This window comes from Fibrivirga algicola (assembly GCF_011742925.1).
Taxonomy (GTDB): domain Bacteria; phylum Bacteroidota; class Bacteroidia; order Cytophagales; family Spirosomataceae; genus Fibrella; species Fibrella algicola.
The window spans coordinates 1-230686 of record NZ_WAEL01000007.1 but is presented as its reverse complement, the minus strand read 5'-3'; the positions used below and the strand labels follow the sequence as shown (position 1 = coordinate 230686).

The window sequence follows — 230686 nt, the reverse complement described above, 5'->3', positions numbered from 1 at the left end:
AGAGCTTAAAGGCATCGGTCGACTGACGTGGGTCAAACTTGTAAAAGACGGAATAGGCGTTTTTGTGCGCGTACACATTGTAGACCGAGAAATTCCAGCTCTGTTGCACCCTCCTTTTTTTGGCAGGGTCCTGCTCGAACAGCATCGAGAAATCGAGACGGTGGTAATCGGGAATACGCTCCTGATTGCGGTTTATGTAGATCGGTACGACCACGTTGTTCAGCTTAGCGCGGCCATAGGGCTGCGTAATGGGTCGGCCGGTGCTATAGGTAAAGTTAAGCGATACGCTAAACCGCAGACTGGGCCGGTAGGTGGCTGTGGCATTCAGCGTGTGGGGCTTGTCGAAATTGGCGGGATACGCCTGTCCGCTGTTTACCTGCTCATCAATAAACGGGCTGTTGATCGTGAGCAGTGTGCGCGCATAGGTATAGCTCACCCAGCCGGTCCAGGCGCCTTTGTTTTTGCGCACCAGCATCTCCAGCCCGTACGCCTGCCCTTTCCCCTGCAACACATCGGTTTCGGGAGCCGGATTTCGTTGCAGGTTCGCTCCGTCGCGGTAGTCGATGGCGTTGGTCAGCGTTTTGTAATATACCTCGGCCGACGCTTCGTATTCGTTCTGTTTTCCGTTGGCAAAATACCCCGCCGACAGCTGATCAGCGATCTGAGGCTTTATGTTGGCGTCGCTCAGCACCCAGCGCGAGGTGGGCAGGGCAGCCGTGGTGTTTGATACCAGCTGGATATACTGCCGAATGCGGTTGTAGCCAAATTTCAGCGAGCGTCCTTCGCCCACATTTATCCGCAACGCCAGGCGCGGCTCAATACCGCCCGACGAGTGGTAGATCGTACCGGCCGCATAGGGGGTTGTAGTCATGGCCGTACCTGGCAGGCGTGGCAGATCAGACCCGTAGGTACGTGTCAACGCTGGTCCCTCATTCAACAGGGCCGAATAGCGAAGGCCAGCCAGCAGGGCAGTACTCTCCGATACGTTCCATTCGTCCTGAGCGTAGACGGCCAGTTCGTAGGCCCGTTCGGTGGGCAGGGCAAACGGCAGGGCGTTGGAGAATGGACCGGGCGTGAGTTTGTTGGGTTGAATGGTGTAATTGATGGCGCTCAGCCCCACCTGTATGGCGTGTTCTTCGTTGAGGGCAATGGTTAGGTCACTCTTGATCTGCTTATGCAGCACTTCGGCCACCAGACTGAATTTATTGGCCGAGTCGGGCGCCGATGTTTCGGTAGTATACTGGCTCCAGACCGCCGTTGTATTCAGGTTCAGCTGGCTATTGATCAGGTAGTTCCAGCGTACCGTACCGGCCATCGTGCGATAATCGAACTGTGTGGACGAGGCATTGATCTCGACACCCGACAGCGAATCGGACGGTAGCTTGAAAATGTCGCGTCCGTAGTAGCCAGTACTGGTTATGGTGTGCTTCTCCGACGGCTGCCACTTCACTTTCGTGGTCAGGTCGTAGAAGTTGGCCCGTGTGCCGCTCAGACTGGCAGGCCCGAGGGTGAACAGGAAATCGTTGAACGACAAGCGGGTAGCGGCCAGCATCGTCAGCTTTTTCTTGATAATAGGCCCCTCTACGCCCGCCCGGCTCGACACAATACCGATGCCCCCGTAAGCCGACCAGCGTTCGGTTTCAGGCTCCTTTATCTTAATGTCAAGCACCGACGACGCCCGGCCGCCGTAGCTCGGAGCAGTGCCGCCCCGGTGCAGCGTCAGATCACGCACGATATCGGGATTGAACACCGAGAAAAAGCCCAGCAGGTGGCTGGTGTTGAACAGGGGCGCATCATCCATCAGCACCAGGTTCTGGTCGATGCTGCCGCCCCGCACGTTCACGCCGGTTGCACCTTCACCAACTGAGGTTACTCCCGGCAGCAGAAGCAGGCTCCGCACTACGTCGACCTCACCCATGAAGGCTGGAATTCGACGAATGTTTTTGATGCTCAACTGCGTCACACCCAGCTCTACTTTGCGCACGTTTTTGTCGGGTGCTTCGGTCTGCACAACTACCTCTTCCAGGTATTGCGTATCACTGGACAGGTCAACATTGATCAGCGTTTGCTTACTGACGACCACGTTAAGTACTTGTGCTACGAAACCAACATGCGAAACCCGAACGGGGTACGTACCTGGCTTTACAGATAGCACAAAGAAGCCGTCTTTTCCGGTCACCGTTCCGGCCCGGGTACTTTGCAGGAAAACCGTAGCCCCTGAAACAGGTGTATCTGTACCTGCCTGCCGAACGTACCCAGACAGGCTGTACGTAGACTGGGCTTGACTAAATCCGGACAGGGCGCCCGCGAGTAACGTGAGTAGAAGTAGCGTAGCGTGGCGCAGCATGCGGGGCAGTTAAAATATCCTGCCCCGAAAAGCAATCGATGACCGCATTTTTACTATGCCGCTATCGAATTATACTTAATTGCCACCCAGATATCTAATTAGTAATCCTACTGATGACTCTACGCACTACCCAGACGTTTCAGTTATTCCTATTTACTTCAGTATTAGACATGGTTTTGCGGATGAACCAACCGGCTACCCAGTAAACCAGGTAGGTAAACAGCGGGGCTGCTATCACGTCGGCGGTGTAGTGAACGCGCTGAATCAGTACGCCTACACCCACGACAAACGCACCGATAAAAACCAGCCATCGGTCGAGCGGTTTTACCAGACAGAAGGCCATGAGGCAGATACTGGCGGTATGCCCCGAGAAAAAAAGATCTTTCGTGATGAATTTAGCCCCGTAAAAATAATTGCTCAGCGGGTCGCGCAGTTCGATAAGGCCGGGGGGCGGGTCGAGCGGGGTCAGGCCGATGCTGATAATCCGGGCAATAAACAGGAATGCGTAGGCCCAGATAAACTGCAGATAAATTCCCGGCGCTTTCTGTACCCGGTAGATCAGCAACAGAGCCGCGCCCCACAGGCTGATAAACACGGGTAGCGACACATCGCGACGCGGCAATGCATTGAGCACGAAGTCGTTCAGCACCAGACCGTCCCGCGCTTCGATCTTCGCCAGGTACGTCGGCCACACGGCCAGCAATGCACAAACAAGCAGTAAACCACCAATGGCCATCCGGCGGAATAGTGGCTGTTTCCAGGCCTCTTTCCAGCGCAGCGAGTGTGCGTCGCTGACCAGCGTATCTTTCAGGGATTCATTCATAAGGGGCTGCAAAGATACGTCAACAATAAAAAGCCCGGCAATCAGCGATACACACTGATTGCCGGGCTTTTTATTGTTGACGCGACCAGTCGGTTTACCGTTTCCGGGCCTTCATGGTTGCTTTGAGTGCCTTGATCTCTTTCTCCTGCCGGATCAGGTGCAGGGTCAGCTCTTCATTTTGCCGCACCAGGGTCGTCAGCAGTTTGGTAAGGTCAACACCGGTCTCCGTCATCTCTGTGGCAGAAGGCACTCCCGGCAAATGGCCATGCTGCTGAATGTAGGTCTCTACCGCGCGTAGTGATTGAATCCGGTAATTTGTGCTAAACACATAGTCGGCCCAGTCGCTGGCCCGGTGAGTACGAACCACCAGCTGACTGGTACTGAGCTGGCTGGCCAGCATCACATCACCTTTGTCAGATACCGTCAGGAATTTGTCGACAAGCTGCTGCTGGACGGGCGACTGCGCCGTCAGGTTTGTAAACCGCAGGCCACTCTGATGCTCAGTGCGGGCGGTTAGTTCGAGCAAACTTTGCGGCGACGAATTGCCGATCCCTACGTTGGCGCCGTTGCCCAGAATGAGCGCGTTGCTGCTTAGCACCCGGGCGTTGGCCCCAATCGCCGTTGCATTCGACAATCCCTTGCTGCTGCTGGCGTTGATGCCCAGGTACGTGTTGTTGGTACCATCACCGTCGAGCGGACCGGCCCCTACACCAATACCACTGTTGCCACGCCCACCGCGCAGACTCTGACCGGCATTGAAGCCCATAAATACATTATCGCTGCCGTCGGTATTGTTCTTGCCCGCTTCAAATCCAACAAACGTGTTGTTAGAGCCGATTGTGTTGGGAAAGCCTGCTTTCAGGCCCATAAACGTGTTACGCGCACCCGAGGTATTGCTCTGCCCGGCCTGACTACCAAGAAACGTGTTGGCCGAGGCTCCGCTAACCAGCGACGTGCTTTGCCCTACGTACAGATTCGACGTGCCATTGTCGGAACTGATGGCAACCGGTGTGTTATCGGGAACAACAATCTGACTCTGTCCTAGCAGCTTGGTAGACGACAGTACACTGATGACGAGTAGTGTATATGGTAGTTTCATAGATAAATTAAGTACGGGACCCGTCTCGCATTATGCAATAATTCTGCCAAACAAGGTATAGCAGAACACACAAATAGTGACTCACCCAAAACTCATGATTCGGCCAGCCGATCTATTTTCCTAAACATTAATAGATGTACCTACATTTAAGTAATGGAGTACCAAAACCTCAACGTACGAAAAACCAACATGGCAAAGGTTGCAATCATCTATTACAGTGCTACCGGCACGACCTACAAACTGGCAAAAGCAATTGAAGAAGGCGCGACAGCGGCGGGCGCCGAAGTTCGCCTTTTGAAAGTAAAGGAGTTGGCCCCCGACGAAGCCATTGCCTCTAACGAAGGCTGGAGCAAACACCGCCTGGAGACGCAGGATTTACCCGAAGCTACGCTGGACGACCTGGAATGGGCCGATGCCATCATTCTGGGTACTCCTACGCGCTATGGGCTGCCTTCCTCACAGCTCAAGCAGTTCCTCGATTCAACGGGGCCGCTTTGGGGCGCGGGTAAACTGATCAACAAAGTTGGCTCATCGTTTTGTACCGTTGCCACCCTGCATGGCGGGCACGAATCAACGATTTTGGCCATCAACAATACGTTCTACAGCTGGGGCGCACTAATTGTGGCCCCTAGCTACGCCGATCCGATTCAGTTTCAGTCGGGTAACCCGTATGGTGCATCGTTTACCAGCCAGAACGGCACGCTTTCTCCCGACGAAACAGCGCTTGCGTCTGCTCGTTTTCAGGGGAAACGCGTGACTGAGGTCACCGCCAAGTTTATTGGCCAGTAGCAGGCGGCAGGTACGTTCGTCATGAATGCGGCGAACGTACCTGCTACGCGCAACCAGGCCGTTCTATTTTGGGTTTAACTGACAGTGACTTTTTCACCACCAGATCAATCAGTTAACGCCCCCATGACAACGCCCGAGCAGGCCGTATCGGCCATTCAAAGCGGTAATCGCGTCTTTATCCATAGCGTTGCCCAAACACCCCATGTGCTCATCAAAGCCATGGTTGAGCAGGCCGACCGGCTTCGCGATATCGAAATCTGCCATATTCATACCGAAGGGCATCTGCCTTACCTGGAACCGCAGTACGAAGGCGTATTCAAGCCAAATTCGTTTTTCATCGGGGCCAACATGCGCAAGCAACTAGCGCAGGGCATTGGCGACTACGTCCCTGTTTTCCTCAGTGAGATTCCGCTGCTGTTCAGTCGCAACATCCTGCCCATCGACGTGGCCCTGATTCAGGTATCGCCACCCGATGCCCACGGTTATTGCTCGCTTGGCCCCTCAGTCGACGTGTCGCTGGCGGCTATTCGCGCGGCTAAATACGTGATCGCCCAGGTAAATCCCCGCGTGCCCCGCACCCACGGCGATGGGCTGATCCCCTTTTCGATGCTCCACGCCGCTATTGAGGTCGATGAGCCGATTTACGAGGTACGTCCCAGCGAGATTGATGCAACTGACCGTAAAATCGGGCAATACGTGGCTAGTCTGGTTGAGGATGGAGCCACACTTCAACTGGGTATCGGCGGCATTCCCAATGCTACACTAGCCGAACTGATTCACCATAAGGGGCTGGGCATCCATACCGAGATGTTCACTGATGGCATCATCGACCTGGTGGAGCGCGGCGTCATTACGGGCGAACACAAGACGGTTCTTCCCTACCGCATTGTATCGAGCTTTGTGATGGGCAGTCAGCGCGTCTACGACTTCATTAACGACAACCCGGCAGTGGCCATGAAGCAGGCCAGCTACACCAACGATACATCGATTATCCGGCGGAACCCGAAAGTGACAGCCATTAATTCCGCCATTGAGATTGACCTGACCGGGCAAATCTGCGCCGACACCATCGGCACCCTGCAATATTCGGGGGTAGGCGGTCAGATGGATTTTGTGCGGGGCGCTTCGCTGTCGGAAGGCGGCAAGCCGATTATTGCCCTCCCCTCGGTCACGAGCAAAGGGTTCAGTAAACTTGTTCCGTTCCTGAAAGAAGGGGCCGGCGTAACTACCACCCGGGCCCACGTTCACTACGTGGTGACCGAATGGGGAATCGCCGATCTGTTCGGGCAAAACTTGCGGCAGCGAGCCCAGTTACTCATCAACATTGCCCACCCGGACCACCGCGAAACGCTGTCCCGGCAGGCCCACGAACGCTTTGGCCGGTTGGGATGATTTCGGCGTTGGCTGACAGCAACGCCCCGGAGACCGGCTGGCCGCCGCTCTGTAGCTGGCCAGCGAGTAGCGTATCACTACCACTGGCCGCGATTTTTATACGAGAACGAATTACATTCAGGTGAACGATGTTTTCCTGATACACCTCAGCTGCTCGTTCCGTCAGGTCAGCCAATGGGCGAAGTTACCGGGGATTGAATTGGGCGACAAAGCGTTCTAACCCCGCTGAAATCCCCTATACACATCATTAAATAAACATATAATATGAAATTCATTCATTCACTATTTTTCAGTTTACTACTGACAGCCAGCGCAGTACAGGCTCAGCGTGATGAAACGGCCCCAGCCACGCTGCCCAAGCTGAAAGCCGGTGAAGCGGTAGCTACCTTTGCGGGCGGCTGCTTCTGGGCTCAGGAAGAAGGCTTCGATCAACTTCGGGGCGTGCGGGACGTTATTTCTGGTTACTCGGGCGGCAACGTACCCAATCCAACTTATCAGCAGGTGGGTACCGACCAGACGGGCCATGCCGAATCGGTGCAGGTGTATTATGATCCCAAGGTGATTAGCTACGCGGAATTGCTGACGGCCTTTTTTGCTGGTCACGACCCCACCACGCTCAATCGGCAGGGCCCAGATCGAGGACGTGACTACCGGTCGGTAGCATTTTACCGGACAGCTGCCGAGAAACAGGCGATCCTGGCGGCCATTCAGCGGGTCAACGCGTCGAAGCAGTACCCTAATCCGGTGGTTACAGAGGTCGTGCCGTTCAGCGTGTTTTACCCGGCCGAAATGTACCACCAGAATTACTGCAAGCTTCATCCCGACCAATCGTACATCCAGAGTGTGTCGCTCCCCAAAGTAGAGAAACTCCGTCATGCGATGCAGGGAAAACTAAAGAAAGAAGGGATGTAGACCTGACGCCCTTCCTAAACATAAAAAATCCCGCTCCTAAGCTACTTAAGAGCGGGATTTTTTATGTTTAGGAAGGTTAACGAGTGATTTATGGTTACTTGTCTCTTCCCAACTGGCTCTACGCAGGCCTGTGTTTTCTTGCGGTTACCGGCCTGATATACTTGTCTGTTTCAGTGAGCCGACGGGAATCCTTTCCGGAACGCACGTACCTGGCTCAGTACATCACTCACCTCTTTGAACTGACTGGCACTAATGCATTTCGATGCGTTTGCTTTTACCAGATAGGGATAAAACCGGCTCATTCCTTCGTACGAACCTCTGTCGTGCCAAACAATGAACCACGCTTTGTATGACAGCGATTCAGCCCCTCGCTTCAGGTCGCAGGGCCAGCCATCTACGTTGAGAATTTTCAGCAGTAACGTCTGATTAACAGGGTCATTAATCATAATCAAATTAATGTACTTCTTTTCTTCGGCGCTACCTTGTACCAGACCCGAGCGATGAAGGGATACCCGGTACAACTGATCAACCTCATAAAGTTTCTCAATCAGCTGATTTCGTACTGCCAACGATAACGCTGCGACGTTGATCGACGAGTCCAGCACAGGCGCATACCGGCGGTTGGCAGGCAGTATGTTGTTGAAACTACCGGTGCTCGCTTTCTGCGCGCTGGCCAGGTTGACCATGGCAAAAAAGAGCAGGCTGAGGACAAAGCCGTTAAGCCTGTTCTGCCGCTTCATTCGGCTCCCAAAGCTCAATGATGTTGCCTTCCGGATCGAGGATATGTACGAACTTACCATAGTCAGACTCAGCGATTTCGTCCACAATAACCACGTTTTCTGTGCGTAACTCAGTCACCAAGGCAACTAGGTTGGCTACCCGATAATTGATCATGAATGGCTTCGTCGACGGGTTAAAATAACCGGTATCCGCAGGAAACGCACACCAGGCTGTCGCGCCTTTTTTCGACGGGTCATCAGCCTCTCGCCAGTCAAATGATGCGCCGTGTTCGCTGGTGTCCAGACCCAGGTTTTTAGCGTACCACTCGTTCATGGCTGTGGGGTTATCCGATTTGAAAAATACGCCGCCAATGCCTGTTACTTTTTTCATACTGGTCAGTTGCTAATCCGTTCTGTTTGTGCTAGGTAGGCCTACCCTACTGAAACCCGTGGTACGCTACCTGGCTACTTCAATTTTGTATTTCTTGCCTTTCATTTTCTCGTTTTGAATCCGCTTGAGCAGATCGGCCACTTTGTCGCGGCGAACGGAAGCAAACGAGATAAAGTCACCGACTTCAATCCGGCCCAGATCATCTTTGGCAAGTTGGCCTTTCTGACCAAAAAAGCCAACAATATCTATTTTATTGATTTTATTCTTTTTACCTCCGCTGATGTAAACTGTCGTGTAGGCAGGCGGGGCGGGCAACGGCGGAGCCTGGGCGGGCAATGTAAACGTCTCAAGCTGCTCGGGCATATAAAACGGACCAGTTTCACCCTTGGGCAGCAACACGTAGGCAGTACCCGACGCGTGCATCCGGGCGGTGCGTCCGTTGCGGTGGGTAAACTCGGTGGCGTGCGTCGGCAATTCGTAGTGAATTACGTGCTTCATGTCCGGAATATCGAGGCCACGCGCCGCCAGGTCGGTCGTGATCAGGTACGTTACACTGCCTCCCCGGAACCGGATCAGCGCACGTTCGCGATCAGCCTGCTCCAATGCTCCATGGTAGGCCGTGCTGTATAACCCCTTGCTATTGAGCCACTCACTTAACTGCTCCACGGTGTCGCGAAGGTTGCAGAAAATCAGGGCCGATTCTGAACCGAGCGTACATAAGAGCCGAAACAGCGTCGCCCGATCATCGGGGCCATCAGTAGCCACAACCTGCAGGGAGAAGGATTCAGACCGGTCTTCGTCGGCCTCAAACGTCAGTTGGGTCGGGTTGTGCAGGTCGATAAAATCCGGAATGGCAATACCCGATGTGGCCGACACCAGCACCCGTGTCTCGAGATTGGAGAGTTTCTCGACGATGTACGCCATTTCGTCGTGGAAGCCCAGCGTCAGTGATTTATCGAACTCATCGAGCACCAGCGTATGAATCCCGTCGGTGGCGAAGTTGCGGCGCGTCAGGTGGTCGGCAATACGGCCGGGAGTGCCAATCAGCAGGGCGGGCGGATTGCTCAGGTTCTTCACTTCGGTATCCACCGAGTGGCCGCCGTAACACACATTCACCTTGAACCCCGTCGCCATCTTACGCCACACCTGCTCGATCTGCATCGCCAACTCACGCGAGGGCACCAGCACCAGGCACTGTACCTTTTCCTGGTTGGCCTGGAGCAGTTTCAACACCGGCAGCAGAAAACCGAGGGTTTTCCCCGAGCCGGTTGGAGCCCTCAGAAAAGTGTCGGTGCCAGGCTGGATTGCCGCTTCGGCTGCTAGTTGCATGGGGTTCAACGACTCGATGCCCAGGGCGGCAAGTACGTGATCGAATCCACGGGGGGTACGTAAATCATTCATACCGCAAAAGTACAGCTTATCGAGGCGATCCGGGCCGAGTTACGCCGATTTGAAACCTTATAGGGTGCGTTTGGGCTTCTATCTACCTATACGGGTCGCGCAGCCCTTGGCGCTTTACCGTACCTTTGCAGTTTATTAGCCGGCAATACCATGACTTTCGCAGATTTCAATCTCAACAAACCCCTGCTCAATGCCCTTAGCGACCTGGGCCTAACGACACCTACGCCCATTCAGGAACGGGTTTATTCAGTGGTGATGTCGGGGCGCGATGTCTGCGGAATTGCCCAGACGGGTACTGGTAAAACCATTGCTTACCTCCTGCCCTGCCTGCGGCAGTACCAGTTTTCGAAGGAACGTACCCCCCAACTGATCGTGCTGGTGCCCACACGTGAGCTGGTGGTGCAGGTGGTCGAAACGGTGCAGCAGCTTACTACCTACATGAACCTGACCGTGGTGGGCGTATATGGCGGGGTGAACCTGAAACCACAAACGGCCGCCGTGCAGCAGGGTGCCGACGTACTTATTGCCACGCCCGGCCGACTGGTTGACCTACTGGCGTCGGGGGCCGTGAAGATGAAGCTGGTCAAGAAGCTGGTCATCGATGAGGTCGACGAAATGCTGAACCTGGGCTTCCGGGCTCAGCTTAAAATCATCCTGGATCTACTGCCGCCCAAACGGCAAAACCTGCTCTTCTCGGCCACCATCACGCCCGATGTGGAGTTGCTGATCGAGACGTTTTTCAATAGTCCGGTACGCGTTGAGGCCGCTCCGGTAGGTACGCCCCTGGCCGGCATTTCGCAGATGGCCTATCCGGTGCCCAACTTCAATACCAAAACGAACCTGCTGCAACTGTTGCTCGAACGCGACGAGTCAATGAACCGGGTGCTGGTCTTTGTATCGACCAAGGCGCTGGCCGATCTGCTCCATGACGAGATGGTCGACCGGTTTCCAGACGGCATTGGTGTCATTCACTCCAACAAAGCGCAGGTGAAGCGATTCGAGGCGGTGAACCAGTTTCAGGACGGCACCATCCGCGTGCTGATCGCGACCGATATTGTGGCGCGGGGTATCGACGTGGCCAACGTGTCGCACGTGATTAACTTCGATTTACCCGAGGAGCCCGAAAGCTACATTCACCGCATTGGTCGTACGGGCCGGGCCGACAAGAAAGGGATCGCTATTGCCTTCATCACAGATGCCGAGCAGGACCGCCAAACGGCCATCGAAACGCTGATGAATTACCCAATTCCAATGGTGCCCGTACCCGCCGACCTGCTGATTTCGCCCGTACTGATCGATGAGGAAAAGCCGAAGGTGAACATGAAAACCATTACCGTGAAAGCGCCTAAACGCGACGAGGTTGGCCCCGCTTTTCACGAGAAACTGGCCAAAAATCAGAAAGTCAACGTGCGCCGCGATTATGCCGCCGAGAAGATGCTGAAATACGGTCGGCCCATTAAACGAAGCGGCAAAAAATAGCGCCTCGTATTCTCCCATACCATGAGTTTCTCTTCCCTCGGCCTATCGAAGTCGCTGCTGCGCGCGATCAACAAACAGGGCTACGGCAGACCCTACCCCATTCAGGATGCCGCTATTCCGCCCATTCTGGCGGGTAGTGATGTGCTGGGCATTGCCCGTACCGGATCGGGCAAAACGGCTGGGTACGTCCTTCCGATTCTCGAACGGATGCTGCGCCAGCGTAGCGTAGCGCATGTACAGGTACTGGTTCTTGTGCCCACGCGTGAACTGGCCGCCCAGGTAGCCGAGGTGTTCCAAACCTTCAGCACGTCGCTGCCCCGACCGCTTAAAACGGTGGCGGTATTTGGCGGGGTGTCGGTTACGCCGCAGGTAAAAGACAGCCGCGACGCCGATATTCTGGTAGCCACGCCCGGTCGCCTGCTCGATTTACTGGCTCAGCGCGTCGTTAGCCTCGCGCATATCGATACGCTGGTGCTCGACGAAGCCGACAAAATGCTTGAGTTGGGTTTTGCCGACGAACTCAGGCAGGTGCTTGATCAGCTACCCGCCAACCGCCAGACCCTGTTGTTTTCGGCCACCCTGGGCGACGCCATTCAGGACATGAACAGCAGCTTGCTGCATGAACCCGTTCATATTGACATTGCCGAAGAAGAAGCGTCGATCGACCTGATAAAACAGCGCGCCTACCGGGTAACGCCGGAGCGAAAAAGTGCGCTGTTGCGCTACCTGATCAACTCGGGAAAATTGAATCAGGTACTGGTGTTTGTGTCGACAACCCGAACGGCCGACAACCTGGTGGCAAAACTGGGCAAGTATGGCATTCGGGCGGTGGCTATGCATGGTCACAAGACACAGGCCGCCCGCACCGAGTCACTGGCGGCATTTAAAGCGGGTGAATTCCCGGTTCTGGTAGCCACCGACCTGCTGGCAAGGGGAATCGATATTCAGTTTCTGCCCCACGTCATCAACTACGAATTGCCCCGGTCTCCCAAAGATTACATCCACCGCATTGGCCGCACGGGACGCGCCGAGGCATCGGGCGAGGCCATTACGCTCATTACCCCCGACGACGAGCACCACTTCGGCGTAATTCAGAAAAAGATGGGAAAACGGGTCGAGATGATCGCGACCACCGACCTGAAGCTGTAACGCCTGCCCCACGGACTTCAGTCGGTTCTGGTTCCTGCAAAAATGGACTGAAATTCATGGTATATGGGTACGGTACGCAAGCTCAGGAAATGGGTCAATCCTGAACAAACAGGCATGTACGGGGCTTTTTATTGGACTGGCAAAGGGGTTGTTACCTATTGCTGACGATAAAAAACGGTAGGTATAGCCTGCCCATATGCTCATGAAAAGATTCCTCAGCCTCGGTTTCCTGTTGTTGCTCAGTTGGTGCTCGATGGCCCAAACCAAACCAGCCCCAACCCCGCCAGCCGTCGTATCGGTCATTGAAGGCGTGAGTGGAAAACAGTTCGTGGCCGATACGAGCTACAAGGCCCTATCCGACGAAGATATTGCCGTGTTATCGAAAGCACCGCTTGCCAACTGGGACCTCCCCCGCGAAAACGGCAAATTCGTGATGTACTCAAATCTGGTGGTGGGTACCCGGTCGTACCAACTGCTGATGGTGAAGCAGCCGAAAGACGAATTTGCGTCAGCCCAGCTACTCCGGTACGAAACCCCAACCGCTAAACCAGAACCGATTGCCCGCGGCGTCTTGAAACCGAAAGTTGCCGAAAAGGCGAAGTAATAATTGGGGGCGGTGGGGTGCTGTCACCCTGCGCCTGTCGGGGATCACGGCGGCGAACCGGCCCGGTCGAAGGGTGCTGAGCAAACGGGCATAAAGCGCAACACAGCTACTCCTCTACGCATCAACAGCCTGTTCGCCAAACAATGTACCCAGCATTCGGGTGAACTCGTCCTGAAACGGGGCTTCGATAGTGATAGATTCGTTTGTGTCGGGGCGGTTGAATTGCAGGCGGCAGGCGTGTAGCAGCATGGTATTCATACCAAATTGGTCCAGAAACAACTTGTTCTGTTTGTTGCACCCATGCGGCCGATCACCGATAATCGGGTGGAAAATATGCGCCATGTGTTTCCGGAGCTGGTGCATGCGGCCGGTCGTTGGCGTGAGTTCAACCAGGGAATAACGCGAGGTGGCGTGCTTACCAAAGGGGATCGGCACTTCAGTTCGTTGTAGCGTTTTTAAGGCCGTAAACGCTTCCTGCAACGTACCCAGCTTACCATCACCGTCGTCGCGCCGGAGGGGGTAATCGATGTCCAGTTCGTCGGGCGTATAACCGCGCACAATGGCCAGGTACGTCTTGTGCACCTGCCCGTCGGCAAACTGCTGCTGCATGGCTGAGTTCAGCATGTCGGACAGGGCGAACAGCAGCACGCCCCCGGTCTTCCGGTCGAGGCGATGCACAGGATACACCCGCCGACCCAGTTGATCGCGAAGTAGCTGCACGGCAAACTCACTGGCATCGGCGGCAATGAACGACCGATGTACCAGTAGCCCGTGGGGTTTGTTGATCGCCACCAGCCCACCGGCCTGATACAGAATAGGTAGCTCGGCCATTTACGCAGGAAAACCGGGATCAGCCTTTAGTTCTTCAATCTGTTTCCGATGCCGTTCGCCATGTGAAGCCAGCAACAGCACCGCCTGGTAGCCATCTAACGTACCCAGAAACGGATGCTCGAAGTAGTGCGTCCGAAAATCGGCGGTAGCGTCTTGTACATACTCGATGGCGGCGGCGCGCTGCTGCTCAAAAACAGCCAGCGCCTCGTCCGCAGTGGCGTAGCGGCCTGTCGGCACAAACGGAAGCGGCGCTTGTGTGAGCGTACCCCGGCTACGCACGGCTTTGATCACGAAGACATCCGATACGTGTATGCTGGCTCGTTTGGCGGGATCGGCCGGGGCGCTCATGCCCTGTTGCAGGCTCTTGAAAATACCCCGGTCGACGAGCACGATATGTTCGGCACATTCGGCAATCGACCACCGGTTGGGGTTTGGTTTGTACTGCTGCTGGGTCATCGACAGACCCGCCAGCGACTGCCGTAGGCTATCGCGGGTGGCTAGCAGCATCTCAACTGCGTACGTACGTTCTGCATCGGTAACGGGGCCTGTGATTGTTGACGGGTGGCGATCTTCCATAGAAACGAAAGTACGGGAATGGGCTGCCACCTCAAAATGAAAACTACCAGTGCAGAATGTACGTTAGTGTAAGCAGTACGTTCTCCTGTTTCTCATCAACTGCATGTTTATCCCCACCATTCGGGTCGCGCTCACCAGCTTTATCCTCCTGTTCACGTTGCTTTCATTAGACGCCTTCAGCCTTTCGTTTACCAGCAAGCGCGTCAAGAACATTCCTTACAAGGCAACGACGGCCCCTGATTTCAACGCGGAGAAGCACCTCCTCGACGTATATCGGCCCAACAAAAAGACAGACAAGCCCTACCCGGTTGTCGTGTTCATTCACGGCGGCAACTGGAACAGCGGCAGTAAGAACATTTACTGGTTCATCGGTCGCCGACTGGCAAGTCAGGGCGTAGTGGCCGTTGTGATCAGCTATCGGCTCGCGCCCGTTGTACAGGTTCCCGCCATGGCCGACGACTGTGCCCAGGCCGTTACCTGGACGAGTCAGCACATTGCCGAGTATGGCGGCGACCCGAATCGCATCTACGTGATGGGCCATTCGGCCGGCGGCGGACTAGCTGCGTTACTAGCTACCGACAATGCCTTGTTCACAAAACTGGGGTTAGCCACTAATCCCGTGAAAGGGGCCATTCTGGACGATCCGGCGGGAATAAACATGTACGACTACCTGAAAAAGATGGAATTCCCCAGCGACAAGCAGTACCTGACCTCGTTTGGCACTGATCCGGCAGGCTGGCGGTCCATGTCGCCGCTGTATAACGTACAGGCTGGCGCGCCGCCCATGTTATTATACACCGGCGGGAAGACGTACCCAAGTATCACGCTGGGCACTGAAGCATTTCACAAAAAATTGCGTGCCTTGGGGATCAATAGCCAGTACACCGTTATTCCGGGCAAAGAGCACGTACCCATGGTGAAGCAGCTATTCTGGAAGCGCAATATCATCTACCGGGAAACACTGGCTCTGGTAAACAGCCAGCGTTAACACCGCCCGATTACCCCCGCCGTTTGCCGAATTGCACGGTATAGCCAACGTACGGATAGGCCTTAAAGCGGGCGTAGTTGTAGTTATAAATTCCGCCATAGGTGTACATCTGGTCGAGTGCGGTGAGCAACCCCAGATCAAATGCGTGGTACCGGCGGTGGATGCGCAGGGCAGCACTCATCCGCGCCAGTGTGCCACCATAGATCGATGACCGAACCCGGACACTGTTGTCGCTGATGAACGTCAGCGACGGACTAAGCGATTGCATGGCCCCGATTGCCAGCCAGCCTTCATCCTGCTGATACGATAGATCGCTATCGATTCCGAATGTGTAGCCCAGCGTAATGTTGTTACGCTGGTCGCCGAATGTCGTGGTTACCCGACCCAGAAAAGCACTCGTGAGCTGATCGGCAAAGGACGGGGATTGAAGCTGCGCGATCAGCCCGGCACCCAGGTGCACCTTTCGTCCAAGCGGTATAGCGACGCGGCTATATAGCTGAGTACCGAAGTTGGTATTGGTGTATATGGCCTCACTAAACAGCCTGGACGTCTGGTATAGGTTGTTAAACAAAGGATTAACGATGACACCAACGCTCCAGCCATTGGTAATACCCGCCTCCAATTCGTTTCTGATCAGGTACGTATTTCGATAATATACGGTTCCGGCACCGGGAGTAAAGGTCGTCTGATTGCCCATCAGGTAAGGCATCGCACCGGGGTCGTCGGCTACGGGTACGTACTGTTTCGTAAGGGGCAGTGACGGCAAATCCGTTGACGCAGCCACCGTTCCCGTGCTTAGAATATCCGTCGGGTCAATGTACGTCTGAGTGCCGTTGGCCTGCCGAACCACCACTGCTACGGGTGTCTGCCGCACCACCCGACCATAGACCGTCGATCCGTCTTTCAGGCTAAACGAGGTTACTGCACTGCCCGACTGACTGGCCTGACCAGGCCTGGTGGCCGTTTGCCGAACGATCTGATAGGGTTCCAGGTAGGTCAGGTTACCGTCGCGTTTACGAACTACCACTACGTTGCTGTCCTGACGAACCAGGCGGCCGGACACAATGGTGCTATCAGTCAACACGAAATACAGAGTGGGTGATTGTTTCCCCTGCTGCACCGGCTGGGCGACAAGGTGTTGGAGGCAATTCAGGGCCAGGGCAATCGCCAGGGTACATGCTATTTTCACAACGGTCGTAGTTTAGGAATACAGGGGGCAATTTGGTAACTGACTGCGACAGTTACGTACACATCCAGTTCTTTTTTCTTCCCCCATGCAGTGACCCGAACCAGCGCTTTTCCGTTGGAAATCTACGCGCTCCCTTTTTGGCTAATATGCCCCGGCGAACGGCTAGTCAGCCGACAATCGGATAATTCGCCCCGGCCCCTCCACCGATACGTAGATGCTGCCGTCCGGTGCTTGCTTCACGTTCCGTACGCGGTTGCCTTCCAGCAGCTTTGATTCTCTGACCACCTGGTTTCCGTTCAGTTCCAGACGGCTCAGGTACGTCAGTGCCAGCCCACCAACCAGCAGGTTGCCCTTCCAACTTTTAAACGAGTCGCTGGTGATGAACGCCAGGCCACAGGGACCAATAGAGGGCGTCCAGGTGAACAGGGGGCTTTCTACGCCTGCCATGGTTGGGCTCGCCGAAATGGTTGTACCGTCATAGTTCACGCCGGAGGAGACCAGCGGCCAGCCGTAATTTTTTCCTTTTTGCACAATATTGAGTTCGTCGCCCCCCTTGGCACTATGTTCACTTTCCCACAGGTCGCCAGTGGTTGGGTTCAGAATCAGACCCTGAGGATTTCGGTGTCCGTACGAATAGACTGTCGTAGCGGCTGTGTTTCCGGGCAGAACCGGGTTGTCAGCGGGCACGGCACCAGTGTCGGTCATGCGGTGCACTTTCCCCCACTCGGTCTGCACATTCTGGGCATTCTTATTTGGCGACGAGGCCCCACCATAGGTCGATGGACCGCCTTCGCCAATACTCAGGTAAAGCAGGCCATTTCTGTCAAACTCGATCCGGCTTCCATAATGACCTTTCCATTGGTTAGTGGGCGCGGCCTGAAAGATGGATTGCACATCGGTCAGTGCGGTGCCGTTGATCTTGAAGCGAATCAGTTTAAGGCTGGTGTTGGTAGTTCCGGAGACCGTGGCAGCATAGGAAGCGTAGACCCAGCCGTTGGCGGCATAGTTCGGGTGAACACGAATATCCAGCAAACCACCCTGACTCGTGGTATTTATGTCGGTTGGCAGGCCGGTTAGCTGCGTTACGGTCTCCCCGGTACGCTGGTATATCCGGCCGCGTTTTTCCCCGAAGATCAGGTTTCCGTTCGGCAGGAAGTCCATGCCCCAGATAATTTCATAGCCTGTCAGCAAGGTCTGGGTACGTATGGTTGGGGTTCCGGTCGGGTTTGTCGTGAGTGTATCACCAATCGCTACCGTATCGGTTTGTTTGCAGGAAGTGGTTGACAGGCTGGCGGCTATGCCTACCAGTGCTACTACAGAAAGGCCGTTTTTCATCTCGTTGTCGTTGCGCGTTCCCTTTCTTAACGCCAATTTAATGTTCATTGTTATCCCCTGGCTGCACTGACTGACAGCGCCACGCACCGGGCAGTTAACTAAAATCAAGGCTTTTTCGAAACCTATAGAGCCGTTGTTGTCTTATGTAGACTATGGCAGATCATATCAGAACAGCGCTCGTAACGGGGGGCTCAAAAGGCATTGGCTACGGTGTGGCCGAAGCACTCATCAAGGCGGGCGTGAAAGTGGCCGTTACCAGCCGCTCGCAGGAAGCCGCCGATAAGGCCGCTCAGCAATTGAATTCGATCAAAGACGGATATGCGATAGGCATGGCCGCCGATGTGCGCAATCTGGCCTCGCAACAGGCGGTAGTCGATGCCGTCGTGCAACAGTGGGGCCGGCTCGATTACGTCATCGCCAATGCAGGCGTGGGCCACTTCGCCCCTATCCAGGAACTAACGCCCGAGCAGTGGCAGGAAACCATTGACATTAACCTGACGGGTGTGTTCAACTCGGCTAAGGCCAGCATCGACGAACTGAAGAAAACCGAAGGCTACTTCATTAGCATTGCCAGCCTGGCCGGTACCAACTTCTTCGAGAAAGGATCGGCCTACAACGCCAGTAAGTTTGGTCTGGTAGGCTTTTCGCAGGCCATTATGCTCGATCTGCGTAGCGAAGGCATCAAAGTGAGCACCATCATGCCTGGCTCCGTGGCTACCGAATTTGCGGACCACACGCCATCCGATGCAGATGCGTGGAAAATTCAGCCGGAAGACATTGGCAAACTGGTGATCGATCTGCTCAGCATGCACCCGCGCACGCTCCCCAGCAAGATCGAGGTACGTCCGACTATTCCGGGCGGCAAGAAGAAGTAGAGCAGCCGATAGACCAGCAAGTACCTAATTACTAATTAATTAAAAAACAGCCCCTGAGGATTCTCTTTCCTCAGGGGCTGTTTTTGCCTTACCACACGCTAGTCGGTCGGTTAACGCGCTGCATCATACCTGATCGCCATGATCTGAGCGGCCTCTTCTCCGCTCATCGTTCGTACCTGCACCGTGTCACCAACGCGCTTCCCCTGTAAGGCGCGGGCAATGGGGGCGGTGAAGGCGATCAGCCCCTGGGTAACATCCGCTTCGTCGACGCCAACGAGGGTCAGGTGACGGACGGTACCTGATTTAGGTTGCAACGTTACAGTGGCCCCGAACCGAATTTCATGGGGTGGTTGGCTAGCCGGGTCGATCACATGGGCGCTGCTGATGCGCTGGTTCAGGGCGCCAACTTTTCCGTTGATCAAGGCCAACTGCCGGGTACGTTCCGTTTCGTCGGTTTCGTTAAGCTGAACACGCGCATGGTCTGCTTCCAGTTCGGCTAGCTCGGCGCGCAACAGCACAAGTCCACGCGGCGTGACGTAATTACTCAGGCCCGGTGGCAGTGGAGCCCTGGCCGGAATCATGACCGGATCATCGGCCGATTCGTTTTTTAGAAAGGCGCGGCTCATGGGAATAAAAAAAAGGGTGTCAAGTCTCAGATTTCACATTTTATGAGCTTCGCTTGACACCACATGGGTAGTTTAGCAAAGCCTATAAAACGTAAAACCCGGGACTTGACACCCCTTCTTTTTATTCTATCGTACGCCCCTTACTTCCTGTTGCCGAAGAAACGGAGGAGGTACAGGAACAGGTTGACGAAATCGAGGTAGAGACGCAGGGCACCCATGATGGCCCCCTTCCGGTCCGACTCGGCATCGGTATTCCCGACGGCGTTCATTTCCTTAATCTTCTGGGTATCGTAGGCCGTTAGACCGGTAAAAATCAATACACCCAGAAAGCTGGTGATCCAGCTAACGACATCGTTATGCAGGAACAGATTCACCACCGAGGCGATGATCAAGCCAATCAGCCCCATCATCAACAGACTCCCCATTCGGGTCAGGTCAGTTTTGGTGAAGTAGCCGTAAACGCTCATGGCGCCAAACGTCAGGGCTGTGATGAAGAACGTGGAGGCAATGGACGTACCTGTATAGATCAGGAAAATACACGCCATCGTCAGGCCATTCAAGGCCGAATACGCAATGAACAGGGTGGTGGCCGTGGTAGCCGTCATGCGATTGATCATCGCAGAGAGGCCCATGACCATCAGAATTTCACCGATCAGGAGGCCGTAAAAAACAAGGCGATTACCGAAGATCAGCGACAGCATTGTTTCTGACGAGGCCGTGTAGATCGACACGACCGCCGTGATTAACAGGGCTACGCTCATCCAACCGTATACCTGCGCCATAAAAGCGGCCTGCTCCCGTTCAACGTCTTCGGGCGTAATATATCTGGATTGTACTCTGGGCTGATTTTGGCTACTCATATGGCAGTTGTTTAACGTTACCTATACAACAGTTTTTTGGCTGGTAAGCGCTTAAAATTTCCCTAATTTCTGTTAAAAATGGGGTTCTTCTGCCTGCAGACCGGTCGCGAAGCTACTGATTTTGTTCGGGTTTACCGCACCACCAGCATCCGTACCGATACGCGTTGCTCGCCCGCCTGTGCCGAAACAACATACGTACCAGCGGCCAGCGCCAATACGCTTAATCTGAAAGCCCGGTCAGACAATCGACTAATGGGCACAGCCATGACTTTTCCCGCTGCGTCGTGTATCGCCACATTGCTTACGCCCGCCCCTAGCGCCTCGCCTTCCAAGGTAACCGTATCAGACGCCGGATTAGGAAAGAGACGGAACGGAGCGGCCAGTGGTTCTGTGGCTGTGATGAGCGTGCGGAAGACAGGCACCACATCGAAGTTCTTCTGTAAAATCGACGTCACTCCGGTAGTGCTCGCGCCAAGCCAGTCGGTCAGCAGGGCCGCGTATACCTGACGGAAATCCGTTTGCATCTTGATGTTGTTGGCATCCAGATCCGACAAATTCGGGTTCTTGCCGATCACGGTAGTTTTCACCCCTTTTCCAAACACGAACAAGGGAGCGGCCACGCCATGATCGGTACCCAGGCTGGCATTGGACACTGCCCGGCGACCAAACTCCGAAAAAGTCATGCCGGCCACGCGGTCTTCGGTGCCCTGCACCCGAAGGTCGTCCTGAAACGACTTCACGGCGTCGGACAGTTGTTTCATCAGGTTGGCGTGCGTGCCGGTGGTGGTGTCGGTGGCGCTGGTTTGGTTCGCGTGGGTATCGAACCCGCCGATGGTGACGTAATACACCCGCGTTTGCAGCCCACCGTGAATCAGCCGGGACACGATCTTGAGTTGGTCGGCCAGGCTGCTGCTTGGGTACGTAACCAGGTTCTTGCCCTTGGCAGCGGCCGTTTTAATCTGTGCTGCGTACTGAACAGACGATAATTGCTGCTGCCGAATATGGGTGATATGCTTGCCTGCGGGTGTATTGGGCGGCGGTGCCAGATCAATCGTTTGCTTATCCCCCACGAGTTGGGCAAACGTATCGGGGTTAGGAATAGCCACGGCCATTGGCCCGCCCGGACCGGCAAACGCCGTCGACGAGATGTAGCCTATCTGAATCGCCAGCGGGTCTGGTACGTCTTTGGTCGGGTAGCCCGTTGGGTAACCCGGCCACTCCGAGTCGAGGTATCGGCCTGCCCAGCCGGTAGTCAGCAGTTGCCCGTTATCGGCACCCGTAAACCAGATATCACTGGCCCGGAAATGCGAGAAACTCGGCGACGGATACGCCACGCTGTGGACAATTGAGAGTTTACCGTCGTTATAGAGACTTTGCAGGCCCGTCATCGACGGGTGCAACCCTGTAGCCGGGTTGTTGGTCAGCTTCAGCACCTTGGCCTCAGGCAGGGCGATGTTGGTTCGCAGGGACGTGTATTTGCTCATCTGATCGAGCGGCACCACCATGTTTAACCCGTCGTTTCCACCATTCAGCTGAATCATCACCAGCACCCGGTCGGTGGTCGTGGCCAGTTGCACCAGCGTTTGCATGAACGCCGAATTGGGCGCACCAAAGGCTTTTGCCCCGAATCCGTCAATAAAAACGGGCAGCAACATCGAGGCCGAAGCCTGTTGAAGAAAATGTCGACGATTCATGGGTACGTGGGTTATTGGGTAACTGGGGATTACCCCTCAACACAGTTGATACTCGGCCAGACGGAACATATACTGAAGCGTCGCGTTCAGCTTCGCGCTCACTGCCATTTGCTTGCTCTTATTAGTGGCATCGGTGGTGTAGGTCAGCCATTCATCGGTCCACTCGTAACGCGGCAGGCCAGCCACCAGCACGTTATCGATCAGGAAATCGCGTTGCGTGGCAGTTAGATCAACCGCGTAGAGCAGCGCCGCCCATTCATCGATCAGCTTCACCGGATCAGACGGATCAGAGGTTAATTTGGCCAGGGCAATCGTATCGAGCGTCAGTTTATCCGTGCCGTATTTGACGGTACCGCCTGTCAGCAAATCGGTGTAATACCCGCGCAGGGCCAGCGTGGTGCTGTTGATCCAGAGGTCGTAGAAGCCCGTATCGTAGTAGGGTCGCCAGCCAAACACCGTAGGCTGATCGAGCATGTCGAGTTGCTGCTCTTTATTTCGGGTGTGAATAAAGCTCATCAACTGCGTAAACCCGGTCGGGTTTGCCACGGCATCGGGGGCTGTAATGCCAAAGAAGCGCAACGTACCCACGTTCAGTTCGAGCGGTGATTTAACAATGGCGCCGCGCAGGGCCTCATCGTAGAAATGCTGACTGGTCAGCAACGCCACCACCACGGGTCTGATCTCGTAGCCGCCCTGCCTGAAAACCTTGGCCAGTGGCTCAATGAAGTTCTGCTCAATGTCGGGTGTAATGTCGGCATTGACGAACCAGCGGTATAGTTTTCGTACAATGAAGCGGGCGGCTTCGGCCTGCGCCAGAATCATGTCGATCAGCTCATTCAGTTCGTCATCACCAGCCGTAGTACCGGTTCGCCCTTTGATGACCTTGTTCTGGTACGAAGCCGAAAAAACTTTATCAGTAGTGTCGTGCTGGGCAGTGCGGAACGTAGCGGTAATAGCTGGCGTAGTGGTAGTGCGGTACCCGGTATCGGCCCAGCCCGTCAGCACGCGGGCGGCGGCTTTCACGTCGTCTTCCGTGTAGTTACCAACGCCAATCGTAAACAGCTCCTGTAACTCACGCCCGTAATTCTCGTTCGGTTTGCCCACCACGTTCTGATTTCCATTGAGGTAGCGCAGCATAGCCGGATCTTTGGTCATGTCGATCACAAAAGCCCGAAAATTGCCCAGCGCGTGCCGCCGCAATACGGTATTCTGCCGGTACATGAAGCGTGCATCAGCTACTTCAGCGGCCGTCGACACGAAATGATTCTGCCAGAACAGTGTCATCTTCTCCCGAATCGAGGGGCCTTCGTTCAGCATTAGCCCCAGCCACCAGTACTTTAGTGCGCTTTGCCAGGTCGATTGCTGAACGCTGTTGAATGCCAGCGTTTGAAAGGGTAGCCCCGTAGTTGGATCAACCGGGGGGTTGGGCGTGGCAGGGGTGCCTAGCAGGGCCTGGACCGCCGCCTGCGGCGTTTGGCCCGTAAACTGCTTTATCTGCGCTGGCGAAGGGCCAAACGTACCACGCCGCAGCAAATGGGCAGCCTGTTTAGCCGTTAGCGGTTTAGTAAATGGGTCAATCAGGGCCATACAGAAATAGGTGGTATGGAGTACCACGCCACCAATTTCCGTAATTATCCGCAAAAGTACTTATTAATCTTTTTTAACTGGAAAAGCCTGATAGGGTCAACCGCGTGGTCAGTTGACCCCAGACAACTTCAATGCTGTTTAGAATAGATCACTGTTAGCTCGTCCACAGTTGGCAGTGGCTACCGAACGGTCACATTGTCAAGACCGGCCCGGTCTGGACCAGACCTAAATTCCCCTCTGATTTTCATACCATTCAAATTGAAGAGTACTTGTTGAAGCTCCACTTTTGTGGCCGCTTTTCCTCCCTTCTTCCACCCACTCTGCTCATCTAACTTAATCGAGTAGGATGTCCAGGTCGTTGCCGGATTGCAGGACGTGTTGTAAGTCAAAGTAATCTTACCATCAGTAAGGACCACATCTTCGGTCGTTGCTCCCTGTCCATCTGCATCCGCCTGTATCAAATCAAAGCTCAGCGTTTTTCCGTACCCTCTGCGCGACTCATGCACTAAACTATCCGAGGCAAGGAAAAACCAGACGTCGGCAGAATTATCGATACCGTATACGTACCCACCCGGGTTTCCTCCGGTAGCACTATAACCTCCTTTGGCCGCCGAATTGACGGACCAACCCTGACTATCCTGATCAAATCCATTCATCAGCGGCAATGGACGGATAAAGGTGGAAAAGTCCTGACAGCTCACGTGGAGCAGGGGCAACAAACTGGAAACAAGTGCAACTCTGAATCTTGCTTTTTTAGGTAAATGCTTAAACATACAGGGTGTCTATTAGTACGGTGAATACGACAAATAAATCATATGACTATTAGACATATGATTTGATACTTAGTCACATAAGTCGATTCACTACCCGTACACAAGCAAGCCTCACTACCAAGATCAGCAATGCCCCTGTTTATTATTTTTCAGTTGGTGCTACGTCACGATATGTTGCCCGTTCATTACCAATACGTATCTCATCAAAATACACCACCCGCTTAGTTGTGGTTGAGCCCCCCCGGTCATTTTTTGGCATCCAGCCCCACTTGTACAAGCCAGCCTTGAAGTAGGTACCCGATTTGTCATTATATGCATTCGGTCCCGGAAAGCTTGCCAACAACCTTCCCTGTTGATAAACCTCGATCAGGCCGTCGTCCAGCCAGGAAAAGCGAATGTGAAAGACCCAGTCGGTCCAGACACCCGGCTCTACAGCCCCCAGTTCAATAAACTTGTCGCCCGAACGGGTTTGATTCGTATTCACGGGTTCTTTGGCCCAGATCACGTGCAACCGCCACAAGCCGTTTTCAGAAAACAAAGCAATGGGGGGACTTCGCCAGGTCTCTCCTAATTGAACATCCGGCACTTCGTGCCACTGCGCAATAATCTCCGGGTCAGGGTCTGGTTTATAATCAGTGGGCAAGAATACACTGAAGCCATACCAGCGCTCTACACGCAAAGACGAATCCGGTTTATAACGTACTTCAGACCGACTACCATTTGCGATAATCGGGTCTGTTTTTTGCAATTCGAAGCGGCCCGAATAGGTACCCGCTCGCCGAATGGAGTCTGAACGCTGTACTGAATGCGCACAGCAGGTCTCAGCCCCCCACCCTGCTGACAGTAGGGTGGTTTCGAAATCGAGTTTCGTCATGATAGGCAGCCGTTGCTGCCCGGCTGCCAGCGTAGCCAGCAGCACAAAGGGGGCGATTACAGGCAATACTCGAGTAGTTGATCGCATCGTTTACCTCGTTTTGCCTATAATCGCCCCGGAATGTTTACTTATCCGATTGTCTTACTTATCGTCTGTTATTGCTGCCTTAAGCCGGTTGGTTCAAATGAGTGTTCAGACTGCTGTTGGTGAGCCTCTTTGGGCATCAATACTTTATTATACAGTGCCAATAACTTAACCCGCTCGTAGTTCCACGACAGCTTACTGATTACACGGTCGTACCCGTACTCGCCCATGTAGGTGCGTACCTCCGGGTTATCGAGCAAGTAGTTTATCTTGTCAGCGAACTCCTGTACATCGGAGCCACTCACGTAGAGCGAGGCCTCTTCTGCTGAGAAACGTCCTTCTTTAAGATCGAATTGAACGATTGGTTTTTTAAGGGCCATATACTCCATGATTTTATTCATGGTCGACAGGTTGTTCATCTCGGTTGGCTTGTCGGGATTAACACAAACGTCGGCTGCATTCAGCACGTCGAGCATCACGCTGTCGCTAACCCGTCCGTAAAAGTCGACGTAGTCAGACAACCCCATACTCTTTGCCAAGTCAACCATTTCTTGAAGCCCCGTACCGCCACCAACAATGGCAAACTGTACATCCTGCCGTTTTGCGACTACCTTCTCTATGGTCATCAGCAACAGATCAATACCTTCCTGATCACTGATCACACCCAGGTAGCCCACCAGGTGGGTACGTCCTTTTTTCGCATTCTGATCACCGGGCCCCAGCTTTAGCCGTTCCAGTTTTGGGCCACTGCGGACAACAGTTACCCGGTCTGGAGCCATTTTGCCCCGTCGGATTGCAATTTCTTTATACGACTCGTTAGTGGCTATGCTGTAATCGGCGGTTTTAAACGTAAGCCGTTCAAACCAGATCATCAGGTGGTAGAAGAAGTCTTTTCGGCCATATTTAGCGATATATAATTCGGGGTTTATATCGTGATGGTCAAATACGTACTTCACGCCAAAGAGCTTAAAAAAGACGGCAACCGTGAAAATCAGATCGGGAGGATTACAGCCATGAATGACATGAAAGCGCTTCTTCGCAAAAATTTTCAGGCAGTACCAATACCACCAGAAGATCGACGTAGAATACTCAACCAAATACCCGAGTGCTCCTGATGCCTCGACAGGTAACGGATGCCGGTAAATATCGATGCCCTCCAGTTGTTCAAAAGGCTTTGTGTACCCCTTCATTTGCGGACAAATGATACTGACTTCAGCACCGGCCTCGCGCAGGGTGGTTGCCTCCTGCCATACCCGCCGATCAAACGGCACTGGTAAATTTTCAACGATGATTAAGATATGTTTTCCGGCAACGTTCGAGTCTACTTGTCCCATAACTATACGGCTAAAAAATAGGTGGAGAGGTTAAGCATACGTACCTACGGCATCATACGACCAGTTGATGCCGATGTAGTTGTTCGACGCGTTAAGATCGGCCTGAATCCGAACCAGATCCACCACGGTTTTTCCCGATACGTTCTCCAGCAACGTAACAAACCCTGTTTCTTTGGTTGCTACCACCAGTACATCGCTCCACTCGGCCAATTCAATATCGTCGGCTACCATCAGGCAGGACAGGTGAGGAATATGCCGATCGATGTATTCCTTGTTTGTACCGGTCAGCTTTGAGTGATGCACGTTTTTATCGTAGATCTTCAGGTTACATCCCTTCCCAAGCAGTGCCTCGGCCAGTTCAACCGCCGGGCTGTTGCGCAGGTCATCGGTGCCCGCCTTAAACCCAATGCCCAGGAAGCCGATATTACGGTGAGCATGTTGCATCAGCACCGCCAGTGCCCGCTGCATCTGAATCTCGTTGGTGCGGTGGATGTTATTGATAACAGGCACCTGCACATACAGATCATGGGCCAGAGTTTGCAGCCCTTTCAGGTCTTTCGGTAAGCAGGAGCCGCCGTAGGCAAATCCGGGTTTGAAGTAGTACTTCGAGATATTCAACTGGGTATCCTGGCAGAAGATATCCATTACCTCGTGTGAGTCGATATTCAGTGCCGAGCAGATATTGCCGACCTCATTGGCAAAGGAAATTTTAAGGGCGTGAAACGTATTGTTCACGTACTTCATAATCTCTGCTGTTTTGGTATCAGCCACAATTATTTTGGCGGGTAACTTTTCGTACAGGCTCCGTGCTACTGCCGCCGCGCGCTCCGACTCGGTGCCGATGAGGGTGAGTGGTGGGTTGAAGTAATCACTTACGGCTGTTCCCTCCCGAAGGAATTCTGGATTGCTGATCACGGCAAAGTCAACGTTACGTACTTTACCGGTTATAGTTTCTATACGTGTAGCAATCTGATCGCAGGTGCCAGGCATAACCGTCGAACGAATGGCGATAACATGGAAGCCCTCTTTCTCGGCCAGCACTTCACCAAAATGATCAGCTACTTTAAAAATATAGGATAGGTTCAGGTGGCCCTGTGGGGTAGACGGCGTACCAACAGCTATAATGGATAAATCTGTAGACAGAATGGCCGATCGGTAGTCGGTTGTTGCTTTAATGCGGCCCGCTGCAAACTGTTCAGCAATAATCTGATCAATATCTTTCTCTACAATGGTGGCGCGACCTGAATTGATTTGACCCACTTTTATTGGGCTTACGTCTACACCTGTTACATGATGCCCATTCTGAGCTAAACATCCAAGGCTAACACAGCCTACATAGCCTAAACCGAAAATACTAATGTTCATATCTAGTTAGTTTAAAGAGTGTACAGAAATTTGATGGATTAATTCAGTGGTACCTTTTTCGTTTATTGGCCGTGATGCCCGTATGGTCGTCGTTTCCTGTTTGCGGTAGAATCGTTCAGAATACCATCCGAGAATGGCCGGTTCGGTTTGACCGCGACAGATGTCGACAGTAAGGGATAAATCGATTTGCAAGACAACCTGTCGGTTTCCATCCGGATGCCTGATAAGTAATTTTCCTGGCGTCAGTGCGGTCACTATTGCCTGGGGATGCAGGTGAAAAAACACCTCCAGCGTATGTGGATCAGCATTTTCTGACCGCACAAAATCTCGAATCGTAAACTGGTCGTGGGCCCGATCGAACTCAATAGCACGACGATGATGACAACCGATGCTGGCGTAGCCATTATGGGAAGCCGATACCATCTCCAGCGACTCCTGCTGGTCAGTCATGTGCACAGTGCTGGTATAATGATTGAGCCAGAGTAACCCTCCTGCCTGATAGGCCTGGTTCAACCCGTCTATACACACAGTGTTGTGCGCCCTGGTGCTGACAAAATAATTCCGCCAGTCAGGTTCGGTATGATAGGTATAGGTTCCAGAGTCGACAAAAAGTGGTTTGCCATCTACGTGCAATAAAAATGATAAGGCGTCGGCGTGACCATGAGCGGCAATGGATAAGAAACCAAGCGGAGCAGCGTCGAAATGCAGATAAATTTCCGACTCATCAGCTCCTTGTTTTCGAAAAATAAAATGACCTTCATTTGCATAATGTGCACTGCTCAACCTGGTAGCGGAGTCAGGTACTTTATCAAAATCAATGCGCCCCTGTTCACCAAATAGAATGTAATTCTTCAGGTCAAAACCGTGCGAATATTGTTTAAATATTGGGTTGCCATACAAAAGAGCTCCTGATGCTAAAATTGAGCGGAAATTATTGTAGGGCGTTTTATCATACAAGCAAACAATCCGCCCATCGTCTTCATCTCCATACTGCGGAAAATTACCCTGTACATCTAGAAAATTAGCAATGTACGTTACTATTAATTCTAAAGCAGCAGCGAAAGAAGTGGTAAACGGACGACCAATCTTTCGTGCAACGGCAAATGGAATAAGAAAAAGATCAGTGATGAATTGAATGTATTCTGCGGCTTCTTCTTTGTTGATCCCGTTTGCGCTATGCTGCTTCTTTATTTCAGTCTCCAGACCTCTACGCGAGTAGCTTTCCCATTCGGCTGATTCCGGAAAATCCCAAAATACGCTGGCTACAAAAAGGCCAGCATATTCCGATACCAGGTGGTTATTGGCCGACGAGTAATGAGACGGATTACGCCGACTATACACACAGTGCTGATAAATAGACGGCAGCCAGGACTTCTTGACAAATTGCCCGAAAGTGGCGTCTGTTTTCATCAACTCAGAAGCGTCCAATATATTCCAGCAAATAAACCAATTGATCAAGCGAATATTTATCTCAATATTACTGTACCAGTTTACGCCAATTAAGTAAGGATTAGCCTGTACCCACGACTCAGTTATGGACACAAATTGTGCCAAAAAGTGTATGTCACCAGTGCGTTTATACTGAATTGCCAACGAAGGCAGAAATTGGAGTCGATTTATTTCCCAAACGTATTTAGCACTACCAAACCGGTCTGTTCGCGTATTTATTTCTTTCGCATAGGTAAGTGGGAATCGATTTCCAGTGCTAATATCTAAGTGCCAATCAATTGGAGCCGAAAAATCAATTTCATGATTAAATATCTCCCAATGTGTAGTGTACTCGCTCGCTGGAGCATGAGCCGGATCATAGGGAAATAAAGTTTCGGGCATTGTATCAATAGCCAGCGTAGGCTTCCAACCCGCCTGCCGCTTATCTGTCTTCTTCTGGATAAATTGACCGGTGCGATAACCAATCTCCGGAATTGACATCGATTGCAGCCGATGGTAAAACCATTGGTAGTTATTGATTTTCATACGAATATTTTCTTAAAATTTAGCACCAGATTTACACTAGTATTGTGCTAACCAGGTGATGGATCTATAAACTTTATTACAACAAAGACTTATAAAGAGCACTCAATTCTGGAATGATTGTATTGGGCAGATGGCGCTGCACGATTCGGTTAGAAGCCAGCCCCATTGTATTGAGTAGTTCGGGACACTCAACAAACCGCAGTAATGTATCTGCCATGGCCGTCTTGTCTCCTGGCTGAACCAGGAAGCCATTTACACCCTCTTTCACTACTTCGGCGGTTCCACCCACCGGAGTAGAAATAATGGGCAGTTCGTAGTTCATGGCTTCAAGAATTGAGATCGGCAATCCTTCATGGTATGAGGGAAGTATGTATACATCGGCAACCGACAGCAACTCGTGCTTTTTCTCGCCCGATACCCAGCCTTCAAACTGAACCAGCGAGTGTAGGCCATGCTCAGCGATATACGCCTGCAATCGGTCGGTTTCCCCGTTTCCGCCAACCCGCAACAGCAAACGCCCTTCAAACGCATCGCGATGCTGACGGATGGCGTCGAGCAGATCAAAAATGCCCTTACGCTCTCCGATTGCACCAAGGAAAAGAACCTGAAGCCGACTGTCCGTTTTAATGACCTGCTTAGCTTCGCTGTCAGGCTGGCGGTCATGAATGACGTTACCCAAAATGGTAAGCTGACGTACCTGAAAGTTTTCAGAGAAAAAGCGGTACCAATAGTCAGACAGGCAGATGACCAGATCGACCCGCTCTACCAGGAAGCGAATGAGGCGTTTACTGACCGGATCGCTGTTCTTGTAAAAAACATCGAATTTCGAGCCGTGCATGTGGTAGACTACCTGCTTGCCAAAACCGTATTTTGCAGTTAGGAAAAAGATAAATTTCCGGTAGAAACTCCCTTTGAATGAGCCTTGCAGGTGAACAATCTGAATACGTTTGTCGGCGGTCAGGGTTTGAACGAACCGGATATACTGCTTTAGGAAAAACGTGATCAGCCCCCACTTACCCGATACGGGCTTGTGACTGGTAATGTGTTTGAATACCGTGAAATGCCGGGCGTACACGTTCATGACGCTCCCCACTCCGCCTCGGTAGTTGACATGGTCGGGACCAACGGTTAACACTGTTTCGGCGATAGACAAGGGGAGCAGAGCTACGTTATGCTGCGTGGGTACGTCTGCAATCATAAATTCGTTTTGCATTAGAGGTAATTAGCGAGGTATTGTCCGGCCGTTTGGCGGATATCGAATTGCCCACGTACGTACTGCTGTGCGGCTAATGCCTTCTTGCGTACAGTCGTTGATTCATAAGAGTCAACTAATTCGCTGATTTGTCCGGCAAGCCGCCCGGTATCTCCCGAAGGGAATGAATACCCGAACTCATTGTGCCGGATCAATTCCATCGGACCATCGATTGCCGAAACCAACACTGGAACCCCTGCCGCCATCGCCTCAGCGATGGTTAAGCCAAAGCCTTCGTACAAAGATGGTTGCACGAGAAGATGGTAGTTTTTCAATTCCCGGTACAGCTCCGGACGAGATTTTAAACCGGCAAATGTCACGTATGCCTCCAGACCGTAGGTACGTGTCAGTTCTTCCAGAAATGGCCGCGAAGTACCTTCACCTACAAAATCGACCCGTAATTGAGTCATACCCTGCTCATATACCAATTGCCGTACGGCTTCCAGTAACAAGTGCTGCCCTTTTTTCTCGTGCATCAGCCGGCTCACTTGCAACACCTTGAAATGCCCCTTGCCGGAATAAGTTGTTTTCTGCTCAATCTGACGAGTTTGCACGCCGTTGTAGATTGACTGAGCCATGAAACCCGAACGCTCCTGGATATCCTGACTGACGCTCTCCGAGATGGCAAACAACTTGTTATAGAGTCCGAAATGCTGGGTTGGAATCTGCATGTCATGAACCGTGAGGCAACGCTGACCGCGATTTCCCCAAATCCACTGTGCAACCTGATGATTATGGCAGTGAATCACGTCTGGCTGTATACGTAATAAGAGAGCATTGAGCTTAGCCAGGTAGAAGGGATTACGACTGCCCTTTGGCCGACCAATCCGATGTACTGCTACGCGGCTATCGACCCGGCTCAACAGGTCAGCATCGAAATGATCGTTGATTAAAATCAGGGACGTGTCGGCCTGGGCGCACTGCTCATTGAGAATATCAACCAGCATCGTTTCGATCCCACCAACGTCTAGGCTAAAATTGATATGGGCAATTTTCATGACGCTTTGAGGGTTGCCTTCACGCGCTGTTTTAAACCGTAGTAGCGTGTTTTCAGGACTGCTCGCGAATACGGATTCGCGCCATACTTGAGCAACGTAGTTCGAATGTCATGCATAAACTTATGCCCCCCTGTACTAGTCTTTGTTTCCTCCCATTTTCTAAAACCAGCCAGCGCATAATCAGAGAAAGCATAGATTGGGCCATGCTCCAGCAACCGTAACCAGAGGTCTAAGTCCATACAGTAGTGAATGGCTTCATTTAAAAAGCCAATTTCACGAACCAGGCGGGTAGGATAGAAAGACCCTTGCTGAATTAAGTCGTAGTTGTTGTTCAACAAATAATTACGGCTCTTTATTGGTAACCGGCGTGTGCCGATTATATGCCCATCCGCATCAATCCAGTCATTAACAGAGCCATAGTACACAGACCCGTCGCCGAATGCAGAATAGAGTTTTACAATCTGTTGCACACAGTCAGTGTATAAAATATCGTCTGAGTTAATCCATCCGACCAATTCTCCTGTGGCGGCCTTAAAGCCTTTATTAATTGCATCTGACTGTCCATTATCCTTTTCATGAATCACCAGTGATAATCTGTCACGATATCGATCAACGACTTCCATTGTCGAGTCGGTTGATCCTCCATCGACTATGATGTACTCAATATTTGAATACGACTGGGCAAGTACAGATTGGATCGTGGCTTCAATAAACTGCCCCTGATTATAGGAGGGGGTAATTATTGATATTTTGGGGAGTTCACTTGACATAGACGTTGTTATTTATGAGTCGCTGTTCAGTTTCAACTAAAGATCAAGCATTCACAACAGTATAACATTCAATAATCGTAGCACTTCTACACTAATAAGCTTTCTTTTTTTTGAGACATCTCAATTGAATAAAGATATAAAATTTTATTCTTTTGCTTTAAAACTATCACAATAAAAAATATTAAGATAACCCTAAACGCAATACTCAATAATTCTATACCAGCGAAAGAAGTAAATAAAGCTGACACAAGCACAAGTATCCCAATTTCACTGTAAGGTATTTTATGATATCTATAGAAATACTTTATCATTTTTATATTAAGTATTATAAAAAGAAATGTCCCTACAAAGCCTAAATGCATTAGAAGTACAGACCATGAGATATCACTGGTATCAACCTGAGTTTTAGACTCCATTTTTTTATTGTACGTACCAATATCGAAGTTCATTCTACTAATTTGCTTTGCACTTTCAGATAAAAGTCCTATACCAAAAAAATAACGAGACGGCTCTTTATAAATATAATCAAATCTTTCTGTCAAATGTAGCAGACGGAAAGCAAAAGAATTGGCATCTGTATCATCAGAAAAATGAGATGCACCTTTAGAAAAAACACTTGTCATATCATCAGCTCCCTTCATGAGTCTATTTCCAACGATACTACTGGTTGAAATAGCTAGTAAAACTATTGAAGTTAGCACAACATATATTATCTTCTTTTGAAAAGACTGCTTGGTCATTATATAAACACTTATGACCAGAAGAGTTGTAAATATATAACTCCTATGAAGTGGAGCTACTACAGCTAATAATAATATGCCAAGTGTAAAAATCTGATAAAAACGAGTTTTGAATTTATAGTTAAATAAATAATTAAGTAAAACTGGAAGCAAAAATAAGGGTAGATTGTAAAACCTTATCAAACCTGTCTCGGATGCATCGTGAACAGAGACGTCTCCACCAGAAACTCCTGTTTGTAACAGTGTTAAGCCAGTTACTATTTGTAATAAGTATAACACACTTTGTCCAATTGTTATGACAGACAAGATGTTGAAAACTCGGTTTAAGATTTTTACGGGTACCAATATCAGCACACCAAAACTTAATATAAATAAGTAATTTCTGAACACTTTAACTACTCCACTGATATCATAACTTAAAACAAAAATACTGTATATAGCATCAGCAGTCACAAATAGAAGAAAAAATAGCATCCATTTAAAAATATGCTCACTTTTGACTGCCTTTAATATTGTACTTATATAACACACAAATATTGCTATTACGTAAAAAATCAATACATCAGTAGATTTTTCTAATGGGGACCCTAACATTAATATAGATGAAGGAATTAACTGATAACCATTTGTTAATAGGCAAAAAAATATCAACAACGACCATAGATAACGTTTGGCTATAAATAGCACAAATCCAATTACGGTAAGTATAATACAGATCATAATTAAGTAGGTTGTATAGGTCAAAAAATAAACTCAAATTATCACTAAAATTAATCAACTACCTATTTCTGATATTCATAGATTAAATACTTTAGACCTCTTTTCAATATTACTTAAGAAGCTAGGCACGTCGTAAAAACAATCAACAATATCTTTATAATCAGCTTCTCCTTTATCCCACCAGCGTGACATTAGCAATTCATCTATAATATCTTTTGAGAATCTATATTTGATTATTTTTACTGGACAACCAACTGCAACTGCATAAGCAGGAATATCTTTTGATACTACCGCGCCAGCACCTATTACAGCTCCATCTCCGATGCTGACTCCATCAAGTATTGTTACATTAGCACCAATAAAAACATCATTTCCAATGACAATCGCCTTCTGTTCAGCAACTTGATCTACTTTGCTATAAGTAATTTTACTCTTTTTTGTAGTAGAATAAAAGGCTGGATGAGTTGATATTCCATCTATAGGGTGAATACCCCAACCACATACTAAGTTCGGCCCTATTGAACAAAACTTTCCTACAGAAGTGTTTGACATATTTGCGTTCTGACTTACATAAGATGCAAAATCAATTTTTACGTTTGTTAATGAATAGTTACCATACACAACTACCGATTTATCTATATGACAGTTGATAGCTTTGCAACTTGAAGACCTCCAATAAAATCGATCGTATCTAGATAATTCTGCTAGAAACTTAATGATATTGTTGAATAAATTTCGAAAACGCTTAAATGTATTCATTTGCCCCAAACTTTATTTGCTTTACTGGTACATATCTTTTGGCATTGTATAGAAAATATTATTCCCATAACTGTAAATAATATTGTGCTCGTTGCTACAATTCCAACTAAACCAAATGATTTTCCTAACAGAATACAGACTGGGATATTTAAAATAGCACTTACTGTAACCAGAATAAGCTGCAGCTGAATTTTTCCGATACCGTTCAGGAAATATACGTGCATCATTTGCCAGATGTAGGCAATCACGTAAACCGTCATGCAGATAGACAACGTCCAGGGTACGGATACACTTTTGCCAATCCATTCAGTAAATAACATCGGTGAGGCACTGAGAATGGCCAGCGTGGCAAGTGAAAAAAGCAGCCATACTTTTCGCATCTTTTGTAAGCTGCCTGTCAGCCATTCAAAGTCGCCTTTTGCGTAAGCATCCGCGAATGAACTCCACATGGGAGTAACAATGATGGTGAAAATCATAATGACCACCGAGAATAACTTGTAGCAAACGCTATACACAGTAACTTGCTCTGGCCCGAGCAGCTGACTTATGAGAATGTAGTTAGTTTGAAATAATACGAGTGCCCCAATCTGAATCAGAAAGAACTTTCCGCCTGCATTGAGTAGTCCGCGGGCATAGGTCATGTTAACTAATTTCCAGCTTGGCGCGAGGTGTTGAAGCTTATGCCGGAAGAAAAGGAATGACCCTACTGCCAGAGCGATTACCGGCGTGCTGGCTATTATGCAAACCAGCGTAAACAGGCTACCCGGTAGGTACTGCTTACAAACGTAGATGGCAATGACAGAGCAAAGCTGACCAAAAAAAGTGATGTACGAGGCGCTCGCCGACTGATGGGTGGCGGTCAGAATTGTATTGATTAATTGAGCCACAAACTGAACGCAGAAACAGCCAAGTGCCATTAGCATGACAGATTCCAATCCTTCAGCATTTGCTCCTGACACGTTCAACAATTTTCCCCAATTCACGTACCTGTTGGCGGCCATGAACAGAAAAAACGTAAGAGCGGCAATGCCGATCAGGGCTGCATACGTGGTGCTTATATACATCCGCGCCTGCTCTGTTTCGCCCAGTGCAGTCGACTGAGTAAGCTTATTTTTCAACCCATTGCCCAAACCCACATCGAAGAAGTTCAGCCATCCAATGATTGAGCTAATAGTTAACCACACACCATACTGAGCGGGCGAGACGTAATCGATTGTCATTGGCACAAGTACCAGACTAATCAATATCCCTCCCGCCTTTGTCAGGAAGGTCAATGCAATATTCTTTTTAACTAGTAGCGTGCGTTCATGGCCATTAACGAAGAACCCCGTAACTCTACTCCGTAGGTTGGCTACCATACCATCAACTGATTAATAACGAACAATAACTATGCAGGCATTAGGCGTTTGCATCAATGCGCTTTTTCGTCGCCGACAATCATTTTTTCAATAGTCCACCAGCAGATTTTAAGGTCCAGCAGCGGCGATTTTTTCCGGTTGTAGAACCGGTCATAACGTACCCGGTGGTGCATGTGCAACATGTGGTCAATCTCGCCCCGGCAACCACGAACCTGAGCAAGGCCAGTAATGCCTGGTTTCACCCGGTACCGCTTCCGGTATTCTGGCATTGTGTTCCAGTACTGGGCACTATGCTGCAACGCGTGCGGGCGGGGCCCTACTACACTCATATCTCCCAGCAATACGTTGAGAAATTGGGGCATCTCGTCCAGGTTCGTCTTGCGCAGGAAACGCCCAATAAATGTAATGCGGGTGTCGTTCTTGGTGGCTTGCTTAAAGGTATCGGCTGGGTTGTACGTCATCGTTCTGAACTTGAAGCAGTTGAACGGAACACCCCGGTACCCAGTGCGTTTCTGTACAAAGAAGATAGGGCCCGGCGAGAGTATCTTAATAAATAACCCGACTACCGGAATCAACCAGGATAAAACAAATACGGTGATCAAGACGGAAAAACAGATGTCGAACACTCGTTTTCCCTGAACCTTAATTGCGGCATTTCTAGTATGTGTCTGTGGCTCAGCGTACACATATAGCGCTTTGTAGGTAGAGTCTAGACTAAGCATGGTGGTAGAATTTTACACTGAATGGTGGTTCTGTTTTTTCAACTTTATTGTTTTACTCTCCTTTCGCTAAATGAGCTTTTGTGGCCGAACCGCCACTTTTTCCGTAATAGTCTCCGTAGCCGTAGCTGTAGTAATACGACTCGCCTTCGCCCACACCATTCAGGATGATGCTCAGCTTCTGGAACCGCTGCTCTTTATACAGCGTGTCGACCATTTTAATGTAATTTTTGGGCGTGTGGTCGTGCCGTACAAGGAACATCGTCGCGTCAGCGAAAGGCGCAATCAGTTGGGAGTCAGTCACCAATCCAATTGGTGGCGAATCGACTAATACGTAATCAAAGCGTTCTTTCAATTCCTCAAACAGTTTAGCCAACCGGGGCGAACTCAGCAGCTCTGACGGGTTAGGCGGCAACGGACCAGCGGTAATAATGTTGTAGTTGTCGTACCCCAAGATCGGACGAAGCAGCTCATCTACACTGGCATCACCAATGAGGTAGTTGCTCAGACCTTCCCGGTTTTCCATATGCAGACTCTTGTGGAGCTTGGGTTTACGCATATCCATTTCCAGAATGACCGTTTTACGACCTACCAGGGCCAAACTGGCACCCAGATTCAGCGAGATGAATGATTTACCTTCACCGCTGATGCTGGAGGTAAAGAGCAACACCTGGCTTTTCTGCGAATCGCTGCGCATAAACTGCAGGTTAGTCCGCAGTGCCCGTATCTGCTCACCAATAACTGACTGCATGCGTGGCTTGAACACCAGGTTATCCGTTGTGGCCTGCTTGCTTTTTACTACTTCGCCAAGAATAGGGATTTGAGTAGCATCTTCTACGTCCGAGCGACGCAGAACCCGGTTGTTCATCGCATCTTTAGCGGTAATGAACCCAGCCGGCACAAGCAGACCCAGTACGGCGAATAAGCCAAAAATGGTCATTTTCACTGGTTTGATGGGCCTGCTGCCAGTCCGGGCCGCATCGACAGTCCGGCTATCTGATACCGTCGAGGCTGCCGACAGAGCTGTTTCCTCCCGCTTCTGCAACAGGTACGTATACAGCCCGTTTTTGATGGCCTGCTGGCGGGTGATGTTCAACAGTGCCCGTTCTTTACCCGGTACCGTACGGATCATACCTTCCATCCGCTTGTTATTCGACATCAACTGGTTGCGATTGCTGGTCAGTTGCTGCCGCATTGTCTGGATGTTCTCATTGATGCTCGCCTTCATCGTTTTCAACTGGCTATCGAGCGAGAGCAGCAACGGGTTGTTCGATGACATGGTCCGCGATACTTCTTCGCGCTTCAATTCCAGTTCAGATGCTTTTGTTAGCAAACCGGTCAGAATCGGATCGCTGAAACCCAGTGTGGCGGGGGCAACCCCTTTCTCACCCGTCTGGTTTTGTACGTACCGTTCCACATCTTCCAGTGCCCCAAGCCGAACGTTTACTTCGTTGAGTTGCGTATCATTCTCTTTCACAGTGAGCAGAAACGTCTGTGCCTGAGTGCTCAGATCGGTGATGCCCTGCGTCGATTTATACAACTCTACTTCTTTTTCAACTGTCGACAATTCACCAGATATCAGGGCCAAACGGTCTTCAATGAAATTGAGCGTGTTGTTGGCTTCCTTATTCTTGTCAACGATAGCCTCCTTATTATACTCCTGAATAAGCTGGTTTAAAATGGCTTCCCCCTTGTCGGGTACACCTTCTTCCAGACTCATGGCCAAAACAGTCGACTGCTTTGCGGTTGGCTCAACGGTGAGTTTTGTCAGATAACCTTCTACTGCTTCTGCGTGGCCCGACACAGTGGCGATAACAGGTGCCAGCGAGCTGGTCAGGGGCAAGCGGGTAAATATCCGTAGTTGTCCGTATGGTGTCTTAATGCTTTGGTTGACCGGGTAGGCATGTCCGTTGATTCGTACCGTTCCAGCGTCCAGAAATTGAATGTCAAGTTCTTCCTTATAGAGTAGTGGAGAGGCGTTCTCCACCAGCAGGCGAATTGGAGATTCGGCGTAAATTTCCTTCTTGAACGTGCTTGTAGGCTGGTAATAATGAACGTCCAGTCCAAGTTTGGTAACCACGCGGTCCATCAGGGTGAACGATTTAAGAATCTCGACCTCGTTTTCAACCACTTTACTGGTTGTAAAAATGTCGAGCTCTTTCATCAGGCTCTCTCCCGAAATTCCTTTTTTCTCATCTTTCACCAGCACACTTGCCGTCACTTTGTATACAGGTGGTTGGTAAAGCAGGTATACGTAAGCAGCTGATATGGCCAGGAGTAAAGACCCAATAAACCAGGGCCAATTTCGCACATATCGCATCAGCAGCGCACGCAGGTTAGGCTGAGTTTCTATTTCGTAGGCCTGATAGGGAGTGTATGTATTTGTGTTCATGCTTGCAGAGATAGATTAAAAACGACTAACGACAATAGCTATAAACGATAGAGCACTTATGATAATAGGCATCAATTGGTAGGTACGATCAGCGTTTGTTATCCGCGCCTGGCCGGGTTCAACGTATACAACATCATTGGGCCGCAGGTAATAATACGGCGATTGAAAGACGTCACGACTGGTTAAGTCAACCCGGTTGAATGTACGTTTTCCGTTTTCTTCCCTTATAATCAGTACGTTATCGCGACGACCATAAATCGTAATATCACCAGCTAAACCCAGAGCCGCTGGTAACGAAATCTGTTCATTCGGAATTGAGAAAAGAGAAGGGCGGGCTACTTCACCCGATATAGCGATCTGAAAATTCAGGTTGCGTACGTTTACGGTAGGCTCTTTCAGGTAATCCAGCAGTTTGGTCCGGATCTGTGCCGCTGCCTGCGTATTGGTTAATCCCTGTACGAGTTGTGACCCTATCAGTGGCAAGGCAATCTGTCCTTCCTCGTTTACCAGGTAGCCAGGGGTATAGGGGATGGGGGTTGTTGGTGTAGCAACTTGCGGCGTTCCAGCCCGATCAGCCATGCTGATGGCAGCGTATGGGTTGAAGAAAGCCGTTGCTTCGGGGCTCAGGCTGCCCACCTGTACGGATAAAACATCACCAGCCTTAATAGTTGGTATGTACCTCGGTGCAATAGCGAGTGTATCTGAATGCGGGCCTTTAGCCTGGTATAGCACCAACTCTTTACTTGAAATACATCCTGATAAACAAGCAGATAAGTAGAGTAACCCTATACCCATCTGGACACGCATTTTGGGAAAATTCATAACAGTTACGTTAGGGAGATGCTGCTAATGTTGATTCTGTAAATAACTACTGTGGTACTGTCGCAATAGCGCATCAAGTTGATAGCCAAGCCGATATCTGGTGCCGATGTTATAGCCACGACTATAGGCGTATTCCCATCGAAACTCGTCAGTACTTCGAAGACGTACCCGCCGACTCTGTGCAATCTGACCGGGTGGTAACGGGATGGCGAAGCTGAAACCACCGGTACCGCCTTGCCGTGTCTTCATCGCATAGAAGCCCACTTCTACGTCGCCTAGTTGACGGATCAGATCAACCCGTGCGCCCCGATCGGCGTATAAATACTGCCCACCCGATAGCTTTATGGTCAGGTCTCGGTTGGGGATGCGGTACGCCACGTCGGCCAAAAACATAAAATGCTTCAGCGATTCGTAGTAAAACCCGTTTTCGGGGAAATAATAGAACCCGGTTAACCCCGACTCCAGGCCGAAAGACCACCGTTTGGTAATATCGGCATCCCGGAACTGGACGTTCACCCCGTATTGATCAGTATAAAACAGCCCAGCCGACAGGCTCATGAACTGATGACCGTTAAGTGCCAGAAACTGATTGATAAACGTTGGGGCGGGTCGCACATTCAGTGCCTGATTATCCAGCGTATTGGCAATAGGAAGCGTTACCCCCCAATTGAGCACCAATCCTTTATGCAGATACAACTGACTCTGCAGAAGCAGATTAGTTTTAGCCTCCACTAACTGATCGCGGAAACCAAACTGCCCGATAAACTCTGGCTGCAACCGGAAATCCAGTTTGTATCCACGGCTATCGAAAGGGTGAATGGCTGCGAGATCAGCCCGGTCCTGCTGCGATAAGGTAGCGGCTGCCGGCGTTTTTCCGAGGTGGTACCGGGCAATTGGTACGCCCTGAAATAATGGAATGTACGCTGCCCCACCCTCGGTTCCCAAAGCAGTAGCCAGCTTCTTCATCCCCTTAAATGGATTCCGGTACAATCGCTGCTCATACAGAACCAGATGCCGGGCAGTATCGACCTTACGATTTTCAAAGTCAGTCAGTTCGCGCTGCTGCTCAGCAGGTGATAGTGTATGATCGATCGTTGAGGGTGCCAGATCTGCCTGCCGGGGTTGCCCCTGGGGCCTGCGATCGCTCCGGTCCGGATGGAGCAGATTGGTAGTATAAGACGTACCCAGCGTTAGTTGCTGCCCGTTGAGCAGCCCGGCCTGGAGCGTCAGATGCCTGAATAGCGTAGTGTAGGCACCTATATTCAAGTGCTGTGAATCCCATTCAACCATTAGCCCGCCTTTTCTGGCCAGGTTAAGGTTTACACCGCCAAACGGTCCTGATAAGTAGTGGTATGGAAGTGTGCGTTTATCTTTCCAGGTATAGCCCGAAAAAATATCTGAATTCTGATCATTACGCACCTCAGCCCTGTAAATAGAGTAAGGGCTACCCATGCCCACGGTCACACCTGCAGTTACCGACCTGCTGATTGGCAAGTGCTTAGTGGCGACCAACGCATACGTTATGAGCGAGTTATCGATACCAAACGGTGCAGACATAATGGCGGCAATGGATGGTCGCTTCTCGTTTTCGCTGATCAGACCATACTTCAAATCAACCTGCCGATCACCAATTCCCCTTGCTCCATAGTTGATCGGCCCATTTGGGTTAAGCAGATTGATGGTTACTTCCAGACGCGGCAACAGCGTCAGGTTTACATAAGCAATGCTCTCTGAATTCTTTCTATTGAACCGAAATGCGTAATTGGCCGGATTGAAATTATACCCAATCGAGAATGTACCGTCCTGTGTCAGTTCAGCCGATGGAATGTAAATAAGACCTGGCTTCCCGGAGATATTCATCTGCGCCTGTAGCCGTACCGGAATTCCGGCAGTGGCCACAGCCAACAGAGCAATAAATATCTTTTGAGCAAAATTCATAGCCTTACTTTCTTCTAACGGTAATCCCTATACGTAACTGGTCAATAGATGAAAAACTAGGGAGAGTTGGGTTAATTGGGTCCTTATCCGATCAATCAGACAAAGGGGTGCCAGCAGTAGCAAAAAGCTACCGTATCAGCATAAAATTGACTTGATTAGTCTGGTTGATTAATCGAACTTCAACCGGAGTGAGAGGCCAGCTTCAACGCCGTTCAGGCTTACTTTCTCGCTGGTACTGGTTGTCTCGGTTCTCACCAACTGGTTGTAGTTGCCCAGATGGTAGCGGACATCTAACCCTGCATACAGCATCTTCACCAGTTTTTTCTCTGCCCCGGCAAATACCTGTAGTCCGTACGAATTGCCCGTCTGCGTTTCGTTTACTGATCCGGTGTTGCCAGCAACGACCCGATTAAATTTATTGCTGATAAAATAACGGGCTACGCTTACCCCTACATAAGGAGTGAGAAATGGGGATTTAGCGCCTTCGCCAGAATTGGCAAAGGTGTACTTCAAATCCAGTGCCACAGGTATGATCGCGAGCTTGAAATCTTCTGAACGGTTCGTGCCTCCAACGCTTACTGCACCAGATGCCGAGTTTGTCCAGTACCCGACGTGTGCACCCAGTGACAGGTTTTTGATCAAACCAACTTCGATGGCGGCAGTTGGCATCACCTTGCCAGCCAGTTTCGCGCCAGCACCGGCATTGTAATCATTCAGAAACGACCGGTTGTTCCAATAATCAAGCGACGGTTGCCAGTAGCTGGCGCCAACGCTGATACTTTTTAAGTTGACTTGCGCCTGGGCCGACTGAACAGATAAGAAGACGGTGAGCGCAGTGATGGCGGAAAAAATGTAATGTTTGTTCATATCATTGATTACTAAGAAGTTGAACCAAATTTCATAGTTGGATAAAGCGAAAAATCAACCTCCATTTCCCTGGTTGTGGCAGCTGGCAATTGCCTGATTCAGCGCTTTTGTCAACGCAGCCTCAGCATTGTTAAAACCAGCCGTTACTTTGTTCAGGTCTGTTGTCTTGGCGGTTTCAGCATTCGTTATTTTAGTAGTCGTTACGGCCTCGCAGGCAGTAGCATCGGCCCGCTCCAGTGTGCTGATACCTTCGAGCGTCTGCGCATAGGCTACTGAGTACATCACTTTCAGCAAGTTGTACATCGTTTCCCCTAACACTGTTTTACCTGTCTCCAGACTGGCAACGGTTTGATCGTACTGTTTTCTAGCATCGGTACGCATGGTGGCGTATGAACTAGTCTTGCTTGATTTACAAGTCGCAGTTTCGTTTTGGGCAGCACCTTTGCGTTGGTCAAACGTCTGATTGACAGCCGCAGTCTGCGCATCCCTCGTCTGTTTCAACTTCTCCAGGGCTGTATTAACAGCTGCCGAAGCTGCTGACTTGCAGGCGTCATCGTCGGCGCGGGCAAATGTTATAATAACAGGTTTAAGTAAGGTGGCTGTAGTGCCGACACCAATACGTCCACCCACTGCTTTACCGTTTACAGTTGGCATCGTAAACTTAGGCCAGTAAGCAGCCAGGGCTGGATTGGCCGCAATGGCAGCAATATCAGCCTTCATGCTGGCAGGCACACCCGAGGTTGCTAAGGAGTTGATTACGTCGGGCGTAAAACTGGCCACCAGTTGCGTCGCCTTTTCCGCTGGAACTGCCTGATTAACAGCCGCGGCAGCCTGTTGTACAGCCGCCGGCACCTGCCCCGTCGCCATCATATTGGCCAGGCCACTGCTAACGGCCGCTGTCACGGTTGAGGAGGCCACACTTCCTGCCGTAGCCACAACGGCTGCTGGCTCAGTTGGCACAATGTCTGGTAGCTTCACATCGTCAAACCCTTTGAATGTGTAGGTGAATGGCGTGAGTGACTCCACATCTTTCGGCTTACAGTTGTACAGAGACACCGCGAGACATAACCCGTAACCGAGGTAGCGTAAGTGCTGAGTTGACGTTTTCATGCAATGCTATTTTATAGATGAATAATTGAGTAATTATCTCGATACTGACTGGACACACTGCTCCCTAGCAAGCATTTGCTAATTCGCTGAACTGTCGATCTAGAAATGGCAAAAAGGTCGCAAACTAATTATATTGAAACATTTTCATTATTACATATTCAAGAGCATAAATCGTACCAATTAACCCGCTGAGCCCTGAAAAAAAATTCAAATTCTATATGAGATATAGGTTATACATAGTCTGCCTAAGGCAAGGGCACACACGTGGCAAATCTAAAAACTCACTGGTTAAGCCTACATTAATTTACACTCTAATAGCTTGACAATCAGTTAATATACACAATCGTAACTACTTAATAGCTTAATTGCTGTAACACTAACTTGTAACCCGTCAGCTACAACGAAGCAGAAGCGCGGCACGTAGTACGGGTACAAACTTACCTGTAAGCAATACTAGCGTGCCAAGTTTGCTAATAGATAACAAACGAATCGAAATCCATTGATTTTTTATCGCCAGACAACCAAAAGCATACTTGTCGGCGTAGTAAAGCCTGAGCAAGTATACAATTCATATTATAATATTTTCATTGAGTATTTATCACTATAGTACTTAGCTAAACCGACTTATATTTGATAAACCATACCTTTTATGAGAAAAACACTCATTTATGCGTTTTTTCACTCTATCTGCCTATTTATTAGGTTACCACCAGTTACATAACAACCTAATTTTAATCAAATTTTAATGTTACCTTATACACTAATGCAGGTCAAGCCTGAAAATAAGTGGATCAGCCTGTGCTTAATTAGGCTATAAACGAATACGTGTTGCTACCCATATCGCCTGATTGTAACCAACTAAGCACTTAATTTGGCGAGCCAAACAGCTTAACTGAGCGAAGGCCCGACAACAAATTGCCGGGCCTTCGAAGAAATTGTGTTAACGGTAAATTAATGATGACCACCTGGCCCATGGGCATGTCCATGCGACACTTCATCGTCTGTGGCATTACGTACCTCCACGACTTCGATATCGAAATGCAGGGTTTCGCCCGACAGCTCATGGTTAGCGTCGATGGTGACCGACGTTGGACCCACTTCTTTTACCGTAACTACCATGCCATCGTCAGCCTGGAACTGCATACCCACCTCAACGGGAGCACCACCGAAGGCTGATGCCGGAACCTGGTGAACATTCTTAGGGTCACGCACCCCATATCCCTTCTCGGGCGGAATAACCAGGTTAAGTTTATCGCCCGCCTGACGGCCCTCCAATCCTTCTTCCATACCAGGAATCAGGTTGTTTTCGCCGTGTAAATAATAAAGTGGCTCGCCGCCTTCGCTTGAATCGAGCACCTGCCCGGCATCGTTCCGCAGCGTGTATCGAATGGCCACTACCTTATGTTTTGTAATATGCATACGTCAATCTAAGCGTTTGGTATGGGTACGTAACGGCTACATAGCGCGATTTGGTTCTATTTTTCCAGCCTACGCACGCTTGTTCCCCAGGGTTGAACTGTAGTTTTACGCCACCGCTCGCCTCCTTCTGCTGCTTATTACCGCGTTCACTCGCAATTGGCAGCCAGATGAGCAACCCAATCTTATTGTTGATCCAGTTTAGTGTATGTCATCTCATCATATTGTTCGCGAAAAGCAGGAGCCAGCGCTGCTGATTGCCAATGGCGAATCGTGCCAGCCCGACCTGCTGGGTCAACTGCTCGAATGGTCGCCTTATGTAGTCGTACTCGATCAGGCGATTCACCGGGTCATGGCTATGGGGCTGAAAGCGGACGTTTTGCTGGGTGATTTTGACCGCGACCTGGATATAGAGGCCGTTCGGGCGGCTCAATACCCGATTGAGATCGTTTCGACCCCCGATCAAAACAAGACGGATCTGGAGAAAGGCATTGACTTCCTGATTGAGCGTGGATTTCCGGCCGTCAACATTGTCTGGGCTACCGGTCGGCGTATGGACCACACCATTACCAACCTGACCAACATTGTGCGCTTCAAGTCGAAGATCAAGGTTACGCTGATCGATGATTATTCAGTCATTTACCCGTTGGTGGGTCGGTTCGAGAAATGGTATGCCAAAGGCACACCAATTTCCCTGATTCCGGTTGGTACGGTCACGGGTATTGAAACCGAAGGCCTACTCTATGATTTACACGATGAGTCACTGACTATCGGCTATCGCACCGGAAGCAGCAACGAGGCCGCCGACGATGGGTTCGTACGGATCAGCACCCAAACCGGTGACCTCCTGCTGATGGAATGCCACGACTGATTGACGAGTTTCGTCACGAATTAACGTACCTATGCACCACCTGGCGGAGCAACCGCTAAGAGGGGAACACTTGCCACTACTCGTTCATCGCTAAATAAACACACCGTGCGTCAGGTAGCTATTCTGCTGTTTAATGAAATAGAAGTGCTGGATTTTGCCGGCCCATTTGAAGTTTTCGGTGTGGCGGGTCGCCAATCGGGCCAGACCCGTTTCTCGGAACCACCATTCCAGGTATTTACCGTAGCCGAACGCGGCCCGGTGTACGCCCGAAACGGGCTCAGCATTAATCCCACGTATTTGCTGAACGATCATCCGAAGCCAGATATCCTGCTGGTCCCCGGCGGAGGCAGCTACCTCTCTGACGGTACTCCGGCCGGAGCGCGGCGTGAAATGCATAACCCCGCCGTGCTGAACTGGGTACGTCGCCATGCCGATAAGGCGGAACTGGTGCTTTCGGTCTGTACCGGCTCTATGATTCTGGCGGGCGCCGGCCTCCTCGACGGCTTGTCGGCGACGACCCATAAATCAGCCATCCGATCCATGGCCGATCTGTTTCCAGCGGTTAGCATGCAACCAGAACGACGCTGGGTCGATAACGGCAAAATCATCACCTCGGCGGGCATTTCCGCAGGAATCGATATGTCGCTTTACGTGGTCGGAAAACTATTGGGTGAGGAAGTAGCCCATGAAACAGCCTCGTATATGCAGTACGAAAACTAACAGTGCCCGGCAACGTACCTGTCTCACCGAGCGCTGTTAGATTCTGCGTAGCCTGATTTATTTCAACCGTTCTACTTCATAGCGCAACTCATCGGCCAGTTGGCGGATACGGTCGTAGCTAGGGGCCGGTGGAGGAAGTTGCTGGCTGACAAACGCTTTCACATCCCACACTTCCAGTACGTCTTTCAGGGCCACTTCCCGGTTGGGTACGTTCGGTTTATCGGCGGTGAGCAGCAGCGTGCCTTTGTCTTTTACTTTGCTAAAAACACGGCGAGCCAGAATGCCCTGGTGCTGCACCAGCAGCACGTAGAACTGGCCATCGGTGATCTCGAACCAGTTGCGCACAAACTGCCCGATCAGCCAGGCACCGGGAAACGTAAAGTCGTTGTCGGCCTCGAAGGCGCGGTGCTGCCCCACGGGGAGCATAGGTAGCCGCATCGTTGGCAGCCGGCTCAGGTAATCGGGCTGCTGAAACCGATGCTGGTAATCCCCGAATTGCGCTTGATGCACATAGTGAATCGTTTGGGCCGAATTATCATTGATCTGAATCGGGTCGGGCAGAGGCGCGGCAGGAGATGGGGCTTTCTCGAAATGATTGTTGAACGCAGGCAATGGCTCGGCCCCGCTGCTGAACCCCTCGGCAGCCCGACTGACCGTGAATGGCGGCGTTTGAACAGGCTGCCCCGATCGCGCCCGGATTTCTTCGTACAACTGACCCGACTGCGGCACCGACCGGTCAACCTCGCTCCGTTCTACCGGGTTTGGCCACGGTGCTCCTATTGGCCCCCGGTCAGCGGCGTTACGCTCTGATGTGGCGCGTTCGGACGGGGCTTTGTAATATTTTTCAAGGACATTGACCAGCGGCTGCGGCTCGGCACCAATGAACTCCCGCTCAGGGGGCGGCAACTGCGGATCGTTGATTTTGGGGGGCGACGAGATAAAGTCATCCTCGTCGTCATCAGCCCCGCTGAAAATAGGTGGCGGCGATACCGACCGGCTGGCGTGGCTATGCTGGCCAATGGGCAGGCTCAGGTCCGGTGTTTCGCGGATCTTGCGCAAGTCCTGCTTCAATAGCTGATCGACCGACGTATTGAACAGTTTAGCAATGGTGATGAGCGTGTTCCAATTGGGGTTGGCCCGGGCTTCTTCATACGCTCCCAGCAACGACCGCTTTATGCCGATGCGCTGCGAAAACTGCTCCTGCGTTAAGCCGTTCAACTTTCGTAGGTATTTGATGTTGTTGCTGACGAGCGTCATGGACGGATCGGTTTTGATAAAATTTTTAGTAAAGAACGTTTTTTTTTCATTCTCTCCGTATGCACCGTTGTGATTTGTCACGTGAAAACCGGACTATATTCAATGAATAGTTCAATTATATAGCTTATTTATTATACATGATAGCTACTTGATTCCTTGCCGCCCAACCAGTCTGTAAACAGCTCATCCTTCTGCGCTTTTTTTGTTTGAACAGCGTAGTAGATTGCAGCTTTTCCAGACACATGATACGCCTCGCATTCATTCTTAGTTGGTTGGGCTCCGCAGCACTTACCGCTTCTGGTCAATCGGTTGCCACTGATACAACGCTGAGTAAAGCGGCAGCACGATACGCCATTGCGCGGTATGAAGTACTCAGCAACGATCTCGAACACCTCTATAATGGGCCTGAATACATTGGCTATGACCGACGGATGGAGGGGCACGCCTTTTACCTAGCCGATAGCCTGATGCCGGGGCGGATTGCCTACGAAACCGGCCTGTTCGCTGTACCGCTGCTCTATGATATCGTAAAAGATAAGGTCGTGGTAGTTCACCCAAGTGGGTACCGCATGGCCCTGCACAGCGACCGGATACAGCATTTTTCGGTAAACAACCACACGTTTATCCGGCTCGACAGCACGGGGCAGGGCATTCCGGGCGGCTTCTACGACCTGATCTACGACGGCCCCACCCGATTGCTGGTTCGGCGCACAAAGCAGATCCTGAATACCCAAACGACGGTATCGTCGCTGTCAAGTAGCGGGATGTACGGCCAGTTCGACGCTAAAACCAAGTACTACGTGCGCCGGAACGGAACCTATATCCAGGTCAAAAACAGGCGGGCGCTGCTGTCGGCATTGGCAGATCACCGCAAAGAATTGGCGGCCTTTGCCCGGAAACAGCGCCTTAGTTTCAGGCCTTCGCCGGAAGCCGCTTTCGCCACGCTTGTTCAACAGTATGACGCCCTTACCAACTCGCTATGACGTACCTGTATCGTCTGTTTTTCGCGGTCTTCTGTAGCTGTATCGTTTCCTGCGGTTACAGCCAGACCGTACCTCCAACGCCTATATCAGGTCAGTTCAATAACCTGTCGTTCAAACAATTTGCCGAGGCAATCGAGGCCCGGTCGCCCTACCGGTTTTACTTCCAGGCCCGCGATGTAGATAGCCTGCGTATACAGCTATCAGTTACCGACAAACCGCTGTCCGTTGTGTTGACCCGCGTATTTGAAGGTACGCCGCACCAGTTTGCCATCGACGGGCGGAATCGGGTGTTCATCACCACCAACCAGGCCATTCGCACCAGTCTGCCCATCGGCTTTTTCGACCGGGGACCGGGCGGAGCCTCCGACGATTCGGCCAGTGTCGACTACGGAGCTGCGCGCGAACAGACGCGTCTGTCGCTTGAAACTAAACTGAACGAAATTGGGTCAAGAGGCGGCAGCAGTCGAACGGGCAACGCCACCCTCGCGGGCCGGATTCGGAGCACCACAACGGGTGAGCCCGCCATTGGTGTGTACGTCTTGATCGAAAAACCGCGCATCGGCGTACTCACCGACCAGTACGGTGTTTACTCCATTTCGTTGCCAAAAGGCCGTCATGAATTGCAGATCAGGAGCATCGGCATGAAAGATACCAAGCGGCAGATCATGCTGTACGGCGACGGAAAACTCGACATTGATATGGATGAAGAGGTGGTACCGCTGCGCGAACTGATTGTGGGGGCCAAGAAAGACATCAACGTGGCGGGCCTGCAAATGGGCGCCGAACGGCTCGACATCCGCACGATTAAACAGGTACCTACAGTGCTGGGTGAAGCCGATCTGATCCGCGTGGTACTGACACTCCCCGGCGTAAAATCGGTGGGCGAAGGGACGGTGGGCTTTAACGTACGTGGTGGCTCAGCGGGGCAAAACCTGATCCTGTTCAACGACGCCGTGATCTACAACCCGTCGCATCTGTTCGGTTTTTTCTCCGCCTTCAACCCCGACATCATCAAATCGGTCGACTTATACAAAAGCGCGATCCCGGCCCGGTTCGGGGGGCGGTTGTCATCAGTGTTGGATGTGAGCACCCGTGACGGCAACAAGAAAAAACTCGTCGGTTCAGGCGGCATTGGGCCGCTGACGGGCCGGCTAACACTGGAAGGTCCCCTGTTCTCTGAGAAAACGTCGTTTTTATTCGGGGTCCGTTCCACCTACTCCGACTGGTTGTTGCGGCAACTGACAAGCGCCGCCTATCAGAACAGTAAGGCTTCGTTCTACGATGTAAACCTCCACCTGACGCACGAAGCGAGCGACAAGAATTCATTCTACCTGACAGCCTACACCAGCAGCGACCAGTTCAAACTGAACAGCGACAGCCTATACGCCTATCAGAACCAGGTGGCCGCGTTGAAATGGAAGCACGTCTTCGGTAGCAAGCTGTACAGTGTAGTGACCGGTACGTACAGCGGCTACAAGTACAACGTCTCGAGCGACGACAACCCCACCGAAGCCTTCAAGTTCGGTTTCGGCATTCAGCAGAGCACCGCCAAGATAGATGTCAATTATTACCCCAACGCCCAGCACACCGTCGATTTCGGCGTGAGCACAACGCTGTACTCGCTGCAGCCCGGCAATCTGCAACCCAATGGCGCAGCCTCGCTCGTGGGGGCCGATGTGGTACCAGCCGAGAAGGGACTGGAAACGGCGGTCTACATCGGCGACCGGTTCGATATCAACTCCCGCCTGTCGCTCAACATCGGGCTGCGGTATTCGCATTTCATGAACCTCGGTCCCAGCCAGGTGTATGGTTACGCCCCCGGCTTCTCGCGCACCCTGGCCACCATCCGCGATACGGTGTCGTACGGGGCAGGTAAGGTGGTAAAAACATACCAGGGACCGGAATACCGCATCGGGCTGCGCTACTCGGTGACCGACGATTTCTCGGTAAAAGCGAGCTATAACCGCATGCGGCAGTACCTCAATATGCTTTCGAATACGGTAGCTGTGTCACCACTCGATATCTACAAACTGAGCGATTCATACATTCAGCCGCAGATCGGTGATCAGTATTCGCTGGGGCTTTACAAAAATTTGCGGGCCAACACCATCGAACTTTCGGCAGAGGGCTACTACCGCACCCTGACCAACCAGCTCGATTACAAAAGTGGGGCGTCCCTCCTGCTCAACCACCACCTCGAAACTGACGTTGTGCAGGCGGAAGGTGTGGCCTATGGGGTTGAACTGATGGTAAAGAAACTGACCGGCAAGCTCAATGGCTGGGTGAGCTACACCTACGCCCGCTCGCTTCTGCGCACCACCAGCAGCTTCCCGTCGGAGGTGGTGAATGAAAATAATTACTACCCCAGCAGCTACGACAAACCGCACGACATAACGCTGATTGGCAACTACAAGGTCAATAGACGGTTCAGCATCTCGTTCAACATGACCTACAGCACCGGACGGCCCATCACGCTGCCACTCGCCAAATATGTGCTGGGTGGGGCCGAACGAATCTATTACTCGGAGCGCAATCAGTACCGCATCCCCGATTATTTCCGCACCGACCTCTCCCTGAATATCGAAGGAAATCATAAGATCAGAAAGCTGGCCCATAGCTCCTGGACAGTAGGTCTGTATAACCTGACGGGCCGCCGCAACCCCTATTCTGTTTACTTCAACACGGCCAACAGCGCCATTCGGGGTTACCAGTTATCCATTTTTGGGCAACCCATTCCAACCCTGACCTATAATTTCAGATTCTAACGCTATGGGCACTTTTACACATAAGCAACGACTCTTTTTCGGAGCGATGGCTCTGCTGGCCGGCAGTTGCGTTGATCCATACCGGCCACCCGAGATCGAGGCCCCGAACCGGTACCTGGTTGTCGATGGCTTTTTAAACGGTGGCGCTGCAAGCAGCACCATCAAACTGTCGCGCACCCAAAAGCTGGCTACCACGACGGCCCCACTGGCCGAAACCAAAGCAACCATTCGGGTTGAGGGAAGCACGGGCGAGTCCTATTCGTTTGTTGAAAGCACGGCGGGTACGTATACCCTCTCTTCGGCTACGCTGCCCATCGGTAAGGTCTACCGGGTACGTATAAAAACGGCGGGAGGCAGTGAATACCTGTCTGATCCGATCACGATCAAGCAAACGCCTAGGATCGACAGTATTTCGTCGGCGGTGAAAAACGACGGACTTCAGGTGTACGTAAACACCCACGATGCGACCAACAAAACCCGCTACTACCGCTGGGAATACGAAGACACCTACGAGATCCGAACGCCCTACTCGTCGCCGTTCGATTTCGTAAACGGACGTGTTGTTAACCGCACCAGTCCGCCGGTCAACAACTGCTGGCGCACCCAACAGTCGACGGCTATTTTGCTGGGTACGTCGGCCCGGCTAACGCAGGATGTGCTCAGGCTGGCTCCGCTTTTATTCATTCCCGGCAGTTCGCCCAAACTCTGGATCAAATACAGTTTGCTGGTGAAACAGTACGCCCAATCGCAGGAGGCGTATGCGTATTGGGAGAACCTGCAAAAAATAACCGAGCAGGCAGGCGGGCTGTTCGATCCCTTACCGTCGGAGGTGGGTGGTAACATCCATAGTTTGACCAACCCGGCCGAGCCGGTACTGGGCTTTGTCGATGGCTACACCACCGAGCAGGTCCGCGTGTTTATCGAGCGGCCTCTTCAACTGTCCTTCAGCCTGCTTCGCACCGGTTACGCCGACTGCAAGCTCGATACGCTTCCAACGCCCGGCGCGCCCCCGCAACCACTCAGTGCCTCGCTGGGGCCAGGTGGTGGGTACGTTGCCATTGAACAGATCCCCCAAACGTCTATGTACCTGGCTACCAGCACGCACTGCGCCGATTGCCGGGACGTAGGCACCACCACCAGACCCTCGTTTTGGCCCCGGTAACTATGAAACACGCCATGCGATGGAGTTGGCTACTCCTGCTTACTGCCCAGTGGGCCAGGGCACAACAGCCCGTGCTGGCGCAACTGCAAAAGCGGTTCGATCTGCACCAGACCCGGTCACTCCAGGAAAAATTATTCGTGCACACAGACCGGTCCTTTTATGTGTCGGGTGAGCGGCTGTGGTTTCGACTCTTCTGCGTCGACGGCACCCAGCACCGGCCACTCGATGTGAGCAAGGTGGCGTACCTGGAATTGCTCGACAAAGACCAGAAAGCCGTGGTGCAAACAAAAGTGGCCCTTGATAGTAGCCGGGGCATGGGCTCTATTCTGCTACCAACCAGCCTGCTGTCGGGCAACTACGCTCTGCGGGCTTACACGCAGTGGATGAAAACGACCAGCCCTGATTTCCTGTTCGAGAAGGCGGTTACGATCGTGAATCCGTTTCGGCGGCTTGGCCTGCCCCAGCCCGTCGACTCGCTGACGTACGATGCTCAGTTCTTCCCCGAGGGTGGCCACCTGGTCGATGGATTGCCCGCTAAGGTGGCCTTCAAGGTGGTGGACCGGACAAGTGGCCGGGGCGTCGACTGCCGGGGTGCGTTGCTCGGATCCGCCAACGACACACTCGTCCGGTTCAGATCGCTCAGGTTTGGTATGGGTACGTTCACGTTTACACCCACCCGCAACGCCCGGTACCGCGTGGTGCTGACCGACGCGAAAGGACGGACCAGTTCGCGGCCATTACCAGCCGTTGATGAAGTCGGTTATACCATGCTGACTACTGACGCGGGCGACGGTACCCTGCGCGTCACCGTGCAGACCAACAAGCCCGGCGCCACGACCGTCTACCTGATTGGCCACACCCGGCAGGTTGTAAAAGTGGCTGACGGGCAGCGCCTTGCCGACAACAAGACCCAGTTTATCGTGCCTAAAAGCAGTCTGGGTGACGGTATTTCGCACCTGACCATTTTCGATGCGGCTGGACAAGCCGTTTGCGAACGGCTGTACGGGAAACGCCCGAAGGCTACCCTGTCGCTGCAACTGACTCCCAATAAAACCCAGTACGCCACCCGCGACAGGGTGCAGCTCGATCTGACAGCCAATAGCGTTGAGGGTTCGGCGCTGGTGGCCGACGCTTCGGTGTCGGTGTATAAGATCGATTCCCTCCAGGCTGCTGAAAGCCTGTCGCTGCCCGATTATCTGTGGCTCACCTCCGACCTGCGCGGCACCATCGAGTCGCCGGAATTTTACCTGCGCCAGACCGGGCCCGAAGCCGACGCCGCGCTCGACAATCTGCTGCTGACTCACGGTTGGCGGCGATTCAACTGGGATGATGTGCTGAACCCCAAAGCGCCCAACAAGTATCAGGCACCTGAACACCGTGGTCACGTAGTACTTGGTCGGGTCACTGATGTCAAAACGGGAGCTGTAGCGGGTGGTATACTCACGTACCTGGCCATCCCCGGTAAAGCCATCCGGCTCTATAGTGCCGAAAGCGACGCCAACGGAATGATCCGCTTCGAGTTAGCCAATTATGTGGGTACCAGCGACCTTGTTCTGCAAACCGCCGGCGGTGACAGCCTGCACCGGGTCGAATTCCTGAATCCGTATACAGAAACGGGCGCAGCCATTCAGTTACCGCCGCTGACTCTGGCTACTACCGTGGCCGAATCGGTGCAGGCCCGTAGTCTGGCCATGCAGGTTCAGAACAGTTACTACAATGCCTACCTCAACCCGACCCGCCTAGCCTCCACCGACAGCACGACCTACTATGGCACCCCTGACGAACGGTACCTGCTCGACACGTACACGCGGTTTACGGTGCTGGAAGAGGTCCTGAGCGAATACGTACCCGGCGTGTATGTCCGGCGAAGAAATGGTCATTTTGAGTTACGGGTGAGCAACCTGCCCTACCGGATGATATTCGAGGAAGACCCGTTGATGCTGCTCGATGGAGTTCCCATCTACGATACTGACCGGTTGATGGCCTTCAGCCCACTGAAAATAAAATCGCTCGACGTGGTAACGCGGCGCTACATGCTGGGCAATTCAAAGCAGGAAGGAATCGTCAGCTTCAAGACTTACAAGGGAGATCTGGCCGGCTTCCAGCTCGATCCACGGGCAGTGGTGCTGGAGTACGACGGGCTGCAAAGTCGGCGGGAGTTTTACGCCCCCAGCTACGCTACGCCTGAACAAACTGCCAGACGCCTCCCCGATTTCCGGAACCTGCTGTACTGGAATCCGGCGGTCATGACCAGTGCACAGGGAAAAACCAGCCTCAACTTTTTCACCTCCGATCAGGAAGGGCGCTATCTGATTGTTGTACATGCCCTTACACCCGACGGGCGTTTTAGCACCACGCAGCAAACCATTTCGGTGCTGGGAGCCGTTAAATAAACTGATCTACGTCAATTATATCGTCATGATTCTTGCCCTCTGGTTTTTCTCCCTTCTTGTGGCCCCCACTAGCCAGTCTCCTGTTTCCGGTACAACAACTGGCAACGGCAAGTCTGGTCTGGCAGTGGGCTGGCAGTACGAGCAGTTGGCCGGTGCAACGCACAAGGCCAGTCTGGCGTCTACAAATCAGATTCAGCTCCCGTACCCAGCCAAAGGTGGTTCGACGGTGACACTGACCATTCGCGCCAAAACAGGTAGCCCTTCAACCGCCTATTTCTCGGTAACGAATGGGTTGCTGACCAAAAGCTATCAGGGAGGCGATGCCAAAGTCCGCTTTGGGTCGGGAAGTAACAAGACGTATGTGTTGACGCCCGCCGCCAACGGTACGGGCAACCTGGTGTTTGTCGATAATGCCAGGCAGTTTATCAGTCAACTAAAAGCCGCCAAATCAATGACGGTTCAGTTTACGCTGGCCAACCAACCATTCCCACCGGTTCAGTTCAACATAACCGGCCTTCGCTGGACTCATTGATTGCCTAACTTACCAAGCCGTTGTCCGGTATAGCAAACGAAGCGATACCGTGTGCCTGAAGTGTCACCCAAGGCTATTCTGCCAACGCGAACGAGTATAATCGACCGTTACGGACGTCAGAAAATACGCGAACGGACTTGACGAAGGTAAAGCCTGTTTTGGCGGTTAACGCCAGTAATTCCGGTTCGGTAATCATCTGCTTCTTGCAGTACCGGTGTTTACGACCCGGCCTTTTGGCCATCAGTTCCCAGACAAAGAGTTTCCCGCCGGGCTTCATCGTCTTTCGTATGTCCAGCAGCATTTTTTCCTGTTGAGTAAACTCGTGCAAACTATGCTCCAGCAGAACTTTGTCGAACGTAGACTTGGGGAGGTTTGTTTTTTCTACTGTACCCTTGACTAAATGGAAAGATGCGGTGACCGGAAGTTCGGCTTTTTCATAGACTAGTGCAGCGTATTCAGTGACTAATTCAGGATCGAGGGCCGCTTGGTTAATATCCTGAATGTACAGGGTGAGGCTATCCGCCATCATGGAGTACACGACTTCCCGTAGTCCTCTCCCCGCTCCGACGGAGGCAATCTTCTCCCCTTTCTCAAACCCATAAAGCGACTTATAAAAAGCAATTCCAGCTTCAAAACTCGGTTTTGAGTGTATAACTGCACTCATTCCAAACGTACTCTCTTTCTGGGCTTCCACTGGCGGCGAACCAAGCAAAAGCAACCCCAACACCCAATAAATAGCTCTTGAAGCGGGAATTAGTTTATTCCCCAAAGTAGTCATTATCCATGCGTTTGATTTCATACGTCTGCTGGACAGTAACGCCCAGATTATAGTCGATCATTAACTGAGCCAACTGCTCACCATCGATCAATACAATTTTCGTCTCATTTCTGGGTACGTACTCCGACGCTTCCCGAGTGAAGCTCGACGTGGTGATAAACACGCCTTTTTTTGCTCCCTGACCAGCCAGCGCTCCCACAAATTTGTGAAGTTCGGGCCTACCGACAACATTGCCGGGTGCCCACTTCTTGGCCTGAATATAAATGATATCAAGACCTAGCTTATCTTCCTTAATTGTCCCGTCTATTCCCTCATCGCCACTTTTACCAATCGCTTTTCCCGCGTCTTTGATCGACCCTCCATAACCCATTTTCACCAGCAGTTCTACAACCAACCGTTCAAAGAAAGCAGGGGTAAGAGAAACGACTTTATTCAACAAGTCCTGAGCTAGGGTCTTACGAATACTTTGATATGAATTTTCAAGAGTTTCTTCAGGCGTTTGTGCCGCAGTTTCGTCACCAGCAATTAAAACATCGTTTCCGCTATCTGATCTTTTTGGCGTTTGGAACTCCACAAACTCGGGAAACTGTCGCAAAAGTCTATTATCAATTTTAGGCGGCTGCTGATTTAAAACTGAAAGCCCCCTATCGGTAATCACGATAGTTGCCCGTTTTGGCGAATCAAGTAGTCCGGCTTTTTTTAAATATGTCCTTGCCCAACCTACCCTACTTCCAAATACAAACGTTTGTCCACTTGGCAGTAACTCGCTTTTCTCCTCTTCCGTTAGCCTAAACTGGCCCCCTAGAGCCTCAACCGTATCATTAAGTTTACACTCTCTCCCATCAGAAACGTGTTTTAGGAGAGGTAGCATGAGTGTTTGATAATCAGGTATTGGCATCTTCGGTTGACATATATAATGTGGGCAACAAAAAATCGGATGACGTTGACGCCATCCGATTTCCATGCAAAATAGCAATAAAAGGTAACTTACTTCACCTCGCCGACCATATCGCCGGGTACTACCCACTGATCGAATTCGTCCGGGGTCAGGTAGCCGAGCGCTACGGCAGTTTCTTTCAGCGTTGAGCCGTTTTTGTGGGCGGTCTGGGCAATTTCGGCGGCTTTGTAATAGCCGATCTTCGTGTTCAAGGCCGTCACCAGCATCAGCGAATTCTGCACGTGCTTCTCGATGTTCGCTTCAATTGGGCGAATACCTTCAGCGCACTTGTCGTTGAACGACACGCATACGTCGCCGATCAGGCGGGCCGAGTGGAGGAAGTTGTAGATCATTACCGGCTTGAATACGTTCAGCTCGAAATGGCCGTTCATGCCGCCGATATTGATCGCTACGTCGTTGCCCATTACCTGCGCCGCCACCATCGTCATGGCCTCGCACTGCGTTGGGTTCACCTTGCCCGGCATGATGCTGCTGCCCGGCTCATTGTCAGGGATGAACAGTTCGCCAATGCCCGCGCGCGGTCCGCTCGACAGCATACGCACGTCGTTACCGATCTTCATCAGGCTGGCAGCAACGGTCTTCAGTGCGCCATGCGCTTCCACAATAGCATCATGCGCGGCCAGGGCTTCAAACTTGTTTTCGGCCGTCACGAAAGGCAGGCCGGTCAGGCTGGCAATGTGCTTCGCTACGTTCTCTGAATAGTTCGGGGGCGTGTTGATGCCGGTTCCTACGGCCGTTCCGCCGAGGGCCAGTTCGCTCAGGTGCGCCAGCGAATTGTTGATCGCCCGCAGGCCGTGATCGAGTTGCGACACGTACCCAGAGAACTCCTGCCCTACCGTCAGCGGGGTAGCGTCCATGAAGTGGGTACGTCCAATTTTCACCACGTGCATAAACTCCTTTGCTTTGGCGTCGAGCGTATCGCGTAGTTTTTTGATACCCGGAATGGTCACCTCCACCAGTGCCTGATAGGCGGCGATGTGCATGGCCGTGGGGAACGTATCGTTGCTGCTCTGCGACTTGTTGACGTCGTCGTTCGGATGAATCGCCTTCTTCTCGTCTAGCAGCGAGCCGCCATTGAGCACGTGAGCGCGGTAGGCGACAACTTCGTTTACGTTCATGTTGCTCTGCGTGCCTGAACCGGTTTGCCATACCACGAGCGGAAACTGATCGGCCAGTTCACCGGCCAGAATCTCATCGCATACACGGCCAATGAGGTCACTTTTCTCCTGTGGCAGTACACCCGCATCCAGATTGGTCAGGGCGGCGGCTTTTTTCAGCACGGCAAACGCCCGGATAATCTCACGGGGCATACGGTTGATGTCCTGAGCGATTTTAAAGTTTTCGATTGAACGCTGCGTTTGCGCGCCCCAATACACATTGGCGGGTACCTGTACCTGCCCCATTGTGTCTTTTTCTATCCGGAACTCCATTTACTAACGGGTGAAAGAGTGAATGCGTGAAAGAGCGACAGACAACGACTATGTAGAACACTGTCGTTCTTTCACGCTTTATGCGCCGCAAAGGTAGAGCCGGACTCGTATTTCGCCATGTCATTCATCAGCTTTAGAGCGACTTCTGCGTACTTATGTACTTTGGATCAGATGAGGAAACTACGTAACGAATCGCGTAGTAGAAGCGGTATTTCCCCGCTTGTCGGGCCTCAGAGTGGCGAATTAGCTTTGCAATGTCTTCCTAAACCAGACAAAACAATGATCACACACCGCTCTATTTTCCTATCCGCCCTTACTATTTCTATCATCACCGGTATTAGTGCCTGTACCCCACAGGCCGACGTTGGGCCAAACGGAACAACACTTGACGTAGACGATTTAGCAAAGTCAATCGAAGCTAAAATCAAAGACAACGTGAAAGGCTACCAAATTGTCATTTACGCGGATGGCAGTTTAAAAGCATCGCGTGCAGGTGGCTCGGCACGTATGAGTCAAGACGCTCCGGCTCGCACAATGAGCATCGGTGACAAGATCAACGTCGCCAGTGTTAGTAAAACCGTGACGGCCGCAGCGCTCATGAAGCTACTGACAGACAATAAAATTGATGTTGATGATAAATTCTGGAGCTACCTGCCCTCGCACTGGAGCATTCCGGCCTCTGTTAAGGCATTATCTTTCCGTCAATTGTTCACGCACAAAAGCGGTTTCCTAACCCATTACGGCTCTGACTACGCTAACCTCAAAAAGCTTGTTGCGAATGGTGCCAGCGTGAATAAGCCTTATCTGTACAATAATTCGAACTACGCACTGATGCGGTTCCTGATTGCCAAGCTCTCAGGCGCGAGTATCACACCGGTACCTACCAATGCAACAGCGGCTCAACTTAGTTTCACCGAAACCACGCAGGCCGAACAGTACACCTATGCGTATATCGCAAACTGCCAGGAGAGCGTGTTTGATAAAGTAGGTATTGCTCCAAATATGGCCTGCAAACCGACTGATACAAATCCGGCACTTTGTTATAAATGGGCAGCTCCAAACGGCAATGGTACGGCCTGGGGCGATATGACCTTCACAAATGCCGAGCGCGGCTGGAACATGTCGGGCCTGCAAATGGCGGCTCTCCTAAACACACTCAACACAACGAGCAAAATTGTGCCTACAACGGCGGCAAAGGCAATGCGCACGGATTCCTTAGGCTATGACGGTTGTAATATGCAGACTAACAGTGGCGTAAAGTATTATTTTAAAAATGGGGGATATCCAGCCGGTAACAATCCCGGAGAAGTCAGTGCCTGGATATTCGGATTTGAGAATAACGTACACATGGCTGTTCTGGTCAATTCTGATTATAAATCCGGAAACATCTTCTCCGATATAATCAACTCGTTTGACGAGTGGTACAAAAAGAAATAAGTTGAATCAATTGTATTCAGAAAGGCCAGGGTGAATCGCTCTGGCCTTTCTTTGATAACGTATATACCAAAGGAGAAGCTACATGTCCAAGCCTCTCAGATGTGAGAGAATAACCCTTCTACTCAATCCCCCACCGAATTCAATTACTTGCTAAATCCGCTTCATCTTGACCATAAGACGCTGGAATCAGTCAGTATTGAGCCGCACCCATTCGATCCACGCCTGAAGTAACCCCTACCGAACGTACCCAAGTGTGCGGGGGATGGTGTATATCTCGGTCTGGCGGCCGTCGATGTAGCGGAATTTGGTACCGTCGAAAAAGCCATCTTCTTCGAGCATGATGCGCACCATCTTCTTCCACTCGGGAATGTCAACGGCGGCGTTTAGCTCAATGGAGTAGGCGGTGTTGGCCTGCAACGGGTAGTCGCCCGAGCCGGGTACACCCTTCTGCTGATCCCACAGGCCAATGGTTGGCCCGGCGGCGTGGCCATGCACACCAATCGGGTGCGAGTAAATGGTGCCTTTAATGCCTTCCTTCGCCGCCTGATCCAGCGCGGCCAGCAACAGCTGATTGCCCGATTTACCCGCCACAAACTGCTCCGTCAGAATATCCTGCAGCCGATTGCCCTGCATAAACGCTTTCCGAATGCTCTCGGGAACACTGGTTTCGCCGGGGCGCAACACATAGGCGTGTTGCTGCTGATCGGTGTTGAGCCGCAGGTACGTGATGCCAAAATCGACGTGGAGCAGATCGCCCGCCTGAATCACTTCTTTGTCGGGCCGTTTCGAGAACGTGCGCAGGTGGTTGAAGTCGTTGCTGTCGGCCCGCTGCACATCGACGGTCGGGTGAAACCAGGTATCCAGACCCAGGTTGGTTATCCGCTGCCGGAACCACCAGACCACATCATCGGTCGTGGTTACGCCCGGCTGAATCACCTGCTCTGAGAGCCCTTCCTGGATAATCTGGTGCGATAGCCGGCAGATCATTGGGTACAGGGCCATTTCTTTCTGGGTACGTGTTTCCAGCCAGCCTACGGCCAGTTTCTCGGCCGATACAATGCGTTTCTGGTACTCGGCAGGTAGTTTTTCCAGGAATTCGCCCTGCTCGGTAGCCGTCAGGCCGTCGGCGTGGGCGTAGTTGGCCGACCGGTTCAGGCCAATTTTCTTTGGTTTCCGCTCGGCAATTATAGCCGCAAGCGCCTCCCACTGATTGGGGCGCACGTCGATGTCCCACGCGCCTTTGAGCAACGTACCTACATCGTAACGGGCGATAGCCAGTTTCTCAACCCCACCATCGGACTGGCCTTCCTTTTCGCCTTTGTCGAAGAAGACCATGATCGTGCGCCGACGGGCCGAGAGCCAGGTCGAGGGCAGCATCGTTTTCAGAACGGGGTCTTCGTTGTATTCGCGCGAAATGATCACCCACATGTCGATGCCCTCACGGCGCATTAGTTTCGGCAGCAGGTTCGTAAACCGGTCTTCCAGTACGTCGTCGACAATGCGGGCCCGCTCCCGCTCTGAAAGAATCAGCGAGGCAGCAGGTGAGCCAACCGACTGGGCATGTAGCGATTGAAGTGTAAAAAAACAGATAAGGAACAGTACAGCTGAGCGCATACAAATTGAGGGAAGTACGTGCAGGCAATATAGTAACCGTGAGTTGCTCCACCATACGCTGCGCCTAATCCAACGCGGTTATTAACTAATCACCTACTTAGAAGTAACCTGAAAATTTCTGCATAAAATTTAATACGCATGTAGGCAACTCGTTCTCAATATTATACAGATCTACTTAAGTCGATTACTAACGAGTACGAGCAAACGGCCGGATACCAGGCATCATTGTTGAGCGTTTTACGATCGAACACATAAACATTTATACATGAAAAAGTCGTATGGTTTGGGGTTGCTGATCGCCCTGTTTGGTTTGGCCGCCTGCCAGTCGGATAACGTGTTGAATCCTGCCCAGGAGCAAACGCCTGTAGCTACGTCGTCTACAAGTATCACCAGCGAAAAAGCAACGGCTACTTCGTCTGGCGTTGTAACGGGGTTGATCGAGGTGAAGCCATCTGGTGCCCGTGCCGCATCGGAAGCTCTGCAACAGGAAATTTTGACCTACCTAAACGCCGCCCGGTCAAAGTCATGCCTGTGTGGTAGCACCACCTACGCCCCAGCCCCTGCGCTGGCCCTCAACACGAAGCTGAACGCGGCGTCTGACAAGTTCGCGCTCGATATGGCCACCTATAACTACTTCAGCCATACCGGCCGCGACGGTTCGCAACCCTGGGATCGGATGACGCGTGAAGGATATATCTGGCGTACGGCAGGCGAGAACATTGCTGCCGGTTATACAACCGCCCGGGCCGTCGTAGATGGCTGGCTGAAATCGCCTGGTCACTGTGCTAATATCATGAATCCATCTTTTAAAGAGGTAGGCGTTGGCTACGCCTATAGCGCCACCAGTACGTACAAGTACTACTGGGTCACTGATTTCGGCACCCAACGGTAAACAGGATTTCAACGCAGCGCCGCAGAAAACACAGCGTTTCGACTCCACTGGTTGACACTCATGTCTCTCCCCGTCGGAGGCAGCCTGTTAATAGCGTGCTTAGCATGACCATTACAAATCAAGCCCCGTCAGGGACGACATAGGATTATGAAGCCTTAATCCTATGTCGTCCCTAACGGGGGCTTGGTCTATGACGAGGTAACAACTCTTCGATTGATGGTCCCTAGATAGAATTGCAGGAGAGGGCACTACACGTTGAGCGGCAATGTATCACGGGCTAACGTCTGTAACTTCAATGGTCAGACACCTGTTTGTACGACGTTGTTGCCTCTACCGAAACGTTGGACCGTTCTGTGTTGAATCGCTCACAGTTTGGCCGCTGCGGCTTTATCGACAAACCAGATCAGGTCGCCGTTTTCGGGCTTGATGCGCTGCGACGGGTATTTGTCGGGCTGATAGGGGCCGTGCAGTACCTCATAGAGCGCGTCTGCCTTGTTGGCGCCCGCCACCAGAAATACCACCGCCGCTGCCTTGTTCACGACCGGAGCCGTTAACGTTAGCCGGAACATATCCTGCTGTGTCAGAAAGAAAGCGCTGGTCCATTTCTTATCTTCATTTACAACGTCGGTTCCGGGAAACAGTGAGAGCGTATGTCCATCGTCGCCCATACCCAGCAGTACGAGATCGAAGGTATGATCATGGCCGTCGAAGTACTGGTGCAGCACCTGGTCATAGGCCGCCATTGATGCGTCGGGGTCTATGTCGGTCTGCATGATGTGAATCTGGGCGGCAGGCACCGGTACGTGGTCAAGCAACGTATCGTAGGCCATTCGGGCGTTGTTTTTCTCGTCGGTCAACGGCACAAACCGCTCGTCGCCCCAGAAGATGTGCACCCGGCTCCAGTCGATCCGTTCCCGGAGCGGCGATTGAGCCAGTAATTCGTGGAGGGCTTTCGGCGTACTTCCACCCGACAGGGCAATGGTAAACCGGTCGCGTTGCTGCAATACCGATTCGGCGTAGGTGGCAATCCAGTCGGCGGCCTGCCGGGCCAGCTCGGCGGGGGTATCTGTGATGGTCATACCAGTTTGATAGTTGTGGGTTACTGTTTGACGTTGCGCTGCTGACGACAACTACGCCCCATAAGCGGAGCAACGTCAAACACTAACACACAAACGTCAAACTAACTGTTACTCATTTAACCAGCTAAAACCTGCTTTTTCGATCATGGCCGTTGCTTCGTCCGGGCCCCACGAGCCAGGTACGTAGGTCGGCATCGACGCCGGGTTTGAATCGGCAGCCCATTTGTCGAGAATAGGCATCACGATCTGCCACGCCTCATCGACCTGATCGGCCCGCATAAACAGGGTTGGATCACCCGCCATCACGTCGAGCAGCAATGTTTCGTACGCTTCGGGCTGCTGTTCGGCAAACGAGGTGTTGTAATTAAACTCCATCTCGACCGGATCGATCGCGAGCGTCTGGCCGGGGCGTTTTGCCTGGAAGCGCAGTCGAATGTTCATATCCGGCTGAATGCTGATGATGAGACAGTTGTGCTGCCACGATTCGGTAGCTCCCTTCGGAAAGGCATAGTGCGGCGCGGGCCGGAACTGCACCGTAATCACCGATGATTTCTCGGCCAGGTGTTTACCGGTACGAACGTAGAAAGGCGTTCCCTCCCAGCGCCAGTTGTCACAGAAGAAGGTGACTGCCGCGTAGGTTTCGGTCATCGACTCCGGGTTTACCCCCTCTTCCTGACGGTAAGCCGGCGTGGCTTTCCCGTCTTTTTCCCCGGCTCCGTACTGCCCCCGAACCGCTACCTGATCGACCTGGTCGGGTGCAATCCGGCGCATAGCCAGTAACACATCCACTTTCTTGTTCCGAATCTCGTCGGCTTCAAACGAAGTAGGTGGTTCCATCGCCACCATACACAGCAGTTGTAGCAGGTGGTTCTGAATCATGTCGCGTAGGGCTCCCGACTGCTCATAGTAGCCGCCCCGACCTTCCAGCCCCACCGTTTCGGCAGCTGTAAGCTGGATGGACTCGACGTAATTATGATTCCAGATTGGCTCAAATAGGGTATTGGCAAACCGAAGGGCCAGCAGGTTCTGCACCGTTTCTTTGCCCAGGTAGTGATCGATCCGGTAGATCTGCTCTTCAGCAAAACGGCTCAGCAGCAGCGCGTTCAATTCACGGGCGCTGTTCAGGTCATGCCCAAACGGCTTCTCAACAACGATACGTACCCGGTTCTTGTCGCCGCAGAAATCAAGCTGACTGAGGTTGGTAGCAATGCCCGGCACCAGTTGCGGAGCCACCGACATGTAAAAGATGATGTTGGCCGGACCACCCCATTCGGCTTCCCGCTCGCGTACCCGGTCGCCAATCAGGTGATAAGACGCAGCATCACCGCCATCCATCTGTAGGTAACTAATGTTGGGCGAGAAGGTGGCCCAGAGATTATCAGGTCCGTTTTTCCGTCTCGAGAAAGACTCTATCCCTTCGAGCAGGCGCTCCCGAAAACTATCGTCTGTATACGTACTCCGTCCGATACCAACAACCTCGAATTTTTCGGGCAGATACCCATCAAGAAACAGGTTGTAAAGAGCAGGCGTGAGTTTGCGAAAATTTAGATCGCCGCTGCCGCCAAAAATAAAAAGTAACGTTGCCGGTGGCCGCGTAGGGGTTACAGTAGATGTCATGGTTGTATAGTAAAGCGGCGTTTCAGGCCAAATACATAGTCCTTAAACGCTAACCGGGGGGCAATTTGTTAGATTTGGGCCGGAAACACAACCCGGTGCCCTAATGCTCTCCCTCCAAACCCTCCGCGACGCTCACGATCGCATCCGTCCATATATCCACCGTACGCCCTGCCTCACCAACCAGACTATCGACGGTATGGCTGGAGCAACGCTGGTTTTCAAGTGCGAAAACTTTCAGAAAATTGGCGCTTTTAAAGCACGTGGTGGCATGAATGCGGCCCTGCAACTGACAGAGGCTGAGCGCCAGTATGGGGTCACTACCCACTCGTCGGGCAACCACGCTCAGGCCCTGGCCTATGCCGCCCGGCAGCTCCGGATTCCGGCCTATATTGTCATGCCCCGTACCGCACCCCAGGTGAAGAAAGAGGCCGTTCGAGGCTATGGCGCGGAGGTGATTGACTGTGAACCAAATTTAGCGGCGCGCGAAGCCGGGGTGATCGAGGTCATGCAACGTACCCAGGCCACGCTCATTCATCCGTTCGACGATGACCGGGTCATTGCCGGCCAGAGTACCGCCGCTATTGAGTTGATGGAAGACAACCCGACAGGTCGCCCGTTCGACGTTATCATGGCTCCGGTTGGGGGAGGCGGGCTGCTCAGCGGTACCGCGCTGGCCGTGCATTACCTGTCGTCGCAGACCCGGGTCATCGCCGGTGAACCCGAGGGCGCCGCCGACGCCGTGCTGTCGTTCAAAAGTGGCCGGGTCGAGCAGGCACCGTACATCAACACCATTGCCGACGGGCTGATGACCAGTCTAAGCGAGCGTACCCTGGCGATCATCCGGCAGCATGTGAGCGATATCCGACTGGTAAACGACACCGAAATCCGCGCAGCGCAACGACTAGTCTGGGAACGCATGAAGATTCTGATCGAGCCGTCCTGCGCCGTGCCGCTGGCTGTTGTACTTAAGTATAAAGCTGATTTTTCCGGACAAACAATCGGTATTATTCTAACGGGCGGCAACGTAGATTTGGGGAAGTATTTCGCTGACTAACCCCCTCAATGCCCGACCTACCGGATTTACTACTGCTGCTCAGCGCCATTGGTCAGGGAGACGAGAACGCGTTCAGGCAATTCTACGAACGCACCAAGGGGCGGGTGTATAATACGGCCCTCGGTTATGTGCGCAACCGGGAAGACGCCGAAGAGATCACGCAGGACGTTTACGTAGAGCTGTATCGTTCGCTGGGTACGTTTAACCGGGAAGCCACTGTCACGACCTGGCTCTACCGCATTACCGTCAATAAATCGCTCGACTTCCTGAGGCATACGCAGCGGCAGAAACGATTCGCCTTTCTGACCAGCCTGTTCAATCTGCAAACGGGTGCCATTGAGCACGACCCCACCGACCCGGTGCATCCCGGCCTGCTACTCGAAAACCAGGAGAACGCCTCGATCCTCTCCCGAGCCATCGACAAGCTTGCCGAGAAGCAAAAAACCGCCTACATTCTTACCCGTGTTGAGGGGCTAAGCAATGTGGAGACGGCAGCCATTATGGCCATCAGCGTGGGGGCGGTAGAGTCGCTCCTTCAACGGGCTACCGATAACCTGAAAAAACAACTGGGCAGCTGGTATAAATCAGCCAGGCCGTAGGAATCAAAACTGACTAGCGTCTAACTGCATATGGAACCCGGAAAAGATACATGGATCAACGACGTATTGGGCAGCCTCGATGGGCTGAGCCGGGCTGAGCCCAGCCCCTTCCTGTTCGCCAAAATTCGCAACAAGCTGACCGATGCCCCTTCGTCGGGGTACGTTCCCACGCGGTTGGTTTGGCTGGCTACTGCGTCGTTTGCCTTATTGGCGGTGCTCAACTGGCAGCTCCTTCAGCGCGTGTCAGGTACTACCAGTCCAACCAGTGCAGACTTACATACCGTTGTAACCGACATGCACCTGTACCCATCTACCCACCAATTGTATGCTGTATGGAGCGGACAAAACTATTAACCATCGCGGTGATTGGCCTCCTGCTGCTCAACTTCCTGACAATTGGTTTTCTGCTTATCAGACCTGACAGACCCAACCGACCAATGCAGTCCGGGCCGCCGCGTGGCGAAGGGCCCGCCCAGGTAATTATCGAGCGGCTGGCCTTCGATTCATTGCAGAAACAACAGTACCTGCAACTCGTTGCTACGCACCAGCAGCAGACCAGGCGGCTCAATGAGCAATCGATAACGTTGTTTCAGGACTACTACAAATTAGTGGAAGCTGACGAACCCGACTCAGCCCGGGCCAGCGAGCTCAGCGATCAGATCGGTCAGAATCAGGTTGGGCAGGCGCGGCTCAACTTCACCCATTTTCAGAAGATAAAAGCCCTGTGCCGTCCCGACCAGCAAGCTAGTTTTAAGCGGTTAGTGAGTGAATTAAGCCAGCTCTTTGGTCGGCAACAACGTCCCGGACAAGGGCGCCATACTGGCCCGCCGGGTGAAGGGCCGCCACCTCCCCCAAGTGGTATGGACGGCCCACCAGAAGGACGCCCCGAAGGGCCACCTCCTCAGGGCGCTCCACAACGCCCATAAGTAATTGCAGTATCGACCTCAACCATAAACCACACCCTTACTAATGAACCGAATCCAATTCATTACTGCCTTTGGTGGCCTCGCCCTTACGGCAGGTTTGCTCACAGTTGCTGCCTGTAAGCAAACTAGTGTCACAGGCGCTGTTACGCCCACGACAACCGGTACAACGAGCACAACGACAACCGTGGGAACGGGGGTGCCGGATGTCTATAAAAAGTTATACGGAGCCACCGAAATCTACATGGAGGGCACCAATGTGGTGATCAAAACCAAGGGTCGGCCAGATCACAAGAGCCCCTATTACCAGGGCACACAATGGGAGAGCAGCCTGTACGAAGCCTATAACGGAACCAATACGAAATACGCCATCAACCCGAACCGGATCAGTGAGTTCAACCTGACGTTCAAACTGCCCGCTACTCCCACCGTTGATGCAGCCCATGCTGAAACGCCCCTTGGCCCCATCGGGGTATCGCTCAATGGCGTGCCGTTTTTCAACCAGTATGCCGCACAGCGTGCTCCGCTGACCAACGAAGTAAACGGGTTCGATCAGTATGCAGGCCACCCCCAGCAGCAGGGACAGTACCACTATCATGTAGAGCCAACGTACCTAACCAAAACCAAGGGGAAAGAAGCATTGCTGGGCTTTCTGCTCGATGGCTTCCCGGTGTATGGCCCAACCGAGAACGGAAAAGCCATCACCAACACCGATCTGGATAAATACCACGGCCACGTTGGCACTACCGCCGACTACCCAAACGGCATTTATCACTACCACATCACCGCCGAAGACCCTTATCTGAATGGCAGTGGCTACTATGGCAAAGCGGGCACCATTACGCAGTAGGTTCAGCATGCTGGCAATCGTCGTTGCGTTAGGCGGCTGTCAGGCCAGCGAACGGGGCACAACGGTCATTCCAAATGTCACGGTCTCGGCAGATGCACCGGGCTGGCAACGGCACGACGGGCAATTATGGTTTGCCAAGCATCCCTTTAGCGGCCGGGTGTATGAGTGTACCGCCGGGGGCGATACCCTTTTTTCAGGTACGTACCTGGAAGGCAAAGCGGAGGGCCTCCACCGGCACTGGTACACGAGTGGCCAATTGAAAGAAGAACGGCAGTACCACAACGGCTGGCAGGAAGGCGAGCAGCGGGGCTGGCACGAGTCGGGAAAACGGGCCTTCGTGTATCAGTTTGTGCAGGATGTGTATGAAGGCCGCCGGAACGAATGGTTTGCAAACGGCCAGCCTGCCCTGGCGGGCACCTACCACAACGGGCAAGAGAACGGCCCGCAACGCCAGTGGTTCAACGATGGCACACTTAAAGTCAATTACGAAGCCCGCAACGGCCGCAACTATGGATTTACAGGAGTTAAAAACTGCGCCACTATCTGGGATTCTATCCGCGTTTCGCACTAGCGGGCTGCTGCTTTTCGGGGCACTCCTGCTGGCTTGTGGGCAGCGCACAGGTACGTCGATGGCCGACGAAGTGCCCTATTACAACACACCCGATTTTACGCCGGTCTGGCTCAGTAGTGCGACAGAAATAGACAAACAGATTACCCACCACGTTGCCGACTTCTCGTTTCAGAATCAGGCTGGTCAGGTAATCACGCAGGACTCGGTAGCGGGAAAGATATACGTCGCCAATTTCTTCTTTACCTCCTGCCCTACCGTTTGCCCTAAAATGACCAATCTGCTCAAGGCGGTGCAGGATACCTTTCAAACCGACCCCAACGTTAGGCTACTATCATTCAGCGTGACGCCCTGGATCGACTCGGTGCCCCGTTTACAGCACTATGCCAGGAGCAACGGTGTCATGCCGGGCAAATGGCAGTTGCTCACCGGCAACAAGGGGCAGATTTACGCGCTTGCCCGTCGGTCTTACTTTGCCGAAGAGGCCATTGGCTTTACCCGCGATTCGACCGAGTTTCTACACACTGAACACCTGATCCTCATTGATCAGAATCGCCGCATCCGGGGGGTATACAATGGCACCCAACCCATCGAGCTCGACAAGCTGATTGCCGACATGCGGGCCCTGCTGTCCAGTTGATCTTGCGACATAAAAAAGGCGTTGCCTGCGTACCGGTTGGTACGCAGGCAACGCCTTTTTTATGGTACTTGTAAAGCTATTTCAAGCTGCCCATTCCGCCATCGATACCGATGATCTGGCCAGTGATCCATGTCGCCTGATCGCCCAGCAGGTAGGCTGCCATACCCGCGATGTCCTCGGCGGTACCAACGCGGTTGAGTGGGTGCCGTTTATCGGCCGCCTCACGCTTTTCGGGCGTACCCAGCAACCCTTTCGACTCGGCCAGTGGCGTATCGGTCAGGGAGGGAGCAATGGAGTTAACGCGAATATTGAACGGGGCAAATTCCGCAGCCAGTGATTTGGTCAGCCCTTCTACCGCCGATTTCGCTACCGATACCGACGAGTGTAAGCCCATACCCAACTTCGCAGCCACCGTACTAAATAGCACGACACTGGCCCCTTTCGGTTTTTTCAATAGGGCTAGTGTAGCGTGAATTGCTGAGATGGCACCCAGTACGTTGACCTGTAGATCGGCCTGGTAATCGGCGGGCTGTAGACGCTGAAACGGCTTCAGGTTAATGGTTCCCGGCGCATACACCAGCCCGTGAAGCTGATCTGGAAGTTGGTTGAGTGCATCCGCCGCTGGCTCGTTTACATCCCAATGCATGTGCGTTGAGGTAATGCCTTCCGGCTGACGGCGACCTGCCGTAAACAATGTAGCGCCCTGTTCCTGGAGCGAAAGGGCCAGCGCATGGCCAATACCCGAACTGGCGCCGATAATGAGAATATTCTTGCCTTGCATAAAGTGCATGTTATCAGTTTACAGTCTTCTGTTTACCAGCCACTGTTGCGCTGCGGCATCAACGACTTTGCGGAGAGGCAGCGCAATAGCATACGTCAAACAGAAAACTGTGAACGCCACTACATTGTTGGTTTCATTCCCACATACTTCAGGAACTCCTGACGCGTGGCTTCATCGTCGAACTTGCCACTATAAGCGGCGGTGAGCGTCGAGCTGGCCGTATCGTTCACGCCACGGGTTGACACACACAAGTGAGCGGCATCAATGATGACGGCAACATCTTCGGTTTGCAGGGCTTTCTTCAGTTCGTCGGCAATCTGCATAGTCAAGCGCTCCTGAACCTGCGGCCGTTTGGCGAAGTGCTGCACAATCCGGTTCAGTTTCGACAGGCCAATCACCTTACCACTCGAGATATAGGCAACGTGCGCTTTCCCAATTATAGGCACAAAGTGGTGTTCACAATATGATTGCACCGTGATGTCGCGCTCAACCAGCATCTGGTTGTACTGGTACTTGTTTTCGAACAGCGTAGTGCTGGGCTTGTTCGCGGGGTTCAGGCCTTTGAACGTCTCGTTGACGTACATCTTGGCCACCCGCCGGGGCGTACCTTTCAGGCTGTCGTCGGTGAGATCGAGACCCAGAATGGTCATTATTTCGCGGAAATGTTCCTCAATTAAATCAATCTTCAGGTTATCGTCCAGATCGAACGCATCGTCACGCAAGGGCGTATCGAGGTTCGCACTGGCGTGGTTGTCGCCCATATCATCCACCAGTTCATCGGTAAGGTCATGTTTGTGACCGTTCCCGTTTAGGTGAATGCCATTAGTTGACAGGGTATTCAACGAAGTTCCGTTCGGTTTCATAGAGACGAATTTTCAGATCGAGCGTGGGCTCTAGTTGGGTTCTGAGTATGTTGTAAATGGTGATGGCAATGTTCTCGGCCGATGGATTGAGGTCACGAAACTCGTCGGTATCGAGATTAAGATTTTTATGATCGAACCGATCGGTAACGTGGGTTTTGATCAGGTCGCCGAGGTACTTCATATCAATTACGTAACCTGTCTCGGGATGGATTGGTCCATTTACCTGCACGATCAAGTCATAATTATGGCCGTGGTAATTCGGGTTGTTGCATTTACCGTAAACACGGGCATTTTTTTCATCTGTCCAATTTGGGTTGTTCAGACGATGGGCTGCGTTGAAGTGCTCTTTACGAAACACAGCTACGCGGGGGGTGTCTTCCCCTATTGTTTCCGTCATGTGTAGTCTTGAATCAAATCAATGATCCAACCTGTCGTTACAAAGTATGTGTACAACACAGGCAGACCCGAGAACGCTGGTAGTCAGCAAGTTAATGCTGCGTTCGTAGGAGTGCTATGGTTACTTAATTAACCGTAGGGCCGACAGTTTTGTTCAACTTTTTCATCAAAATACTAAACAAAACTACAGTCTCTTTCATGCTACTAAACGGCAGTAGGCCTGCGTTTGTTCCCATGTTTATAACTCGCTCACTTTAACCACAGTATAGGCTATCTGGTGCGGCCACGGGCGGTATGATTGATATGTGTAACTTATACAGGCTTATTGACGTTCTATTACTACAACCAATAAACTATATAATCTATAGACTATATAAATGATAAATAAATCCAACAAACACAACCCTGGCCTTAAGTTTATACCAATTAGACGTACGGATTTTTTTGCGACCGTCCGGCAACGGGTGGACGCCTATTTTGCTGAGCGTAACCTGTCGACCCACGCCAACGGAGCCATGTGGTCGAAGACTATCTTCTTCCTGCTTACGTATGCCGTTCTATACGGTCTGATTCTCTCTAATCAGTTTAGCGAACTGGCTATGCTCGGTATGGCTGTCCTGTTAGGTTTATTTGCCGCCTTTATTGGCTTCAACGTATCGCATGACGCCCTGCACGACGCCTTCACCAGCAATAGTCGACTTAATCGGATGCTGGGGCGGAGTTTCTGCCTGGTAGGCGCGAGTCCCTACTTATGGCGGATCATGCACAATGTGGTGCATCACACGTACACCAACATCCCTGGCCATGATGAAGATATCGAGGTAGCTCCCGGCTTGGTACGCCTCGATGCCGATGAGCCTTATAAACCCTGGCAGCGGTTTCAGCATCTGTATGCCTTCCCGCTATACGGACTGGCATCCCTATCATGGGTGTTCAGAAAAGATTATATCAAGTTCTTCAAAAAGAAGATCGGTCAGCACAACAACACCAATCATCCCCGCCGCGAGTACATCAACCTGTTCTTGTACAAAGCGGCCTATTACATTGCATTCATTGTTTTACCACTTTTGTTGCTCGACCTGACCTGGTGGAAGATCGTGCTGGGGTTTGTTGTTATGCACCTGGCTGAAGGGCTGGTGTTAGGGATGGTCTTCCAATTGGCGCACGTGGTCGAGGGCACTTCGTTTCCGGTACCTACGCAGCTCAACACGATTGAAGAAACCTGGGCTGTACATCAGTTGCAAACCACGGCCAATTTTGCCCCGACAAGCTGGCTGGCTACGTTTTTCTGTGGTGGACTCAACCGGCAAATCGAGCATCATCTGTTTCCCAGAATCTGCCATATTCATTACCCCGCCATTGCCGGTATTGTGAAGCAGACAGCCAGTGAGTTTAACTTACCGTATCTGGAGAATCCCACATTCCTTTCAGCTCTGGTGTCGCATTACCAGGTACTCAAGCGGATGGGAAAGGCGTCGGTTTAGTAGGGACGCTACCCGTGTAGTTCGATTACCTGACCATCCTGGCAACGCAGGGTGCGTCCCGGAAATTTATGGATCAGGTCGTAGTTGTGGGTAGCCATCAGAATGGCGGTCCCGGCATTATTGATCTGTTTGAAAACAGCCATGATCTGGTCAGAAACGCCGGGGTCGAGGTTACCCGTGGGTTCATCGGCGATCAGTATCAGTGGCTCGTTAAGCATGGCCCGGGCAATGACGATGCGTTGCTGTTCACCGCCAGAGAGCTGATGGGGCATCCGCTTCTGGTGCGTGCCCATGCCTACCTGCATTAGCACTTCAGAAATGCGGTTACTCATTTTGGTTTTATCGGTCCATCCCGTTGCCCGAAGCACAAACTTCAGGTTCTCTTCTACGTTGCGATCAAAAAAGAGCTGAAAGTCCTGGAACACGATCCCGACTTTACGCCGTAGAAACGGCACATCGGCAGGTTTCAGCTTTTCCAGCGCAAATCCAGCTACTTTCCCCCTCCCCTGCTGCAACCACAGATCGGCGTACATCGTCTTCAACAGCGATGACTTACCGCTGCCTGTCCGGCCAATAAGGTACACAAACTCACCCTTGAAGATATCGAACGACACATCGCCCAACACGAGTTTAGTACCCTGATAAATATCAGCCTGATACAGCGAAAGAACGGGATCGGAATTGAACATGCTCTGCATAATGATGTACGAATTGCGAATTACGATTTATTGCGACTGCCTTGCAACCGCGCGGTAGTCAAATTGTAACTCGCAACTCGTAGATCGGAAATTACATCGTTCCCGCTTTCTTATGGTCAGCTAGGAATTTGGCGAGGCCAATGTCAGTCAGGGGGTGATTGAGCAGGGCGGTCATTACGCTCAACGGGCCGGTCATTACGTCGGCACCGATTTCGGCGCACTGAATTACATGCATTGGGTGACGGATCGAAGCGGCCAGCACTTCAGTGGTATAGCCATAGTTCCGGTAGATCGTAACGATCTGCTCGATCAGTTCAACGCCATCGGTCGAAATATCGTCGAGACGACCAACGAACGGAGACACGTAGGAAGCACCCGCTTTGGCGGCCAGCAATGCCTGACCGGCCGAGAAAATAAGGGTACAGTTGGTCCGAACGCCTTTTTCCGAAAAGTACTTCAACGCCTTTACGCCGTCTTTCGTCATCGGAATTTTCACCACGATGTTCTCGTCGAGTTCGGCCAGCTCTTCGCCTTCGCGAACCATCTCGTCGAATGTGGTGCCAATTACCTCTGCACTTACATCACCCTCTACAATTTCGCAGATTTGTTTGTAGTGACGCATCACATTGTCTTTGCCTGTAATGCCTTCTTTGGCCATCAGCGACGGGTTGGTGGTAACGCCGTCGAGGATACCCATGTCCTGTGCCTCGCGAATATCGTTGAGGTTAGCTGTATCAATGAAAAATTTCATCGTGTAAGTGGAGTTATGTTTTACAACAAAAATAAATGAGTTTACTGTTTTCTGTTCTATTTTGATCAACACCGGTCTAGTAACCAGACAAATTGATCAGAATATCACAATCAGCCGAATCTATCCACTCCCTGGCAGAAATCAGACGACGTGAGTGCCGTCTTCGATCCGACAGGTATGAATCAATGTCTGTTTACCGGTGCGCGCCAGGTATTTGGTCTGAATAACCTGCTCGAAATCAGCCAGAGCGTCTTCGCGAACCAGGTTGATCGTACATCCACCAAACCCACCGCCCATCATACGGGCACCTAGAACGCCGGGGTGCGCCCGGGCAATGTCTTCCAGCACATCCAGTTCAGGGCAGCTCACTTCGTACCAGTTGCTCAGCCCTTCGTGCGACTCGAACATTCGCTGCCCAAACGCGTCGATGTTGCCGGCCTCCAGATCAGCTACGCCGTTCAGCAACCGCTGGTTTTCGAGCACCACGTAAGCACAGCGCTTATAGAGCAGCGGCTCCTGATCACGAATGTGCTTGTTGAGCATATCCATCGTTACATCGCGCAGCGAACGGATCTGATCGCCGTAAATGGCCCGAATCATGGCAACCCCCGCTTCGCACTCGGCCCGCCTTGTATTGTATTCGGTAGACGCCAGTGAATGCTTGACCCGCGAATCGCACAGGACAATTCGGAAACCATCCATTGCCAGCGGTGCGTACTCGAACGCCAGCGACCGGCAATCGAGTTTGATCACGTGGCCAGCGCGCCCCATCATAGAAGCAAACTGGTCCATAATGCCGCACTGCACGCCTACGAACTGGTTTTCGGCCCGTTGCGACAACAAAGCCATTGGAATACGTTCCATACCCAGTTTGTACAGCTGATTCAAGGCGACGATCACCCCGTTTTCCAGCGCTGCCGACGACGATAAGCCGGAACCGATGGGGATTGTACCGCCAAAAACAACGTTGAGACCACCGGGCAGGGCCGTTTCTTTCTGCACCTGATCAACGACACCAAGCAGGTAATTGGCCCAGCCTTTCGAGCTGCGCCTGATATCGCCGAGTGTACCCTGAAAGGTGCTGTTTAAATCAGCGGAAACGAAGTGTAGTTTTTGATCGGAACGGGGGCCAACGGCCAGGAAGATGGCTTTATCGATGGCGGCAGGCAGCACAAAGCCCTCGTTGTAATCCGTATGTTCTCCGATGAGATTGACGCGCCCGGGCGACTGAATGAGCGTGGGCGTTTCGCCGAACGTACCTCTAAACGTTGAGGTGAGTGTGTCGAGGACCTGCATGTGTTGAGGAAAGGGCAAAAAAAAAGGCAAATCGAATGTCTCACCGCTACGACCACCTACCCTTGCTTCCGTCAAGACCTGGGGGATTCAGCAGGAGCTGGTAGCACCGATTTGCCGATGCAAACGTAGGGCTTTATTACGGATTTGTAAAGGCCCGCTGGCTAATTTTGCTAAGATAGTAGCCGTGCAAACAGCTAACCGCCTCATTTCCTGCCAAAATCAGCAGGATTTTCGCCCCACTGAGTTGTCTCCCATTTCAGGATTTGATTGGCAAAACGGTGTGTATTGAGCCAGGTCTCGGCTCGTTGGAGCAATTCGAAGAGTTCGGCGTTACGGCCCGTATGCTCCAGTTTGGTGTTTGCCTTCTTCTTTTTTACCCAACTAATGGCCGTTCGGGAGTCAGAATAGATGGGCAGATTGCTGTTTCGCTGGTCGAGCAGGGCCAGTGCATGCACGATAGCCAGAAACTCACCAATATTATTGGTCCCATCGGGATAAGGGCCGCGGTGAAAGATTTTTTCGCGGGTCGGTAAATAGATGCCCTGGTATTCCATGTCGCCGGTAGCCGTGTTCCAGGCTGCATCAACCACCACACTGTCATCAATGGGTGGCCGATGCAGATCAGAGAGTTTGAGCTGTGGGGCGGTTTTGGGCTTATTGCCAACGTACCTGCGCGGGTTGTCGGTGTAGGCCTTCATGGCCTCCGTTTTACTGTCGAACGATTTGAACAGGGCCTTATCGAACCCGTCGACCTGCTTTTTACAGGCTTCCCAGCTGTCGAAAACGCCCGTTTCCCGTCCCTGCCACACTACGTAGTATTTCGGTTTTTTCTTCGCCATACGCGCTGCTTCTACCGACCCGAAATCTGCGCCGCCAGCAGCGCGATCCCTTCGCTGAAACTCCGTGGATTGTAACCCAGTTGGGTACGTGCCTTGTCGATGATAAAGCCGGTACGGGGCGGGCGACGGGCCGTTTGCTGAAACGTAGCAGCCGTGGCTTCGGTAATCAGCGATTTATCGAGCCCGAAATAATCGGCCGTCTGAATGGCCATTTCGTGGGGCGTCAGCACTTCTTTTCCCGAAATATTAAAGATCCCGGTGGCCTGCTGCTGCGCAATCAGGGCGCAACCAGCCGCCAGGTCTTCGGCCAGCGTCGGGCTGCGGAACTGATCGGTCACCACCTTGATGGTCTTGCCATCTTCCAGCGACTTTTTCACCCACAGGATGATGTTGCTCCGGCTCATGTCGTGGGCAATACCGTATACCAGCACAGTACGGGCAATGGCCCAGCTGATACCCGAGTTGATCACCACCTTCTCGGCGGCATATTTGCTCCAGCCGTAAAAGCTAACGGGGTTTCCCTCGGCTTCTTCGGTGTAGGGACCGGCAGCTCCATCGAAGATGAAGTCGGTCGATACATGGCACAAAAACGCTCCTACGGCCCGGCAGGCCTCCACGATGTATTCAACCGCCGACACGTTCTGCGCCCAGCAACCGTCTTTGTCTACTTCGCATTTATCCACGTCGGTCATGGCCGCTCCGTGAATTACCGAATCGGGACGTATCTGTGTAATTACGTCGAGCACCTGCTGCCGGTCGGTAATGTCCATAGCCAGGTACGTGTATCCGTCAGTAGTGGGCAGGCGATTGGCTCCTCGGGCAGTAGCAATTAGCTCAACATCGGGCTGGTTAGCCAGTAGCCCAACCAGTTTTTGGCCCAGCAGTCCGTTTGCGCCGGTAATCAGAATTTTCATGATGCAGGGAGGTTGTAGTTGTATCCGTACAGTTTGGTAATCTTCTTTTTCTTGACCCACTCGCCTTTCATCCGCATCCGAACATCAGTCAGGGGGCGGTCTTTGGGGTTACGGGGTTGTTTCGCAATGCTGTCGACCACGGCCAGCCCGTCGATCACCTGCCCAAAAACCGTATAGTTTCCGTCGAGGTGCGGGGTGCCGCCAATGGTTTTGTAAACCTGCTTTTGCTGGTCGGTGAAGGTGCGCGATGAACCGCGTGCTTTGCCCCGGTCAATCTGCTTCTGTAGGTCGTCATCATTCCAGACCCGCCCCTGCACAATGTAGAACTGCGTGGCGCTCGAGGCCTTGTCGGGGCGATCGTCGCGGGCGGCTCCCAGTGCCCCCCGCTTATGGAAGAGGGTCGGCACCAGTTCGGCAGGTACGCGATACCCAATATCCCCGTTGCCCAGAGCTTGCCCCGCCACGGCGGTACGCGAGTCAGGGTCGCCCCCCTGAATCATGAATTTTTCGATGATGCGGTGAAACAGCAAGCCATCGTAGTATGCACTATCGACCAGCCGAATGAAGTTGGCTTTATGACTGGGTGTATCGTCGTGCAGAATCAGGCGCATGATCCCATAATCCGTACGCAGTGTTACCAGGTAGTCTTTCTTTTTATCGGGCCCAAACGTTGGCCGTCCCCCCCGGCGGTTTTGCGCCAGATTAATGAGCGGCAGTGCCAGCAACAGGAGCAATAGTACTTTCCTCACAGGGATACCCGGTTAGTGAAGGCATCTTTCAGGCGTTGATCGTGCGTCACCACAATCAGACTCGCGCCAATCTGCTGCGCCTGTTCGCGAAGCAGGGCAATAACCCGGTTGGCGTTTTCATCGTCAAGGCTCGACGTTGGTTCATCGGCCAGAATCACGGCGGGCTGGTTCATCATGGCGCGGGCAATGCTTACGCGCTGCTGCTCACCCTGACTCATCTGGTTGGTTTTCTTATCCAGATGCTCAGCAAACCCCAGTTGTCCGGCCAGTTCACGCGCACGTTCTTTGGCCTGTGGCTTACTGGCGAGGTAGTTGGCCAGCAACAGGTTATCCAGAACGGACAGCGAACTGACGAAGTGAGGCTTCTGATACACGATTCCTACGTGGGCGGCTCGGAAGGCTGCCGTCTGTGCGGCCGACAGCTTCGTGAGATCGGTATCGTTGATCACCACCGACCCCGACGCAGGCTTGAGCAGCAGGGCCAACAGGTGCAAAAACGTAGTTTTACCCGTTCCAGACTGCCCCAAAATCAGCAACGCATCGCTGTCGGGGCAATTCACGTCTGGAAATTTGAAAGACTTAGTGGGCGAGTAAGAAAAAGTAAGTTGATGGGTTGTGAGCATAGAAAGCCGATCAAGGACGTCGTGCAAAAGTAGAGAGGGAGCGCTGAACCGCAACGCCACAGGCGAAAGTCAGTAGGCCATCGCCTATTTTCGGCCAGGAAACTGGTAACCGTACTGCTTTGTGATCTCCTGTTTCTTCACCCATTGGCCTTTCACCGTCATACGAATATCGGTCAGCGGGCGGTTTCGAGGGTCGCGGGGTTGTCTGGCAATGCTGTCGATCACGGCCAGCCCGTCAATTGCCTGCCCGAAAACGGTGTAATTGCCATCCAGTTGCGGCGCTCCACCTGTGGTTTTGTATACCTGCTGCTGCTCGTCGGTAAATACACGGTCCGGGGTACGGACCTTACTCGTGGCCATTTTCCGCTCCAGCCCGTAGTCATCGAACACCTCCCCCTGTACAATGTAGAACTGCACTGAACTCGACGCCTTATCGGGCCGCTCGTTTCGGGCCGCTGCCAGCGCTCCTTTTTGGTGGAATAGATTAGGCATAAACTCGGCGGGTACCCGGTAGTTCAGGCTACCACCACCCAGGGGTTGCCCCGCCACGGCCGTGCGCGAATCGGGGTCGCCCCCCTGAATCATAAACTTCTCAATGGTGCGGTGAAACAGCAAGCCATCGTAATACGAACTGTCGACCAGCCGGATAAAATTGGCTTTATGTTTTGGCGTGTCATCGTGCAGGATAAAGCGCATTATCCCGAAATCGGTCCTCATCGTGACCAGGTAGTCTTCTTCTTTGTCAGGCCCGAAGGTCGGTACACCGCCTTCACGGGTTTGCGCCACCGTAGCAAGTGGCAATAGCAGGAGCAGCAACAGTAATTTTCGCACAGGTATTCCCGGTTAGTGAACGCATTGTTCATGGGGCTAACCACCCCACTGCACAAAAGTACAACAGCCGGGGCAACGTACCTGACAACGCCTTACCTCTGCTTTACCCGCACCGCCGACAGATTGGTGGTGTACCGGAGTTTGGCCCCGACCCCGACACGTACCTGCTTTGCCACCGCATTGGGAATTGGGAGCGTAACCACGTGCCCGGCTGAAATAGTTACGTCATCGAACAGGCTCGGAACGCGCCCGCAACTCCAGGTCGACGGAGCCATCCAGTCGCCCGAGGCAATGCTTTGGCAGCCACTGCGCCCCACGATGATGTTATCTACCCTGAGCTGATCGCGCGCGCCAGACGTACCCACGCCGGTATAATAGTACTGCCACAATAGCTGTACATAGGGCTTGTTGAGCAGCGTGGCGGGCAATGCAACCGGACTAATTACTTTTGAGTGGCCAGCCAACGCACTCCGTTCGTATTCCACGGGGTTGTTGTTCTCATCCAGCAAATCCTGAAATTCGCCGGAGTCACCGGTCCGATAGCGTAGCCTAATCCGGTACTGCCGCAGGTTGGGCGTAACTGTGCCTCCCGTCCACTGCACAATGACCTCATTCATACCGGTAGTCTGTACGGCCAGTAGAAGCCCTCCCAGCGACGACGCTGCATACCCCACATTCCCCCCTCCTGTATTGATCAGCGCAACTCCGGCGTCATTTAACCCATTCATGCGGGTGCCGCTCGTCAGGTTATACACGCCTTTTACGGTGTCGGCCAGGGTAAAGGTTGCCGCCAGCGTAGGATCAGGCATCGTCATACCAACAAAATACATATTGGGCGGGTACGTACCTGCCGCGGCGGTCGACGACCAGTTCTCGAACCGATAATTCCCCGTTTGCAACACAAACGGTTTTGGCTTGGCAACAAATTGATTATCGGCTTCAAATAGGGCAAGCAATGTCCGGCCCGTAGTCGGGTTGTAGCTGTACAGGGTATCAGTGGTAAGTAAAGCACCGTTCTCCTGCCAGCCAACGAATCGGGAACCGCTCTTCGGCTTAGCCACCAGTCGGATTGGATTGCCCTGAAAATAACTACCTGTCCAGGGATAAGGGCTCGACGATACCCCTACTGTAGTAGGTAGAATAGCGATCGTATTTACGGTAACGTACCCCTGCGTCGTGTCGGAGACCGCAACAGTCACTTGCTGGTCGCGGCCCAACGAAAACTGTTGCCGAATGTGATCGCGCATAACCGCCGGCCTCATCTGCACGAATTTAGTTACCGTATCAAGGTTTGCCTGCCATTTCGCCAGTGTCATACCTGTGTTCCAGCGGCTGAAATGCTCGGCCATGTAGGGCGCATACTCCTGCCTCATACCGGCCAGCAGCGTACTGGCCCGCGCCGGGTCGAAGGTGGTGTTAAGCAAATCAGCGGCTCGGTTAATAAAGTAGGCGGTGTAATCCGGCCGAGTTAGCAGCTTACGTAGAAATAGCGTAAACTCCGGCGAAATGGTGTCCGACGTGGCCCGAATCAAATTGTTTTCCAGGTAATTGTTCACAGCGCTCAGCCCGAAGTCCATATCGAACATCATCCACCTGAACCGGCCATCCTGCCCCTTTGCAGCTGTAGGTTCATACTGGCTCGTTCGTTTCCGCCAAAGCTGCACATTGTTTTGTGGCCAGTCTGTGTTAGCTGAGAAAATTTCGGCGATCTGATAATCCGAAAAGTTCGCCACGTCCATCTTCGTACTCACGTAGGCGTAGTCGATAGTGCTGGCACTGTCAAAATAGGCTTTCAACGAATTGTACTGAGTCATATCTCCCTCGTCGGCCACAAAAACACCACCATCAATCTTTACCATATCGACGGCATTGGTGGCGACACCGTAGTTGCGGTTGAGGTAATTGGCATCGTACCGCTCCTGCAGGGTATGCACGCCCCAGTATTCGCCATTGAGAAACACGACGCTGGGCCTGTTCGACTGCGTGTCGAATGAGAGATGCTGCACCAGCCGCTGCATATAAGAGTCGACCAGTAAGGTGTAATCCCAGTCATTACCGCCATTTCGGAGTAACAGGCGGTCGTAGAACTGGTTGGCAGGTCGGTTACTGAAAAATGGGTACTCAAAATTGGTATCGCCATACAACCGAAGACTTTTACGGGGTACCGACCGTGTGCATCCCCCGTTGATAGCAAGCTCAACCGGTTTGCTATTGATTGTTTTCCCATTGAGCATGAATTCAACGCTTCCCTGCCGCCGCCAATCATCTGTTCTGTTGGAATAATTACCCTCTACACAAAAGCGGGCTACCTCGGTTGGGTTTGCCCTACGCCAGGCATCAAACCGGTCGCCTGCCGTATAAAACCCTGTGAAGTAGTCAAAAAACGACCGCTCATCTGACCCGATAGCCACCACTGGAAGTTGGTAGCGGGTGGTGTCGGGGGTAATGAAGTACGTCTGCGTGCTGCTCCTGCTCACCAACGCATTGGGCTTATAGGCAATTGCCCGCACTACCGTGCCTTTAAACACGGGTGTAACCGGAAAATAGTTTGGCTGAAAGCTGGCGGTAGATGACTTAACCGACAGGCGGTTTTGAGCCGCACTGCTATCAACGATGGGTATTGCGCCCCGGTATGGGAACGTCTGGTACAGTTGAGACAAGATAGGGCCAGCGACCTGTCCAGGTAACTCTTCATAGCTGTTTTTATAGCTGAACAGCTGCGGCTCCAGATTGGTCGGGTTGGGATCTGAACCGTCGAGTGTATAAAAAATTGTGACGGATGAATCGGGCGACGACAGGCTCAGGCTGAAGGGACCACTGTAAAAACCACCGGTACGGGAAAACACCGGCGGATCAAGTACCTCGGCGTAACCCGTTTTGCCGTTGTTCGATGCACCAGGGCTGGTATTGTTGATGATTGTGGTACGTTGAAAAAACAACCAGTTGGCCGACCCATCGGGCTGCCGTCCCCACGAAATGTCTGATCGCTGCGGGCCGAACGTGACCCGATCGACTGGCGTAATACCGTCTGGTTTGAACAAGCCAATAACCTCACCACCCGCCGATAATTTAAAGTTAACGTGCAGCGGCCCGCGCGTTAGCACTTCACTTGCCCAGATAACCAAATACCCATTGGCCGGAATAATAGTCTGTATCGACCCGGAGAGTATTTTGTGTTTGGTGGGGTTTGCCAGATTGTCTGTTACGTAATAACCCGCGATATCAACAGGCTCGTTTGTCGGATTGTAAAGTTCAAACCAATCTTCATACGAATTACTCACATCAGCTAGCGTTGTGGCATTAGAAGCCATTATCTCGTTGATGTACACTTGCTGGGCGTTTACCCGTACACAGCTAAGTAAGCAGCTTATAAGAACTGCTACTGAAAAGCCCTGGTTGATAGTCATTGTAAGTTAGTGGATACAGCACCACTTAGCCGACACTGCTATTTTAATGCCAAATCAACGAGGCAAAATCCAAATCCTACAATTTTAATAATCGATTACCGGGTAAAAAGTTACTAAATCAAGTATTTAACTCTACCTGGCAGGGAACGGCTTATTTGCAGGCGGTAGTGAACTTCAGCCGCTGGAATACTTCCCGCAGGCAGTTAGTTGCACTTTTTGATGCTTGTCAAATCAGATGCCACTTTACCTTTACGACTTACTAACTGACATCTGCTCATTTGCCCTTGACACGCATCGCCATTTTCGCTTCCGGCTCAGGCAGTAACGCCGAAGAGATTACCCGTTACTTTTCCGATCAGGCTACCGTACAGATTGTACTTATTTTGACCAACAACCCGCAGGCTGGCGTTATCGACCGGTCGCGCCGGGGATTTGGCTGTGGGCAACACGTACCTGTGGTTGTCTTCGACCGGGCGGCTTTCCGCGATACCGACCGAATTATACAGCTATTGACCAGTCTAGAGGTCGATCTGATTGTACTGGCCGGCTTCATGTGGCTGGTGCCTGCCCCGCTGGTGCAGGCCTTTCCCGGTCGGATCATCAATATTCACCCGGCGTTGCTACCCAAATTTGGGGGAAAAGGCATGTTTGGGCATCATGTGCACGAGGCCGTGGTGGCTGCCCGCGAAACGGAGTCGGGCATTACCATCCACTTCGTCAATGAGCACTACGACGAAGGACAGATTATATTTCAGGCATCCTGTCCGGTAGCCCCTACCGACACCCCCGACGACGTAGCGGCAAAAGTGCACCAGTTGGAGTACACCCACTACCCCCGCGTGGTAGGCGAAGTACTGGCAACTTTACCCGCGCGTTAGTCGTTTCCAACGAACCTGACTCAACTGGGGTCCTTATCCTTATGTACGCACGGTCTACACTCGCTGTTGTTCTATCACTATTACCTTTCCTGCTGGCCGGTTGTTTCCGACCGGCCATACCGATCTCGACCGGCCCGAAGTACCCGGTGGAACTGTTCTACGCCGACCAGCAACCGGGTCGACCGTACGACGAGCTTAAATTTCTGTCTATCACGGAAGAAGCGCCCCTGCAGGCTAATCAGAAGATTAAAGGCGGCCGCATGCTGGGGCGAGGCAACACCATGCTCGACAAAGATGCGCTGATGGGCAAACTCACCCTACAGGCGCAACGCCTTGGTGCCGATGCACTGGTAAATGTCAAATACCAGTACTTCACCACGGCCACGGCCAACGGGTACTCACTCGAAGGATTAGCCGTGAAATATCGTCAGGAACGGGAAGTCAATTAACAGTTACCAGTGAGTTGGTACACTAGCTACACCGGCGGCTTCTACGGCTGCTTCACAAAAGCAGCAATGGCATCGGCCACAGCGGGTAGAATAGCGAGATTCGGATTGGTATAGGTGGCCAGGTTGGCCGCCCGGTCAGTGGGGGCTTCTTTCAACAGGTGGCTCATCGTGTCGAAAAAAAGCAGCGTAGCCGTTGGTTTGGCGACTTTTAACCGCTCGGCTTCCGACACGGCTACCTGCATATCGCGCCGCCCCTGCAAAATTAGTACGGGTCCGTTCACTTTCTTAAGCTCCACAGCAGGGTCGTATTTCATCCATGAAATCAGGTAAGGCTGTGTGCCGGGGTTGAAGAACGACGCCAGCATAGCCGGTGGTTGTTGCACCAGTTGCCCGGCCTTTAGTGAGTCCAGATCGCGCGTGGCGGTGGCCAGCACATCGGCCGGAATACCAGCACTGGCAAACTGCACTTTCACGATGTCGGCAATGCCCTGTCCGGGTCCGGCAATCGAAATAAAGCGATTGGCTTTTGTTCGCTGCACGGCCAGCATCCCCACCAGCGACCCTTCGCTATGCCCCGCCACGGTCACCGTCGAGAAACGCGGATCGGCCTGCAGTTGCCGGATAAAGCCCACCGCGTCGTCGACCCACTGCCCGAAATTCAGTTCAGATGGTTTCATCTGAGCCGCCGCCTTTGCGAGATTACTGCCGCTTCCCCGTTTGTCGTACCTGAATACAGCTACCCCCCGTTTGTTGAGGCTGTCGGCCAGTTGCCGAAAGATATTTAGTTGCCCCAGGCCCGGCACTGTGCTATTCCCATTCCGATCGGTAGGACCAGACCCGGCAATCAGCATCACTACGGGTATCTTTCCGGCCTGTTTTGTCGGAAAAGTAAGGGTGCCCTCCAGCGTCAGGCTCATGCCAGCGGGCTGAGTGACCACGTACCTGAGCGTCTCTTCGGGTTGCGCCGTAGCAGCCGCCCCCGCCAGCATCAGCATGATCAGGGCTAGCCCTTGCTTGAATAGCCGGTACGAGTACACGTAAGGAATGATCGACAAGGCAGCAACGATGCTTAAGAAGAGTGGTAGTTTGGCGACAGTTGGCAGTAGCAACGTACCCACGAAAGCGAGCAATCCGCCAGCTACCCACAGCCAGCCCGCCAGGCGGTGCGTTTTACGCCAATTGGCCTCACTGGCCAGTGCCCAGGGAGTTTTTATGCCAACAAAGTAATTTTGCGGCACAGTCAGCATCACGTTTCCCATCGCCGCCAGTAACAGCGAAACGAACGGCAACATCAGATTCCCCACCACAGCCCCGGTCTTACCCGACTGCGTGATGTACAGAATCAGCATTGCCAACCCAGCCAAAAACAGCGTGACCGTAAACCGAATGCGGTTGTAGCTGGCCGAATCCAGTTTCTTGTTGGGGTCCAAGGCCGGCAGAAAACGGAGCAGGGCGTAGATGAACAGAGAAAAAACCGTCAGCCCCACGGCGAAGCTCTCTTTGCTGTTGTAGGCATCAGGCTGACCAGCCGCGTTGAAATGCGTAGGTACGTTGGCGGGTAATCCAGGCCAGATGAACGCTAAATAAATCAGGGGCAACAGCATGATGCTGATCAGCACCCACTCGGAATTACGCGAAAACTTTTCCATTGATGAATACAGGCAAGAGGTGAATCATGACTACTTAAGCCGACTTATCGGACAGGGTATCGTCTGCTTTCGGGGGCGACGTGTTGAGCACCGACGAGCCGGTAAAGCCCATCAGCCAGGCCAGTAATTCATCGAGTACGGTCGTGTTCAGCGTGTAGGTGATGAACTGCCCCTTCTTGGTCGACTCGACCAGCCCCGCCTGCCGAAGCAGATCAAGGTGGTGCGAGATACTCGGCTTTGTCATCTCGAACTGCTCCGCAATTTCCCCCGCCGTCAGATCGCCGTTCCTCAGCAGATCAAGCATCTGCCGGCGCGTTGGATCGTTTAAAGCTTTAAATAGCGCGTTCATTAGGACTCCATTAAATAGTTAGACAAATATCTAATTACTGAGCTATATGTATCATCAATCGGGATAAACGGTTGCAGTGCAGGTTAACTGGCCTTAATCGTATGCTGACCGGCAACCAGTGCTTTTTACTATCGTTCCGGAGTTCTCGTAGAATCCCGTTTCAGGCGGCGAAGAAGCGTATCAGGCAGCATAGGCATTGGCATGGGAACCTGCCGCGACTGGTACCGAGGGCTAGGCATTGGCATAGCATTCCCCCTGCCCTTCCTAATAGGCATATGGTCATATATCTGGGACTTTGGCAGCGGTTTCATGACCATTGCTGAGTCTTGCGAGCAAGCGGGAATTGCGGCTGTCAGCAGTATGATGAGCGGGATATATTGTGAAGCGTTCATATGCAAAGGAGTCTGTTTCAACAAGTACCGTTGCAATCGCCCATCAAGAATAAAAAGATTAGCGTAACACCAGCCCCTCCAGCATAGCAACGTACCCAGCCAGGCCCTCCTCAATGTCGCGGAGGTAAATAAATTCATCGGCCGTATGCGACCGCTCGGAGTGACCGGGGCCGCACTTGAGCGAGGGCATGGGCAGTAATGCCTGATCCGAGAGCGTGGGCGACCCGTAGGTAGTGCGACCCAGCGCCAGCCCCGCCCGCACCAACGGATGATCGACCGCGATACCCGACGAGCGTAACCGCACCGAGCGGGGTACCACATCGGCGTGTACGTGCGTCCGCACAATAGCGAGCACTTCTTCCAGCGTGTATTGCTCCGTCACCCGCACATCCACGGTGAACGTGCAGGTATCGGGCACTACATTGTGCTGTGTACCCGCCTGAATGATCGTCACCGACTGCTTTACCGGCCCCAGCAGCGGCGACACCTTGGGGTACTGATAGGTCTGAAACCACTGCAGGTCAGCCATTGCCTTCGTGATGGCATTCTCGCTTTCATTGCGCGCGGCGTGACCAGCCCGGCCATGTACGGTGCAATCCAGCACCATCAGCCCTTTCTCGGCAATGGCCAGTTGCATCTGCGTGGGTTCGCCTACAAGGGCCACGTCGATGGGGGGCAGATGGGGTAGTAACAGCTCAACACCACCCCGCCCCGATATTTCCTCTTCGGCACTTGCCGCCATCACCAGATTATAGGCCAAATCACGGCGCTTGTACAGGTGCACGAACGTACCCAGCAAACATACCAGACACCCACCGGCATCATTACTACCCAGGCCGAATAGTTTGCCATCCTCAACAGTTGGCGCAAAGGGATCGCGGGTATAGGAGGCATTAGGCTTTACGGTGTCGTGGTGCGAGTTGAGCAGCAGCGTGGGTTTTTGCGGGTCAAATGCTTCATTAACAGCCCAGACATTGTGGCCTACCCGCTGCGTGGCTACGCCGTGGCGGCGCAGGTACGTCTCAATCAGGTCAGCCGTTGGCCCTTCTTCCCGACTCAGCGACGGGGTAGCAATCAACGATGTCAGCAAAGCTAGGGCGTCCTCGACGAGGGCGGCAGGAGCAGGAGGAATCATGGGTACAAAGAAACAGGATTTTGCTGCACCCTATAGCAAAAACCCCTTCTCGAGCGTAACAGCGTGATTAATCAGGCATCTAAACAATAGAAAAGGCCGCCCGGATACGTGGTATCCGAACGGCCTTTCTCGTTCTGGTTGTCAAGTAGACCAGGAATAACCCGAGGGCTATCCCCGCTCGTCTGACAGGTATTTACGCAGCATCCACGCCATTTTTTCGTGGGCTTCCATCAAACCAGTCAGGAAGTCGGCCGTACCGGCGTCACCCAGTTCTTCGTCGGTAGTCTCAACGTCTTTGCGCAGTTCCCGGATCACCTGCTCGTGGTCAGAAAGTAACCGTTTGAACATTTCCTGCGTGTGAATGTGGCCATCGTGATCTTCCTTCAGGCTCGATTCTTTCAGGAAATCTTTCATGGTAGCGATAGGCCGTCCGCCTAACTGCCGGATGCGCTCGGCTACCTCGTCGATTTCTGTTTCCAGAGCCGTATACTGCTCTTCGAAAAACTCGTGATACTCTTTAAAACTTGGTCCGCTCACGTCCCAGTGGAACTTGCGGGTCTTGATATACAGTACGTGCAGGTCCGCCAGAAATGCGTTGAGTAGCTCGTTGCCTTTCTTTAGTACGTCCTGATCGAGGCCAATATTGGGTTGCATAATCGTGTTTGAGTGGTTCAATTGCTGAAAAGAAATCAGACTTATTTCCGGGGAATAGTCTACCTACCTAACCAACGAGACCACCATTTGTTAAGGCCGTTGGCTCACTTGCTGCCGCTTACCTGGGCGGGAGTTTTGGGCCCGATCGTGTACCTTGCAACTTCATCTCACGACGATTGTATGCCTTCAACTACCGCCACTCCTACGACTGAACTCATTCGGGTAGCCTCTGAAATAGGTACACTGCGGCGCTTGCTGATCCACAGTCCCGACCGCGGACTGGGTAAGGTAGTGCCCTCAAAAGCCCAGGATTGGCTGTTTGAAGACATCGTGAACCTCGACATGATGCGTCGGGACGAGTACGATTTTTACGTAAAGCTGCTGCTCTACTTTCTCGACCCCGACAAAATTCGTGGGCGGGTAGCCGATCTGGCTCCCGGCACCGATCGCGGCTTCTTCAAACCGGGCCATCCCGCTTATTTTGCCTCCGAAAAAGTAATTGATATTCAGTGCCTGCTCACTGATATCCTCGGCGATGAGGTGATTCGCACTAAGCTGATCGCCGCCATTTGCGGCATCGAACGTACCTCATTCAGAACGCAGCAGCAACTCGCCGACTTTCTACCCGCCGAACTCGCCAAGATTCTGATCTCCGGTTCGCTACCCGACCTGAAGATGTTGTTTGCTCCGCTGCCAAACTTCATTTTCACGCGCGACATTGGCATCGTTATCAACGACCACATCCTGCTTAACAAACCCGCCAAACAGGCTCGCACCCGCGAGGCCTTGCTGGCGCAGTACATCTTTTTCAATCACCCGCTGTTTGCCGAGTACCAGAACAAAATCATCGAGATTCCCGACAACGAGCATGCCTTCCTCCTCCCCGACTCCGATACAGCCCGCGACCTGAGCCGATCTACCCTGGAAGGTGGTGACGTGATGATGATTGCGCCACGGCACCTGCTCATTGGTTGCAGCGAACGCACCACGCTCTACGCCGCCCAGCAGGTCATGCGGCTGGTTTTCGAGAAAGGCGTGGTCGATACGGTGACCATCGTGAAAATCCCCAAAAAACGGGATTACATGCATATCGACACTATTTTTACGCAGGTGAAGCGAGACGTGTGGGTGCTGCTGGGTACGTTGGGCCGCACCGGCGACGAAGCAAAAAAACGGGATGTGATGCACTTTTTCGCCCCCAAAGACCTGTCGGAAGACCTCAAGATTCTGCAGTTTAAAAAGGGAGAAGAACACAGGCCTACCGAGATCGAAAACCTGGAAGATCTGTTGGCCGACATCAGTATGAACGACCTGGGCGCCACCGGGCCGGTACGGTTTATTTATTCGGGAAACAACGAATTTCCCTTTGGTGCCCGCGAGCAATGGACCGACTCGTGCAACCTGCTGGCCCTGAAAGATGGCGTGGTAGTTGGCTACGACCGCAACGATTACACCGCCGAGGCGTTCCGGCAGGCCGGCTTCGACGTGGTAACCGCCGCCGCCGTGCTCGACCGCTTCGAACGGGGCGACTCATCGCCGGAGCGCATCGAAAATACGTTTATCATGCTGCCATCTGCCGAGTTGAGCCGGGCCCGGGGCGGAAGCCATTGCATGAGTTTACCCCTCTTCCGCGACGGGTTTTGAGTGATTTAGCTGTATTTTTAACGAAACGTTACAACCTTAGACACGTTCGGGGCCCAGTGTGTACTGGCCAGCAACCTGCCGCAATCGAATCAGAGTAATCTTAACGCTTGCTTTGTTGACCGGGTAGCCTCGCCCCGACCCATTTCATCCCCATATGCAATCACAAACTACGTCACGCATTTTAATGATCCGGCCCGTCCGGTTTGGCTTCAATGAGCAAACGGCCGACTCGAACACGTTTCAGGATGCGTCGCTGGCCGGTCAGTCAATCGAACAATCGCAGGCCAACGCCCAGCGCGAATTTGATGAGATGGTTCGGCAACTCCGTTCCAGCGGTGTGGATGTGATGGTGTATAACGATACCGCCGACCCACACACCCCTGATTCTATTTTCCCCAACAACTGGGTTTCATTCCACTACAGCGGCACGGTAGTGCTCTACCCGATGCAGGCCGAGAACCGGCGCCTCGAACGGCGGCAAGACCTGATCGACGATCTGGCACAGCGGTTCCACGTCTCGAAAATCGTGGACCTGACCCATTTTGAAAATGAAGGGAAGTACTTGGAGGGCACCGGCAGTATGGTGCTCGACCGGATGAACCGGGTCGCTTTTGCCTGCCTCTCACCCCGGACCAGCCCGGATGTACTGGCCGAATTCAGCCACCGGACGGGCTACAAAACGGTACTCTTCCGGGCCATCGATGAAACGGGGAAACCCGTGTACCATACCAACGTGCTGATGTGCATCGGCGACACGTTTGCCGTTGTGTGCCTGCAGGCAATTCAGGATCTCGACGAGCGGCTTATGGTGCGGCAGGAACTGGAAAAGCTCAATAAGCGAATCATCGAAATAACAATTGAACAGATGAACGCTTTTGCTGGTAATATGTTGCTTGTTCAGACCATCAAAGGCCAGAAGTTGCTGGTCATGTCAAAGCAGGCCCATCAGTCCCTCACCGAGAAACAAATCGACGTGCTTGACGATTACGCCACCCTGCAATCATTTGACCTGGCCACTATTGAAGCCAACGGCGGCGGCTCGGCCCGGTGCATGATGGCCGAGGTACACTTACCATCGAAATAGACCCGAAAACGGATTTCCCGCGACTTTTGTTAACCCCGCATGGAACAAGTCATAGACGACAGTACAGCGCTGGACATTGCTCTCGGTCAGCGTAACAATACGACACCTCCACCGTCGGCTACGCGATTTGGGGCCTGTTTGCTTTTTGTGGCTAATGCGTTGGCTCGTTCCGTGACGGGTATTGCCGATTCTGAGTTCGCCAAGATGGGGCTGTCCTACTCGCATGCGTACCTCCTGAGCGAAATCGTTCTCAACCCGGGCAGTACGCCAACGTACCTGAGCGAGATTCTCTTCCTTTCGCCGTCGACAATTACCCGCCTGATCGAGAAGCTGGAGCATAAAGGGCTGGCTCGCCGGGAAACGGGCGGGAAAAACACAATGGTCTTCGCCACCGAAGCAGGTGTCAGTCTGGCGCCAGCCGTAACGGAGGCCTGGCAGGCGAACTGGACAAAGTTTACCGAGAAACTAGGCGAAGACGAAGCCCTGTCCCTGACAAAGCAGATTTTTGCTGCGCTTGAGCAACTCCATGCCGACCCGGCCGCGGTGGACTAGTTACTGCGCTGACGGATTGTCGACGTGCATGTCGGTAATGTTCCAGCAGGTCAGTCCCGGCGAGTCTTTGCACTCAAACAAGGCAAAATCGGTGATTCCGGGGGTCAGCCGCTCGAAGTACAGCACAAACTTCGCTTTGGTACCCGACTGCACGTCAATATGATCGGGCGTTTGCCGGATTCCCTCAGCTTTCACAAATGCGAAAGTCTCTTTACCATCCGGGCTAACCAGCTTTGCTTTCGGGTCAATGGAGATCTGCGTAGTCGAGCCTGTTCCGTATTGTCCACGGGCGTAGTCGAAGGTAAGGTACAGCACGGTATATTTGGCCGTCAGCCGAATATCGGTTACCGACAGTTGCACATCATTACTGTGGCCCAGACCGCCAATGGGATCGGGTAGAATCCGCCGGTTCAACTCCTCCATTGGAGAGGCTTTTACGTAATACTCAGACTCGTCGGCAGGCTGATGGCCCGGTGTTGGCCGGGTGGTCGTGCAGGCTACGGATAGGCCGCACAGGGCGGTTAGTAGAAGAAGCCGTTTCATCTTGGCAACGTGTTGAGAAGCGATGATATACGTGAAACCTGTATTGTGTTCGTTGGGTTAGTAAAATAATAAAAAATCCCTTAACCCTCCTTATGAGAATTACTCAACTCGCATCGAAACGGCTGGCCTTTGTTCTATTTATGTCGTTTGTTGGCCTCGTGTCGTGCAAAAAAGACGATGAGGTGCAGACCACTGCGGTTCGTTCTGAACTGCTGGTTGCCAACAATTGGCGCTTAAGTCGGATTACCGATCAGAAAGGCGATGTGATTGCCGTAAATCGGCTGGGGGTTAGTGCGCTGGCCCTGAACTTCGCCGACATTCAATTTACCGACAAAAATGTGGCCCGCGCCATTGACCGCAGCACCAAGCAGATTATCAATGGCGGCACCTGGTATCTGGTGCAAAACAACGCGGCCCTTGATATCAACGTGACCGGATTTGCCGGTATTTTCCCCATTCTGGAACTGACACGAACCAAGCTGACTATTCAACAGACTACCACAGTCGACGGCCAGAAAACAGATGTCAACCTGGAGTTTGCGCCTTCGATTTAACCGTCAAAACCAGTCGTACAGGCCTCGCAGTGCCTGAATTTCAGCCCAACACCGCATGCCCGCAAACATCAAAGAGTTATTTACGACCGTGGCACAGCCCGGCCGGATTGAGTGGATCAGTGTGAGACCGGAACGGAACGTACCTGCGCAACCGGTCGATGAAGTGATCGTATCTGTCCAGAAAGGCCTGATGGGTGACCACTATTCGGGCCAAAATGGCAAGCGCCACGTCACCCTGATTCAAGCAGAACATTTACCGGCCATTGCTTCGTTTGCCGGCCGACCCACCGTTGACCCCGCCCTGCTTCGGCGCAATATGGTAGTATCGGGTATTAATCTATTAGCTCTGAAAGGGCAAACGTTCAGGCTCGGCGATGAAGTGGTCCTTGAGTATACCGGCGAATGCCACCCCTGTTCAAAAATGGAAACGGCCCTCGGTGAAGGCGGTTACAGCGCCATGCGCGGTCACGGGGGCATTACCGCCCGGGTTATTCAGGGCGGGCAGGTACGTGTCGGCGATCAGGTGACGCTGCTTTAAATAAGTTGACGTTTATAGTTTGATGTTGCGCTGCCAACTAACGAGACGGTTTGTTAGCAGCGCAACATCAAACTATAAACTAGCTGTTCCTGTTCGTCAACCGCTCCCACGTCATCTCGGTAAAATCGGTGATGGCGTCGTTAGTTACTTCGGCTAGTTCATCGATGGTGTGCGTCGTGGCGAGGCCGATTACGCGGGCACCCGCCGAACGCCCCGCCTTTATCCCCGTCATCGAGTCTTCAAAAACGATCGATTCCTCCGGCGACACACCCAGCATGCTCATCGCCTTCAGGTAAATTTCGGGATCAGGCTTGGGGCGGGTCACCAGTTTTTCGTGCAGTAACTCATCGAAGTACGGGCGCAGTTCGAGCGCATCCATAACGAAATCAAGGTTTTCAACCGGGGCCGAGGTGGCCACCGCCGTTTTGATGCCGTGGGCTTTCAGTACCTTCAGGAAGTCGACCAGACCAGGGACAGCTACTACGTCGGGCGCGTATATTTCGCGGAAGAGGGCTTCTTTCTCGTAAGCCAGCCGGTCAAAATCAGCCACGCCAATCGAATTATCTGGGAAAAGGTGCCCCAGAATGTCACGGTTATGCTTACCCGATACGTAGGCTACGAAATCAGCATCGGTGAGGGTTCGGCCGTGCTGTTCGTAGTATTTCCGCCAGGCAATCTGGTGGTGGGGGTTGGTATCGGCAATGACGCCGTCCATATCAAAAATGACTGCTTTCAACATAACAAGGAAGTCGCGGGCCACAAATCGGCGACCCGCGGCCAGTTAGAATAACGTAACAAATCGGCTAACGAGCGCTGAGCCGAGCAACATACAGGCAACAAACAGCAAGCCCCAGTTCAGACCAAACCCTTCGGCGATGAACCCGATAATAGGCGGGCCAGCCAGAAAACCAACAAAACTAAAGGTAGCGAACGTAGCCAGCCCGGCGGCAGGCGGGATGTTAGGCACCCGCAACGCGGCTGAATACAGGATGGGTGCTCCCAGCGAACTGCCAGCCCCCAACAAGGCAAACCCCAGCAGTGCTACCGCTGGCAGGGGAATGGCCACGGCCAGCACCAGTCCCGACGCGCCCACCAGCCCGCCCAACACCAGACAGCGCTTGGCACCGATCCGGGGAATGATGGCGTCGCCCATAAAGCGGCCCAGGGTCATGGTCAGCGAGAACGCACCAAAGCCCAGCGCCGCCACCTGCCCCGTCGTTTTCAGCGTGTCGCGCAGGTACACCGCGCTCCAGTCGAAGGCCAGACCCTCACCCATCGCCACGGCCAGACCGATAAAAATCATCAGCAGCAGATCGAGGTTGGGTTTGACAAACGAGGCAGATTTTTCGGGCGCAATCACCGGAATCGATACCAGCGTTGGACGCACCAAAAACGTGATCAACAACACCGACACAGCTATGCCCGCTACGTGGTAGCCCGGGGGTACGTGGTTGGCAATGGCGATGCCCGCAAGCAGCGAGCTAACAATACCCCCAACGCTCCACATACCGTGGCAAGACGACATAATTACTACATTATTGGCCTTTTCTACGTCGGTAGCCAGCGTGTTCATAGCCACGTTGATCAGTGCACTACACAGGCCAACCAGGTAGAGGCCCAGCACCAGCATGGGTACGTTGGTGGCGTTTACGGGAACAAGCAGGCTACAGCAAAGGGCGATGGCCGCCCAGAAACAGGCGTTTGCCTGCCCCAGCCGACCCACGATCCAGGCCGTGAGCGGGTTCATGGTAATCAGCCCGGCAGGCATGGCAAACAAGGTCATGCCCAATTGCGCATCCGACAATTGGAGCGTGTCCTTCACGTGCGGAATGTGCGCCACCCAGCTGCCAAAAACCAGGCTTTCGGTGGCGAAGACCAGCCCTACAGCCCGCGCCTGCGCATCGCCAAAAAAAGCAGCCAGGTGCCGGGTGAAGGATTGAACTGGATGAGCAGATGTATTCATAACACAAAGATAGGCCCTGACCCACTTGGGCGATATGCTTTCATTTACGGGTTATAATGCTGTATTGATGTCTAATTAGACGTGATCGACCAAAATAGAACCCAGGTACGTTAATTTAGCACTATGCAGCCTGGCTGGTTCAGTCAATCCGCATTAGTTACAGACAGCACAAGCACCATTAAGTATGCCCATGCGCTTACAATTCGAGAAGATCGAGCCCGAGGCCGACAGTTCATTTAAAGTGGTGCACCTTACCAGCCCCCAAACCTGCTGGGTATACTGGCACTACCACCCGGAATACGAAATCGTTTATATTCCGGAAGGCAACGGCCGCCGCCACGTTGGGCAACATGTGTCAACTTATGAAGAGGGCGAACTGGTGTTTATTGGGCCTAACATTCCACATCTGAATTTTAGCTACGACAAAGTGGGGCCCTACGAAGAGGTGGTCGTGCAACTGCGCGACGATTTCATGGGCCGCGATTTTCTGCAAAAACCGGAGATGGAAACCGTGCGGCGGTTGTTCGGCCGGGCCAGTCAGGGGCTAGTGTTTGGAGCCGAAACGAAACGCATCGTCGGCCCGATGCTTACGCATCTGCCCACGCAAACGGGATTCGACCGACTGCTTACCCTGCTCACTATTTTCCGGCATCTGGCCCAGGCCAGCGATGTGGTGCCCCTCCAGGCCGACGGCATTCAGTTTACGGTAGACCCCAGGGAAGAGCAGCGCATCAACCGGATATACACGTACGTTTCCGGTCACTACGCCGAGGCCATTGATTTACGCACGGTTGCCGATCTGGCAAACCTGACTGTGCCCGCGTTTTGCCGGTACTTCAAGCGAATGACCCAGCTCACCTTTTCCGACTTCGTCAACGAATACCGGGTCAGTCAGGCGCGGCGCTTGCTGCATACTGATAAGCCCATTGCCGCCATCAGCACCGATGTGGGGTACACTAATCTGTCACATTTCAATAAGACATTTAAAGCCATTACGGGCCAGACGCCCACGACTTACCGCAAGGGGCTGGCGGGTTAACTCGCGCGGGACCTTATGCAGCGGCTTGGGGTCAGCATCGTTTTCGGCTACTTTTGCGCTGTCAACCTGTTCACAACTCGTAAACAGGCTCCATTCAACTTGCAGTGAACCAACGCTTTGCCCATTCATCACCTCATTTTTTGCGGCCTGTTACTCATCAGCACGGCAATCAACTCAATTGCTGGTAACGCCCCCAGACCGGCCAGCAAGGCAAAGCCAGCGGCCAGTTCCAGGGTTATAAAGCCGAAGCCAAAGCAGCCCGTCAAGCGGAAGAAAGTCAGGATAATACGCCGAATCACGACGACGACAAAAACAGTCATGAAGGCGAAATCAACCAACGTTTCCGCGCCAATTAAGGTCAGTCGTCGCCCGCTTAGTGGCACCGTCTTCTACCTGGCTTCAGGGCATGGCGGACCCGATCCCGGCGCCATCGGTAAGTTTGGCAACGCGCTATTGCCCGAGGATGAGTACGCCTATGACGTTACCATCCGGCTGGCTGATTTGCTTAAGCGGCAGGGCGCTACGGTATTCATGCTGGTGCAGGACCCCAACGATGGCATCCGGAATGATGCCGTGCTCAAGCTGGACCGCGACGAGGTGGCCTATCCCAATCAGCCGATTCCGCTAAACCAGACGGCCCGGCTCAAGCAAACAACTACCGCCGTCAACAAGCTGTATGCCAGCCATAAAGCAACCTACCAGCGATTCATCACCATTCATGTCGACAGCCGAAGTCAGGGAGAGACGATCGATGTGTTCTTCTATCACCACGGAAACAGCAAAGTGGGCGCACGGCTGGCGAAGCACATTCACCAACGCTTCAAAACCAACTACAAACGGTACCAGCCCGCCCGACCATACTCCGGCAATGTATCGACCCGAAATACGCTGTATGTCGTCAGGAATAGTCACGCGCCTACGGTATTTATTGAGCTGGGTAACATTCAGAACCGGCTCGACCAGCGGCGTTTTTTACTGGCATCGAACCGGCTGGCGCTGGCCAACTGGATGATGCAGGGCATCGTCGACGATTATCGGTCGCGCTGAAGGCACGATTTCTGTCTGGGCGCAACCTGACGCATTTATCTGAACCCGAAACAGCCCGTACGCATTACTTTTGCGGAATGTCTCTTTTGGACAGGTCAATTCAGCACGAATCAATGCGTAAGTTCATACTCCATCTACGGTCCGCAGTCGCGGTTTTATCCCTCTCAGCTACACTCGTTGCCTGTACGTCGTCCGACGATTACCTCGATCAGGGACGTGCCCTACTGCGTGAGGGTAAATCGCGCGAGGCGCTGGCGGCGCTGAATCAGGCGGTCGAGGCAGATGCCGACAATGCCGATGCGTTCAACACGCGGGGCGTGGCCTATTTTGAATTGAAAGAGTATAGTAATGCCCTGCTCGACTATGAACAGGCGCTGAAACTGAACCCCACTTTCTACCGACCCTATTACAACCGGGCACTCCTAAAAACAACGCAGGGCGACGTGCAGGCTGCCCTGAACGATTACTCGGAAGCCATTCGCCTCGCGCCCGATACCGCTAAAACCGCAACCTCGGAAACGTACCTGAACCGGGGGCAGCTCTTCGCCCTGCAAGGCCAGACTCAACCGGCCCTGACGGACTTCGACCAGTCGATCAAGCTGAACCCGAGAAATGCACTGGCGTTGTACAACCGGGGCAATCTACGGTTCAACCAGAAAGACCTGACCGGCGCCCTAGCTGACTTTCAAGCTTGTATCGCCATTGACCCTACCTTCGGTAAAGCGTTTTATGGGCTGGGTCTGGCGCAGATTCTGGCTGATCAGCGTGACGCCGCCTGCCTAAGCCTGCAGCAAGCTCAAAAGCTAAATTACCCCGATGCTGCCAACGCCATCGCTGCGTACTGTAGGTAGCGTGTATTGGTGTTGCTTACGCCTAGTCAAAGGGCTACGCGTAAGCAATACCAATACACGTAGTGCCAAGCCACACACACCACTTACATGTTCAACCTCCCTACTCCGTAAACTTCCCCCGCAACGCCTGTTTCATGAACAAAGCCCTTCCCCTCATCTTTGCTTTTCTGTTCGTGCTCTTCGCCGCCGTGCAGTACAACGACCCCGACCCGCAGGTCTGGGTGCCGATCTATGGCTTTGCGGCGATGGCCTGCATTATGGCCTTCGCCCGCGTGGGGCAGGTCTGGTTTTTCGGGGGGATGGCCGTGCTCTACGGCGTAGCGGCCGCGTACCAGTGGCCACCTGCTTTCGAAGGCTTTTTGCTGAACGAGGTTGGCATGAAAACCGTGAATATCGAACTGGCTCGCGAATCGGGCGGCTTGCTGATCTGCGCTATTGCCATGGGCATCATGGCCTGGGTCGTTAGCCGAGTCAAAAAAGCCTAACTTAGTGGCCTACCTAATCAACATGAACAAACTACTACTGTCACTTACCGCCCTGACGCTGACAACGGGCGCGGTTGCCCAGAAAAAGGCAAAGAGAACCACCGCCACGCCACCGGTTGGCATCATGGCGACCACAGCCACCGACCGCATGGCGGGGGCCAGCCAACGTACCCAGCTCATTCAGACCTCGCTCCTGCAGAACGTACCCGTGCGGTCAATCGGTCCCACGGTCATGAGCGGGCGCGTAGTCGATCTGGCGGTGAACCCCCAGAACCCCGGCGAATTTTACGTGGCCTACGCCAGCGGCGGGTTGTGGCACACCGCCAACAATGGCATCTCGTTTACGCCCCTGTTCCAAAACGAAGCCGTTATGACGCTCGGCGCACTGGCCGTCGACTGGAAAACGGGGACAATCTGGCTCGGCACGGGCGAGGCCAATTCGAGCCGGTCGTCGTATGCGGGTATGGGCTGCTATAAAAGCACCAACCAGGGACGTACCTGGCAGCACCTTCCCGGACTCGACGATACCCACCACGTTGGCAAAATCGCGCTACACCCCACCGACCCCAACACCGCCTGGGTAGCCGCCGTGGGTCACCTCTACTCCGACAACGCCGACCGGGGTATCTATAAAACTACCGACGGAGGACGTACCTGGAAAAAGACGCTCTTTATTGATAACCAGACGGGCGCCATCGACGTCGATGTTGATCCGACAGACCCGACCGTTCTGTACGCTGCCATGTGGCACAAAGAGCGGAAAGCATGGAATTTTGTGGAAAGCGGCAAAACGTCAGGCCTGTATAAAAGCACAAACGGCGGCGACTCCTGGTCGCTGATCTCGGGCGGGCAAAGTGGCCTGCCCAACGACGACAAAACGGGACGCATCGGGCTAACGATCTTTCCCGGCAACACTAAAACGCTGTACCTGATTCTCGACAATCAGACTAACCGACCCGAAAAGCCCACCGATAAAAAAGCGGTGGTCGACGCTCGTAAGCTGACGAAAGACCGGCTGCGGGTTATCTCGAAAGACGAATTTTTGAAAGCCGAAGATTCGTTTATTGCGGAATACCTCGAAGAGCAGAGTTTCCCCGAGCGCTACACCCCGAAGGTGCTCAAAGAGCTGGTGCAGACCGACAAGATCAAGCCACTTTCTATTCTCGAATACACCGACGATGCCAACGCACGGCTCATCAACGCTGAAGTGATTGGGGCCGAAGTGTACCGGTCTGACGATGGTGGGGCGAAATGGCGTAAGGTAAACGCCGATTACCTCGACGGGCTTTTTAACACCTACGGTTACTATTTTGGCAACGTGTGGGTAGCCCCCGACAATGCCGACAAAATTGTGATTGCGGGGGTGCCCGTTATTGGCTCTGAAGACGGAGGCAAAACATACCGGTCGATGGACCAGGACAATGTGCACTCCGATCACCACGCGCTCTGGATCAACCCGACCAACAACAAGCACCAGATTTTAGGCAACGATGGCGGCATCAACATCACCTACGATTCCGGCAAAACCTGGTCTAAGGCCAACACCCCCGCCGTTGGGCAGTTTTACGCCGTGGCCGTCGATATGGCGAAACCCTATAACGTGTATGGTGGCTTGCAGGACAACGGCGTCTGGACCGGCCCAAGTACCTACCGGGCCGACTACGACTGGCAGGCCAGTGGCCGTTACCCGTACCGTTCGCTCGTGGGCGGCGACGGCATGCAGGTGCAGGTCGACTGGCGTGACAACAACACGGTGTACTCCGGTTTTCAGTTCGGCAACTATTTCCGAATCAACAAGACCAGTGGCGAAATGAAACGGCTGGTGGTGCCGCCTATCGAAATCGGTGAAGCTAAACTCCGCTGGAACTGGCAGGCCCCCATCCTGATCTCGCGCCACAACCAGGACGTGATTTATTTCGGGTCGAACCGATTCCACCGCAGCCTGAACCGGGGCGACGAATTCAAAACCCTCTCGGGTGATCTGACCAAAGGTCCCCGCGAAGGCGACGTTACTTTTGGCACGCTGACCACCATCGACGAATCACCGCTCCGCTTCGGGTTGATCTACACCGGCTCGGATGATGGGCTGATTCACGTTTCAAAGGATGGCGGCAACACCTGGGTACGGATCACAAACGGCCTGCCCGACAACCTGTGGGTGAGCCGGGTAGCCGCTTCGGCACACCAGGAAGGTACGGTATATGCCTCCCTGAACGGCTACCGCGACGACCACTTTGCCGCCTACGTGTTCGTATCAACTGACTTCGGCCAAACCTGGAAGGCCCTGGGCAAGAACCTGCCTGCCGAACCCGTGAACGTGGTAAAGGAAGACCCGAAGAACCCGAACCTGCTCTACGTAGGCACCGACCACGGCCTGTACCTGTCGCTGGACAAAGGCAATTCGTTTATGCCATTGAGCGGTGAAGGCGCGGCCACCCGGTTACCTGCCGTAGCCATTCACGATGTGGTTGTTCATCCCCGCGACCCCGAGTTGCTGGTCGGTACACACGGCCGGTCGCTGTACACGGTCAATCTGGAGTTGATTCAACAGTTGGGCGATTCGATCCTGACTAAGCCACTGCACCTGTTTGCCCTGAAACCAGTAACAGCCAGTGCCGCCTGGGGCCGGAAAGTGCTGTATGAGGAAACACCCACCTACTCGATGACGATCCCCTATATGGCTAAGCAGGCAGGACGTACCCAGGCAACCATCACCACCGATAAAGGGATCACCCTGCGGACGCTGACCGACACGACCGAAGCCGGCCTAAATTACCTCACCTTCGATTACACCGTCGACACCACCCAGCGGGCCGCGTACCAGACGTACCTGAACGAGGGCAAAAAGAAAGATGCGCCAGCCGTTGACCTAACACTGGCCGACAACAAAAAGCTGTATATCCGCCCCGGAAAGTACAAGGTTACGCTGACGCAAAACGGCCAGACCGTAAGCCGCGACCTGGAAGTAAAAGCCGTAGAACGCCGCGCACGTCGCCCCGTTACGTTTGCCTCGCCCGACGAGTTTGAGCAGTGGCGCGAACAGGAAGAAGCCGAAGGCGGGGGTGAAGGAAAATAAAACCTAACGCGGACTTTAGTCCGCCTTGCCCGTGCTGGTGAATATCACCCCGCGAGTCAAGGCAGATTAAAGTCCGCGTTAGGTTTTTACTAGACCGCCAGTTCCATCGACACGGCCTCCGTTTTGCCTTCGGGCAGCATTTCAGCAACGGGGTCGACGGTAACAACAATGAATTTCGAGGTGGGCGTGTTGCTGATATACGCTACACTGGCCACCGGCACCAGCGGATTCACCTCCGGGTAGTATGCCGCCGTGTTTCCTTTCGGAATATTATACGGAATGGCCACGAAGCGTTCCAGCTTTCGTTGCTGCCCCTCGAAATGGCTAGTAATGTTGACGAGCTGCCGCTCCCGAATGCCCCGCTGTTTCATATCGCCGGCATTCATGAAAATGACCCGCCGCTCGCCATACACGCCCCGGTACCGGTCATTGTAATCGTAGATGGTCGTGTTGAACTGGTCGTGGCTTCGAATCGACATCATCACCAGTTGATCCGGTGCGATTTCGTGTTTCACCATATCGGTTACGGTGAAATTGGCCTTCCCATTTTCGGTCGTGAAATTCCGTTCGCGGGGGCCGTTGGGCAGGTAGAATCCACCCGGCATCCGGATCTTCTCGTTGAATTTGTCGAATCCGGGAATGACGCGCGAAACGGCATCCCGGATCAGGTCATAGTTTTCGGTATAGCCGACCCAATCTACCGTCGAGCGGTCGCCCAGGGTAGTAATGGCAATGCCCGAGATAATGGCTACTTCGCTCAGCATCTCCCCTTCCAGCGGCTGCAATACGCCTTTGTTCTGGCTAACCACCCCCATCGAGTTTTCGCAGGATGTAAACTGCTGGCCTGAGCGCTGCATATCAATATCAAGGTGGGTGAAGCAGGGCAAGATCAGTGAGGTATTTCCCGTTACGAGGTGCCCCCGATTCAGCTTTGTGCTCACAAACACCGTCAGGCTCTGTTTACGCAAGCCTTCAGCCACAAACTCGGTATCCGGCGAAGCCGACAGGAAATTACCGCCCAGGCTCATGAATACCTTGGTTTTGCCTTCATACATCGCCTTGATCGACTCCACGGTGTCGTAGCCATGCTCGCGGGGTGGGTCGAACCCGTATTCCTGTTGCAGGGCGTCGAGAAACTCTTTGTGTGGCCGTTCCCAGATGCCCATGGTGCGGTCGCCCTGCACGTTCGAGTGGCCCCGAACCGGACACGTACCCGCACCGGGTTTACCTACCGCGCCTTTCATCAGGTGCAGGTTCACAATCTCCTGAATACTCATTACACCATTTTTCTGCTGGGTCAGGCCCATTGCCCAGCAGGTGACCAGCTTCTGTTTCGGAGCGATGATGTTGGCGGCTTCGAGCAGTTGCTCTTTGGTCAGGCCACTCATCTCTTCAATATCAGCCCAACTGGTGTTCCGGATCGTCTCCAGAAATTCATCATAGCAAGTGGTGTACTCCTTAATGAATTCATGATCGATCACCACACCCGGATTCAGTTCTTCGGCCCGAATCAGGTGCTTCATGATGCCTCGCAGCACGGCCATGTCGCCGTTGATCTTCACCTGAAGGTGCAGGTCTGCAATGGGAGTACCCTTTCCCAGCAACGTACCCACGGCCTTGATCGGATTCATAAAATCCTGCGGGTTTTTGAAGTGGCTCAGGCCAGCTTCGTGCAGGGGGTTCACGGCAATGATCTTGGCACCATTCCGCTTGGCAATCTGCAAGGCACTCAGCATACGGGGGTGATTGGTGCCCGGGTTCTGGCCCATAATCAGAATCACCTCCGCTTCGTGTACATCATTGAGCGTGACCGATCCCTTGCCCAAACCAAGGGTTGGGCTTAGGGCCGATCCGCTGCTTTCGTGGCACATATTCGAGCAGTCGGGCAGGTTATTGGTACCAAACTGCCGCACAAAAAGCTGGTACAGATAGGCTGGTTCATTCGGTACCTTACCCGACGTGTAGAAAAGTGCCTCATCGGGCGAGTTCAGCGCGTTCAACTCATCGGCCACCACCTGAAACGCCTCGGGCCAGCTGATCTGCGTGTAGTGCGTGGCGCCGGGCCGCAACACCATCGGATGCGTCAGGCGGCCCGCGTTGTTCAAATCCCGGTCGGTCATTCTGGACAGGTCGACCAGACTGTGTGTAGCGAAGAAGTCCGGATCAGCCCGGCGGGTGTCAGCGTCCGAGGCCGTTGCTTTAGCCCCATTCTCGCAAAACTCAGCGATCGACCGATGATCATCGGGGTCGGGCCAGGCGCAGGATGAACAGTCGAATCCATCTTTCTGATTCAGCTTCACAAGGGCGTGCGTACCACGGCCAACGCCCGCTTCACCCCACGAAAATTCCATCGACTTCAGCACCGCTGTAACGCCAGCGGCTACCGTAGCCGGCTTGCCAAGCGTCAGGCCCGTAAACGCTTCGGGCGGCTGGGCCAGCACCGGATTCCGGTCTTTCGCACCTAGGTTGTCGGGAGTTGGGAAAATACGTTTATCTGCATCGGGTTTCCCCTGCGGATCATAATGGTCGCTGGTCATCTCTTTACCTTGCTCGGGCCGCTGCCCGCTAACGGGTTTAGTTTCGACATGCTGCTCCAGCGGATTGCTGGGCTTTTTCTCGCTCTTGGGTGACTTATCCATATAGGTTGGCGACGCTTGGGCCGATTGAAGGAACGTTGTGATGCGGCAAAACTGCCAGACTTTATATTTGTTGATCTAGCCCTAACCAGGTACCACTCGGGTGAGTCAGTGTAGGCTCATCATTTTCTACTTAAAGTAGGAATACGGGTTAATTGAATAGCGCTAGTGCTTTCAACAACGTTTGCGAGACGCCCCAGAGAAGCGGTATAGTGACCGTAATCCAGGCCAGGGCAATCAGAAGTATCGGTGTTTTTTCCTGCTTTTCCATATCCGTTTCGATTAAGCTGTTGCTACTTGTTCAGCTGACTTCACCTGGTATTTAGCGGCAACGGGTTTCACCAGAAGGTTGCACACGAACCCGACCGCAAGTAAGGCCGCCATAATATACATAGTGGTGCCATACGCGTCTGCCTTCGCTGCACTCTCTGACAAGCCAGCCGCTTTACCAGTCTCGATATAGTGCTCACGCAGAAAGGTAACGATGTTCGGGCCTATGATCGCGGCGGTACTCCAGGCTGTCAGCAGGCGGCCGTGAATAGCCCCGACCTGCAGGGTTCCGAACATATCGCGCAGGTAAGCAGGGATAGTAGAGAAGCCCGCGCCGTACATTGAAAGAATGATGCAGAACGTACCCACAAACAGCGCAATACTACCCGATGATGGAATGACCGTATACAGCACCGCCCCCAAACCCAGGTAAATCATAAAGATCAGTTTACGGCCCGTTTTGTCGGACAGTGACGACCAGAAAAATCGGCCCGCTAGATTAAACAGACTGAGCAGCCCGACAAAGCCAGCGGCAGCTTCGGCCGTGATCCCGTTGCCTGCCCCCAGCCGTACGTCAGAAAACACGTCCTGAATCATGGGCGATGCCTGCGACAGTACGCCAATACCAGCCGTTACGTTCAAACACAAAACCGCCCAAAGTAACCAGAACTGTGGGGTTTTGATAGCATTGTCGGCGGTTACGCTGGCCGTAGCGATCATCTTGTTACCAGTATCAGCGGGCGGTGTCCAGCCATTAGGTTGCCAGTTGGCTGGTGGTACACGGGCCATCGCGGAGCCGAATACCATGAAACAGAAATAGATAAGCCCCATCGTCACCAGCGTTTGCGACACACCCAGCGAGGTTGGGGTTTGGTAATATTTCATCAGACCGACAGCCAGCGGAGAACCGATCATAGCGCCACCGCCGAAGCCCATAATGGCCATCCCCGTTGCCATGCCTGGCCGGTCAGGAAACCACTTGATCAGCGTTGACACGGGCGATATATACCCCAGCCCCAGCCCGATTCCACCCAGTACGCCGTAGCCGCCGATAAACAGCGGCAGGCTGTGTAACCGCACGCCTAACGCCGATACCATAAACCCACTGGCAAAAAAGAGTGCCGAGGTAAGCATCGTTTTTCGCGGTCCGCTTCGCTCTACCCATTTACCGAATAAGGCAGCCGAGACTCCCAGAAAAAAGAAGGCAAAATTGAAGACCTGTACGGTGGCAGTCAGCGACCAGTCGCCCGCAGCCGGTTTGGTGATTCCGATCAACTGCGACAACGGGATGTTGAACACACTCAGCCCGTAGGCCTGCCCGATGCACATATGTACGGCCAGTGCCGCCGGCGGAAACAACCAGCGACTATACCCCGGCCCGGCAACGGTATTTTCACGATCAAGAAATGCTAACGCTGCCATATGTGTGTTGGTTTAGAGCGACTCGTAAGGACAAGCGTGCACGTCACGAGTGAACCGAAGATGAGGCAGGTGTGCTAATAAAGCTATACAGATCAAAACCGTGTATTAACATCCTTTGTTGAGAAATCGCATTTTACCTCGATTAAAAAGATCGTTAAACCAACAGGGTTATGTTGCCGGTCTGTCCTCAGGTGAATTGTTTAGTTACTTACCGTTCACAATTGGCACGATACTATTTATCAGTCAACCTGGTTTCATACTGGTCATTCAGCGTAAATAAGGCGCCTAAATGCAACGTCCAGCCTACATAGGACCGTTACCTCATCAAATTTAAGTCTGGCTTGACTTTTGTAAAGACCATCGTAAGGCGGTTGTATCCAACAGAGCTCATGGGCTTTAATGACTAGACAACTACCTCATCCCCATTATTTTACTCTCAGCTTTCCTGGCGATTACCGCTTATTGTTTAACTGAAGAACGCCAGGATTTCCCTCTACTATGTGTTACCAGAGCTAGAAGAATCAGGCTACTCTGGCATCCTATGCATCAAGTAGACCATCCGATTCATTGTATCCGGGTGTGTGTACTTTAGGTTAACACATCGGCCTGTTCTGACCAGACCGCCGACTACCTCTCATCTCACAGTTTTCTTAATCGCGGTTTCCAAAATAACAGCGATGGCCTTTTCTATTGCCTTTTTGCTCAAAACCGATTCACGCTGGCTGCTCACCGCAGAGCCAGTGCAACAGCACCACCCCATTCAGTCACGTTACAAGCGATTTGCTTATCTATTCCTGCAATCATGAAGAAAGATTTACGGCTCCTTCTACATTCCATGTTGCTGCTCCTGGTGCTTCCCTACATTAGTTACGGGCAGGCTCCTAATCTGGGAACAGCTGCTTCCTTTGCTCTTTTCACAGCCAACGGGGCATTTACCAGTACCGGCGCAGCGACCGTTACAGGCGATGTTGGCACAAACGTGGGCGCCTTTACTGCTTTTCCTCCCGGAACGCTGACTGGCTCCATCCGGCTGGCGGGTAGTACCCAGGCCGCCCAGACAGCAACCGACATAGCTGCCGCCTATGCTGACCTTGCCTCTCTTTCGTGTGGCACCACAATTGGCCCAACGCTGGGGAACGGTCAGGTACTTACACCGGGCGTGTATTGTCAGCCAACCGCAGCGGCTTCGTCACTGTCAGGTACGTTGACGCTGGATGGGCCAGGTACGTATATCATCAAGCTGAACAGCGCTCTGACCACCGCCTCGGGTTCAGAGATCAGATTAATCAATGGGGCCTGCGCCAGCGATGTTTATATTCAGGTGACCGGTGCCGTCAGCCTGGGAACAGGTTCTCTGTTTAATGGCACAATTCTGGCCAGCGGGGCGATTGCTCTCGCCTCCGGGGCAACGCTCTACGGACGAGTTCTGTCGACTGGTGGAGCTATCTCTATCACCGACAATACCGTTTCTGTCTATGGGCCCACCATGACCGTGGCGGTTACGGCAGGAACCTGTAACTCGGCTACCAACGCGTACACGGTCTCAGGTACGGTGTCTCTTACGTCGGCCATGGCGGGCACGCTGATTATTACCGATGGCACAAGCACCACCACGGTGACCGTGACGTCGGGGCAACCTACCGTGGCCTTCAGCCTGGCAGGCCTGCCTTCAGGAACAGGGGCACACACCGTTTCCATCACCGGACCAGCCTGTAGTACGGCAGGTACGTCTTATACCGCACCAGTTTCCTGCACAACCACGCCCGCCACATCGGCAACGCTGGGCGGTATTGCCTATACCGACGTCAATAAAAATGGCAGTCTGGATGGTGGCGACACGCCGCTGGCCGGCATCAGTGTAACACTATCCACCACGGCTGGAGGTGTCATTGGCACGACAACAACCGACCAGACCGGCAGTTATAGTTTCACTGGCTTAAGCGCTGGCACCCCCTATTCGCTTAGTTTCTCTACGCCGACCGGCTACTCGGCAACGGCTGGCGGCACGGGGGCTGTAACGCTCACGGCTGGACAGACGACTACCGTCAACCCCGGCTTCTCGGCCCTGACGCCAACGCTGACCCTAAATCTGCTGGTTGACCGATCGATCGCCAGGCCGGGCGAGCTGCTTACCTACACCCTTGTCGTGGCCAACTCAGGAAGCGGCGTGGCAACCAATATTGTTGTTCGGGACTCAACGTCGCTGGGGCTTACCTACGTAGCTAACTCCGCAACGGTACCCGCTGGCACCACCTTTACCCAGGGCATCCCCATCAGCACCTGGTCGATTGCCACGCTGGGTGCCGGGCAAAGCCTTAGTCTGACGTTTCAGGTGAAAGTCGACAACTCAGGCATTCTGTATAATTCAGCCAGTATTCCCGGTGATACCGTCCGCGTTTGTACGTCTATTCCGGTTCGGTTGTGCACCGGCGATCAGTATATATTGTCAGTGCCCGAACGAAGCGCCAGTTACCGCTGGTACAAAAATGGGGTGCTCCTGCCAGGAGAGGTGACCAATGAACTGATGGTGAGCGAGCCGGGATCGTACAGCCTGGGCATCGACGATGCAGGCAGCCAATGTCCGACTTTCTCCTGCTGTCCGTTTATCGTGGAGGCAGACACCATGCCGGTCTTTCAGGCCGTTGCGCTGGCCGCTACCTGTATAAGCAATTCCGCGCAGAATAACGGGCAGATCGTCTTGAGCGGGTTTACAGCTACACATACCTATCAGTATTCACTCGGCGCCACCTTCGACACGGCCAATTCCTTATCGGGTGCCCCGCAGACCATTCCAGCCGGCGGACTGCTAACCAACGCATTGGCTAATCCGGCAACAGCGCAGGCGTACACCGTTCGGGTGACTAATGGCAATGGTTGCTACATGGATGTTACGATTATACTACAGCCTACCGTCTGCGACTGTCCGACCGACGTTTGCGTGCCGTTTGTGGTTCGTAAAACGAAGGGAGTTGGTGTCCGGTAAGTGGGTCAGGGCCGCCTGTAACCGATTACCGTAGGCTTGCTGCTTTTATTGGTTTGACGCATTGCTTCTTTACGGGCTGCTTCCTGACGGGCGTTTGCTTTCTCGTGAACAAGAACGGACCCCCAGAGCCAACTGCTGATGCTGAACAGGATGACGACAAGTTTCATAACTGAATTCGTTGAGTTTTTTACTGACTAACTTTTCGTGAAACGCGCGCCCATCCGGTTGGTTTTGGTTAACCGAGCAAGCGGCTTACTGATGAGTTAGTTAGCGGACAGCCTTCTCACTGAGCAACAGCCTGCGATCATGCATAGAAAAGCCTACCCTTTGACTATCAAGTCACGTGGTAGGCTTTTTTTGGTTACTCATTTCATTTAGCTGCTGCTTTTGTACGATTCTCGGCCGCCCTGAACTGAACCATTCGGGTAATCAGGTCGAGCGGGAGGGGCTGGTCGAGGGGAAACTGTACGGTGCCTTTCGCGCAGTTATAGGCGGTCAACTCGTCGGCGAAGGCAGTAATGGCGGATGGCGTTGGGTAGAACCCGATATGCGTTTTATACGCGGCGAAATAGACCAACTTACCGGCCAGCTTGAACGCAGGCATCTGATAACTGATCGCTTCTTCTGCATCGGGAGCAGCTTCCCGGATTACTTGTCGCAGTTCTTCCAGCAAGTACTGCACGGGCTCTGGAAAGGCCCATATGTACTCATCGATGGTCTTGGGAGCGGCGATATCTGCTTTCATTGCGCGTAGCACTTCGTAGTGTATCGGGTACGTTGTATGGCTTAAATTTCGCGTTTCCGAGCGTGCTTAGCAAGCTAGTATTGCTTTTAAAAGTCCGGGTTATTTTTCACCGGGATGGTACGTTTTTTCGACATGTTGCTGTACTTCTTCGGGGTAGAACCAGATGTCTTTGAACTTGCCCTGGGTGTACAACGGGGCCTGATCGGTAAAATGCGGTGTTCCCGGTACACTACTCTGACCACCCGTCACCACGGAGCGGGCTTTTATGCGCTTGCCAAACTCAACTACGGCAACGAAGCTGTTTCCGACACTACCATACCGCTTTTTAGTACCTGGGTACGTTCGGGCTGCAAATGCCGCCAACGATCCCCAGGCCGATGAGGTAAAGCCGACGGGGATACTGGGCTTCAGGTCGTCGTAAGTTTCCTGCGTTTTCCCAGTCAGGCGCTGGTAGCGGTTCAAGTCGCCCCAGGGCATTTTCCAGGTGCCGAAGTCGCGGGTCAGGTCAGTGAGCACCTCAGCCAGGGCAGTTACCTTTTCCTGCGCTGTCGTTTTCTCATTCGTGAAGGCAATAAGCCCGAGATTATCGAAGCGTTGATCGGCCGCGGCCCGGTTACGAGCCAGCCGCTGTACTTTTTCGCCCCACAGGATAGCCAGCGTCTGCCCAACCGAGTTAACGCCGTACCCCCGATCCCAACTGGTAAGAATCTGAATGGCCTCGGCCAGGTCTTTCGACTGGTTGGCGGCTTCGCCCGAAACGGTCTGGTAAGCATTGAGCAGGGGCGGCATCAGGTCGTCGAACGCGGCGAGGTGCGGGTCGTTGGCCGCGGCAATCAGGGTATCGAGCGTAAAGATCGCTTTATGGCTCAGCACTCGATCAGCGTTGATACCCCGGTAATTCTGAGCGTCGGGGGCCATGTAAGCGGGGTATTTTTTCGGGTCCGGACTGCTGGGGCCCGATACCGTGAACGGGGTCGAATTACAGTTCTGAATCCAGCCGGTGGCCGGGTTACGTACCTGCACAATATCCTCGATCGGGTGCAGCCCTTTCCAGTCGGTGGCCGGGTTACTGCCATCTACGGGCTGTTCCCAATTGAAGGCAGGGTCACGCCGGGGCATGAAGTTACCGTGCCAGTAAGCGATCGTGCCATTCCGGTCGGCGAAGACCGTGTTGTTCGATGCGTTTCCGTTCAGCTTCATTACCTCTTTGTAGCTCGCGTAATCTTTCGCCTTTGTGCGCAGGTACGACTGCGACAGGGCGTTCAGCGGCGTATTCATCATGTTGATCGCGATCCATTTACCGTCTTTTTCACCGGCAATGGGCCCATGCTGCGTGAAGTACATGGTAAACTCCCTGTACTGAAGGCCATTCCCCGACTTGTAGGGCAACCGTACTTTCTGTGTCCGTACCGGTTTCAGCGTTGTGCCGTGCTTGTAGAACAACGCATTGCCTTTTTTCTCGATGGTCTCCAGGTACTCATCCATCGAATCGGCGTAACTCGACGTATGCATCCAGCCGCAATTCTCGTTAAAGCCCTGATAAACAAAGAACTGACCCCAGGTAACGGCGCCATAAGCGTTCAATCCCGCCTGACTGACCATGTGCACCTCCGACCGGAAATAGAACGACGTGTGCGGATTGATCAGCAGTAACGCGTTCTTAGTGGCACTCTTCGACGGGGCAATGGCAAACCCATTCGACCCGATAGACTCACGTTCGTAATGGTCATAGGCCGGCACGAACGAGGTCGATTTGCGCGGCTCATAAAAGGCTTTCAGGCGTTCGGTCGGCACTACGCTGATGTTCCCGCCGATGCTGCCTTCGCTGAACAGTAGCGGCATCCAGGGTTCGAACCGTTTCAGCAATTTGGGCGTCACCCCCGGATGGGTGTAGAGGTAGTAGTTCATGCCGTCGGCGAAGGCGTCGAGTAATTGCTTCATCCAGACGGGGCTCTTTTTGTAGATCGCCATCGCCTGCGTCGAGTCCATGAAGAGTCGGGCCCGCAGATCGTGATACAGGGCCGATTCGCCCTCCAGTTCGGCCAGCCGCCCAATTGAGGTGATGTAGTTTTCTTCAACTCGGCCGAAATCGTCTTCGCATTGGGTGAACATAAGCCCGAACACAACGTCGGCATCGGTTTTGCCGTAAATGTGGGGAACGCCCCAGGTGTCGCGCGTGATGGTGACCTGTTTGGCGCGCTGCTGCCAGCGGGTAATATCGGCCTTACTGGCTGATTGCCCGTTTGTGGTGGGTGCACTCAGCAGAACGATCAAGGCAACGATAACGCTGGCCGACCATGATTGGAAATGATTCATTGGACGTAGGAATGATGAAGAATGGATACGAAGCGGACGTTCACCGGCTGGGCAGGCCGCGTTACTGCCCCAGGGCGACAAACCGGTTTGGAGCTTTGCGGTGGTGCGTTGCCTGCTCATAGCCGTAGGTTAGGCGGATCAGGGTTGGCTCGGCAAACAAACGGCCCAGAAACTGCACGCCAGCGGGCAAGTCGCCGGTGGTGTAGCCCATCGGAATGGTAAAGGCGGGCAGGCCGGTTGCCGGGGCAATAAGCTGGCTGTTGTCGCCTTTATAGCCTTTAGCGTCGCCAACCAGCGCGGGCGGGTAGTTCCAGCTTGGGTAAATCAACGCATCGACCTTTAGCCGGTCCATTTCGGCTTCGATGCCGTTACGATAGGCAATCCGGAGCGGATCAGTGAACGCATCGCCACACGGAATTTCAGGATGCACCGGGCGGCCACTATGGGTTTGCTGGGAGATAAGCCGGTCGCGCACAATATCGGAGTAACCACCCACCCTAATGATGTCTTCCAGCGTTCGGAGGGTATCCCGTTTTACAAACGTGCGCAGGTACGTTTCCAGATCGACCCTGAAGTCGGCGCACCATTGGTTGGCGCGTAGCGAATCGAAATTCGGAATTGTCACGTCGACCACCTGCGCACCAGCCCGTTTCATGTCGGCAATGGCCTGATCGAATAGCTGTTTGATTTCCGGGTGAATATTCTTGTCGACCAGTTGCCGCATCACCCCGATGCGAGCGCCTTTGAGTCCGTCTTTTTTGAGGAACTGCCGGTAGTTGTTGGGTACGTGTCCCTGGCTGTTTTTGGTGATCGGGTCATGCGGATCGTACCCCGCGGTTACCTCCAGCACACGAACGGCATCGTCGACGGTGCGGCACATCGGTCCGCCCACATCGTTGCGGGTGTACAGCGGAATGATGCCGTAGCGACTCACCAGCCCCAGCGACGTGCGAAGGCCCACCAGGGCGTTGTGCGACGCCGGACCGCGAATGGAATTACCGGTATCGGATCCAAGGCCGACGGTGCCCAGATTTGCCGCAACGGCTGCCGCAGTGCCCCCACTCGACCCCGCAGGTACATGGGCCAGGTTGTAGGGGTTCAGCGTTTCGCCCGCCATCGAACTCTGCGAATGCATGGGAGTAAACGCCCACTCGGCCATGTTCGATTTGGCCAGCACGATGGCACCCGCCTCCCGCAGCTTCTGCACCTGCCAGGCGTCTTCGGTCGGCACGAAACCTTTCAGGGCAATGGAGCCGCCCGTTGTTTGCAGCCCTTTGGTATTGAAATTGTCTTTCACGATCACCGGAATACCGTGCAGGGGCCGCAGTTTACCGGTTTTCTTAAACTCGGCATCCAGCGCACGGGCAGTAGCTACGGCCTCGGAGTTCACCAGAATAATCGAGTTGAGTTTGGTGGGCTGGTCGTAGGCCTGAATGCGCGCCAGGTACGACTTCACCAGTTGTTCGCTTGTGAGCGTTCCTGCCCGAAATGCCTGGTGAATGGCACCGATCGTTGTTTCGACGGACTCGAATGAACCGGAAGCTGATGCTGCCCTCGCCTGAGCAAGCGCCGGATGCCTGACAAGCCCATTGGTCAGCAGTAGAAAAGCGAGAAAAATCGATAGATGAAGTGGGCGGGTTCTTTTTACCATAGCAGATCTTGCAGTAAATCGGATCGTATGGTAAAAATAGGCTTATACGCCAAAAGAACGCGATACCCGCAAAATATAGCAGCAGTTTGTCAATTTGGCGTCGCCTTACATTCGCTTAGGCATGCTTCGCCCGGGTACCGTTGATTGACGCCAATGGCTATAACTGAAAGTCCCACTGGGACTATACAAGCGTAGTCCCGACGAGGCTTTTGTCCGTTACCATTGGCTTCAGCCAACAGCAACGGACAAAATAGAATAGCCTGGGCGCTTCCCTGAACTGAACGACTTTACTCGGCCGTGGTCGGGTCGATGACCGTCATCACTTCATTGACTGCGTTAGCCGGAAAACCGCCCTGTTTGGCGTGTTCGCGGACCATGTCGGCATTGGGTGCGATATATACACAATAGATTTTGTCGCCAGTGACGTAGCTCTGGAGCCATTGAATTTGCGGCCCCATGTTGCTCAATACACCACAGGACGTTTGTGAAATACCTTTTAACTGATCGGCCGACAGACCACCAGCACCGGGAATTTCACGCTCGATCACATACTTAGGCATACGGAATATACGTATCATCGTGGGTTCCTACTCGTATGGCTTTTCGGACTCGCCCCGTTTTTATATGGTTACTGGACTCCACTGCCGGACGTACCCGCTCAGGCTTCTTCGTGGATCAGCGATTTCAGGCCCTCGGCCAAGTCGGGCGTTACCGTTACGCCATGTACAGAACTGGCGTGGCTAGCGGCCTGAGCCATAATCTCCTCATCGGTTTCGGCCTGAATTTTGGCGTCGCAATCGAAGCCCGCATCGCGGCAGTTAAGCGTTTTCATGGTAGTTGTGTTAGTTAAGGTAGTCGTTCAACAAACGAGGCACCAGTTGACCCCGTCCAGTAATGTACTACCCTTCACGGCCACTCAACCAAGTCGTTTTATTAAGTGGTCACCCAATTGAGTAAGAGCCAGTCTACTACTAATCAACCCATTACAATCCACCTGTCAGGCGACCTAGGCTTCCAGGTAATCCATGTCTTTCGAGAAGGTCTCCTCCAGGTAATGCAACGCCAGCAGGGAGCACAACACAATGACGGCACCAATGAGCAAGGGGCCGTAGGTGAGGCCAAGCGATGGTTTAAGCGAAACAAAAAGCCAGGTGAGCGGTACGGTTGCCCCCCGCACAAAATTCGGTACCGACGTAGCAACGGTAGCCCGCAGGTTGGTACCAAACAGCTCGGCAGCCAACACAATGAAGAGTGTCCAGTAGCCATTGCAAAAACCCAGACAGGCGCAGATAAAATAGAACTGACCCGTTTCGCGAATGGGCGCCAGCAAGTAGACGACCATCATGGCAAACGAGAGCAGAATAAAAATCCGGATCGCTTTTTTGCGGCTCTGCAACCGCTGACTCAGCAATCCACTCACAATATCACCAACCGACTGACCGGCAAACGCGAGCATCACCGCCTTACCCGCTATAATGGGTTCGACCAAACCCGCGTGCCGCCCAAATTCCGGCGAAAAGGTGATCAGGATGCCTACGACGAACCAGAGCGGAATACCCATCACAATGGCCAGCACGTACTTGCGCAGGCTCTGCGGATTTGTCAGCAGCTTCAGAAAATTACCCCGCTCGACCCGCTGGGTCTTCAGGTGTTCGAACAGGCCCGATTCGAAAACGTTGACCCGCAACACGAGCAGCAATAGCCCAAGCCCGCCACCCACGTAGTACGACATGCGCCAGGCAAACAGATCGGCCACAAAATAGGCCATGATAGCTCCCAGCACGCCCATCGTCGCCACCAGAATGGAGCCGTAACTACGCATCTGCTTGGGCAGGATTTCGGCCACGAGCGTAATGCCCGCCCCCAGTTCTCCCGCCAGACCGATGCCCGCAATAAAACGCAGCACGGCGTATTGCCCCAGGTTGGTAACCAGGCCATTGGCGATGTTGGCCAGCGAGTAGAGCAGAATAGAACCAAACAGCACCGACAACCGGCCCCGCTTATCGCCCAGCACGCCCCATAGCACGCCCCCGATGAGCAAACCGGCCAGTTGCATGTTGAGCAAAAAGACACCTTCGGGTAATAGCTGTTCGCCCGTTACGCCCAGGGCCTTCAGGCTTGGTACCCGAACCACGCTAAACAAAAACAGGTCGTACATATCCACGAAATAACCCAGGGCAGCCACCAAAACGGGCAACTGGAACAGGCTCTGTCGGGTCGAAGCAGACTGTGTAATCATGGCTAGTGACAGCCAGTACCAACGCATCAGCAACCGGTCAGTCAGTATCATTACTTGTTGCGATAGGCTGGTTGGCCCCGTTCAACAAGTAACGATACTGACTGGCTTCCTGACGACGCGCAGCGACTGACGGTTTAGGAATTAAACGTTTGTTGGGATCAGGTAAGGGGCTCTGTATTTACGGGTTAGCATAGCGTTGGCCTGCTTGTCGCCGATAAATACTTCCTTCTGCGGGTCGAAATCGAGGGTGCGGCCGAGGCGGTAGGCGATGTTGCCCAGGTGCGCCAGCGATGAAGCCAGGTGCGCCGTTTCAACAGGACCGTTCAGCATCTTTTTGTCCCGGGCCCGCGCGGCGTCGGCGAAATTCTTGTAGTGATCGCCACCGGCATTCCGGGCGGGGCCAGGTTCACGGTTACGGCCCAGGTACGTCTTGTAATCCGAGTAGCCGTTGATCACCATGTAGCCTTTGTCGCCGTAAAAAATGTTGCCGACCTCCACGCCGTCTTCCTTGTTGGTCATCCACGGACGTACCTCAAACTGAATCACTTTGCCCTGTTTGGGATAGTGGTACGTCGAGGTTAGCACTTCGGGCGTTTCCTTGCAGTCATTCCAGAGGAACTTCCCCCCTGCCGACGTAATTTTTTCGGGCAAGCCCACATCCAGCCCCCACATGCAGAGGTCGGTTTCGTGGATACCCTGGTTGCCGATATCGCCGTTGCCGTAGTCCCAGAACCAGTGCCAGTTGTAGTGCACGTAGTTTTTACTGAACTCACGCGCCTGAGCCGGCCCCTGCCACAGATCCCAGTCGAGCCCCTCGGGCACGGGCGAATTGCCCATGTTGCCAATGTCGGGCCGCCACTTATACACCGTTCCCCGAGCCATATACACCTTCCCGATCAGGCCGTCGCGCAGGTGTTTGATAGCTTCCTGAATGGCTACCGAACTCCGAAGCTGCACCCCATGCTGCACAATCCGGTTGTATTTGGTGGCCGCTTCGATGAGCTTACGCCCCTCGAACAGGTTATGACAGCCCGGCTTCTCGACATACACGTCTTTACCTGCCTGACACGCCCAGATGGCGGCCAGTGCGTGCCAGTGGTTGGGCGTGGCAATACTCACCGCGTCGATGTCTTTGTCGTCATAGACTTTCCGCAGGTCCTGCTCGGTTTTCACTTTCCGGTTGTATTTCTCCGAAAATTCAGAAGCCGACTTTTGCAGCACCACCTTGTCGACATCGCACAGGGTAGCTACTTCCACGTTTTCCAGTTTTGAGAAACCGGCGATGTGGTCTTTGCCCCGGCCATTGAGGCCAATAACGGCCACGCGTAACCGATCGTTGGCCCCGAAGGCCCTACTCGGAATCAGGGTGGGCAGGCCCAAAACGGCCGTACCTGCGGCGGCAGTCTGAATAAATTTCCGCCGGGAAAAAGGGGACTTGTCCATGGTTGTAAGGGAAGGAATTAACTGTTAGGAATAGGCAAAGAATTGGCAATTAACCGGGGCGGTGCATTGCTTCGCGTTGATTGCCTCGCCAGGTACGTTGCTTAGGCGTGTCCGTTCGAGTAGGCGTAAGCGATACCAAACCAAAGCACCAATGCACTGCAACCAATAAAGTACTCTGCATAAGCTACTCTATAAGCAATACGTAACTCAAAGTCTGGCCAGGGTCAGGCCGCCATCGACCATAAATACCTGACCGGTTGAATAGGGGAATCCACCCTCGGCAATGGCCGCTACGGCACGGCCTACGTCGTCGGGCAGGCCCCAGCGTGGCTGAACCGTCAGGCCATCGGCAATCAGCTGATCGTACCTGGCTGATACACCCGCCGTCATATCGGTTTTAATGACCCCCGGACGTACCTCGTAGACCGGAATCCCAAACTCACCGAGCCGCACGGCAAACAACTGAGTTGCCATGCTCAGCCCTGCCTTAGAAATACAATAGTCGCCGCGATTTACTGACGCAACCGTGGCCGAGATAGACGAAACAGTGATAATACTTCCCTGAAAATCAGTCGCCTCCTTCTTCTGCTCAATCAGCCAGTTGGCCACTGCCTGCGTCAGAAAGTACGCCCCCTTCAGATTTGTCGTCAGCACCTGATCGAAGCTCTCTTCGGTAGCCTCCAATATGTCGGCGCGAACACGGGGTGCCACCCCTGCATTGTTGACTAGTAGGTTTAACCGCCCGAAATGGTCGTTTATCCTGGTCAGCATCGCCTGCCGGGCGTCGGCCTCGGCAATGCTACCCTGGCAGTAAATCACGTCGGCACCCAGTTCGCGCAAACCGGCCAGTACCGAGGTCACCTCCGATTCGGCGCGGACACCGTTAATAGCCAGATCGAACCCTTTTCTGGCCAGATGCTCAGCGATGCCCAGCCCAATGCCCCGGCTGCTGCCCGTGATGAAAGCCGTGCGGCGTGTTGTCATGGTCAGAGCGTTTCTTTGATGGCTTTCAGCTGCTCGGCAGCTGGCAGTTTCTTATACAGCGTATCCAGCGGGTAACAGCCCGAAATCAGGCCGTTTCGGGGGGCCGTGGTGCAGTCAGAGAACGTTCGGCAAATCTGGTTCCGGACGAGTGTCCGACCGGCTGTCATGTCGGCGGGCATGGTTGGGTACGAGAGCACCATCCGCCCAAAGCCCACGCTATCGGCCATGCCGTTTCGCAACACATACTGGGCCACGTTGGGGAGCCACTCCTGCAAATACGAGTAGCCCGACCCAATGACGACCAGTTCCGGAAAGGCCTTTTTCAATGCATGGGTCACATCGATTTGCCGTTTTACACCCATCAGGGGATCTTCCGGCGGCAGGTAGCCATCGGAAGGCGGAAACAATGCGGGGCGCATCAGGTGGGGGTTGTAATAGGGACTACCGCCCGTAATGCAGATCAGCTGTATCCCCAGCGACTGCGCCAGCGCCAGAAACGCTTTCGGTTCGTCGAGGTCGATGGCGAGGCCCGATTGCTCGCCACCGAAGGCAAAGGGGTAAGCGTCGGTCTGCTCGGGTACGCCCACGTCATTTTCTCCTTTCTTGAACGGCAACAGATCGAAGGCACTCAGCCGGATGCCCAGTTCGAGGCCCGGCGCAGCGTGCTGAATACCGGCGACAATGCTGCGTAAAAACCGGGTTCGGTTCTCAAAACTGCCGCCATACTTTCCGGGCCGATTAACCGCGCTCAGAAATTCATGGCCCAGATACCCGTGGCAATGCTTGATGTCGACAAAATCGAATCCGGCCTGCTGCGCCAGCACCGCCGCAGCAACGTACTGCTCAATAATGTCGTCGATTGCCTCGTCGGTCAGTGTTGGGTAATCGGCCTCAATGCCGTAGCGTTGGTTGAGGTACGGATGCGGGTAGAGTAGCTTGGGCTCAAACTGCTTGTGGCTATTGGGCTTGCAGAATCGGCCTGAGTGCGTGAGTTGCAGGCCAATGATCAGATCGTCGGTGCGGCCAAAACTGGCGGCATGCGTGTCGACAATCAGTTGCCGCAGTGCAGCCAGTCCCCCCACCGTTTCGTGATTGATTACCAGCTGATTGGGGTTGGCTTTTCCGTCATGATACACCGCCACGGCCTCACAACCAAACAGCAGTTTAGCCCCGCTTTCGGCAAATTTCAGCCACCGCTTCCGGGTAAAATCGGTGGGTCTGCCGTCCAGCGTGCCGTCCCAGCCTTCCATCGGCAGAATACACAGGCTATTGCCAATCGTCTTGCCCGACTTCAGGTGAATCGGCCGGTTAAACGGGCTGTCGGCGGGTGGTAGCAGCGTATCGTCGAAGGCGAGGTCGACGCCGTTGGCTTGCAGGTACGTTGCCAGATCCGGAGCCGCTTTGATCTGGGCCATCCGGGTGTACTTCGGTTTGTATTTTCCGCTCATGGTTAGGTAGGCAGGGTGCAGGAAAGGATTGGGGCAGAAAAACGATCAGGCACAGTTGAAGAACAGGTAGTACGGGGCCTGGTCAATAGCTCGCTGCACATACAGCGCCGCCTCACGGATATGGTAATCACCCCACATGCACGACTCGCCGTAGGGAATTTTGCTTCCCTTGGGTACGTAGTCCCAGCCATTGGGACGGTGATAGATCGAGTGGAGCAGTAATCCCTGGTGCTGCGGCGCTGTGCTGAGGTATGGCTCATCGAGCAACGTGCCCAGTACCGTCAGCCCGGCCTGCCAGTAGGAATGCCCGGCCTGCCAGTCTGATTGACCTAACAGGCCCACTTCGTCGACGCCCGCCGTATGGGTGCGTTGTTTGTTCATCAGGTAGTTGCCCAGACGAAGCAACCCCTGCGCTGCAATGGCCGCCGCCGAACTGTCGACCGGTTCATGTTCGTTGACAGGGCGGGCGGGACGATTCAGGTAATCGCCTAGTTTGTGCAGGCTGGGCGCGCCGGTGTCCCAATACGGAACGCCATCGGTCGGCGTATTTTCGATGTAAAAATCGCAGGTGGCGCGGGCAGCTTTGAGCATCATTGCTTCCAGCGGTTCACGGCCACCCAGCCCAGTTAGCTCGTCATCATGGATGGTCGCCAGGGCTTCCAGTTCTTCGGCAAACCCACACATGGCCCAGGCCAGACCACGGGTCCAGGTGCTGAACCCCGTGTACCCCTGCTGCGAGTTCGGGCAGCGGTACTTCCCGTCGGTGACGTTAAAGATGCTTTCGTGGGCAGTGCGGCCCCACACGTCGTAAGCGTCGCGGCCTTCACCGTAATAAACCGCAAAATCGGCAGTGGCTTTGATGTGCAGTATCGCCCGCTCCAGCAAATTAAGGCGCACATCGCCTTCCCCCTGAAAAGTATGGCCAAGCAAATAGCTGACAACCAGCGAACGGCACGACCGGATGGTATCGACAAACAGCGAATGTGGCCCGTTGAACGAATGAATGAATCCGGCAGGCGTCCCTGCGGCAGGCGATCCACCCTGAATTGGTGTCCAGCGGTTGGCCTGAACGGCTCCCGATATTTTCAGGGCCAGTTCATAGAAATTCGCCTCCCACTCATTGACTGGAATACGCCCCTCCTTCATGAGCCGCAGCAGGTTCCCGTAGGTGCTTACGTTGTTGAAACCATGATCGTGCACGCCTACGTGGCTAACGTGCGGGGCCATCAGCTCGAGCGTTTTCTGGCGCCCCAATTCCAGGAACTCCGAATCGTTGGTGGCATCGAACTGCAAAATGGCCGATCCGTACTGAAAGCCCTGTGTCCATTCGGTCCAGCCCCGGGTTGTGTAGCGGCCCTGTATGGTGAACACCGGCGACCCGTTTGCCGAGTCGTACTGTTGCTCGATCAGTTTTATTTTTTCGCCCGACAGGGTCCAGAATCGCTGAAGTTTAGCCGATAGATCAGCCGGTTTAAACGAAGGGTTAATGTGAATCATTTTGTGAGTAGAAGAGGCAGGAACGTAATGAGGTACGTTCACCCACAAAAGAACTGTAGCCAAACAGCTTACTGATCCACCGCTCAGTCAATAAATCCGTTGCTACCGTCTTCAAATACCTGATAACTTAAAATTTATTTAACACTCAGCCGATCAATTAAGTAGCCTTCTAACAATTGGCACTAATTTAGCTGGTCATTTCTACGTATTTCTTTACTAACCATTAACCGTCTGTCGGGTGAAGCACTCTCTACTGTTTATCTGTTGCTTTTTACTAAGTCGTTTTGCCCTGGCCCAGACCACTGCCACTGACCAGCGGCTTGGCTTTACGTCGGTATCGGCGTCGGAAAATACCGGTCAGGATTACCAGCCCTGGCTCACCGACGACCTGAACAAGCTCGTTAAAGACGCCTGGTCGGAGAACGCGAAATGGGTACAGGTTACGCTTAAACTTCAGCAGAAATCGCTGGTTACCCGCCTGTCCCTGTATGATTATCAGGGTACGTTTGCCGACAAGCCAGCCCTGCTGTACGCCATGAATGGCACGCAGCGTGTTCTAATTGGCTCGTTTGATGGAGCTACCTACATGAACTGGGTGACCGTGAGCCCGTTTCAGCCCCTGGTTGCCGATGCCATCATGATCTACAAGTACGGCAACAACATCCCCCAGAAGATCAAGGCATTTGGTCAGCCCTTAACAGCCGCTACGGTTATTCCACGTCCGCTTAATCTGCTGAAGCTGGTGTCTGCCTCTGACAACCCCGCCACCGGCCAGGATTACTCGGCCTACCTGTCTGATGACCTCAGCAAGCCCGTTCCTTCATACTGGCAGCCAACCAATTTCATCTGGACAGACGTTACCATCAAACTGGAGAAAAAAAGCCTGCTCACCAAGCTGGATGTATACGATGCCGAAGGGACGTTTGAGTCGACTCCGGCAGATATTTACGCCCTGAACGGCAAAGAGAAAACCCTGATCGGGCGATTCACCGGCGACGGTTACCAGGTTTTCAAAACGTACAGCCCCACCGAGCCGCTGGTTGCCGATGCCATTCTGATTCATAAGTATTGCAACGCCATTCCGGTAAAAATCCGGGCCTACGGCGTGGTACTTCCCCCCGATCCACTGGACGCCATTTTGTATGCGCAGGAACGGGTAAAAGTCGTGTCCGTCACGACTGACCTGCCCACCCCGCAGGATTACACCCCGTACCTGAACGACGACATCAGCAGTCTGGTTAAAGACGATTACAGCAGCAACAACTGCCGCTGGCTGGAACTGACCCTGAAACTCGAAGCGCAGAGCACGATCAACAAGCTTGAGCTGTACGATGGCCACGACATCTGGACGGCCACGCCCGCGTCGATCTACGCGGTGAACGGCACCACCCGCACCCTGATTGGCACCTTTACCGGCCCGACGTACCTGACCTGGGTAGAGTTGAAACTCACTCAGCCCCTCACGGCCGATGCCATTGTCATTCGCAAATACTGCAATGCCCTGCCGCTGAAAGTGCGGGTATATGGTCATCCGCTCGGCACAGCGATTACGACCCCGGTTGGGTCAACGACCACCACGCCCGTAACTACCACCGCCGTCTCGGCAACGGTTGCCGTATCGCTGGGCACTAAAATTCCGCTGACCGGCAGCCGCTGGTACCAGCTCAACAACACCGACAAAGGCCTCGACGTCCTGTTCGACGGTAAAACGGACGCCGAAGTTCAGACGGGCTGGGGCAAAATTCTGCCTACCTACGACGCCTACTACCCGTTGGCAGCCGGTGAATCGATGGCGATAAAAGCAGTGAAGTTCTACGACGGCTTCGGTACCAATTCGACCAGCCCGTTGCGGCTGTCGATCATCACCAACGATTGGCGCCGCATTGAGATTGCGCAGTTTCAGGGACTGGCCTACAACGAATGGGTAGGCCCTTACCCACAGCGGCAACCGGCGGGCGACGCCCGGTTCCTGCTCGACAGTGCCATCACCGGTGCGCGCTATCTGGTGATAAACACCACCGACTTCTGGCCGCGCGAACTCGAACTGTACGGTACCTATCAAGCCCCTACCCCACTGGCGGGCACCCAGCCCAAAAAATCACCTATGATGAAGAACCTGCTGGGCATCAATGGGTTCGAGTGGGATTTCTACCAGGCAGGAGTACCGGGCATTTCGGCACCTAAACTACGGGCGATGCAATCGTTCGGCGTAGTTCGGCACTACATGGACTGGGAAAAGCTGGAGCTGACCGAAGGCAACTACACCTTCAACCCAACCCACGCCGGCGGCTGGAACTACGACCTGATGTATGAGCGCAGCAAAGCGGAAGGCATCGAGATCATGGCCTGTTTCAAAGACATTTCGCCCTACCTGAAGGCAACGTACCCCGCCGATCAGCAGGGAACCGACAACGTACCTGTGCGCTTTGGCAGTGATTTTGCCAAGCCTCAATCGTACATCGAGCAGGCCAGAACGGCGTTCCAATATGCCGCCCGGTACGGTAAAAACAAGCAGGTAGACCCCGCTCTGGTGAAGGTGAACCTTAAAATCAGGTGGACAAACGACCCCGCCAACGAGGTTAAGATTGGCCTGGGCCTGATCAACTACATCGAATGCGACAACGAGCGCGACAAATGGTGGAGTGGCCGGAAAGCCTACCAGACCGGCCGCGAATACGCCGCCAACATGTCGGCGTTTTACGATGGGCATAAAAACACGATGGGCCCCGCAATAGGCGTAAAAAATGCCGATCCAAGCATGGTGGTTGTCATGGGCGGGCTTAGCTCAGTAGCCAACGGCACCGATTACATTCGGGGCATGATTGACTGGTGCAAAGAGTTTCGGGGCTACAAAACCGACGGACGCGTGGACCTGTGCTGGGACGTGATCAACTACCACCTATATCCCGACAACGCCAATTCGATGCAGAGTGGCACCTCGTCGCGGGGTGTGGCGCCCGAACTGTCGGTGGCGGCGCAGGTAGCCCGCAATGTGCTGAAACTGGCGCATGAAGCCTGTTACGACATGCCCGTTTACCTGTCGGAAACCGGGTACGACCTGAACCAGGGCAGCCCGCTGAAGGCCATTGCCATCGGCAACAAATCGGTGCTGCAAACCCAGGCCGACTGGAATTTACGCACGGCCCTACTCTACGGTCGGGAAGGCATCGAACGCGTCGATTTTTACCAGACGTATGACTTGAACCTCGATTGTGCCACGCAGTTTTGCTCGATGGGTTTTATCAATGGGGACTTCTCACGTAAACCGACCGCCGACTACTTCTTCCAGACCAAAAAGCTGCTGGGCGATTACGTCTTTAAAGAGACCATCAGCACCAATCCGAATGTAGACCGCTATGAATGCAACGGGCAGTCGGCCTATGCCCTCTGGGTTCCCGATGAAGTAGGTCGCACGGCAACGTACACGCTCGACTTGGGAAGTAAGTCAGCCGCCCGGATATATACGCCACAGGCCGGCTGCGACACGATGCGTGTACAGCAGCTTACAGCCACCAACGGCACCCTTGCGTTAACCGTTAGCGAAACGCCCATCTTTGTGATAGGTACGTCGGGATCGGCGCGGATGGCGGCAGCAGAAGAAAGCCCCTCTTCGCCCACAATTCGGGTTTATCCGAACCCCTCGGCCGACTATATTACCCTGGCCTGGACGAGCACGTACCTGGGCAACGTAGGTATCCGTCTGGTGGACGCCAACCTCGGCGTGATGCACAAGCAACTCACAGTGGCGAAAGAAAGTACGGCCTTCTCGACGACGATAGACCTCACCTCACTACCCAGCGGGGTTCATCTGGTCGAGATTCAACAGGGAACAGACCGCATTACGCGACGGATTTTAAAGGTGAAGTAGCCAAGTCGGTGGTCGGTGATGTACCTTCAACCGGTCAATGACTGACCATTGACCAACATCCCGTTCTCCTTTGCTAACGCACATGATGAAACAGACTGCACTACTTCTTGGCTGCTTATTTCTGGCAGTAACCGGCGCGTCGGCCCAGACATTTCGTGGCCTCGATAAAACCCCGATGGACATGGCCTATTACCCGGATGACTATGCCCATGACCGTAAATTTGCTCCGGCTAAAATTGGTACCGACAAGGCGATGGTTCGGGTCACGTACAACCGCCCGGCCAAAAACGGCCGTGAGGTGTTTGGCAAGCTGGTACCCTTCGGCAAGGTGTGGCGGGCAGGAGCCAACGAAGCCCCGGAGATCAAGTTCTACCAGGACGTAACTATAGGCGGCAAGAAAATACCGGCGGGCAGTTACGCCTTGCTGACCATTCCGAACGAAACCGAGTGGACGATCATCCTCAGTTCTGACGTGGATCAGTGGGGTGCTTATAGCTATAACCCGGCCCTCGACGTTGCCCGTGTGAACGTACCTGTGCAGAAGTCGGAGGCCCTGCTTGAAAACTTCTCGATTCAGTTTGCCAAAAAAGACGCCAAAAACGCCACCATGTACATGGGCTGGGATACCACCGTGGTCGCCGTTCCGATTGGCCTGTAACTTTCCGGATCAACCCCGTCACATTCCCGACGGTGCTCAATCGCTTTCTGCTGCTACCCGGACGGAGCATCGGAAAGCGATTTTGGTTTAACCACGTACCTGGTCGATGCCAACCGATACATCGGGCCAATTCGGTGGCCCTGGCATGGCGGCAGTATGAGCACCTGGTCACATCATTGCCAAACAAACCCATCTAATTCTGGTATACCAAACAACAACCGCTTCTTTATGGATAGTACATCAAGTAACGTGCTGATCACCGGTGGTGCATCCGGCATTGGCTGGGCCCTGGCCGAGCGCTTTCTCCAGGCAGGTAGTCAGGTGACGATCTGCGGCCGGCGAGCCGATAAACTGCAGGACGCGCAGCAGCAATACCCACAGCTCCGCGTCCGTCAGTGCGACGTGGGACAGGCAAGTGAACGAATTGCCCTACGCAACTGGGTACGTGACGAATGCCCTGAGATTAACGTACTCATCAACAACGCCGGCATTCAACGCCGGATGCAGTTGACCAATAGCCCGGATGAGTGGAGCGAGAGCCAGCAGGAGATTGCGATCAACCTGGAAGCGCCGCTTCATCTGTCGACGCTCTTTATTCCGCACCTGCGTCAGAAACCGGCAGCGGCTATCATTAACGTCACATCCGGTCTGGCCTTCGTACCGGGTTCGTTTGCCCCCATTTACAGTGCGACCAAAGCAGCCCTGCATTCCTTTACGATGTCACTCCGGCATCAGTTGGCTAACACGTCGATTGAAGTGATTGAACTGGTGCCACCCGCGGTGAATACGGACCTGGGCGGAGCCGGGCTGCATACGTTTGGCGTGCCTGTGGGCGACTTCGCCGACGCCATGATGAGCGGCCTCGACGCGGGGGCGCAGGAGATCGGATACGGTACATCCGAGAAAAATCGAATGGCTTCCCGCCAGGAGATCGACGAGATTTTCAGGCAGATGAACAGCCGATTTTAGCTTAATCAGCGGGAAAGCCGTTGCCAACCGGGTGAAAGCGGGTGATTCGAGAGCGGTTGCTTACCTGACAGTAAATAGCCTGAAAATGAACGGGTACAGAAAGCTGTTTTGGTCAGAAAATTTCATTACTTGGTACGCTGAAACTTACTTCCGACCCAGCTACACCATCCTCATGAAAAAAGCCCTCCTTTCTACTGCTTGCCTGTTACTTGTCGCCGTAGGTGCATTCGCTCAGGTTCACCGCGACACCGACGGCTCAACATCGTCAGGTATCGATCTGCTATCTGTTGGTATCGGCATCGTTATCGGCCTGGTTGTTGGCTATCTGGCAGGCTCCCGTTCCAAAAAAGCCTGATCACTTCACGTGATTCATGCTGACCAGCAGGGGCACGATTCGCCCCCGGTGCTGGCTTTTCAGAAAGAAGCCCATTTTCTTGTCTTTGTAGCTAATCTGCTGATACGGTGCCAGTGCATCGCCGAACGCAGTCTGCACACGGTTGGAAAATGGGCCTTTTTGTGCGTTAATTTTCGCGATGTAATCATCTATATCGATGGCCGTCTCAGAAAACAGAAACAACCAGTATTCCAGTCCGGGTGCGCCCTCGAGCCGCAACAGGGTACCATTGGGCAACTCCACCCGGGTATCACGGCCAATCAGAGGGCTGTAGCCCTGTTCCGGAAACAGCTTCGTCGCCACTTCATCCGTCGAATTGGCCGTAACGAGATACAGGTACGTCTGTTTCGACAGGCGGGCGCTGAACTTGAACGGTGTACCCGTTCGCTGTGGTTTTATGACCCGGTAAGCCGCCAGCGTAGTCCCGTTTTTAATGCGCTCAACGGGTTGATCGGTACCGGTGAAGAATGTAGCAGTCGAAATAGCGATATCGGCCGAGAGGATAATGTCGGTTGGTGACCCGGCAGTCTGCACATAAGCCTGGTACCCGTATTTGGCATACTGGCCGAAATCGGCGTAGGCGATCCAGAAGTAGCCGTTGTCGCCCCAGTTCGTGCCCCAGCTGTTGATCAGCTTGAACGCACCAGTGCCAAACATGGTATCGTCATACCCAACGACACACATGGCGTGCCCAAAACTGAGCGATGAAGACAGTTCGGGTCGCCAGAGCGTGAAGGCAGATCGGTCCGTAGCCCGTTGCCCTGCCAAGGCCGAGCTAATGCGCGGCACAATGGTTTTTCTGAGGGTTAGGCTCTTTAGTGAGGGCGTTGTTTGAATACCTACGACTACGGGCGACAGTTCAGAAAGGGCTTTTTTAGTAGCCAGCTCTTTCAATTTCCGATCATCTACAATGCCAAACAGCTTCACATAATCCAATAGCCGGGAATCGGGTGTAGCCTCTAAAGGCGTCGGTGGTTCACAGGTTTGGGTAGCGGCTGCGGAATAAGCAGGCAGACCCTTCTGTTTGATATATTCCAGCGCGGCGCCAATATCGATACCAGCCTTGCAATCCGTGTCCCCTGCCTCTTTAATGGTATTATAGAGATACCAGGGCGAAAACCGGAGCTTATTTACCTGACCCATACCCAGCCGACTGGTCACCTGTCGTTTTTGGGCTTCCAGAATTGTCCGCATGTAATACCCTACCGACACCGCCACGCAGATACCGTTATCACCCTGGTTGATGACCTCTGGCGCAAACATTGACAGATCGATCCGGGCGGGTAACTTGCCAATTCCCTCACTCGACCGCTTTTGTGGCAGGTCTGCATAGCGGGCGTCATCAATGCGTAACCCCTGGGCAACCAGCCAGGACGGTACCAGCAGAAGCAATAGAGTGGTTTTCATGGGAAGAGGTGCTACATACCTGAATGGCCTAGCGGATAGCCAACCAGTTTTCATGAATGACCAGGTGCTTTATCAACTTCGGGGTGGTCTCACTCGCTTCGACGCCAGCTACCGAAACGGCCCATAGCGAACTGCTAAGGGCTATTACTGAGTCCTTCTCCATCTTGCTGAATGTATATTCTGTCCGGTTCAGATACTCGCTGAGCGTGAATTGCTGCGTTGAGTTAGCGACGGGTTTCAGATCTGAATAGTACTGACCAGTGAACCGGGTTACCTCCACGGTAGCATCAGGCAGCGCCAATGCCAGAAGTTGCTGCCGAATCTGGGGCGTCTGTACCGCTTGGGGGTTCAGCACCACCGCCGTCAGCAGGTTACTGAGCGTTTCGGGGGCCAGCGGGTCAAGAGCAGGCCGCTTTGCACTAGTCCTGGCAGCTACACGACACGATTTCTGGTCGAGCACAGGTTCCTGCTGGAAAGGCAATCCACCCAACGTCATAGACATGTACGTTTGGGTACGCTCTGCCAAATACTGAAACGAGACCCTGTCTAGCTCTTCGCGGGTGCTGATACTTAGCATCCGGTCAAATCCCTGATAAAAAGCCGTCGTGAACACGGAGCCTTCATACCGTTTATTGACCCAGGAGGGCAGCAACGGCAGCGAGCTACCCATTTTTACGATACCGCAGGTGTTCAAAAATAGTCGCCGGAGCACCTGCTTTCTCAAATCGAGCATACCAGCTCCTACAGAAGCAGCATGGCCATTATTGGCCAAAAACTGACCACTGCAATCAGCGATAATCAAGCCAAGGTGCACTTTTTTGGCAGTCAGCCACCCTTCAACCTCGGCCACCGGCAGCCCTTTTTCAGGTACGTTCCGCAGTTTCCAGTTGGCAAAACTGACCGTATTTTTCGTCGGCACGATGCCGTAACCCGAATAATAAATTACGATGATATCGCGTGGCTGGGTTTTGAGTTTCGCGATCGTTTGCCGGAGGATAGCCGCCGTGAACGTGCCTTTGTTCAGGTACGTTGTTCGCCGTCGGTAGCCCAGCCCCAGTTGCACTGTTTCCATGATCTGGGTCATGTTTGTTTCGTTGGTCATGTTCAGCACGCCGTACTCGCGGTCGTCCTGTTCGAGCACGTACAGCACATGTAGCGTCGGGGCCGGCGCTGGCTTCGCCAACAGACGGGTCGTAGTTCGTAGGCTTGCAACAACAAGCAGAATGAGAAAGTACAAATGCTTCATACGTGGCTCAACAGTGCGGTTCATACTCAGTAATTTACCGGAATCTTACATAGATTTATCCAGTAATACTATCTTACAGGTATGAAGGTGTTTAAACTTCTTGTCCTTACCTGTTTTTGGTACCAGGGAGCTGTCGCTCAGCAGAGCCTGACCGACAGCCTCAAGCAACGGCTCAACCAGCCCCTCGCCGACACAAGCCGGGTGCTGCTCCTCGACCAGCTTGGGCGATCGCTGATGTATTCGAAAACAGTGGAGGCCATGCAATTTGCGCAGGACGGCTTATCAATTGCGCAAGCGGTTGGTTACCAACGCGGAGAAGCCCGAATTCTGAACCGAATGGGCACAATTTATCGGCTAACGGGTAATTACGCAAAGGCGCTCGATGCCCACCTGAAGTCGATTCAGGTAGCACAGGCCATAGACGATAAAGACGCTCTGGCCCGCACCTACAATAACATCGGCGTGCTGTATTCGGAGCGAAAAGATTCTCGCAAAGCGATTGAGTACTTTCAAAAAACCCGCGCGCTGGCCGACCAACTGGGCAACATCGATTTGAGCAGAATTGCCCTGTCGAATATCGGGAGCGATTACGCGCTGCTCAACCAGCTGGATTCGGCGCTGGCCTACACCCGAACGGCTTATGACCTGACGCGTAAACAGAAAGCCGATGACATACAGATCGAACTAATCAACCTGGGGAATATCTACAAACGCATGGGCCGCTACCCGCTGGCGCTCTCGTTCTACCAGAAAAGCATCGCCACGTCTGTCAGCATGAAGGACGATCGGACGCTTAGCCAGACCTACGTTGAAATGGCCGAGGTATTCCAGAAACTTAATCGGGCTGATTCTGCGATTCTGTACGCCGGGCGTTCTCTACGCCTGGCGCAGACGGCCAACATACCGGTCAATGTACTCCAGGCGGGTAAGTTGCTGTCGGAGCTAACGGAACGGTCAAATCCTGAGCAGGCACTGGCAAGTTTTAAGCTTGCAACTACAGCGAAGGATAGCCTGGAAAGCGCCGAAAAAGTCAGGAATTTCCAGAATATCGAGTTCAACGAAAAGATGCGTCAGCAGGATATCGACCAGGCCGAGGCAGCTTATCGCGGCAAGATTACGACCTACATTCTGCTAGGCCTTATTTCTGTATTTGTAACGATTGCGCTGCTTCTCTACCGGACTAATCGGAGCAAGCAACGGGCCAACGTGCAACTTCAGCGTCAGCGGGACGAGATCAGCATACAACGGCACAAAGCTGAAGATGCACTGAGCCAGTTGACGGCTACGCAGGCGCAGCTTATTCAGAAAGAAAAACTCGCCAGCCTCGGAGAGCTGACCGCCGGTATTGCCCACGAAATTCAGAACCCACTCAACTTCGTCAATAACTTCTCGGAAATATGCTCCGAACTGGTGGATGAACTCAAGACCGACATCGAGGAAGGACGAACCGGGGAGTTGCTGGCTCTTGCCACAGATTTGAGCCTTAACCTGTCGAAGATCACTCATCACGGCAAGCGTGCCGAGGCGATTGTAAAGGGGATGCTCGCGCATAGTCGGCACGCCACCGGCGAAAAGGCCCCTACAAACCTGAACACTCTGGCCAACGAATACCTGACAATAGCCTATCAGGGACAACTGGCTAAAGACAAAGACGTTTACTGTAAACTGGTGACTCACTTCGCGCCTGGCCTGAACAAGATCGATATGGTTGGGCCAGACATTGGGCGTGTGCTGCTGAATCTCTACACCAATGCCGTGTATGCGGTGCAGGAACGTGCCAAACGTACCCAGAGCGACGCGGGCTATGAACCAACGATCACCGTGAGCACCCTGGCCCGGAACGGAATGGTTGAGCTACGAATGGCCGATAACGGGTCGGGGATCCCTGACGGCGTGTTGCAAAAGATTTTCCAGCCGTTTTTCACAACAAAGCCAACCGGCGAGGGAACGGGTCTGGGCCTGAGCTTAAGCTACGACATCATCACCAAAGGGCACGGCGGAGAGATGACCGTTACCAGCCGCGAAGGCGAAGGCACAGAATTCGTGATCAGGCTTCCGGCCAGGCATCAGGCAACGGGGTAGCTAGCTGTTTGTTAACAGATGAGATGGCTCAGCGACGGTGCTGTTGCTTCGCTATGCATACCCTTCGACCAGAACCCCGACCTAGTCAAAGGGCTGCTTTGCGAAGCTCAACCAGCCTCTGCAAGTAGTTACATCTCGTAATGCTTCCGGATCATACGCTCGTAGGTAGCAGTAGGTAAGATCAATTTGAGCAGAACGGACAGTTTCTCGAGCGGTTTGCCTACCCGGTAGAGCCGCTTTACCGAGGGCGACTGAATGATCGAGTCGATTAGCGGACCGAACACGGCGGGGTCGATACCGCCACTTACACTCTCATCAATCAGTTCGTAGGTTCGCTCAAACGTTTTTCGATAAACGCTGTCTGCCGCCAGCGAAACGCGCAGGCGATTCTTGTTGATATCGGTCCGCGTACCGCCCGGCTGAATGGAGCAGGCCTGCACGCCAAACGGAGCCAACTCAAGCCGCAACGCTTCGGTGAGGCGCTCAACGGCGGCTTTGCTGGCACTGTACCCGCCCCGATAGGGCAATCCGGCTTCGGCAGCAATTGAACTGATGTTGATGATCAGCCCTGATCGCTGACGACGCATAACGGGCAACACCGCCTGCACCGTTCGGATGATGCCAAGCACGTTGGTATCGAAGACGCGCAGTACATCGGCCAACGGCAACTCTTCGACGGGGGCCGCAATGCCCAGTCCGGCGTTGTTGATGATGACATCCAGTCGTCCCTCGCGCTGCACAATATGGTCTACACCCTGCTGAATGCTCTCTGCACTGGTTACGTCCATGGCCAGCATGGTAAACGGCTTGCCCGACGTGTCGGCCTGCCGGGAGGTGCCATATACGGTATGGCCGCGTTGACTCAAATAAGCGGCGATCGACTCGCCGAGACCAGTTGATGCACCGGTAACTAGGATAACTTTTGACATAGGCTTCGTTAACGTTCGCCCGAACACCACATTAATTGATAACGAGACGAACTGCAAGTATACAGCCGTTCAGGCGTTACTCACGACACCAGAGCACCCTTTGCTGTAATTGCCTGCGGTTCCATTGGCTTCAGCTAGCAGGACGATACACCTTACCGTTTTTTCGCCGGGCGAACAGGTTCGACCGACAGATTAGCCGTGAAGAACGGGAGCATCTTCTGTTCAATACGCTCGGCGATACGGTTCAGGTGATCGCCATCATATTCCTCATAGCCATGCGGAATCTGGTAGTTGGTCAGCATGGCGTCCAGAATTTTGTTGTTGGCGGCTATGCTCTCGTCTTTCGATCCGGCATCAAACGCGATGGCATGCAGCTTTTTCAGGTTGCCGATGTACTGATCCAGCAGCGCGAGCGGTGCGTTCGCGGCCCATTTGGTAGCCACCATTGGCTGTGGCTGGCCGTCTTTGACGGGCAAATCCAGGTAAAATGGCGCGTTGGTTGGGTTGGGCGACCACGATGCCGCCGACGCAAACATCGCTTTTGTACCGAAATCCGCTTTCTCCAGATCGGCCAGCGACTTCACGCCCTCCATACGGGCAGCCATGGCAGCACTCACCGAGCCGCCCGTATTGGGCAGCATGCAGCAGGGACTCAGCAGGTAGATACTAGAGAATGTTTCGGGGTGTTTCTGACCGATCCGGATCGACCCATATCCGCCCATCGAGTGCCCCGCCAACCCACGACTGCTTGCCTGCGCCAGGGTGCGGTAGTGCTTATCGACGTAGGTAACCAGTTCGTCCGCCACAAAGCCCTCCCAGTTGCCAATCGTCACCGAGTTAGAGTACATGCTCCCGAAATAACGATTGTAAGCATTCGGCGTCACAATGATAAACTCACGCGACTTACCCCCGGCCAGCGTTTTATCGACAACCGACGGCAGGTTGATCCAATGCTTGGTCAGGCCATACCATTGCGCGTCGTTGTCGGTGAAGCCGTGCAGAAAATAAATAACCGGATACCGCCGGGTCTTATCGGTACCATAGCTGGGTGGCAGATAAATTGATACGTCGCGATCGGGCGAATCACCGGCCAGGTTACCTTCCAGCCCTTTACCATGCACCTTGATACGCTCCACGGTGCCTGTTTTAACGGGACTGCTCTGACCAAAACTCTGGCTGGCAACCAGCAACAGAAATGTAGCCGTCAGCAAGGCAAGCGCTATGAACTGGCGGAAATATGTCAACGAACGCATGATCGGATTGGGGTTCATACTAGATGGCAGAAGGTAGCTACTAAGCTCAAATGTAGTGGGTAAAAGACGCAAAAAAGTGCAGGCCAGCCCCTATATAAGTGGACCAACCTGCACATCTAACGTTCTACCAGTTAACGCTACGCCATCTCGATGACCCAGTCGTCTTGCTCAATGGTGGTGTTTTCTTTCAGCAGTACCTGCTTGACGGTGCCGGGCTGCTGAGCGGCCACGATGCTTTCCATTTTCATGGCTTCGATCACAAACAGCGGCTGGTTCTTCTTCACCTCGTCGCCGGGCTTCACCAGTATGCGGGTCAGGCGACCTTGTAGCGGCGAACCAATGTCGGTCGGTTTACTCACCTTCTGGTTTTGCTCTTTCACCACCTTCTGCGCCTTGTCACGTACCTGTACCTGACGGCCCTGACCGTTCAGTTCAAAGGTGATCGTGCGCATGCCCGACGCGTCGGGCTCCGACATAAACAGCAGACGTACCAGGATATTTTTACCCTCGGCAATCGGCACCAGAATTTCTTCGTTGGGCTTCAGACCGTAGAAGAACGCCGGCGTTGGAATGATACTGACGTCGCCGTACTGATCAATGGCCTTGTAGTATTCCTCATACACCTTGGGGTACATCTGATACGAGAGGTAATCGAGAAAGCCATCGTTGCGGGGGAATGCCTCCTGGAATTTGGTAAAATCAGCATCGAAATCGATCGGGGCCAGGTGCTCGTTGGGACGACCGGTGATCGGCTCCTCCCCTTTCAGCACGGCCTTCTGAATATTCTCGGGGAAACCGCCATAGGGCTGACCCAGAATACCCTTCATCAGATCCTTCACCGATTCGGGGAACGACAGCGATTCGCCGCGCTCCAGCACATCGTCGGCGGTCAGGTTGTTGGCGGTCATGAAAATCGCCATGTCACCCACCACTTTCGACGAAGGCGTCACCTTAATGATGTTCCCAAACAATTGATTGGCAACCGAGTAGTTCTTCTTCAGCGTCTCGAACTTGTCGCCGAGGCCCGTAGCAATGGCCTGTGGCTTCAGGTTCGAATATTGCCCGCCCGGAATCTCGTTTTCGTACACTTCGGCGCTGCCCGCTTTCATACCGCTCTCGAACGGATAATAGTATTCCCGAACGTCTTCCCAATAGTTGGAGTAGGCATTCAGCGACGGCAGGTCAACGGCACATTCCCGCTCGTGCCCCTGCATCATCGCCACCACCGAATTAAAGTTCGGCTGCGAGGTCAGGCCCGACAAGGCACCCAGCGCACAGTCGACGATATCTACGCCCGCGTCGATCGCTTTCAGGTACGTTGCCGCCTGAATACCCGCCGTATCGTGGGTATGTAAGTGAATCGGGATGCTCAAGCTCTTCTTTAACTCACTTACCAGCAATTGCGCGTCGAGCGGTTTCAGCAGACCGGCCATGTCTTTGATACACAGCAGGTGCGAGCCTTCATCCTCAAGCTGTTTAGCCATGTCGAGGTAATACTGAAGCGTGTATTTCTCGTCGATACCGCTGTAGCAGATGGCGGCTTCAGCAATAGCGTTAGTCCGCTCACGAACGGCGCGGATGCTCACTTTCATAGCCTCGACCCAGTTCAGTGAGTCGAAAATACGGAAGACGTCGATACCCGTTTCGGCCGACTTCTCCACGAATTTCTCAATCAGATTGTCGGGGTAGGCTGAGTAGCCCACAGCGTTGGAACCCCGGAAGAGCATCTGCAACAGCATGTTGGGCATGGCCTCGCGCAAGGCGGCCAGCCGCTTCCACGGGCTCTCATACAGGAATCGCATCGACACGTCGAAAGTAGCGCCGCCCCAGACTTCCATCGAGAAGAGTTCGGGGTGATTTTTGGCAAACCCTTCGGCTACCTTTTGCAAGTCCTGGGTACGTACCCGCGTGGCCAGCAGCGACTGATGGCCATCGCGGAAGGTCGTATCGGTGTAGAGAATCTGCTTCTGATCACGTACCCAGTTGGCGAAGCCTTCACGGCCCAGCTCGTTCAGGCGGTCGCGGTTACCGGCCGGGTATTGGCCGTACTGGTCGAAAATGGGCACAACGGGCGTGCGGAATACCTTGCTGTCGTCGCGCTTTTTCACCTCCGGGTTGCCGTTCACGATCACTTCGCCGAGGTAGCGCAGCACCTTGGTAGAGCGGTCTTGCGGCTGGCGGAGCTTGAACAGTTCGGGGTGGCTTTCAATGAATGAGACGCGGGCATCGCCGCGCTGGAAAACCGGGTGGTCGATCACGTTCATCAGGAACGAGATATTGGTTTTCACGCCCCGAATCCGGAATTCGACCAGCGCCCGCTGTAATCGCTGGGTGGCGCCTTTCAGAGTACGTCCCCGGGCCGACACTTTCACGATCATTGAATCAAAATACGGGGAAATTTTAACGCCGGGATAGCTGCTGCCTTCGTCGAGACGGATACCAAAGCCAGCCGCGTTACGGTAGGCGATGATGGTACCAAAATCAGGCTTGAAGCCGTTGGCGGGGTCTTCCGTTGTGATGCGGCACTGAATGGCAAATCCGTTCAGTGGCACTTCATCCTGGTGATTGATGTAGATCCCGTTGTCGGACAGTTTATAGCCCATCGCGATCAGGATCTGCGAGCGAACGATGTCGACACCCGTTACCTCTTCCGTGATCGTGTGCTCAACCTGAATCCGGGGGTTCACTTCGATGAAGTAAATATTCTCTTCTTTATCGACCAGAAACTCCACCGTACCGGCGTTGCTGTAGCCCGCTGCCTTGCCAATTTTCAGGGCGTAGGCATACAGTTGCTCGCGTGTTTCCTGCTTCAGACCAAACGACGGAGCTACCTCGACGACCTTCTGGAAACGGCGTTGTACCGAGCAGTCGCGTTCGTATAGGTGAATCAGGTTACCGTGTGTATCGCCGAGCAGTTGTACTTCAATATGCTTGGGGTCTTCAATGAATTTCTCGAGGAAAATCGTGTCGTCGCCAAAGGCGTTGCGGGCTTCGTTCTTCGCTTCGGTAAATGACTTTTCAAAGTCATCGGGGTTCCTGACCACCCGCATACCGCGTCCGCCACCACCGGCGGCAGCTTTTACCATCACCGGGAAACCGATCCGGGCGGCTTCCTGACCAGCCCGTTCGGCCGACATGTTCTCTTCCCGCGAATCGGGAATGAGCGGCACCTCCGCAATTGTTGCCAGATTTTTGGCCCGCACCTTATCACCAAGGGCTTCCATGGCTTCGGGCGTGGGGCCAATGAAAATAATGCCCTCCTCGCGGCACCGCCGGGCCAGTTTTACGTTTTCCGACAGGAAACCATAACCGGGGTGGATGGCGTCGATCTTTTTGCTTTTGGCCAGCAGAATCATCCCTTCTACATCCAGGTAGGGTTTCAGCGGCTCGTCGTCACGCCCAATCTGATACGCTTCGTCGGCCTTGTAGCGGTGAAGCGAATAGCGGTCTTCGTAGGTGTAAACGGCTACGGTGGTGATACCAAGTTCGGTGGCAGCCCGCATGATACGGATGGCAATTTCACCCCGGTTAGCAACCAACAGGCGGTTGATTGGACGGATATAGTCTTTCATGATTTGGCAACAAATAAGGCCTTTGGTTGTATTGTCAGCAAACGACGAGGCAAATTTGTGGAAAATTTGGAGAAATCAGCCTGAAATGCAGAAACGTTAGCGCATAAGTTACCACAAATCTGCCGGGCCGAAGTCAGTCAAACACTACCTGGTCTGCTCGCCAATTTCGTCACAGATCAGGTACGTTGACTGATCTTTCTTTTTTTTTGTATTTTTCATAAAAAATAACCCTGCCTACCATGATTGCTGAGGAACCCAAAATAGACGCAAAAGCCTCGATAAAAGCGGCTTTTGACCGGCTGCGCCACCATGCGTCAGCCATGGCACTAACCACTGCCGACCAGCGAATCGACCGGTTAAAGCGGGTGAAAACATGGGTAGAAACGCACCGGACCGATATACACGCGGCCATGTACGCCGACTTTCGTAAACCCTCGGCCGAAGTAGACCTGGGCGAACTGACGGGCTTGCTCGGCGATTTACGCTATACGATCCGGCACCTGAAGCAGTGGATGAAACCGCAGCGCGTGCCCACGCCGCTCTCGCTGGTAGGCACAAGCGGCTACCTGCACTATGAGCCCAAAGGCGTGGTGCTGATTATTTCCCCCTGGAATTACCCGTTCGACCTGATGGTTGGGCCACTGATTGCTGCCATCGCCGCTGGGAACGTCTGCATGCTGAAACCGTCTGAGCTGACACCCAATACCGCCGCTTTGCTGGGTCGGATGGTCAACGATCTGTTTCCGCCCGAGGAAGTTGTGCTGTTTGAAGGCGATGCAGACACGGCGCAAACGATGCTCGACCTGCCGTTTAACCACATTTTCTTTACGGGCAGCCCCGCGCTGGGCAAAGTGATCATGGCCGCTGCCGCCAAACACCTGGCCTCGGTGACCCTGGAATTGGGTGGCAAATCACCGTTTATCGTTGACGAAACCGCCGACCTTAAAAAGACGGCCGAGATCCTGGCCTGGTCAAAGTATTTCAACAACGGCCAAACCTGCATTGCGCCCGATTACCTGCTGGTGCATGAGTCGGTTAAAGCGCCGCTCCTTGCTGAGTTTAAAGCGGTGGTGGAACGGATGTATGGCGCCGACAGCACCGCACGAGCCGCCTCCGACAGCTACGCCCGCATTGTCAATCAGCGCCATTTTCAGCGGGTCAAAGGACTGATCGATGATGCAGCCCGTAAAGGGGCCACCGTGCTGATGGGTGGCCGAACCAACGAAGCCGATAATTTCGTGGAGCCCACCCTGATCGATGGCGTTACCGACGACATGCAGATTATGCAGGAAGAGATTTTCGGGCCGCTGTTGCCTGTGGTCACAATGAAGAATCTCGACGAAGCGCTGGCCCATATCAACAGCCGCGAAAAACCGCTGGCGCTTTACATTCACAGCCGCAAGCAGGAACACATCGACTACCTGATCAACCGCACGTCGGCGGGCGATACGGTCATCAACGACGCCATGATCCACTTCACCAATCCGGAAATGCCGTTTGGTGGCGTCAACAATAGCGGCATTGGCAGTTACCACGGTTACTTCGGGTTTCAGGAGTTGTCGCACCGCCGAAGCATTTTACGCCGGCAATTTGGCACGATGAAGTTTCTGTTCCCCCCCTACACCGACCGGGTAAAGAAATTGATCGGCTGGGCGATGAAGTTCTCGTAATGGGTGTTTATTGACACAGCTAAACAAAGGTCACACGGAGAACACAGCGTTGTTTATCAACCGATGCGCGATGTTCTCCGTGTGACCTCTGTTTAGCTGTGTTGATCCTATCTGCTTATGGCTGATACGGCCCGCCGGTTTCGCCCCAACCCCATTTTGGCATAGGTTCACCTTCGGTAATAGGGTTGTCGTCAGTTTGCGAATTCAGCACGGCAAGTCGGCTGCCCCATTCCAGGTAGCCAACCAGCGCCGACCGAAACTCCGGGTCGCTGGGTAAACCCACCTCATCGGCGCTGTCGAGTAGCAACGCCATCCACCGTTTGCGCTGGGGCTCGGTGAGGTGTTTTCCGATATGATGCTCCACCATGTGTGTATGGCTGCCACCGTCGGCTTCGGTATAGCGCGGAGGGCCACCGAAAACTTCACCAATGAAGTGAGCCACGTGCCGGGCGTGCTCAGTCGACATGTGGCTAAACACCGGAGCCAGCAGTTCATCCTGCGCGACTTTAGCGTAAAAATGGGCCGTTAGCTCTTCAAGGCGGTCATTTTCACCAGCCCAGGCATAGAGTGTAGGAATCGTTTTCCCGTTCATCGTATCGAGTGGTTTATTGGCTGATTACCCGGCGGCAAAGAACACCCGTTTTACGCGCTCGCTGATGCCGGTTAAAACTTCATAAGGAATTGTCCCCATACGCTGCGACAGGTGGGTGACGGGTACATTAGGACCGAAGATTTCGACAAAATCGCCCTCGCTGGCGGGAGCATGGGTCACGTCGATCATGGTCATGTCCATGCAAACGCTGCCAACGGTGGGGCACAGTACGCCGTTGACCCACACCTCCCCTACACCATTGCCAAGGCGGCGGTCGTAGCCGTCGGCGTAGCCCAGTGCCAATGTGGCAATGCGTGAATCGTGGTCGAGTACGCCGCGCCGGCTGTAGCCAACGGTTTCGCCAGCCGGAACGATCTTAATCTGGCTGATGGTGGTGGTTAACGTACCCACAGGGCGCAGGAGCGACGGCTCGGTCTGGCTGCTTTCAACGCCATACAGGCCAATGCCTAACCGAACCATATCAAGCTTAAAGTCAGGAAACCGCACGATGCCCGCTGAATTGAGCAGGTGCCGCACAGGACGGTAGCCGATACCCGCCTCGAGCACCGTTGCCGCCCGACAGAACGTATCGTACTGCTGTTGCGAAAAGGCGTTGAACTGCGCGTCATCGGCCCCGGCCAGGTGGCTAAACAAGGTGGCGATCTGCACGGCCGGGTGAGCTTTCAGGTACGTGACCACCGTGGGAATTTCGGCTTCCAGGAAACCCAGCCGATGCATGCCGGTATCGATCTTCAGGTGGCAGGGCACCGGCGAATCCGGGGTGGCCTGCTCAATAAAACTGCCCCATTCGTGGAGCAGGCGCAGGCTGTACATCTCCGGTTCGAGCGCATGATCGAGCAATGTCTGAAATGCCTCGGGCGAGGGGTTCATCACCATGATTGGCAACGTAATGCCCTGCTGACGCAGAAAAACGCCCTCGTCAGCGTAGGCCACGGCCAGCCAGTCGACCCGGTGAAACTGGAGTAACCGCGCCACTTCGGCGCTGCCACTCCCGTAGGCAAACGCTTTCACCATCACCATGATTTTTGTCTGGCTGCCAACCCGCTCGCGGTATTGGTTCAGGTTATGCGTGAGCGCGTCCAGATCAATTTGCAGCACCGTACCGTGTACTTTCTGCTGCAACCGGTCTACGATGCGCTCGAACCCGAAGGCACGGGCACCCTTGATGAGCACCACACTGTTCCGAAATTCGATGCCCGCCTGGGCTGGGTACGTACGCAGAAACGTGTCGGTATCGGGGTAGAACAGGCTGTTTTGGGCAAAATAGCCCCTGTTGCGGCTAATGACTGGCCCAATGCCAATGACCTGCGATACACCCTGCTCGGTGAGTAACTGTCCGATGAACTGGTACAGGTCAGTTTCGTTCTGCCCCGATTGCAGTACGTCGGACAGGATAACGGTCTTATGCGTGCGGTTTCCCTGCTGCTTCTGGAAATCGAGAGCCAGCCGCAAGCCGGCCACGTCGTTATTATACGAATCGTCGATCAGCACGCAGTTGTTGATTCCCTCTTTCAGCTCGAGCCGCATAGACACCGCCCGCAGCCGGGCCAGCCGGCGGTTAAGCTCAGTCTCGTCGGTAATACCCAGCGTGAGCATCGTAACGATACAGTGCGTCAGGTTTTCAACGGAAGCGGGGTCGGTGAAAGGCATGCGCAGTGACCAGCGTTTGTTGTCGGCTCCACTGATGGTGAGTGCATCGCCCTGAACGGCCACCCGGTACAGCTTGTCGAGGCCCGCCGGACTAGCCGCCTCCTGGCCTTGCCGCGACCAGCCGACCAGTTTGCAGCCAGGATTTACGGCCGTCAGGAGCATACTGATTTCGTCGGCGACCTCGTCCTGATCCAGCGAGTACACCAGCGTGTCGGCCCCTACGAATAACCGGAGCTTCTCGGCTATTTTCTGCTTTCTGGTTTTAAAGCCTTCGTCGTGCGCCGTACCGATATTGGTAAAAATGCCGATCGTTGGTTTGATAATGGCCTCAAGCGCCGCCATTTCGTGGGGTCGTGAAATACCCGCTTCAAAAATAGCCAGCGTGTGGGTGCTATTAAGCTGACGCACTGACAACGGCACGCCGAGCTGCGAATTATAGCTTTTAGGGCTACGGGCTACCACGTACCCGGCCGACCCGGTACCCGCCTGACTGACCGGGCCGGTCAGCAGTTGGGCCAGCCATTCTTTGACAATGGTTTTGCCGTTGCTGCCCGTAATGCCGATCACCGGCACTGAAAACGTCGCCCGATGTGCCGCCGCCTGTGCCTGCATAAAGGCAACCGTGCCAGGTACGGTAATAAACTCAGCGTCAATGAACTGTTCCTGCCCGGGAACGGGCTGTTCAATGACAAATTGCCGGACACCCTGCCGGTACAGTTCGCCGATATAGGCATGCCCGTCGTGGTGATCGCCGCGAATGGCGAAGAACACACTTTGTGCGGGCACCATCACCTGTCGCGAGTCGGTGAGCCAGAAGTCGTTTAATTGATGCACAATGAAGAAAAGATAAACGGTACGCAACGTACCTCAAAATAAGGCCTTCCCGAGCCATTAATCAGTAGTTAAGCCACTTTCTTTAGTTGGCCACGCTACATCCAGCCGCGCCGCTTAAAGTAAATCACCATGCCGCTTCCCAATAACAGCATTGCCCCGAGCGTCCAGAAATACCCGTAACGGGTGTGCAACTCGGGCATATTGTCGAAATTCATGCCGTATACCCCCACAATGAATGTTAGGGGCATGAAAATGGCCGAAAAGATGGTCAGCGTTTTCATCACCGAGTTCATCCGGTTGCTGTTGGTCGACAGGTACACATCGAGCAGGCCGGGGATGAGTTCCCGGTAGGCGTCTAGCGTTTCTACAACCTGGTTGATGTGGTCGGCCAGGTCGCGCAGAAACGGCATAGTAGTCGACTGAATCAGCGGTGATTCTTCCCGCATCAGCACGCCCAGCACATCGCGCAGGGGCTGTACGTAGCGGCGCATCAGGTTCATTTCCCGTTTCAGGGCGTACAGGCGCGCCAGTGTATCGCGCCCGGCTACGTCGCGGATAATGCGGTCTTCGACGTCATCCAGCTTTTCGGCCATGCCTTCCATCACCACAAAATAGTGATCAATAATCAGGTCCATCGTGGCATAAAGCAGGTAATCGGCCCCATTGCGACGGGTCTTTCCCGCTGATGCCTTAATGCGGTCGATCACCGGCTCAAAAATATCGGCCTTGCGCTCTTCCTGAAACGTAATTAGAAAATTGGCACCCAGCACCATGCACACGTGTTCGGCGTCTATTTCCTGGGTACGGTTATTATGGTGCAGCATTTTCAGGGTAACAAACACGACTTCCGAACTCACCTTGCTGCCTTCATAAAGGTCAATTTTAGGTTTCTGCTCCGTGTTCATCACGTCCTCCAGTAACAGGGGGTGAAGTCGAAACTGCGTGCCCATTGCCCCTACCACCGCCGCTTCATGAATCCCGTCTACGTCGAGCCAAAGCACATGCGGATTCTGGCCAGTTGGTAACTGACAGGCACTCAGCTTGCCCGACTCGTCGATCTTAAACTCGTCTGCATTGTATTCGATCCGCCTGACCTTGGTTGCATGCGCAATTTCCCGCCCCACGTAGGTCAGCGTGCCCGGCGACGTACCCACCGGTTTTTTCGATACTTTATAACGATGTCGTGCCACTAGTTTTCTGCTTAAACCTTCTTCGGTCAATTACGTCAAAACGCAACCAAGCCGTTCAATGTAGCTGTCAATTTCTGTCTTTACCAACACTCAACCCTGGTCGATGCCAAAACTACCATGTTATGAAACGCTACCTGCTTCCGCTCCTCCTTACTGTTACCCTGCTCCAGGCGTGCAGCAGTGGTAAAACGGCCTACCGGCGCGGCGATTATGCCGAAGCCGTTCAAAAAGCCAGTCGTCGGCTCAATCAGAAACCGGGACTGAGCCGACGCGGTCACGAACTGGCAACGGAGGTTATTCAGCGGGCCTTCGTCGAGGGTTACCAGGCCCATCAGTCGGCCATTCAGAAGCTGACGGTGCAGTCGGCTGCTCCGTTTCGGTGGGAAACTGTTTTCGACAAGTACAACACGTTGCAGACCATGACCGCCGATGCCCGTAAAGCTGCACCCACAGCTACCTGGCTGGCAACGTACCCCGCCGATTACGCCCGGCAATTGGCCGAAACCCGCCAGTTGGCCGCCGATGAACGTTATGCACTGGCCGACGACGCTTATGCGCATTACCAGACTAACCGGATGGCTGCCCGCGATGCCTACGAGCAGTACCAGAAAGCACTATCCTGGGTGCCCAATTACCGCGATGCGGCTCAGCGGTCGCTGGAAACGTTGCCCTACGCCCTGTTACGGGTAGCCGTGGAGCCGCCAAAACTCACTCCGCAGCTTGACCCATCGGAGACGGCCGAATTAGGAAACCTATTGTTCAGCAACCTCCAGGGGTCGAATAAGCCATCGACCTACGTCCACCTCTTCAATCCAAATCAGGTCGAAACCGGGATCGATGGACGGCTTCGGTTATACGACGGTTTCCCGATCGATGAGGTCGTGCAGTTGGCGGTAAGCCGGTATGTTCCTTACTACGAGCAGACGATCTCGACAACCCAGGAAGTTGAAAGCGACAAGCTGTATAAAGTAGGGACAAAGCGGATCAACGATTCGACGGTGGTGGATGTGCTGGAGAAAGTAAAGGGAAAAGTGACCCGCTACACGTATTCCATCGACGCTAATATGGCCGTAGACAGCCGGTCAGTTAACCTGCAAACGGGCCAACTGGTGTGGACTGACACCGACCAGACCAGCGCAAACTGGACCGTTCAGTGGGAAACGTTCAAAGGCGACGACCGCGCCCTCAACGGCCGCACACTGCTAACAGCCACGGGCACACCACCATCGCGCCGTGATCTACTGAATAGCCTGACCAGCGATATGGGTCGTGCCGTGCTGGGTACGTTGCACCGACGGTACAAAAAGCGGTAGATTAGCCGCATGACTACCAACGCCCTTGCTCATCTGCAGACAGACCCTGTTCTGGCGCAGATCATTGCCGAAACGCCTATCATCAAACCCGCCGTCAGCTTTGCCGACGTACCTGAGGCCGACCGGCTCTACCTGGCTTTGCTGGAAAGTATTGTGTCGCAGCAGATTTCAGTTAAGGCAGCGGATGCCATTTTTCGACGATTCAGGATGCTTTTCAGCGAGACGGCCGATGCGGAAGGCTACCCCTCGCCTGCTCAGCTGCTGCTGAAAACGACCGATGAGCTACGCGCTGCCGGATTGTCTTTTCAGAAGATAAAATACCTGCAAAGTGTAGCCGAATTTGCCCTTGCCAACCCGCTTACCGTTGCACACGTAGCCAACATGACCGACGAGGCCGTGGTACAATACCTGCTGCCCATCAAAGGCGTTGGCCGGTGGACAGTTGAAATGCTGCTGATGTTTGTCTTGGACCGACCCGACGTATTTCCCGTCGACGACCTGGTAATTCGTCAGAAAATGATTCGCGCCTATGGCCTGACCGAAACGGGGAAACCGCTCTATCGCCGCCTTCAGGAAATTGCCGTGCCCTGGCAACCCTACCGCACGCTCGCCTGCCGGTACTTATGGCGCTGGAAACCCGTCGTTACAGTTTCTTGACCTTAAACGCCACCGTAGTCTCTACCTTCAAAAGCGCCTGAATGCCATCGGGTCGAATGGCGATGATCTGGGGGACAAACTGAAACGTGAGAATGTCCAGGTCGTTCTTTTTACCTGCTTTCGCTTTTTCAAAGGCCGTATCAATCAGGGTAGGTAGCTTATCAATTTGCTGCCTGATGGGGAACTTCAGGGCTTTGGCCAGGGTATCATTGAGCCGGTCGTGCAGCAGCCAGTCGGCGGTAGATAACAGGCGTTCTTCTGTTTCCACGTCAAAGTCGATGTTCTTTACCAGCAGCGTGTGCGTCAGCGTGTCGTAGGCGGGCTGGCCCCGGAAGAACAAAGTGCCTTTAACAGCCCCGCCTACATCGGCCCGGATGATTACGGCGTGTTGCCCACCGTAAACGGTCGTTTTATTAATGGTCAGCAGGCCACCGGCCAACTCCAGCTTACGGCCTTTGAGTTGCTTGGCCAGAATCCGGTTAATGTCATCGTAAGAGATGAAATTCATCACGCGCAGATCGGTGACTTGCTTGATGTGCTTGTCGCGCCTAATGGTGGGCAGGGTGCGGTTCAGAGCTATTTTAGGGCGTGGACCAATCACGGTCTTCGTGTAGAAAGCCACCCGAATTGGTACAGTCAGCGTTTTCTCGTCGCCCGTCACTTCACCAACCGCCACGCTGAATGGCGTGGGTACCAGCCAGAGGGAGTCAGGCTTTTTGGCCAGTACTAGCGGTTTTTGCAGGTCAAGCCAAACCGGTTTAACCTGCTTATCGAGGCGTAGCCCTTCATAAACAGCCTCATCGATGGCTTTCTCAATTTCAGGCCGCCGTTTCTGAATGACGCTCTCGGCCAGGTTAGCAAACGGAATGTTGATGCCCAGCACCCGCACTTTCGGCGGCTTTATCCAGGTGTGTTTTACCAGGCTGACCCGGGTAGTGAGCCGCCAGTCGGAAGCGACCTGAAGAGGACTTTGAAAATCAACTAACAGTGCACACAATGCTTCTTTAGCGTGGTTTTTCTTCCGTAATCGAATTGGATTATCGAGCCAGATCTCCAGCGGAGCCGAGAAGGTCACTTTGTGATTGACATAGCGGATTCTGATCCGCCCGGTGCGCCGTACGCGCATATTGAAGCTGGCCCCTTTTTGCCCCTTCATCGTTTCGGGGCTAACGATCTCCGTCTTGATCGAGGCGTTGATCTTGTCTTCGAGGCTCTTAATCTGAAAAGTAATTGGTCCGGCTAGAAACGAAAACGCTTCCGGTATGGGCGGGTCAAATCCTTCGGCCGTTGGGGCTTTCGGCTTTACTTTTTGGCAGGCTGTAGCCCAGCACAGCGCGAGTAAGGTGACTAGTATGTATGTATAACGTGGGGGGATCATATGGGCAACAAACGAGCAGACGCCCCCGAAGGTTTGTTTATGTTAGCGTACACTTGGCAACCGAATGTTGCGTTGCGTAGCTACCTGATTGTCAGACGCGCAGCCACAACCTTTGCCGCAGCCCGCCTCTTTAACCGAAAACCGTTTGTATACCCGCCAGCCCAGATAACCAAGCGCCAAAGCGAATAACACGAAGACCAGGATCGTTTGCATGAGAACAGGTTGTCGTTTTCTGTTTGATGGTTGTCGTTTGAGGTTGCGCCGCTAACCAATGAAATGGATAATGAGCAGCGCAACCTCAAACGACAAACATCAAACATCAACCCATCCGTTCCGTTGGGCCAGTCGGGCGATGTGCTGATAGTGGTGTTCGCCATGCCAGGCATACAGGGCCAGCACGTCGGCAACACTGTAGGTTTGCTGGTTACCCGGGTGCAGGTACGTTCGCTCGAATTGACCGGGGGTTAGCCGGATCAGGCAATAGACCCAGCGCAGATGCAGGCTGGTGAGCAGGGACAGCGACGGGGCAATGGGCAGAGCTGAGTCGGCGAACATGGCCCACTCCTGCTCTTCGTAAGGGCTGATGCGCGGGTTTGTTTCGGTTAGGGCCAACCGGGTACGTATATACGCATTCATGTGGCTATCGGCTACGTGATGCACTACCTGCCTGACCGTCCAGCCGTCGGGACGGTAGGGCGTGTCGAGCCGCACGTCAGGCCAGGTTTGTACCAATTCGGCTAGTTTTTGCGGGTATGCGGCAATTGCGGCAAGGTTAGCCCGCTGCTGTTCGGGCGTATAGGTCTGGGGGACGGGCATAGGCCCAATCGGGTAGCGGAGGTCGTCAGGATTTGACATGTGGAGTGGGTTTTGACAAATCTAGCCTGAACTTTTCGACCACGAAAACCTTTTTTGACGGTAGACAACAAACAAAACCGGGTTACAGACCACTACGGAATCGCCCGCCAACAACCGATTAGAATGAACTGGAACAAACTGACCAACGCCGCTCAACTCGACGAAATAAAGGCCGAATCGGCTACTCAGCCTGTGCTGATTTTCAAACACAGCACTACCTGCTCGATCAGTTCGATGGCACTCAGCCGGATGGAGCGCAACTGGTCTGAGGCGTCGGGCATTAAGCCGTATTACCTTGATTTGCTGGCTAACCGGCCCTTGTCTGGTCAGGTTGCCGACACGTTCGCTGTCACGCACCAGTCGCCTCAGGTATTACTGATCCAGGATGGAAAGTGTGTGTATGATGCATCGCATATGAGTATTTCATTTCAGGCTCTGACCCAGGCAGTGTAATCAATTTTAGCCTTACAGCAGCCTTTAAGCAGCCACTTCAACCTGGAGTGGCTGCTTTTTTTTGACAGTCGCAGGTACGTTAATGCCCATCTCCCGCTTACTGCAACGATCGGCTCACTTTACTAATTTTTATCTCTAATCAATTACCTATCAATATATTACCTCTTTACTTCAATAAGATACTTGGGCTTATCTGCAAACAACCGAAGTATTTTTCTATTTTTAACAACCTTAATCGGTACCAGGTTAGGGTATCATAGATCAACGTTGAATGAATTTGAATCTCCCCTGGGAGCAACCTCTCCCGCCAAACGCACTTCCTAAAACGCCAACCGGCATTACCGGACTCGACGAAATTACTTCTGGCGGCCTTCCCAAAGGCCGGCCTACGCTCATTTGTGGTAGTGCCGGTTGTGGAAAGACCCTCTTCTCTATGGAGTTTATTGTTAGGGGGGCACTTCAGTATGGTGAACCTGGCGTTTTTGTCGCTTTTGAGGAAAAAACGGAAGAACTGGCATTGAACGTAGCCTCCTTAGGCTTTGATCTCCACCAACTTCAAAAAGATAAACTGGTTAAGCTCGACCACGTTCGCATTGAACGGAGCGAAATAGAAGAAACCGGCGAGTATGATCTCGATGGCCTGTTTATCCGCCTGGGCTACGCCATTGATAGCATTGGGGCCAAGCGCGTGGTGCTGGATACCATCGAAAACCTGTTCTCGGGGCTAAATAATCAGGCGATTCTACGGGCAGAGCTTCGGCGGCTGTTTGAATGGCTCAAAGAGAAAAAGGTAACCACAATCATTACCGGTGAACGCGGCGACGGCTCACTGACTCGGCAGGGATTGGAAGAATACGTTTCCGACTGTGTTATTCTGCTCGACCATCGGGTCGATAACCAGATTTCGACCCGCCTGCTCCGTATTGTCAAATACCGGGGATCAGTACACGGCACTAACGAATATCCGTTCCTGATCGACGCCGAAGGGATATCTGTGCTGCCTGTTACCTCGCTCACACTCGACCATAATGTATCGTCGGAACGCATTTCATCGGGCATTCCGGCGCTCGACAAGATGCTCGATAGTAAAGGCTATTACCGGGGCAGCAGCATTTTGGTCTCGGGAACAGCCGGAACCGGGAAAACCAGCATTGCTGCTTGCTTTGTCAACAGTGCCTGCGTGCAGAAAAAGCGTTGCTTATACCTGGCTTTCGAAGAGTCGCCCCAGCAGATTGTCCGCAACATGAAGTCGATTGGCCTTGATCTACAAGCGCACATCGACAACGGGTTGCTCACCTTCAACGCGTCGCGGCCAACCCTGAACGGCCTGGAGATGCACCTCATCGCCATTCATAAGTTGATCCGGAAAATACAACCGGAGGTAGTTGTGCTTGACCCGATCACCAACCTGATCACGGTGGGCTCGATGAGCGAAGTAAAATCGATGTTGATTCGCCTCATCGATTTTTTACAGACCCAACAGATTACCGTTTTGTTTACCGCGCTAACTCGCAATACGGTCGTACAGGAGCAAGCCGACGAAGGCGTTGCGTCGTTGGTTGATGCCTGGCTGCTGGTCAGGGATATTGAGTCGAACGGCGAACGTAACCGGGGGCTATACCTGATGAAATCGCGCGGGATGCGGCATTCCAATCAGGTACGTGAATTTGTCATTACCGACCGTGGCGTCGATCTTGTCGACGTGTATCTGGGTCCTGAAGGTGTACTGACCGGGTCTGCCCGCGAAGCCCAGGAGTTACAACAAGTTACGGGCGTAGCCCTGCGCGATCACGCGCTGACGCGCAAAGACCGGGAAATTGAGCGCAAACGGCTCGTCCTTGAGTCAAAAATTGCCAGTCTGAAAGAGGAGTTCGAATCGGTGCAGGATGAGCTGAATAAAAGTTACATAGAAGAAGAACTGCGGAAAGAAATTTTCGAAAAGAATCGGGATCAGCTTACCCGAAGCAGACAAAAGGAAGAATAACCAGTTAAGTCTATATAGGCGGTTCATCAGCCCCTCCTGGGCCGTTACTCAACGAGTTGTTTTCGTTAGTGAAACAACAGACAATAGTAGTCAGCAGACTTAGTGCAACACACCATCACTCAACATTATGGTTACTGAAGATAAAGAAACAATATGGGAGCTTAGGCTCTATATAGCCGGCAATACGCCTAAATCGAATCTGGCCCTCGCCAATCTAAGAAGGTATTGCGAAGCAAACCTAAAGGATAATTACGTCATCGAAATAATTGACTTGCTGGTTCATCCCCAATTGGCAGAAGGCGACCAGATACTGGCCGTTCCAACGCTGGTAAAAAAAGTACCCGAACCAATTCGAAAAATAATTGGTGATTTATCAAACGAAGAAAAAGTACTGGTTGGCCTGAACATCCGTCCGGCCACGAAGTAAGATGATTGAGCCACACCCAAACGACGACGATAATTCAGCTACTGGAGGACAGGATGACAAACAAATGCCCTACCAATTGAGCTTGTTTGTTGCGGGAGCTTCTATTAATTCTATACGCGCCATTACCAATCTGAAACAACTTTGCGAAACATACCTGGCAGGTCGCTACAACCTGGAGATCATTGATATCCATCAACAGAGAATTTTCGCAGAACAACAGCAAATCATTGCGTTACCCTTGCTTATCAAGCACCGGCCATTGCCCGAACGGCGGATGATTGGCGACATGTCAGATACGGAAAGGGTACTCAAAGGCTTGGGATTATTAGATCAATCTACATGAGTGAGGTACAGACCTACGAGGGACTTCTGGCCGAAAACGAACGCCTGCGCATTCAATTGGATGAAGCCACCGAGACCATACAGGCCATCAGAACGGGGCAAATTGATGCCCTGGTAGTAGAAGGGGAAGAAGGCCACGAATTGTATACGCTTAAAACGGCCGATACTACCTACCGGGTTATTATCGAAACAATGAACGAAGGTGCCGTCACACTTGGTGCGGGGGGGCTGATCGTTTACTGTAATTCTACCTTTGCCGTGCTGGTAGACATGCCGCTGTCGCAGGTAATTGGGTTACCCTTTTATCAATTTGTAACGCCCGATTGTTTGCCGCTCTGCTATGAACTGTTTACTGAGGGACGGATCGACAATCGGAAGGCCGAACTTCTACTGATCGATAGCCGGGGTAACCTGGTTCCCTGTCTGTTGTCAGTTACAGAATTGAAACTGGATGAGGGTACGTCTCTCTCGGTAATTATCACTGATCTGACGATCCAGAAAGAAACCCAGCAGCTTCTACGGTTAAATAATGACCGTCTCGAGAAGTCGAACACAGCCCTGGAAATCAGCAACAATGCCTTAAACCTGTCGAATGATAACCTGCAGCAATTTGCGTATGTAGCCAGTCATGATCTACAGGAACCGCTACGCAAAATTCAGTCATTCGGTGATCTGCTCAAGACCAACTACGGGCCGGAGTTAGGTGATGCGGGCGTCGACATGATCAATCGCATGGGTGCTGCCGCCACGCGTATGTCGATGCTTATTAAAGACTTGCTCAACTACTCCCGCCTGACCACGCAGCAAGTCCCCTTCAGCCCGATTGATCTGACGCTGCTGGTAACCGATATTCTCGACGATCTGTCTATCTCCGTGTCAGAGTCGAATGCGGTGGTCGAGTTTGGTGAATTGCCAGTTGTACAAGGTGATGCAGGCCAGCTTCACCAGCTTTTTCTGAACCTTCTTTCCAATGCGCTCAAGTTCCACCCGGTCGACATAGCGCCGCGCATTCAGGTGGTAGCCCGTACTCTGAAAGCGTCGGACATCCCGGTAACGGCCTTGTCCGCCCCATCGGAAACCAACCCTGATCGCCTGTTCCACGAGATCAGCGTGACCGACAACGGCATTGGCTTCGAGGAGAAATACCTTGACCGCATTTTTCAGGTATTTCAGCGCCTGCATGGTAAAACACATTACCCCGGCTCCGGCGTCGGCCTGGCTATCTGTAGAAAAGTCGTACTGAACCATCGCGGTGGACTGACAGCCAGAAGCCAGTCGGGGGAAGGGGCCACGTTTATCGTGTATTTACCGGCGTAAACCCAGTCAGCTTGCAGAGAGTGATGACCGGCACTTTTACCCGGTCTTTTGCTGTATGCCCGTACCGTATCAGGGAGTAGCTAATCCAGTCCATCAACGCTGACAGCTGGTTAAATTACTTAGGGTAAACCCTAAAATGTGTACAGATTATACAACTTGCTCCATAAAATTACCCTTCCCTTAAAAGCTTGCGTAAATAGGTAAATCCTGGTGTTTCTTTGGACCATGTTATAACAATAACTGGTTTTATTTTAACAAAATAAATACCTGACTTATCACCTCTACCTATTTACCATGAAAACTCAGTTACCACGCAGCACAGGCGCAGTAGCAGCGATTCTGTTGTTACTCACCCTATCGCTATGGCCCGGAATGGCTGACGCGCAGGATCGGCGTGTAACCGGAAAAGTCAGCTCCGGAAAAGACAAGCAAGGGATTCCAGGAGTTACCATTCTGGTAAAAAATTCACAGCTAGGCACGACAACGGATGCAGATGGCAATTACGCACTTTCTGTGCCGCCGAATGCTACGCTGGTATTCAGTGCCATTGGTTTTGCAGGAAACACAATAAGTGTTGGTAATCAAACGCAACTGAATGTAACCCTTCAGGAGGCTGACCAGAACCTGAGCGAAGTGGTGGTTACGGCCTTGGGTATTAAGAAAGAAGCGAAGACCCTTGGCTACGCTACTGCCGTCGTCAATCCCGAACAGATCACCACAAACCGAACGGTGAACTTTGTAAACGCCTTGCAGGGGAAAATTGCCGGGGTGAACATTACCAGTCTCGGAACGGGGGCAGCCGGTACGGCCAAAATTCGGATTCGGGGCCAATCATCATTTTCAGGACAGAACAACCCACTCATCGTCATTAACGGCGTCCCGGTCGATAATACCAACTTTGGTCAGAATAACGGTAACGCTGGCGGCGACAACTCGATCAGTAACCGCGACCGCAACTACTCGGATGGCGGCGATGGTCTTTCCAGTATCAATCCTGACGACATTGAAGGCATGACCGTGCTGAAAGGCGGTACAGCGGCGGCCTTGTATGGCTCACGCGCTAAAGACGGCGCTATTCTGATCACCACAAAAACCAGAGGCACCTCGGGTGGGATTGGCGTTGTCTACAATACCAACTTCACTACTGACCATCCGCTCGATTTCACCGACTACCAGTACGAGTACGGACAGGGTGAATATGGCGTAAAACCAACAGCGGCCAATCCAACATCAGGCGTATGGAGTTTCGGCGAAAAATTTACTCCTGGCGCAACCCAGGTGCTGTTTGGCGGTATTACGGTCCCCTATCAGCCTGTTCGCAACCGGATCAACACCTTCTACCGCGACGGCAGCACCTGGACCAACTCTATTGCGCTTTCATCCGGCAATGAGCAGGGTGGCTTTAACCTGTCGCTGTCTAATCTGGACAACAAGGGAATTACACCCAATAACACGTTCAACCGTCGGACAATCAACCTTGGTTTCAGCTATAACCTGTCGCCGAAGCTGACCGTTTCGGGTTCGCTAAACTACTCGAACGAGTTGAACAAAAACCCACCCCAGATTGCCCAGCAGGATAACAGTACGCCAACAGTGGTTTACACGCTGGCTAATTCCATGCCGTTCGACGTACTGGAAGCCAACCAGATCAACCCCGCAACGGGTAATGAGTTTGTGTTCTCCCGGTTTATGAACAGGACGAATCCGTATTTCGTGATGAACAACAAGTTCGAGAACATCCGGCGCGACCGGCTGCTGGGGAACATCACGGCCCGCTATAACCTCACTGACTGGCTCTACGTCCAGGGACGTATCGGGCAGGACTTCTGGTCTCGTGATCAGGACTACAACTTCCCGACTGGCCAGGCCTCATTGGCGGCAGCACCAGCCGGTTTTGTCAACGGGGCCTACGTCCAGGAAGCCCGCCGGTTCCGTGAGTTGAATAGCGACTTTCTGGTTGGAGGAAACCGTCGGTTTGGCAAAGTTGGCATCAATATTACGGCTGGCGGCAACCAACTCTATCGCCGCAGCGACCTGAACAGTGTGCTCGCCACCGACTTCATCGTTCGTGGCTTGTATGTGCCTCAGAATGGTCGCGTAAAAGACCCGACCTATGGCCTGAGCGAACGGCGGGTTAATTCGCTCTACGGGGCGGCCGAACTTTCGTATAACGATTTCCTATACCTAAACGTCACGGCGCGCAATGACTGGTTTTCGACCCTGGCACCGGCCAATCGGAGCATTTTGTACCCTTCGGTAACCGGCAGCTTCGTGTTCTCACAGGCGTTCGACAACATGCCGGGCTGGCTGAATTTCGGAAAACTTCGTGCTGCCTATGCGCAGGTGGGTAGTGACGGCGACGTAACCCCCTACTCGAATAACCTGTTTTATGCAGTAAGCGCCAACCTGTTTCCGAATCCCTCAGGAACTGGTCAACCGGTTGGGTTTATTACCTCAAATACGGTACCGAGCACCACGCTGCGACCAAGCACCACCGCTGAAGCAGAAGTAGGTCTTGAATTGAAACTGTTCAATAACCGCGTAGGTCTCGACCTGACGTACTACAATAAAGTCACCAGCGACCAGATCGTATCAGCGCAGGCATCAGATGCATCGGGGTATACCAACACACTGATCAACAATGGGCAAAGCCGCAACCGGGGTATTGAAGTCCTGCTCAACCTTTCACCGGTACGTACCCGCAACTTCAACTGGGATATTACCCTGAACGGATCATACAACGAAACCAAGTTGTTGAAACTGCTCACCGACGACGATGGATCGCCCGAGAAGGACTACAATAAAGACAAGTTACCCGAAGCAATCGTGGTGGGTACCGGCGTGTTCGTGGGTGAACTGCGCCAGGTAGTTGGCCAGCCTCTGGGCCAGCTCTACACATTCGGTTATCAGCGTAACGCGGCGGGCCAGATCGTTCATGGCGGCGATGGTCTGCCACTACGGACCGCCTCGCCGATTTCGTTTGGCTCTGCGTTGCCAAAATATGTGGGCGGTATCACCAACACCTTTAACTACAAAGGCATCAACCTTTCGTTTCTGATCGATTTCAAACTGGGCGGCAAAATGATGTCGGGTACCAACCTGAATTTATTCCGTCATGGGCTTCAGATGGAAACGCTGGTTGGCCGGGGTGACGCCGACCAGAAAATGGTGGGGGCTGGCGTGAACGAACGGGGAGAACCAAACACCGTTCGGGCGTTTGTGCAGGATTACTACTCTGTTGGCCGGTCGAGAAGCCTCGGTGAGCAGGTAATGTATGACGCCGGTTTCTGGAAACTACGACAGATCTCAGTGGGCTACGATTTCACTAAAATGCTGCCAAAGACCCTGTTCATCAAAAGTGTTCGCCTGAGCGCCGTGGCAAACAACGTAGCCGTTCTGAAAAAGTGGGTACCCAATATCGACCCTGAGCAGTTCGGCTTCAGTTCGGACAACCTCGTTGGTCTTGAAGCAACGGGCATCCCAATCAGCCGCAGCATTGGGTTTAACCTAAATGTTAAGTTTTGATAATCGACTTTCCCATGAAAAATAAACTTATCCTTCTTACCCTGTCGGCGCTGGCAATCAGCATCAGCAGTTGCGACAAGGGTTTCGACGAACTGAACGTCAATCCTACAGCGGCCACGGCACTCAATCCGGTATTCACCTTTAATAATTCTATCGTAAATACATCATTCCCAGCGTCTACGTTGGTGTTTGAGCTCCCCATCGTCCAACAGATGTTCTCACCGAACTCAGGCGTGCTGGCGGGTGGTAATTTCAACGTCGATAACCGGGGAACAACCGGCCCCAATGCAGGCATCTGGCAGCGGTATTACCGCGATAATATTCGCTATCTGGTTGACGTGCTCAGCCAAACCAAGGCCGACCCAACCAGAGCCAACCTCTACAACATGGTTCGCATATGGAAGGCTTATTCGTTTATGGTTCTGACCGATACGTATGGCGATGTGCCCTACTCGGAGGCTGGACTTGGGTATATTGGTGGGAATGTGGCCCCAAAGTATGACGCTCAGGAAAGCATCTACACCGACATTATTAAGGAACTGACCGAAGCCTCGGCGGCGCTTGATCCTGCCAAACCGACTGAAGCTGGTGAAATCGCCTACGGTGGCAACGTACCCAAATGGAAACGATTCGGCTATTCGGTGCTGCTGCGCGCAGGAATGCGGCTGTCCAAAGTGAACCCAACCCTGGCCCAGGCAACGGTTCAGAAAGCCGTTGCCGGTGGCGTGTTTCAGTCGAATGCGGACAATGCTGTGATTCGGAACGATGCCAATTACCAAAATCCGCTGGGTGCAACGCTCAACTCAACGGAAGCGGCCAACCTATACCTGACCGGCTATTTTGTTGATTACCTCAAATCGACAGCGGACCCACGGCTCGGCTCGATTGCAGCTCGCTACGTTGGCGCAAAAAGTGGTCCGGAGCAAACACTGGCACGTATAAACCGCGACCCTGCTGTGCAGATCGGTATGCCGCTTGGTTTCGATAACGGTACCATTCCTGCCCGTGCGGCCGCCGATAAACTAGCAAGTTTTTACGATTATAGCCAACTCGATCGGACCCGAATGGGGAAATTAACAGCCCCAACGTACCTGGTGACCTACGCCCAGACACAACTGCTACTTGCCGAAGCAGTTGTTCGGGGTTGGACAACGGGGAATGCAGCCGATTACTACAACGCAGGCGTTACGGCACACATGCAGCAACTAGGCGACTACGATGCAACATCGCTTGTTTCGCAACCTGCCATTACGGCCTATTTAGCGGCTAACCCCTACGTGGCGGCTAAGGGACTAGAGCTGATCAACACGCAGTACTGGATTGCTTCTTTCCTGAATGGCCCAGAAACATTTGCCAATCTGCGGCGAAGCGGATTTCCAAAACTTACCCCTAATCCGTACCCTGGTAAGGAAATTAAAGGCAGTTTCATTAACCGCCTAACGTACCCGGATCTCGAAATTTCGGTCAATAAAGCCAAGGTAGACGAAGCCATATCCCGCCAGGGGGCTGACAACCTCGACACCCGCGTTTGGTGGGATAAGCAATAGTTGGTTTGGTAGTTGGCCTCACAGAAGTCCCGTCATAATGGCGGGACTTTTTTTATGGCCTTTTCTCACCTCAACCAGCAGGCATGACTAAGCACGCCCGATAGCCATTTCTTTCAAACATCGACTAAGATTGATCCAGCTTGGCGCCAGGGATTTTCCATCTCTGACTCCTTGTATGATCTGGCTGGTGAATGAGCCCTGTTAACGGGGCCGCTGACGAAAGAAAGAGAACAATCGGCAGTCTAAATGGGTAAAACGAGCATCAACAACTCAACAGCATGGCACTAACAGACACGTACCTGATCGATGGCTCGAACCGCCGCTGGTTCCTGAAGCAATCATCGGCACTAACGGGCCTTCTTCTCCTGCCGCCGTTGGTGGCAAAACCGGCTCCTCAACCTCAGCAATCAGCTATGAGCGCAGCAGACACCAAACGCCCGATCACGCTGAAGATAAATCGCAAAACCTATAAGCTCGACGTAGAACCGCGCGAAACGTTACTCGACCTGATGCGCGAACGACTCGACCTGACGGGCACCAAAAAAGGCTGCGACCACGGTCAGTGCGGGGCCTGTACGGTGCACGTGAACGGTCGGCAGGCTAACGCCTGCCTTATGCTGGCGGTAATGCATCAGAACCAAGAAATAACGACAATTGAGGGCGTGGCCCCCTCAAAAACCCAGTTGCACCCGCTCCAGGCGGCCTTTGTAAAGCACGATGGCTATCAGTGCGGTTTCTGCACGCCCGGTCAGATCATGTCGGGTGTTGCCATTTTGCGGCAGGGACATGCCACCTCGCCCGATGAGATCAGGGAATGGATGAGCGGAAATATATGCCGCTGCGGTGCCTATAGCGGCATCGTCGAGGCTATTGAGTCGGTACAGAAAGAAGGAAAAAACGTATGAACGCATTCGATTATGTGCAGGCCAATCAGCCAGCCGATGCCCTCCGCCTGATCGGAGCTGCTCCCGCCAGCCGTTTTATTGCGGGCGGCACTAACCTGGTCGACCTCATGAAATACGAGGTAGAGCAACCAGGTACGTTGGTCGATATCAGTCGGTTAGCGCTAACCCGGATTGAGAAAACAGCCACTGGTCTTCGCATTGGCGCGCTGGCAACCAACAGCGATGTAGCCGCTAATGCGCTGGTCAAGAGCCAGTTTCCACTGCTGGCCGAAGCATTGCTGGCCGGTGCGTCGCCACAACTCCGCAACATGGCCACGATGGGCGGCAACCTGCTGCAACGTACCCGTTGCAATTACTTTTACGACACGAGCCAGCCCTGCAACAAACGGGCACCCGGTAGTGGTTGTGGGGCCATTGGTGGCTACAACCGTATCCATGCTATTCTGGGAGCCAGTCCGAGCTGCATCGCCACCAATCCGAGCGATATGAATGTGGCCCTGAGTGCCCTCGACGCTGTGGTTCAGATCAGCGGCCCAAACGGCAATCGGTCGGTGCCGGTGGTCGACTTTCATCGCCTGCCCGGTACCACCCCCCAAAAAGACACAATACTGGAGCCCAACGAGCTGATTACGGCCATTGACTTACCCACTCCGAAAAATGCGGGCAAGTCGCACTACCTGAAGGTGCGCGACCGGGCGTCGTATGCCTTTGCTATCGTGTCGGTGGCGGCCCGCCTGGCGGTTGAGGGCGGCGTTATTCGTGAGGCCCGACTGGCTCTGGGCGGCGTGGCTCATAAACCCTGGCGACTCGCCGAGGTTGAGAAGCAGTTGGTTGGCAAACCGGCGAATGACGCAACGTTTCAGGCAGCAGCAACGCAGCTGCTGGCCGGCGCACAGCCTCATGAGCATAACGCCTTCAAAGTAAAACTGGCCCAATCAGCTATCGTCAGAGCGCTACAGACAGTCACGGCATAAACGGTTTTTCAGGCAGCGATTTACAGTTCGGCTGCACAGGATTGTCTGAAAACCGGCCAACCCCATTTCAATTATGGCAAAGAAACTAATAGGCGACCCGATTGACCGAATCGACGGGACGCAGAAAGTAACCGGATCAGCCCGGTATTCGGCCGACATAAAACGGCCCGATCTGGTGCATGGCGTGCTGGTAATGAGCACCGTTCCCAATGGGCGTATCCAGAAAATCGATACGTCGGAAACGATGAAGCTTCCCGGTATTGTGGCTATTATGTCGCATGAGAACGCACCTAAGCTGGGCGGCCTTGACAAGAACAAGACCAGCCAGATGGCCACCGACCGGGTACTACACGTATTTCAGGACAACGTGGTGCATTACAACAACCAGCCGATCGCGATGGTCATCGCCGACACGTTCGAACGGGCCGTCGATGGGGCAGCGCGGATACGGGTAACCTATGATACACAAGCGCTTAAGCCCGAGTTGCCTGCCAATATCGACAAGGCCACTACGCCGAAACAACTCCCCCGTTACGACGACCAGGTAGACACCATTCGGGGCGATCTAAAAAAAGGCATGGGCGAGGCTACGGCCCGATTAGACGCCACCTTCCGCACACCTACGCAGTACCACAACGCGCTGGAGCCACACGCGCTGCTGTCGTACTGGGAAGGCGATAAGTTGACTATGTACAACGCCACGCAGGGCATTTCGGCCAGTCAGAAGCGCGTAGCTGAGATTTTCGGTATTCCGAAAGAAAATGTGCGTGTGATTACGCAGTACCTGGGCGGCGGTTTCGGCAGTAAGGGCACTACCTTTTCGCAGGCAATGCTCGGCCCAATGGCCGCGAAGCTGGTGAACAAACCGGTGAAACTGGTGCTAAAGCGCGAACACATGTTCGGCATGGTGGGCTCCCGGTCAGCCACCGTACAGAAGATGACGGCGGGGGCCAATGCCACCGGGCAGCTAACGGCCATGTCGCACGACACGGTTGCGCAGACCGGCACTATGGATGACTTCATGGAACCGGGCGGCACCATTACCCGAATGCTCTACGCCTGCCCTAATCTGGCCACGACCCACAAGTTTATTAAGGCAAATGTCGGATACACCTCGCCAATGCGGGCACCAGGCGAAGCACCAGGCGTGGTTGCGCTCGAATGCGCGATCGACGAGCTGGCAACTCAGCTTAAGATGGACCCGCTGCAGTTTAGGCTGGTCAACTACGCCGAAACAGACCCGCACAAAAACCTGCCCTATACCAGCAAATCGTTGCGGGAATGCTACCAGCAGGGAGCCGATAAATTTGGCTGGTCGAAACGCCCTGCCCAACCCCGCGCCACCCGCGATGGGAATTACCTGATTGGTACGGGTATGGCCACGACGGTGTACCCCGTTAACCGGGGTGAGTCGTCGGCCATGTTGCGGCTCAATGCCGACGGCACCGTCCGGCTCGAAACGGCTACGCAGGATTTAGGCACGGGTACGTTCACGATCATGACCCAGATCGCCGCCGAAATTCTTGGCCTATCGCCCGACAAAGTGACACTCGGTGCGGGTGATTCCAAGTACCCCGAAGCCGTTGGTTCGGGAGGTTCGCGCACAACGGTTACTACCGGCTCGGCGGTGGCAGAAGCAGCCGAAGACGTGCTGAAGAAGCTGAAAAAGATGGCCTACAGCGATAAGAAATCACCGCTCTACGCCGCAGCCGAGGCCGATCTGGTGGCTAAAGACGGCCGCCTGGAATCTAAATCGAACCCTAAAAAGAACGAAACCCTGGTTAGTCTGCTCAAGCGCAACGGCGGCAAACCCGTCGAAGCCACCGTAAAATCGACTTCCGGGGCTGAAAAAGACACCTACTCGATGAACGCCTTTGGGGCTGTGTTCGTGGAAGTCCGTGTTGACGAAGCACTGGGTGAAGTGCGCGTGTCGCGGATGCTGGCCAGCATTGCCGCTGGAAAGATCGTCAACGAGAAAACGGCTAAAAGCCAGATTCTCGGCGGCATGGTGTGGGGTCTGAGCATGGCATTGCACGAGTACGCCGCTACCGATCAGCGAACCAACCGTGTCATGAACCCAAACCTGGCCGAATACCACGTACCCGTCAACGCCGACATCAAGAATCTGGACGCTTTTTTCATCGAAGAAAACGACGAGATCGTGAATCCGGCGGGGGTTAAAGGCATCGGTGAGATCGGCATCGTTGGCACTGTCTCAGCCATTGCCAACGCGATTTACCACGCCACCGGCAAACGCCACTACAACGTGCCGATCACAGTGGAATCTATTATCAGTTAATAAGTTGATCGATGATCGGTACCTCCCGCTCCGTATCGAGAGAGGCAGTACCGATCATCGATCACTATTCAGAGCTTGACTTTATACAGCCTGAACGGGTAACTGACCTTATCCTGGCCGTTGTTGTACCGGGCTGTACGCTGGATCTGGGCGGCAGTCACGTACAAATACCCATCGGGGCTGATCCCGAAACTGTCGGGCCAAAGCAGGCGATCATCTTGCACCACCGTTTCCAACTTTCGGCCGGGCGTGAACCGACGAAGGGCTTTATTGGGCGAATCGGTCAGGTACACATTACCCGCCTTGTCGGCGATCATTCCGTGCGACACGCCCGTTTCGCCCATCGTTTCCACACCAGCGGCTAACTGCTCGGGCGATAGGTCGGAGTTTGTTAGCAGGTCAGTCGCAATCCGGTATAAACTTGTCTGGTTGATGGCCCGGTAATAGAGATACCGAAAATCGTGAGTCAGGGCAATGCCGTTTACGTTACTGCTGAAGGGCCTGCCCGCCTGATCGGCGACCTCTTTCCCATCGATAACTAACCTGAACCTGGGATCGGCCGAAGTGGACGGATGCTTTTCCAACACCGTCCGGCTTTTGCCGGTTGCTAAATCCAGCACCACGATGGCCGAGCGCCGGGGGTCTGACAGATAAGCAATCTGACGCTGCGAATCGACCTGCACGTCATTCAGGCCCAGTTGATTTCGGGGCAGGTCGTCGAAGCGATAAATGCGCTCTACTTTATTCTGCATCAGGTTGATCTTCAGCAGCTTTATACCGTCCGTAAACGGGGGGTACTCGGCCGGATTTGCTGGATCGAGGACCCACAGCGAATTCGTCTGGTCAACGAACAGAGCCTGCACGTTCACAAACCGGTCGCGCGGTTGCAGCGAATCCCACTGATTCCACTCCGCATTGGGATACGGCTTCCGCTGCCCATTCACTAGTTCGGCCAGCCCAAACTGATATGGGTTTCGTTTGGGAAACGTAACAAAAACGCGCCCTGTTGGTGCATCCTGCGACACCGCCAGCCCAATAGGCTGGTACCGACCGAACTCGGCCACCTCAATCAGTTTGGCCCCGGTTTGGGCAATAGCCGCCTGAACGCCTACCGCACTAATGAGAATAAGAATCAGGTTCTTCATGGTATACGTAACGCGGACTTTGGGCTGCATGTTTGGCTGGATTCATTGACGGAGTAGACCCGACGTACCCACCTGACATCCCCGGTAAAGGCACACGCCCATTTTTTTTGTTCGATCCTGTAATGTTTATGAAAATCAGTCGTCTTTGTGATTGACATGGATCTACACGCATTCAAGCAACGGATTTTGCCGGTACAGAATCGACTCTTTCGGTTGGCTACGCTCTTTCTGCGTAACCGCGAAGATGCCGAGGATGCCTTGCAGGACGTGCTAATGCGTTTGTGGTCGAACCGACAACAACTAGATACGTACCAAAGCGTGGAAGCCTTAGCCGTTCAGATGACCAGGAATTTATGCCTGGACCGACTGAAGTCTCACGCTCGACAAAAGTCGGTCGATCAGGCTGATCTGGGCAACGTACCTACTGAGCAACTTTCGCCCTATCGGCAAACAGAACTAACCGATAGTGCAAGCCAGATGCGGCGACTTATTGATGAACTGCCTGATGCGCAAAAACTGGTGCTGCATCTGCGCGACGTGGAGGAATATTCCTTCGAAGAAATTGAACAGGTGACGGGTCTTTCGATCAACGCCATCCGGGTTACCCTCTCACGGGCACGACAGCGGCTACGCGACGGGTACTTAAAATTGAACGACTATGAAGCAGGATATTGATGCGTTGCTAACTCGCTATTTCGCGGGAGAAACGACGCTTGACGACGAGAAACAACTACGCGCTTTTTTTCAGCAGACTGATTTGATTCCGGTGCATTTACAGCCATACTCAGCGCTGTTTACGCAGTTTACCAATGCCCGAAGCCAGCAGCCCTCACCTGAGTTTAGCACTCGTCTCGACCAGCAACTTTCTCCCCCACCTCCGATGGGTAAGGTGCGGCAGTTAACCAGTTGGGGGATGCGCCTAGCGGCCGGGGTAACGCTGCTCCTCATCGGTTTTGCGGGAGGCCAGTTTTACAGTCAGTCACGGTCAACGGTAGCATATAGCCCTGGTCTGATGACCAGCGAACAACCAGAGGCAGCCTCAATGAAGAAAGTACTCGCCTTCGACGCAAACACTCAAACGTCGGCAAGTGACCGGATTCAGGCTGTGAACCAGAGTTATGAACTTGACGAAGCCGACCGGGAGATCACGCAATTACTGATCAACACGCTCAACTTCGACGCCAATGTCAACGTCAGGCTCGCGGCTTGTCAGGCATTAACGCATTTCGAGCGGGAGGAAGGCGTCCGCGAAGCACTGATTCAGTCACTTCGTATTCAGAAAGACCCCAATGTGCAACTGACGCTGATTGACGCGCTGGTAGCCATCAAAGAAAAACGGGCCACCACCGATATGCAGTGGCTGGCCCGCAACCAGCAGGTGCTGGAAGTAGTGCGCCTAAAAGCAGAAGAAGGAGTCGGCGCGTTGACAAGTTCAACGCACTCTCCTTCCTGAAAAATCTTAATTAACTCATTACTACTATGAAAAAAATGCTGTTGCTGGGCGCCCTATGCCTGGGTCAATCCACTGTGCTTTTCGCGCAGGATAACAAAGCGCTGTCTGGTTCTGCCCAATACCGCGTGAAGGAAGGTGACGTAGTACAAGGCCAAGCCAAAGAGTACAAGACCAGGCTGGCCAATACTGCCGATCAGAAAGTGACGATCATGCTGGATGCAGGTAACCTGAAAATTGAGGGGTACAACGGCAATGAGCTGATTATCCAGACTACGGCAAGGATAGAAGCGCCGCCAGAGCGTGCCAAAGGATTACGTTCGCTGTACAACTCTGCCGTAGACAATACCGGACTTGGCCTCGCAGTGACGTCAGAAAACGGGGGGATACGGATCGAAAATGCATCACGTAAGACCGTCCCGTATACCATTCGGGTCCCTCAGAAAGCGGCCATTCTGTACGAGCAGACCAACTGGGGGGCTGGTGGCGTAACGGTGCAAAACGTAGACGGCGATCTGGAAATACGCACGAAAAACGGCGACATCAATTTACTGAATGTTACCGGCCCCGTTGTTGCCAACACGACGAACGGCGAAGTTAAGGTGGTGTATTCGACCCTGAATCAGAGCAAGCCAACTGCTATCTCAACCATCAGCGGCGCGATCGATGTCTCGCTGCCAGCCGCTACAAAAGCTAATTTCAAGCTCAGTTCGATCAACGGTGAGATGTATACAGACTTTGATCTGGGGCTGACCAAGAAAGACGGCCTGACACGCATGGGCGGCGGGCATGTCATTAACGGTGCGGCAAACGGCGGAGGCGTCGACCTGCAATTAAAAACGATCAGCAGCGATATCTACATCCGAAAACAGAAGTAAGCGACTCAGCCCTGGTCTGTCTCACGTACCTGCATTTCACGTTATTCCATCTCTTTCCTTTCCTCCTGCTCTTATGAAAACCTTCCTGCTTCTGCTGTTATCTCTCTTTTTGGTAAGCCCTGTTTTCGCCCAGAAAATCATCACCAAAACATTACCCCTTGCCGCTGACCAGGCCGTTCACCTAGATCTGAAGTTCGGCGACAGTATTCAGGTACGATACTGGGATAAACCGGACGTTTCGGTACGGATTGCGGCGACGATCAACAACGGTAAGCTCAACGATGCGTTGCTGGTCGAAACGGCTTCCACGGCTCAGGCTGTCAGCTTGAAAGCAGATTTCGATAAAGAACTGATCAAGCAGGGGAAGGCCGAAGACTGTCCCGGCACGAAGAACCAATCGACCTGGCGGACCGATAAAAACGGAGACTCCTATTCCGTTTGCAGCACCATCAACTACATCGTATTTCTGCCCCGGAAGGCGGCCCTGCGCGTAGAAACGATCAACGGTAACATTGATATTCAGGGAGCAACAAACCCTGTTTGGGCAAAGTCGATCAGTGGCTTTGTCGATATGAGCTGGGCGGGTAACAAGGGCGCCAATGTAGCGCTGAAAACCATTACCGGAGAGGTGTATTCTGACCTCAGCATTGAGTTTAAGAACAAGCGGGAGAAGCATCCCATTGTGGGCTACCTGCTGGAAGGCACTGTTCTGAGCGGAGGCCCGGAGGTGCGGCTGGAGTCGATCAGCAACAATATTTTTCTGCGTAAAGAAAAATAAATTGGCCATTTCTGGCTGTGGTTGCAACATTTCAGAATTTGCTGGCTCTTTACGGGGCAAGATCAGTCTGCGAGGCAATTCTCGATGGGGTTACGCTACCGAAAATTAACGACGCAGACAGACAGGTCGACGAGTAGCCAGGTCTGTTTGGGTTCATCCCATTTTTGAGCGGGTTTATCCCATTGTCAACACGGGCTTGGCGCCGACACCTAGTTTTGGTCATCAATCTGTAAAACACGATGCACAACACGTAGCTCATTTGTTCGACGGTGCCGCAACCGAACGCCTGAGCAGCCAGCCCTTACTACGTCTACCGACTCTCTCCAATCAACCACGTATGAAACTCTTTTTAACCGTAGCCGCCCTGGCGCTATGGGTTGGGACCACTGTTGCCCAATCGCTTCCAAAAGTCACCGTTTCTGGATCACTCGTCGACTCAGCGAGTACGAAACCGGTTCCCTTCGCCACAGTTGCCGTCCGGAATGGTACCACGCTGATCACCGGCAGTACGACTGATAGTTCAGGTACGTTCAAGCTGGCGAACCTGGCCCCCGGCAGCTACACGCTCACACTCTCATCGATCGGTTTCCAACCAAAAAATCGCCTGATTGCCGTACCAGCCGACCAGCCCGCGCTGAATCTGGGTGCCATTCAGCTCCGATCAGACAGCCGAACCCTGAGCGAATTGACCGTGACGGCACAGAAGGCCCTGATTGAAGAGAAAGGCGACCGGCTGGTGTATAATGCGGAAAAGGACATTTCTAACGTAGGAGGATCGGCCGCCGACGTGCTACGGAAAGTACCATCGCTGAGCCTGGATCTGGACGGCAACATTCAGATGCGGGGCAACAGCAACATCCGGGTGTTAATTAACGGGAAACCGTCGGCTATGATGGCCCGCAACCTGGCCGATGCACTCCGGCAAATGCCCGCCGACAATATCAAATCGGTGGAGGTCATTACCAGTCCGGGGGCTAAGTACGACGCAGAAGGGGCGGCCGGGGTAATCAACATCATCACCAAAAAAGCGCTCCAGGGTTTCAACGGATCGGTGATGGCCTCGCTTGGTAACATGAACCGCAGCACCAATACCAAGTTTGCGCTGAAAACGAAGAAGCTCGGTTTTTCGCTGGCGGCCAATGGCTATCAGTTTCGGAACATCCGGGATGTACAGACCACGCGAACCACCTTGTCGGCGACCGGTCAGCCCCTAAATTACCTTTCTCAACTCAGCTACGCCGATAATACGGGTACGGGTGGGTTCGGCGAATTTAGTCTGGATTACGATCCTGATTCAACGAGCCGGATCAATTTCTCGGCCAACGCCTGGGGGGGCTCCTACCCCAACAATAGCTCGGTGATCAACCAGTTGACCGACCCGGCGGGGACCCTGCTACAGTATTTCCGCAACGACATCCGGTTCCGTAACCCATACGGCAACAGTCAATTCGATCTGGGCTACACCAAGACGTTTGCCAAACGGGGCTCGAACACGTCGGCGTCAGAGTTTACGCTCCTGACCCAGTTTAGCCGGATGCCCGATAACTACTTTTACGATACCGACCGCTATACCCTGGACGAAACGGAGCAGCTTAGCTTTCGGCAACGGAGTACCAACTACAGCCGCAATAAAGAATACACACTCCAGGCCGATTACACACACCCGTTTCAGATCAAAAACAGCAATGACACCACTAACCTGAAACTAGAAGTGGGTCTGAAAGCCATTCGGCGCGACATTGGCAGCGAATTTCGGGTCGAACTGGCACCAGACGGGCAGTCACCCTTCGTTATCGACCCGGCCCAATCGAATGATTTCGACTATAACCAGCAGATTTATTCGGGCTATACGGCCCTGCGGGTAGAAACGAAGCAGAAGCTAAGCCTCAACATGGGAGCGCGGCTCGAACGAACCGAAATTAGCGGCAATTTCCTGACAACCAACACGTCGCTGGCGAACCAATACACGAACCTGATTCCAAGCATTATGATTTCGAAGGGCATTAAAACGCATACAATCAAAACCAGCTATACCCAACGCATTCAGCGGCCGCAACTCTGGTTTCTGAACCCGTGGGTAAACGCCAGCGATCCGCGCAACCTGCAAACGGGAAATCCGTACCTGAACCCGGAGCTGAACCACGCCGTTGAACTCGGCCATAGCGTGTCGACAAAAGCAGGCTTATCCATCAATTCGGCCTTTTACTGGCGCATGACCAACAACGCCATTGAATTTATCCGAACTGTGAATGAAGCCGGTATTTCGCTGAGCAAACCCGAGAATATTGCCCAGCGCAAAGCCTACGGCGTAAACGTCAATGTGTCGGGACAGGCCAACAAAAACTGGACGCTTAACGGAGGGGTAGACGCGCGGTATGTCGATCTGACGAGTGTTGCCCTGAATCAGCGCAATAGCGGTGTGGTGGGAAATATGAACCTGAGCAGTACCTACAAGCTGCCGCGCAATTACACGTTCCAGGCCAATGCAAACGTCAACTCGGGCTGGATCAGTTTGCAGGGTTCGGGGTCCAGCTTTTACTGGTACGGCTTTGCCCTAAAACGCGAGATGATGGATAAAAAAGCCAGCCTTACGTTGGGTGTCAACAACCCGTTCAACCGGGGCGTAGCACAAACCAACTACCAATCGGCTGCTACGTTCGAGGCAGAAACACGCTCCTTTTTCGTGAGCCGCTCAGTTCGGCTGGCCTTCGAATGGCGATTTGGCCAGATGACCTCCGGCGGCAAAGCAACCCGCAAGATTAGCAACGACGACGCGGGAGGGCGGTAGATAACGCCAATAAATAAAAGCTACATCGTGCTGCCGTTGCCTGTTCTACTGACAGGCCGCGGCAGCACGACGTCCCAAGGCCTTCAGCCCGTATTTTCAGTATATCAAAAAATACGGGCTGAAGGCCGTGGGACGCTTCTAGACAACGTCAAACGTGCACAGCGTTGCCACGTAGTCTTTGCTGCCGTCGGTAACCCAGGCGTCGAGTTGGGCGGGATCTTTGAGTTGCTGGCCACGTAGTCGTGGCACAACCACGTACCCACACTTCACGTCGGTCAGGGCCGACATATCGCTCCAGAGCTTTTCGATTTGCGCCACCGGATAGATATCCTCCTGCCCGTGCCCCCAACGGTATTTTACATCTTTCAGGGTCACATAAGTCGGTATCCGGTGCGCTACGCTGCGAACAGCTTTCGCCAGTTGGGACTCATCACCAGCTTGCAGATCGTCGCGGGTCAGGCCAAACAATTGTAGCAGCGCATCGACCTGAATCCAGGTTGTGTTGGAGTTGTAATAGCTCAGGTTCAGCTCGTCTTCTTCGCGGGGTTGCGCCAGGCCTTCCAACAATCGGATGTGGCCGTTTACGCGGGCCAGTCCACCCCCACGGTCCTCAATTCGGCGGGGAACCACCTCAAACGTCAGTGCATTACTCGATTCGAGGTGATGGCCCAGTGCGGCCGGATCAACATCTGCACCCAGGGTATCGATGTTGTGCAGCATCAGGGTTTCTACCTCCGGATGGTCGGCGAGTAGCTTCGCCAGCGTTCCGTTCCGCAGCAGGTTCGAGACTTCGTACCAGTGCCCCAGGGGCGAAAACCGCTGGGCCGCGATGTTATCGACGTAATCGGTGCCTTCGCCTTTCGACTTGGCCCAGCTAATCATAGCCTGCCGCCCGGCGTCACGTACTTTCTGCTTGTTTTCGTCGAGCATTTCCTGCGGCGTTTCTTCCCACAGGAAACGCAAGTCGCGCTCCATCGGCACAAACCGCTGCCCGATCGATCGGCCCGGCGACAGGTACGTTGCCCCGGCATAGCCGAAGTTACCCGTCTGTTCCAGTTTCTTCCGGATCGGCTCGTGCGTCATGTAGCTCGTTGCCACCACGTGCGGGATGGCCGTACCGTATTTCTCGGCCAGTTTTCGCGTTTTGGCCAGGTGAATTTCCAGAAAGCTCCGGTGCGCCCCATCCAGTTCAACAAATGGGTTGATGGTCTTGATAACCCCCGCTCCTTTCGTCCAGCGGCTACCCACACCGGCGCCCAGGCTCAGCACGGCTACTTTACCCGCCTTGATGGCCGCTTCGCCCAGTTTGGCCGAAGCCGCTACGGCGTTAAGCTGCACGATGTCGCCCGCCTGCACATCCTCAATCGACGTATCGACAGGAAGGCGGTTGCGCGACAGACCGATGCGTCCTTTCTGGATTTCCTCCCGGATTTCTTCGTGCTGGATGTAATCGAATCCGTTGTCTTTCTTGATGCGATCGGCCTTCTCGTTCTCCACGCTCCGGTTGCCCTGCGAAGTGGGGTCCGATACTTTGAAGAGATTGCTGATGATGGTCCGCAGCAGCGGGTAGGCCTGGTTGTTCCGTTCGCAGTGCGTGGTGAAGAAGTCGATTTCGGCCCGGCGCACGTACGGAATCGAGGCGGGATCTTTCCGAACCAGTTCCGACACGTGAATACCGTAGTACGATTCCGGCATGAGGGCTTCGCTGCCTTCGTGCAGCGTCGACCACGTACCCCGCGGGTTGATGCTCCAGTTGTACACCACCGGCTCCATGGCGAAGGGCAGCGAATCGGACAGTTCGTTCTTCGTTTGCCGAAGAATGTCCAGCACCTGCATCTTGTAGTCTTCGTACTGCGCCGGGTTCACGAACATACCCATACCCCCACCCGACATACCGCCGAGCATCAGGAAACCGTAGTAATCGTCGCCAAACTGTTTCTTGGCTTTGGCAATAATTTGCTCGGTGAAGTAAGTCGAGGCCCAGGGAATGATCGTCTTGATGGGTCCCTCCCAGTTCCGGGCAGTGTTGGCACCCAGTTTTTTGATGTCGCCCTCCTTGATGGCACCCAGAATGTTGTCGAAAATCTGGTTGGTCTGCTGGCGGGCTACCCATTCTTTCTGGCCCCGAAGCAGGTACTTTTCGGTCACCATTTCCAGAATCGGCCCCACGTTAGAGGCCATGCCACCGTGCATGAGCACCAGCGAGTTCATGATTTTTTCCTGAATCTCGGGGTGTACATCGTCACCCTGCAACACACGGTGGCGCGGCAACAACGTACCCCGGCTGATGCCGTATTCGGGGTCGCCTTCCTGCGCAAACGTACCCTGAATGGCCTTGATGCCCGGCCAGACCCCACCGGAGTCCTGCCAGCCGCCGCCCGAGCCGCCAATCCATTCACCCAGAATAGCGCGGGAAGCCACCAACCGGCGTTCGCTTTCTTCCAGCCCCCCTTCCAGGTTCCGGGTTTGCCCCGTAGCCCGCATCAGCAGGCTGATAATCGACCCCAGCAGGTTGGTCGACACCGCAAAGCGCGAGCCTTTCGGAATGTCGTTCACTTTGGTAACCAGCTCGATGCCCATACCCGGTGCCACAATGCGCGCCAGAATGTCAGACAGCGACTGGTTGGTGCCCTCGAACGACGGCGGAATAAGGCCCGACGCAATCACACCGGCTTTCACCAGACTGAGGTAGTCGTTGCCGAAATTGAACAGGTCGGCCAGGTCATGCACGTCTTTGGTCGTGTTCAGGTCAACACTGGTCAGGCGCAGTACGGGTTCAGAAATCACCCGAACGAAGCATTCGAGCGGTGGCCGGATGTCTTTGTCGCGGCCAAAAACGCCCAGATCGATCGAGATATTGATGACGCGCGCGCCTTCGGGATAGTCCATCCCCAGAAAGAAAATGTCTGACCATCCGCTGTGCGTCAGGTCCATTCGCACCGACGTTTGTTCGTGCAGGATGGGGTAAAAGAGCGAGTTGTCGGGCCGCTGTAACAGCCGGGGCTGGATGCGAATCGGGTGCTCGGCCTGGTGCCCCACGCGGAACATCCACTGGTTGCCTTTGCTGGAACGAACGCTTTTCCGTACCTGATCGGCCAGAATCTGAAACGACAGTTGATGGTAGCTATCGGCGAGGGCGCTGAACAACGTGGCACTTGGCCCCTGTTTGTCCAGATCCTGCAGGAACCGGGCCACTGCCTGCTCGAACCGGCGGGCCAGCAGGTCTTCGAAACCAGCGTAGGGTATTTTGCCAATGGCCGGTACGTCGGGCGCGTCGGTCAGCGAAAAGCGGAAACCGGCCGACAGGAACAGAATAGCCCGTACTTTATCGTACAGGTTCGGCGTCGACTTGCGAAAATCATCCAGCTCACGCAGCGCCTTTAGTAGGTCGCAGGTGGATAACGTCCGGCTAAGATCAAAAAAGGATCGATTACGAATGGCGGGATCGGCCGACGTAATGGTTTCTATAAAAACATTCATGGTTGATTAGCTAGGGGCTAAGGGCTTAGGGCAAGGGGTGCTAACGCGTCAGCAACACCCCTTGCCCTAAGCCCCCCGCTCATTTACACCAGTTGCGCTTTCCGGGCGTTTGCCTCGGCCAGTAGCTCGACCATAGAGGTCAGCGTTTCGTCATGCGCTTCGCCCGCCAGGCCCAGTGCCAGCTGCGCCCGCATCAGGCCGGTGCGGCCGCTCAGGTCATACCGGTTGCCCTTCATTTCCAAGGCCAGGTACGTTTCGGTTTCGGCAAGTTCCTGCAGTGAGGGCGTGAGCGGCGTGTTGGAGCCGCCCTGCGCAATATGCCGCTCCAGGATATCGAAAACGGTTGGTGTCAATACGTGCATGCCGAAAAAGCAGAGGTAGTAGCCCACCCGCAAGCCCGGCGTTTGCAACTCCAGTTCAGCTACGCTCAGCGATGGTTTTTCAATGAGTTTTTCGATCTGGTACACGCCACTTTTGTTGGGTACGTGTTTGCCGGTGATGGTTCCGTACCGACCAATCTGGTGTTCGATCGTCGGATTAACGGCTGAAACAGAGCAGTTTTCCTCCGTCGCCAGTTCAATAAGCTGCGCCGCGCAACGTTTGCCGATCAGGTTCGACACGTAGAGGTAATCGCCGAGCAAGAGCAGGAATGGCTCGTTATTCACGAAGATTTTGGCGCAGTGAACAGCATGTCCGTAGCCCAGTGGTTCGGGCTGTTCGGCAAACTGCACCCGACTGATGAGGTGGTCGATTTTTTCGGCCTCCTGACGGGCCCAGTCCACATCTTTGAATGATTTAACCAGATTATCCCGCAACGACGTGAAGGCGTTGATGTAGCGTTCGCCATCACCGGGGGCGCACACCACGCAGATTTCTTCGATTCCACTCAGGAATGCTTCTTCAGCAATGGCCTGGATAACGGGTTTATGTAGTCCATCGGTATCAATTACCGGCAGCATGGCTTTCTGGATGGTATCGGCTACCGGGTACAATCGTTCGCCACGGGCAGCGGCGGTAATAACGGCTTTTCTTATTTTCATCAGTGAGGGACAGCAAAATCAATTCGATGCCCAAAGTTTGGCAAAAGAACCCAATTAAACGACCCATGCAGGCAAGTTACTACCCTATGGCATAATCATCAGGTACGTATTCAGGCCCAATGCGCGCCAAACAGTGGCATCGGGTAGTGGCAGGCTCAGGCTATTAATAGGTAGTTCACTTCGGCACACACTACTTTAAAAAGTCCACCACACAATAAAGGCCCTGTCTGTCACAAGCTAGTTGATAACAGACAGAGCCTTTATTTTTAATCGGTATGTCAACTACAACAATTTATCCGGTGTGATGGGTAATTCGCGGACGCGTTTGCCGGTGGCGTTAAAGATGGCGTTGGCCACGGCAGCGGCAACACCAACGATGCCTACTTCACCAATGCCTTTTACGCCCAGTTTGTTGGCTTTTTGATCGTCTTCCTGAATGAATATCGCGTCCATCTCGCCAATGTCGAGGTTGGCAGGTACGTGGTAGTCGGCGAAAGAGCGGGTGACAAAGTTGCCCAGACGTGGGTCGAGTACCGATTCTTCGGTAAGCGCCATGCCGATTCCCCAGATCCCCCCGCCGATGATCTGAGAGCGGGCCGTTTTGGGATTCAGGATGGTGCCGGCTCCGGTTACGGCCAGAAAACGCGTCACTCGAACCATACCCGTGAACCGGTTGACGGCCACTTCGGCGAAGTTGGCGTTGAAGCTGTGGGCCGAGTATTCCTCAGCACTTTCCATGGGTTTGGCGTCAACCCGGGTTTGGAAATCGGTCAGCTTTTCGGAAAGCATCAACTGCGAAGCCGTTGGCCGGGCAAAAAACTGCTTACCGGACCGGGTGAGCAGTTCATCCGTAATTTTCTGACACGCATCGTTTACCGCATTGGCGTAGCTCGATGCACCTACCGAGCCAACCGCGCCCGCCGCCGGCGGAAGATCAGAGTCGCCGATAACGACCTTGACATTGCGCAGGGGCAGGTCGAGGGCGTCGGCGGCCGTTTGGGTCAGGATCGTGTACGTACCTGTGCCCAGATCGGCGGCGGCCAGTTCCACAGTGGCCATAATCTCGTTACCCGTTCGTTTCAGCTTCACAATCGCCGACGTTGGCCGCTGGTGAGCCGGGTACGTGCCGCAGGCAACGCCATACCCAATCAGGTAATTACCCTGCTGATTCTGGCGGGGTTCGGCCTTCCGTTTTTCCCATCCAAATGCCTTAGCCCCAACGCGCAGGCAGTCGACCGCCTTCCGCGACGACCAGGGCTTACCGTTGGACGGGTCACGGTCGGGCTCGTTTTTGAGGCGCAACGCAATCGGGTCCATTTTCAGCTTATGCGCCAGCTCGTCCATTGCCGATTCGAGGGCAAAACTGCCAGTCGATTTGCCGGGGCCGCGCGTGTATGTGGGAATGATCACGTTCATCGGCACCGTCCGGTAGGTGATGAGCGAGTTGGGTACGTCGTACATGATCTTCGAGCAATCACCGCAGGGCTCAACGAACTCGTTTTTTATGGCCCCGTGCGTGGTGATCTCGTGCGCCAGCGCCGTCAGCTTGCCATCTTTGGTAGCAGCCAGGCTTACTTTCTGGTGATTCCGCTGCCGCATACCGACCGAATTGACCATTTGCTGCCGGGTCAGGGCCAGTTTTACTGGCCGGTTCACCTGTTTGGCAGCCACGGCCGTCAGCACCAGATTGGCCCACTGACCACCCTTCGAGCCGAAGCCCCCGCCAATGTACGGCGTCACGATACGTACCTGATCGGTTTTGATGTTCAGGGTATTCGCGGCGGCACTTTGCGCCCCGTTCACGATCTGCGAGCTGTTATACAGCGTCAGGCGGTCGCCGTTCCACTCGGCAATGGTAGCGTGCGGCTCCAGCGGGTGATGGTGCTCGATGGGTGTTTCATAGACCTCTTCGACCTTGTACTCGGCATTGGTCAGCGCGGCTTTGGCATCGCCCCGTATGGCATCGGTCTTTTCTTTGTCTTTAGGCAGGGTAGCATTTTTAGACAGCTTCTCGAAATCGACTTTCGGCTCCTTCTTGTCGTAGGTGACGTTGATCAGGTGCGATGCGTGCCGGGCCTGCTCAAACGTTTCGGCCACAACCAGCCCAATATGCTGGCCGTAAAACTCAATCTCGGGGCTTTGCAGCAAGGCACCACCTCGAAGGCCGCCATTGACGTTTAGCTTCGGGGCGTTGGTATGGGTGATAACCGCCAGTACACCGGGGGCTTTCTCAGCCGCTGCCGTGTCGATGGTCAGGATCGTTCCCGACGCAATCGTACTCTTGAACAGCACCGCGTAGGCGAGATTCTTGACCGGGTAGTCCGTCGAATAGGCCGCCTTTCCCGTCACCTTGGCTATCCCGTCGATTCGGCTGACGGGCGTGCCGGTTAGTTTTTTGTTGTCTTGCATGGAAGTTGTGACGTTGAGATCAGGCTTTACCGCCGTTCATGGCCATTTGCAACGCCAGCACAATGCTGCGGTTGCCCAGCTCTACCTTAAACTTGTTATGTTCCAGCGGTTTGGCACCAGCCATTTCGGCAGCGGCAGCCAGTTTGAAGTTCGCTTCGGTTGCTTCTTTACCGGCCAGAAATTGCTCGGCTTTCAGAGCGCGCCACGGTTTGTGCGCTACGCCACCCATAGCAATGCGGGCCTGAACGATCTTGTTACCGGCCATTTCCAGGCCAGCCGCTACCGACAGCAGCGCGAATGCGTAGGAAGCGCGATCGCGCACTTTGAGGTAATATGACCGGTCGGCAAACTTGTTTTCGGGCAGTTCAATGGCCGTGATCAGATCGCCGTGCGCGAGGTTGGTGTCCTGTTCGGGCTTGTCGCCGGGTAAGCGGTGGAAATCGGCAAAGGCAATGCTCCGCTCCTGACCTTCGGCACCACGAACCTTCACAACGGCGTCGAGCGCCGCAAGGGCAATGGCCATGTCGGACGGGTACACGGCAACGCATTTTTCAGACCAGCCAAAGATGGCGTGCAGCCGGTTGACGCCTTCCAGCGCTCCGCAACCACTGCCCGGTTCGCGTTTGTTGCACGGCATCGCTACCTCATAGAAATACGGGCACCGGGTACGTTGCAACAGATTACCGCCATTGGTCGCCATGTTTCGGATCTGCCCGGACGCACCCGCCAGAATAGCCTGCGTGAGCAGCGGGTAGTTTTGCCGCACCAGCGGATGGTTGGCGGCATCGGTGTTTTTGCCCAGCCCGCCAATTGACAAGCCGCCTTTGTTGGCACCGGTCGCTATGGGTTTGATCTCCGCCAGTTTCAGCGTGGTGATGTCCACAAGAGCGGTGGGCTGCTCCACATCTTCCTTCATCAGGTCGATGAGGTTGGTGCCACCGGCCAGGAATTTAGCCGTTGGGTTACCACTAAGCTGTTTAATGGCCGTAGCCGGATCGGTGGCCCGACTGTAGGTGAAAGGTCTCATTGTGTTGGACGTGAAGGGTTAGGCCGAAAACCGGAACGTTTGCTCAACGGGCTTTCCGCTGTGTACTTCCTGAATGGCGGCTACAATGTTGGGATACGCCCCGCAACGGCACAGGTTGCCCGACATCCGCTCCCGAATTTCTTCGTTCGACAGCTGAACCGAGCCTGCTTTTTTGCGTACGTCACCGGTGACGTAGCTGGCATCACCTTTCTTCGCTTCGTCGATCAGCGCCACCGCTGAACAGATTTGGCCAGGTGTGCAGAAGCCGCACTGAAAGCCGTCGTGTTTCAGAAATGCTTCCTGCATCGGGTGCAAGTCGGTGCCTTTGGCGAGCCCTTCAATCGTTTTCACCCGCTTTCCTTCGCAGCTGGCCGCCAAGGTCAGGCACGACAGTACCCGCTGCCCATCGACGATCACGGTACAGGCCCCGCATTGGCCGTGGTCGCAGCCTTTTTTCGAGCCGGTGAGGTCGAGCCGTTCGCGCAGGGTATCGAGCAACGTCATCCGTGAGTCGACCGTCAGCTTGCGGGCAGTGCCGTTTACGTTCATAGCCACCTCAACGCCGTTCTCAATCGCTGCCGACGTTAGTTCGGTAGTTGGGGCGACGGGCTTGGTAAAGAGCTGCTCGGCTACAGCCGACTGGGCAGCCAGTATGCCCCCGCCAGCCAGGGTCATCAGTTTCAGGAAGTGCCGCCGGTTCACACCGGTATCGAGGATCTCGGTGAGGTCTTCCGGCATCAGGTCCGCAAATAGTTTCTTTTCGTCCTCCGACAGGTCAGGGATTTCGTTATCGTCCATTAGTCAGTTCGTTGGGAAAATACGGGAATAGCAGTAGAGTGCCCTGTGAGGGTGATCGGCAAGGGCTATTGTCAGAGACAATAACCGATTGGCGGGGCCTTATGTTATGACGGACAGTGAATGGGTACTGCCCTGAAAAATGCGGACACGCGCTTGCCGGGTGGAGCCGCTTCGCCAGGTACGTTGATGGCGCGTGTACGATGGTTTCGCCGGCAACGGCAGGAGAAGGCAAGCCCCTGCATAAATCACCGAAGATCGTTAACCTTAACCGCCTTTTTTAGTTACATATTATATTCTATAGACTTACTATTTTTTGCGCTTTATCCAACAACAGAATACACCCATGAACAACGACAATCAACTCAGCAGACGTCAGGTCATTGGCGGCCTTAGCGGAGGCTTAGCCGCGGTAATAGCTACACCGGCACTGGCCGTTGCCGGCACAACCGACGAGGCAACCACGGCGCCTGCCGCTTTGGTAGACCCAACCAAGAATTACCCGAAGCCACCGTTTAAAGCCCAGCCACAGCCCTGGCCCGGTTTAGCCAGTAAGATGGACCCCAGACCCGACCATGGCGAAACGAGCTACAAGGGGTCGGGACGGCTGGCCGGTCGGAAGGCGCTGATCACGGGCGGTGATTCAGGAATGGGTCGGGCAGCGGCCATTGCCTATGCCCGTGAAGGGGCCGACGTGGCGATCAACTACCTGCCTGCCGAGGAACCTGACGCCAAGGAAGTAGTAGCGCTGATCAAAGCAGCCGGGCGGAAAGCGATTGCCATTCCGGGCGATATTCGCGACGAGGCGTTTTGCAAGCGGCTGGTCGACGAGGCTGTAAAAGGGTTAGGCGGCCTGGATATTCTGGTCAGCAACGCGGCACGGCAGCAACAGCGGGAGTCGATTCTGGATCTGTCGTCGGAGGATTTCGATGCCACCATGAAGACCAATATCTACGCACCCTTCTGGATCATCAAAGCGGCACTGCCACACATGCCAGCTGGTTCGGCGATCATCGGGACAACCTCCGAGCAAGCCTACGATCCGTCGGCAAACCTGTATGATTACGCCCAGACGAAGGCCGCTACCACGAGTTTCGTGAAGTCGCTGGCCAAGCAGTTGGGTCCAAAAGGCATTCGGGTGAATGGCGTAGCACCAGGCCCTATCTGGACGCCCCTGCAACCCAGCGGTGGTGCCACACAGGAGAAGGTAAAAACCTTCGGTGGCGATACGCCCCTGGGCCGACCCGGCCAACCCGCCGAACTGGCGTCGATCTACGTGCAGCTGGCGGCAAGTGATGCCAGCTACGCCAACGGTCAGGTGTACGGTGCTGCGGGCGGAAACGGGCAACCCTGATTCAATTTCGCCGGGTACGTTGCTTTGTGTAGGCACATGCCGCAACAACGTACCCGGCGTAACAACGCTTAGCTATTGGCTTGCTGAAAGCGATAGAGGTAAGGCGCTTTGTTGGCTGCACCCGTAAACTTCTTTTCGAGCCGTTCCAATACGTTTAAATCCAGCATCTTTTTCTGGAAATTATTCCGGGGAAAGGGCTTGTCGAAAATAGCTTCGTAGAGTTCCTGCAACTCTTTCATGGTAAAAGTCTCGGGAAGCAGGTTGAAGGCGATCAACTTCTGGTCGAGATTCAGCCGGAGCGTTTCCAGCGCCTGGGTCACCAATTCGTTATGATCCATGATCAACGTCGGCAATGCGTTGACTGGGTACCACTCAATCGACACGTCGATGTCATTTTTACGGGGAATCACCTTATTGATGTCGACCAGAGCGTAGTAGCCGATCGATACAAACCGGCGAGTAACCCACTCTACTTCTTTTCGGTTGAGCCACTTCTCGCCCAGTTTATCCTGATTGAGTTCAACGATCCGTTTCAGCACCTGAGCGTTGCTGCGCTCGGCATCGCCAAATACCCTGAACTGATCCAGGTACACGTTGCTGATCCCCGTTCGTTCTACTAAAATCCGACGGGCAGCCGGACCAATTCCCTCCTCCTGCCCAATAAAACCGGCGGGCAACGCCCAAAAATCACCCTTGAAGTCGAGTTTGGGCACCAGCACTTTCAGTTGTTTGTCGTGGTATCCGAAAATGACGCAGTCAATCGATAGCTGTTGAATGTAGTTCTGTTCGCTCGGAGATTTCATGGTGGGTACGTGTACGACTGGTAATTAATCGACCCGCAAAGATAGACAGGCGTTGAGTTAGGGACTCTGGATTGATTAACTGGCTTAATGTCCCTCCAGATGGCACCAGAGCAATACAAAATTGCATAAATTTTATTGTCTAAAAAATAGACAATAAAATCAGTTCGTCTTTATCTTTGTGCAAATGAGTACACAATCCCAATCAAAATGCGCGAAAACTCCTTCCGAATTAGCCTGTTAGCGTTGAGTCTGTGGCTGTTCACCCAGACAGCCATAGCTCAGGTAGCCAAACGCTCGGCGTTGGTCTTCAGTAAAACAGCTGCTTTCCGGCACGAATCCATCACTGCTGGGAAAAAAGCCCTGGCCAGTATGGCGGCCGATAAAGGCTTCGAGGTACGTTTCACGGAAGATGCGTCCCAGTTTACTGAATCGAACCTGAAGCGGTACAACACCGTCATTTTCCTAAGCACAACCGGCGACGTGCTCAACCCCGAGCAACAGGCGGCCTTCGAGCGCTACATTCAGGCGGGTGGCGGCTATGTGGGCGTTCACGCGGCGACCGATACTGAGTACGAATGGCCCTGGTACGGCAAGCTGGCGGGGGCTTATTTTCTGGATCACCCCTCGACGCCCAGCAACGTGCAGAAAGGAAAATTCATCGTTAAGCTCAAGAACCACTGGGCCACCAAAGGCATGCCCGACGAGTTTGAACGGGCCGATGAGTTCTACAGCTTCAAAGACATATCGACCAACATCAATGTGGTGCTGACGATCGACGAGACGAGCTACGTCGGTGGTAAAAACCCGGACTTTCACCCCATTAGCTGGTACCAGGAATTCGACGGGGGACGGTCGTTTTATACCGCCATGGGCCACACCAACGAATCGTTTGCCGAGCCGTTGTTTCTGAACCACCTGTGGGCGGGCATCAATTACGCCATGGGAGGTGACGCACCCAAACCGCTCGATTACGCCAAAGCCCGGCCTGAAGAAAACCGGTTCACCAAAGCCGTTCTGGCCGAGAAACTGGACGAGCCTATGGAACTGACCGTACTAGGCGACGGCCGGGTACTATTCATTCAACGCAAAGGCGAGGTGCGGCTCTACAACACGAAAGCCAAGGAGCTGAAGACCATTGCCAAATTACCGGTCAGCACCAAGTACGTCAGCAAAGAAGGCAAAGAATCAATGGGCGAAGATGGGCTGATGGGGTTGAGCAAAGACCCGAACTTTGCCCAGAACCACTGGATTTACCTGTATTATTCAGACCCCAAAGAGGCGAAAAATGTACTGGCCCGCTTTGACCTGAAAGGCGACGAGCTGGTGATGGCATCGCAGAAAGTCCTGCTCGACATACCGACACAGCGCGAAGAGTGCTGCCATACCGGCGGCTCGATTGCCTGGGACCGCTCGGGCAACCTCTACCTCTCGACTGGCGACAACACCAACCCACACGGCTCTAACGGCTACAGCCCCAGCGACGAGCGCGACGGACGCAGCGCATGGGACGCCCAGAAATCATCGGCCAACACCAATGACCTGCGCGGCAAAATCATTCGCATCAAACCCCAGGCCGACGGCACCTACACGGTTCCCGAGGGCAATCTGTTTCCTAAAAGCGACAAAACACGGCCCGAGATTTACACAATGGGTCACCGCAACCCGTTCCGGATTTCGGTCGATCAGAAGACCGGTTACCTCTATTGGGGCGAAGTCGGCCCGGATGCCGCCAAGCCGAACGCCGACCGGGGTGCCGCTGGCCACGACGAGGTAGGGCAAGCCCGGAAAGCCGGCAATTTTGGCTGGCCACATTTTGTGGGCGACAACAAGGCGTATACGAAATACAACTTTGCAACCGAAAAATCGGGGGAGAAATGGGATGCTAACGCCCCCACCAACACCTCGCCTAACAATACGGGTCTGACGGTGTTGCCTGCAGCACAAAAAGCGTTTATCTGGTATCCCTACGACGCTTCACCTGAGTTTCCGCTGGTTGGCGGGGGTGGCCGCAACGCCATGGCTGGCCCTGTTTATTACGCCGACGCATTCAGCAAAGCGGCCCATGCCTTCCCCGCTTACTACAATGGCAAACTGTTGACCTACGACTGGATGCGCGGCTGGATCATGTCCGTAACAATGGATAAAGATGGCAATTACAAGTCGATGGAACGGTTCATGCCCAGCTACAAATTCTCGAACCCGATGGATATGGAGTTTGCCGATAACGGTGATCTCTACATGCTGGAATACGGATCGGGCTGGTTCACAGCCAACGATGATGCCCGGCTGATTCGGATTGAATACAACGGCAGTAACCGCAATCCGCAGCTTCAGGTGGCCACTAGTAAGATGGGAGGCTCGGTACCGTTGACGCTGAAACTTACCTCGAAAGGAACGGTTGACCCGGATGGTGATGCCCTGACGTACACCTGGAAGATCAGTTCTAAGAACGGGTTCAACAAACAGATCAGCACGCCCGACGCCAACCTGACGCTGGCCAAAGCAGGGGTATACAAAGCGGTGCTGACCGTCAACGATGGCAAAGGCGGCACCACGTCGCAGTCGATCGATATCACAGCGGGCAATGAAGCGCCCGTGCTGGCGGTTGACATGAGCGGCGGTAACCGGTCGTTTTTCTCGCCGAACAAGCCATTCAATTACGCGGTGAAGGTGAGCGATAAGGAAGATGGCACACTTGGCAAAGGCATCGACCCCGAGCAGGTAGCCGTTACTATCGATTACCTAGCCGAGGGTTTTGACAAGGTAGCTATCGCCCAGGGGCACCGGTCGGCCGACGCCACCGCTCTGTTTGCCAGCGGTAAGAAGTTGATCGAAGCCAGCGACTGTAAGGGGTGCCACAGCATTGCCAAGAAGTCGATCGGGCCAGCCTATATGGACGTAGCTAAAAAGTACACCGGCGATCAATCGGCCGTGGAGCGGCTCACCAAAAAAGTAATTGCCGGGGGTAGCGGCGTCTGGGGCGAAACAGCCATGGCGGCCCACCCACAACTATCTACGGCCGACGCAGCCGACATGGTGAAGTACATTCTGAACATTGCCAGCACCAACGCCGGTAGCGGTTCACTGCCCGTAACCGGCACCTACACCGCTAAAACCAAAACCGACGACAAAGGGAAGGGCGTGTACATTGTGCGGGCACTTTACGAAGATCGGGGCGCTGAAGGGTTGCCTTCACTCCGGTCTGAGCAAACGTATGTCCTCCGGAACACCACCATCGATGCACACGGGTTCGACACGTATGACAATGTGAACAAGATGTCCTTCAGCGGGAATAACCTGGCTATTCCAGGCAGTTCAGGTGCCTATATGGTCATGAAACAGGTAGACCTGAGCGGCATAAAAGCAATCAATGTGATGGCCTCTGCTCCCAAACCGCAGTTGAACGCCAAAGGAGGCAAGGTGGAGCTACGCCTGGGCAGCCCTACCGGAAAACTGATTGGTGAATCGCGATTCCTGGAGGCAACCGACAAGATGGACTTCAACCCCGCACAATTAACAATTCCGGTTAAAATGCCTGAACCGGTTGATGGCGCACTGCACGATATATACCTCGTCTTCGTCAACCCGAAAGATCCGCTCGGCAGCCTGATGGTCGTAATGGGCGTCAATGTTGAACTGGACAACGGCAACCAGTAAGTCAATTAATTTCCCCCTTTCGTTAACCTAGTCTAAACCCCGATTACAATGAAAAAAGTAAGCCTTATTCTGTTCTTTCTCGTTCTCGGCCTGGCCGGCAGCAGCTTTGCCCAGACAACGACAACTGCCACACCTGCCGACTTTTATGCCGGCAAATGGGAGGTCGCTATTGCTGGTACGCCCATGGGGGATGTGAAACTAGTGGCCGATCTGGTGCGCAAGGATGGAAAGCTGACCGGCGACCTGCTCAATACAGCTGATGCCGCCAGCGGAAAGCGGCCAATCACGAAGGTGGACGAAAGTGCCGATAAGCTGGTGCTGTACTTCAACTCAGAGCAGGCGGGCGAACTGGCCATTGAGCTGAAAAAGGTGGACAACGATACCCTCAAAGGCATGCTGATGAGTTTTGACGCCGCCGCCAAACGCATGAAATAGGTGCCGTAAAGTCGTTCGGTAGACCAGAACCTCCCGTTACATGGCCTTAACCGCCAAACGGGAGGTTTTTTTGTGCAGTTTATCAGGCAACGACAACGACTCTCCGATTCCGCCTCCTTTTGTTAGGCTGGCCCATTCACCCCCCAGAATTGGCACCTGTTCCCCTTCCCTCCCTGTGTTTGGCTCCGTAGGTTTGCAGCAACAACTAGCACAACTACGATGCGAACGCTCAAACTACAGGTACAGGCAACGGTCGACGGGTTTATGGCCGGCCCAACTGGTGAAATGGATTGGTTAACGGTTAACTGGACCGATGATATCGGTCAGTATGTGGCCGCCATTACTGAACCGGTCGACACCATTTTGCTGGGCCGAAATCTGGCGCAGGGTTTCATTCCCCACTGGGCCACCAATCCCGAACTGCCTGGAGCCGACAAGATTAATAGCACCCATAAAGTTGTCTTCACCAAAACCCTCGATACGTCGCCCTGGGAACGTACCCGTCTGGCAACCGGCGACCTGGCTGCTGAAATCAACGCGCTGAAAAATGAACCAGGGGGCGACATGATCGTTTACGGTGGCGGCACGTTCGTAGCGTCGCTAATCAAAGCCGGACTGATCGACGAGTTACACCTGTTCATAAATCCAGTGGCACTTGGTACTGGCATGGCTATCTTCAACGGACTGGATACGAAACAGAACCTGACGTTGGTGAGGTCGATGGCTTTCGAGTGTGGTATTATCGTACTTTGTTACGAACCAAAACGAGCGTAGTCCCACTGCCAGTGTCGCAACACCGATCACTGGCGAAGTGCCCTGGGTACGTATAGTACTGGATTGATCAGGGCCAGTAAGCGTTAACGATCCTGGCCGACGTACCCAGCAACAATCCGGCGAACCAACGGTAATTCTGTTGATCGAAAGGCCAGACAGGGTCGACATACGGCTTGACTTTGGTCAACTGGGAGAGCGTGGATGCACTATGGCTACAAGACACAAAGCGGCAGACCAGTGAGTCCAGCTGTTCACATTCACCAATTGGCTATGAACCAGTACGAGCAACTTCGCCAGCGACTAAGTGACTTTACGCCCCTGACAGACGATCAATGGGACCGCTTTTCATCGATCGTCGAGCCAGTAGCGTACGCCAAAAATGCCTTTCTGGTCGAAGCCGGCCAGGTAGAGCAGCACATCTATTATCTCGTGGAAGGCATGGTACGTCTGGCGCTGAACCAGGATGGTAAAGACATATCGATCGACTTCGTATTCAGCCAAAATCTGTTTTCGGCCTATTCGTCCTTTCTGAGTCAGCAGCCCAGCGCCTTCAACGTTCAAACCCTGACGGATGTACGGGTGTTGCGCTTTAGCCGTACTCATCTCCTTTCCCTGTACGACGAATCGCACCAGGCCGAACGCATCGGGCGGCTAATTGCCGAGCAGGCATTTCTGCGGAAAACCAGCCGGGAAGTATTGTTTCTGACCAGCACGGCTAGGCAGCGTTACGTTCAACTGCTGGATCAGAATCCACAACTCGTTCAGTTGATTTCAGTAAAGCATCTGGCGTCTTATCTGGGCATCGAACCCGAAAGCCTGAGCCGTATCCGACGAAGCGTCTGATTTCCTAACATTTGTTAGTGGATACGCGGCAGACAGCCCAGACTTTTGTGCAGTACACGAACACTGACGCACTATGGCATTTTTTCTGGGGTTAGTATCGATCGCGGCGCTTCTCTTCGGCATAGGCTGGGTTACACAAAGCGACTATCTGATGGCTGTTCAAACCGATATGCAACTGGCGGCTTCGGTCATGTTTACGGTGGTAGGCATATCACATCTGCGTAGACCGGGCCAACTGACCTACATGATTCCATCAGTTGTGCCCAAGCCACTTCTGATGGTGGTGGTATCGGGCGTAGCCGAAATCCTGTTGAGTATCGGCCTGCTGTTTCCGGCTACTCGTGGTTGGTCGGCCTGGGGACTGATTTTACTACTGATTGCTTTATTTCCAGCCAACATTAACGTAGCGGTCAATAATCTGCCACCGCCGGGTGGTCTTCCAGCCCAGCCCTGGTACATCTGGTCTCGCTTGGCGTTTCAGCCGTTGTATATCCTCTGGATTTATTATGCAGTCTGGGGCACAACTTTCTGAATAGAAATACAATTGAGTTCAGTAGCCAATCAGCCGGAGGCATCCGCGCCCACAAAAGGATAAATATGCGGCCATTTTAGTGCTGAACGGCCCCGTAAAGTTGGGTGCGCCTACGTGATTGCAGTAACTTGGGCGCATGAAGTATGTCCTGCTGGGGCTCCTGGCCTCTTTTTCACTAGCTACGTTAAGTAGTGCCCAGTCTGTATCAGGTACAGCTCGCCCCGGAGAAGCGGGGTTGCCACGCATCGCCATTGCCGGTTTAGGCATCGAATCCAGTACGTTCTCGCCCGCCGTTACCCACGAAGCTGCTTTTCATGCCCGCTACAGTGGCGAGGTGTTCAGCGCCTACCCGTTTATGATGGGCGCGGCCCCCTTACGCAAACAGGCGAAGTGGTTTCCAACCGTCGTGGGCAAATCGCTGCCCGGGGGTATCGTGGCACGGGAAGCCTACGAATCGCTGGTAGGTAAGTTGCTCGATTCACTGAAAAAATATACGCCATACGACGGTCTTTACTTCGATATCCACGGCGCCATGAGCGTGCAGGGACTCGACGATCCTGAGGGTGATCTGATCACCCGTATAAGAAACGTAGTCGGCTATAAAACGTTGATATCTACGTCGATGGACCTGCACGGCAACGTGTCGGAGCGGCTGGCCCGGAACACCGACCTGATGACCTGCTATCGGATGGCACCCCACGAAGACGCCATGCAGACCAAAGAACGGGCCGTTACCCACCTGCTCGAACGGCTCAGAAATGGCAAAGGCAAACCCGCCTACAAAGCCTTAATTAACGTACCTGTTCTGTTACCCGGCGAAAAAACCAGCACCCGTATCGAACCAGGTAAAAGCCTGTACCAACAGGTTACACCACTGGCCGATCAGCAGCCGGGCGTGGTCGACGCGAGCATCTGGATTGGCTACGCCTGGGCCGACGAACCCCGCAACCACGCCGCCGTGATGGTGGTGGGCGACGACAAAACGAAAGTGACCCAGACGGCCGAGAAACTGGCCCGCGACTTCTGGAACGCACGCAATCAGTTCGACTTTGTGGCGCCCACAGGTACGTTGGACGACGTGCTTACGAAAGCCATTGCCAGCCCCAAACACCCATTCTACATCAGCGACACCGGCGACAACCCAACGGCAGGCGGAGCGGGCGACGTCACCTGGACCATCACTCAGATCCTGAAACGCCCTGAATTTCAAAAACCAACCGGTCCGTCACTGATCTATGCATCAATTCCCGACCCTGCGTTTATCAGAAAAGCGATGGCGGCCGGTGTTGGCGGACAGGTAACAGGACAAGCCGGAGCGATGGTTGATCATCGGTTTGCGCCGCCCGTTCCGCTCACCGGAACGGTTACGTCCATTGTCAAAGGCGATAAAGATGCCGAGGTAGAGGTTGTGGTGAAGGTGGGTAGCGTCAGCGTGATCGTCACACAGAAGCGGAAGCCTTACCACGAAGAGAAAGACTTCGTCCGCCTCGGCCTCAACCCACGCACGGCCGACATTGTGGTAGTCAAAATTGGCTACCTCCAGCCCGAACTGTACGACATGCAGAAAGACTGGATCATGGCCCTGACGCCCGGCGGCGTTGACCAGGACCTGTTCCGGCTCCCCTACAAACGCATCGAACGCCCCATGTTCCCCTTCGATAAGGACATGAAGACACCGGATCTTTCAGCCAAACTGATTCCACTGTCAGGTACGTCGAAATAACCGGTGTTGCCTGACAGTTCACCAAAGCGGCGTATTACAAGTAGCCGCCTTCAAGCAAGGTTATCGCAATGCCAGTCGGTAAAAACGTTTGAGTTGACAGCCTCTGAAGATAGCTGGAAGCCGCTGGTATATGTCTAATCCATTGGCCATACACCAGTGGCTTCTAACTGGCTACACCCCCAGTAATCAGGTGCAGAAGGTGCACGTTCTGGGCGGTTAGCATGCTAAATGGCTCTCGTTATTCAGACACTAGTTGATTTAGCTTATTCCGCCACGATAAAGCTGGTAGATTCGTTCAGTGACGCTCTTTATGTAACCGATTGCATAAAGTTTAAGGTGGTGGCTTTCAGCCCACCGCAACTTCGCTTCCTAACTACCCGAACGACTATGCCTAACTACCTGGCTTTGCTTCTTGCCTTGTGCCTACCCTACCTGGGCGTTGCCCAATCAGCTGCTGTTGACAGTAGCAAGTACTTACCCCTGAAGACCTTCACTACCACGCAGGATCATGCCAATATGATGCAGCAACTGGGCATCAAAGCACTAAGGCCCGGTCCGAGTGGCAATGAATCTGACCCCAACCACGCTAACTATGACGAAGCCGGGGCTAACCCCTGTCCGCAATTGCCCGACGTGCTTACCACCCGGAGCGGTAAGAAGGTAACAACGGCCGACCAATGGTGGAAACAGCGCCGCCCCGAGCTGATCGACGACTTCGAACGGGAAATGTATGGCCGGATTCCCAAGAACGTACCCAAGGTGACCTGGATCACGAAGGTGACCGATAACGAATTTGTTGGCCGTACGCCAGTCATTGCCAAGCAGTTGATCGGCCGGGTCGATAACAGCGATTATCCGCTGGTCAACGTCAACATCAACATGGTGCTGGTCTTACCCCAAAACGTGAAAGGACCCGTTCCGGTCATGATGATGCTGGGTTTCCCGTCGTTGCCTGCCCCCGCCCAGCCTTCTCCTGCTGATCTGGAAAAGATCAACGTCGCTTTCAAAGAGATGATGATCAAGAGTGATCCAAGCATGAAGGCCATCTTTGATCGGTACCCAGCCTACATGCCCATCACACGCCTAGCAGGTCCCGGCTTCTTTGCGCCCCCCGTCAATGGCGACTCACCACCCACCGAACAACTGTTGGCAGCGGGCTGGGGCTATTGCACCATTGAGCCGGGCAGCATCCAGGCCGACAATGGAGCCGGGCTTACCCGGGGTATCATTGGCCTCGTCAATAAGGGGCAGCCTCGCAAACCCGACGACTGGGGTGCCTTAAGAGCCTGGGCCTGGGGCGCATCCCGTGCGCTTGATTACCTGGAGACCGAACCGCAGGTAAACGCCAAACAGGTTGGTATTGAGGGCGTATCTCGTTACGGGAAAGCAGCACTAGTCACCATGGCCTTCGATCAGCGGTTTGGCATGGTGCTCATCGGCTCGTCGGGCAAAGGCGGCACAACGCTGCATCGACGGGTGTTCGGCGAAGCCGTTGAGAGCCTCACCAGCAGTGGCGAGTATCACTGGATGGCAGGTAATTACCTGAAGTACGGAACCGAAGAATCATCCTTCGGCCGTAAAACGGGCTGCGACCTCTCGGTCGACTCGCACGAACTGCTCGCCCTGTGTGCGCCGCGCCCCACTTTCGTCAGCTACGGTATTCCGGAAAAAGGTGACGCCAAATGGCTCGATCAGGTAGGTAGTTACAAAGCCACCATCGCCGCCGGACCCGTATTCAAGCTGTTGGGTGCCAAAGACCTGGGCGTGAGCAATGATTACGACACCGAGAAAATGCCGCCTATGCAGACTCCGCTGACCGATGGCGACCTGGCCTGGCGACAACATAACGGTGGCCATACCGACGCGCCAAATTTTCAGTACGTCATCCCCTGGGCAAACCGGGAGTTGAAATACGAACGTACCGCCAAGTAATGCCAGCGTACCTATCGAATGGACTGCTTACTTCTTTGAAATACACCCTATTACACCTACTTTCGACCTGGTAATCAAGCTGTTCTTACCCTTCATCCTGTTCCTATATGAAAAAACTACCTGTTGTACTCGCCACTGGCGTTGCCGGGCTCCTGTTATTGGCCGCTACGACCCGCTCTATCCAGTCTCCAAACGGATTCGTGACGGGCACCCCAACGATTCGGTCGATCAATGCGCTTACGTTTGGGCCTAATGGTGTACTGTTCGTGGGCGATGGACGCAGCGCCACCGTATTTGCCATCGACACGAAGGATACGAATCCGGTCGAGAAAGCCAATTCGGTCGAGATCAAGAATATTGACCAGAAAATAGCCGCCTTGCTGGGTACAGATGTCGCCAACATCACGATTCAGGATATTGTCGTTAACCCAATTTCGAAGACGGTTTACTGCGCCGTTCAGCATAGCGATGGTACACCGGTACTGCTCAAAATCGAGGGCGACAAGCTGACGCCGGTCTCCCTGAAAGAGGTGAGCTACTCAACCGTTGCGCTGACGAATGTGGCGGCTGAAGATGCCAAAAATCAGCGGGGCGAGTCGTTGCGGATCTCGTCTATCTCAGATATGGGGTTTGCCGATGGTAAACTGCTCGTAAGCGGCCTGTCGAACCAGGAATTCGGCTCAACGTTCCGGAGCATTCCGTTCCCGTTCACCAACGTGCAGGATCAGAGTTCGCTGGAAATCTACCACGCGGCGCACGCCAAATACGAGACTATGTCGCCTATCCGCACGTTTACTACAACCGAGATCAAAGGCAAAAAATACCTGCTGGCCAGCTACACCTGCACACCGCTGGTCTTGTTTCCGATGGACGAACTGAAAGCCGGCAAACACGTGAAAGGCCGGACCGTGGCTGAAATGGGAAGCGGCAATTCACCGCTAGACATGGTTATGCTGAAGAAAGGAAATGAGTCGTTTCTGCTCATGGCCAATTCGAGCCGCCCCGTGTTTAAGGTGAAATACAAAACCCTGGAAGACTACCAGGGTTCGCTCACGACACCGGTAACCGAAAATTTTGCCACGGCGGGCGTCGATTTCGTGTCGCTGCCGCTGACCAACGTGCTCCAGATCGACAAACTGGATGACAGCCGGATGGTGCTGATTCAGCGTCGTTCGAATGGGAGCCTTGACCTTTGGACATCCAGTGACCGGTATTTGTAATCACCGCCCGCAGGGGTTCATCAGGCTATACATCGCGTATAGCCTGATTTTTTTTGTGGCCTGCCTGCCCGCCTGCCGCCCCGCTGCCGACACCGGTCTTACGATCAATTGGAAAGACAAACGCGCGACCAGCCTAACGATTCCAGACCAGCCCGCAGCCCGCCTTCCCGATGATTCACTCCCGCACCTGCTAACCGTACGGCTAGCGGGGCAACAGACAGCTATTGCCGGGTCGTATGAACGAACGGCGAGTGGCATTCGCTTTGAACCGCTGGTGCCGTTTACGCGAGGCCAACGGTATACCGTCTGGCTACGAAATAACCAGTTGTACGAACTGACCATTCCGGCACTGAACGCTGCCGACAAACCCGTGTTGCAGGCCATTTACCCGGGCACCGATTCTGTACCGGCAAATCTGCTTAAAATCTATTTCCGTTTTTCACGGTCCATGCGCGAAGGTCAGTCGGCCAGGTACGTTGCTCTGTTGGATGCAGCCGGAGAAACCCTGCCCAACGTGTTTCTGGATCTGCAGCCCGAGCTTTGGAATGCCGACCGAACCATGCTGACCCTCTGGCTCGATCCCGGCCGGATCAAGCGCGACCTCCAACCAAACAAGCGGCTAGGTGCCCCCCTGAACAGCGGCGGTCAGTATCGGGTAGTTGTTTCCCCCAACTGGACCGATGCGCTGGGTGCCCCTTTGGGTAAACCTACTACCAAGTCGTTGACGGTCATTCAGCGTGACAGCTTATCACCCGTAGTAACTAGCTGGTCAATTCGTGCTCCCAAGTCAGGCACCCTACAACCATTAGTGGTCGCTTTCGGTGAACCGCTCGATTATTATTTGCTCACCGAAACACTACAGGTGCTGCGGGCAGATGGCACCGCCGTTCCAGGTACGTGGCAGATTGGTCAGAACGAGACACAAAGCCAGTTTACCCCAACTCTCGGCTGGACCGCCGGTCGCTACCGGCTTCGCATCGAAAACCGGCTCGAAGACCTGGCCGGCAATAACCTCAACCGCCCGTTCGACCGCGATATAACGCAGCGCCGCCGGCCCGACGATGGGCATGCCTACAAGGAAGTTGCTTTCATAGTGAGCAACTAGCAACAAGTAGAGCTGAGCATGCTGCCATGTACGCTAATTCCCGAAAACCCTTTCCAGTCAGCACCGGTTAGGTTGAACATTCAAAAGATTGTTCAACCTAACCGGAGTATCGAAGTATGTCGAAACAATTTCGATTGCCATTACGCCTTGGGAGTAAGGCACTTGGTCAGGCGGCGGCAGGTCGTCTTGCAGTGGGGGCATTCGCAGCGGGAGCAATGGCCGTTGGGGCACTGGCGATTGGTGCTATAGCCATTGGGCAGTTGCGGGTTGGGCGCGGCTCTATTCGTAAGCTGCATATTGGCGAGTTGGAAGTGGACAAACTGACCATCCGGACTACGTACCCTGGCTAGTTCCGGCCAACCCTACCTGTATCATGACGAATCAGGAGCAAATTCAGCAACTAGTTAGCGAACAGGAAACAGCCATCCGAAATAAAGACATTCCGGCGTCGATGAGTCAGTATGCGCCCGATGTGCTCTCCTTCGACGTTGTCAGCTCGCTGCAAAAAGTGGGCATCGACGCCTGTCGCGACCGACTGAAAACCTGGCTGGCCCAGTTTCCTGGCCCAATAGCGTATACCGTTGACGGCCTCGAAGTTGTGGCCGTTGAGGAGATGGCGTACTGTCATTCTATTAATCACGTCAATGGAAAGACAGCTACCGGCACAGTGATCGATATGCGGTGGCGGGCCACAGTCTGTTATCAAAAAATAACCGATAAGTGGCTGATTACTCACGAGCATAGCTCGGTGCCTTTCGACCCTGAGTCGGGCAAGGCACTGATTGACCTTACGGTTTGAACCTATCAGGAACTAATCAACGTGTATTATGAAAACTGACCCAAAAATTGACAAACGCGATGATGTTCGCCCAAGCGAAGGCGAGCACAAGTACGGCGACGTGCGGTTTGCCGACCCAACTAACAAAAAGTATCCCATCGATACGCCAGAGCATGTGCGGGCGGCCTGGAGCTATATTAACCACAAAGACAACGCGGCCAAATACGACGCCGACGAGGTGGATGTAATCAAGGACCGCATCAGAAAAGCGGCCAAACAGCACGACGTTGATATTCAAGAAGAGTAAGGCCAAACAGTCTGACTACACCTAAGCCATGTACATTATTCTTGGTGCTACCGGCCACGTAGGGTCGGCTGTAGCTACTGCCTTACTCGATCAGGGTGAGTCGGTTACGGTTGTAACGCATGACGCCCACAAAGCAGCTGACTGGCAACAAAAGGGCGCGCAGGTTGCCGTTGCAGATGTGCATGATAGCGATGCACTTCGACGGATATTCGAGCGAGGGAAGCGGCTGTTTCTACTCAATCCACCAGCGAATCCATCTACTGATACGGCCACGGAAGAGCGCAAAAGTGTGGCCTCTATTCTAGCCGCCATCGCTGGATCGGGCCTGGAAAAAATCGTTGCCGAATCGACCTATGGTGCGCAGCCGGGCGACCGGATTGGTGATTTAAGTGTACTCTACGATATGGAGGAAGCGTTGCGCAATCAGCCTGTTCCAGCCAGCATTATACGGGCGGCGTATTACATGAGCAATTGGGACGCTTCGTTGCAAACAGCGCAACAGGAGGGCAAGGTGCATACGCTCTACCCGCCCGACTTTGCCTTGCCAATGGTCGCTCCGGATGACATTGGCAAAGTTGCCGCCCGCCTGCTCACTGAACCAGCAACGAAAACGGGGATTCATTACGTGGAAGGGCCACAACGCTACACATCGGCCGACGTGGCTAGGGCGCTTTCGGCAGTCTTGAACAAACCCGTCGTAGCTGTTCAGACCCCTCAGGATCAGTGGATACCCACCTTACGCGATCTGGGTTTTTCAGACAAAGCGGCTGAGTCGATGGCTAACATGACGGCCGTTACGCTCAACCAGCCTGCGTTTCCCCAAAATTACGAACGAGGAGCCACGACGCTGGAAGCCTATATCCGGAACGTGGTACACGAAGCAGCCAAAGCCTGAAGTCGCGACCCAGCCTGATCATGGCAGGACGTACCTACCGGTTCATCAACCAGAAAGTCCCTGTTCAGCTTACCCAACAATGAGGCTGAACAGGGACTATAACTCTTTACAGATTCATGCCGCCCGACACTTCGATCCGCTGGGCGTTAATCCAACGGGCTTCGTCGGTGCAGAGGAAAGCCACGACCCCGCCGATGTCCTCGGGCAGGCCAACACGACCCAGTGCGGTAATGGCGGCAATATGCTTGTTCACATCGGGATTGTCGCGAACCACGCCCCCACCGAAATCTGTCTCGATAGCTCCCGGTGCCACCACGTTGACCGCGATGCCCCGCGTGCCCAGCTCTTTGGCCATGTAGATGCTGAGAGTTTCGATAGCCCCTTTAAGAGAGCCATAAACCGCTCGTCCGGGCGAGGTAAACCGGGCCAGTCCCGAAGAGATATTGATGATCCGGCCGCCATCGTTCTGTATAGGCAATAGCTGCTCAGTCAAAAACAGCACGCCTTTGAAGTGAATGTTCACCAGCTGGTCGAACTCAGCCTCTTTTGTTTGCCCGATCGGCGAATTCCCCGCCGTACCGGCGTTGTTGATCAGAAAGTCGAAGTGATCGGTGCCAAACGTAGTCGTTAGCGTAGCGGTGAGCTGCCCGGCAAACGTCTCGAAGCTGGCAACAGCACCAGCGTCCAACTGAAGGGCGGCCGCTTTCCGGCCTAGTTGTTCAATCTCGGCAACAACCGCATCGGCATCCTCTTTCCGGCTATTATAGGTCAGTACAACGTCGATTCCTTTTTTGGCAAGGGCGAGTGCCATGTTTTTGCCCAATCCCCGGCTACCGCCGGTCACTACTGCAATTTTCGTGTTCGTGCTCATTGTCTGTTAACTATGTTCATCTACCGAAGGCAAAGGTCGGTGAGCGAACGAAGCAGCTGGTTGCAAATAGCAATCCGATTATTGCAAAAATCAAATCAGGCCCGAAACGCAGCTGGCGATAGCGTAGTCTGCTTGCGGAAGAAATTAGAGAAGTGAGCCACCTCTTCAAAACCCAGGCTGTAGCTGATCTCGGAGATGTTCCAGTCGGTCTGTTTCAACAGGATTTTAGCCTCCTGCACTATTCGGCTACTGATCAGGTCTGTGGTAGTTTTGCCCATGTTCTCCTTCAGTACCTTATTGAGGTGATTCACATGCACCGACAGCTGACGAGCGTACTCGTTGGCCGTACGCAGGGCAATTTTCTGACCGGGCGACTGAATGGGGAACTGCCGCTCGAGCAACTCAATAAACAGTGACGAGATACGGGCCGAAGCGGTATGGGTCGGGTAGAGCGACGTGGCGGGTTGCAGTTTCTGGCCAAAATGAATCAGCTCAAGCACATAATTCCGCAACAGATCATACTTGTAGGCGTAGTCTGACCCTATCTCCCGGTGCATTTTAGAGAATATGTAGCGGAGTTCATCGGATTCTTCATCGGTCAATTGAAACACGGGAACACCACCGGGTTGAAACAGCGGCAGTTCATCGAGCACCACACCGCTTTTAGTCGATACCAGAAATTCATCGGTAAACACGCAGAACGAGCCCGCCTGTTGCTCATCGAGCGGCACATAATGATATGGGATCTTGGGCGTGGCGAACAGCAATGCATTCGTTTCGATTTCGATCACCTTATCGGCATATTCGGCCTTGTTGCGACCACTGATCAGGCTGATTTTGTAATAGGCCCGCCGGTCATAGGGCATCACGCCTTTTTTGGTCCTGAGCGCCATCATGTCGGCAATTCGGAAGACATTGAAATGCCCGATCTCCCTGTTGATCTCGGCCGGAACTACAGTTGCGATCTCATGATAAAACTCGTCTAACGATTTACTGGCCATACTACCTGCTTGCGAAATTCAAATGTACAACGTTATTCCCGTTGTCGCACGCAGATCCTTGCCAGCCTTCCGAAAGCGAATGTCGCTCCGTTCGATAAGCTGACCTCAGCGTGCACGTTAGTATGAAACCCTTTGGGCGAATGCCCGTTCTTAGGGTAACAGAAGTTTGGGCTAATGTATCAGCTTAGCGTCTGGCGGAGCGGTATGCCAGCCCTATGTACGTCAACCAAATCAACGTAACCGAATCCCATGAAAGCAGCCATCATCAACCAATACGGAAGTAGTCACGAATTTAAGATTCAGGAAGTACCCACGCCCGAGGTCGACTCACACGAGGTCCTGATCAGGGTGTACGCCGCGGGTATTAATCCAGTGGACACCAAGCTACGCGAAGGCGCCATGAAACTGATGTTACCCGGTTCATTCCCTAAAATTCTGGGGGCCGAATGCGCGGGTGTCATTGAAGAGGTGGGGCTTATGGTCACCGATTTCCAGCCCGGCGATCGGGTGGTAGCGGGGTTAGGGGTCACGGGCGCTGGCTACGCCGAACTGACCGCCACAAAGCAGAAGAACGTGGTCAAGCTGCCCGACGCCATCGATTTCACGCAGGCAGCGGCTATGCCCGTGGCGGCTGGTACAGCTCTGCAGGCTATGCGCGACAAAGGCCATCTTCGCCCGAATGACCGCGTGCTGATCAACGGCGCATCGGGTGGTGTGGGTACGTTCGCGGTACAAATTGCCCGTATAATCGGCGCGCATGTCACGGCCGTATGTAGTGCCGACAATGCCGAGCTGGTGAAGCAATTGGGTGCTCACGTAGTGGTCGACTACAAGTCAACGGATTTCACGAAACTCCCCGATAAGTTCGAGGTCGTTTTCGATGCGGTAGGTAAAAGCTCGTTCGATGCCTGCCGGGAAATCCTGACCGACGAAGGAACGTACGTAACCACCACGCCATCGGCGAAGCAACTACTGGAACAGGTTGTCACGGTGTTCACGAAGCAGAAGGCCGAATCGATCGTTTTCTCGTTTACGCAGGAAGACATGAACTGGCTGCTGAAACAGGTGGCCGACGGAAGGCTGGTGTCGGTCATTGATAAGACCTACTCACTCGACCAAGTTGGTCAGGCACATGCATACAGCGAAACGGGCCGAGTCAAAGGGAAACTGGTTTTAGCCATTGGGTAACGTCGTGCCACTCCCGCCAGAACGTATCCATACACTCAGCAATACATTATAAACCACTTAAACTACCAACCAAATAGAGTCATGTCGGTTGTTTAGAAGACATTGTACGCACGTATACTGCTTTAGACACTAACATGGCAAAAACTGGAGCCGACCTGATGGTCGAACGATTACTGGATTGGGGAGTCGACACCATTTTTAGTTTACCCGGCGACGGTATCAACGGACTTTATGAATCGCTGCGAACACACGCTGACAAGATCCGCCTCATCCAGGTACGTCACGAAGAAGCGGCAGCGTTTATGGCTTGTGCCTACGCCAAATTCACGGGCAAGCTGGGGGTCTGCATGGCCACATCGGGTTGCGGTGGCATTCATCTGCTCAACGGCCTGTATGATGCTAAGTACGACTGCCAGCCGGTTCTGGCTATTACGGGCAACGCGGCCCACGATATCAGCGGCACGTTCTACCAGCAGGATGTTGACCTGGTGAAGGTGTTTGCCGACGTAGCCCAGTATAACGAACGCGTGATGGGTCCCGATCATGTCGTTAACGTGCTGGATCAGGCGGTTCGAACCGCGCTTGGCCAGCGGACAGTGACGCACATTTCCTTTCCGAAAGATTTCCAGGAATGGACGACCAGCGACGACACCCGTTCGTCGGTGAACGTACCTGACCATAGCAGCGCCACTAAAGTAAGTTATGAGCAAACTCCTTCCCTGAATCAATTACAGCGGGCAGCTGACGTGATCAATGCGGGTAAGAAGGTGGCTATTTTCGCGGGCCGTGGTGCGCTTAGTGCTCGTGAAGAGGTCATTCAACTGGCCGATCTGGTGGGCGGGCCAATCATTAAAGCCTTATTAGGCAAGAACGTCGTGCCAGACGGTCATCCGTTCACGACGGGTGGGGTTGGCTTGTTAGGCACGGCCCCATCGCAGGATGCCATGGAGGAATGCGACACACTGATTATGATTGGTACTCGTTTTCCCTACCTCGAATATTACCCAAAACCCAGTCAGGCCCGAACGGTGCAGATCGATCTTGACGCCTCGCATATAGGGCTACGGACACCCGTTGAAGTGGGGCTACTGGGTGATAGTCGGTCTACGTTACAGGCGTTGCTGCCCCTGCTCGACCGGAAAACGGATCGCAGCTTTCTGGAAACAGCGCAGGAACGAATGGGCCATTGGTCTGAGCTGATGCAGCAGCGTGGCACCCAGGATACCCTGCCCATGAAGCCGCAGGTGATCCCGCACACCGTTAGTCCCTTGCTCGCCGACAACGCCATTGTCACCTGTGACTGCGGCAACAACACAACCTGGGTGGCCCGCCATATTCAGCTGAGAGGCGAGATGCAGTTTTCGACCTCGGGCCTGCTGGCGACCATGGCGTCGGGATTACCCTATGCGATCGCCGCGTCGGTAGCGTTCCCAGACCGGCAGGTCGTGGCGCTGGTGGGCGATGGCGGTTTCACAATGTTGATGGGCGAGATGGCCACGGCGGTCAAATACAAGTTGCCAATCAAGGTGTTTATCTTCCACAACAACGCCTATGGTCAGATCAAGTGGGAGCAGATCGTGATGGAAGGAAACCCCGAATATGGTGTAGACATTCAACCGATCGACTTCGCCATGCACGCCCGTGCCTGTGGAGCTACCGGCTTCACGATCGATAACCCCGCCGATGCCGACCGGATCGTACGCGAAGCGATGGCCCACGACGGCCCGGTTGTAGTCGACTGCATCGTAGATCAGAACGAACCGCCCATGCCCGGCAAAATCACGACGGTACAGGCCGTTGAGTTTGTCAAGGCGCTGGCGCGCGGAGAGCGTGATCGAAGTGAAATCATCAAAACGGTTATCAGCAATCAATATCAGGAAGCTGTAGCCACCAAAGGCCGCAGCCTGCTCAACCTCATTCCGGGACTTTGATACTGAATACAGACCAATGGCTCTGCAACCAAGCGCACCTGGGCAATGCTACGCCTTGTTCTGTATCTGGTAAGACCTTTTTGCCATGGCAACGACACCTGTATCATCGAAAACCTTACCCTGGCCGGTGCTGTCTCTGCGGGCTGGTTTACTGACAGCACTGGGCGCTGTCCTGTTTTTCACTGGCAGTCATCAATCAGTTGTATCACTCGTAGTGCTCAGCGCGCTGTTGCTGTCAGCCGGTCTGATGGCCCGGCGGTTCTGGAGCAGCAGCCGGGCTATCAACAAGCCAGATTACTGGTTTATGATCGCGGGTTGGGTTGACATCGCTTTTGGCGTCGGCGTGCTTTTTTATTTAGGTAATCCGACTAAAGGCGTCGACAACTTATTGGGTGCCTGGGGTGTACTTGTCGCCATCACGCAGTTTGTGGCCACGTTGTACACATTTCTGGGCGTGAAAGACAACAGTGAAAGTGGTCAGGACATGACGGTTATTATTCTCCATTTCTTGAACACCCTACTCGGTGGCGGCACCGCATTCATGCTGGTTCAGCGGCCCTTCAACGACCGATCCATGCAGTTCGCAGGATTATTTCCGCTGGCCATGGGCGTGTTGCTGCTTGTACTGGTCCGTCAACTGAAAGCCGACGTTGACATAGACGAAGCCCAACAGGCTAAGTCATAAAAAAGACACATAAAAACCACGTAAAACTCGATAATAATGCCTACAACAAAGAAGGAGCAACTGCTCCATACACCCTCAGACCTAAAGGAATCTGACCGCGCGCATCTGGCCGATGTGCTGAATGCACTGGTCGCCGACGCATTTGCGCTCTACGTAAAGACCAAGAATTACCACTGGCACATGTCAGGTCGGCATTTCCGTGATTATCACCTGCTGCTCGACGAACAGGCCGAACAGATTTTTGCCACTATCGACCCACTAGCCGAACGGGTTCGAAAACTGGGTGAACGCACCATCCATTCAATAGCTGAGATTGGCAAGCGGCAACGGGTCAACGACAATGACAAGGCGTTCGTGGCCCCCATCGACATGCTCACGGACCTGCTCGAAGAAAACAAGGCGATGGCCAAAAATATGCGTGATGCCCACGAAGACTGCGACAACGCCAGCGATGTAGCTACGGCCAGCCTGCTGGAAGTATATATCGATGAAACCGAGCGCCGTGCCTGGTTCCTCTTTGAAGCGACTCGCGAAATCGACTAGTTACCAGCCGATTGCACCGTCCGGCCCACTTCGTAGTGGGCACCGAATACCCCCAGGTACGTCCCGTAGCAACACAGTGTTGGTTTTGGCCGATCCTATGTTGCTACGGGACGTTGTGTGTGAGCGGAGTCCGTTCGATGGCTTTGATCGGCCTGTTCATTAGTAAGTCCGCTAACTCGTCTTTGTAGGTTGAGTCGGGGCCAGCTACCGTCAGTCTGGGGTATCCCTTGCTGCTGCGACGTAATTTTCAGATAACCTACTTGATTCAGGATGATGCTCAACGTACGACAATTCCTCTTGGCACTTTTCAGCCTCTGCTCACTCACAGCATTGGTGGCAACCATTCAGGTCGAAAAGCCTGCTCAGGCTAAGCGGTCGCCCAACATCATCCTGATTCTGATCGACGATATGGGCTCTGCTGATGTAGGCTGCTTTGGCGGTACGTTCGCGCCTACCCCAAACATTGACCGGTTGGCGGCCGAAGGCATTAAATTCACCAATTACTACAGCGCTGCACCGATCTGCTCGCCTTCACGGGTAGGCCTGACAACCGGTATGGCTCCGGGTAAGTGGCGGATCACTTCGTTTCTCGCCGAACGCAAACACAACCGCACCTGCGAACAGGCCGATTTCCTTGATGCCTCGGCACCGACGGTGGCCCGCCAGCTTAAAGCGGCAGGCTACGCTACAGCGCACTTCGGCAAATGGCATATGGGTGGTGGTCGCGACGTGACGAATGCCCCCGCCATTACTCAGTACGGTTTCGACGACTACGCCAGCACCTGGGAAAGCCCCAACCCCGACCCGCTTCTTACCTCGACCAACTGGATCTGGGCCAGGTCAGATAGTGTGAAACGCTGGAATCGTACCGCCTACTTTGTAGACAAAACGCTTGCTTTCCTGAAACGGAACCCCGGAAAACCCTGCTACATTAATCTCTGGCCCGACGATGTACACACGCCCTGGGTGCCTGACGAGACAACGCTCGACGCGTTTCCGAAGGGTACGGAAAAGCCCCGCGAATTCAAAGCAGTGCTGGCCGATCTCGACGTCCAGATCGGGCGGCTGATGGCGGGGCTCAAAGCGTTGGGCGTTGATGACAACACGCTGGTCATTTTCACCAGCGACAATGGCGCACTACCCACGTTCGAGGGCAAGCGGTCGGGTACGTACCGGGGCAGCAAACTTTCACTGTACGAAGGCGGTATTCGAATGCCATTTATCGTGCGTTATCCGGCCCGAACCCCGAAAAACGTGGTCGACAATCGGTCGGTGCTCTGCGCAACAGACTTACTATCGACCTTTGTAAGTCTGGCAGGCCAAAAAGGGACTAGCTCAGGTGATGGTGAAAATATGGCTGCTGCACTAATCGGCACACCACGTACCCGCTCAAAGCCCCTATTCTGGGAATACGGTCGAAACAACGAATCATTCAGATACCCGGCTGCCCGCCACAAAAGCCCAAATCTGGCCATGCGGCAGGGCAACTGGAAATTGCTGGTTAATGACAACGGCTCCGGTGTCGAATTATACGATTTAGCAGCGGACCCATCGGAGAATAACGACCTTTCCAGTCAACAAAGTCAGGTGGTTGATCGGATGAAAACGCAGCTACTCGCCTGGCGATCTTCTCTGCCCAAGCTTGCGCCCTAGCGAGTCAGGCTCCTCTGTATGTAGTGTTAGCTTTTGGTCAGCAGTCAACCAAGTTAAGGACCCTTGCTACTGTGCCTTGGTTGAGTAATTGCTCTGGCAATTCTACTTCTACCAGCATTCTTCAGGTACGTTTTCTGCTCGCGAACTGGGTAGCTGGAACGTACCCGGAGAACTGGTCTGCTAACCCCCGTACAACGATGAGTCACCACTCCAAAAACCACGTTAGTCGTTTTGCCATTGCTACCTGCCTGTTGCTAGTAACCTTTGCGGTAACAGACGGACAGGCTCAGTCGAAGTCGTCTGTTCAACAGCCTGTACTGGGTGTTCGATCGGCAAAAATCATCACTGTTGATAAGCGCTCATTCAAGGATTTAAACCGAAACGGGCAGCTCGATAAATACGAAGACTGGCGGTTACCAGCTGAAGAGCGCAGCAAGGACTTAGTAGCCCGAATGTCGGTAGAGGAGAAAGTAGGGTTTATGCTCATCAGTACCACTCGACTCAAAAACGACTGGTCGTTTGAGGCCCCGAAAAATAAAGAGCCGATCACCAGCGATTTCAACGAATCGGACTTGTCGACGAACACGAACATGTTCACGCGCAAGCCATTACCAACGCCGCTGATGAATGCCGCCGGGACTACCAAAGCCGTCACCCAGTTCCACCTGCGTCATTTCATTCTCCGGGCCAATGTCAGCGCGCGCATCACTGCTGAATGGGCTAACAAGTTGCAGGCACTCTGTGAGAGCGACGGGCTGGGCATTCCGGCCATTGTTGCCTCGAACCCGCGCAACCACGTCACGGCCGCCGCGGCCATTGGCACCAGCGTCGGCAAAACGGCGTTCTCTTCCTGGCCTGGCGAACTGGGTCTGGCCGCCATGCGCGACCTGAAACTGACCCGCGAATTTGCCGACATTGCCCGGCAGGAATGGGCCGCTGTTGGGCTCCGCAAAGGCTACATGTACATGGCTGACCTCGCCACTGAACCCCGCTGGCAACGCGTAGACGGCACCTTTGGCGAGAATGCCGAGTGGGCTGCGAAGATGATTACCGAAGTAGTGCTCGGTTTTCAGGGCAAGAAACTGAGCAACACCTCCGTAGCCATGACCACCAAGCACTTTCCCGGTGGCGGCGCGGGTAAGGCAGGCCAGGACCCCCATTTTGACTGGGGCAAGGAAGAGGTATTTCCGGGCGGCCAATTTCAGACGAACCTGATACCGTTCAAAGCCGCTATTGCCGCTGGTACGTCGGCCATTATGCCTTACTACTCCATGCCTACAGGTACCGACTACGAGCCCATTGCCTACGCATACAACCGCCCGATTATTCATAACCTGCTGCGCGTAAAACTTGGGTTCAACGGCATCATCAACTCCGATACCGGTCCCATTGAAATGATGCCCTGGGGTGCCGAAAACCTGACTATTAGCCAACGGTATAAACGCACGCTCGAAGCAGGCGTTAACCTTTACTCGGGTACCGCTGACCCGGCCAATCTGCTCGAGACCGTAAAATCAGGGCAGGTGAGCATGGCCCTCATCGACGATTCGGTTGTGCGGCTGTTGAACGAGAAATTTGAACTCGGCCTGTTCGAGAACCCCTACGTCGACGTTGAGGCGGCAGAGAAGCTGGCGGGCAGTGCCGCCTTTCAGGCGCGGGCCGATGTAGCGCTGCGCAAGTCGATCGTGCTTCTCCGCAACGATGCAAAAACACTTCCGCTGAAGCCCGCCACAAAGATCTACGTTGAAACATACGCCAGACGGGCGGCCACCGCGCCAATGGGCCAGGGGGACGTATACCAACCCACCGACAGCAAAACAGGTCTCCAATTTGTTAAAACGCCCGAAGAGGCTGACGTCATCCTATTGTGGTTGCTGCCTTCCGGAAAATCACTCTTCGCCTCAGACGGATCACCTCTCGAATTGTCGCTGTCAAAAAACGCCGTCGATATTGCGTATATCAATTCGTTGACCGCTAAAAAGCCAACGATCCTGGCGATCAACTACACCAATCCGTGGGTGATCGACGAGGTGTATAACCAGACCACAAGACCACATATTCCGGGCGTATTGGCTACGTTTGGCACTACGCTTGACGCGGTGCTCGATATTGTTTCGGGTAAAGTCAAGCCAACAGGCAGGATGCCGTTCACCACACCCATCTCCGAAGCGGCTGTCCGTAATCAGCTGGAGGACGTACCGGGCTACAAGGAAGGCCCTACCTACGGCCTGTTTAAATACGACGAAGGCATCAGCTATTAAGTAGTAGCTTTGCGTAATGGCGTACAGCGTTACGGGTCTGTCTACCGGCCCGACTCGCAGCGCCGTACGCCATTGGGCAAAGTTTATCCACCCGTTTTTAGCTGCGCTTTTTTGTACAAAACATATAATCGTCAAAAAAACTTTTCGGCAACTCTATTGGTTGATATAGCAACCAGTTTTACATTTGCCTCATGATTGACGAAAATACGCTTCGGACGAAGTTTGCCGAACGGATGGGTTCACAATCCATCTTTATGATTAGCCACGTAGGTCACCTGATGGCCAAAAAGGCAAATCGCGAACTTACCCGCCTGGGCTTCACACTTCAGATCGAGCAGTTTCCGGTGTTGTTCATTACCTACTTTGCTGGTGACGAACTATTGTCCCAACAGGACATTGCCAATATGCTTCAAAAGGATAAATCGGGCATTCAGCGTTCCATTCGCACTTTAGAGCGTGACGGGTACCTGCGGGTTGTTCCTGATGACATTGACCGGCGGAAGAATCTGATTCGCCTTACCCCCGCTGGTAAGATGATTATCGAGCAAGCCATTCAAACGACCGAAATGCTGGATCAACACGTAATGAGCCAACTGTCTGAAGAAGAACAGCAGTCCTTTTTGAATACCACCCGCAAAATCATTGCCCTACTAGACAAGTAATATTTTTTTGATTAATTAGTTGATATGTCTACTGTAGATACATCAACCTTTGTATTTATGAAACGATTAATTGCACTTAGCTTAGGTCTTGCCCTCTGGTTCCCTCCCCAGGGATGGGCTCAGGCACAGCCACAGCCGACAGCACCTGCACCGGGTGGTTTTCGGCTGAAAGATTGCATTGAGTATGGCCTCAAGAATTTTGGGACCGTGCGCATTGCTCAGTACCAAACTCAGACAGCCGATCAGCAGGCGCGGGAAGCCCTTGGGTTGTACCTACCTCAGGTGTCGGCCACCGGAACCACCACCGATAACCTGAAACTCCAGCAGAGCGTGATTCCGGCAGGGGTATTTGGGCCTGAACCACGGGTCTTTATCATCGGTCAGAAGTACCAGACCAACCTGACGGCCCAGGTGACGCAACCGATCTTCGACCGGGCGTTACTGATCGGTATAAAAGCCAACAAGCCGAACCAGCAACTGGCCGCGCTGAACACCCGGCAGACGCAGGAAGACGTGATCTACAACATTGCCAGCAACTACTACCAGGTGTTTGTGGCCCAGCAGCAGATTGCTCTCCTTCGCGATAACCTGGAACGTACCCAGCAGGTGCTCAACATCCTGAAACTCCAGCGCGACAACGGGGTGATCCAGCCAGTCGACTACACCCGCACGGAAGTTAGCTACAACAGCACACAGTCGCAGTTGACGCTGGCCGAGAATGACCGCAACCTGGCCCTGAACCGCCTGAAATACCAGATGGGCATGCCGCAGGATCAACCCCTGGAGCTGACTGATTCGACGCTGTTGACCCAACTACCTACGCTCGACAATGAGCCGTTCGACCCAAAACAACTGGTTTCGTTTCAACAGTCGGAAGCCAATATTGCCCTGCAGCAGTTGCAGTTTCAGCGGATTAAAGCCGGTTACCTGCCCACACTGAGCCTGACCGGCAACTACGGAACGGTGAACCTGGGCGCGCAGACAATCGACCAGCTGTTTACCAACTTCGTCGGGTTCGGTAGTGTGGGACTTCGACTGAACATCCCCATTTTCGACGGGTTCCAGCGCGATTCGCGGCTAAAGCAGCAGCGGCTGACCGTGCTCACCCAGCAGGAGCAACAGAAACTGAACACCTCGGCTTACCAGCTTCAGTTCAACAGCGCTCAATCGCAGATTCAGCGGGCACAAACCAGCCTGCAAAACGACGATCGCAACGTAAAGCTGGCGCAGGAGGTCTACAACATCACCACGCTGCAATACAAGCAGGGCACCAAGTTGTTGACCGACCTGATCAACGCCGATAACTCGTACCGCGAAGCCCGGACCAACTACATCAATTCGCTCATTAACCTGTATCAGGCACGCCTTGACCTGGAGCAATCGCAGGGCAAACTCCTCACTTTCTACAACCAACTCTGATCAGTACAACCGATTTATAGATCATGAAAAAGACAACCTTACTTGTCGTGGTGGCCATTCTGGCCGTTGTTTCCCTGATTGGGTTTCGGCTGGCTTCCAACAAGAAAACGATCGATGCCCAGAAGCAGCCGGTCGTGCAAGCAAACGTGGCGATACCAGTTACGGTGGCCCCCGTAGTGGAAGGAACAGTAAGCCAGCAACTCGTAAAGACCGGCAATCTTGTTCCGTTCAAAGAAGCCGAACTAATTGCGACTACCGCCGGGAAAGTAACGAAGGTGAACTTCAACCTGGGCTCTTCGGTGCGGGAGGGGGCTGTGCTTGTTCAGCTGGATAACCGCCTGAAAGAACTGTCGCTCGAGGCGACCCAACTGTCGATCGACAGGCTGAAGAAAGATGTAACCCGTTACAACACACTGCTGGCCGGTAATGCGACCACCGAATTGCAGGTGAACGAAACGAAGTACAACTACGAAAACGCGGTGAATCAGGCCGAGCAGATCAAGAAGCAGATTGCCGATGCAAACGTGAAAGCACCCATCAGCGGTCAGGTTGTGGTAAAGGACATTGAGCCGGGTGAATTTATTACGGCGGGTAAGGTGCTGGGCCGGGTACTCGACGTAAACCGGTTGAAAGTAGAAGTGCCCGTGAATGAAAGCGATGTGTATCGGTTGCGCACAGGCCAGACGGTGAAGGTGACAACCAGTGTGTTTCCCGGCAGAACATTCAACGGTCGTATCTCCTACATCGCCCCACAAGGCTCTGCTGAACACAACTACCCCGTAGAAATTACGATCGATAATGCGGGTGGTTTGAAAGCAGGTACGTTCGTTAATGCTGATTTCTCGCAGCCATCGAACCAGAGAGCACTTCAGATACCGCGTGGAGCCCTGGTCGAGAGCATCAAGAATCCATACGTTTACGTCATCAACGGCAACGCAGTAGCGCGCCGTACCATCACCGTTGGCCGCGACTTCGGCGACACCATCGAAGTCCTAAGCGGCCTCAATGCAGGAGACCAGGTGGTAACCACCGGCCAGTTGAACCTGAGCGACGGCAAACCCGTGCAAATCACTAAATAAAGCGTTTGAGGTTTGATGTTGCGCTGCTGAATCACCGTTCCGTTGGAGTGCAGCGCAACCACAAACGCCAAACTACGAACTACGAATCCCAAAAAAGCCATGTCAATCTCCGAAATAGCCGTAAAACGGCCGCTGCTGGTGACGACGATTTTTACCGTTCTGATTCTGTTCGGTTTCCTGAGTTATAAGCAGCTTTCCTATAATCTGTTGCCCAAGTTCGAGGCCAACGTGATCAGCGTAGCCACGGTCTACCGGGGTGCCTCGGCCGATGAGGTAGAGACCAACGTGACCAAGCGAATCGAAGATGCGCTGTCGGCGCTGGAAGGCCTCGACCGCATGACGTCGACCTCGCAGGAAGGCGTATCAAGCGTGATTATCCAGCTGAAAAACGGCGTGAACACTACGCTGGCCCAGCAAGACGCCCAACGTAAAATTGAGCAGATCCTGAACTTGCTGCCCGACGCTGCCGACCGGCCCATTCTGAACAAGTTCTCGACCGATGAGATCCCGGTGCTGCGGATGGGCGTTACCGCCAACATGTCGCCCACGGCGCTGTATGACCTGATCAACAACGACATCAAGCCGCAGCTTTCGAACGTATCGGGGGTGGGGCAGGTGAACATCATCGGTGGTAACGAACGCCAGATTCAGGTGAATGTAAACACCGAGAAGCTTCGCGGGTACGGCGTATCCATCGGCCAGGTATCGCAGGCCATCAACGCGGCCAACGCCAGCTACCCTGCGGGTCAGCTGGAAACGCGCGAATCGCAGTACTCGATCCGGTTCGACGCCTCGGTACAAACCGTCAATCGCCTGCGCGATCTGATCATTGCCAACCGGACAGATGGCTCGCAGGTACTGCTGAGAGACGTGGCCGAAGTGGTTGACGCCAGCACCAAGCCAACGGCCATCAACCACATCAACGCACAGCCGTCGATTGGTTTGCAGATACAGAAACAGTCAGACGCCAACGCCGTATCGGTGAGCCAGCAGGCGCAGGTAAAGATCACCCAGTTGGAGAAGCAATACGCCAATTTGGGCCTGAAATTCAACATCGCGTCCGACCAGTCGATCTATACCCTGGCTTCGGCCGATGCCGTGGTGTTCGACATGGGCCTTGCCATTCTGATCGTATCGGTGGTGATGCTGTTATTCCTCCACAGTTTCCGGTCGGCCATGTTCGTACTGGTCGCGCTGCCTTCATCGATGATTCCGACGTTCGCCCTGATGTACCTGATGGGCTTCTCGCTGAACCTGATGACGCTGATGGCGCTTTCGCTGGTGGTGGGTATCCTGGTCGATGACTCGATTGTGGTGTTGGAAAACATCAACCGCCACCTCGAAATGGGCAAAGACAAACGCACGGCGGCCCTCGATGGTCGGAGCGAAATTGGCTTCACGGCCCTGGCCATTACACTTGTCGACGTGGTGGTGTTTGTGCCCCTGGCCATGACCGGCGGCCTGATCGGGAACATCCTGCGGGAGTTTGCGCTGGTAGTCGTGTTCTCAACGCTGATGAGCTTGCTGGTGTCATTCACCTTAACGCCTTTGCTGGCCTCACGCTTCGGCAAAATCGAAGTCTTAAATCCAAACACACTCTGGGGTAAACTGAACCTAGGATTTGAGCGGATGATTGATCGCTTAACCAACGCTTACGGCCGCGTCCTGGTCTGGGCACTGGGCCACAAACGGTACATTTTCCTGTCGGTGATCGCTATGCTTATCGGGTCTATCTATCTCGTTCCGGCAGGCTTCATCGGTGCGGCTTTTATGCCCCAGAGCGATCAGGGCGAAATGAGCGTGCAGATCGAATTGGCCCCTACGGCGTCTATCTATCAGACGAACGCCGTAGCCCAACGGGCCGAGCAGATCATCATGAAGCACCCGGAAGTGACCAACGTATTCAGCAATATTGGCTACAGCAGCACCGGGCTGGGTACGTCGGCCAATAGTAACCTCGCTGACTTGAACGTGAAGCTGATCGACAAAAAGCAGCGCAAACTATCGACCGAACAGTTTGGGCAGATGCTGAAAAACGAAGTGAGCCAGATTCCGGGTGTTCGGGTAACAGTAGCCCCCGTCGGCATTGTCGGTGCCTCGCAGGCACCCATCATGATTGCGGTAAAAGGCACCAACCTGGCCGACATTCGGAAAGCCGCCGCACTGGTGAAACAGGTCACAGCTTCGGTACCCGGCACGCAGGACGTGAAATACTCGGTAAAGGATCCAAAACCGGAAGTAACGGTCAACCTGAACCGCGACAAAATGGCTCAGTTAGGTATCAGCGCGACCGACGTGGGTATTGCTTTGCAAAACGCCTTCCGGGGTAACGACCTGTCGAAGTTCAAACAGAACGGTAACGAGTATGACATCCTGGTGAGCCTCGATCAGTTTGACCGCACTCAGGCCGCCGACGTGTCGCGGCTGACGTTCGTAAACAACCAGGGGAAAACGTTCGAACTGTCGCAGTTTGCTACGGTTCAGGAGCAGGTGGGCGAAAGCGTGCTCGAGCGCATCGACCGGCTGTCGTCGATCACCATCAATGCGCAGGTCGTTGGCCGGCCGGTAGGTACCGTGGGTGCCGATATTCAGGCGAAGATGGGTAAAGAGAAGCTGCCTGAAGGTGTATCGATTCAGTACCTCGGTCAGTTACAGCAACAGTCCGACGCGTTCGGTAGCCTGGGACTTGCGTTGGGTATTGCCATTCTGCTGGTGTATTTCATCATGGTGGCCCTCTACGAAAGCGTCGTGTACCCATTCGTAGTACTTTTCTCGATTCCCGTCGCCCTGATCGGTGCCCTGCTGGCGCTGGCCCTGACTATGGAAAGCCTGACCGTATTTGCCATTGTGGGTATGATCATGCTGCTCGGTCTGGTAGCCAAGAATGCTATCCTGATCGTCGACTTTGCCAACCAACTGAAAGCTGAAGGTAAGGAGGTCGTCGAGGCCTTGCTCGAGGCGGGTAAAGAGCGGTTACGCCCTATCCTGATGACCACTCTGGCGATGATCTTCGGTATGTTACCCATCGCCCTGGCGAGCGGTGCCAGCGCCGAAACAAAGAACGGCATGGCCTGGGTAATCATTGGTGGCTTAACGTCGTCTATGTTGCTGACCTTGTTTGTGGTACCATCCACGTACCTCGTTGTTGACCGACTTATTGCCCGGTTCACGAAGAAGAAAGTGATTCCTCAAAAACCGCAGGAGCTTGAAGTTGCCAAGGCAATCAGTTAAATCGATTGATCGCAAATGCAAAAAAGCCGACCCATCTGAATGGGTCGGCTTTTTTGCATTCATACGGTAGCGAACAGGCCCGATGGTACAACGGGGGTGGCTACTTTACGTCTGCCTGCTCCGTAATCGACACTGACCGTACCAGCTTGCCGTTATTGCCCAGGCTGAGCGCTTTCAGCTGCTGCGACAGGAGTGGCTGCTGGCCGGTTACTTTTGCCACCAACAACCCAAAACTGGTGGCCAGCTCAGTCTCGGTAAACGTACAGTGCCCAAATCGGTCCGGAATGGGAATGGGCGTAAACAGGGCCGCAGTGCCTTTCAGTACCGTTTTTTGCTGGTAGAGCGGCAGGTGCCAGAACGGAACCAGAAAATCGCCGCTTGTATGCATTTGCACCAGCGGTATACGCAGGGCGGCACTGGTCTGGTAGTCCTTTTCGATTATTTTCATTGCCTGTTTATCACCGGCGAAACGTTGTACCTGCTGATTCAACTGTTGATTCTCGGCTGGGCTCCCAAACGGATTGATATACACGCTGGTTGTGTTGTCGGCGGGTTGGCCTTTCAGCACCTGGGTGGCATTACGGGTAGCAAACACATCATACCAGAGCAGCCCGAGGACCGCCTGCGCACTAGTGGCGGGGCTCTCTGCGGCATATATCAGATCGGCCGTGGCCAGTAGTTTTTGGGTATTGACCGGGTTGGCCTGCATGGCTCCAAGAATCAATGGCACATACACGCTCTGCCAATTCTGCATGAGTTGGTCCGGAATAGCAACGGCAGTGCCGGGCAACACCCCCGGAAAATAATAATCGAACAGCACCCGGAAGTCGACGTACCGGTTGATCTGCCGCTGAAAATCGCCACAGGGACCGCAGAGTGCCAATCCCCCGTCGAACAGATCGGGGTAGCGCTCGATAGCCAGCGTGGTAATGAGCCCCCCTTCAGAGCCGCCGGTCAGGTACACGTGGCCGGGCCGCCCATACTGTTTGACAAAGCTTTTTCGCAGGTTTACGATATCGGTGATACCGGGTTGCACCGCCAGGCCATTCACGCTGTAGCTGGTTGTGGCAAAGGCATACCCCTGGCTGATTAACAGCGGCGCAATGGCATCTGCTTCGGTCGATATGGCCAGCGGTTCGTAGGGCGACACGTACCCGTGGGCATACATAATCAGGTCGCCATTCCAGTTAGCGGGCTTGCAGATCTGATAAATCTCGCCGGTTTTCAGGGTCTGAACCGTACATCCGAATGCACTCAGGGTACCATCGAGCAGGGTCACTGTTTTAGCCTGTCGCACTTCGTGGACAACGTCGGTGTTCGACTCGCTCCGGGTGGTAAGCGAATCCAGCTCGTTGGAGCAGCCGGTCAGCAGTCCGAGAAGGGCTGGTAAAAGCCAGTAATAGGTTTGTCTGATAAACGTCTTTTTCATGGTAGTAAACAGGTTTTGGTTTAAGTTACTAGAGCTGACACACGGCAGGACTAACCCCGGCAGCTCGCAGCTAAAGCACTGTAAAAGAATGCCTTACCAACTACATGCGCCGTAGTTTTTATTGGCCGGTCAATGGTACCTCATGCAGTCAACCAACACATCCGGATTCATTTACTTACGAGTAAAAAAATGACCTGCTGATGAAAACATGACTGCTTCTTTTTTAGCCACAACGCCACAAACCGTAACTGGCAAGTAACCATTTGTTACCTACCGTTTTGGGGTGCATTATTTCCTATATTTGGTCATGTAACCTAGCCCACTCCCCATGCTCCCTCAACAGCTACTGGATTTATATCAGCCGCAAAACCACCTCTTCCACCCAACCACAGAAGCACACATCAGCGCGTTTGTAAGGTATGCAGCCGAAAACAAGCTGAACGTCCGCGTCCGGGGAGCAGCGCTTTCGGTACCGCAGGCTGTATTCACCAACGGCTTTAAGACCAATACTGACGCTTCTGCTCCCGACATCAACCTGCAACTCGATCAGTTCCGGTCTATTCATTTTGACGATTCTACCCTGGAAGTAACGGTTGGGGCGGGCATCAACCTCTATTATGATCCCTTCGACCCGGCGCACGTTTCGTCGGAGACCAACGGACTGTTTCCGCAAGTAGCTGCCAAGGGATGGGTCTTGCCCAACGTACCTGCCGTAGCCCACCAAACCATCGCCGGGTTCATCGCTACCGGGTCAGAAGGCGCCTCGGTACCTGCATCGTTTGGCGATCAGGTGGTTGGCATTCGGTTAATTGATGGAAACGGTAACCCGCAGAATTTTCGACGGAGCGATGACCCCACCAACCCATTCTTCGCCGTGGGTACGTCGCTTGGCTTGCTGGGCATTGTCGTGTCGGTTACGCTGAAGTGCCTGCCCTATCTGGACAACGCAGGCCACCACTCAACCATGATCGCTGGTTACGAAGATGTTACGTCGCAGTATCAAACGCCGTTCAACTTCCTGGGCCCTGTTGACGCGGCAAAGCCATCGCTGGCAGACATGCTGACGAATACGCCACACGTGCGGTTGCTCTGGTGGCCCTACAACGAGTTGCAGTGGGTTGTCAACTGGCGGGCGGCACCCATGAGTAAGGCCGATGCCGCCGTGAAAACGGGCATAAAAGCGTATGCCCCTCCGTTTCCAGTTGTCACGATTGGCCCCTTTCATACGCCGCGCCTGTGGGCGCAGTGGATCGCGGAAAAAGGCTTCTGGCTTATAAACAACTGGCCGAACTGGTACGACAAGCTAACAGCCAGACTATTCGGGAACAGGCTGGCTGCACTCTGGAACGGCCTCAGAAAGCTGGTCGACGACTTATTCCCAACCGTGTATACCAAGCTGCTCAGCCTGTACTTTAGCCCGAAAAAACCGCAGCAGCAATTCTGGGATGTGTGGTGGAGCGCCCTTCGCGTCGATTCGTTCGAATTCAGCAACAAGCTATTCAACCTCGATTATACCGAGCTATGGGTGCCCATGACGGATGCTCAGCGGCTAATTGCGGTTATGGAAACCCATTATAAGCAAAAAGGCTTTGCCGCTACCGAAGTCTATACCGTCGAAATTTCGGGGGCTAAGGCGAGTCCGTTCTGGTTGAGTCCGGCCTATAAGCACGACGTGATCCGGATCAATTTTCTGCACTTTGCCAACAGTGCCGTCAAGTCAGCCGATTACTACCAACAGTTCTGGCAGTTGCTATATGACAACCAGATTCCGTTTCGGCCACACTGGGGCAAACTACTGCCGCTCGCCAATGGGCGCACCGGAGCCCCGTATTTAGCCGAACAATACCCTAAATTAGCTGACTTCAACGAACTCCGCGCCAGCATGGACCCTCATAACGTCTTTCTGACCAGCTACTGGAAATTACACCTCGGTATTTAATTCAAGCCTGTATGTCCGCGCCTGCTGCCTCAGCTACGTCAACAATTGGTCGCCGTTTCGGTCAGCTCCTGTCGTTTTTGCACCGGGCCTGGTCCTGGGCCATCAACATCGGTGTCGACGACACAATGGATGACTGGCTGCGCAAACGTACCCGGCTTGTCAACGGCATTAGTGTCATCCCGTCTATACTTTACGCCTGTTTCGCCCTTGTTTATTCCGACGAAGCCCACCGGGTTACCTTTTGGGAGAGCCTGCCCGCCAGCGTGATCTCGTGCGTACCGATTCTCATGAATCACTACCGACGCTACGAGGCGGCCTGTTACTTCTTTCTGTTTTTCAACATCATTTATTACACCTTTTCGGCCGTTTCGCACGGGGCAGTCGACGCAACGGAGTACTACCTGATTACAGCCAGCCTGCTGCCCATGCTGTTTTTCAGGCGGTTTCTGACGCTGTTCCTGTTCTTTATCCTCAACGTGTGCTGCTTCTTTCTCTGCAAATACTCATTTACCGTCCTGACCCCGTTTCTATCGATGCCCAACGGGGAAAACCTGTACGAGACGAATCACCTGCTGGTTTTCCTCACTCTTTTTCTGGTCGTTTACTATTTCAGATCAGAAAATACCCGCAAAGAAGAAGAGCTTAAACAATCGCTGATCGAACTGAAGCTGGCTCAAAATCGCCTGATTCAGCGTGAAAAACTGGCGTCGCTCGGTGAGCTCACGGCGGGCATTGCCCATGAGATTCAAAACCCGCTCAACTTCGTCAACAACTTCTCGGACCTCTCAACGGAGCTGATCGCCGAACTCGACGACGAACGACTGCGAACCGACCGCGACCCCGATCTGGAAGCTGAACTGCTGGACGACCTAAAGCAAAACCTCCAGAAAATTAACCACCACGGCGGCCGGGCGTCGGCCATAGTAAAGGGCATGCTCGAACACTCTAATGTGGGTACGGGCAGCAGTCAACCGGCCGACATCAACGCACTCGTCGACGAATACCTGCACCTGGCGTATCAGGGGCAAAAGTTAAGAAACAACAGTTTTGCCTGCCAGATCGACATGCACCTTAATCCTAAGCCGTTGACGACCAACGTAGTGCCGCAGGATATCGGTCGGGTGCTCACCAATCTGTTTACCAACGCGTTCTACGCCGTTCAGCAGAAACGGAAAGCGAATCCGACCGACTTCCAGCCAACGGTCACCGTCAGCACCGCGCAGGTTGGCGATCAGATCGAGATCAGCATCCGCGACAACGGAACGGGGATTTCCGAAGACATTCGGGCAAAAGTGTTTCAGCCTTTTTTTACCACCAAACCAACGGGCGAAGGCACGGGCCTGGGCCTCTCGCTGAGTTACGACATCATTACCAAAGGCCATAACGGCACCTTTACGCTGGATACCGTAGCTGGCGAATTTGCCCAGTTTTCCATTAAACTTCCAATTGTTTAGTCTCTCTTTTTCAGGCATTTGCTTAGTCTAATGCGGCGACGAAATAAGGTACTTAGACATGCGCCTGGGTTGCCTAGGCAGGCCGAATTAACTAAAGTGGAGCTTGCCGGGTAGTTAAAGGGCCTCATAGACTGCCAGCCCCTTTTGGGTCAGCAAACCACGCACAAAATGGTGCTTCACCACCTGCTCATCGCCTTTGGCAGGTACGTCGCTCTGGCTCTGTTCGATCCAGAGCCAGGCCAGCACGGTGTTGTTCAGATCGGAGCGGTACAATCCTTCGCTTATCCCAGCGCGAAGATTAGCCTCCAGAATGGTGCTGATGTACGCGCTTCTGGCAACCTGAAACAGGTGCCAGGCCGTGGCATAATGTCGCTCAATGTCGAGCAGCAGACTTGGGTTGACCGTGTGCTTGTAACGAATCAGGTGATCCCAGATAAGCAGCGCACCCTCAATCGCATTGGCAGACTGTCCCTGAATAACGGTAGCTTCGTGCAGGCTGTCATTGAGTTGCGATTCCAGCATTTGCTGAACGAGATCTTCCTTGTTTTGAAAGTAGAGATAAAGCGTTTTTTTCGAGATGCCCAACTGCCGGGTAATGTCGTCTAGCCGGACGGTCTTCACCCCGTACTGGTTGAATAACTGCCTCGCCTCTGCACAAATCCGTTCTTTCATGAACAGAGTAACAGGCAAACCAGCAAAATGGCTTTCAGACCTAGTAAACGCCTACCGTACGCCGGCTTTATAAAAAGCAAGGCAAATTGCCGGCCATAATCTGGCGCTGTTCTTATGGCCTTACTTCGGTGAACCGTGCCGCCCAACAACTATGCAACCAAACGTAATGCCTGCTCCGAACTGGTACACCATCCAAAACGCCGACGAGATTGATTCACCGTCGTTATTGATTTATCCAGAGCGTGTAAAAAAGAATATTCAAACGGCTATCAGGCTGGCGGGTGGGGTCGACCGGCTTCGGCCGCATGTGAAAACGCACAAGATGGCGGCGGTGACGCAATTGATGCTCGAAGCGGGTATATACCAGTTTAAATGCGCCACCATTGCCGAAGCGGAAATGCTGGCCCAGGCAGGTGCAGCTGATGTACTGCTGGCCTACCCGGTAGTGGGTCCCAAAATAGCCCGGTTGTTTACGCTGACAACCACGTACCCAGCCACCCGCTTCGCCTGCCTGATCGACAACCTGGCCACTGCCCGGCAACTGGCCGACACAGTCGGCACGGCTCCCCTGTCGGTGTATATCGATCTGAATGTGGGCATGGGGCGCACCGGCATCTCCCCCACCGACGCCGTCCAGCTCGCGGCCGATTGCGCCGATTTGCCGGGCATCAACGTGGTGGGGCTGCATGGGTACGACGGGCACATTCGCGATACCGATGTAGCCACCCGCACCACCCACGCCGATGCAGGGTATGCACAGGCACTGGCAGCACGGCAGGCCATTGAACAAGCGCAACAGAAACCGCTGACGCTGATTATGGGCGGCACCCCCACCTCGACGATACACGCCAACCGCAATGGGGAACGCGTGCAAACAAGTCCGGGTACGTTTGTTTTTTGGGATGCGGGCTATGCCGAGCTACTGCCCGACCTCCCCTACGATATAGCCGCCGTGCTGCTGACGCGGGTCATTTCCGTGATCGATGACACAACCCTGACCCTTGATCTGGGCCATAAATCGGTAGCGGCCGAAAATCCGCAACCCCGCGCCCTATTTTTCGATCACCCCGATGGGCAGCTTACGGGTCAGAGTGAAGAACACCTGGTAGTGAAGCTACCCAAGGCGCGCCAGCACGTACCCGGCGAGATCTGGTACGGCGTCCCCAAACACATTTGCCCAACCGTCGCCCTTTATGAGTCAGTTAAAGTAGTAGAAAATGGGCTGGTCACCGACACCTGGCCCGTCACCGCCCGAGTCCGGAAGCTGACGATCTAACGTACCACGGGTGTCAACCCGTCTGCTCCGAAGGCGAGGAGTAGCCGGGTAGCCAACCACAAAACAGGTTGACACCCGTGTTACAATTCCTCCGTAATCACTTTATCCGGTTCGAGCGGATTTTGCCGGAAGATGCGTTCGAGCAGTTCGAACAACTCCGGGTGTTTGGCCTGCAGCAGGTCGGGACGCTTGAAGAAATACTCCGACACCACCGCGAAGAACTCCGCTTCGTTAGTCGCACCATACGGATTAATGTCTGACTTGCTGGTTTTAATCTCCCCGATCTGCTGCTGGATCTGCCGAATCCAGGGTTGCAGGTACGCTTTTGGAATCATATACTCAGGCGTTCCGTCGATGGCCCCGTCTACTTTGTCAAGCAGGTGCACAAACTCATGGATGCCGGTGTTCTCTTTACTCGTTTCTACCGCAAATCCATTGCGCAGGGCCGGTCTCGACAGCGCCATGGTACTCTGCAAGGCCCCGCCCTCGCCCACTTGACCCATGATCATCAGGCCATCACCCTTGGTTTCATACGCTTCGTTGAACGTACCCGGATAGAGCAGCACCGTTGTCAGGTTGGGATACTCCCACCCTTCGAAGGCAAAAATGGGAATGACCGCGCTACTGGCAACCAGTATCCGGTCGAGCTCGTCAACTTCCGTGTCAACACCTTCAATAGTAACTTTCGATAGAAACTGGCTTACCCGATCAGAAAAAGCCTGCTTTCGATCGTCGGGTAGCGACTGGTAATAAGGCACGTTTTGCTCCAGCAACGCCACATGGTCGGGCGCGAGCGGAACGATGACTTCCTGCTTTTTGCGGATGAAAAACCACCAGACCAGCCCCGCCACAACGAGCAGTATAAGGAAATACTCCATAGATTCGACGTTTCGTTTACCCTCTACAACATGTTTACCTTCGACACCCACCTCGATCTGGCGCTGAATGCTATTGAATGGAACCGCGATTACCGGCGCGACGTACCCACCATTCGCCAGTCGGAACAGGGCATGACCGACAAGCCCGACCGGGGCCGGGGTGTGGTTTCGCTGCCCGACCTGCGCCGTGGTCAGATTGGGCTCGTTGTGGCTACCCAAATTGCCCGCTACAACGAAACAGACAGCAGTTTACCCGGTGCGGGCTGGAACTCGCCCCAGCAGGCGTGGGCCATGACCCAGGCGCAACTGGCCTGGTACCGAAGCATGGAAGACGACGGCTGGATGCGGCAACTTACCAACCGCCAGCAGCTCGACGAACACGTGGCCCTCTGGCTCGACACCGCCATTCCGGCCGATCAGAAGCCTGTCGGCTTTATTCTCAGCCTCGAAGGAGCCGACTCGCTGGTGAATCTGACGTACCTGGAAAAAGCGTACGCCTATGGCCTACGAGCGCTTGGTCCCGCCCACTACAGCACCGGCCGTTATGCGCCCGGTACGGGCCTCAGTGGTCCGCTGACCACACTGGGCCGCGACCTGCTCCGCGAAATGGATGCCCTGGGCATGATTCTGGACGTGACTCACCTGACCGACGAAGGGTTCGACGAAGCCCTTGACCTGTACAAAGGGCCAATCTGGGCCAGCCATCATAATTGCCGAACGCTAGTACCCCACCAACGCCAGCTGACCGACGATCAAATTATCCGGCTTGCCGAGCGGGGAGCTGTCATCGGCGGCTGCCTCGACGCCTGGATGCTCAAAGCCGGACTTACGCAGCGGGTGCCTTTCCAGTCGCATACCTTCGGCGTAACGCTCGACACGCTGATTGATCACATCGACCATATCTGCCAGTTAACCGGCTCGTCGAGCCACTGTGCTATCGGCTCCGACCTCGACGGCACCTACGGCCTCGAACAGTCGCCCGCCGACCTGGACACCATCGCTGATATACAAAACCTACAGGGCCTGCTTCAGAAACGCGGGTACAGCCAGACCGATATCGAGGGCATTTTCCACGGAAACGGGCTACGCTTTCTGCGGAACGCCTGGGCATAGTCGCAATAGGTTCTTGGTGGGGCCGGGCTACGCTTTCTACATCATCACCGAGCGCATCGTCAATACGTTCCGGCCCAGTGCCTCATCGCCGGATATGTTGATGTAGGAAGCGGCAACATCCGTCGGCAGGTTGCGCGTGAGAAGCTGCCAGGCGAAGGCGCGGTTAATCTGCACCCAGGTGTCGGGCTGTTGGTTGGGTGCGGTTGGCGCTAACCGCCACTGATCCTGTTCGCGCCGCAAAAACCAGTTGCCCCCCGCCAGATCGGCCACCGAAAACCGGAGCAACGTACCTACGGTCGCAGGTGTATCGCGGTAGGCAAATGGCAGCGCCTGCATGAACGTATCGAGCACCGGCTGGTACAGCTCGTCGGTTTCCAGATCGGCCGTTTGCCCCACCGCCAGCCGAATTTGCTGCTGATGGTGCCAGCGCTCTGTGTATTCCCGGGCCACATGAAACCAATTTGGCGACACCTGCTGCCCCGCCCACGCCACCGAAAACAGAGCCGGCTCGTCGGGCGGCAGCGCTGTGATCAGTGCATCGGCTTCGGCACCCGCCTGCACCAGCCAGTCGATCAGCACGGCCGGACTCAGTCGCCGCGTAGCCCGTACCCAGTCGTTGTTCAGTTGGTTCAGGTAACCGACCAGTTCCTGATAGGACCCGATCGTCGGCGAATCGGGTGCTACGTACCTATCGCGGTACATAGCGATTGTGCGAAGCGACGTGTCGAGCAGGTGCGCGGCTACGTCTTTCACCGTCCAGCCGGTGCAGATTGTTTCCCGCTGCCAGTCGGCGGGCGACAGGCTACGCAGGAGCGTCTGCAGGTGCTGATGCAGCACTGGAAACAACGGGGCGGTTTGTATGGGTGGCATTGATGGCATGGCGCAAAGATAGGTGGTTCGTTTCGGCGTATTTTCCCCCTCTATTCAAATTTCGTTAGCTTGTCTGGTGAAAATAGTATTAGAATTGCTCAAGCCCGTGGCATCCGGTATTCAGCTGTCGTTGTACTTTTGGGTATCTACAAATAACCGTCATACCGCATGAACGTACCTGTTAAATGGGAAGGTGTCTATCCCGCGCTGCTCACGCCTTTTACAGCCAACGACGAACTGGATATTCCCCTTTTCGAGAAAAACCTTCACGCACAACTCGACGCGGGCGTACACGGCTTTATCATCGGTGGTTCGCTGGGCGAAGCGAGCACGCTGGGTAATGACGAGAAGATTGCCCTGCTGGAATCAGCCCTCGCGGTCTGCGAGAGCAACGTACCTGTGTTGGTCAATATTGCCGAACAGGCAACCAAACAGGCCATTGCCCGTGCCCATGAAGCCGAAGCCAACGGTGCCGATGGCCTGATGCTGCTGCCCCCCATGCGCTACCCCGCCGATGCCCGCGAAACGGTTACGTTTTTCAAAGCAGTAGCGGCAGAGACGGCCCTGCCGATCATGATCTACAATAATCCCTACGATTACAAGATCATGACCACCGTAGCCATGTTTGACGAGCTGGCAAAATTCGACAACATCCAGGCGGTTAAAGAATCAACGCGCGACCTCACCAACATTACCCGGATGCGCAACGCGTTTGGCGATCGCTTCAAACTGATGGGCGGCGTCGACACGCTGGCGCTGGAAGCCATTCTCCTGGGCTGCGACGGCTGGGTTGGTGGCCTGGTTGATGCCTTCCCCAAAGAAACCATCGCGATCTACGACCTCGCCAAAGCGGGTAAAATCGCGGAAGCGCTGGCCATTTACCGCTGGTTTATGCCCCTCCTCGAACTCGACATTCACCCTAAATTGGTGCAGTACATCAAGCTGGCAGCAACCGCCACCGGCATCGGTTCCGAATACGTCCGCGCGCCCCGTTTACCCCTTATCGGCGACGAACGTACCCAGGTTATGCAGATCATCCAGACACAACTGGCCTGCCGGCCTATGTGATATTCTGTTTGACGTTTATGGTTTGGTGTTTGACTGTGATTAGGGACGAATCTCAAACAAGCAACGCAACGTCAAACACCAAACCACAAACGTCAGACTAACCCCTTCCCTCCCATGCCTGATTTTCATTTTTTCTGCATTGATGCCCACACCTGCGGCAACCCGGTGCGGGTGGTTACGGGCGGTAGCATTCCGCAACTGATCGGTAATTCGATGAGCGAGAAGCGGCAGCATTTTCTCCGCGACTACGACTGGATTCGGAAAGCGCTGATGTTTGAGCCGCGCGGTCACGACATGATGTCGGGCAGTATTCTGTATCCACCCACCGACCCCGCCAACGATGCCGGTGTGCTCTTCATCGAAACGTCGGGCTGCCTGCCCATGTGCGGCCACGGCACCATCGGCACCGTTACGGTAGCCATCGAACAGGGGCTGATTTCCCCCAAAACGCCAGGCGTGCTCAACCTTGAAGTGCCCGCCGGTCTGATCAAGGTGACGTATGTTCAGGAAGGCAAAAAAGTAAAGTCGGTGAAGATTACGAACATCAAATCGTACCTCGCCGCCGAAGGGCTGACCGTACAATGCCCTGACCTCGGCGAACTGACCGTCGACGTGGCGTATGGGGGTAATTTCTACGCCATCGTTGACCCGCAGCCCAATTTCCCTGGTCTGGAGCATTACAAAGCCGAACAACTCATTGCCTGGGCCCGGGTCATGCGCGAGCGGATGAACGAGCAGTATACCTTCGTGCATCCCGAAAACCCGACGATCAACGGCCTTAGCCACATTCTCTGGACAGGTGCCCCCCTGCAAACTACCTCTACGGCGCGCAACGCCGTTTTTTATGGCGACAAAGCCATCGACCGCTCGCCCTGCGGCACGGGTACGTCGGCCCGGCTGGCGCAGTGGTATGCCAAAGGACGACTGAAGCCCGGCGAAACGTTTGTTCATGAGAGCATTATCGGCTCTATTTTCAACGGGCGAATCGAGGCCGAAACCGAGCTGGCCGGCAAACCAGCCATTGTACCCAGCATTGAGGGATGGGCCATCATTCATGGCTATAACCACCTCATTCTTGACGAAGAAGACCCATACCGCTTCGGATTTCAGGTATTGTAAGTGGGAAATGGGTGATTGGAAAGTAGGTGACTGAGTAAGTCCTCCATTACCTGTCGCAACCCTACACTGACCAATTCCCGTACCCCGCTTAACCACCGATACTCTATTACCAATAACCCAATAATCAATCACCAATTACCATGCATATTGGCATCATCGGCGGCGGCATTATCGGGCTTAGCTCGGCTTATTACCTGCATCAGGCGGGGCACCGTGTTACTGTTTTCGATCAGAACCGGATCACCGACGGCTGTTCATTCGGTAACGCGGGGATGATTGTGCCCAGCCACATTATTCCGCTGGCCCAACCGGGTATGATTGCCAAAGGCATGCGCTGGATGCTGAAATCGACCAGCCCGTTCTACGTCAAACCCCGCCTGAACCTGGATTTGATGCGCTGGGGCTGGCTCTTTTACCGGCACGCCACACCCGCACACGTTGAACGCGCTATTCCGGCCCTGCGCGATATTAGCTTACTGAGCAAAAAACTATATCAGGACCTGGCCGCTGCCAGCTCAGCAGGTACGCTGGCTCCGTTTGGCTGGCAGGAACGGGGACTGATGATGCTCTACAAAACCGCCGGTGCTGAACACGAAATGGCCGAAGAAGCCGACGTTGCCAACCGCGCCGGTATTGAGGCACAGCTCCTTTCAGGGCAGCAGGTACAGGATAAAGAACCCAACGTGCGGGTCGACGTGCGGGGGGCAATCTTCTACCCCGGCGATGCGCACCTGAATCCCAGCGAACTCATTCGGTCGCTTGTTACGTACCTGCAGCAGCAGGGCGTTCAGTTTGTGGAGGAACAGACCGTCACCGGTTTCGGCACACAGGGGTCGCGCATCGACCGCATCGTAACCAACAAAGGCGACTACACCGTCGATCAGGCAGTGGTGGCGGGGGGCTCCTGGTCTCCGGAACTGGCCCGCCTACTCGGCTTTTCGTTGTCACTGCAAGGGGGCAAAGGCTACAGCTTCATGCTGAACGACCTGGCCAAAACAGTGCAGATACCAGCCATTATGCTCGAAGCGCGCGCTACAGCCACGCCAATGGGTAACGGCCTGCGCTTTGCCGGAACGCTCGAGGTGGCGGGCACCGATCAGTCGGTCAATATGAACCGGGTACGTGGAATTGTAGCGGGCATCACGCAGTATTACCCTGAGCTACCGGTTGAACTACCAAAAGCAGAAACGGTCTGGAAAGGTCTTCGCCCCTGCTCCCCCGACGGGCTGCCGTACATTGGCCGCGTCCGTCAGTTCGATAACCTGACCCTTGCCACGGGACATGGGATGATGGGCCTGAGCCTGGGGCCTGCCACGGGTAAACTGGTTGCCGAAACCATTGCCAATGCCTCGCCCAGCATGGACCTTGCTCCCTTCCTGCCCGGACGTTTCTCATAAATAACTTCCGCCCCGTCCGGCAACACTGTATACGACATACAGTGAACCACTCACTTGTTGTTTCTGATTTAGCCGAAAAAATCGCCTGAGAAAATAGCACGTTCAGCGATTTTTTCAGGCTGATCGGCTAGCTAAAGACTTTATAATCAAATACGTATTCATATAAATAAAATTTAATTCATAATAAGTGTAGCTACATGAAATCCAAACACATTAGATCAGCGTATGCTTACTATTCCTGATAAACCGATCGTGTAACTGCTTCAAACATAGGCTACTCGTCGGATTTACAGCCTCATCGGGACATCTACACACTCATTTAAATTGGCTCTGCTCCTACGTCTCGGCGTGATCAGTATGGCTCAACTATCATGAAACAAGTCGATTCCGACGAGACGATTGTAGCGGCTTTTGTACTCAAAAGGTCAGACGCTCTATTTGCTCAGCTTCACCAGCGCTACCACCAAAAAGTATTTCAATCATGCCTGCAACTGCTCACAGACCCGGAAGAGGCGCTGGATCAAACACAAGAGATTTTTTGTAAAGTCTACACCCGACTCCACACCTTTCGGGCCGAAGCTAAGTTCTCTACCTGGCTGTTTGTACTCACCCGACATCACTGCCTTACGGTACTAGACAGCTTGAAGCGACGCCCTTTTGTGCCGCTAGATGTAAGCAATGAAGCGCTTGGCCTGTACGTACAACCAGAAGAGCCTACCCTCGACGAACGCTGGTTTAGAGCTGAACGATCGCTCGGCAAGCTGTCTTCTCAGGATCAGCAGTTGCTCCGGCGCCGGTACCTGGCCAACAAAGATGTGGCAACGCTGGCCAACGAAGCCGATGTCAGCGTAAGTGCGATGAAAATGCGGCTCAAACGAGCCCGTGATCAGGCTAAGGCTTATCAGCAGAAATGCCCGTAACTAATTCAGCGCGCTGGCTACCAGGTAAACACCAGTGGTAGCCAGCGCGCTGGCTTTATTCCCGAAGGGTAATCCGGGCCCGGTGGCAGACCCCACCGATGGGTGGATTAAATTTAGAAACACTTACCTCAACACTCTCGACAGCCGGGTAACGTTGCTTGATATCGGCAATCAGGTTGTGGGCAATGTGTTCAAGTAAGCGGGCGGGCCGTTTCATCACTGCCGCCGTAATTTCGTACAAAGCTTCGTAGTTAACCGTGGCACTGAGCTTATCGCGGCGGGCCGCCTCCGAAAAATCGGCGAAAACGGTAATATCTACGGCGTACTTATTGCCAATTTTTTGCTCCTCATCATAAAAACCGTGATATGCAAAAAATTCGAGGCCTTCTAAGGCGATGGTACCCAAAATAGCGGTTGGTTAAATCTGGTCAAAAAATGAACCGCCCCCTTTCTTTTCGTCCCGCTCAACCTGCGTTACCTGCGGTTCATTGACCGTAGCACTGGCGCCGTACTGAGCCGAAGCATCAGCGCCAGCCAACGGATTCGGCTCATCGGTCGACTGGACGTTCGTGGGTAAATCGTCGGGGACTTCCGCGTTGGCCGGCAGTTCAGGCGCACTAACCGTGACTGGCTGAACCTCCTGCTCTGCTTCCGTCGCCTGATCTGGCTCTTCATTCACCACATCGGAACCGGTTGCGGTCTCTGTTTCCAGCATGGGTGCTTCGACTGGCTGCGCTTCTTCGGGAGCAGGCAACTCGGCAACGGGTGTTTCGGCATTAACAGGCTCACCACCTACCTCATCGAATTTCTGCTTAGCCGATTGACGGGCAAATTTCTTCTCAAACCGATCCACACTGTCCATGGCGTTGGTTGCCAGCGCCCGAATCTGCACCATCAGGTTGTCTTTGTAGCGCTCCATCGCCTTGAAATCCTGTTCCAGCGACTTCAGTTCTACCGACAGGTTTTCGCGAACGTACCTGGCCTGATTTTCGGCATCCTGAATCATCACGGCCGATTTCTTCTTGGCCACGGCCAATTGTTCATCAGCCTTCTGGCGCATTTCGGCAATATACTGTTCGGCTTGCCGGTTGGCCTGCTCGGCAATGTGCGAGCTGTTATCTTCCGCATTTTTGAGCGTACGGAACAGCGTCAGTTCAATTTCTTTCAGTTTGTTGAGCTCTTTTTCAGCCAGTTCAAGTTGCATTTTCAGCATCTTGCTCTCGCCGACAACGCGCTCCCATTCCTGCGACAGCGACGATAAAAAGGCGTCGACATCATCGACTTTGTAGCCACGCAAACTTTTTTCAAATGTGTGCTGGCGAATTTCTATTGGTGTAATTTTCATGCGTATTGTGTATATCCTACAGGAATAGTCCAGGTGGTGAGAGGCTGTTGAAAGCCTCAATTAGGGGAAATTACAGCATTATTTTCCACAAAATTGAGTCCGAAAGCAATTACTTACCCGATAACCTCCCAAACGGCAACGGTACGGTCATCACTAGCCGTGGCAAAAGTTGTGCCCGACAACCACAATACCTTGTTAATGGATGTACTGTGACCACCATGCCTGGCCCGGTCAATGACTTTGCGCAGACGCAGCGTATCGGCCTCCCACAGCTTGATGGTCTTGTCCATACTCACGGTTGCCAGCCACTGACCGTCTGGGCTGTAAGCCAGGTGGTTGAGTGCGTATAGGTGCGCAACGACATCGGCGTCGGGGCGATACTCGGCTTCCACATCCCACGAGCGCAGATGAGCGTCGCGTCCACCCGCCAGCAGGTGCCGGAAATCGGGCGAGTACGCTACGGTAAACACCGAGTTGGCAGGCCCGCTGATTGTGCGTTTCAGGTCGAAAGTAGTGAGATCGAAGATTCGGATCTGGTTGTCGCTATAGCCCACGGCAAACTCGCGCTCGACGGGGTTAACCGCTACGCAACGCGCCGACTTGTCGGACGCCTTCAAATGCTTGCGAATAGCCCGCGTGGGTACGTCAACGACCACCACCACGCCATCACCCAACGCAATAAAGGCCGTTTGCTGGTAAATTTGAATGTCGAAGATCGCCCCGGTCGTGAGTTGCAGGGAACCTACGGGTGCCTTTTGGTGTGGGTCAATAAACTGAATCCCTTCGTAGTTTTGCCCTACCCATAAAAAACCGCTTTGCGTATCGAGGGTCAGGGCGTAAACTGAAGCCGGAATTCGGGCAACCAACGCCCCCAGATCAGGCCGGGCTACGTCCCAGTCAGCAACCTGGCCATCGGCACCAGCGGAAAAGAAGTGCCCAGCCTGCCCTGATGGAGCGAGCGCAAATACGCTGTCTCGGTGCCCGCCAAAGGTATCGAGGCGCTGAATTTGAATGGCGGCCGGTTTTAACATAATAATTGCAGTAGAATTCGTGCAAAAGTAGTTACAATTGCTTTGACGCACCACCTTCCTCCATGCCTCAGGTCTCTACCCACCTCGTCACAACCAACTGTATCCTGATTCGCTGGCAGATTACGGAGTCTGAAATCGATCTGGCCCCCCAACTTGTCTTGTCGGAGGAAGAGCAGATCGACCTGGGCGGTATTGCGCATGCGGGTCAGCGAGTCGAATGGTTGGCTTGCCGCGTAGCCCTGAAAACACTGGTCGAGGCACATCGCTGTCATTACAGGGGGCTGTGGAAAGACGAGTTCGGCAAACCCTATTTACGCGGGCTTCCCGGTCACATTTCGCTGTCGCACACCCCCGGCTGGGCCACGGCGGTCTGGCACAAGAGCCAACCCGTTGGGCTCGACGTAGAGCCGATCCGCGACCAGTTTACCCGCGTTGTGCCCCGTGTACTGTCGGCGTCAGAAATTGCTCATGCCAATGGCCAGCCCGACCGACTGGCGGTGTACTGGTGTGCGAAGGAAGCCTTATACAAGCTGTATGGTAAACGCCAGCTTACTTTCCGCGATCACTTGTTAATCGACCCGTTTCCGGGCGGCGCTACTCAGTTAACCGGCCATGTTCGCCTGCCCGATCATAACGAGACACTGACGCTTTATTGCCTGTATATGGAGCCCGGTCTGGTCATTGTAGCCTGCTAACTGGCGGTGTTCGCCAACCCCAGGTGTTTGCCGGCAACGTACCCGGTTGTCCAGGCATTCTGGAAGTTGAAGCCCCCCGTCACCCCGTCCACATCCAGCACTTCGCCGGCGAAGAACAACCCCGGATGCGCCTGACTTTCGAGCGTCTGAGGATGAATGGCCCCGAGCGAAATCCCGCCGCAGGTGACGAACTCATCTTTAAAGGTGCTTTTGCCCGACACCACAAACTGGCTGTTACCAATGCGTTCAATCAGCCTGTTTTGCATTTTACCGGGCAAATCAGCCCAGCGAAGCCCCTCGGCAACGCCTGCTTCAGCACAAAACGCTTCCCACAGCCGGGCGGGCAACCCCACCGGATTTTGCGAAGTCACCTGTTTTTTGGGATGCTGCTGCCGGAACGTACCCATGGCTTCCCGCAGTTGGTCCTCGTTTTTGTCGGGCATCCAGTTGATTCGCAGTGTAAAAGCATAGTTGCAATTGGCCAGTTCGCGCGCAGCCCAGGCCGATAGCTTCAGCACGGCCGGGCCACTAAAGCCCCAGTGCGTAATGAGCAAGGGTCCGCTTTGCTGTTGTTTCGTGCCCACCACCTGCACCCGCGCCATCGGTACCGACACGCCCGCCAGCGACAGCAACGGATTATCGGGAGTGTTGAACGTAAATAGCGACGGCACCGGTGTTTGCAGGGGTTCATTCTGGTCGGGCATCCAGCCATACGACGGGGCCTGTGGATAGCCACCTGTGGCCACCAGCACCCGATCTGCCTGAACGCGCTCACCGGTAAAAAACTGCAACTCGTATCCACCCGATGGCAGCGGCTCCAATCGCTCAACACCACTACTGGTCTGTATACGAATACCCAGTTTTCGGGCCGTTCCGAGCAGGCAGTCGATAATCGTTTCCGACGAATCGGTGGTGGGGAACATGCGGCCGTCTGCTTCGGTTTTCAGCGCTACCCCCCGCCCTTCAAACCAGCGCACTGTGCCGGCGGCGTCGAACTGGGTCAGTAGTGGACGCAGCCAGCGATCGCCGCGTGGATAATGCGTAACTAGTTTCTTATGATCGAAACAGGAGTGGGTGACGTTGCACCGGCCACCGCCCGATACCCGTACTTTCTGAAGTACCTGACGGCCTTTTTCGTAGATGGTAATTGTGGCGGTCGGGTCGGCCTCGGCAGCCGCAATGGCTCCAAAAAAACCGGCCGCGCCACCTCCAATAATTGCTAATTGACGCGAAGACATACGGCACTAACAGTAAGTGTCCTGTTTCGGGTTTCATGTTTTGGGTTTGATGTTTGTG

The 230686-nt window shown here is 53.8% G+C and carries 195 protein-coding genes (1 of these 195 cut by a window edge); 94 read left to right on the top strand and 101 right to left on the bottom strand.

Annotated elements, in window-relative coordinates; genetic code table 11:
- The 3 genes from F7231_RS19235 to F7231_RS19225 all read right to left on the bottom strand — a co-directional run.
- Positions 1 to 2347: the 5' portion of a TonB-dependent receptor gene (locus F7231_RS19235; protein ID WP_166693162.1), read on the bottom strand. 50 nt of this gene lie to the left of the window's left edge; only the first 2347 of its 2397 coding nucleotides appear in the window; its start codon is at positions 2345 to 2347; the stop codon falls past the left edge of the window.
- 139 nt (positions 2348 to 2486) lie between these two features.
- The gene (locus F7231_RS19230; RefSeq protein ID WP_166693160.1) at positions 2487 to 3170 is read right to left on the bottom strand and encodes a phosphatase PAP2-related protein; all 684 of its coding nucleotides are present in this window, start codon (positions 3168 to 3170) and stop codon (positions 2487 to 2489) included.
- Positions 3171 to 3264: 94 nt separating this feature from the next.
- Positions 3265 to 4269 carry a hypothetical protein gene (locus F7231_RS19225; RefSeq protein WP_166693158.1) on the bottom strand — a complete coding sequence of 335 codons (1005 nt, stop codon included), beginning with the start codon at positions 4267 to 4269 and terminating at the stop codon, positions 3265 to 3267.
- A gap of 189 nt (positions 4270 to 4458) precedes the next feature.
- On the opposite strand from F7231_RS19225, the gene wrbA reads away from it, so the two are divergent.
- The 3 genes from wrbA to msrA all read left to right on the top strand — a co-directional run bounded on the left by wrbA (position 4459) and on the right by msrA (position 7362).
- Entirely contained in the window at positions 4459 to 5058 is a 600-nt protein-coding gene (gene wrbA / locus F7231_RS19220; RefSeq protein ID WP_085415211.1) for an NAD(P)H:quinone oxidoreductase, read from the top strand.
- A 123-nt stretch (positions 5059 to 5181) separates the two neighbouring features.
- The gene (locus tag F7231_RS19215; protein WP_166693156.1) at positions 5182 to 6450 is read left to right on the top strand and encodes an acetyl-CoA hydrolase/transferase family protein; all 1269 of its coding nucleotides are present in this window, start codon (positions 5182 to 5184) and stop codon (positions 6448 to 6450) included.
- A 264-nt stretch (positions 6451 to 6714) separates the two neighbouring features.
- Positions 6715 to 7362, top strand: coding sequence for a peptide-methionine (S)-S-oxide reductase MsrA (gene msrA / locus F7231_RS19210; RefSeq protein ID WP_166693154.1), 648 nt, complete (start codon positions 6715 to 6717; stop codon positions 7360 to 7362).
- Between the two features lie 170 nt (positions 7363 to 7532).
- On the opposite strand, the gene F7231_RS19205 is transcribed toward msrA, so the two are convergent.
- The 3 genes from F7231_RS19205 to F7231_RS19195 form a co-directional block, all read right to left on the bottom strand.
- The gene (locus F7231_RS19205; RefSeq protein ID WP_166693152.1) at positions 7533 to 8102 is read right to left on the bottom strand and encodes a hypothetical protein; all 570 of its coding nucleotides are present in this window, start codon (positions 8100 to 8102) and stop codon (positions 7533 to 7535) included.
- Positions 8080 to 8472, bottom strand: coding sequence for a VOC family protein (locus tag F7231_RS19200; RefSeq protein ID WP_166693150.1), 393 nt, complete (start codon positions 8470 to 8472; stop codon positions 8080 to 8082). Before F7231_RS19200 ends, F7231_RS19205 begins: the two co-directional genes overlap by 23 nt.
- 66 nt (positions 8473 to 8538) lie before the next feature.
- Complete coding sequence (locus tag F7231_RS19195; RefSeq protein ID WP_166693148.1) at positions 8539 to 9873, bottom strand: DEAD/DEAH box helicase; 1335 nt, start codon at positions 9871 to 9873, stop codon at positions 8539 to 8541.
- Positions 9874 to 10023: 150 nt separating this feature from the next.
- Between F7231_RS19195 and F7231_RS19190 the strand changes: the two genes are divergently transcribed.
- The 3 genes from F7231_RS19190 to F7231_RS19180 all read left to right on the top strand — a co-directional run bounded on the left by F7231_RS19190 (position 10024) and on the right by F7231_RS19180 (position 13105).
- Positions 10024 to 11352 (top strand): DEAD/DEAH box helicase, encoded by a 1329-nt coding sequence (locus F7231_RS19190; RefSeq protein WP_166693146.1) that lies wholly within the window; start codon positions 10024 to 10026, stop codon positions 11350 to 11352.
- Positions 11353 to 11373: 21 nt separating this feature from the next.
- Positions 11374 to 12501, top strand: a complete 1128-nt coding sequence (locus F7231_RS19185) for a DEAD/DEAH box helicase (protein ID WP_166693144.1) — start codon at positions 11374 to 11376, stop codon at positions 12499 to 12501.
- A gap of 202 nt (positions 12502 to 12703) precedes the next feature.
- Positions 12704 to 13105, top strand: coding sequence for a hypothetical protein (locus tag F7231_RS19180; RefSeq protein ID WP_166693142.1), 402 nt, complete (start codon positions 12704 to 12706; stop codon positions 13103 to 13105).
- 114 nt (positions 13106 to 13219) lie between these two features.
- Here F7231_RS19180 and F7231_RS19175 read toward each other — a convergent pair whose 3' ends face one another.
- Positions 13220 to 13936: a pseudouridine synthase gene (locus F7231_RS19175; protein ID WP_166693140.1), complete on the bottom strand. Its 717-nt coding sequence runs from the start codon at positions 13934 to 13936 to the stop codon at positions 13220 to 13222.
- Positions 13937 to 14512, bottom strand: a complete 576-nt coding sequence (locus F7231_RS19170; RefSeq protein ID WP_166693138.1) for a DinB family protein — start codon at positions 14510 to 14512, stop codon at positions 13937 to 13939.
- Between the two features lie 103 nt (positions 14513 to 14615).
- Between F7231_RS19170 and F7231_RS19165 the strand changes: the two genes are divergently transcribed.
- Positions 14616 to 15500: an alpha/beta hydrolase gene (locus F7231_RS19165; protein ID WP_166693137.1), complete on the top strand. Its 885-nt coding sequence runs from the start codon at positions 14616 to 14618 to the stop codon at positions 15498 to 15500.
- A gap of 10 nt (positions 15501 to 15510) precedes the next feature.
- Here F7231_RS19165 and F7231_RS19160 read toward each other — a convergent pair whose 3' ends face one another.
- Both F7231_RS19160 and F7231_RS19155 read right to left on the bottom strand, forming a co-directional pair.
- Positions 15511 to 16689: a hypothetical protein gene (locus tag F7231_RS19160; RefSeq protein WP_166693136.1), complete on the bottom strand. Its 1179-nt coding sequence runs from the start codon at positions 16687 to 16689 to the stop codon at positions 15511 to 15513.
- A 162-nt stretch (positions 16690 to 16851) separates the two neighbouring features.
- Entirely contained in the window at positions 16852 to 18072 is a 1221-nt protein-coding gene (locus F7231_RS19155) for a PQQ-dependent sugar dehydrogenase (protein ID WP_229370124.1), read from the bottom strand.
- Positions 18073 to 18176: 104 nt separating this feature from the next.
- Here F7231_RS19155 and F7231_RS19150 point away from each other — a divergent pair, with 104 nt between their 5' ends.
- Entirely contained in the window at positions 18177 to 18899 is a 723-nt protein-coding gene (locus tag F7231_RS19150) for an SDR family oxidoreductase (RefSeq protein WP_085414028.1), read from the top strand.
- A 110-nt stretch (positions 18900 to 19009) separates the two neighbouring features.
- Here F7231_RS19150 and F7231_RS19145 read toward each other — a convergent pair whose 3' ends face one another.
- The 22 genes from F7231_RS19145 to F7231_RS19040 form a co-directional block, all read right to left on the bottom strand.
- Positions 19010 to 19525, bottom strand: coding sequence for a GreA/GreB family elongation factor (locus tag F7231_RS19145; protein WP_166693135.1), 516 nt, complete (start codon positions 19523 to 19525; stop codon positions 19010 to 19012).
- A 140-nt stretch (positions 19526 to 19665) separates the two neighbouring features.
- Positions 19666 to 20385, bottom strand: a complete 720-nt coding sequence (locus F7231_RS19140) for a Bax inhibitor-1/YccA family protein (RefSeq protein ID WP_085414030.1) — start codon at positions 20383 to 20385, stop codon at positions 19666 to 19668.
- 131 nt (positions 20386 to 20516) lie between these two features.
- On the bottom strand, positions 20517 to 22079 hold the full coding sequence (locus tag F7231_RS19135) for a DUF1501 domain-containing protein (RefSeq protein ID WP_166693134.1): 1563 nt from the start codon (positions 22077 to 22079) through the stop codon (positions 20517 to 20519).
- Between the two features lie 36 nt (positions 22080 to 22115).
- Positions 22116 to 23666 (bottom strand): DUF1800 domain-containing protein, encoded by a 1551-nt coding sequence (locus F7231_RS19130; RefSeq protein ID WP_166693133.1) that lies wholly within the window; start codon positions 23664 to 23666, stop codon positions 22116 to 22118.
- A gap of 179 nt (positions 23667 to 23845) precedes the next feature.
- Positions 23846 to 24367 carry a laminin B domain-containing protein gene (locus tag F7231_RS19125; RefSeq protein WP_310589354.1) on the bottom strand — a complete coding sequence of 174 codons (522 nt, stop codon included), beginning with the start codon at positions 24365 to 24367 and terminating at the stop codon, positions 23846 to 23848.
- A 214-nt stretch (positions 24368 to 24581) separates the two neighbouring features.
- Entirely contained in the window at positions 24582 to 25400 is an 819-nt protein-coding gene (locus F7231_RS19120) for a polysaccharide lyase family 20 protein (protein WP_166693131.1), read from the bottom strand.
- A 68-nt stretch (positions 25401 to 25468) separates the two neighbouring features.
- The gene (locus tag F7231_RS19115; RefSeq protein WP_085414035.1) at positions 25469 to 26731 is read right to left on the bottom strand and encodes a glycosyltransferase family 4 protein; all 1263 of its coding nucleotides are present in this window, start codon (positions 26729 to 26731) and stop codon (positions 25469 to 25471) included.
- 30 nt (positions 26732 to 26761) lie between these two features.
- Positions 26762 to 28096, bottom strand: coding sequence for a nucleotide sugar dehydrogenase (locus tag F7231_RS19110; protein WP_085414036.1), 1335 nt, complete (start codon positions 28094 to 28096; stop codon positions 26762 to 26764).
- Positions 28097 to 28102: 6 nt separating this feature from the next.
- The gene (locus tag F7231_RS19105; protein ID WP_166693130.1) at positions 28103 to 30070 is read right to left on the bottom strand and encodes an alginate lyase family protein; all 1968 of its coding nucleotides are present in this window, start codon (positions 30068 to 30070) and stop codon (positions 28103 to 28105) included.
- Positions 30071 to 30146: 76 nt separating this feature from the next.
- The gene (locus F7231_RS19100; RefSeq protein WP_085414038.1) at positions 30147 to 31283 is read right to left on the bottom strand and encodes a glycosyltransferase family 4 protein; all 1137 of its coding nucleotides are present in this window, start codon (positions 31281 to 31283) and stop codon (positions 30147 to 30149) included.
- Complete coding sequence (locus F7231_RS19095; protein WP_166693129.1) at positions 31283 to 32320, bottom strand: glycosyltransferase; 1038 nt, start codon at positions 32318 to 32320, stop codon at positions 31283 to 31285. Before F7231_RS19095 ends, F7231_RS19100 begins: the two co-directional genes overlap by 1 nt.
- On the bottom strand, positions 32317 to 33090 hold the full coding sequence (locus F7231_RS19090) for a glycosyltransferase family 2 protein (RefSeq protein ID WP_166693128.1): 774 nt from the start codon (positions 33088 to 33090) through the stop codon (positions 32317 to 32319). Before F7231_RS19090 ends, F7231_RS19095 begins: the two co-directional genes overlap by 4 nt.
- Positions 33091 to 33176: 86 nt before the next feature.
- Complete coding sequence (locus tag F7231_RS19085) at positions 33177 to 34550, bottom strand: hypothetical protein (protein WP_166693127.1); 1374 nt, start codon at positions 34548 to 34550, stop codon at positions 33177 to 33179.
- A 75-nt stretch (positions 34551 to 34625) separates the two neighbouring features.
- Positions 34626 to 35309, bottom strand: coding sequence for a CatB-related O-acetyltransferase (locus F7231_RS19080; protein WP_166693125.1), 684 nt, complete (start codon positions 35307 to 35309; stop codon positions 34626 to 34628).
- Positions 35306 to 36667: a lipopolysaccharide biosynthesis protein gene (locus tag F7231_RS19075; protein WP_166693124.1), complete on the bottom strand. Its 1362-nt coding sequence runs from the start codon at positions 36665 to 36667 to the stop codon at positions 35306 to 35308. Before F7231_RS19075 ends, F7231_RS19080 begins: the two co-directional genes overlap by 4 nt.
- 53 nt (positions 36668 to 36720) lie before the next feature.
- Entirely contained in the window at positions 36721 to 37389 is a 669-nt protein-coding gene (locus F7231_RS19070; RefSeq protein ID WP_166693122.1) for a sugar transferase, read from the bottom strand.
- Positions 37390 to 37441: 52 nt separating this feature from the next.
- Entirely contained in the window at positions 37442 to 39778 is a 2337-nt protein-coding gene (locus tag F7231_RS19065) for a GumC family protein (protein ID WP_166693120.1), read from the bottom strand.
- A 15-nt stretch (positions 39779 to 39793) separates the two neighbouring features.
- Complete coding sequence (locus F7231_RS19060; protein ID WP_085414047.1) at positions 39794 to 40600, bottom strand: polysaccharide biosynthesis/export family protein; 807 nt, start codon at positions 40598 to 40600, stop codon at positions 39794 to 39796.
- Between the two features lie 24 nt (positions 40601 to 40624).
- Positions 40625 to 42538: a YjbH domain-containing protein gene (locus F7231_RS19055; protein ID WP_166693119.1), complete on the bottom strand. Its 1914-nt coding sequence runs from the start codon at positions 42536 to 42538 to the stop codon at positions 40625 to 40627.
- A gap of 168 nt (positions 42539 to 42706) precedes the next feature.
- Entirely contained in the window at positions 42707 to 43405 is a 699-nt protein-coding gene (locus F7231_RS19050; RefSeq protein ID WP_085415214.1) for a hypothetical protein, read from the bottom strand.
- Between the two features lie 54 nt (positions 43406 to 43459).
- Positions 43460 to 44515, bottom strand: a complete 1056-nt coding sequence (locus F7231_RS19045) for a hypothetical protein (protein ID WP_085414049.1) — start codon at positions 44513 to 44515, stop codon at positions 43460 to 43462.
- A gap of 951 nt (positions 44516 to 45466) precedes the next feature.
- Complete coding sequence (locus F7231_RS19040) at positions 45467 to 45934, bottom strand: FKBP-type peptidyl-prolyl cis-trans isomerase (protein ID WP_085414050.1); 468 nt, start codon at positions 45932 to 45934, stop codon at positions 45467 to 45469.
- Between the two features lie 205 nt (positions 45935 to 46139).
- Between F7231_RS19040 and F7231_RS19035 the strand changes: the two genes are divergently transcribed.
- Both F7231_RS19035 and F7231_RS19030 read left to right on the top strand, forming a co-directional pair.
- Complete coding sequence (locus F7231_RS19035) at positions 46140 to 46802, top strand: thiamine diphosphokinase (protein ID WP_166693117.1); 663 nt, start codon at positions 46140 to 46142, stop codon at positions 46800 to 46802.
- Positions 46803 to 46907: 105 nt separating this feature from the next.
- Positions 46908 to 47522 carry a DJ-1/PfpI family protein gene (locus tag F7231_RS19030; protein ID WP_085414052.1) on the top strand — a complete coding sequence of 205 codons (615 nt, stop codon included), beginning with the start codon at positions 46908 to 46910 and terminating at the stop codon, positions 47520 to 47522.
- 57 nt (positions 47523 to 47579) lie between these two features.
- Here the strand turns inward: F7231_RS19030 and F7231_RS19025 are convergent, their stop codons facing one another.
- Entirely contained in the window at positions 47580 to 48779 is a 1200-nt protein-coding gene (locus F7231_RS19025; protein WP_085415215.1) for a helix-turn-helix domain-containing protein, read from the bottom strand.
- A gap of 242 nt (positions 48780 to 49021) precedes the next feature.
- Here F7231_RS19025 and F7231_RS19020 point away from each other — a divergent pair, with 242 nt between their 5' ends.
- The 5 genes from F7231_RS19020 to F7231_RS19000 are packed head-to-tail and all read left to right on the top strand — an operon-like array spanning position 49022 to position 56614.
- Positions 49022 to 49762: a hypothetical protein gene (locus F7231_RS19020; RefSeq protein ID WP_085414053.1), complete on the top strand. Its 741-nt coding sequence runs from the start codon at positions 49022 to 49024 to the stop codon at positions 49760 to 49762.
- Positions 49759 to 52527: a TonB-dependent receptor gene (locus F7231_RS19015; protein ID WP_166693115.1), complete on the top strand. Its 2769-nt coding sequence runs from the start codon at positions 49759 to 49761 to the stop codon at positions 52525 to 52527. The genes F7231_RS19020 and F7231_RS19015 overlap by 4 nt, the downstream gene beginning before the upstream one ends.
- Positions 52528 to 52531: 4 nt before the next feature.
- Positions 52532 to 53689, top strand: a complete 1158-nt coding sequence (locus tag F7231_RS19010; RefSeq protein WP_085414055.1) for a DUF4249 domain-containing protein — start codon at positions 52532 to 52534, stop codon at positions 53687 to 53689.
- Between the two features lie 2 nt (positions 53690 to 53691).
- Positions 53692 to 56082 (top strand): hypothetical protein, encoded by a 2391-nt coding sequence (locus F7231_RS19005; protein WP_166693114.1) that lies wholly within the window; start codon positions 53692 to 53694, stop codon positions 56080 to 56082.
- Between the two features lie 25 nt (positions 56083 to 56107).
- Positions 56108 to 56614, top strand: a complete 507-nt coding sequence (locus tag F7231_RS19000; protein ID WP_166693112.1) for a hypothetical protein — start codon at positions 56108 to 56110, stop codon at positions 56612 to 56614.
- A gap of 73 nt (positions 56615 to 56687) precedes the next feature.
- On the opposite strand, the gene F7231_RS18995 is transcribed toward F7231_RS19000, so the two are convergent.
- The 3 genes from F7231_RS18995 to fumC all read right to left on the bottom strand — a co-directional run bounded on the left by F7231_RS18995 (position 56688) and on the right by fumC (position 59780).
- Complete coding sequence (locus F7231_RS18995) at positions 56688 to 57413, bottom strand: class I SAM-dependent methyltransferase (RefSeq protein WP_166693110.1); 726 nt, start codon at positions 57411 to 57413, stop codon at positions 56688 to 56690.
- Positions 57373 to 58263: a restriction endonuclease gene (locus F7231_RS18990; RefSeq protein ID WP_229370121.1), complete on the bottom strand. Its 891-nt coding sequence runs from the start codon at positions 58261 to 58263 to the stop codon at positions 57373 to 57375. The genes F7231_RS18995 and F7231_RS18990 overlap by 41 nt, the downstream gene beginning before the upstream one ends.
- Positions 58264 to 58379: 116 nt before the next feature.
- Complete coding sequence (gene fumC, locus F7231_RS18985; RefSeq protein WP_166693106.1) at positions 58380 to 59780, bottom strand: class II fumarate hydratase; 1401 nt, start codon at positions 59778 to 59780, stop codon at positions 58380 to 58382.
- 279 nt (positions 59781 to 60059) lie between these two features.
- Here fumC and F7231_RS18980 point away from each other — a divergent pair, with 279 nt between their 5' ends.
- Positions 60060 to 61217, top strand: coding sequence for a serine hydrolase domain-containing protein (locus F7231_RS18980; RefSeq protein ID WP_166693104.1), 1158 nt, complete (start codon positions 60060 to 60062; stop codon positions 61215 to 61217).
- 234 nt (positions 61218 to 61451) lie between these two features.
- Here F7231_RS18980 and F7231_RS18975 read toward each other — a convergent pair whose 3' ends face one another.
- Complete coding sequence (locus F7231_RS18975) at positions 61452 to 62831, bottom strand: M24 family metallopeptidase (protein ID WP_166693102.1); 1380 nt, start codon at positions 62829 to 62831, stop codon at positions 61452 to 61454.
- A gap of 265 nt (positions 62832 to 63096) precedes the next feature.
- On the opposite strand from F7231_RS18975, the gene F7231_RS18970 reads away from it, so the two are divergent.
- Entirely contained in the window at positions 63097 to 63723 is a 627-nt protein-coding gene (locus F7231_RS18970) for a CAP domain-containing protein (RefSeq protein WP_166693100.1), read from the top strand.
- A 365-nt stretch (positions 63724 to 64088) separates the two neighbouring features.
- Here F7231_RS18970 and pgl read toward each other — a convergent pair whose 3' ends face one another.
- Positions 64089 to 64802: a 6-phosphogluconolactonase gene (gene pgl / locus F7231_RS18965; protein ID WP_166693098.1), complete on the bottom strand. Its 714-nt coding sequence runs from the start codon at positions 64800 to 64802 to the stop codon at positions 64089 to 64091.
- A gap of 108 nt (positions 64803 to 64910) precedes the next feature.
- Positions 64911 to 66419 carry a glucose-6-phosphate dehydrogenase gene (gene zwf, locus F7231_RS18960; protein ID WP_166693096.1) on the bottom strand — a complete coding sequence of 503 codons (1509 nt, stop codon included), beginning with the start codon at positions 66417 to 66419 and terminating at the stop codon, positions 64911 to 64913.
- 103 nt (positions 66420 to 66522) lie between these two features.
- On the opposite strand from zwf, the gene F7231_RS18955 reads away from it, so the two are divergent.
- From F7231_RS18955 to F7231_RS18925, 7 genes are read left to right on the top strand one after another with little or no spacing between them, the layout of a single operon-like run.
- Positions 66523 to 67473, top strand: coding sequence for a threonine ammonia-lyase (locus F7231_RS18955; protein WP_085414065.1), 951 nt, complete (start codon positions 66523 to 66525; stop codon positions 67471 to 67473).
- 8 nt (positions 67474 to 67481) lie between these two features.
- Positions 67482 to 68072 (top strand): RNA polymerase sigma factor, encoded by a 591-nt coding sequence (locus F7231_RS18950; RefSeq protein WP_166693095.1) that lies wholly within the window; start codon positions 67482 to 67484, stop codon positions 68070 to 68072.
- Positions 68073 to 68102: 30 nt separating this feature from the next.
- Positions 68103 to 68426 (top strand): hypothetical protein, encoded by a 324-nt coding sequence (locus F7231_RS18945; protein WP_166693093.1) that lies wholly within the window; start codon positions 68103 to 68105, stop codon positions 68424 to 68426.
- Positions 68405 to 68998, top strand: a complete 594-nt coding sequence (locus tag F7231_RS18940) for a periplasmic heavy metal sensor (protein ID WP_166693091.1) — start codon at positions 68405 to 68407, stop codon at positions 68996 to 68998. Before F7231_RS18945 ends, F7231_RS18940 begins: the two co-directional genes overlap by 22 nt.
- 43 nt (positions 68999 to 69041) lie before the next feature.
- The gene (locus F7231_RS18935) at positions 69042 to 69845 is read left to right on the top strand and encodes a YHYH protein (RefSeq protein WP_166693089.1); all 804 of its coding nucleotides are present in this window, start codon (positions 69042 to 69044) and stop codon (positions 69843 to 69845) included.
- Positions 69846 to 69852: 7 nt separating this feature from the next.
- Positions 69853 to 70416: a toxin-antitoxin system YwqK family antitoxin gene (locus F7231_RS18930; protein WP_229370118.1), complete on the top strand. Its 564-nt coding sequence runs from the start codon at positions 69853 to 69855 to the stop codon at positions 70414 to 70416.
- Complete coding sequence (locus F7231_RS18925; protein WP_166693088.1) at positions 70355 to 71053, top strand: SCO family protein; 699 nt, start codon at positions 70355 to 70357, stop codon at positions 71051 to 71053. The genes F7231_RS18930 and F7231_RS18925 overlap by 62 nt, the downstream gene beginning before the upstream one ends.
- A gap of 76 nt (positions 71054 to 71129) precedes the next feature.
- On the opposite strand, the gene F7231_RS18920 is transcribed toward F7231_RS18925, so the two are convergent.
- From F7231_RS18920 to F7231_RS18910, 3 genes are all read right to left on the bottom strand, one after another.
- Complete coding sequence (locus tag F7231_RS18920; protein WP_166693306.1) at positions 71130 to 71834, bottom strand: SDR family NAD(P)-dependent oxidoreductase; 705 nt, start codon at positions 71832 to 71834, stop codon at positions 71130 to 71132.
- 119 nt (positions 71835 to 71953) lie between these two features.
- Positions 71954 to 72697, bottom strand: coding sequence for a GTP cyclohydrolase I FolE (gene folE, locus F7231_RS18915; RefSeq protein WP_085414073.1), 744 nt, complete (start codon positions 72695 to 72697; stop codon positions 71954 to 71956).
- On the bottom strand, positions 72657 to 73094 hold the full coding sequence (locus F7231_RS18910) for a 6-pyruvoyl trahydropterin synthase family protein (protein WP_085414074.1): 438 nt from the start codon (positions 73092 to 73094) through the stop codon (positions 72657 to 72659). The genes folE and F7231_RS18910 overlap by 41 nt, the downstream gene beginning before the upstream one ends.
- 376 nt (positions 73095 to 73470) lie before the next feature.
- Here F7231_RS18910 and F7231_RS18905 point away from each other — a divergent pair, with 376 nt between their 5' ends.
- Positions 73471 to 74577: a fatty acid desaturase family protein gene (locus F7231_RS18905; RefSeq protein WP_166693086.1), complete on the top strand. Its 1107-nt coding sequence runs from the start codon at positions 73471 to 73473 to the stop codon at positions 74575 to 74577.
- Positions 74578 to 74585: 8 nt separating this feature from the next.
- On the opposite strand, the gene F7231_RS18900 is transcribed toward F7231_RS18905, so the two are convergent.
- The 9 genes from F7231_RS18900 to F7231_RS18860 all read right to left on the bottom strand — a co-directional run bounded on the left by F7231_RS18900 (position 74586) and on the right by F7231_RS18860 (position 84685).
- The gene (locus F7231_RS18900; protein WP_085415216.1) at positions 74586 to 75266 is read right to left on the bottom strand and encodes a cell division ATP-binding protein FtsE; all 681 of its coding nucleotides are present in this window, start codon (positions 75264 to 75266) and stop codon (positions 74586 to 74588) included.
- A gap of 100 nt (positions 75267 to 75366) precedes the next feature.
- Entirely contained in the window at positions 75367 to 76026 is a 660-nt protein-coding gene (gene fsa / locus F7231_RS18895; protein WP_085414076.1) for a fructose-6-phosphate aldolase, read from the bottom strand.
- Positions 76027 to 76167: 141 nt separating this feature from the next.
- Positions 76168 to 77322, bottom strand: coding sequence for a galactokinase (galK, locus tag F7231_RS18890; protein WP_085414077.1), 1155 nt, complete (start codon positions 77320 to 77322; stop codon positions 76168 to 76170).
- A 203-nt stretch (positions 77323 to 77525) separates the two neighbouring features.
- Complete coding sequence (locus F7231_RS18885) at positions 77526 to 78161, bottom strand: ribonuclease H1 domain-containing protein (protein WP_085414078.1); 636 nt, start codon at positions 78159 to 78161, stop codon at positions 77526 to 77528.
- An 11-nt stretch (positions 78162 to 78172) separates the two neighbouring features.
- Positions 78173 to 79078: an SDR family oxidoreductase gene (locus tag F7231_RS18880; protein WP_374757382.1), complete on the bottom strand. Its 906-nt coding sequence runs from the start codon at positions 79076 to 79078 to the stop codon at positions 78173 to 78175.
- On the bottom strand, positions 79072 to 79824 hold the full coding sequence (locus tag F7231_RS18875; RefSeq protein ID WP_166693084.1) for a peptidylprolyl isomerase: 753 nt from the start codon (positions 79822 to 79824) through the stop codon (positions 79072 to 79074). The genes F7231_RS18880 and F7231_RS18875 overlap by 7 nt, the downstream gene beginning before the upstream one ends.
- Positions 79821 to 80447: an ABC transporter ATP-binding protein gene (locus tag F7231_RS18870; protein ID WP_085414081.1), complete on the bottom strand. Its 627-nt coding sequence runs from the start codon at positions 80445 to 80447 to the stop codon at positions 79821 to 79823. The genes F7231_RS18875 and F7231_RS18870 overlap by 4 nt, the downstream gene beginning before the upstream one ends.
- 84 nt (positions 80448 to 80531) lie before the next feature.
- A complete protein-coding gene (locus F7231_RS18865; protein WP_166693082.1) occupies positions 80532 to 81278 on the bottom strand; it encodes a peptidylprolyl isomerase in 747 nt (248 codons plus the stop codon).
- Between the two features lie 92 nt (positions 81279 to 81370).
- Entirely contained in the window at positions 81371 to 84685 is a 3315-nt protein-coding gene (locus F7231_RS18860) for a CotH kinase family protein (protein WP_262889687.1), read from the bottom strand.
- Positions 84686 to 84969: 284 nt separating this feature from the next.
- On the opposite strand from F7231_RS18860, the gene purN reads away from it, so the two are divergent.
- Both purN and F7231_RS18850 read left to right on the top strand, forming a co-directional pair.
- Positions 84970 to 85563, top strand: coding sequence for a phosphoribosylglycinamide formyltransferase (gene purN, locus F7231_RS18855; protein WP_166693078.1), 594 nt, complete (start codon positions 84970 to 84972; stop codon positions 85561 to 85563).
- Between the two features lie 41 nt (positions 85564 to 85604).
- Positions 85605 to 86012, top strand: coding sequence for a hypothetical protein (locus F7231_RS18850; protein ID WP_166693076.1), 408 nt, complete (start codon positions 85605 to 85607; stop codon positions 86010 to 86012).
- 41 nt (positions 86013 to 86053) lie between these two features.
- Here the strand turns inward: F7231_RS18850 and F7231_RS18845 are convergent, their stop codons facing one another.
- From F7231_RS18845 to F7231_RS18830, 4 genes are all read right to left on the bottom strand, one after another.
- Positions 86054 to 87661, bottom strand: a complete 1608-nt coding sequence (locus F7231_RS18845; RefSeq protein ID WP_166693074.1) for an alpha/beta fold hydrolase — start codon at positions 87659 to 87661, stop codon at positions 86054 to 86056.
- Between the two features lie 34 nt (positions 87662 to 87695).
- On the bottom strand, positions 87696 to 88010 hold the full coding sequence (locus tag F7231_RS18840; protein ID WP_085414087.1) for an autorepressor SdpR family transcription factor: 315 nt from the start codon (positions 88008 to 88010) through the stop codon (positions 87696 to 87698).
- Positions 88011 to 88460: 450 nt separating this feature from the next.
- Positions 88461 to 89537: a M20 family metallo-hydrolase gene (locus F7231_RS18835; protein WP_166693072.1), complete on the bottom strand. Its 1077-nt coding sequence runs from the start codon at positions 89535 to 89537 to the stop codon at positions 88461 to 88463.
- Between the two features lie 168 nt (positions 89538 to 89705).
- The gene (locus F7231_RS18830; protein ID WP_085414089.1) at positions 89706 to 90191 is read right to left on the bottom strand and encodes a Dps family protein; all 486 of its coding nucleotides are present in this window, start codon (positions 90189 to 90191) and stop codon (positions 89706 to 89708) included.
- Between the two features lie 180 nt (positions 90192 to 90371).
- Here F7231_RS18830 and F7231_RS18825 point away from each other — a divergent pair, with 180 nt between their 5' ends.
- The 3 genes from F7231_RS18825 (at position 90372) to F7231_RS18815 (ending at position 93471) form a co-directional block, all read left to right on the top strand.
- Positions 90372 to 91835 (top strand): arginine deiminase family protein, encoded by a 1464-nt coding sequence (locus tag F7231_RS18825; protein ID WP_166693070.1) that lies wholly within the window; start codon positions 90372 to 90374, stop codon positions 91833 to 91835.
- A gap of 154 nt (positions 91836 to 91989) precedes the next feature.
- Positions 91990 to 92919, top strand: coding sequence for a citrulline utilization hydrolase CtlX (ctlX, locus tag F7231_RS18820; protein ID WP_166693069.1), 930 nt, complete (start codon positions 91990 to 91992; stop codon positions 92917 to 92919).
- A gap of 39 nt (positions 92920 to 92958) precedes the next feature.
- Positions 92959 to 93471 (top strand): MarR family winged helix-turn-helix transcriptional regulator, encoded by a 513-nt coding sequence (locus F7231_RS18815; RefSeq protein WP_166693067.1) that lies wholly within the window; start codon positions 92959 to 92961, stop codon positions 93469 to 93471.
- On the opposite strand, the gene F7231_RS18810 is transcribed toward F7231_RS18815, so the two are convergent.
- Positions 93472 to 94014, bottom strand: coding sequence for a hypothetical protein (locus tag F7231_RS18810; protein WP_085414093.1), 543 nt, complete (start codon positions 94012 to 94014; stop codon positions 93472 to 93474). It abuts the gene before it with no gap.
- Positions 94015 to 94106: 92 nt separating this feature from the next.
- Between F7231_RS18810 and F7231_RS18805 the strand changes: the two genes are divergently transcribed.
- Complete coding sequence (locus F7231_RS18805) at positions 94107 to 94568, top strand: hypothetical protein (protein ID WP_166693066.1); 462 nt, start codon at positions 94107 to 94109, stop codon at positions 94566 to 94568.
- Between the two features lie 55 nt (positions 94569 to 94623).
- Positions 94624 to 95106, top strand: a complete 483-nt coding sequence (locus F7231_RS18800) for an MOSC domain-containing protein (protein WP_166693065.1) — start codon at positions 94624 to 94626, stop codon at positions 95104 to 95106.
- Between the two features lie 79 nt (positions 95107 to 95185).
- Here F7231_RS18800 and F7231_RS18795 read toward each other — a convergent pair whose 3' ends face one another.
- Complete coding sequence (locus F7231_RS18795) at positions 95186 to 95845, bottom strand: HAD family hydrolase (RefSeq protein ID WP_310589351.1); 660 nt, start codon at positions 95843 to 95845, stop codon at positions 95186 to 95188.
- Between the two features lie 42 nt (positions 95846 to 95887).
- A complete protein-coding gene (locus F7231_RS18790; protein WP_085414096.1) occupies positions 95888 to 97069 on the bottom strand; it encodes an MFS transporter in 1182 nt (393 codons plus the stop codon).
- 190 nt (positions 97070 to 97259) lie between these two features.
- Between F7231_RS18790 and F7231_RS18785 the strand changes: the two genes are divergently transcribed.
- On the top strand, positions 97260 to 98108 hold the full coding sequence (locus F7231_RS18785) for an AraC family transcriptional regulator (RefSeq protein WP_166693063.1): 849 nt from the start codon (positions 97260 to 97262) through the stop codon (positions 98106 to 98108).
- A gap of 128 nt (positions 98109 to 98236) precedes the next feature.
- Here the strand turns inward: F7231_RS18785 and F7231_RS27765 are convergent, their stop codons facing one another.
- A complete protein-coding gene (locus F7231_RS27765; protein WP_166693061.1) occupies positions 98237 to 98428 on the bottom strand; it encodes a hypothetical protein in 192 nt (63 codons plus the stop codon).
- Between F7231_RS27765 and F7231_RS18775 the strand changes: the two genes are divergently transcribed.
- The 4 genes from F7231_RS18775 (at position 98427) to F7231_RS18760 (ending at position 103567) form a co-directional block, all read left to right on the top strand.
- Positions 98427 to 99155 carry an N-acetylmuramoyl-L-alanine amidase family protein gene (locus F7231_RS18775; RefSeq protein WP_166693059.1) on the top strand — a complete coding sequence of 243 codons (729 nt, stop codon included), beginning with the start codon at positions 98427 to 98429 and terminating at the stop codon, positions 99153 to 99155. The genes F7231_RS27765 and F7231_RS18775 overlap by 2 nt on opposite strands.
- A 113-nt stretch (positions 99156 to 99268) precedes the next feature.
- Positions 99269 to 100006, top strand: coding sequence for a tetratricopeptide repeat protein (locus F7231_RS18770; protein WP_166693057.1), 738 nt, complete (start codon positions 99269 to 99271; stop codon positions 100004 to 100006).
- 134 nt (positions 100007 to 100140) lie between these two features.
- Positions 100141 to 100491, top strand: a complete 351-nt coding sequence (locus F7231_RS18765; protein WP_085414101.1) for a transmembrane 220 family protein — start codon at positions 100141 to 100143, stop codon at positions 100489 to 100491.
- 22 nt (positions 100492 to 100513) lie between these two features.
- Positions 100514 to 103567, top strand: a complete 3054-nt coding sequence (locus F7231_RS18760) for a WD40/YVTN/BNR-like repeat-containing protein (RefSeq protein WP_166693055.1) — start codon at positions 100514 to 100516, stop codon at positions 103565 to 103567.
- Positions 103568 to 103656: 89 nt separating this feature from the next.
- On the opposite strand, the gene F7231_RS18755 is transcribed toward F7231_RS18760, so the two are convergent.
- From F7231_RS18755 to F7231_RS18750, 3 genes are all read right to left on the bottom strand, one after another.
- Positions 103657 to 106206 carry an FdhF/YdeP family oxidoreductase gene (locus tag F7231_RS18755; RefSeq protein ID WP_166693053.1) on the bottom strand — a complete coding sequence of 850 codons (2550 nt, stop codon included), beginning with the start codon at positions 106204 to 106206 and terminating at the stop codon, positions 103657 to 103659.
- A 148-nt stretch (positions 106207 to 106354) separates the two neighbouring features.
- Entirely contained in the window at positions 106355 to 106474 is a 120-nt protein-coding gene (locus tag F7231_RS27895) for an MFS transporter small subunit (RefSeq protein ID WP_445451888.1), read from the bottom strand.
- 11 nt (positions 106475 to 106485) lie between these two features.
- Positions 106486 to 107895 (bottom strand): OFA family MFS transporter, encoded by a 1410-nt coding sequence (locus F7231_RS18750; protein WP_166693051.1) that lies wholly within the window; start codon positions 107893 to 107895, stop codon positions 106486 to 106488.
- Between the two features lie 802 nt (positions 107896 to 108697).
- Between F7231_RS18750 and F7231_RS18745 the strand changes: the two genes are divergently transcribed.
- A complete protein-coding gene (locus F7231_RS18745) occupies positions 108698 to 110878 on the top strand; it encodes an ice-binding family protein (protein ID WP_166693050.1) in 2181 nt (726 codons plus the stop codon).
- A gap of 5 nt (positions 110879 to 110883) precedes the next feature.
- Here the strand turns inward: F7231_RS18745 and F7231_RS18740 are convergent, their stop codons facing one another.
- From F7231_RS18740 to F7231_RS18690, 11 genes are all read right to left on the bottom strand, one after another.
- On the bottom strand, positions 110884 to 111045 hold the full coding sequence (locus F7231_RS18740) for a hypothetical protein (protein WP_157510672.1): 162 nt from the start codon (positions 111043 to 111045) through the stop codon (positions 110884 to 110886).
- 203 nt (positions 111046 to 111248) lie between these two features.
- Positions 111249 to 111623: an iron chaperone gene (locus F7231_RS18735; protein WP_085414106.1), complete on the bottom strand. Its 375-nt coding sequence runs from the start codon at positions 111621 to 111623 to the stop codon at positions 111249 to 111251.
- 99 nt (positions 111624 to 111722) lie between these two features.
- Entirely contained in the window at positions 111723 to 113939 is a 2217-nt protein-coding gene (locus F7231_RS18730) for a penicillin acylase family protein (RefSeq protein WP_166693049.1), read from the bottom strand.
- A gap of 61 nt (positions 113940 to 114000) precedes the next feature.
- A complete protein-coding gene (locus F7231_RS18725) occupies positions 114001 to 115590 on the bottom strand; it encodes an amidase (RefSeq protein WP_166693048.1) in 1590 nt (529 codons plus the stop codon).
- 287 nt (positions 115591 to 115877) lie between these two features.
- A complete protein-coding gene (locus F7231_RS18720; RefSeq protein ID WP_310589350.1) occupies positions 115878 to 116168 on the bottom strand; it encodes a DUF4242 domain-containing protein in 291 nt (96 codons plus the stop codon).
- A gap of 80 nt (positions 116169 to 116248) precedes the next feature.
- On the bottom strand, positions 116249 to 116422 hold the full coding sequence (locus tag F7231_RS18715) for a DUF1059 domain-containing protein (protein WP_166693047.1): 174 nt from the start codon (positions 116420 to 116422) through the stop codon (positions 116249 to 116251).
- 174 nt (positions 116423 to 116596) lie between these two features.
- Complete coding sequence (locus tag F7231_RS18710; RefSeq protein ID WP_166693304.1) at positions 116597 to 117829, bottom strand: MFS transporter; 1233 nt, start codon at positions 117827 to 117829, stop codon at positions 116597 to 116599.
- A gap of 141 nt (positions 117830 to 117970) precedes the next feature.
- The gene (locus tag F7231_RS18705; protein ID WP_085414111.1) at positions 117971 to 119272 is read right to left on the bottom strand and encodes a Gfo/Idh/MocA family oxidoreductase; all 1302 of its coding nucleotides are present in this window, start codon (positions 119270 to 119272) and stop codon (positions 117971 to 117973) included.
- A gap of 207 nt (positions 119273 to 119479) precedes the next feature.
- Positions 119480 to 120256 carry a 3-ketoacyl-ACP reductase gene (locus F7231_RS18700; protein WP_166693046.1) on the bottom strand — a complete coding sequence of 259 codons (777 nt, stop codon included), beginning with the start codon at positions 120254 to 120256 and terminating at the stop codon, positions 119480 to 119482.
- A gap of 2 nt (positions 120257 to 120258) precedes the next feature.
- On the bottom strand, positions 120259 to 121704 hold the full coding sequence (locus F7231_RS18695) for an oxidoreductase (RefSeq protein ID WP_166693045.1): 1446 nt from the start codon (positions 121702 to 121704) through the stop codon (positions 120259 to 120261).
- Positions 121705 to 121749: 45 nt separating this feature from the next.
- Entirely contained in the window at positions 121750 to 123201 is a 1452-nt protein-coding gene (locus F7231_RS18690) for a glycoside hydrolase family 88 protein (RefSeq protein WP_166693044.1), read from the bottom strand.
- Between the two features lie 238 nt (positions 123202 to 123439).
- Between F7231_RS18690 and F7231_RS27760 the strand changes: the two genes are divergently transcribed.
- From F7231_RS27760 to F7231_RS18670, 4 genes are all read left to right on the top strand, one after another.
- Positions 123440 to 127069, top strand: a complete 3630-nt coding sequence (locus tag F7231_RS27760) for a T9SS type A sorting domain-containing protein (protein WP_166693043.1) — start codon at positions 123440 to 123442, stop codon at positions 127067 to 127069.
- Positions 127070 to 127154: 85 nt separating this feature from the next.
- Positions 127155 to 127727: a DUF2911 domain-containing protein gene (locus F7231_RS18680; protein ID WP_085415219.1), complete on the top strand. Its 573-nt coding sequence runs from the start codon at positions 127155 to 127157 to the stop codon at positions 127725 to 127727.
- Between the two features lie 228 nt (positions 127728 to 127955).
- Positions 127956 to 128696, top strand: a complete 741-nt coding sequence (locus tag F7231_RS18675) for an SDR family oxidoreductase (protein ID WP_085414116.1) — start codon at positions 127956 to 127958, stop codon at positions 128694 to 128696.
- A 172-nt stretch (positions 128697 to 128868) separates the two neighbouring features.
- Positions 128869 to 129051, top strand: a complete 183-nt coding sequence (locus F7231_RS18670) for a hypothetical protein (RefSeq protein ID WP_166693042.1) — start codon at positions 128869 to 128871, stop codon at positions 129049 to 129051.
- Here the strand turns inward: F7231_RS18670 and F7231_RS18665 are convergent, their stop codons facing one another.
- Both F7231_RS18665 and F7231_RS18660 read right to left on the bottom strand, forming a co-directional pair.
- Positions 129052 to 130497, bottom strand: coding sequence for a C1 family peptidase (locus tag F7231_RS18665; protein WP_166693041.1), 1446 nt, complete (start codon positions 130495 to 130497; stop codon positions 129052 to 129054). It lies immediately after the preceding gene.
- Positions 130498 to 130525: 28 nt separating this feature from the next.
- Entirely contained in the window at positions 130526 to 131767 is a 1242-nt protein-coding gene (locus F7231_RS18660) for a hypothetical protein (protein WP_166693040.1), read from the bottom strand.
- Positions 131768 to 131824: 57 nt separating this feature from the next.
- On the opposite strand from F7231_RS18660, the gene F7231_RS18655 reads away from it, so the two are divergent.
- A complete protein-coding gene (locus F7231_RS18655; protein ID WP_166693039.1) occupies positions 131825 to 133825 on the top strand; it encodes a tetratricopeptide repeat-containing sensor histidine kinase in 2001 nt (666 codons plus the stop codon).
- Between the two features lie 128 nt (positions 133826 to 133953).
- Here F7231_RS18655 and F7231_RS18650 read toward each other — a convergent pair whose 3' ends face one another.
- From F7231_RS18650 to F7231_RS18640, 3 genes are all read right to left on the bottom strand, one after another.
- Entirely contained in the window at positions 133954 to 134754 is an 801-nt protein-coding gene (locus F7231_RS18650) for an SDR family oxidoreductase (RefSeq protein ID WP_085414121.1), read from the bottom strand.
- 152 nt (positions 134755 to 134906) lie between these two features.
- Positions 134907 to 136007 carry an alpha/beta hydrolase gene (locus F7231_RS18645; RefSeq protein WP_085415220.1) on the bottom strand — a complete coding sequence of 367 codons (1101 nt, stop codon included), beginning with the start codon at positions 136005 to 136007 and terminating at the stop codon, positions 134907 to 134909.
- Between the two features lie 137 nt (positions 136008 to 136144).
- Positions 136145 to 139579, bottom strand: coding sequence for a pyruvate carboxylase (locus F7231_RS18640; protein ID WP_166693038.1), 3435 nt, complete (start codon positions 139577 to 139579; stop codon positions 136145 to 136147).
- Between the two features lie 239 nt (positions 139580 to 139818).
- Here F7231_RS18640 and F7231_RS18635 point away from each other — a divergent pair, with 239 nt between their 5' ends.
- Positions 139819 to 141249 (top strand): aldehyde dehydrogenase family protein, encoded by a 1431-nt coding sequence (locus F7231_RS18635; protein ID WP_166693037.1) that lies wholly within the window; start codon positions 139819 to 139821, stop codon positions 141247 to 141249.
- A gap of 115 nt (positions 141250 to 141364) precedes the next feature.
- On the opposite strand, the gene F7231_RS18630 is transcribed toward F7231_RS18635, so the two are convergent.
- From F7231_RS18630 to corA, 3 genes are all read right to left on the bottom strand, one after another.
- On the bottom strand, positions 141365 to 141841 hold the full coding sequence (locus F7231_RS18630; RefSeq protein WP_166693036.1) for a group II truncated hemoglobin: 477 nt from the start codon (positions 141839 to 141841) through the stop codon (positions 141365 to 141367).
- A gap of 24 nt (positions 141842 to 141865) precedes the next feature.
- Positions 141866 to 144346: a bifunctional UDP-N-acetylmuramoyl-tripeptide:D-alanyl-D-alanine ligase/alanine racemase gene (locus F7231_RS18625; protein ID WP_310589348.1), complete on the bottom strand. Its 2481-nt coding sequence runs from the start codon at positions 144344 to 144346 to the stop codon at positions 141866 to 141868.
- A 95-nt stretch (positions 144347 to 144441) separates the two neighbouring features.
- Positions 144442 to 145536 carry a magnesium/cobalt transporter CorA gene (corA, locus tag F7231_RS18620; protein WP_085414126.1) on the bottom strand — a complete coding sequence of 365 codons (1095 nt, stop codon included), beginning with the start codon at positions 145534 to 145536 and terminating at the stop codon, positions 144442 to 144444.
- Positions 145537 to 145658: 122 nt separating this feature from the next.
- On the opposite strand from corA, the gene F7231_RS18615 reads away from it, so the two are divergent.
- The gene (locus F7231_RS18615) at positions 145659 to 146849 is read left to right on the top strand and encodes a hypothetical protein (RefSeq protein ID WP_166693035.1); all 1191 of its coding nucleotides are present in this window, start codon (positions 145659 to 145661) and stop codon (positions 146847 to 146849) included.
- A 9-nt stretch (positions 146850 to 146858) separates the two neighbouring features.
- Positions 146859 to 147506: a DNA-3-methyladenine glycosylase family protein gene (locus F7231_RS18610; protein ID WP_166693034.1), complete on the top strand. Its 648-nt coding sequence runs from the start codon at positions 146859 to 146861 to the stop codon at positions 147504 to 147506.
- Here F7231_RS18610 and F7231_RS18605 read toward each other — a convergent pair.
- The 3 genes from F7231_RS18605 to F7231_RS18595 all read right to left on the bottom strand — a co-directional run bounded on the left by F7231_RS18605 (position 147493) and on the right by F7231_RS18595 (position 149739).
- Entirely contained in the window at positions 147493 to 148884 is a 1392-nt protein-coding gene (locus F7231_RS18605; protein WP_166693033.1) for a DUF4403 family protein, read from the bottom strand. The two genes, F7231_RS18610 and F7231_RS18605, sit on opposite strands and share 14 nt — an antisense overlap.
- A 42-nt stretch (positions 148885 to 148926) precedes the next feature.
- On the bottom strand, positions 148927 to 149097 hold the full coding sequence (locus F7231_RS18600; protein WP_166693032.1) for a FeoB-associated Cys-rich membrane protein: 171 nt from the start codon (positions 149095 to 149097) through the stop codon (positions 148927 to 148929).
- A gap of 99 nt (positions 149098 to 149196) precedes the next feature.
- Positions 149197 to 149739: a YfiT family bacillithiol transferase gene (locus F7231_RS18595; protein WP_166693031.1), complete on the bottom strand. Its 543-nt coding sequence runs from the start codon at positions 149737 to 149739 to the stop codon at positions 149197 to 149199.
- Positions 149740 to 149862: 123 nt separating this feature from the next.
- On the opposite strand from F7231_RS18595, the gene ytxJ reads away from it, so the two are divergent.
- The 10 genes from ytxJ (at position 149863) to F7231_RS18545 (ending at position 163512) form a co-directional block, all read left to right on the top strand.
- Positions 149863 to 150192, top strand: a complete 330-nt coding sequence (gene ytxJ / locus F7231_RS18590; protein ID WP_166693030.1) for a bacillithiol system redox-active protein YtxJ — start codon at positions 149863 to 149865, stop codon at positions 150190 to 150192.
- A gap of 271 nt (positions 150193 to 150463) precedes the next feature.
- Positions 150464 to 152176, top strand: coding sequence for a circadian clock protein KaiC (kaiC, locus tag F7231_RS18585; protein WP_085414133.1), 1713 nt, complete (start codon positions 150464 to 150466; stop codon positions 152174 to 152176).
- 127 nt (positions 152177 to 152303) lie between these two features.
- Entirely contained in the window at positions 152304 to 152603 is a 300-nt protein-coding gene (locus F7231_RS18580; protein WP_085414134.1) for a circadian clock KaiB family protein, read from the top strand.
- Between the two features lies 1 nt (position 152604).
- Positions 152605 to 152946 carry a circadian clock KaiB family protein gene (locus F7231_RS18575; RefSeq protein ID WP_229364941.1) on the top strand — a complete coding sequence of 114 codons (342 nt, stop codon included), beginning with the start codon at positions 152605 to 152607 and terminating at the stop codon, positions 152944 to 152946.
- A complete protein-coding gene (locus F7231_RS18570) occupies positions 152943 to 154262 on the top strand; it encodes a sensor histidine kinase (protein ID WP_085414135.1) in 1320 nt (439 codons plus the stop codon). Before F7231_RS18575 ends, F7231_RS18570 begins: the two co-directional genes overlap by 4 nt.
- A gap of 294 nt (positions 154263 to 154556) precedes the next feature.
- Positions 154557 to 157787 carry a SusC/RagA family TonB-linked outer membrane protein gene (locus F7231_RS18565; protein ID WP_166693029.1) on the top strand — a complete coding sequence of 1077 codons (3231 nt, stop codon included), beginning with the start codon at positions 154557 to 154559 and terminating at the stop codon, positions 157785 to 157787.
- A 14-nt stretch (positions 157788 to 157801) separates the two neighbouring features.
- Positions 157802 to 159334 carry a SusD/RagB family nutrient-binding outer membrane lipoprotein gene (locus tag F7231_RS18560; RefSeq protein WP_166693028.1) on the top strand — a complete coding sequence of 511 codons (1533 nt, stop codon included), beginning with the start codon at positions 157802 to 157804 and terminating at the stop codon, positions 159332 to 159334.
- Between the two features lie 278 nt (positions 159335 to 159612).
- A complete protein-coding gene (locus tag F7231_RS18555; protein WP_085414138.1) occupies positions 159613 to 160239 on the top strand; it encodes a (2Fe-2S)-binding protein in 627 nt (208 codons plus the stop codon).
- A complete protein-coding gene (locus F7231_RS18550; RefSeq protein WP_166693027.1) occupies positions 160236 to 161213 on the top strand; it encodes an FAD binding domain-containing protein in 978 nt (325 codons plus the stop codon). Before F7231_RS18555 ends, F7231_RS18550 begins: the two co-directional genes overlap by 4 nt.
- Positions 161214 to 161286: 73 nt before the next feature.
- The gene (locus F7231_RS18545; RefSeq protein WP_166693026.1) at positions 161287 to 163512 is read left to right on the top strand and encodes a xanthine dehydrogenase family protein molybdopterin-binding subunit; all 2226 of its coding nucleotides are present in this window, start codon (positions 161287 to 161289) and stop codon (positions 163510 to 163512) included.
- Between the two features lie 68 nt (positions 163513 to 163580).
- Here the strand turns inward: F7231_RS18545 and F7231_RS18540 are convergent, their stop codons facing one another.
- The gene (locus F7231_RS18540; RefSeq protein WP_229370111.1) at positions 163581 to 164687 is read right to left on the bottom strand and encodes an SMP-30/gluconolactonase/LRE family protein; all 1107 of its coding nucleotides are present in this window, start codon (positions 164685 to 164687) and stop codon (positions 163581 to 163583) included.
- A gap of 126 nt (positions 164688 to 164813) precedes the next feature.
- On the opposite strand from F7231_RS18540, the gene F7231_RS18535 reads away from it, so the two are divergent.
- From F7231_RS18535 to F7231_RS18515, 5 genes are all read left to right on the top strand, one after another.
- Complete coding sequence (locus tag F7231_RS18535) at positions 164814 to 165332, top strand: GFO_1088 family ECF-type sigma factor (protein ID WP_085414141.1); 519 nt, start codon at positions 164814 to 164816, stop codon at positions 165330 to 165332.
- A complete protein-coding gene (locus F7231_RS18530) occupies positions 165316 to 166110 on the top strand; it encodes a HEAT repeat domain-containing protein (protein WP_085414142.1) in 795 nt (264 codons plus the stop codon). The genes F7231_RS18535 and F7231_RS18530 overlap by 17 nt, the downstream gene beginning before the upstream one ends.
- 26 nt (positions 166111 to 166136) lie before the next feature.
- Complete coding sequence (locus F7231_RS18525) at positions 166137 to 166985, top strand: DUF4097 family beta strand repeat-containing protein (RefSeq protein WP_166693025.1); 849 nt, start codon at positions 166137 to 166139, stop codon at positions 166983 to 166985.
- A 73-nt stretch (positions 166986 to 167058) separates the two neighbouring features.
- Positions 167059 to 167763 (top strand): DUF4097 family beta strand repeat-containing protein, encoded by a 705-nt coding sequence (locus F7231_RS18520; RefSeq protein WP_085414144.1) that lies wholly within the window; start codon positions 167059 to 167061, stop codon positions 167761 to 167763.
- Between the two features lie 337 nt (positions 167764 to 168100).
- Positions 168101 to 170551, top strand: coding sequence for a TonB-dependent receptor (locus F7231_RS18515; protein WP_166693024.1), 2451 nt, complete (start codon positions 168101 to 168103; stop codon positions 170549 to 170551).
- 138 nt (positions 170552 to 170689) lie between these two features.
- Here F7231_RS18515 and F7231_RS18510 read toward each other — a convergent pair whose 3' ends face one another.
- The 5 genes from F7231_RS18510 to F7231_RS18490 form a co-directional block, all read right to left on the bottom strand.
- Complete coding sequence (locus F7231_RS18510) at positions 170690 to 174031, bottom strand: UTP--glucose-1-phosphate uridylyltransferase (protein ID WP_166693023.1); 3342 nt, start codon at positions 174029 to 174031, stop codon at positions 170690 to 170692.
- Between the two features lie 83 nt (positions 174032 to 174114).
- Positions 174115 to 175071 carry a UTP--glucose-1-phosphate uridylyltransferase gene (locus F7231_RS18505; RefSeq protein WP_166693022.1) on the bottom strand — a complete coding sequence of 319 codons (957 nt, stop codon included), beginning with the start codon at positions 175069 to 175071 and terminating at the stop codon, positions 174115 to 174117.
- A 282-nt stretch (positions 175072 to 175353) separates the two neighbouring features.
- Entirely contained in the window at positions 175354 to 177480 is a 2127-nt protein-coding gene (locus F7231_RS18500; protein ID WP_166693021.1) for a xanthine dehydrogenase family protein molybdopterin-binding subunit, read from the bottom strand.
- Between the two features lie 19 nt (positions 177481 to 177499).
- Entirely contained in the window at positions 177500 to 178507 is a 1008-nt protein-coding gene (locus F7231_RS18495) for an FAD binding domain-containing protein (protein WP_166693020.1), read from the bottom strand.
- 18 nt (positions 178508 to 178525) lie between these two features.
- A complete protein-coding gene (locus F7231_RS18490; RefSeq protein ID WP_166693019.1) occupies positions 178526 to 179305 on the bottom strand; it encodes a 2Fe-2S iron-sulfur cluster-binding protein in 780 nt (259 codons plus the stop codon).
- Positions 179306 to 179648: 343 nt separating this feature from the next.
- Here F7231_RS18490 and F7231_RS18485 point away from each other — a divergent pair, with 343 nt between their 5' ends.
- Positions 179649 to 180656, top strand: coding sequence for an SDR family oxidoreductase (locus tag F7231_RS18485; RefSeq protein ID WP_085414152.1), 1008 nt, complete (start codon positions 179649 to 179651; stop codon positions 180654 to 180656).
- A gap of 68 nt (positions 180657 to 180724) precedes the next feature.
- Here the strand turns inward: F7231_RS18485 and F7231_RS18480 are convergent, their stop codons facing one another.
- A complete protein-coding gene (locus tag F7231_RS18480; RefSeq protein ID WP_166693018.1) occupies positions 180725 to 181459 on the bottom strand; it encodes an NUDIX hydrolase in 735 nt (244 codons plus the stop codon).
- Between the two features lie 207 nt (positions 181460 to 181666).
- On the opposite strand from F7231_RS18480, the gene F7231_RS18475 reads away from it, so the two are divergent.
- From F7231_RS18475 to F7231_RS18415, 13 genes are all read left to right on the top strand, one after another.
- Positions 181667 to 185116 carry a ThuA domain-containing protein gene (locus F7231_RS18475; protein WP_166693017.1) on the top strand — a complete coding sequence of 1150 codons (3450 nt, stop codon included), beginning with the start codon at positions 181667 to 181669 and terminating at the stop codon, positions 185114 to 185116.
- Between the two features lie 48 nt (positions 185117 to 185164).
- Entirely contained in the window at positions 185165 to 185551 is a 387-nt protein-coding gene (locus F7231_RS18470) for a hypothetical protein (protein ID WP_085414155.1), read from the top strand.
- 219 nt (positions 185552 to 185770) lie between these two features.
- Positions 185771 to 186325 (top strand): dihydrofolate reductase family protein, encoded by a 555-nt coding sequence (locus tag F7231_RS18465; protein WP_166693016.1) that lies wholly within the window; start codon positions 185771 to 185773, stop codon positions 186323 to 186325.
- 270 nt (positions 186326 to 186595) lie between these two features.
- The gene (locus F7231_RS18460; protein WP_166693015.1) at positions 186596 to 187168 is read left to right on the top strand and encodes a Crp/Fnr family transcriptional regulator; all 573 of its coding nucleotides are present in this window, start codon (positions 186596 to 186598) and stop codon (positions 187166 to 187168) included.
- Positions 187169 to 187241: 73 nt separating this feature from the next.
- Positions 187242 to 187700 carry a DoxX family protein gene (locus F7231_RS18455; RefSeq protein ID WP_166693014.1) on the top strand — a complete coding sequence of 153 codons (459 nt, stop codon included), beginning with the start codon at positions 187242 to 187244 and terminating at the stop codon, positions 187698 to 187700.
- A gap of 136 nt (positions 187701 to 187836) precedes the next feature.
- The gene (locus F7231_RS18450) at positions 187837 to 189423 is read left to right on the top strand and encodes a M81 family metallopeptidase (protein WP_166693013.1); all 1587 of its coding nucleotides are present in this window, start codon (positions 187837 to 187839) and stop codon (positions 189421 to 189423) included.
- Between the two features lie 387 nt (positions 189424 to 189810).
- Positions 189811 to 191355 carry a glucuronyl esterase domain-containing protein gene (locus F7231_RS18445; protein ID WP_166693012.1) on the top strand — a complete coding sequence of 515 codons (1545 nt, stop codon included), beginning with the start codon at positions 189811 to 189813 and terminating at the stop codon, positions 191353 to 191355.
- A gap of 107 nt (positions 191356 to 191462) precedes the next feature.
- Positions 191463 to 192575, top strand: a complete 1113-nt coding sequence (locus F7231_RS18440) for a hypothetical protein (protein ID WP_166693011.1) — start codon at positions 191463 to 191465, stop codon at positions 192573 to 192575.
- Positions 192532 to 193680, top strand: a complete 1149-nt coding sequence (locus F7231_RS18435; RefSeq protein ID WP_229370108.1) for an Ig-like domain-containing domain — start codon at positions 192532 to 192534, stop codon at positions 193678 to 193680. Before F7231_RS18440 ends, F7231_RS18435 begins: the two co-directional genes overlap by 44 nt.
- A 116-nt stretch (positions 193681 to 193796) precedes the next feature.
- Entirely contained in the window at positions 193797 to 194030 is a 234-nt protein-coding gene (locus F7231_RS18430) for a hypothetical protein (protein ID WP_166693010.1), read from the top strand.
- 23 nt (positions 194031 to 194053) lie between these two features.
- The gene (locus F7231_RS18425) at positions 194054 to 194479 is read left to right on the top strand and encodes a YybH family protein (protein ID WP_166693009.1); all 426 of its coding nucleotides are present in this window, start codon (positions 194054 to 194056) and stop codon (positions 194477 to 194479) included.
- 28 nt (positions 194480 to 194507) lie between these two features.
- Positions 194508 to 194765 (top strand): DUF6582 domain-containing protein, encoded by a 258-nt coding sequence (locus F7231_RS18420; protein ID WP_166693008.1) that lies wholly within the window; start codon positions 194508 to 194510, stop codon positions 194763 to 194765.
- Positions 194766 to 194793: 28 nt separating this feature from the next.
- Complete coding sequence (locus F7231_RS18415; RefSeq protein WP_166693007.1) at positions 194794 to 195660, top strand: NmrA family NAD(P)-binding protein; 867 nt, start codon at positions 194794 to 194796, stop codon at positions 195658 to 195660.
- Positions 195661 to 195766: 106 nt separating this feature from the next.
- Here F7231_RS18415 and F7231_RS18410 read toward each other — a convergent pair whose 3' ends face one another.
- Complete coding sequence (locus F7231_RS18410) at positions 195767 to 196531, bottom strand: SDR family NAD(P)-dependent oxidoreductase (RefSeq protein WP_166693006.1); 765 nt, start codon at positions 196529 to 196531, stop codon at positions 195767 to 195769.
- A gap of 95 nt (positions 196532 to 196626) precedes the next feature.
- Entirely contained in the window at positions 196627 to 197532 is a 906-nt protein-coding gene (locus F7231_RS18405) for a helix-turn-helix domain-containing protein (RefSeq protein ID WP_166693005.1), read from the bottom strand.
- 249 nt (positions 197533 to 197781) lie between these two features.
- Between F7231_RS18405 and F7231_RS18400 the strand changes: the two genes are divergently transcribed.
- From F7231_RS18400 to F7231_RS18355, 10 genes are all read left to right on the top strand, one after another.
- The gene (locus tag F7231_RS18400; RefSeq protein WP_166693004.1) at positions 197782 to 198720 is read left to right on the top strand and encodes an NAD(P)-dependent alcohol dehydrogenase; all 939 of its coding nucleotides are present in this window, start codon (positions 197782 to 197784) and stop codon (positions 198718 to 198720) included.
- A 134-nt stretch (positions 198721 to 198854) separates the two neighbouring features.
- Positions 198855 to 200651: a thiamine pyrophosphate-dependent enzyme gene (locus F7231_RS18395; RefSeq protein ID WP_166693003.1), complete on the top strand. Its 1797-nt coding sequence runs from the start codon at positions 198855 to 198857 to the stop codon at positions 200649 to 200651.
- Positions 200652 to 200736: 85 nt separating this feature from the next.
- Positions 200737 to 201336, top strand: a complete 600-nt coding sequence (locus F7231_RS18390; RefSeq protein ID WP_166693002.1) for a hypothetical protein — start codon at positions 200737 to 200739, stop codon at positions 201334 to 201336.
- A 36-nt stretch (positions 201337 to 201372) separates the two neighbouring features.
- The gene (locus F7231_RS18385) at positions 201373 to 201879 is read left to right on the top strand and encodes a Dps family protein (protein ID WP_085414171.1); all 507 of its coding nucleotides are present in this window, start codon (positions 201373 to 201375) and stop codon (positions 201877 to 201879) included.
- A 297-nt stretch (positions 201880 to 202176) separates the two neighbouring features.
- Entirely contained in the window at positions 202177 to 203532 is a 1356-nt protein-coding gene (locus tag F7231_RS18380; protein ID WP_229370105.1) for a sulfatase-like hydrolase/transferase, read from the top strand.
- Positions 203533 to 203729: 197 nt separating this feature from the next.
- Positions 203730 to 205793, top strand: a complete 2064-nt coding sequence (locus tag F7231_RS18375; RefSeq protein WP_166693001.1) for a glycoside hydrolase family 3 protein — start codon at positions 203730 to 203732, stop codon at positions 205791 to 205793.
- A gap of 191 nt (positions 205794 to 205984) precedes the next feature.
- Positions 205985 to 206455, top strand: coding sequence for a MarR family winged helix-turn-helix transcriptional regulator (locus F7231_RS18370; RefSeq protein WP_085414174.1), 471 nt, complete (start codon positions 205985 to 205987; stop codon positions 206453 to 206455).
- Positions 206456 to 206512: 57 nt separating this feature from the next.
- Positions 206513 to 207874, top strand: coding sequence for a TolC family protein (locus F7231_RS18365; RefSeq protein WP_085414175.1), 1362 nt, complete (start codon positions 206513 to 206515; stop codon positions 207872 to 207874).
- A 23-nt stretch (positions 207875 to 207897) separates the two neighbouring features.
- Positions 207898 to 208953, top strand: coding sequence for an efflux RND transporter periplasmic adaptor subunit (locus F7231_RS18360; RefSeq protein WP_085414176.1), 1056 nt, complete (start codon positions 207898 to 207900; stop codon positions 208951 to 208953).
- Positions 208954 to 209052: 99 nt separating this feature from the next.
- Complete coding sequence (locus tag F7231_RS18355; protein WP_085414177.1) at positions 209053 to 212184, top strand: efflux RND transporter permease subunit; 3132 nt, start codon at positions 209053 to 209055, stop codon at positions 212182 to 212184.
- 100 nt (positions 212185 to 212284) lie between these two features.
- On the opposite strand, the gene F7231_RS18350 is transcribed toward F7231_RS18355, so the two are convergent.
- The gene (locus F7231_RS18350; protein WP_166693000.1) at positions 212285 to 213613 is read right to left on the bottom strand and encodes a DUF6351 family protein; all 1329 of its coding nucleotides are present in this window, start codon (positions 213611 to 213613) and stop codon (positions 212285 to 212287) included.
- 328 nt (positions 213614 to 213941) lie between these two features.
- Here F7231_RS18350 and F7231_RS18345 point away from each other — a divergent pair, with 328 nt between their 5' ends.
- Together F7231_RS18345 and F7231_RS18340 are read left to right on the top strand one after the other, a co-directional pair.
- Positions 213942 to 215552, top strand: coding sequence for a D-arabinono-1,4-lactone oxidase (locus F7231_RS18345; RefSeq protein ID WP_166692999.1), 1611 nt, complete (start codon positions 213942 to 213944; stop codon positions 215550 to 215552).
- An 11-nt stretch (positions 215553 to 215563) separates the two neighbouring features.
- Complete coding sequence (locus F7231_RS18340; protein ID WP_229370103.1) at positions 215564 to 217006, top strand: sensor histidine kinase; 1443 nt, start codon at positions 215564 to 215566, stop codon at positions 217004 to 217006.
- 114 nt (positions 217007 to 217120) lie between these two features.
- On the opposite strand, the gene F7231_RS18335 is transcribed toward F7231_RS18340, so the two are convergent.
- Positions 217121 to 217678, bottom strand: a complete 558-nt coding sequence (locus F7231_RS18335; RefSeq protein WP_085414180.1) for a TetR/AcrR family transcriptional regulator — start codon at positions 217676 to 217678, stop codon at positions 217121 to 217123.
- Between the two features lie 151 nt (positions 217679 to 217829).
- Between F7231_RS18335 and F7231_RS18330 the strand changes: the two genes are divergently transcribed.
- On the top strand, positions 217830 to 218954 hold the full coding sequence (locus F7231_RS18330; RefSeq protein ID WP_229370101.1) for a D-TA family PLP-dependent enzyme: 1125 nt from the start codon (positions 217830 to 217832) through the stop codon (positions 218952 to 218954).
- Positions 218955 to 219034: 80 nt separating this feature from the next.
- On the opposite strand, the gene F7231_RS18325 is transcribed toward F7231_RS18330, so the two are convergent.
- On the bottom strand, positions 219035 to 219832 hold the full coding sequence (locus F7231_RS18325; RefSeq protein WP_166692998.1) for a M90 family metallopeptidase: 798 nt from the start codon (positions 219830 to 219832) through the stop codon (positions 219035 to 219037).
- Positions 219833 to 219862: 30 nt separating this feature from the next.
- Here F7231_RS18325 and F7231_RS18320 point away from each other — a divergent pair, with 30 nt between their 5' ends.
- Positions 219863 to 220945 carry a dipeptidase gene (locus F7231_RS18320; RefSeq protein ID WP_166692997.1) on the top strand — a complete coding sequence of 361 codons (1083 nt, stop codon included), beginning with the start codon at positions 219863 to 219865 and terminating at the stop codon, positions 220943 to 220945.
- 36 nt (positions 220946 to 220981) lie between these two features.
- On the opposite strand, the gene F7231_RS18315 is transcribed toward F7231_RS18320, so the two are convergent.
- Positions 220982 to 221824, bottom strand: coding sequence for a maleylpyruvate isomerase N-terminal domain-containing protein (locus F7231_RS18315; protein WP_166692996.1), 843 nt, complete (start codon positions 221822 to 221824; stop codon positions 220982 to 220984).
- A 159-nt stretch (positions 221825 to 221983) separates the two neighbouring features.
- Between F7231_RS18315 and F7231_RS18310 the strand changes: the two genes are divergently transcribed.
- The 4 genes from F7231_RS18310 to F7231_RS18295 all read left to right on the top strand — a co-directional run bounded on the left by F7231_RS18310 (position 221984) and on the right by F7231_RS18295 (position 226319).
- A complete protein-coding gene (locus F7231_RS18310) occupies positions 221984 to 222883 on the top strand; it encodes a dihydrodipicolinate synthase family protein (protein WP_166692995.1) in 900 nt (299 codons plus the stop codon).
- 114 nt (positions 222884 to 222997) lie between these two features.
- Positions 222998 to 224002: a 4-hydroxyproline epimerase gene (locus tag F7231_RS18305; RefSeq protein WP_166692994.1), complete on the top strand. Its 1005-nt coding sequence runs from the start codon at positions 222998 to 223000 to the stop codon at positions 224000 to 224002.
- 140 nt (positions 224003 to 224142) lie between these two features.
- Positions 224143 to 225399 (top strand): NAD(P)/FAD-dependent oxidoreductase, encoded by a 1257-nt coding sequence (locus F7231_RS18300; protein ID WP_166692993.1) that lies wholly within the window; start codon positions 224143 to 224145, stop codon positions 225397 to 225399.
- A gap of 371 nt (positions 225400 to 225770) precedes the next feature.
- Positions 225771 to 226319 (top strand): RNA polymerase sigma factor, encoded by a 549-nt coding sequence (locus tag F7231_RS18295; RefSeq protein WP_085414188.1) that lies wholly within the window; start codon positions 225771 to 225773, stop codon positions 226317 to 226319.
- Between the two features lie 55 nt (positions 226320 to 226374).
- On the opposite strand, the gene folB is transcribed toward F7231_RS18295, so the two are convergent.
- The 3 genes from folB to F7231_RS18280 form a co-directional block, all read right to left on the bottom strand.
- Positions 226375 to 226725: a dihydroneopterin aldolase gene (gene folB / locus F7231_RS18290; RefSeq protein WP_085414189.1), complete on the bottom strand. Its 351-nt coding sequence runs from the start codon at positions 226723 to 226725 to the stop codon at positions 226375 to 226377.
- A gap of 12 nt (positions 226726 to 226737) precedes the next feature.
- A complete protein-coding gene (locus tag F7231_RS18285; RefSeq protein WP_085414190.1) occupies positions 226738 to 227664 on the bottom strand; it encodes a DivIVA domain-containing protein in 927 nt (308 codons plus the stop codon).
- A 113-nt stretch (positions 227665 to 227777) separates the two neighbouring features.
- Entirely contained in the window at positions 227778 to 228695 is a 918-nt protein-coding gene (locus F7231_RS18280) for a WD40 repeat domain-containing protein (RefSeq protein WP_085414191.1), read from the bottom strand.
- Between the two features lie 62 nt (positions 228696 to 228757).
- Between F7231_RS18280 and F7231_RS18275 the strand changes: the two genes are divergently transcribed.
- The gene (locus tag F7231_RS18275) at positions 228758 to 229390 is read left to right on the top strand and encodes a 4'-phosphopantetheinyl transferase family protein (RefSeq protein ID WP_166692992.1); all 633 of its coding nucleotides are present in this window, start codon (positions 228758 to 228760) and stop codon (positions 229388 to 229390) included.
- On the opposite strand, the gene F7231_RS18270 is transcribed toward F7231_RS18275, so the two are convergent.
- Entirely contained in the window at positions 229387 to 230628 is a 1242-nt protein-coding gene (locus F7231_RS18270) for a BaiN/RdsA family NAD(P)/FAD-dependent oxidoreductase (protein WP_166692991.1), read from the bottom strand. The two genes, F7231_RS18275 and F7231_RS18270, sit on opposite strands and share 4 nt — an antisense overlap.
- Positions 230629 to 230686 lie beyond the last annotated feature (58 nt).

Coding starts and splice junctions, on each gene's coding strand:
- F7231_RS18470 (WP_085414155.1), top strand. CDS start 185,165: ATGAAAAAAGTAAGCCTTATTCTGTTCTTTCTCGTTCTCGGCCTGGCC.
- F7231_RS18940 (WP_166693091.1), top strand. CDS start 68,405: ATGGAGCGGACAAAACTATTAACCATCGCGGTGATTGGCCTCCTGCTG.
- F7231_RS18575 (WP_229364941.1), top strand. CDS start 152,605: ATGATTGAGCCACACCCAAACGACGACGATAATTCAGCTACTGGAGGA.
- F7231_RS18975 (WP_166693102.1), bottom strand. CDS start 62,831: ATGCGCTCAGCTGTACTGTTCCTTATCTGTTTTTTTACACTTCAATCG.
- F7231_RS18360 (WP_085414176.1), top strand. CDS start 207,898: ATGAAAAAGACAACCTTACTTGTCGTGGTGGCCATTCTGGCCGTTGTT.
- F7231_RS19075 (WP_166693124.1), bottom strand. CDS start 36,667: ATGGTAGCCAACCTACGGAGTAGAGTTACGGGGTTCTTCGTTAATGGC.
- F7231_RS18325 (WP_166692998.1), bottom strand. CDS start 219,832: ATGGAGTATTTCCTTATACTGCTCGTTGTGGCGGGGCTGGTCTGGTGG.
- F7231_RS19010 (WP_085414055.1), top strand. CDS start 52,532: ATGGGCACTTTTACACATAAGCAACGACTCTTTTTCGGAGCGATGGCT.
- F7231_RS19005 (WP_166693114.1), top strand. CDS start 53,692: ATGAAACACGCCATGCGATGGAGTTGGCTACTCCTGCTTACTGCCCAG.
- F7231_RS18680 (WP_085415219.1), top strand. CDS start 127,155: ATGAAACAGACTGCACTACTTCTTGGCTGCTTATTTCTGGCAGTAACC.
- F7231_RS18280 (WP_085414191.1), bottom strand. CDS start 228,695: ATGTTAAAACCGGCCGCCATTCAAATTCAGCGCCTCGATACCTTTGGC.
- F7231_RS18420 (WP_166693008.1), top strand. CDS start 194,508: ATGAAAACTGACCCAAAAATTGACAAACGCGATGATGTTCGCCCAAGC.
- kaiC (WP_085414133.1), top strand. CDS start 150,464: ATGAATTTGAATCTCCCCTGGGAGCAACCTCTCCCGCCAAACGCACTT.
- pgl (WP_166693098.1), bottom strand. CDS start 64,802: ATGACCATCACAGATACCCCCGCCGAGCTGGCCCGGCAGGCCGCCGAC.
- F7231_RS18515 (WP_166693024.1), top strand. CDS start 168,101: ATGAAACTCTTTTTAACCGTAGCCGCCCTGGCGCTATGGGTTGGGACC.
- F7231_RS18765 (WP_085414101.1), top strand. CDS start 100,141: ATGAACAAAGCCCTTCCCCTCATCTTTGCTTTTCTGTTCGTGCTCTTC.
- F7231_RS19035 (WP_166693117.1), top strand. CDS start 46,140: ATGTCATCTCATCATATTGTTCGCGAAAAGCAGGAGCCAGCGCTGCTG.
- F7231_RS18920 (WP_166693306.1), bottom strand. CDS start 71,834: ATGCAAGGCAAGAATATTCTCATTATCGGCGCCAGTTCGGGTATTGGC.
- F7231_RS18980 (WP_166693104.1), top strand. CDS start 60,060: ATGATCACACACCGCTCTATTTTCCTATCCGCCCTTACTATTTCTATC.
- F7231_RS18610 (WP_166693034.1), top strand. CDS start 146,859: ATGACTACCAACGCCCTTGCTCATCTGCAGACAGACCCTGTTCTGGCG.
- F7231_RS18485 (WP_085414152.1), top strand. CDS start 179,649: ATGAACAACGACAATCAACTCAGCAGACGTCAGGTCATTGGCGGCCTT.
- F7231_RS18285 (WP_085414190.1), bottom strand. CDS start 227,664: ATGAAAATTACACCAATAGAAATTCGCCAGCACACATTTGAAAAAAGT.
- F7231_RS18440 (WP_166693011.1), top strand. CDS start 191,463: ATGAAAAAACTACCTGTTGTACTCGCCACTGGCGTTGCCGGGCTCCTG.
- fumC (WP_166693106.1), bottom strand. CDS start 59,780: ATGGAGTTCCGGATAGAAAAAGACACAATGGGGCAGGTACAGGTACCC.
- F7231_RS19150 (WP_085414028.1), top strand. CDS start 18,177: ATGGCAGATCATATCAGAACAGCGCTCGTAACGGGGGGCTCAAAAGGC.
- F7231_RS18615 (WP_166693035.1), top strand. CDS start 145,659: ATGAAACGCTACCTGCTTCCGCTCCTCCTTACTGTTACCCTGCTCCAG.
- F7231_RS18580 (WP_085414134.1), top strand. CDS start 152,304: ATGGTTACTGAAGATAAAGAAACAATATGGGAGCTTAGGCTCTATATA.
- F7231_RS18415 (WP_166693007.1), top strand. CDS start 194,794: ATGTACATTATTCTTGGTGCTACCGGCCACGTAGGGTCGGCTGTAGCT.
- F7231_RS18695 (WP_166693045.1), bottom strand. CDS start 121,704: ATGAGCGGAAAATACAAACCGAAGTACACCCGGATGGCCCAGATCAAA.
- F7231_RS18840 (WP_085414087.1), bottom strand. CDS start 88,010: ATGAACGCGCTATTTAAAGCTTTAAACGATCCAACGCGCCGGCAGATG.
- F7231_RS18645 (WP_085415220.1), bottom strand. CDS start 136,007: ATGCGTTCGTTGACATATTTCCGCCAGTTCATAGCGCTTGCCTTGCTG.
- F7231_RS19190 (WP_166693146.1), top strand. CDS start 10,024: ATGACTTTCGCAGATTTCAATCTCAACAAACCCCTGCTCAATGCCCTT.
- msrA (WP_166693154.1), top strand. CDS start 6,715: ATGAAATTCATTCATTCACTATTTTTCAGTTTACTACTGACAGCCAGC.
- F7231_RS19145 (WP_166693135.1), bottom strand. CDS start 19,525: ATGAGCCGCGCCTTTCTAAAAAACGAATCGGCCGATGATCCGGTCATG.
- F7231_RS19120 (WP_166693131.1), bottom strand. CDS start 25,400: ATGCGATCAACTACTCGAGTATTGCCTGTAATCGCCCCCTTTGTGCTG.
- wrbA (WP_085415211.1), top strand. CDS start 4,459: ATGGCAAAGGTTGCAATCATCTATTACAGTGCTACCGGCACGACCTAC.
- F7231_RS18595 (WP_166693031.1), bottom strand. CDS start 149,739: ATGTCAAATCCTGACGACCTCCGCTACCCGATTGGGCCTATGCCCGTC.
- F7231_RS18475 (WP_166693017.1), top strand. CDS start 181,667: ATGCGCGAAAACTCCTTCCGAATTAGCCTGTTAGCGTTGAGTCTGTGG.
- F7231_RS18825 (WP_166693070.1), top strand. CDS start 90,372: ATGCCTTCAACTACCGCCACTCCTACGACTGAACTCATTCGGGTAGCC.
- F7231_RS18845 (WP_166693074.1), bottom strand. CDS start 87,661: ATGGAAAAGTTTTCGCGTAATTCCGAGTGGGTGCTGATCAGCATCATG.
- F7231_RS18300 (WP_166692993.1), top strand. CDS start 224,143: ATGCATATTGGCATCATCGGCGGCGGCATTATCGGGCTTAGCTCGGCT.
- F7231_RS19215 (WP_166693156.1), top strand. CDS start 5,182: ATGACAACGCCCGAGCAGGCCGTATCGGCCATTCAAAGCGGTAATCGC.
- F7231_RS18410 (WP_166693006.1), bottom strand. CDS start 196,531: ATGAGCACGAACACGAAAATTGCAGTAGTGACCGGCGGTAGCCGGGGA.
- F7231_RS18555 (WP_085414138.1), top strand. CDS start 159,613: ATGGCACTAACAGACACGTACCTGATCGATGGCTCGAACCGCCGCTGG.
- F7231_RS18930 (WP_229370118.1), top strand. CDS start 69,853: ATGCTGGCAATCGTCGTTGCGTTAGGCGGCTGTCAGGCCAGCGAACGG.
- F7231_RS18760 (WP_166693055.1), top strand. CDS start 100,514: ATGAACAAACTACTACTGTCACTTACCGCCCTGACGCTGACAACGGGC.
- F7231_RS19180 (WP_166693142.1), top strand. CDS start 12,704: ATGAAAAGATTCCTCAGCCTCGGTTTCCTGTTGTTGCTCAGTTGGTGC.
- F7231_RS18710 (WP_166693304.1), bottom strand. CDS start 117,829: ATGATTACACAGTCTGCTTCGACCCGACAGAGCCTGTTCCAGTTGCCC.
- F7231_RS18315 (WP_166692996.1), bottom strand. CDS start 221,824: ATGCCATCAATGCCACCCATACAAACCGCCCCGTTGTTTCCAGTGCTG.
- F7231_RS18270 (WP_166692991.1), bottom strand. CDS start 230,628: ATGTCTTCGCGTCAATTAGCAATTATTGGAGGTGGCGCGGCCGGTTTT.
- F7231_RS19115 (WP_085414035.1), bottom strand. CDS start 26,731: ATGGGACAAGTAGACTCGAACGTTGCCGGAAAACATATCTTAATCATC.
- F7231_RS18320 (WP_166692997.1), top strand. CDS start 219,863: ATGTTTACCTTCGACACCCACCTCGATCTGGCGCTGAATGCTATTGAA.
- F7231_RS18935 (WP_166693089.1), top strand. CDS start 69,042: ATGAACCGAATCCAATTCATTACTGCCTTTGGTGGCCTCGCCCTTACG.
- F7231_RS18350 (WP_166693000.1), bottom strand. CDS start 213,613: ATGAAAAAGACGTTTATCAGACAAACCTATTACTGGCTTTTACCAGCC.
- F7231_RS18345 (WP_166692999.1), top strand. CDS start 213,942: ATGCTCCCTCAACAGCTACTGGATTTATATCAGCCGCAAAACCACCTC.
- F7231_RS18705 (WP_085414111.1), bottom strand. CDS start 119,272: ATGGACAAGTCCCCTTTTTCCCGGCGGAAATTTATTCAGACTGCCGCC.
- F7231_RS18630 (WP_166693036.1), bottom strand. CDS start 141,841: ATGAACGGGAAAACGATTCCTACACTCTATGCCTGGGCTGGTGAAAAT.
- F7231_RS19230 (WP_166693160.1), bottom strand. CDS start 3,170: ATGAATGAATCCCTGAAAGATACGCTGGTCAGCGACGCACACTCGCTG.
- F7231_RS18340 (WP_229370103.1), top strand. CDS start 215,564: ATGTCCGCGCCTGCTGCCTCAGCTACGTCAACAATTGGTCGCCGTTTC.
- F7231_RS18990 (WP_229370121.1), bottom strand. CDS start 58,263: ATGCTACCTCTCCTAAAACACGTTTCTGATGGGAGAGAGTGTAAACTT.
- F7231_RS18390 (WP_166693002.1), top strand. CDS start 200,737: ATGGCAACGACACCTGTATCATCGAAAACCTTACCCTGGCCGGTGCTG.
- F7231_RS18700 (WP_166693046.1), bottom strand. CDS start 120,256: ATGACAACACGCCGCACGGCTTTCATCACGGGCAGCAGCCGGGGCATT.
- F7231_RS19175 (WP_166693140.1), bottom strand. CDS start 13,936: ATGGCCGAGCTACCTATTCTGTATCAGGCCGGTGGGCTGGTGGCGATC.
- folE (WP_085414073.1), bottom strand. CDS start 72,697: ATGAAACCGAACGGAACTTCGTTGAATACCCTGTCAACTAATGGCATT.
- fsa (WP_085414076.1), bottom strand. CDS start 76,026: ATGAAATTTTTCATTGATACAGCTAACCTCAACGATATTCGCGAGGCA.
- F7231_RS18405 (WP_166693005.1), bottom strand. CDS start 197,532: ATGGCCAGTAAATCGTTAGACGAGTTTTATCATGAGATCGCAACTGTA.
- F7231_RS18330 (WP_229370101.1), top strand. CDS start 217,830: ATGCAACCAAACGTAATGCCTGCTCCGAACTGGTACACCATCCAAAAC.
- F7231_RS18545 (WP_166693026.1), top strand. CDS start 161,287: ATGGCAAAGAAACTAATAGGCGACCCGATTGACCGAATCGACGGGACG.
- F7231_RS19040 (WP_085414050.1), bottom strand. CDS start 45,934: ATGCATATTACAAAACATAAGGTAGTGGCCATTCGATACACGCTGCGG.
- F7231_RS18785 (WP_166693063.1), top strand. CDS start 97,260: ATGCGCTTACAATTCGAGAAGATCGAGCCCGAGGCCGACAGTTCATTT.
- F7231_RS19155 (WP_229370124.1), bottom strand. CDS start 18,072: ATGAACATTAAATTGGCGTTAAGAAAGGGAACGCGCAACGACAACGAG.
- F7231_RS18600 (WP_166693032.1), bottom strand. CDS start 149,097: ATGCAAACGATCCTGGTCTTCGTGTTATTCGCTTTGGCGCTTGGTTAT.
- F7231_RS18730 (WP_166693049.1), bottom strand. CDS start 113,939: ATGAATCATTTCCAATCATGGTCGGCCAGCGTTATCGTTGCCTTGATC.
- F7231_RS19065 (WP_166693120.1), bottom strand. CDS start 39,778: ATGAACACAAATACATACACTCCCTATCAGGCCTACGAAATAGAAACT.
- F7231_RS18655 (WP_166693039.1), top strand. CDS start 131,825: ATGAAGGTGTTTAAACTTCTTGTCCTTACCTGTTTTTGGTACCAGGGA.
- F7231_RS19110 (WP_085414036.1), bottom strand. CDS start 28,096: ATGAACATTAGTATTTTCGGTTTAGGCTATGTAGGCTGTGTTAGCCTT.
- F7231_RS18445 (WP_166693012.1), top strand. CDS start 189,811: ATGCCTAACTACCTGGCTTTGCTTCTTGCCTTGTGCCTACCCTACCTG.
- F7231_RS18535 (WP_085414141.1), top strand. CDS start 164,814: ATGGATCTACACGCATTCAAGCAACGGATTTTGCCGGTACAGAATCGA.
- F7231_RS18830 (WP_085414089.1), bottom strand. CDS start 90,191: ATGCAACCCAATATTGGCCTCGATCAGGACGTACTAAAGAAAGGCAAC.
- F7231_RS19055 (WP_166693119.1), bottom strand. CDS start 42,538: ATGAATTTTGCTCAAAAGATATTTATTGCTCTGTTGGCTGTGGCCACT.
- F7231_RS18560 (WP_166693028.1), top strand. CDS start 157,802: ATGAAAAATAAACTTATCCTTCTTACCCTGTCGGCGCTGGCAATCAGC.
- F7231_RS18490 (WP_166693019.1), bottom strand. CDS start 179,305: ATGGACGATAACGAAATCCCTGACCTGTCGGAGGACGAAAAGAAACTA.
- F7231_RS18430 (WP_166693010.1), top strand. CDS start 193,797: ATGTCGAAACAATTTCGATTGCCATTACGCCTTGGGAGTAAGGCACTT.
- F7231_RS18355 (WP_085414177.1), top strand. CDS start 209,053: ATGTCAATCTCCGAAATAGCCGTAAAACGGCCGCTGCTGGTGACGACG.
- F7231_RS18495 (WP_166693020.1), bottom strand. CDS start 178,507: ATGAGACCTTTCACCTACAGTCGGGCCACCGATCCGGCTACGGCCATT.
- F7231_RS18505 (WP_166693022.1), bottom strand. CDS start 175,071: ATGAAAATAAGAAAAGCCGTTATTACCGCCGCTGCCCGTGGCGAACGA.
- F7231_RS18540 (WP_229370111.1), bottom strand. CDS start 164,687: ATGCAGCCCAAAGTCCGCGTTACGTATACCATGAAGAACCTGATTCTT.
- F7231_RS18425 (WP_166693009.1), top strand. CDS start 194,054: ATGACGAATCAGGAGCAAATTCAGCAACTAGTTAGCGAACAGGAAACA.
- F7231_RS18720 (WP_310589350.1), bottom strand. CDS start 116,168: ATGATACGTATATTCCGTATGCCTAAGTATGTGATCGAGCGTGAAATT.
- F7231_RS19205 (WP_166693152.1), bottom strand. CDS start 8,102: ATGAAGCGGCAGAACAGGCTTAACGGCTTTGTCCTCAGCCTGCTCTTT.
- F7231_RS19185 (WP_166693144.1), top strand. CDS start 11,374: ATGAGTTTCTCTTCCCTCGGCCTATCGAAGTCGCTGCTGCGCGCGATC.
- F7231_RS18885 (WP_085414078.1), bottom strand. CDS start 78,161: ATGGCGAAGAAAAAACCGAAATACTACGTAGTGTGGCAGGGACGGGAA.
- F7231_RS19060 (WP_085414047.1), bottom strand. CDS start 40,600: ATGAATTTTCCCAAAATGCGTGTCCAGATGGGTATAGGGTTACTCTAC.
- F7231_RS19130 (WP_166693133.1), bottom strand. CDS start 23,666: ATGGCCCTGATTGACCCATTTACTAAACCGCTAACGGCTAAACAGGCT.
- F7231_RS18550 (WP_166693027.1), top strand. CDS start 160,236: ATGAACGCATTCGATTATGTGCAGGCCAATCAGCCAGCCGATGCCCTC.
- F7231_RS27765 (WP_166693061.1), bottom strand. CDS start 98,428: ATGACTGTTTTTGTCGTCGTCGTGATTCGGCGTATTATCCTGACTTTC.
- F7231_RS18295 (WP_085414188.1), top strand. CDS start 225,771: ATGAAACAAGTCGATTCCGACGAGACGATTGTAGCGGCTTTTGTACTC.
- F7231_RS19170 (WP_166693138.1), bottom strand. CDS start 14,512: ATGGAAGATCGCCACCCGTCAACAATCACAGGCCCCGTTACCGATGCA.
- F7231_RS18925 (WP_166693088.1), top strand. CDS start 70,355: ATGGATTTACAGGAGTTAAAAACTGCGCCACTATCTGGGATTCTATCC.
- F7231_RS18310 (WP_166692995.1), top strand. CDS start 221,984: ATGAACGTACCTGTTAAATGGGAAGGTGTCTATCCCGCGCTGCTCACG.
- F7231_RS19140 (WP_085414030.1), bottom strand. CDS start 20,385: ATGAGTAGCCAAAATCAGCCCAGAGTACAATCCAGATATATTACGCCC.
- F7231_RS18665 (WP_166693041.1), bottom strand. CDS start 130,497: ATGAAAACCACTCTATTGCTTCTGCTGGTACCGTCCTGGCTGGTTGCC.
- F7231_RS18905 (WP_166693086.1), top strand. CDS start 73,471: ATGATAAATAAATCCAACAAACACAACCCTGGCCTTAAGTTTATACCA.
- F7231_RS18995 (WP_166693110.1), bottom strand. CDS start 57,413: ATGAAATCAAACGCATGGATAATGACTACTTTGGGGAATAAACTAATT.
- F7231_RS18570 (WP_085414135.1), top strand. CDS start 152,943: ATGAGTGAGGTACAGACCTACGAGGGACTTCTGGCCGAAAACGAACGC.
- F7231_RS18520 (WP_085414144.1), top strand. CDS start 167,059: ATGAAAACCTTCCTGCTTCTGCTGTTATCTCTCTTTTTGGTAAGCCCT.
- F7231_RS18335 (WP_085414180.1), bottom strand. CDS start 217,678: ATGAAAGAACGGATTTGTGCAGAGGCGAGGCAGTTATTCAACCAGTAC.
- F7231_RS18815 (WP_166693067.1), top strand. CDS start 92,959: ATGGAACAAGTCATAGACGACAGTACAGCGCTGGACATTGCTCTCGGT.
- F7231_RS18395 (WP_166693003.1), top strand. CDS start 198,855: ATGGCAAAAACTGGAGCCGACCTGATGGTCGAACGATTACTGGATTGG.
- F7231_RS19165 (WP_166693137.1), top strand. CDS start 14,616: ATGTTTATCCCCACCATTCGGGTCGCGCTCACCAGCTTTATCCTCCTG.
- F7231_RS18800 (WP_166693065.1), top strand. CDS start 94,624: ATGCCCGCAAACATCAAAGAGTTATTTACGACCGTGGCACAGCCCGGC.
- F7231_RS18640 (WP_166693038.1), bottom strand. CDS start 139,579: ATGAAAGACTATATCCGTCCAATCAACCGCCTGTTGGTTGCTAACCGG.
- F7231_RS18400 (WP_166693004.1), top strand. CDS start 197,782: ATGAAAGCAGCCATCATCAACCAATACGGAAGTAGTCACGAATTTAAG.
- F7231_RS19105 (WP_166693130.1), bottom strand. CDS start 30,070: ATGAAAATCAATAACTACCAATGGTTTTACCATCGGCTGCAATCGATG.
- F7231_RS27895 (WP_445451888.1), bottom strand. CDS start 106,474: ATGGAAAAGCAGGAAAAAACACCGATACTTCTGATTGCCCTGGCCTGG.
- F7231_RS18950 (WP_166693095.1), top strand. CDS start 67,482: ATGCCCGACCTACCGGATTTACTACTGCTGCTCAGCGCCATTGGTCAG.
- galK (WP_085414077.1), bottom strand. CDS start 77,322: ATGCAGGTCCTCGACACACTCACCTCAACGTTTAGAGGTACGTTCGGC.
- F7231_RS18715 (WP_166693047.1), bottom strand. CDS start 116,422: ATGAAAACGCTTAACTGCCGCGATGCGGGCTTCGATTGCGACGCCAAA.
- F7231_RS19080 (WP_166693125.1), bottom strand. CDS start 35,309: ATGAATACATTTAAGCGTTTTCGAAATTTATTCAACAATATCATTAAG.
- F7231_RS19070 (WP_166693122.1), bottom strand. CDS start 37,389: ATGCTTAGTCTAGACTCTACCTACAAAGCGCTATATGTGTACGCTGAG.
- F7231_RS19020 (WP_085414053.1), top strand. CDS start 49,022: ATGATACGCCTCGCATTCATTCTTAGTTGGTTGGGCTCCGCAGCACTT.
- F7231_RS18910 (WP_085414074.1), bottom strand. CDS start 73,094: ATGACGGAAACAATAGGGGAAGACACCCCCCGCGTAGCTGTGTTTCGT.
- F7231_RS19195 (WP_166693148.1), bottom strand. CDS start 9,873: ATGAATGATTTACGTACCCCCCGTGGATTCGATCACGTACTTGCCGCC.
- F7231_RS18770 (WP_166693057.1), top strand. CDS start 99,269: ATGCGTAAGTTCATACTCCATCTACGGTCCGCAGTCGCGGTTTTATCC.
- F7231_RS18745 (WP_166693050.1), top strand. CDS start 108,698: ATGAAGAAAGATTTACGGCTCCTTCTACATTCCATGTTGCTGCTCCTG.
- F7231_RS18465 (WP_166693016.1), top strand. CDS start 185,771: ATGCGAACGCTCAAACTACAGGTACAGGCAACGGTCGACGGGTTTATG.
- F7231_RS18635 (WP_166693037.1), top strand. CDS start 139,819: ATGATTGCTGAGGAACCCAAAATAGACGCAAAAGCCTCGATAAAAGCG.
- F7231_RS18675 (WP_085414116.1), top strand. CDS start 127,956: ATGGATAGTACATCAAGTAACGTGCTGATCACCGGTGGTGCATCCGGC.
- F7231_RS18970 (WP_166693100.1), top strand. CDS start 63,097: ATGAAAAAGTCGTATGGTTTGGGGTTGCTGATCGCCCTGTTTGGTTTG.
- F7231_RS18740 (WP_157510672.1), bottom strand. CDS start 111,045: ATGAAACTTGTCGTCATCCTGTTCAGCATCAGCAGTTGGCTCTGGGGG.
- F7231_RS18775 (WP_166693059.1), top strand. CDS start 98,427: ATGAAGGCGAAATCAACCAACGTTTCCGCGCCAATTAAGGTCAGTCGT.
- F7231_RS19095 (WP_166693129.1), bottom strand. CDS start 32,320: ATGAAAATTGCCCATATCAATTTTAGCCTAGACGTTGGTGGGATCGAA.
- F7231_RS18955 (WP_085414065.1), top strand. CDS start 66,523: ATGCTCTCCCTCCAAACCCTCCGCGACGCTCACGATCGCATCCGTCCA.
- F7231_RS18500 (WP_166693021.1), bottom strand. CDS start 177,480: ATGCAAGACAACAAAAAACTAACCGGCACGCCCGTCAGCCGAATCGAC.
- F7231_RS18385 (WP_085414171.1), top strand. CDS start 201,373: ATGCCTACAACAAAGAAGGAGCAACTGCTCCATACACCCTCAGACCTA.
- F7231_RS18900 (WP_085415216.1), bottom strand. CDS start 75,266: ATGTTCAATTCCGATCCCGTTCTTTCGCTGTATCAGGCTGATATTTAT.
- ctlX (WP_166693069.1), top strand. CDS start 91,990: ATGCAATCACAAACTACGTCACGCATTTTAATGATCCGGCCCGTCCGG.
- F7231_RS18375 (WP_166693001.1), top strand. CDS start 203,730: ATGAGTCACCACTCCAAAAACCACGTTAGTCGTTTTGCCATTGCTACC.
- F7231_RS18460 (WP_166693015.1), top strand. CDS start 186,596: ATGAACCAGTACGAGCAACTTCGCCAGCGACTAAGTGACTTTACGCCC.
- F7231_RS18835 (WP_166693072.1), bottom strand. CDS start 89,537: ATGATTCCTCCTGCTCCTGCCGCCCTCGTCGAGGACGCCCTAGCTTTG.
- F7231_RS18510 (WP_166693023.1), bottom strand. CDS start 174,031: ATGAATGTTTTTATAGAAACCATTACGTCGGCCGATCCCGCCATTCGT.
- F7231_RS19090 (WP_166693128.1), bottom strand. CDS start 33,090: ATGTCAAGTGAACTCCCCAAAATATCAATAATTACCCCCTCCTATAAT.
- F7231_RS18480 (WP_166693018.1), bottom strand. CDS start 181,459: ATGAAATCTCCGAGCGAACAGAACTACATTCAACAGCTATCGATTGAC.
- F7231_RS18650 (WP_085414121.1), bottom strand. CDS start 134,754: ATGTCAAAAGTTATCCTAGTTACCGGTGCATCAACTGGTCTCGGCGAG.
- F7231_RS19200 (WP_166693150.1), bottom strand. CDS start 8,472: ATGAAAAAAGTAACAGGCATTGGCGGCGTATTTTTCAAATCGGATAAC.
- F7231_RS18850 (WP_166693076.1), top strand. CDS start 85,605: ATGTACGCACGGTCTACACTCGCTGTTGTTCTATCACTATTACCTTTC.
- F7231_RS19135 (WP_166693134.1), bottom strand. CDS start 22,079: ATGAATCGTCGACATTTTCTTCAACAGGCTTCGGCCTCGATGTTGCTG.
- ytxJ (WP_166693030.1), top strand. CDS start 149,863: ATGAACTGGAACAAACTGACCAACGCCGCTCAACTCGACGAAATAAAG.
- F7231_RS18735 (WP_085414106.1), bottom strand. CDS start 111,623: ATGAAAGCAGATATCGCCGCTCCCAAGACCATCGATGAGTACATATGG.
- F7231_RS19100 (WP_085414038.1), bottom strand. CDS start 31,283: ATGCAAAACGAATTTATGATTGCAGACGTACCCACGCAGCATAACGTA.
- F7231_RS18790 (WP_085414096.1), bottom strand. CDS start 97,069: ATGAATACATCTGCTCATCCAGTTCAATCCTTCACCCGGCACCTGGCT.
- F7231_RS18810 (WP_085414093.1), bottom strand. CDS start 94,014: ATGAAACGGCTTCTTCTACTAACCGCCCTGTGCGGCCTATCCGTAGCC.
- F7231_RS18750 (WP_166693051.1), bottom strand. CDS start 107,895: ATGGCAGCGTTAGCATTTCTTGATCGTGAAAATACCGTTGCCGGGCCG.
- F7231_RS18605 (WP_166693033.1), bottom strand. CDS start 148,884: ATGATCCCCCCACGTTATACATACATACTAGTCACCTTACTCGCGCTG.
- F7231_RS19225 (WP_166693158.1), bottom strand. CDS start 4,269: ATGAAACTACCATATACACTACTCGTCATCAGTGTACTGTCGTCTACC.
- F7231_RS18805 (WP_166693066.1), top strand. CDS start 94,107: ATGAGAATTACTCAACTCGCATCGAAACGGCTGGCCTTTGTTCTATTT.
- F7231_RS18690 (WP_166693044.1), bottom strand. CDS start 123,201: ATGATTCACATTAACCCTTCGTTTAAACCGGCTGATCTATCGGCTAAA.
- F7231_RS19015 (WP_166693115.1), top strand. CDS start 49,759: ATGACGTACCTGTATCGTCTGTTTTTCGCGGTCTTCTGTAGCTGTATC.
- F7231_RS18565 (WP_166693029.1), top strand. CDS start 154,557: ATGAAAACTCAGTTACCACGCAGCACAGGCGCAGTAGCAGCGATTCTG.
- F7231_RS19045 (WP_085414049.1), bottom strand. CDS start 44,515: ATGAAAACGTCAACTCAGCACTTACGCTACCTCGGTTACGGGTTATGT.
- F7231_RS18870 (WP_085414081.1), bottom strand. CDS start 80,447: ATGCTCACAACCCATCAACTTACTTTTTCTTACTCGCCCACTAAGTCT.
- F7231_RS18945 (WP_166693093.1), top strand. CDS start 68,103: ATGGAACCCGGAAAAGATACATGGATCAACGACGTATTGGGCAGCCTC.
- F7231_RS18660 (WP_166693040.1), bottom strand. CDS start 131,767: ATGAACCGCACTGTTGAGCCACGTATGAAGCATTTGTACTTTCTCATT.
- F7231_RS18670 (WP_166693042.1), top strand. CDS start 128,869: ATGAAAAAAGCCCTCCTTTCTACTGCTTGCCTGTTACTTGTCGCCGTA.
- F7231_RS18275 (WP_166692992.1), top strand. CDS start 228,758: ATGCCTCAGGTCTCTACCCACCTCGTCACAACCAACTGTATCCTGATT.
- F7231_RS18725 (WP_166693048.1), bottom strand. CDS start 115,590: ATGGTAAAAAGAACCCGCCCACTTCATCTATCGATTTTTCTCGCTTTT.
- zwf (WP_166693096.1), bottom strand. CDS start 66,419: ATGACATCTACTGTAACCCCTACGCGGCCACCGGCAACGTTACTTTTT.
- F7231_RS18435 (WP_229370108.1), top strand. CDS start 192,532: ATGGGAGCCTTGACCTTTGGACATCCAGTGACCGGTATTTGTAATCAC.
- F7231_RS19025 (WP_085415215.1), bottom strand. CDS start 48,779: ATGACGCTCGTCAGCAACAACATCAAATACCTACGAAAGTTGAACGGC.
- F7231_RS19085 (WP_166693127.1), bottom strand. CDS start 34,550: ATGATCTGTATTATACTTACCGTAATTGGATTTGTGCTATTTATAGCC.
- F7231_RS18370 (WP_085414174.1), top strand. CDS start 205,985: ATGATTGACGAAAATACGCTTCGGACGAAGTTTGCCGAACGGATGGGT.
- F7231_RS18860 (WP_262889687.1), bottom strand. CDS start 84,685: ATGACTATCAACCAGGGCTTTTCAGTAGCAGTTCTTATAAGCTGCTTA.
- F7231_RS18450 (WP_166693013.1), top strand. CDS start 187,837: ATGAAGTATGTCCTGCTGGGGCTCCTGGCCTCTTTTTCACTAGCTACG.
- F7231_RS18305 (WP_166692994.1), top strand. CDS start 222,998: ATGCCTGATTTTCATTTTTTCTGCATTGATGCCCACACCTGCGGCAAC.
- F7231_RS18795 (WP_310589351.1), bottom strand. CDS start 95,845: ATGTTGAAAGCAGTCATTTTTGATATGGACGGCGTCATTGCCGATACC.
- F7231_RS18365 (WP_085414175.1), top strand. CDS start 206,513: ATGAAACGATTAATTGCACTTAGCTTAGGTCTTGCCCTCTGGTTCCCT.
- F7231_RS18455 (WP_166693014.1), top strand. CDS start 187,242: ATGGCATTTTTTCTGGGGTTAGTATCGATCGCGGCGCTTCTCTTCGGC.
- F7231_RS18525 (WP_166693025.1), top strand. CDS start 166,137: ATGAAAAAAATGCTGTTGCTGGGCGCCCTATGCCTGGGTCAATCCACT.
- F7231_RS18755 (WP_166693053.1), bottom strand. CDS start 106,206: ATGGATAAGTCACCCAAGAGCGAGAAAAAGCCCAGCAATCCGCTGGAG.
- F7231_RS19000 (WP_166693112.1), top strand. CDS start 56,108: ATGATTCTTGCCCTCTGGTTTTTCTCCCTTCTTGTGGCCCCCACTAGC.
- F7231_RS19050 (WP_085415214.1), bottom strand. CDS start 43,405: ATGAACAAACATTACATTTTTTCCGCCATCACTGCGCTCACCGTCTTC.
- F7231_RS18530 (WP_085414142.1), top strand. CDS start 165,316: ATGAAGCAGGATATTGATGCGTTGCTAACTCGCTATTTCGCGGGAGAA.